The following is a 186,979-nucleotide window of genomic DNA, read 5'->3' on the forward strand; positions in this document are numbered from 1 at the left end:
ACAACAGCAGAAGAATTAGCCTGAAATTAAAAGGTCTGACTCCAATTGAATATCGGAATCAGACCTATATGCCTCGTGTTTAACTGTCCAACTTTTTGGGGTCAGTACAAACCGAGGCCAACGAATGAACCAAGCAATTCAGATGTTAGCCTCTTACCCGCCATCAGGCAAGGAGAAAGGCTATGAAGCGCAACCCTCTGGTGGTGTGTCTGCTCATTATCTGCATTACGATTCTGACATTCACACTCCTGACCCGACAAACGCTCTACGAACTGCGGTTCCGGGACGGTGATAAGGAGGTTGCTGCGCTCATGGCCTGCACGTCCAGGTAAGGGCAAGCGCGGGGATTTTCCCCGCGCATCTGACTAGCAGATTCATTTTCTCATGGCACCCCTTTTACACTTCAGTTAGTGCATGTTTTTTTCGATGCACTAATAGAACCATCATTACAGACAAATTTGCCGCCTGCCGTACAGTGTGAGATCCCCCCTTTCGAACCAGAACAGGGTTTGCGCCCGGCATCGGCATAAAAGGAAACAAGCGTTCCCATAAACAAGATAAGTGCCAGTTTTTTCATATAACCTCCATGGTTTATCGAATCTTATGTTCGATTTGAACGTTATACGCTGGTTTATTTTGATACCGTTGATGAGATCAAAGATCGGGCGAATTGATTAAAGATAAGCCAGATGGACGTATGGATAAGGATTATGGTTTTATTTGTCATACAAATAAATATAATAGGCGCTTCCGATGTAGACCCGTATTCTTCGCCTGTACCACGGGTCGGTTTTAGTACAGGCGTTTTCTTTAAATATCCTTCAGGAACGTTTACGCGGCATCATGCGTAGAAGTGTGTTGTCCTTCCAGAAATAGTGGTGTGCCAGTGCAGCCGCAGCGTGCAACCCGATGACAAAATATCCCAGATTCGCCAGCATTTCATGCCACGACTTTAAGCTATCAACCCGTTCGAAATTGGCCTCTGATGCATAAGGCATCGTCAAACCAAACGCAAACCACGGGTTGCCTCGGTTATACATCATCACCAAACCAATCACTGGCAGCGCAATAAACAGGAGATAAATCACCAAATGTCCCAAATGCGCCAGTCCCGTCATCATCGGTTTTGGCTTAGGTATAATCGGCGGGGTTGGGTATTTCAGCCTTAACAAAAGACGAACGACCATCAGCACGAGAATTGATATGCCACAGGAAACATGAATCATGTTGATGAGTGGCCGATCGCTACGTGGGAAGAACCCCCGAAACTCCATTGCGCAATACGCTGCAATAACCAGCAAAAAGACCAGCCAGTGAATGCTGATTTGTAACCTTGAGTATTTATTTTCCATAACATTTCCTACTTTAACATAATTTTCCGTTAACATAACGGGCTTTTCTTAAAATTTCATTAAATATTGTTCACCCGTTTTCAGTACGTTACGTTTCACGGCAAGAATGTAGATTGCCCATCCCGCCATCCTGGTCTAAGCCTGGAAAGGATCAATTTTCATCCGAACGTTCCTGACAGGAGAAGACCATGAGTAAAGTTGGTATTAACGGTTTTGGTCGTATCGGTCGACTGGTGTTGCGTCGATTACTTGAAGTCAAAAGCAACATAGACATTGTCGCTATTAATGATCTCACTTCCCCAAAAATTCTCGCCTACCTGCTGAAACATGATTCAAACTATGGACCGTTCCCCTGGAGCGTTGATTTTACGGAAGATTCACTTATCGTTGATGGGAAAAGTATCGCGGTTTACGCCGAAAAAGAGGCTAAAAATATTCCGTGGAAAGCGAAAGGGGCAGAAATTATTGTCGAATGTACTGGCTTTTATACCTCCGCCGAGAAATCGCAGGCGCATCTTGATGCTGGTGCGAAGAAGGTGTTGATTTCCGCCCCTGCCGGTGAAATGAAAACTATCGTTTATAACGTCAATGACGACACTCTGGATGGCAACGACACCATTGTTTCCGTGGCGTCATGCACCACTAACTGCCTTGCGCCGATGGCCAAAGCCTTGCACGACAGTTTCGGAATAGAAGTCGGCACGATGACGACCATTCATGCCTATACCGGCACTCAGTCACTGGTGGATGGCCCGCGTGGTAAAGATTTACGTGCTTCACGCGCAGCGGCAGAAAATATCATTCCCCACACTACGGGGGCGGCAAAAGCCATTGGTCTGGTGATCCCAGAACTGAGCGGCAAACTGAAAGGTCATGCGCAACGCGTGCCGGTGAAAACAGGTTCCGTCACTGAACTGGTATCGATTCTCGGAAAAAAAGTGACTGCCGAAGAGGTGAATAACGCACTTAAACAAGCAACCACCAATAACGAGTCATTTGGTTATACCGATGAAGAAATAGTCTCTTCCGATATCATTGGCAGCCATTTCGGTTCGGTGTTTGATGCCACGCAAACCGAAATTACCGCCGTGGGCGATTTACAACTGGTGAAAACGGTCGCCTGGTACGATAACGAATATGGCTTCGTCACGCAGCTTATTCGCACCCTCGAAAAATTCGCTAAACTCTGACGCGCACAGGCGGAGGAAAAAACCTCCGCCTCTTTCACTCATTAAGACTGTAAATAAACCACCTGGGTCTGCAGATATTCATGCAGGCCATGTTTACCATCTGCGCCGCCAATACCGGATTTACGCCATCCGGCGTGGAAGCCTTGCATAGCTTCGAAGTTTTCACGGTTGATGTAAGTTTCACCAAACTTCAGCCCTTTAATGGCTTTCATCGCGACGTTCAGATTTTGGGTATAGATTGATGAGGTCAGGCCGTAATCACTGTCATTCGCCATTGCGATAGCATCTTCCAGCGTGTCAAATGCGACCACTGGCAGAACCGGGCCAAAGGTTTCCTCATGCATAATCGACATTTCCTGGCGAACATCCAGCAGCAATGTCGGCGGATAATAATATCCTTTCCCCTCTACCGCTTTGCCACCCAACGCCACTCTCGCCCCTTCTTCTACTGCGCGCGCCACTTTTTGCTCGACCCTTTCCAGCGCCGCGGCGTTAATCAACGGCCCCATCGCAATGTCGTTGCGTTCTGCGGGGTTACCAAATTGAACCGCCTGCAACGCTTCACCCAGCCGATTGACGAACTGATCATAAATGCCTTTCTGTACATAAACACGTTCTGCACAGTTACACACTTGCCCACTATTAATGACGCGTGAATCAACGATGGCTTTGACTGCCAGTTCAAGATCGGCATCGTCCATTACGATAGCTGGTGCTTTACCCCCCAATTCCAGGCACACTTTGGTGATGTTTTTCGCCGCAGTCGCCATGATCTTTTCACCTGCAGAGACGCTGCCTGTCATACTGACCATTGCGACCTTTGGGTTACCCGCCAGTTCTTGCCCAACGGTTTCACCACGCCCCAGAACAAGGTTAAACACGCCGCGCGGAAGGCCTATTTCATCGACGATTTTGGCGAATGCAATCGCATTGTTTGGCGTAAATTCACTGGGTTTAATGACAATGGTATTACCAGTCAAAAGAGCGGGAGCCATTTTGCGGGCAATGAGGAAGAACGGGAAGTTCCACGGCAGAATGCCGGTAGTCACACCAAGCGCACGTTTAAACAGAAGAATATTTTCTCCTGGACGATCGCTTTGAATAATCTCGCCCTCGTAACGCCGTGCCCACTCCGCCATGTAATCGATATAGTCCGCAGTAAAAGCCACTTCGACTTCAGCCAGCTGCTGGATCTTGCCCCCTTCTTCAACAATCAGCGCACTGATTTCACTGGCGCGTTCGCGGATCCCGACGGAGATTTTGCGCAACCAACTGGCGCGTTCAATAGCAGGCAACGCTTCCCATTCTGGTTGTGCACGTTCTGCTGCATCGATTGCCTTACGGGCATCCTCGGCCTGACCATCGGGAATGCGGGAAATGACAGCCTCTGTAGCAGGGTTTACCACATCAATCCATGCGTCTCCACGCCAGGTAACAAACTGTCCATCAATATACATAGGATGTTGAACGGGTACTGACATGAGCGGCTCCTGTGATTTATATGTTTGTTTTTGGTAAATACATTGTTAATTAACATCAATCATCAGAGAGACGGCATCATGAAAGGACAATTCTGTGAAGGGCTTCATAAAAACAAGTGTAAAAGGAATAAGAGGCAGAAATAAAAGGCAGGAGTTATGCCCGTTTGCAAACAAGTGGTTCACAAACGGGCAATTTTTAACGTAACGAGCGACTTTCCATCGCCTCGATGAGCACCGCATCGTGTTTCAGCGTTTGCCATGCATGGATGACTTCTGCCGGAAAATCAACGTGAACGATAAAATCTCGCCCGCGGGGACCGTAGCCATCGCTATCATCGCGTAAACGCGGCAGCTCGCCAGTGAGTAGTGAGAGATAACGCTCAACCGGCCATAATCCTTGCAACGGATTAACAAAGATTACACTGTCTGCGTTGTTTCCTAGCTGAGGAACGAATCCGGGATAACTTAACCAGCGAGGTGCATCTGGATTGTCCCCGGTCATACGGCGGAACGTCGCCATCGTGCGCCGCTGCATGGTGGGGTCCTGAACAACGATAGCCGTATGAACTCGTTCTACGGCCTGATTCAATAGCGCGATGCTAAAGCGTGCGTTTTCACCGCAGTTTGTTGACTGGTCTTCAATCCAGATTTTTTCATGCGGAATATGCCAGAACTGATGAGCGATATCCGCCAGGATGGTGGCTTCTGCTCTGCCAGTGGTGCGGATAGTGTTGTAGTGCGGATGCTGTGCGATAGCGCTATACAAAAAAGTTGTCGAGTGACCGATACCACCACTAATCAGTAGAGGAATTTGCTGATCGCGGGCAATCTTACATGCCGCATCGATAGTCGGCATAACCGCATTGCCTGCAAGGATCACGCAATCGGCCTGATACGGCATCTCACCGGAGAAATCATCCTGCGCCAGCCACTGTCCGATAACATTTATGGCATCTATAGTTGCCGTCGAAAGCGTCGGAAACGGGGTAATGTTCATGGTTCCTCCTTATCGTTCCCTTAAGAATACTGCGTGAGATAATAATGAGAAGCGGAGCACTCTGAAAGGAAGATGATGCTTTTTCTACCTCGCCATCGCGAACCAGACACTGGTTTTAGTCATACTGTATTTGCGGAGAAACTGTTGATAAAACATCAATAACATCATTTGACGTGGCAATGACATAATGCTCGATCACATTATTTTTATAAATTTCACAACTTTGCATAGTAAACCATGCAAAGTAGGCGGAATTCACTACTCTATAGATCCCCGTTTGGTTAATACCGTGAATTCCTGACATTCCTAACAAATCACCTTCGTCAGTAACACGAAATGAATGTATCCAGTCAAATGATAACTTAACTTCTGACTTGATCGCCGGACATATGAGGGTAAGTTCAAGCCTGGCATTTTTATAGCTTAAATCTGATAGTTCGGCATTTTTAAAAGACAATGAAGTCGGAGTGATATTTATAAAACATTCATCCATGTTAATACCCCTTCATATATGAGACTGCTCTCGATAGACGACACATTAACCTTCTGCAAAAACGGTGCGAGTCTGTTTACGTACCATGTATAATCGATGGACATTACTGTGATTTGAAATTACCTTGTCCAGTCATCAACCATTTTTTTCAGGGGGAACATCTGCAATACATTCATTAATGCGAAATATAATTCCCCCTGTGGCACCCATATTCTAATCTTCTCATCCCCTAAAATGAAAAATTGCAATTGACGTTTGAAACCTAATGTTTTATCTTCAGGTAATTCAGCTTGTATTTTTTTATTGATATCATCAAGGTAGATGTGATGACAATACTCATCAAACATACTCATTACTTCCAGACCGTTTACAGATGTCCATCTTTGTTCACTTTCCCAATAAACAAGAACCGGTTTGCGGCAGGTATATCTGCCTAAAAAGCGCTGAATGTGTTCTTCCTGATTCTCGTAAAATATTGCCTCTGCATTCGAGATTTGCCGACGCATTCGCCAGCGGATTTTTTCTTCATAAAAAGACAATTTGTCGCATTTGGTATTACTCAAATTCATTGTCAACAACTCGCATGGTTTTAAATATAAAATTTAAAAAACCGCCAAACAAATGAAGTGAAATTTCATACTTCTTTGCCTTATAAACAATTACCGCATCTTTAATATTACCTGCATTTTGGTTATCTATAAGTTCAGCAATATCCATAACCTGCGATAAATGTTCCACTCCCGTAAACTCGAACCTTTTTCGTTCCCTTCCGGCTGTAAATTCATCAACATAAAGTTCTGCCGTCAATATAAAATTATACTCGGTGTGGTGACATTCCATTCTGGTTTCTACTAAAACACCATCATGCCAGATAATATTGTCTAAATTTTTCATACTATTAATCCAATCCATTACTTTCTGATAAAATTTCCTCTGGAAGTTTTTCATAGAAAGAGATTAAAGCCTGACCGACGCAATCAAGCTCTATTATTCGCTCATAATACGATCTCATTAAAATATCATGCTTACTCATTGCAATACGTCCTGTTTACCATGGGCAGAGTATGAATGTAACTTATGTAAAATAGTACCGCCCTTGCTATTTTTCAGAATTCATAAAGAAAAAACCCGGCGCTAAATGCTTACCGGGTTTTAGATTTATCAGGCAAATAGCAGTGTTAACCGCTAATCTGCTCCATCGCCTGCAAAATACGCTTATCTGAAATCGGATAAGGCGTACCAAGTTGTTGAGCGAAGTAACTAACGCGCAACTCTTCTATCATCCAACGGATCTCTTTCACGTCTTCATCCTCACGACGTGCGGGCGGCAGTTTGTTGATCCATTGCTGCCACGCCTGCTGGACATTTTCGACTTTCAGCATCTGAGCACGGTCGCGATGTGGGTCAACCGCCAGTTTTTCCAGCCGTTTTTCAATCGCCTGCAAATAACGCAGCGTGTCGCCCAACCGTTTGAAGCCGTTACTAGTGACAAAACCGCGATATACCAACCCGCCCATCTGCGCTTTAATGTCAGAAAGCCCCAGCGCCATGGTCATATCCACCCGCCCTTTCAGACGTTTATTGATATTGAACACCGCAGTAAGGATTTGCTCGACCTGCTTCGCAATATCCACCACCGTGTCGTTCAGTTCAGCGCGGACTTTTTCATGCAGCGCAGCAAAACCTTCTTCCGTCCAGACCGGGCCACCATTGGCGTCGATCAGTTGATCCACACCGCAGGAGATACAGTCGTCGATCAGCTCCAGCACTTTGCCATACGGGTTAAAGTACAGCCCCAGCTTGGCTTTGTTTGGCAACTTCTCATGCAAATATTTGATTGGCGAGGGAATATTCAGCAGCAGTAGACGGCGAAGACCGTTCCACATTGCCTGCTTTTGTTCCAGCGGATTATCAAACAGTTTGATCGCCACGCTGTCGCGTTCATCCACTAGCGCTGGCCACGCCTTCACTTTATAGTTGCCACGCTTCTGTTCGTAGCTTTCCGGCAGCTGACCAAAACTCCAGATATGTAAGCCGCTCTGCTCGATACCGTCATCCGCCACCGCAGACAGCGTTTCCTGCACTTTGCCTTTCAGCGCATCTTTCAGATCTTGTAGAGAGCGCCCTTCTTTTAGCTTCTTGTTTTTGTCATCCACCACACGGAAGGTGATTTTCAGGTGATCGGGCACCTGATCCCAGTGCCAGTCTTCGCGGTCAACGGTGACGCCAGTCATCCGCCGTAGCTCTCGTTCAAGGCTGTCGAGCAACGGCAATTCCAGCGGTGTGACGCGGCCTAAAAAAGCTTCGGCGTAGTTTGGCGCGGGCACAAAATTACGCCGTACCGGTTTCGGCAACGATTTAATCAGAGCAATCACCAGTTCGCGGCGCAGACCGGGGATCTGCCACTCAAATCCGCTCTCCTCCACCTGGTTAAGTAACGGCAGCGGGATATGTACCGTCACGCCGTCCGCATCCGCCCCTGGCTCAAACTGATAACTCAAACGCAGCTTGAGATTGCCCTGATGCCAGAAGTTCGGGTAATCCAGCTTGCTGATCTTTTCCGCCCCTTCTTTGATCAACATGCTCTTTTCAAAGTTGAGCAAATCAGGCGTTTCGCGGCTGACTTTTTTCCACCAGCTGTCGAAGTGACGTGCGGAGATCACATCGTGGCTGATGCGCTGGTCGTAAAACTCAAACAGCGTTTCGTCATCCACCAGAATATCGCGGCGACGTGTTTTGTGTTCCAGTTCTTCCACTTCGGCCCGTAGTTTCAGGTTTTCACGGAAGAATGCGTGACGCGTCTGCCAGTCACCTTCCACCAGCGCGTGGCGAATAAAGAGTTCACGACATAACGCCGGATCGATCTGGCTGTAGTTGACCTTGCGCGCGGCAACAATCGGCAAGCCATAAACAGTGACTTTTTCCGTTGCCATCACCGCGCCCTGCGCCCGTTCCCAGTGCGGTTCGCTGTAGGTGCGTTTAATCAAATGCTGAGCAACTGGCTCCACCCATTCTGGATCGATGCGTGCCGCAATGCGCCCCCACAGGCGGCTGGTTTCTACCAGTTCCGCCACCATTACCCATTTCGGCGGCTTTTTAAATAAGCCGGAACCGGGGAAAATGGAGAAACGCGCGTTACGTGCGCCGGTATATTCTTGTTTATCGGCATCTTTCATGCCGATATGGGAAAGCAAACCGGTCAGTAAGGCGATGTGAATTTCGCGATACTCCGCCGGTTCGCTGTTAACCGGAATGCCAAGTTCTTTTACCACCTGGCGCAACTGGGTGTAGATATCCTGCCATTCGCGCACGCGCAGATAGTTGAGATAATCGGTACGACACAGGCGACGGAAAGCGTTGGAAGAAAGCGCCTTTTGCTGCTCGCCAAGATAATTCCACAGATTTACAAACGCGAGGAAGTCGGATTCTTTGTCGTGGAAGCGACGATGTTTTTCGTCCGATGCCTGCTGTTTGTCCATCGGTCGTTCGCGCGGATCCTGGATGGAGAGCGCGGACGTGATAATCATCGCCTCACGCACGCAGCCATGTTTTTGCGCTTCCAGCACCATACGCGCCAGACGAGGATCGACAGGCAATTGCGAAAGCTGGCGACCGAGCGGCGTCAGTTTATAGGCGCTGGCCTGTTCATCAGTGGTGATCGCGCCCAGCTCTTCGAGCAGACGCACGCCATCCTGGATATTACGTTTATCCGGTGCTTCGACAAATGGGAACGCGGCGATATCGCCCAACCCCAGCGCGGTCATCTGTAAAATAACCGAGGCCAGGTTGGTACGCAGAATCTCCGGATCGGTAAACTCCGGGCGCGAGAGGAAATCGTCTTCGGAATAGAGACGAATACAGATCCCTTCGGACACACGACCACAGCGGCCTTTACGCTGGTTGGCAGACGCCTGCGAAATGGGCTCAATCGGCAAACGCTGCACTTTGGTGCGATAGCTGTAGCGGCTGATACGCGCCGTACCTGGGTCGATAACGTATTTAATCCCCGGTACGGTCAGCGACGTTTCCGCGACGTTGGTCGCCAGCACAATGCGCCGTCCACTGTGCGACTGGAACACGCGGTTCTGTTCGCTGTTCGAAAGCCGCGCATAAAGCGGCAAGATTTCGGTATGGCGTAAGTTCAGCTTGTTCAGCGCATCGGCGGTATCGCGAATTTCCCGCTCACCGCTCATAAAGATCAGAATGTCGCCGGGACTTTCCTGGCTCAGTTCGTCTACGGCGTCAAAAATCGCCTGCAACTGATCGCGCTCGGTGTCATCGGCTTCTTCAACAATCGGGCGATAGCGCACTTCCACCGGATAGGTCCGACCGGAGACTTCGATAATCGGCGCATTATTAAAGTGGCGCGAAAAGCGTTCCGGGTCGATAGTCGCGGAAGTGATAATGATTTTTAGGTCAGGACGCCGCGGTAGCAACTCTTTCAAATAGCCGAGCAGAAAATCGATATTCAGGCTGCGTTCGTGCGCTTCGTCAATAATGATAGTGTCGTACTGCATCAGCAGGCGGTCTTGCTGGATCTCCGCCAGCAGGATACCGTCGGTCATCAGCTTGACCATCGTGTTATCACTTACGTGATCGCTGAAACGCACTTTGTAACCGATGCAACCGCCCGGCTCCGTTTTCAGCTCTTCCGCAATACGGTTCGCCACCGTTCGTGCCGCCAGGCGACGCGGCTGGGTATGGCCGATCAGCCCTTTAATCCCGCGCCCCAGTTCCATACAGATTTTCGGTAGCTGAGTCGTCTTACCGGAACCGGTTTCCCCGGCGACGATCACCACCTGGTGATCACGAATCGCTTCGAGAATGTCCTTCTTTTTCTGACTAACTGGCAAATTGTCGGGATAAGTGATTTCCGGTCGTGCCGCTTCACGCAGCAGGACTTTCCCTGCCGCCTGGTCAATCTCTTTCGCCATCTCCTGGAAAATGGCCTGTTGTGCATCAGGATTTTTAACCTTCTTCACACCGTGCAGACGGCGTAAAAAACGCTGTCTGTCGCGCAGCATCAGCGAATCCAGCCGCTGCTGCAAGGCAGTAAAGGTCAATTTTTGTTGTTCTGTCATAACGTTAGTGGGCAGTAGTCTGCCTGATTAATTTTCTTTTAAATGATAGATATAGAGTACCACATCGCGGCTTTCTATGCGTTGTTCAATAAATTCGAACATAGGCTTCGATTTATTGCGCTATCTCTGTGGCAGGATTGTGAATAAAGTGTCAGCAAGCAACGGGGCATCGCCCATTCAAACATCTATAAGGAAACACCATGAGCAAGGTATTAGTTCTTAAATCCAGCATCCTGGCAGGGTACTCTCAGTCTAATCAGTTGTCCGATTATTTTGTTGAACAATGGCGCGAAAAGCACTCCGCTGATGAAATCACCGTTCGCGACCTGGCTGCAAATCCGATTCCGGTGCTGGATGGCGAACTGGTTGGTGCGCTGCGTCCGAGCGATGCACCGCTGACTCCGCGTCAGCAGGAAGCTCTGGCACTTTCCGATGAGCTGATTGCCGAGCTGAAAGCCCACGACGTTATCGTTATTGCGGCACCGATGTATAACTTCAACATCTCGACTCAGTTGAAAAACTATTTTGACCTGGTTGCACGCGCAGGCGTTACTTTCCGCTATACCGAGAATGGTCCGGAAGGTCTGGTAACGGGTAAAAAAGCCATCGTTATTACCAGCCGCGGCGGGATCCACAAAGATGGACCAACGGACCTGGTGACGCCGTATCTGTCCACGTTCCTCGGCTTTATCGGCATTACTGATGTGAAATTTGTCTTCGCCGAAGGGATCGCATACGGTCCTGAAATGGCAGCGAAAGCGCAGTCTGACGCGAAAGCAGCTATCGACAGTATTGTTGCTGAATAACCGGACACGATCTTGATGTGGACTGTAGATATTCAGTCCACATCTCAATCCGCTTACCTGTTTTCTATCGCTTTGTGCTCTTCCTTAAGCACAATCTGCGAGCGCCTGACTCGTTATTCTCGCGAAATACCATCCAACGTAGACAACACTTCCTCAGAAAGATGCAATTTTTCAGCAGCCATATTCTCCCGTAAATGCGCAACAGAAGATGTCCCTGGGATCAGCAAAATATTCGGTGAACGTTGTAACAGCCACGCCAGCGCCACCTGCATTGGTGTTGCGCCCAGGCTCGCTGCTACATCCGAAAGTGTGGAGGATTGCAGCGGCGTAAAGCCCCCAAGCGGGAAGAACGGCACGTAAGCAATGCCAACGCGGGCCAAATCATCAATCATTGCGTCATCAGCACGATGAGCAATGTTGTATTCGTTCTGCACACAGACGATTTCGGTAATCTTACGCGCCTCTGCGACCTGCGTCGGTGTGACGTTGCTCAGGCCAATATGTTTTACCAGGCCTTGTTGTTGCATCTCTGCCAGCACGGTCAGGCTGGCTTCAATCGATCCTTCCGCCGGGCCATGACCATCCCCCATCATGACGCGCAGGTTAACCACATCCAGTACGTCCAGGCCGAGATTACGTAGATTATCGTGTACCGCTTTTTGCAGCTCTGCCGGAGAAAATGCGGGCAACCAGGAAGCATCCTCACCACGTCGTGCACCAATTTTAGTGACAATTGTCAGGTCGTCAGAGTAAGGATGTAGCGCTTCGCGGATAATCTGATTGGTGACGTGCGGACCATAAAAGTCGCTGGTATCAATATGATTGACGCCCAATGCCAGCGCCTCGCGCAGCACGGTTATAGCAACGTGGCGATCTCTTGGGGGGCCAAAAACCCCAGGGCCTGCCAGTTGCATCGCGCCATAACCAAGACGGTTAACGGATTTTGTACCGAGAGTAAATGTGTTGCTGCTCATCGCACCCTGCCCTGTAATAAAACGGATTAAGAAAAATCAGTATAGAAACGAAAAGAGATAAATAATGCGAAGGCGTAAACAAGATTACTGGATGAGTTGCTCTATTGTCCTTGAAGACACCAAAACAAAACGCCTAAAGCATCGCATCCGGCAATAAAAAACCGCAACCTGTATCAGCATTGCGGTTTGTGTATCACGTGCTAAAAATTAGAACGTTTTCTTGAAGTTCAGCATCACGCCTTTGTCGCTGATGCCTTCCTCTTTCCAGTTGTACGCATCCAGATTCAGCGAACTTTCTTTGCTGCTGTACTTCACGCCGACACTTGCCAGGCTGTTGATGCCGCCGCCCTTCTGACCGTCATCGATGTTAAAGTGCTGACTGCCTGCACCTGCCAGGCTTGCTGTGCGCTGGCTCTTCGCGTAGCTCAAGTTCGGCCCGCCTTCCAGCGTAGCGCTAGCGCTCCAGCCGTCTTTACCTGCATAGTCCAGTTTCAGCCCGACGATGCTGTCCACCGCCGTTTCGCTACCACTGTTCATATTCAGGTTAAAGTCTCCGGCATTGCGCTCCTGATAGCCACCTTCCAGTGTGTGACGCAGTTTCACACCCGCATATGGTGTGACCTTCAGCCCTTCGCTCGGTTCGAAAGTCTTCGCTCCTTCGCTGCGGAACTCCAGGTACTGCTGTTTCACGTCGGTATCAGCAGTTTTGTTCGTGTTGCTAAATGCAATCGAACGGCTGCTGTCAAGGTTGTGAACGTCATAACGCAATGCGTTGTTCCAGTTCATGCCATTGTCGAAGGACATCTGATGTTTCAGGCCAAAGAACTGGCTGTAACCGCCTGTAACACCATTATCGCCAGCTTTCTGCGCACCGTCGCCATCGAGACGAGCGATACCGTACTCCAGACTCATGGTCTGACTTTCACTCAGGTCAATGGTTTTACGCAGTGCCAGCATGTCGTACTCGGTATTGTTCCCCAGCTCCGCGCGCGGATCGCCTTTCGCCACCACGTTGAACGCCAGACCGTTACCCACTTTCGGTGCGGCATCTGCCAGCATGCTAAAGCGGTTGCTGAGCACACGCGCTTCGCGGAATACCGTGGTCGCCTGGCTACCGCTGACCTGTTTCAGGGCGCTGTTCAGTTCGGCAGTCGTGCCGACGTTCAGGCTGGTATACAGCTCGTTGTTGGTGTAACCCGCATCCAGTGCTTTCGCGACGTCATTCACCGAAGCATCGGTCGCCACATCGGTATAAGCGTTTTTGCTCATAGTGACGTCAACGTTGCCGCTGGCATCGGTACTGCCTTTAGCGTTCCAGACAACTGAAGAGGAAGTGATATTCTCCGCGCCGCTGATATTTTCACCTTTGAAAACATCATCAATCACCACGGTAGTATCAGCAGTTCCTGCACTAAAGCCAGTATTTACCTTGACGTTGTCACTGATAACAAGGTTATTGGCTTTCAAGGTGCCGGAACTTCCGTCGCTATTAGTACCAATAGTGTAATTGGTAAGTTTTTGCTGACTTACAGCATTGACTGGTGCCGCAGGAACATTACCTTGCCCAGGCGTCGCAGAAGCGACCGGTACGATTATATCCGCAGTTCCATCCTGACTGTTTCTCGTCCCTGTGGTATTTGGCGCATAAATCTCGCAACCAATATTACACAACAGGTTGATTATCCCATTATTCACAATCGCTTTAGTGGAACCACCAAACGCCCATGAATTATCTGCATAAACGTTAATGACACCGTCTTTAGTATTATTAATCGTTGTTGCAGAACCATTTCCTTTGATGCCAATCAGACCTTCACCGTTGCTTCCATCTGCTTTGCCCTGTTCAGTACCCACGTTAATTGTGCCGCTGTTCACTAACTGAACAGTATAGCTGGTGGTGCCTCCGCTAATAGCAACTGAACCATCACCCTGAACATTAATTGTTCCGGCGTTAGCAAAATTATACCCGCGACCTAAATCAATCAGTGGAGCATCTGGATTGATACCATTAATTACACCGGTTTCTGTATTCCAAATCCATTTGCCGTTGCTGTTAGAGGCTGTGCTGGCAGTTTTAATCGCACTGTAACCGTTTGTGGCGGTAATTTTTCCGCGGTTAACCTGTGAAAGAGAATCACTGGTGCGTGTGATATTAACGATGGCATTTTCCCCTCCCGCAATAGCATTGCCGCTATTTGTAAGCGTTGAACCGGCTTCATTATAAAGTACGAAACTGCCGTTAATTAAGGCACTACCATCTGTGACAGTTGTCATCTCCCCCGTATTTACAACGTTTTGTTTATAACTATCACCGCTAATTACTCCGCTAAAGCTTCCCTCATTGAAGAAGGCAGACCCGCCTTTTAACATTAACAGTTCGGTTGTCATACTGCCCGAGGCGCGATTGTAAACACTGGCATTGGCAGTAAGCTTGTCGGCATCCATGCTCCCGCTGTTTTCCAGCCCCTGGACAATATTCAAATCACCATTAACTGTCAGGCTGGCCTTATCCTCGTTATATAACCATAGGTTGGCATCGACATCGCCGTTCAGTATTTCTGTACCATAATTAGCCAGCGGTTTAATGGTAACAAAGCCATCTCGGATAACTGTTTTTGTAATGTTCTCTCCACTGGCACTCAATTCAGATAACAGTTCCAGATTCTCTGCAGGAGCACCATAATGAGAGTCGGTGCTATCAATTTCCGCTCCGTTGAGATTAATCTCACCATAGTTGAGGATAATGCCTGTACCATCATTATAAAACGCCTGGCCCGTATCAACATTAATATTGATTACACCAGTTTGGTCGTTTATTGCCGTAGCACCTTTATACACTGCCATCCCTACCAGCGTATTACTACCCAGGTTTGCATCGTAATCTGCATTTTTCTCGAGGTTAATGATTCCCTGGTTAATAACCATATTACTGTTACCGTAGGCGGCCATACCGGCACCTGCGTTATATACAGTAATTACACCACCTTCCAGGTTGGTCGCAATAGCGTTGTTACGAGCGCCACCCCCGGTGTCTGTCCCGGTTGCCATACCAACGCCATAATCTTTTGCCGTTGCCCCCGGAAGATCGGTATGCAAACTGGTGGTGTCATTGTCATCAATCCATAACGTATCCACCGTAATATTGCCTGCATTATCCGCCGTTGAGTTATCGATGGCTAACATGCCAATGCTACCGCGTCCATACATATCAATGACAGCATCTTCGGCATTGAGAACAGAGCCTTTATTATACGCCTCCATCCCCATCATGCTTGCTACGCTGTTATTAAACACGCGCTGATCCGTTGACCCCGTGAGTGCAGCCATATTAACAACGCTATGTTGCTCCATTACTTTTGAGGTAATTACCCCTTTGTTTACTGCGCTGCCGCCGTTAGAGGTCAAGAAGGCCGTGTTATCTGGTTCCGGTGCTGGCGTATTAGTTGAGGCATAATCATACAGAGAAAGTGTGATATTCCCGTTATTGATACCTGTGGTATTTTCGCCAAAGATACCAGCAAAACTGATATTCCAGATATCAACATTACCGTTATTTATGACCTCAGAGCTACTTTCTGCCTTTATAATCTGTGGTGTTTGTGCATAGTAATGATCATAATTTTCAATATCCCGCATATTGAAAGTAGCTTCACTGCCAATCTCAATAGCTGCTTTATTTTTTAACTGGATAAGGCTTGCATATCCTAGTTGCAGATCACCACTGATCGTTGAGTCACCATTCAGATATACCTTCGATTCACCATCAATACCAATAAGTGGCGTATTACCGAAGAAAGTCCGTTTGTTAGCAATGGCTGAACCATCGGTCAGCGCATTTATTTCACCAACAAATGCAATCCCGCCATTCAGATTGATGTTGTTACCATCACCGGAAACAATAAGACCAGAAATATTTTCCTGGCTACCATCAAAATTCGAGACATCACGTGTGGTAGTTTCACCATCCGCAACAAGCGTTAATTTACCATCCAGTGTCACATTGTTATTATGACCACTGACATTTACGCCCACGGAAGCGTCATAAAAATACTCTGCCGCATTGTCTGCGCTCTGATCTTTATCAACCAGAATATTACCAGTTATATCAATTGTGTTGGCATCACCGGAGACGTTAATACCTGTAGCTTTCTGACCAACGACATTAAGATCCTGCATTGCCATTGTCAGGCTATTATTATCGCCAGTTAATGTCAGCCCTGTTGAAAAATCACCGACCTGCATACTTCCCGCGAGGGAGATTTTCCCCTCGTCGCTGGTAATAGCAAATCCCGTCGCTGAATTACTGACATCCACATCACCAGTATTGGCAAGTGTCGCGTTGTCGCCATTGATCAGTACACCGATCGAGTCTGCGTCCGTGACGGTCATATTGCCTTTGTTATCGACGGCGGCATTATCGCCAGAAATATCAATGCCGTGACCGCCGCCGCTGACATCCAGATCACCGTCCTGGATAACTTTTCCGTTATTGCCGTTGATTTCCGTGCCGGTGGAATCCTTGCCGTCAACGGTAGTTTTGCCGTTGTTGTTCGCCGTGGCGTCATCACCGTTAATCTGCGTGCCGGTGCCGCCGTTGGTGATGGTGCTCTCGCCTTCGTTATTGACGATGGCCTTGTCGCCGTCGATCTGGATCCCCATGGACTCCGGATCGGTGACGGTCATGGTGCCCTTGTTATCCACCGTCGCGCTGTCACCGGTAATATCAATCCCGTGACCGCCACCGCTGACATCCAGATCGCCGTCCTGAATCACTTTTCCGTTATTACCGTTGATTTCCGTACCGGTGGAATCTTTACCGTCAACGGTGGTTTTGCCGTTGTTGTTTGCCGTGGCGTCATCACCGTTAATCTGTGTGCCGGTGCCGCCGTTGCTGATGGTGCTGTCGCCTTCGTTATTGACGATGGCCTTGTCGCCGTCGATCTGAATACCGATGGACTCCGGATCGGTGACAGTCATGGTACCCTTGTTGTCCACCGTTGCGCTGTCACCGGTGATATCAATGCCGTGACCGCCGCCGCTGACATCCAGATCGCCGTCCTGGATAACTTTTCCGTTATTACCGTTGATTTCCGTGCCGGTGGAGTCTTTACCGTCAACGGTGGTTTTGCCGCTGTTGTTCGCCGTGGCGTCATCTCCGTTAATCTGCGTACCGGTGCCGCCGTTGCTGATGGAACTGTCGCCTTCGTTATTGACAACCGCCTTGTCGCCGTCGATCTGGATACCGATGGACTCCGGATCGGTAACGGTCATGGTGCCCTTGTTATCCACCGTCGCGCTGTCACCGGTGATATCAATGCCGTGGCCCCCGCCGCTGACATCCAGATCGCCGCCCTGAATCACTTTTCCGTTATTACCGTTGATTTCTGTACCGGTGGAATCTTTACCGTCAACGGTAGTTTTGCCGTTGTTGTTCGCCGTGGCGTCATCACCGTTAATCTGCGTACCGGTGCCGCCGTTGGTGATGGTGCTCTCGCCTTCGTTATTGACGATGGCCTTGTCGCCGTCGATCTGGATCCCCATGGACTCCGGATCGGTGACGGTCATGGTGCCCTTGTTGTCCACCGTTGCGCTGTCGCCGGTAATATCAATCCCGTGACCGCCACCGCTGACATCCAGATCGCCATCCTGGATAACCTTCCCGTTATTACCGTTGATTTCTGTACCGGTGGAATCCTTGCCGTCAACGGTGGTTTTGCCGTTGTTATTCGCCGTGGCATCATCATCGTTAATCTGTGTGCCGGTGCCACCATTGCTGATGGTGCTGTCGCCTTCGTTGTTAACAACCGCCTTGTCGCCGTCGATCTGAATACCGATGGACTCCGGATCGGTGACGGTCATGGTGCCCTTGTTATCCACCGTCGCGCTGTCGCCGGTGATATCAATGCCGTGACCGCCGCCGCTGACATCCAGATCGCCGTCCTGGATAACTTTTCCGTTATTACCGTTGATTTCCGTGCCGGTGGAGTCTTTACCGTCAACGGTGGTTTTGCCATTGTTGTTTACTGTGGCATTATCACCCGTTATAACAAGCTCACCGTTGTGATTATATCGCCACTTTGTTGTGCCATCTGCGCTCACACCTTCAAGGGCAACAGTATTATTCGCTTCATCAATCTGCCAAAGATTAATCGTTGCCTTACGACCACTGTTATCTTGCAGAGAAATAGTCCCGTCAGCATTCTCGGTATAAGTAAAAACTGAATCGCGAATAGTTAACGTTTTTTCTGTTTTATCGAGAATAACGTCATTATTAAACGAAATCGGTTTGGGAGGTGTAGGCGTATCATCCGGAACGTCCGGTATTATCTCATCTCCGCCAGGAGTTGGGGGCACTGGAGTGTCGTCTGAATCATCATCAGGGGGCGTCGGTGGGAGTGGAGAATTGTTGCGATGATGATGATCATCATCGTCGTTTAGTTCCACTACGGCTAAGGTCGTGATTAACGCAGCAGCGCCTGTGGCAAGCCATGGCATCAGGTTTTGTTCGACTAAAGGGGTGCATTCAGAGGGTAAGCGTTTAAGCTCTTCCGGACTGAGTTTTCCTGGATCTGCCGGACAAGTCACATTAGTATTTTTCTTTTCACCTGTGGTGGTTTCTACCTCTGTGATATCTGCCGCCCAACCCTGACCACTCAGAGCTAATGCAATACAGGCCGACAATAAAGTTTTCCTTTGCATAATAAATCCTTCTGGCGAATATAAAGAAAGCCGGATGCACTAACCCGACCAATTAGTTATTTAAAACATTGAAGACATCCTATATTGCCAGTGGATTATTATCTAATCAAATATACTTTACGATAATTCACAGTTATAATTCAGATGAATAAAAAAAGACCATGAAATATATGAATTGTGTATATTATACATATTATAAATTAAACCAAATTACCATTATAAATAATCATATAATGAAAAAAACGGTATGATTTAATACTAAAATAAATAAAGCAGAGCTGAAACATAACTCTGCTTTATAATTAAAAGGACAAAATAATTTTACATCTGTTACTGTTTCGGTCGCAGATTCTCATCAAATACCAGGCGTTTCCTGCCAGGTTCAACTTCCCGCAATGGCTCGACTTGATGTAACGTCTGCTTACAGCGTGTCACCAGCACCTGATACTCATGCGTGCCCTGCTTTTTCCATGCCAGTTCCTGCTCACTAAGTTCACGAATCGCTTTTGCCGGGCTGCCGACAATCAGGTAATTAGCAGGCATTTCTGCTTTGGCTTTCACAAATGCGGAAGCGCCAACAATGCTGTTCTCGCCAATCACCGCACCGTCCATCACTACCGCGTTCATACCCACTAATGCATTGCGGCGGATAATGCAGCCGTGAAGGATAGCGCTATGACCAATATGCCCATCTTCTTCCACGACAGTATCCTGATCGGGAAAACCGTGCATAACGCAATTATCCTGAATGTTCGCGCCATCTTTCACCACGATACGACCGAAATCGCCACGCAGGCTGGCATTTGGCCCAACGTACACGCCCTTGCCGAGAATAACATCGCCGATCAATACCGCTGTCGGATGAACAAAACTCTCTTCTGGTACAACCGGAGTCAGACCGTCTATCTGGTAAATTGGCATAACGCCTCCTGTTCAATGTTCAAACCGCCAAAACGTTGAAAATACAGGCTTCCCGGCGCAGGCAGTTCACCGACCGAGGTTTCACCTTTTTCACTAACGAACGCTAAAGCAGCAGGCGCTACGCGCTGATAAATGTTGATACACAGCTGACGCGCCGTATGCCCTGCCCAGTGAGCCGGAAGCAACTCCTCCGGCAACAATGGGTCTTTAAGGACGACACGGCGATAAAAATGGATCAGTAAAAGCTGAATATGAAATGCACGCTCCGGGGTTAATTCGTCTGCCGCCTCTTTTAACAGCGGCACCAGCGGGCGGAATGACTGAATAAAGGTTTCGTACATGGCATTTTGTTCAGTTAAATGCCAGCACTCTTCTACTCTGGCACGCAGTGCTGCGCGAGAAAGCGCCAGTGGTATTTGCGCTTCAAAACAAATCACGTTATCCGCCACACCCGCTTCATGCAAAAGTGTCTGTACATCGGCCAGTTTTTGCGACGGCGATGCCATCAGACTGGGTGCCAGTGCGCCAAAACCTTGCCAGATCAACTGCTTTTTGACATCAGCCAGCGTCGCTTTATCTAAACCTTCCGAGAGCAACAGGAGCCATTTACCATCCCATGCAGGTTGCTCTGCGCGATAAATTTTACTTTCTGCCCGTCGCGTCAGGCGCAAGCCTTTATCACTGAGGCTATAGAAACTGCGTCGCCCGATGCGGGAAACATCCAGCCAGCCTTCTTTATTAAGACGAAACAAAGCGGTGCGGACGAAACGCTCACCAAATCCCAGCCCTTCCAGCAAAGCAGCCAGACTACCCAGCCAGATTTCACCACCACGATGGGAAAGCGAATCACCATACAGAGAGGAGATCAAAGATGTGCCACTGACAGGAACAGCGTTTACAGCATGTTGGATAAAAGTATCAAGTTTACTCATTCGATTCAGTCTGTTGTTATTGTTGTGATTTATGAATCATAGCACAGGTCGTATCGACTTCTGGCCCTGGCGCTTTACCTCACCAGGGCCAGACGACACATCAGGCACCAACAATATTGCGCAGATCAAACACCCGACACGCCTTGCCTTCTGAACGCGGGATACTGCCACAGTTCACGATCATTACATCAGTAGAGATCCCCACCATCGACTTAATCCGATGGCGTAGCTGGTGGCACACCTGGCAACGCTGCTCATGCGTCAATGTCAGGCTGCTTTCTTTCAACTCCACTTTCACAGAAAGTGAATCAAGATGCCCCCGGCGGTTCACCTCCAGTTGGTAATGCGGCGATAAATGTTCGAATTTGACAATCTCTTCTTCCAGTTGTGACGGAAAGACATTTACACCGCGAATAATCAACATGTCATCGCTGCGTCCGCTGATGCGATCCATGCGGCGCATAGTCCGCGCCGTTCCTGGTAACAGTCGGGTTAAATCACGCGTGCGGTAACGAATGACCGGCAATGCTTCTTTGGTCAGCGTGGTGAATAACAGTTCGCCATGTTCACCATCGGCAAGCGGTGTGCCGTCCTGAGGATTAACAATTTCAGGATAGAAATGATCTTCCCAAATGGTTGGGCCGTCGGTAGTTTCCAGACACTCCATCGCCACCCCCGGCCCCATCACTTCTGACAGGCCATAAATATCCAGTGCGGTGATCCCCAGGCGACGCTCAATTTCTTTACGCATGGCCTGTGTCCACGGCTCAGCACCAAATACTCCAACCCGCAGCGAGCAACCGCTGGCATCACCGCCCAACTGCCGCTCCAGCTCTTCAATCAGGTTAAGGCAATAAGATGGCGTAACCATGATCATATCTGGTTGAAAATCACGGATCAGTTGCGCTTGTTTTTCCGTCTGCCCGCCAGACATCGGGATCACCGTAGCGCCCAGACGTTCGGCACCATAGTGCGCACCCAGCCCGCCAGTAAACAGGCCGTAACCATAGGCGACATGAATTTTGTCTTTGGGCGAGCCCCCTGCCGCACGCAAAGAACGCGCTACAATATTGGCCCAGTTATCAATATCGTTTTGCGTATAGCCGACAACTGTCGGTTTACCTGTGGTTCCCGAAGAAGCATGAATGCGCACCACTTGTTCCATTGGCACGGCAAAGGTGTCAAAGGGATAGTTGTCGCGCAGATCCTGTTTGGTGGTACAGGGAAATTTACGCAGGTCTGAAAGTTCCCTGAAATCATCAGGATGTACGCCTGCTGCGTCGAATTTGCGCCGATACATCGGCACATTTTCATACGCGTGTTTGAGCGTCCATTTCAGACGCTGTGTTTGCAACGCCTGTAACTCATCAACAGACGCGGTTTCAATCGGGTCAAGCTTTGTATTGGTTATCATTGTAGGTTACTCGCAGGTTGATATGCTCAAACACGCTCCAGAATCATGGCGATGCCCTGACCGACACCGATGCACATGGTGCATAATGCATAACGACCGTTACGCCGATGCAGCTCATGGCTGGCAGCCAGTGCCAGGCGGGCACCACTCATTCCCAATGGATGGCCTAAGGCGATAGCGCCTCCGTTGGGGTTAACATGTGGGGCATCATCAGGCAGCCCCAATTCGCGTAGTACACCCAACGCCTGGGCCGCGAACGCTTCGTTCAGTTCAATCACGTCCATATCGTGAATACTCAACCCCGCGCGTTCCAGCACCCGACGAGTTGCAGGCACCGGACCAAGCCCCATCAGGCGCGGTTCCACCCCGGCGGTTGCCATGGCTACGATACGCGCTCGCGGTGTCAGTCCTTGCGCTGCTGCCATCTGTTCACTGGCAATAATCAACGCAGCGGCTCCATCATTCACCCCGGAGGCATTGCCTGCGGTGATCACTCCATTGGCACGAAATGGTGCTTTTAGTCCACGTAACTGTTCCAGCGTCGTTTCCGGGCGCAGATGCTCGTCATGTTGTATTTCTGTTACAACACCTTTTTTGTTTTTCAACACAACCGGAACAATCTCTTCAGCTAAAATGCCTGAAGATTGCGCTTTTGCTGTACGTTGCTGACTGCGTAGCGCAAAACTATCTTGATCTTCTCGCGAGATTTTTAACAGTTCAGCTACATTCTCTGCCGTTTCCGGCATGCTGTCAGTTCCAAATTGTTGAGCCATGAGCGGGTTCACAAATCGCCAGCCAATAGTGGTATCAAACATCTCAGCCTGACGAGAAAATGCACTGGTTGCCTTGCCCATAACAAACGGTGCCCGAGACATTGACTCCACGCCACCAGCGATCAGCAAATCGCCATCGCCCGCTTTAATCGCCCGTGCGGCGAACCCCAGTGCGTCCAGTCCGGAACCACACAAGCGGTTAATGGTTGTGCCGGAAACACTCTGCGGCAGCCCCGCCAGTAAAGTCGCCATCCGGGCTACGTTACGGTTATCTTCTCCCGCCTGATTAGCACAGCCGAGGATCACATCATCGATACATTCCGCATCGAGACGCGGGTTTCGCACCAGCAGTTCCCGCAAAGGGATAGCAGCCAGATCATCAGCCCGAACACCTGATAATGCCCCGCCGTAGCGACCAATTGGCGTACGAATTCCGTCACAGATAAAGGCTTCACGCATCAGGCTTCTCCTGTAATGGTGCCGCCGATGCGGTGAGATTTACCGCGAAACAGCGCAACCGTTTTTTGTTGTTGGTTAACAATTTCGATGTCGTAAACACCGGTTTGCTTGCCCTGATGACGTACCTGCGCAGTAGCAGTTAAGGTGTCTCCGGCAAAGCCTGGACGCAAAAAATCAATCGTGCAGGCAGAAGCGACGGCTGCCAGCCCCTGGCTATTGCAGGCGTAGGCAAAGGCAGTATCAGCCAGTGAAAATAGCTGCCCGCCGTGGCAACTTTGATGACCATTAAGCATTTGTGCAGTGACGGTCATGGTCACTACAGCAAAGCCTTCATCCATTGAGATAATGTCGATGCCAAGCGCTTTGGCGCAGGCATCGTTCTCATACATTGCATGGGCATTTTGCCAGGCCTTATTACTCATAACCGCTCTCCAGAAGCGCTCGTTGGCGCAGCAATGAACATGGGCGATAGCGTTCTTCGCCATAGTGATGTTGTAGATTTTCCAGGAGCCTTAATATTCGCTGCCAGCCAAGTTGCGCTCCCCAGGCAAGCGGGCCATATGGATAATTCACCCCAAGACGCATGGCGGTATCGATATCCTGTTCAGAGGCCACGCCTTTTTGAAGCGCATCAAGGGCTTCATTGATGATCATTGCTACCGTTCGCCAAATCAGCATTCCTGGGTAATCTGCAATTTGCAGCACTGTTTTGCCCTGCTGTTGCAGGTAATAAATGGCCTTGCGGGTCGCTGAGTCCGGGTTCACCGCTGCCGCAGCAATGGTCACCACCTTGCCCGCCATTTTGTCGACCACTACCACCGGGCGTGCCAGTCGTATTGCCAGCGCCTGTGCCGTCTCGCCTTGTGTCTCAATCAATAAAACATCGTCAATTTCCGTGACACCGTCACTTTTCTTTTCTACTTTCATGGGGCTAAAACTGTCGCTTACCGCTTCCAGGCCAACAACTGCCTCACGTTCCGCGCGCCAGTCGTACACGCCCAGCCCACTTTTCTTGCCCAACCGTCCACCAATCACCAGTTCCTGTTGCACCAGCGAAGGTAAAAAACGACGCTCCTGCCAGAAAGCGTTAAACACCGAACAGGTGACAGCAAAATTGACGTCCTGACCAATCAGATCGGTTAATTCCAGCGGCCCCATCGGGAAACCAGCGCCATCGCGAAGTGCAGCGTCAATCACTTCTGGTGCAGCAACCTGCTCTTCCAGTGCCCGCCAGGCCTCGGAATAATAAGGACGCGCAACACGGTTAACGATAAATCCAGGAGTCGAATGACAGCGCACAGGCTGCTTACCCCAACTCAACGTTAGTTCACACAACTGCTCAACAACTTCCGCTGCCGTTGCCAGCCCACTGACCACCTCCACCAACTTCATCACCGGTGCCGGGTTAAAAAAATGCAGCCCCGCAACACGTTCAGGATTTTTTACCTCCGCAGCAATCGCGGTTATAGAGATTGACGAAGTGTTAGTGGTCAATAGCGTTTGTGGCGGGCAAACTTCCGCCAGCTGTGCAAAGAGCGCTTTTTTGACTTCCAGACGTTCAGACGCCGCTTCAATGACCAGGTCCGCAGCTGCCAGCGCGTGAATATCGGTCACCGGGATCAGGCGTTTCAATGTGCGTTCACAGGTTTCAGCAGTCAGTTTTCCCCGCGTCACTCGTGAATTTAGCCGCGCGTGTATCCCGTCGATTGCGCGGGTCAGCGCTTCAGCAGAAATGTCATACAGTAAAACCTGATGTCCATGACTGGCGGCAACTTCAGCAATGCCAGCCCCCATGGTGCCGCTCCCAATCACTGCCACAGTTTGCACATTTATCATCATGCTATTTCCCCGTGAACTGCGGTGAGCGTTTAGCCAGGAACGCACTGACACCTTCACGATAATCTGCGCTCCGTCCGGCAAGTCGCTGATAGTCACGTTCCAGATCCAGTTGCGTATCAAGCGTATTGGTTTCAGCGCTATTTATCGCTTGCTTGATAAGTCCAAGACCAAATGTCGGTTGTGTCGCCAGATGCCGTGCCAGCTGTTGCGCGGTATCTGCCAGCGTTTCATCATCAACAACCTGCCAGATCATCCCCCATTCGTGCGCCTGTTCAGCACTCAGTTGATTCCCCAGCAGTGCCAGCCCCATGGCGCGCGCTCGTCCGGCAACGCGTGGCAGTAACCAGGTACCACCGCAATCGGGTACCAAACCTAACTTACTAAACGCCATGACGAATTTTGCTGAACGGGCAGCAATAACGATATCGCACCCCAGTGCCAGTGTTGCGCCTGCCCCTGCAGCCACGCCATTAACTGCACAGATCACCGGTTTTGGCAGTTTTGCCAGGCGACGTACCAGTGGGTTATAGAAACGCTCCACTGACATACCTAAATCCGGTGCGGGGCCTGTGGGATCAACGTTACGATCGTTAAGATCCTGACCAGCACAAAATCCACGTCCGGCACCTGTAATTAACAAGCAACGGATAGTGTCGTCGCGCTCGACCTGTTTCAGGCACTCTGCCAGTTGTGCGTGCATCTCATCATTAAAACTGTTCAGGCGTTCCGGGCGGTTGAGCGTTAGTGTCATCACGCCCTTTTCTACATGACTGAGGATGAATTCCATCATTAGCGTCCTTTAAAGTCGGGCGTGCGTTTTTGTAAGAAAGCGGAGATGCCTTCATGACGATCTTCTGTTGCCGCCAGCAAGGTGAATAACTGTCGCTCCTGGGCAAGTCCGGCTTGCAAAGCCACTTCCTGCGACTGGCGCAGCGCTTGCTTTGCCGCTTGTAAGGCCAGCGGCGAGTGACGTGCCATTTTCGACGCCAGCTGTAAGGCGTATTCGAGGGTTAAATCGCTGGGGAAGACGTCGCTAACCAGCCCGGCCTGCTGTGCTTGCTGAGCGGTGATACTTTCTCCGCTCAGCACCATTTTGCTGGCTAACGATTTACCGACACTACGGATTAAACGTTGCGTTCCGCCTGCGCCAGGCATGATGCCGAGAGTGATTTCCGGCAACCCAAAACGCGCGTTCTCTCCGGCAACCACCACATCGCACAACAATGCCAGTTCGCAACCCGCACCAAGCGCGTAACCGTTGACGGCTGCGATGAGTGGTTTGTTAAAGGCCTGCAATCGCGCCCATAGCTGCGGACGTGTATCGTTTAAGGTGGCCGCGAGATCTTTTTCTGCCATTTCGTTGAGATCGGCCCCAGCGGCAAAAAAGCGTGCATTACCGGTAATCACACAGACCGAAATGCTGGGATCGATAGCCGCAGCTTCCAGCTCATTTACCAGTTGCGTCAGCAGGACATTATTCAGCGCATTACGTGCGGCAGGACGGTTAAGGGTCAGCAACAATACTCGTTGCTGACGGCTGACGATCAGTTCGCTCATGCCATCCCCTTCGCGTCAAAGTCAACCACCACATCGCTGGTCAGCGGCAGTGCCTGGCAACTCAACACATAGCCTGCAGCCAGTTCATCCGGTTCCAGACTGTAATTGGTTTCCATCGCCACTTTGCCACGCAGCACTTTGCATTTGCAGGTCGCACAGACGCCGCCTTTGCAGGCATAGGGCAGATCAGCCCCCTGGCGCAATGCCGCATCGAGAATGCTTTCATCGTCGGCATTAAGCACGATTTCCCGATCCCGCCCATCCTGACGCACAGTCACTTTTTGTCCGTCACTTTGCACGTTAACGTTACGTTTGACGCGCGTGCCAGCCGTATTAAACCGCTCCAGATGAATCGCTTTTTCTGGCATTCCCAGTGCTTTTAAGGCAGCTTCCGCGTCATCCATCATCGCCGCCGGACCACAAATAAACGCCTCATCATAAAGACGAAAATTAATGAGCGAGGCCCCAAGTGACTGTAATTTTTCACCGTCAATACGCCCGTGAAGCAGATCGCTGTCGAGAGTTTCCTGACTGAAAATGCACAACAACTGTAAACGCTGAGGATATTTGTCTTTCAGGTCTGCCAGTGCCTGGCGAAACATCATGCTCTGGCTGGTACGGTTACCGTAAATCAGAGTGAACTGACTTTCAGGCTCGGTTTGTAAAGTGGTGGCGATAATCGCCAGCATTGGCGTAATACCCGATCCTGCTGCAATAGCCAGATAGCGGCCCTGGCGTTCGGCCTGTGGCTGATAGCCGAAATGCCCCTGCGGCACCATGACTTCCAGCGTCATCCCCTGGCGGATGTGTTCGCGGGCATAGCGGGAGAAACGTCCGCCTTCAATGGCTTTCACCGCCACACTAATTTCGCCAGGCAGGTAGCTACGGCAAATGGAGTAACAACGGCGTAATTCTTCACCATTAAGGCTGGCTTTTAAGGTCAAATGTTGACCGGGACGAAAGCGATACGCCTCCTGCAAAGGCTGGGGTACCGCAAAGGTAATGGTTACCGCATCACGGGTTTCTGGCTCCACTTTTGCCACCGTTAAGGAATGAAACGTTGTCATGGCATCCTCAAATACATTTGAAATAATCGAAAGGTTCGCGACAGCTATCGCAGCGATACAATGCTTTGCAGGCCGTGGAACCAAATTCACTGATAAGTGTGGTATGGACGCTGGCGCAACGCGGGCAACGTACTTCTGGCGGCAAATGGGCATGGCAACTGTGTCCGGCGGGCGGGCTAATGCCATACTGTCGCAGACGCTCACGGGCATCGGGGGTCATCCAGTCGGTGGTCCACGCCGGGTCGAGTTGCAGCACAACCTGAACGGGGGTAAACCCGTTGGTTGTCATTGCCTCACGTATCGCGCCAATCAAATGTTCCGTTGCCGGACAACCGGAATATGTCGGCGTAAAGCCGATCACCCATCCTTCTCCCATCTGTGTCACATTACGCACCATGCCTAAATCAGTAATGGTCAGCACCGGGATCTCCGGATCCGGGATCTGGCTGAGTAGCGCCCATATCTCATGCACCTGTGGCGGTGCAATGGTGGCCAGACGTTGCATACCCATCTCCTCTGTTACCATTGCTGACCGGGTAAGACACGCTGGAGATACTGCATTTCTGCCACCATGGGTCCAAGGTGTTCGGTATGCAGTCCTTTTTTACCGCCAGTGCGATACGCCTGCTCTTGCGGTACGTTCAATGTGGCTTCGTTGAACCCAGCAAAAACTTCGGCTTCCCACGCTGCGCGTAAAGTGCGTGGGTCAACCGCAATACCCTCTTCACTCAGTGCAATATCAATCTCGTCGGCATCGAACAGTTCGGCGGTAAAACGCCACAACTTGTTGATGGCCTGCTGCATCTTTTGCCCTGATACGTCAGTACCATTGCCCAGTCGCTCCAGCCAGCCACGACTAAAACGCAGGTGATAGCGAGCTTCTTTAATTGCTTTGGCAGAAATCGCCGCCAGTTGCGGCTCGCGGCTTTCCATCAGACGGGTAAAGAGCGCCACATGCCATGCATCGATGAAATACTGACGTGCAATGGTGTCGGCAAAATTGCCGTTTGGTTGTTCAACCAACAATAAGTTGCTGAACTGGCGCTCGTCTCGGGTGAAGGCCAGGGTATCTTCATCGCCTTCTCCCGCTAATTCAGCGGCATACGATAAGAAGTTGCGTGCCTGACCTAATAAATCGAGGCCAATGTTTGCCAGTGCGAGATCGATTTCCAGTTCCGGTGCGTGACCGCACCATTCACCCAACCGCTGGGAGAGCACCAGGCAGTTATCGCCCAGGCGCAAGGTGTAAGCCGTTAACTGATTCATTTCCGACCTCACATGTGCTCAATGCCATCAGGGATGGTGTAAAACGTTGGATGGCGATAGACCTTGCTTTCAGCCGGATCAAAAAATTCACCGCGTTCTTCCGGTTGCGAGGCAACAATTTCACTCGCCTTCACCACCCAAATTGAACATCCTTCGCTACGACGGGTATAAGCATCACGGGCATTTTCCAGTGCCATCCGCTCATCGGCAGCATGTAAACTGCCAACATGGCGGTGTGATAAGCCCTGTTTGCCACGCACGAAAACTTCGTATAACGGCCAGTAAACATTACTCATTTTGAAACTCCTTATGCGACCTTACAGGCATGTTGTTTTTGTGCATGGGCCAGCGCAGCTTCCCGTACCCAGGTACCTTCTTCCCAGGCTTTACGTTTGGCGTCGAGCCGCTCCTGATTACAAATTCCGCGACCGTTTATCACTTCGTTAAACTCCTGCCAGTCGATCTCACCAAAGCGGTAGTGACCGCTTTCAGTATCAAAATGCAGATCCGGGTCAGGAACGGTCATACCGAGCATTTCAACCTGTGGAACGGTGTTATCCACGAAACGCTGGCGGAGTTCGTCGTTGGTGAAACGTTTGATTTTCCAGGCGAGACTTCTGGCGCTGTTTGGCGAGTTATCATCGTTTGGCCCGAACATCATTAAGGCTGGCCACCAGAAACGGTTAATGGCGTCTTGCAACATCTGCTTTTGAGCTTCGCTGCCCTGCGCCAGTGCCATGCAGGCTTCAAACCCCTGACGCTGGTGAAAACTCTCTTCTTTGCAGATTTTCACCATTGCTCTGGCATACGGGCCATAAGAAGTGCGGCATAACGCCACCTGATTGACGATCGCTGCGCCATCCACCAGCCAGCCGATAACACCGATATCAGCCCAACTCAATGTCGGATAATTAAAGATGGAGGAATATTTCATCCGTCCGTCGAGCATTTTTTGGTAGATGTCTTCTCTGGCGCAGCCCAGTGTTTCGGCGGCGCTATAGAGATACAGACCATGACCTGCTTCATCCTGCACTTTGGCCAACAGAATGGCTTTACGCCGTAAGGTTGGTGCGCGAGTGATCCAGTTACCTTCAGGCAACATACCAACAATCTCGGAGTGCGCATGCTGCCCAATCTGGCGGATCAATGTCTTTCGGTAAGCATCGGGCATCCAGTCCTGCGGCTCGATAGCCGTTTCCTGGGCTATCCGTTGCTCAAAGCGTTCTTCTTGGGTCACGTCATCACCTTTACGATTCCAGTTTTCGTGATTCAATCAAAAACACGAATCACATTGTTTTATGAAAGTTACACAGTGGTTAACTAAAATCACAAATTTTGTATATTTGAACTGTGACGGATTTCGCACCCTATTTTTATAAATCATTATTTATCAGTGTATTAATGTTTTTCGCAGTTGCTATACAGATCGCACAGTTAACATTTCGTTAAAAGACCACTTGCTTTTTATGATTCGCGATTTAACTATTAGCAACGGAAATGTGAAACATCTGGAGAGTAGCGATGCAGCAGTTAGCCAGTTTCTTATCCGGTACCTGGCAGTCTGGCCGGGGCCGTAGCCGTTTGATTCACCACGCTATTAGCGGCGAGGCGTTATGGGAAGTGACCAGTGAAGGTCTTGATATGGCGGCTGCCCGCCAGTTTGCCATTGAAAAAGGTGCCCCCGCCCTCCGCGCGATGACCTTTATCGAACGTGCGGCGATGCTTAAAGCGGTCGCTAAACATCTGCTGAGTGAAAAAGAGCGTTTCTATGCTCTTTCTGCACAAACAGGCGCAACGCGGGCAGATAGTTGGGTTGATATTGAAGGCGGTATTGGGACGTTATTTACTTACGCCAGCCTCGGTGGCCGGGAGCTGCCTGACGATACGCTGTGGCCGGAAGATGAATTGATCCCCTTATCGAAAGAAGGTGGATTTGCCGCGCGCCATGTACTGACCTCGAAGTCAGGTGTGGCGGTGCATATTAACGCCTTTAACTTCCCCTGCTGGGGAATGCTGGAAAAGCTGGCACCAACGTGGCTGGGCGGAATGCCAGCCATCATAAAACCAGCTACCGCGACGGCCCAACTGACTCAGGCGATGGTGAAATCAATTGTCGATAGTGGTCTTGTTCCCGAAGGCGCAATTAGTCTGATCTGCGGTAGTGCGGGCGACCTTTTGGATCATCTGGACAGCCAGGATGTGGTGACTTTCACGGGGTCCGCGACGACCGGACAGATGCTGCGAGTTCAGCCAAATATCGTTGCCAAATCTATCCCCTTCACTATGGAAGCTGATTCCCTGAACTGCTGCGTACTGGGCGAAGATGTCACCCCAGATCAACCGGAGTTTGCGCTGTTTATTCGTGAAGTTGTGCGTGAGATGACCACAAAAGCCGGGCAAAAATGTACGGCAATCCGGCGGATTATTGTGCCGCAAGTATTGGTTAATGCTGTCAGTGACGCTCTGGTTGCGCGATTACAGAAAGTCGTGGTCGGTGATCCTGCGCAGGAAGGCGTGAAAATGGGCGCACTGGTAAATGCTGAGCAGCGTGCCGATGTGCAGGAAAAAGTGAACACATTGCTGGCTGCAGGATGCGAGATTCGCCTCGGTGGTCAGGCGGATTTATCTGCTGCGGGTGCCTTCTTCCCGCCAACCTTATTGTACTGTCCGCAGCCGGATGAAACACCGGCGGTACATGCAACAGAAGCCTTTGGCCCTGTCGCAACGCTAATGCCAGCACAAAACCAACAACATGCTCTGCAACTGGCTTGTGCAGGCGGCGGTAGCCTTGCGGGAACGCTGGTGACGGCTGATCCGCAAATAGCGCGTCAGTTTATTGCCGACGCGGCACGTACGCATGGGCGAATTCAGATCCTCAATGAAGAATCGGCAAAAGAATCCACCGGGCATGGCTCCCCACTGCCACAACTGGTACATGGTGGGCCTGGTCGCGCAGGAGGCGGTGAAGAATTAGGTGGTTTACGGGCGGTGAAACATTACATGCAGCGAACCGCTGTTCAGGGTAGTCCGACGATGCTTGCCGCTATCAGTAAACAGTGGGTGCGTGGTGCGAAAGTCGAAGAAGATCGTATTCATCCGTTCCGCAAATATTTTGAGGAGCTGCAACCAGGCGACAGCCTGTTGACTCCCCGCCGCACAATGACAGAGGCCGATATTGTGAACTTTGCTTGCCTCAGCGGCGATCATTTCTATGCACATATGGATAAGATTGCTGCTGCCGAATCTATTTTTGGTGAGCGTGTAGTACATGGGTATTTTGTGCTTTCTGCGGCTGCGGGTCTGTTTGTCGATGCCGGAGTTGGTCCGGTCATTGCTAACTACGGGCTGGAAAACTTGCGTTTTATCGAACCCGTAAAACCAGGCGATACCATCCAGGTGCGTCTCACCTGTAAGCGCAAGACGCTGAAAAAACAGCGTAGCGCAGAAGAAAAACCAACAGGTGTAGTAGAATGGTCGGTAGAGGTATTCAATCAGCATCAAACCCCGGTGGCGCTGTATTCAATTCTGACGCTGGTGGCCAGGCAGCACGGTGATTTTGTCGATTAATCGGTCAATGAAGGGCAACGGCGAATAGTTGCCCTTTTATTTCACCAAATTTTGTGACGTTGTCACATTATGCATGATGTGTATCTGTATTTTCAGGGCACTCACTGTATGAAAAGCTGGCACACCTGCCAAACAACCTGGCAGGTGCAGGCAATCCCCTTTACATCAGTACTGATAATGTGAACCTGACTAAACCGCCCACAGAGCGCGGTTGCTAACAAGAACACAACATCTGACGAGGTTAATAATGGGAAGCCCCTCTCTGTATTCTGCCCGTAAAACAGCCCTGGCGTTGGCAGTCGCCTTAAGTTTCGCCTGGCAAGCGCCGGTATTTGCCCACGGTGGTGAAGCGCATATGGTGCCAATGGATAAAACGCTTAAAGAATTTGGTGCCGATGTGCAGTGGGACGACTACGCCCAGATCTTTACCCTGATTAAAGATGGCGCGTACGTGAAAGTGAAGCCTGGTGCGCAAACAGCAATTGTTAATGGTCAGCCTCTGGCACTGCAAGTCCCGGTAGTGATGAAAGACAATAAAGCCTGGGTTTCTGACACCTTTATTAACGATGTTTTCCAGTCCGGGCTGGATCAAACCTTTCAGGTAGAAAAGCGCCCTCACCCACTTAATGCGCTAACTGCGGACGAAATTAAACAGGCCGTTGAAATTGTTAAAGCTTCCGCGGACTTCAAACCCAATACCCGTTTTACTGAGATCTCCCTGCTACCGCCAGATAAAGAGGCTGTCTGGGCGTTTGCGCTGGAAAACAAACCGGTTGACCAGCCGCGCAAAGCCGACGTCATTATGCTCGACGGCAAACATATCATCGAAGCGGTAGTGGATCTGCAAAACAACAAATTGCTATCCTGGCAACCCATTAAAGACGCCCACGGAATGGTGTTGCTGGATGATTTCGCCAGTGTGCAGAACATTATTAACAACAGTGAAGAATTTGCCGCTGCCGTGAAGAAGCGCGGTATTACTGATACGAAGAAAGTGATTACCACGCCGCTGACCGTAGGTTATTTCGATGGTAAAGATGGCCTGAAACAAGATGCCCGGTTGCTCAAAGTCATCAGCTATCTTGATGTCGGTGATGGCAACTACTGGGCACATCCCATCGAAAACCTGGTGGCGGTCGTTGATTTAGAACAGAAAAAAATCGTTAAGATTGAAGAAGGTCCGGTAGTTCCGGTGCCAATGACCGCACGCCCATTTGATGGCCGTGACCGTGTTGCTCCGGCAGTTAAGCCTATGCAAATCATCGAGCCTGAAGGTAAAAATTACACCATTACTGGCGATATGATTCACTGGCGTAACTGGGATTTTCACCTCAGCATGAATTCTCGCGTCGGGCCGATGATCTCCACCGTGACTTATAACGACAATGGCACCAAACGCAAAGTCATGTACGAAGGTTCTCTCGGCGGCATGATTGTACCTTACGGTGATCCTGATATTGGCTGGTACTTTAAAGCGTATCTGGACTCTGGTGACTACGGTATGGGCACGCTAACCTCGCCAATTGCCCGTGGTAAAGATGCACCGTCTAACGCAGTGCTCCTTAATGAAACCATTGCCGACTACACTGGCGTGCCGATGGAGATCCCTCGCGCTATCGCGGTATTTGAACGTTATGCCGGGCCTGAGTATAAGCATCAGGAAATGGGCCAGCCCAACGTCAGTACCGAACGCCGGGAGTTGGTGGTGCGCTGGATCAGTACAGTGGGTAACTATGACTACATTTTTGACTGGATCTTCCATGAAAACGGCACTATTGGCATTGATGCCGGTGCTACGGGCATCGAAGCGGTGAAAGGTGTTAAAGCGAAAACCATGCACGATGAGACGGCGAAAGATGACACGCGCTACGGCACGCTTATCGATCACAATATCGTGGGTACTACACACCAGCATATTTATAATTTCCGCCTCGATCTGGATGTAGATGGCGAGAATAACAGCCTGGTGGCGATGGACCCGGTGGTAAAACCGAATACTGCCGGTGGCCCACGCACCAGTACCATGCAAGTTAATCAGTACAACATCGGCAATGAACAGGATGCCGCGCAGAAGTTTGATCCGGGCACGATTCGTCTGTTGAGTAACCCGAACAAAGAGAACCGCATGGGCAATCCAGTTTCCTATCAAATTATTCCTTATGCAGGTGGTACTCACCCGGTAGCAAAAGGTGCCCAGTTCGCCCCGGACGAGTGGATCTATCATCGTTTAAGCTTTATGGACAAGCAGCTTTGGGTAACGCGTTATCACCCTGGCGAGCGTTTCCCGGAAGGCAAATATCCGAACCGTTCCTCTCATGACACCGGTCTTGGACAATACAGTAAGGATAACGAGTCGCTGGACAACACCGACGCCGTTATCTGGATGACTACCGGCACCACACATGTGGCCCGTGCCGAAGAGTGGCCGATTATGCCGACCGAATGGGTACATACTCTGCTTAAACCATGGAACTTCTTTGACGAAACGCCAACGCTAGGGGCGATAAAGAAAGATAAGTGATTGTTTCAGACTAAAAAAACGGCACCTGGTGCCGTTTTTTACTTATGCGCGAACCAGATTAATACCGTACACACACCGACTTGGTTTCACACCAACCGTCCAGCCAGTCCGGGCCAAAATCACGGCCTGTTCCTGACTGCTTCATCCCACCAAACGGTAAGTTAGCGTCAATTAAGGTATGACTGTTTACCCACACCGTACCTGCCTGTAAGCGATCGCTATATTCCAGAGCCTGGGAGAGATTTTGCGTCCAGACGCTGGCAGTTAAGCCATATTCCGTGTCGTTTGCCAGTTGTAACGCCTCTTCTCCATCCGCTACACGCACCAGGTTAACCACCGGACCAAACACCTCTTCACGAGTTAAGCGCAATTTAGCATTGGGATTTACCACCAGCGTTGGCGCAACATAATATCCCTCTCCGGCAGGTCCACTCGCCCCGCGAATCAGCTCTGCTTGCTGTGCCTGCGCATCGTCAAGGAATGAACGCACTTTGTCGCAATGCGCACGAGAAACCAAAGGGTTAATCTGTGCAACAGGTGACATCCCCGGTCCCACTTGCAACGATTTTACCGCCTGCTCAAATCCACTAACCAGCGTGTCAAACAACGGCGCTTCAATATAAATTCGCGAACTGGCGGCGCATACTTGCCCCTGATTCAGGAAACTTCCGGTCATCAAGCCTTCAATAACCCATTGCGGATCAGCATCTTTTAATACAATTGCCGGGTTTTTACCGCCCAGTTCCAGCGTTACACGCGTCAAGCGATCAGCAGCAGTTCTGGCAATACCTTTGCCCGTCGCGGTTGAACCGGTAAAACTGATTTTCGCAACATGAGGATGTGACGTCAGGGCCGCGCCGCATACAGAACCTGACCCGGTGACCACATTAAAAACGCCATCAGGAATACCTGCCTCGCTGGCCAGTTCCGCCACGCGCAACATAGTCAGTGGCGTGGTTTCCGATGGCTTAATCACGATTGAACAGCCTGCTGCCAGTGCTGGCATCACCTTCCACATGCCAATCATCAACGGAAAGTTCCATGGCACAATTCCCGCTACCACGCCAACCGGCTCTTTACGCGTCCAGGCCTGATAACGCGCCCCCTGGGGTAAGGGAATCGACAAGTCCAGCGTTTTACCCGCGATTTTGGTCGTTAACCCGGCGGTATAACGCATCCAGTTCAGCGTACAGCCCACTTCAAAAGCACGGGAAATAGCAATTGACTTACCTTGCTCCAGGGTTTCCAGCTGTGCCAGCTCCTCACCGTGCTGTTCCACCAGATCGGCAAAACGTAGCAGGATACGTTCACGCTCTGCGGGTAATCGCCCGGCCCAGCGACGCGAGACAAAGGCCCGCCAGGCAGACATGACCGCGTTATCTACATCCGCTTCGTTGGCATCAACAGTTGACGCAATTTCTTGCCCGGTGGCCGGATCAAAGATCGCCAACCGTTTTTCACTTTGTGCGGGGCCAGGACGACCATCAATATAAAGACCGTGTTGACGATCGAGAAACTGTTGGACCTGGCTTAATACTGCTACATGCGGCTCTGTCATCACTTTTCCTTATTATTTACCCAGTGTGATTTCAGTGTACGCAGCGACAAGAAAAGTCACTTTTTTCGCTGTGACATTCGCTTTGTCAGCTGTGACAAGCTCCGCAAATCGTGACAGTAACCGCTTATGTCTCTATGCCTGACAAGACTTATTTCCTATAGTCAGGCTCATTAGCTTCGTTTATTGCAACACAAATGCAACAATAAAAATACATTTCACAGAGCGAAAACGTGCCATGAACCCCGCAGTGGATAATGAGTTTCAGCAATGGCTTTCCCAAATCAATCAGGTATGCGGAAATTTTACCGGACGCCTGCTGACTGAGCGTTACACGGGTGTACTGGACACGCATTTTGCCAAAGGACTAAAGCTGAGTACCGTGACAACCAGCGGGGTGAATTTATCCCGCACCTGGCAGGAAGTAAAAGGCAGCGACGATGCCTGGTTTTACACCGTTTTTCAGCTTAGTGGTCAGGCAATAATGGAGCAGGATGAGCGTCAGGTGCAGATTGGCGCTGGCGATATTACGTTACTCGATGCCTCACGCCCCTGTTCGCTTTACTGGCAGGAGTCTTCTAAACAGATTTCATTACTTTTACCACGCACTCTGCTGGAACAATATTTTCCCCATCAAAAACCTGTCTGCGCAGAAAGACTGGACGCTGACTTACCTATGGTGCAACTCAGTCATCGCCTGTTGCAGGAGAGCATGAATAACCCGGCACTTTCTGAAACAGAAAGTGAAGCTGCGCTACAGGCGATGGTGTGTCTGCTTCGCCCGGTACTTCATCAGCGGGAATCTGTTCAACCTCGCCGTGAACGTCAGTTTCAAAAAGTGGTTACGTTGATAGACGATAATATTCGCGAAGAGATATTACGCCCGGAGTGGATAGCCGGAGAGACAGGTATGTCAGTACGTAGTTTGTACCGAATGTTTGCCGATAAAGGTTTGGTGGTCGCGCAATATATTCGTAACCGTCGTCTCGATTTTTGTGCTGATGCGATTCGCCATGCCGCAGATGATGAAAAACTGGCAGGTATTGGCTTTCATTGGGGATTTTCCGATCAGAGTCATTTTTCAACGGTATTTAAGCAACGCTTTGGGATGACGCCAGGCGAGTATCGACGTAAATTCCGCTAACTAATTCGCGTTGCATGTACAGCAACGCGAATTAGTTAAAACAGATATTTGACTATGCATTTTTCAGGGCGAAAGGCAATTTGACAGGAATTTTTGAATATTCACCTTGTTTCCGGAAAATAGAATAATCGCCTTCTCCTGTAGCGTTATCCCGATATTGCGGTTTTGCTATTAAAATTTTCGCACCCATTTACCGTTTATCCCTTGTACATATTCCCCCGGTTTAGCCCGAGCTACGAGCTTTTGCCCGGCGAGTTTCGCGATATCATCTACCGAGACATTATTTTGCTTTGCCAGTTGTTGGTAACTCGCTTTACGTTCGGCATTAATGTCGTTTACTAATTTCTCTGTTTCAGCATCTGTTTTCAGCGCAACCAGATAACCATAAAATGTTTCACCTACCCGCCCCTGAGTTCTGGCTTCATCCAGAGTCAATGCCATTACATTGCTGCTTACCAGCCCAACAAGAAACGCACAAAGAAGTAATGTTTTCTTCATCATCGCCTCAGAAAAGATCGCTACGAGTTTCAAGCAGCTCTTCGACATCTTTGTCTGCCTTGATGATGATCTCATGCTCAATTTTAACGTTCATATTGATAGTGATCGGTTCCTTAGGTGCAGCGACTTCAATGCGAGGCGTACAGCCAACCAGCATAAAAGATGACGTCAACGCAGCCAGTAAAATTTTCATTGTTTTTCCTCACACTTTTTTCCTTGCGGACAGTCATTTCCCGGCAGACGTGCGTTCTGCTCCAACCATGCCTGGAGATTATCGCCAAAGCGTAAACTGCGCCACAGCGTAAAAATATTCTCTTCATGATGGTAATTAAGGTTTACCGTACCGCTTTTACCATCAACGCGACTGGTACCTGTAATGTTGGCCTGCATGGTTAATAAACCGAGATTATCTAAATTAATATTTGTCGATGAACGGCTAATTTCCATATAGCGCAACCAGTTAATTGCTGAACCCGCAGTCATATTGTCTTTCACCACCGCATCTGCGGTGTCTTTATCCAGCCGCAAGGTCATTGGCCCGCTATTTGCCAGCCAGCCATCTTTCACTATCCATTTTTCGTTGTTTAGCCATAACGGCAATGCACCACTAAATGCCCCGGACATGGCGAATTGTTTCGGATTGACGGCGCTAACCAGTTCGCTGGATGAGAGATTATTCAGCCGCAACAGCGCCGGGTCATGTTGCGGCATACGTAATTGTTTCATCACCACGTTACCGCCTAACACATCGACGCTAACATCAGTCAACAGCAATGGTTCTTCTTCTGTCCACGGATAGCGCCCTTGCAAATCAGCCGTAATATTTTTCGCTGTCACCAGATTAATCACTTCGGCAATTCGCAACGTAACGGGGCCGCGAGTCCCCAGATGCCAGGCTCCATCGGCAAAACGGAAAGGCAGGACAAAATCGACACCGTTAACCTGATTATCTGGCATCCAGGCACTACCGCCTTTCAACACACCGTGCCCTCCCGCGCGGAATCCTTGTTCAGGCGCAGCAGAAAATGCGACCTGAGCATACAGTTCGCCATCGCGTAAGTTCATCTTCCAGTCGGGTGGCACCAGCGGCTGGAATACGGTCAGTGATTGTTTAGGCCACCAGGCGTTACCGCGCAGACGAATACCGTCCCAGCGACCATTTACCCGAACCGGGCCAATCTCACCAGCATGTAAATCGCCTTTAAAGAGGAAATACGTCGGATCGCGTCCATCGACGCTAAATTTTAACGTTGATGGCGGTAACACACTGCCGCCAGTGAACAGCGTTTGCCCGGCGTCCAGTGACAGCGCGCCGCTGAAGGAGGGATGCTGTGCGTCACGTACCCAGACGACGGGCTTGTCGAGAATTAATCGCGGCTTTTCTACCGTCATCGTACCGTATTGTAACTGGTCGAAACCGGTGGAGAGATCGGTCAGCGTAATCGTGCTGTCATGCCACTCACCCTTTCCTGCGACATCCCAGGTGGCATTCATCGGTGTAAAACTGCCTTTTCCCCAGTAGCGCCACTGCCAGCGGCCAGCGTCAGGGAGAAAATCATTCGCCAGTCCATCCATATGCAGCACGAAATCGCCCAGTTCATTTTCATGCGCCTGCAAAATGGCCTGCAAACGTCCGTCAACACCACGTTGGGTGACTTTTACACCCGCTAAAGGCCAGCGGATTTCATCGATGTCCAGCGAATCGATGACTCTTCCCTTCGAACGTAATAACGCACCTGGCTCAAAGGCCAACGTTGGGTCAGTCAGACTTCCGCTTAGCTGCGCAGGTAAACGGGCATATAAAATGAGGTCCGCCTGTTTCGCTTCACCGGTCAGTTGCAGAGGCAGCTGGCTGTTATCCATGCTTAATTTTCCTGGGCCAAAATTAAGCACCGCGTTGCCCTTACCCGCTTGCCCCTGGGTCAGCACACTCAGTCGTCCGCTGACCAGAGCGTTCTCAAGCCCTGCCTGCCAGTTGTCGACTTTAACACCCAGTCGGCCACTCAAAGGAAAACCTGCATACGGCCAGCTCCAGCGACCATCGCTTACGGTCAATTGTTGACGAGTAATTTGCCACGGCAGATCGAGCAACGGATCGCCGTTATCCCGTGCCACCACAATCAATTGCCCGCTATTTTCCTGCCAGTCCAGCTCGGCATCCACCAGTGAAGGCTCCTGCGACAAGTTTAACGTCGCAGTAGCATGACCACTTACAGGAAGTCCATCCGGCACTAGCGGCATAGTAAATTCCCCCACCAGTTTTACCGGCGGCTGATTTTCAAACGCGACGACATCCAGTTCGCTGACTGTAAGTTGTTGCCCTTTCAGCTGGCCTTGAAATTTAACTTTTTCGCCCTGATAACGCAGTTGCTGGATATCGGAGGTTAATGCGAGAGAGAGTTTTCCCTGCCACTCCTGCCAGGGAGAAAAAATCAGTTTATCGATATTGATCCAGGTGTTAGGCAACATGGCCTGCCACTGCGCGAGGGTTTTTGGAGCGGCAAGCGATTGCTCCGTCTGCGGCAATTTCGCCAGACAAGCAGAATCAAATTCTACCGTGCCGACGTTCAATAACCAGCGGCTGGGATGTGAAAGGCTGGCGTTGGTGATATGCGCAAGCTGACAATCTCCCACCAGATAACGGAGATCGGGAATGATTAAACCTTTACGCGTAATGCGTGGGCTTTCATCTAATGCAATACGTGTCCCGAGCGGTAGCCAGATGCCCGCCAGCGTGGGAACCCACAAGCCGAGCGTCATCAGCAGCGTCAACGGCACAAGAATAATCAGTAATAACAGCGCGAGAACGGCTTTATATTTACCCAGCATGGGTAGTTAATATCCTGATTTGGCGAAAAATTAAGCATTCAATACGGGTATTGTGGCATGTTTAACCGTTCAGTTGAAGGTTGCGCCTACACTAAGCATAGTTGTTGATGAATTTTTCAATATCGCCATAGCTTTCAATTATATTTGAAATTTTGTAAAATATTTTTAGTAGCTTAAATGTGATTCAACATCACTGGAGAAAGTCTTATGAAACTCGCCGTTTATAGCACAAAACAGTACGACAAGAAGTACCTGCAACAGGTGAACGAGTCCTTTGGCTTTGAGCTGGAATTTTTTGACTTTCTGCTGACGGAAAAAACCGCTAAAACCGCCAATGGCTGCGAAGCGGTATGTATTTTCGTAAACGATGACGGCAGCCGCCCGGTGCTGGAAGAGCTGAAAAAGCACGGCGTTAAATATATCGCCCTGCGCTGTGCCGGTTTTAATAACGTCGACCTTGACGCGGCAAAAGAACTGGGGCTGAAAGTAGTCCGTGTTCCAGCCTATGATCCAGAAGCCGTTGCTGAACACGCCATCGGTATGATGATGACGCTGAACCGCCGTATTCATCGCGCGTATCAGCGTACTCGTGACGCCAACTTCTCTCTGGAAGGTCTGACCGGCTTTACTATGTATGGCAAAACGGCAGGCGTTATCGGTACCGGTAAAATCGGTGTGGCGATGCTGCGCATTCTGAAAGGTTTTGGTATGCGTCTGCTGGCGTTCGATCCGTATCCAAGTGCGGCGGCACTGGAACTCGGTGTGGAGTATGTCGATCTGCCAACCCTGTTCTCTGAATCAGACGTTATCTCTCTGCACTGCCCGCTGACACCGGAAAACTACCATCTGTTGAACGAAGCCGCCTTCGATCAGATGAAAAATGGCGTGATGATCGTCAATACCAGTCGCGGTGCATTGATTGATTCTCAGGCAGCAATTGAAGCGCTGAAAAATCAGAAAATTGGTTCGTTGGGTATGGACGTGTATGAGAACGAACGCGATCTGTTCTTTGAAGATAAATCCAACGACGTAATTCAGGATGACGTATTCCGTCGCCTGTCTGCCTGCCACAACGTGCTGTTTACCGGGCATCAGGCATTCCTGACAGCAGAAGCTCTGACCAGTATTTCTCAGACTACGCTGCAAAACTTAAGCAATCTGGAAAAAGGCGAAACCTGCCCGAACGAACTGGTTTAATCTTGCCGCTCCCCTGCATTCCAGGGGAGCTGATTCAGATAATCCCCAATGACCTTTCATCCTCTATTCTTAAAATAGTCCTGAGTCAGAAACTGTAATTGAGAACCACAATGAAGAAAGTAGCCGCGTTTGTTGCGCTAAGCCTGCTGATGGCGGGATGTGTAAGTAATGACAAAATTGCTGTAACCCCAGAACAGCTACAGCATCATCGCTTTGTGCTGGAAAGCGTAAACGGTAAGCCCGTGACCAGCGATAAAAATCCGCCAGAAATCAGCTTTGGTGAAAAAATGATGATTTCCGGCAGCATGTGTAACCGCTTTAGCGGTGAAGGCAAACTGTCTAATGGTAAACTGACAGCCAAAGGGCTGGCAATGACCCGTATGATGTGCGCTAACCCGCAGCTTAATGAACTCGATAACACCATTAGCGAAATGCTGAAAGAAGGTGCACAAGTGGATCTGACCGCGAACCAGTTAACGCTGGCGACCGCGAAACAGACATTAACTTATAAGCTAGCGGATTTAATGAATTAATAGCTGCCACAGCTCCCGGCGGCAAGTGACTGTTCGCTACAGCGTTTGCCGTTGGGTAATGCACACATCCCAATCGCCGTACCATCCAGTTGACGGGCAACAGAAAGCGAACCGCCGATCATTGCACAATTTGCTTCTCCACTACTGGACATCGACGCTTTTAAACCTGGCGCTACGTGCGCCGCAGTCGCCTGCTGAACAGGTTCACTACTACACGCCGACAACAATAAAGCGGCACACCCTACCCAAAACGCTGCTCGCATCTTTTCTTCCTCTGATCTTCAAGCCAAACGACACCGCCATAAATAATAGGCAGCACAGAGGGCGACGTCGAGAGCTGTCCTGCGCGTTGCCCCGCATTTTTACTTTTTTATGGCTATTTTTTTGCCCTCTGTTTGATCAAAACATTCATTACGCTGATGTGGGGGACACAAAAGCGAAAATGCAGAAGAAAGCCATTTGCTAAAATTGAAGGATTACTACTGGGCGCGCAGCAATTTCGTGCGCCCCTCATTTGCGCAATGTAAGGGTGTCATATGATTACTATTGACGGTAATGGCGCGGTTGCTTCGGTGGCGTTTCGCACCAGTGAAGTTATCGCCATCTACCCTATTACCCCCAGTTCCACGATGGCAGAACAGGCTGATGCCTGGGCCGGAAACGGCTTGAAAAACGTTTGGGGAGACACACCACGCGTGGTTGAAATGCAGTCGGAAGCGGGGGCTATCGCTACCGTGCATGGCGCTTTGCAGACGGGTGCTCTTTCAACATCGTTTACGTCATCGCAGGGTTTGCTGCTGATGATCCCGACGCTGTACAAACTGGCAGGCGAACTCACACCGTTTGTCCTGCATGTAGCGGCACGTACCGTTGCCACACATGCACTCTCTATTTTTGGCGATCATTCCGACGTTATGGCGGTGCGCCAGACGGGTTGCGCGATGTTGTGTGCGGCAAACGTCCAGGAAGCGCAAGACTTTGCTCTCATTTCGCACATCGCGACGCTGAAGAGCCGCGTGCCATTTATTCATTTCTTTGATGGTTTCCGCACGTCCCACGAAATCAATAAAATTGTCCCGCTGGCCGATGACACGATTCTTGAACTGATACCGCAGACAGAAATTGATGCCCACCGCGCCCGCGGGCTGAATCCGGAGCATCCGGTGATTCGCGGTACCTCTGCTAACCCGGACACCTACTTCCAGTCACGTGAAGCCACCAACCCGTGGTACAACGCAGTTTACGACCATGTTGAACAGGCGATGAATGATTTCGCTGCCGCGACAGGTCGTCAGTATCAGCCGTTTGAGTATTACGGGCATCCGCAAGCGGAACGGGTGATTATCCTGATGGGCTCTGCCATTGGCACCTGTGAAGAAGTGGTTGATGAATTGCTAACCCGTGGCGAAAAAGTCGGCGTGCTGAAAGTTCGCCTGTACCGTCCCTTCTCCGCCAAACACTTGCTACAAGCTCTGCCGGGATCCGTACGCAGCGTGGCGGTACTGGACAGAACCAAAGAACCCGGTGCCCAGGCAGAACCGCTCTATCTGGATGTAATGACCGCACTGGCAGAAGCCTTTAATAATGGCGAGCGCGAAACTCTGCCCCGTGTCATTGGTGGGCGCTATGGTCTTTCATCCAAAGAATTTGGCCCGGACTGTGTACTGGCGGTATTTGCCGAGCTCAACGCGGCTAAACCGAAAGCGCGCTTTACGGTTGGTATTTACGATGATGTGACCAATCTGTCACTGCCGTTGCCGGAAAACACCCTGCCAAACTCGGCGAAACTGGAAGCCTTGTTTTATGGCCTTGGTAGTGATGGCAGCGTTTCCGCGACCAAAAACAATATCAAGATTATCGGTAATTCCACGCCGTGGTACGCACAGGGCTATTTTGTTTACGACTCCAAAAAGGCGGGCGGCCTGACAGTTTCTCACCTTCGCGTGAGCGAACAGCCGATTCGTTCCGCTTATCTCATTTCCCAGGCTGATTTTGTTGGCTGCCACCAGTTGCAGTTTATCGACAAATATCAGATGGTTGAGCGTTTAAAACCTGGCGGCATTTTCCTGCTCAACACGCCGTACAGCGCAGATGAAGTGTGGTCGCGCTTGCCGCAGGAAGTTCAGGCCGTGCTAAACCAGAAAACAGCGCGCTTCTATGTGATTAACGCAGCGAAAATCGCCCGCGAATGTGGCCTGGCGGCCCGTATTAATACCGTCATGCAGATGGCTTTTTTCCATCTGACGCAAATTCTGCCTGGCGATAGCGCCCTCGCAGAATTGCAGGGTGCGATTGCCAAAAGTTACAGTAGCAAAGGCCAGGATCTGGTGGAACGCAACTGGCAGGCTCTGGCACTGGCGCGTGAATCCGTAGAAGAAGTTCCGTTGCAGCCGGTTAATCCGCACAGCGCCAATCGACCGCCTGTGGTTTCCGATGCCGCTCCTGATTTCGTGAAAACCGTTACCGCGGCGATGCTCGCCGGGCTTGGTGATGCCCTCCCCGTTTCGGCGCTGCCGCCAGACGGCACCTGGCCGATGGGCACCACACGCTGGGAAAAACGCAATATCGCCGAAGAGATCCCCATCTGGAAAGAGGAACTCTGTACCCAATGTAACCACTGCGTCGCCGCTTGCCCACACTCAGCTATTCGCGCAAAAGTGGTACCGCCTGAAGCGATGGAAAACGCCCCTGCCAGCCTGCATTCGCTGGATGTGAAATCGCGTGATATGCGCGGGCAGAAATATGTCTTGCAGGTGGCACCGGAAGATTGCACCGGCTGTAACCTGTGCGTCGAAGTTTGCCCGGCGAAAGACCGTCAGAATCCAGAGATTAAAGCTATCAATATGATGTCGCGCCTGGAACATGTCGAAGAAGAGAAAATCAATTACGATTTCTTCCTCAACCTCCCAGAAATCGACCGTAGCAAACTGGAACGTATTGATATTCGTACATCGCAGCTGATTACACCGCTGTTTGAATATTCAGGTGCTTGCTCCGGTTGTGGCGAGACGCCGTATATTAAATTGCTGACTCAGCTGTATGGCGACCGGATGTTGATCGCTAATGCCACTGGCTGTTCTTCAATATACGGCGGTAACCTGCCCTCTACACCGTATACCACCGATACCAACGGTCGCGGGCCGGCATGGGCGAACTCGCTGTTTGAAGATAACGCCGAATTTGGCCTTGGTTTCCGCCTGACGGTCGATCAACACCGTGTCCGAGTGCTGCGTCTGCTCGATCAATTTGCCGATAAAATCCCGGCAGAATTACTGACTGCGTTGAAATCAGACGCCACGCCAGAGATTCGTCGAGAACAGGTCGCAGCTTTACGCCAGCAACTCAACGATGTTGCCGAAGCACATGAACTGCTACGTGATGCAGATGCACTGGTGGAAAAATCAATCTGGCTGATTGGTGGTGACGGCTGGGCTTACGATATCGGCTTTGGCGGTCTGGATCATGTATTGAGTTTGACGGAAAACGTCAACATTCTGGTGCTGGATACGCAATGCTATTCCAATACCGGTGGTCAGGCGTCAAAAGCGACACCGCTGGGTGCAGTAACTAAGTTTGGCGAGCACGGCAAACGTAAAGCGCGTAAAGATCTTGGCGTCAGTATGATGATGTACGGCCATGTTTATGTGGCGCAGATTTCTCTCGGCGCGCAGCTGAACCAGACGGTGAAAGCAATTCAGGAAGCGGAAGCGTATCCGGGACCATCGCTGATCATCGCTTATAGCCCGTGTGAAGAGCATGGTTACGATCTGGCTCTCAGCCACGACCAGATGCGCCAACTCACTGCTACCGGCTTCTGGCCGCTATATCGCTTCGATCCTCGTCGTGCCGATGAAGGCAAACTGCCGCTGGCGCTGGATTCACGCCCGCCGTCAGAAGCACTGGAAGAAACGTTACTTCATGAGCAACGTTTCCGTCGTCTGAATTCGCAGCAGCCAGAAGTGGCAGAACAGTTATGGAAAGATGCTGCAGCTGATTTGCAAAAACGCTATGACTTCCTGGCACAAATGGCCGGAAAAGCGGAAAAAAGCAACACCGATTAAATGCACTGGATAAGGATTATCCAATTCTAAAAAAAAGCCCGGACGACTGTTCGGGCTTGTCTCATTATTTGTTGGATAAACAGTAACAAGGGTCCAACAGAAAATAATCTTTGTGACAATAAAGGCATATAACCCGCGAAGAATAACGCATCACTATTTAAATGTATAATTTTTATTTTGTATATGTCGCCAATAATATATTCACCAAACTTATCATCATTTCCGTAGAATTATTTGATTAAGGTTTTACTTAAGGCGTAACAAATGATATTTATCGGCTAACGGAACTTCTCCTTTAGGATGTTTTCACTCCCCAAAATGGGGATGAAAAGGCAAATAAAATAACTAAAGGATTTATTCAATGAAAAGCAAAGTACTGGCATTTTTAATTCCTACCCTGCTCGCCGCAGGTGCTGCACATGCAGCCGAAGTTTATAATAAAGACGGCAACAAATTAGATCTGTATGGCAAAGTTGATGGACTACATTATTTTTCTGATAATTCAGCGAAAGATGGCGACCAGAGCTATGCGCGTCTGGGTTTTAAAGGCGAAACCCAAATTAACGATCAACTTACTGGCTACGGTCAATGGGAATACAATATTCAGGCAAACAACACTGAATCTTCAAAAAACCAGTCATGGACCCGTCTGGCATTTGCCGGATTGAAATTTGCAGATTACGGTTCTTTCGATTACGGACGTAATTATGGCGTAATGTACGACATCGAAGGCTGGACCGATATGCTGCCTGAATTTGGCGGTGACTCTTATACCAATGCAGACAACTTTATGACTGGTCGTGCCAATGGCGTCGCGACTTATCGTAATACTGATTTCTTCGGTCTGGTAAATGGTCTGAACTTCGCGGTGCAGTATCAAGGTAACAACGAAGGTGCCAGTAATGGTCAGGAAGGCACCAACAACGGACGTGATGTTCGCCATGAAAACGGTGACGGCTGGGGTCTTTCCACAACATATGATTTAGGCATGGGCTTTAGCGCTGGTGCGGCATACACCTCTTCTGACCGCACCAATGACCAGGTTAACCATACTGCGGCGGGTGGTGATAAAGCAGACGCGTGGACTGCTGGGCTAAAATACGATGCTAACAATATTTACCTGGCAACCATGTATTCAGAAACGCGTAATATGACCCCGTTTGGCGACAGCGATTATGCTGTTGCTAACAAAACCCAGAACTTTGAAGTTACTGCACAGTACCAGTTTGATTTTGGTCTGCGTCCGGCAGTCTCTTTCCTGATGTCTAAAGGCCGTGACCTGCACGCTGCCGGTGGTGCAGACAACCCGGCAGGTGTTGATGATAAAGATCTGGTTAAATACGCCGATGTTGGCGCGACTTACTATTTCAACAAAAATATGTCCACCTACGTTGACTATAAAATCAACCTGTTGGATGAAGATGACAGCTTCTACGCTGCCAACGGCATCTCTACCGATGATATTGTCGCTTTAGGTCTGGTTTATCAGTTCTAAATCCTCCTGCCCGCTGTTATGGCGGGCTTTTTCTGCTTATTCTTCCTCCTTTGATCTAAATTAAAAATGTGAACTTCGTCATTACACAAAAAGTGTCATCTGGCGTTACACTTTATGCGGATACTAAAACAGGAGGTTTTATGAACAGAACGATTCTTGTCCCTATCGATATTTCCGATTCAGAATTAACTCAACGCGTGATTAGCCACGTTGAGGCAGAGGCAAAGATTGATGATGCAGAGGTTCATTTCCTGACGGTAATACCTTCACTGCCCTACTATGCCTCTCTGGGTTTAGCGTATTCCGCAGAATTACCGGCAATGGATGACCTGAAAGCGGAAGCCAAATCGCAACTGGAAGAGATCATTAAAAAATTTAAACTGCCAACCGACAGAGTGCATGTCCATGTTGAGGAAGGCTCGCCCAAAGACCGCATTCTGGAATTGGCGAAGAAGATCCCCGCTCATATGATCATCATTGCTTCCCATCGACCGGATATCACCACTTATCTGCTCGGTTCCAACGCCGCAGCTGTCGTGCGTCACGCAGAGTGCTCCGTGCTGGTTGTGCGCTGACACTAACGCCCGCACATTGCTGCGGGCTTTTTGATTCATTTCGCAAATGTGCTGACATTTTCCCCTCTAATCCGTACCATACACGCCACAGTTTTTATATCAGATTTCTTATGCTGGGCGTTCCGGCATGACGCATACTCTTCTGATGCCATATAACGAATTGAGTCGCTTTTAAATGTCGCAAAATCAAGAAATTAGTAAGAAAGAACAATACAACCTGAACAAATTACAAAAACGTCTGCGTCGTAACGTGGGCGAAGCCATTGCTGACTTCAATATGATTGAAGAAGGCGATCGCATCATGGTTTGCCTCTCCGGGGGTAAAGACAGCTATACCATGCTGGAAATTCTGCGCAATTTGCAGCAAAGCGCGCCAATCAATTTTTCGCTGGTGGCTGTTAACCTCGATCAAAAGCAACCGGGCTTCCCGGAACACGTTCTGCCCGAGTATCTTGAAAAGCTGGGCGTTGAGTACAAGATTGTTGAAGAGAACACTTACGGTATCGTGAAAGAGAAGATTCCGGAGGGCAAAACCACTTGCTCACTGTGTTCTCGTCTTCGTCGCGGTATCCTTTATCGTACCGCAACGGAACTGGGAGCGACGAAGATCGCGCTGGGTCACCATCGTGACGATATCCTGCAAACGTTGTTCTTAAATATGTTCTACGGCGGCAAGATGAAAGGTATGCCTCCGAAACTGATGAGCGATGATGGCAAACATATCGTGATTCGCCCGCTGGCCTACTGCCGCGAGAAAGATATTCAGCGCTTTGCCGATGCAAAAGCGTTCCCGATTATTCCGTGCAACCTGTGCGGTTCACAGCCTAACCTGCAACGTCAGGTGATTGCTGACATGTTGCGTGACTGGGATAAACGTTATCCGGGGCGTATCGAGACGATGTTCAGCGCGATGCAGAATGTGGTGCCGTCGCATCTGTGCGATACCAACCTGTTCGATTTCAAAGGCATTACCCACGGTTCTGAAGTGGTTAACGGGGGTGATCTGGCGTTTGATCGCGAAGAGATCCCTCTACAACCGGCAGGTTGGCAGCCTGAAGAAGATGAAAATCAGTTGGATGAGTTACGGCTGAATGTGGTTGAAGTGAAATAACCCGGATAGCGCCCGATGCGTAAGCGTATCGGGCTACTCTTATGGAGGCCGGATAAGACGCGGTCAGCGACACATCCGGCAATGCCGAAGAAGATGTTTACTCTTGCACCCGGCAATTCAACATTTCATTATTTTAATAACCGCACCCGGCACGTTTTTCCTTTAATCCTCCCGCCCTGTAACTGTTTCCATGCTTTATGAGCAACAGCCTGACGCACCGCGACATAGACATGCGCCGGATGCACGGCGATTTTGCCAATATCTGCGCCATCAAGCCCGATATCTCCTGTCAGCGCACCTAATACATCACCCGGGCGCATTTTGGCTTTTTTCCCGCCATCGATACATAACGTTGCCATTTCGGTTTCCAGCGGCACAATAGAACTATTAACTGGCGGCGTTTGCCAGTTAAGTTTTATCTGCAACATGTCAGAAATGATATTGGCCCGCTGTGCTTCTTCCGGGGCACAGAAACTGATCGCCAGACCGCTATTTCCTGCACGCGCTGTACGACCGATGCGATGCACATGAACTTCAGGATCCCACGCCAGCTCAAAGTTCACCACCAGCTCAAGCGATTTAATATCCAGACCTCGCGCAGCAACATCAGTCGCAACCAGTACACGGGCGCTACCGTTAGCAAAACGTACCAGGGTCTGATCGCGATCACGTTGCTCCAGATCGCCGTGTAACGACAATGCACTTTGCCCTACTTCATTCAGCGCGTCGCAGACAGCCTGGCAATCTTTTTTGGTATTGCAAAACACCACGCAAGAGGATGGCTGATGCAAACTTAATAACCGTTGCAACAACGGAATTTTGCCTTTGCTGGATGTCTCATAAAATTGTTGTTCAATAGGTGGCAGAGCATCTGTTGAGTCAATTTCAATCGCTAAAGGATCGCGTTGCACTCGTCCGCTGATTGCGGCGATGGCTTCCGGCCAGGTTGCCGAAAACAGAAGCGTCTGTCGAGATGCTGGCGCAAAACGGATGACATCATCAATGGCGTCGCTAAATCCCATATCCAGCATGCGGTCGGCCTCATCCATCACCAGCGTATTCAACGCATCCAGTGATACCGTGCCTTTTTGCAGATGATCCAACAAACGGCCCGGCGTTGCCACGATAATATGCGGCGCATGTTGCAACGAATCACGCTGCATACCGAACGGTTGACCACCGCACAACGTCAAAATTTTGGTATTTGGCAGAAAACGCGCCAACCGACGCAATTCACCTGCCACCTGATCCGCCAGTTCACGCGTAGGACACAGCACTAAAGCCTGGGTTTGAAATAGCGACGCATCAATTTGCTGTAACAAGCCGAGGCCAAAAGCCGCCGTTTTGCCGCTGCCGGTTTTCGCCTGCACGCGAACATCTTTTCCGGCAAGGATCGCCGGAAGCGCGGCGGCCTGCACCGGCGTCATAGTTAAATAACCCAACTCATTAAGGTTCGTGAGTTGGGCGGGAGGCAAAACATTCAGGGTAGAAAAAGCGGTCACAATCTATTCTCGTGGTCATCGACGCAAAGTTAGCAGGCGCGTATCCTCGCAGATCTACGCTCACGATGCGACAATTTAATCGGTTCTTCATCGGGTGGTGGGTCAGGCATGGGTTGCGGACGAGGGATCGGATCGGGCACTGGAACAGGATCGCCAGGAATCGGTTCAGGGACAGGAATTTGCAAATAAATAAGTGTCGTCATATTTCCCTCCGGTCATTGGGTGGACTCTTAAAGGGTAGACGCTGATAAATAACAGGCAAAAAAAAGCCGACTCATCAAAGTCGGCGTCGTACGAATCAATTGTGCTATGCAGTAATTCAAAAAAGGAAGTAAGACAATATGGAGCGCAACGCCCATCGCTTGACGTTGCATTCACCTGCAAGAGAGATATTGCCCTGAATGGGTAGAGAGTTTATTGACTTCGCTCAAACTTTGCGGCGTTTTTGTATACAGACATCCGGGAAAATTGCTTTTGTTACAACCATTTACTACGATGCAACCATAAAGCAACACCACCAATAAGAACAACTAACAGAATACAAAAAATTGAAAATCCGAATTGCCACCCGCCGCCTGGGATCCCACCAAGGTTGACGCCAAATAACCCGGTCAGAAAGGTACTGGGTAAAAAGACCATTGCCATCAACGACATTGTATAGGTACGACGCGCTAAATTTTCCTGCATCACCTGAGCGATTTCATCCGCCATCACGCCAGTCCGTGCTATACAGGCGTCGATTTCGTCAAGCCCGCGCCCAAGGCGATCGGCAATATCCTGCATACGACGGCGTTGGTCATCGCTCATCCACGGCAAACGTTCACTGGCAAGACGAGCATAAACATCACGTTGCGGTGCCATATAGCGACGCATCACAATTAATTGTTTGCGCAGCAGAGCCAGGAATCCACGCGGTGGAATTTGCTGATCAAGGAGATTATCTTCAAGGTCGATAATTTTATCGTGCAGCTGCTCGATAAATTCGCTGGAATGATCGGTCAACGCATCACATACATCCACCAGCCATCCCCCGCAATCGGTCGGACCCGTGCCCTCTTCCAGATCGCTTACCACATCGTCCAGCGCCAGCACTTTGCGTTGTCGGGTCGAAACAATTAACCGCCCGTCCATATATACACGCATGGCGACCAGTTGATCGGGGCGTTCATCGGTGCTGCCGTTTATACAGCGCAATGTAATCAGCGTGCCTTCACCGAGACGGCTGACTCGGGGCCGTGTGCTCTCGCCCGCCAGCGCATCACGTACGTTATTGGGAAGCAGCGGTGTTGTCGCCAGCCATTGGGCGCTATCATGGTGTACATAATTAAGGTGGAGCCAGCAGGGATGCGCTTCATCAATCACATCTGTATTTTCCAGCGGTTTAACGCCGCCTCTACCATCCAGCATCCAGGCAAATACTGCATCCGGGACATTAACGTCCGATCCCTTAATCGCTTCCACAGTGCCTCCATCATCAACGCATTATTTTGTAGTCTAGCCTTCTGGCCCTGTTACGCAACATCTCATCACCCCATTACCCTGAAATGATTAATAAAATTCTGTCTAAATTGAATACAAAAAGCAAAATGCTTTTCCATATACAAACCGTGTGAAGTGTTAAATAGCGTCTATCATTATCAGAATTATCTGATCATATGACGTGGCTTTTTTGCGATCGGATAGCAACAAAAATTGATAAAAATAACGGGATCTCAATGATTACGCACAACTTCAATACCCTGGACTTACTCACCAGTCCTGTCTGGATCGTTTCGCCCTTTGAGGAACAGTTAATTTATGCCAACAGCGCGGCGCGACTGTTGATGCAAGACCTCACGTTTAGTCAGCTACGAACCGGTCCCTATTCCGTCTCCTCACAAAAAGAACTGCCGAAATACCTCTCCGATCTGCAAAACCAACACGATATTATCGAAATCCTCACCGTTCAGCGCAATGAAGAGGAAACAGCATTGAGTTGTCGGCTTGTTTTGCGAAAGCTGACAGAAGCAGAACCGGTGATTATTTTCGAAGGTATCGAAGCACCGGCAACGCTGGGTTTAAAAGCCAGTCGCTCGGCAAATTATCAGCGCAAAAAACAAGGTTTTTATGCGCGCTTTTTTCTGACTAACTCTGCACCAATGTTGTTGATTGACCCCTCACGAGATGGCCAAATCGTTGATGCTAACCTCGCCGCGCTCAATTTCTATGGCTATAACCATGAAACGATGTGCCAGAAACATACCTGGGAAATAAATATGCTCGGGCGACGCGTCATGCCTATCATGCATGAAATTTCGCATTTACCCGGTGGCCATAAGCCTTTGAATTTTGTTCATAAACTGGCGGATGGTTCGACTCGTCATGTGCAGACCTATGCCGGTCCGATTGAAATTTATGGCGACAAGCTCATGTTATGTATTGTGCATGATATTACTGAGCAAAAACGGCTGGAGGAGCAGCTGGAACATGCTGCCCACCATGACGCGATGACCGGATTACTGAATCGGCGACAGTTTTATCACATTACCGAGCCAGGCCAAATGCAGCACCTCGCCATCGCTCAGGATTACAGCTTATTGCTCATCGACACCGATCGTTTTAAACACATTAACGATCTCTATGGGCATTCTAAAGGTGATGAGGTGTTATGCACCCTCGCCCGCACTCTCGAAAGTTGCGCTCGCAAAGGCGATTTGGTGTTTCGTTGGGGAGGCGAAGAGTTTGTCTTATTGCTACCAAGAACCCCACTGGATACCGCGCTTTCGCTGGCTGAAACTATCCGCGTAAGCGTGGCAAAAGTGAGTATTTCGGGCTTACCACGCTTTACCGTCAGCATTGGTGTGGCGCATCACGAAGGAAATGAAAGCATCGATGAACTGTTTAAACGCGTTGATGATGCTTTGTATCGGGCGAAAAATGATGGACGCAACCGCGTGCTGGCGGCATAAGCCGCGGATGCGTCTCGAGATCAACGACTGCGCTTAGCGTGGCGCTCCCAGTTTTCTTGCTTTGCCTGTGCCGTTTTACGTAGTGCGACGTAACACGCCCCGCTGCCGCCATGATGCGGTAGCGCGGTACAATATGCCTGGACATCATCAAATTCGGTCAACCAGCGCGCCACATAGCTGCGGACAATATTGGCATGCGATTTATCTTCCCGCCCTTTACCATGAATAATCAGCACATTACGCAAACCATCCGCCAGGGCTTGTTGAATGAAACTGAACACCATTTTGCGGCACTCTTCCACCGGCTGGCGCAAAAGATTCAGGCTCGCCTGTTGCGGATATTTACCACTGCGCAGCTTATCCAGCACCCCATGTTGCAACCCTTCCCGCCGAAACTCCAGCGGCTGACTTAGCGGGATGATGTCGAGAAATCCGGTGGTGAGGAAATTATCAAGTTGCAGCGTGTCGATACGCTGCGGCGCACGTTGGTTACGCGTTGGATGCCAGTGGACATCTGTAGCACGTTTCAGCGGCTGGACATCTTCCATGGCGTCAAGAAACAGCGATTTGTCGTCAAGGTTCATGTAACCTCCTATGCACCTTCACACGTCGTGATTCAGACGGGTTAATTGTTCATACTTACTGCATCGTTCCCTTCACAGATTGAAACAATACTCTACTTCATACCTGTGAGTATCTGCGCAGGCGGGGCATTTTATACTAGCCTGTTAGCAGTATCGAACAGTTTAGCCCGAGTTTAATTCAGCACAGGCTCCGATCAGGATGATTTATTCATAGCAGGAACCAACAAAAATGCGATAAATAACAGACCACTGATTAGCAGAAAGGTATCCGAAAATGCCATAGTTTGCGCCTCCCTCAGCATCAATTGACTCAATAATTTGGTTGAAGCCAGTATTTCCGATGTCTGGTCACTTCCACTGCGATCAAAAAACAAAGCACTTCTGGAAATGAAGTCATTCACCGTATGGGGAACAGAAACCATTTTTTCACCCATTCTCGAAAAATGAAAATTAGTTCGATTATTGAGAATAGAGCCACACAGGGCAATACCAATCGCGCCCCCAAGATTACGTGTTAAATTAAATACACCAGAGGCTAACTTCAGCCGTTCTTTTGGAATTCCTCCCAGCGTTAATGTTACGATGGGGGCCATCGCAAACTGCTGCGAAATCCCTCTAATTGCCTGTGGAAACAGTAACTCCTGCCATCCCCATTCGTGGGTTATAGGGGTAAAAAGATACATTGAAAACACAAATCCACCCAGCCCCGCCATCAACAGCCATCGCAGATTTATTTTTTTACTTAACCAGAAGTAAAAGGGAACAGAAAATAACTGGAAAATACCTGTTGTGCAAACGGCAAAACCTATCTCTTCGGCATTTAATCCGCGAACCTGCCCCAAAAACACAGGTATTAAATATACAGTAGAGAATATCCCAACCCCTCCAGAAAAAGAAAAAAAACATCCCAGCGTGAAATTTTTATCCTTAAAAGCATGAAGATCCATTATCGGATTGGATATTGTAAGTGTACGCGCAGCAAATAAAATAAAACTCACCAATGCCAGAACTGATGTCAGCAAAATAGTATTATCATCCAGCCATCCCCAGCGCGCTCCTTCTTCAAGAGTATATTCCAGACATCCCAGTGTCATGGCCAACAGGATAATACTCGGATAATCAGCAACTTTCAGTAAAGAGAGATCAGGTTTATCAAAATTAACCAGAAAAGGAATACTCAAAACTAAATATATGCCAGGTAATATATTGATATAAAATAGCCATCGCCAGTCGAGGTTATCAGTGATCCAGCCCCCCAGAGTTGGCCCTAGCGTCGGTGACAGTGAGGCCAGCGCACTGACTACCGCAGCAGCCAACCCCAACTCTTTACCCTGGTAATAAATAAACGCCGTCGTGAAAACTAAAGGGATCATGGATGCGCCAGCCGCTCCCTGTAAAGCACGAAACAAAATCATGATCTGAATATTCCATGCAAGTCCACACGCGATACTCATTAAAGTAAATATTCCCGCGGATAGAGTAAAAAGCCAACGAGTGGAAAATACCCGTGACAGCCACCCAGAGAGCTGAATAACAATAATCTCAGCAATTAAATAGCTGGTCTGAAGCCAGGCCATTTCGTCTTTACCTGCGGACAGACCACCACCTATTTCATTTAGGGATGACGATACAATTTGAATATCAAGCTGAGCAATAAATAATCCCATACACATACTGGCGAAAGCAATATGTTTACGCATAGACATCATCTCTCATCAACACTGACGGTGACGGACAGTCCCGGGCGAAGAAGTTGCTTTAATTCCTTTGCGTCGTCAAATGCAATCCGTACCGGGACACGCTGAACAATTTTGGTGAAATTGCCAGTGGCATTTTCTATCGGAATCAAGCTGAAACTGGCTCCTGTCGCTGGGGAAAGGCTTTCAATGTGACCGTGAAACACTTCCCCTTTGAGAATATCAGCACGGATCTCAGCCTTCATTCCTGGCTTCATTCCCGCTATTTGGTTTTCTTTATAATTTGCATCAACCCACAACTCACTGACTGGTACAAGTGAAACTAACGATGTGCCGCCTTCCACCCAACTGCCTGTATGGGCGCTGCGGTTTGCGACAATGCCATCAATCGGCGCACGAACAAGGGTATATTCCAGATCCAGTAGTGCCTGAGTCAAAGCGGCCTGAACTTCTTCGATACTCGCACGTACGTTTTCTTCCTGAGCAGATAAAACTGCCAGCCGTTGCTTCTCCACCAGGAAATCGTTCGCGGCTTTGCGCTCCTTTGCTGCGACCTGCTGGTAGTCAAACCTGGCGTTATCAATAATTTGTTGCGATATTGCCGCTGATTGTGCGAGTTTTTCATAACGTTCAGTATCTCGCAGGCGCTTTTGCTCCTCATGTTTTACTGCCTGCCATGTTTCACTGGCACTTTGAATTATCGACTGCTGCATCGCAATAGTGGCTTGAATGCTTTCGAGATTGGCTTTGCTACTTTTTATTTTTGCCTCAAGCCTGGCGACATTTGCACGATAATCCCGATCATCGAGACGCAGGATAATATCGCCTTTTTTTACGCTCTGATTATCGCGCACCTCTATAGCAGAAATATAACCAGAAACTTTACTTGCCACCGTGGTGATATTACCACCAATGTAAGCATCATCCGTCGTCTGTATAAATCTTCCTGTGCTTACCCACCAGATAAAAAAGACAACGCCAGCTAAAATAATACCGATCGCTACCACCCCAATAAGCTGTTTTTTAGAAATTATCATCACTCTTTACACCGTATATATCCGGAAACTTGCATTCGTCATATTTAAAATTTAACATGGCTTATTTGATGATTTCTGACAAAATACCTACTGTAAATGACAATCACACTGCAACCCAAAGCATCACCAGGGCATCACATTATCGGACTGGATTCGGAACATCTGAATGGAGGTACAGTTCCCTGGCATAAACATCTCTATGCCCAGTTGCTTTACCCGGCTGAAGGAGTCGTTCGTGTATGGGCTGGAGAAAGCGTCTGGCTAGTGCATGCCAGCAGCGCGCTTTGGCTGCCCCCACAAATGCCGCATAAGTTTGTTGCGACAGGCAACGTACTTTTAAAAACCGTACTGGTTTCAGAAGCGGAAAGTGAAACGCTGGGAAAAGTTTGCTTCATGACGGGTATTTCACCCCTGTTAAGGGAATTACTAATTGCAATTAACCAACTTCCACCGTCGCAAAGTACCACAGATAAACAACAGTTACGTTTTTCAGCCCTCGAGACACTGATACTTCAGGAAATAAAAATGGGGGTGAAAATGTCACTTGAACTCCCTTGGCCAAATGATGAGCGGCTACAGCAGCTTTGTGAGAATTTGCTAAACAACCAAGGGTATCTGCCAACATTGGATAATCTAGCGGATAAAATTAACGTCAGTAGCCGTACACTCATGCGCTTATTTGTTAAAGAGACGGGATTAACATTTCGCCACTGGGTTCAGCAAATGCACGTTATTTCTGCAGTGACGCTTCTTGATGATGGATATTCGTTGACCAAAATTGCCCATCGTCTGGGCTATGCCTCAGCTGAATCGTTCGGCAATATGTTTAAGCGTCGAACGGGCTACTCGCCCGGTAAATTTACTCGTCGATTAACGATGCATGATTATGCAATCACAAGACAAATGATTTAACTTATATTTTCGTGAAATCTGTCACTGAAGAAAATTGGCAACGGATGGGTAAAACCGTTATAACACTGTCACCGGTCACCAGGACCCCAGGCCGGATTTAAGACGAGGATGCACTGCTGTGTGTACTGTAGAGTCTGGCGGATGTCGACAGACTCTATTTTTTTATGCAGTTTTAACTTTGCAGATAGCCGCATTCTCGCCGAAATTGCGTGATTAATGACGCGGTCAGTGGTGTCTGGCGACTATCACGTCGCTGAATCAAATAATAGGTCGCTTTCGGTAAAATTTCGCTAACCGGCAACATCACCAGCCCCTGTCCGTGCAAGGGATCGCAGCCCATTTCTTCAGGTAGTATGCTGAGAAAATCGCTTTTTGCCACCAGACTGATACAGGCTGAGAACGTCTCGCAGACTACGCCGACCTGTGGCGTTTGCGCCTGATCGTCAAGCAATTCACTCAAGTGTTTGTAGTAGCTGCCGTGTGGCGTCGGCATTGTCCAGCTGTAGTCCAGTAACTGTTTGATCGAACGGGCACCAATGGCGGGATGTCCCGGGCGGCAAAAGATCGCGAATTGCTTTTCCAGTAATTTCTCAAAAGTAAATTCGTGGTCGTAGGGTCCCTGATAATAGGTATTGATGGTGAAATCCAGTTCCCCCTGGCGCAATTCATTAATCATCGATACCAGTTGCCCTTCCATAATGCGTACTTTTACCTGCGGATGCTGCTGATGAAAACGAGATATGACAGCTGGCATCAGACTGCGGGAAATACTGGCCCCCATGCCGATATTAATTTGCCCTGCTAGTTGCCCTTGTCGTTGGCGAATATCCTCTTGCGCTGCGCGCAGCTCTTCAAGAATAAGACTGGCGTGCTGATAAAAACTTTCGCCGGCATCAGTTAACGTCACGCCTTTACTACGGCGAAAAAAGAGTTGTGCCGCCAACCCTTCTTCCAGCTCCTGAATAGATTTACTCAGTGCCGGTTGCGACATATTCAACATTCGGCTCGCTCCGCGAATGCTGCCCTGACGAGCCACTTCAACAAAAGCCCGAATTTGATGAATTTTTACCTGAAAAGCCATGACGCCACCGATAACCGTTATTTATCAGACCAAAGAAACTGGCATCTACTTTAATGCAGATGATTGTGTCAGGGTAATTTATGAACGGTTAAAACTGTGAAAAATCAGTTAGTGATAAGTAAAAACTATCGCTACGTGAACCGGGTCACACTTTTTACTGATGACGGGAAAGGTTATGGAGTCTTTGAATCAATTTATTAATTCGCTTGCCCCAAAATTATCGCACTGGCGACGTGATTTTCACCACTATGCAGAGTCTGGCTGGGTGGAATTCCGCACTGCCACCCTTGTTGCGGAAGAATTGCACCAGCTCGGTTATTCACTGGCGCTGGGCCGCGAAGTAGTTAATGAAAGTAGCCGGATGGGATTACCTGATGAATTCACTCTACAACGCGAATTCGAGCGCGCTCGTCAACAGGGTGCGCTAGAACAATGGATTGCGGCTTTTGAAGGCGGTTTCACTGGCATCGTCGCTACCCTGGATACCGGTCGCCCCGGTCCGGTGATGGCTTTCCGTGTCGATATGGACGCGCTGGATCTCAGTGAAGAACGGGATGTCAGCCATCGCCCCTACCGCGACGGTTTTGCGTCATGTAACGCCGGAATGATGCATGCCTGTGGTCATGATGGACATACCGCCATTGGACTTGGGCTGGCGCATACCCTTAAACAGTTCGAGTCCGGACTACATGGCGTCATCAAACTGATTTTTCAACCTGCAGAAGAAGGTACGCGTGGCGCGCGGGCGATGGTCGATGCAGGTGTAGTGGATGATGTTGATTATTTTACTGCCGTGCACATTGGCACTGGCGTACCTGCGGGCACCGTGGTGTGCGGCAGTGATAATTTTATGGCAACCACCAAATTTGACGCGCACTTCACCGGGACCGCCGCTCACGCAGGCGCAAAACCAGAAGACGGTCACAATGCCTTGTTGGCGGCAGCACAAGCAACTCTTGCACTGCATGCAATCGCCCCGCACAGCGAAGGCGCTTCCAGAGTAAACGTGGGCGTTATGCAGGCAGGAAGCGGTCGTAATGTTGTTCCCGCCTCAGCGTTGCTGAAAGTGGAAACACGCGGGGCCAGCGACGTCATTAATCAATATGTTTTTGAACGTGCACAACAAGCGATTCAGGGCGCAGCAACCATGTATGGTGTCGGCGTTGAAACTCGTCTGATGGGTGCAGCTACCGCCAGTTCTCCTTCGCCGCAATGGGTCGCATGGTTGCAAAGTCAGGCAGCTCAGGTCCCGGGGGTCAATCAAGCCATTGAACGTGTTGAAGCGCCTGCGGGTTCCGAAGATGCCACATTAATGATGGCCCGCGTGCAGCAACATCAAGGGCAAGCCTCCTACGTGGTGTTTGGCACACAGCTGGCGGCAGGTCATCACAACGAAAAATTCGATTTTGACGAGCAGGTTCTCGCTATTGCCGTCGAAACGCTGGCGCGCACCGCGCTCAATTTTCCCTGGACGCGAGGTATCTGATGCAGGAAATCTATCGTTTTATCGACGATGCGATTGAAGCCGATCGCCAACGTTATACCGATATTGCCGATCAAATCTGGGATCATCCAGAAACACGTTTTGAAGAGTTCTGGTCAGCGGAGCATCTGGCTTCGGCGCTGGAGTCTGCAGGCTTCACCGTTACCCGCAACGTAGGCAATATCCCAAATGCCTTTATTGCTTCGTTTGGTCAAGGCAAACCGGTTATCGCCCTGCTGGGGGAATATGACGCCCTGGCAGGTTTAAGTCAGCAAGCAAGTTGCGCGCAACCTACATCCGCGACGCCCGGTGAAAATGGTCACGGTTGCGGACACAATTTGCTGGGAACCGCCGCCTTTGCCGCTGCAATAGCCGTCAAGAAATGGCTGGAACAATATGGGCAAGGCGGCACGGTGCGCTTTTATGGTTGTCCTGGCGAAGAAGGCGGCTCGGGTAAAACGTTCATGGTCCGCGAGGGGGTATTTGATGATGTGGATGCGGCACTCACCTGGCACCCGGAAGCCTTTGCCGGTATGTTCAATACCCGCACGCTGGCAAACATTCAGGCATCATGGCGCTTTAAAGGGATCGCAGCACATGCCGCGAATTCCCCTCATTTGGGACGCAGCGCCCTTGATGCCGTAACGTTGATGACCACTGGCACCAACTTCCTCAACGAACATATTATTGAAAAAGCGCGCGTACACTATGCCATCACAGATAGCGGCGGGATCTCGCCCAACGTGGTCCAGGCGCAGGCAGAAGTGCTTTATCTTATCCGCGCCCCCGAAATGACCGATGTGCAGCATATTTATGATCGGGTCGCCAAAATCGCCGAAGGTGCGGCATTGATGACCGAAACCACGGTTGAATGCCGCTTCGACAAAGCCTGTTCCAGTTATCTCCCGAATCGCACCTTAGAAAATGCCATGTACCGAGCCCTATCCCATTTTGGTACCCCGGAATGGAACTGCGAAGAACTGGCTTTTGCGAAACAAATTCAGGCTACGCTCACCCCCAACGATCGGCAAAACAGTCTGAATAATATCGCTGCAACCGGTGGCGAAAACGGCAAGGCTTTTGCACTACGTCATCGTGAAACGGTACTGGCGAATGAAGTCGCTCCATATGCCGCCACCGATAACGTGCTTGCGGCATCGACTGATGTCGGCGACGTCAGTTGGAAACTGCCTGTTGCCCAGTGTTTCAGCCCCTGCTTTGCCGTTGGTACCCCGCTACATACGTGGCAACTGGTTAGCCAGGGGCGAACATCTATTGCTCATAAAGGAATGCTGCTGGCGGCGAAAACTATGGCAGCAACCACACTTAATCTCTTCATTGATTCAGGGCTATTGCAAGAATGCCAACAAGAGCATCAGCAAGTTACGGACACGCAACCGTATCACTGCCCTATCCCGAAAAACGTGACACCGTCACCTTTAAAATAACAACAACAACGCAAACACAACAAACGAGGAATGCCCATGAGTATGTCATCCATACCGTCGTCCTCCCAATCCGGGAAGCTCTATGGCTGGGTCGAAAGAATTGGTAACAAGGTTCCCCATCCTTTTTTGCTCTTTATCTATTTGATTATCGTACTCATGGTGACGACGGCAATTTTGTCGGCCTTTGGCGTCAGTGCAAAAAACCCGACCGATGGTACGCCGGTGGTGGTGAAAAACCTGCTCAGTGTGGAAGGATTACACTGGTTTTTACCCAATGTTATTAAAAACTTTAGCGGTTTTGCTCCACTTGGTGCGATCCTGGCGCTGGTTTTAGGTGCCGGTCTGGCGGAGCGCGTCGGCTTACTACCAGCGCTAATGGTTAAAATGGCATCGCATGTTAATGCCCGCTACGCCAGTTATATGGTGCTGTTTATTGCTTTTTTCAGCCACATTTCTTCCGATGCGGCGTTAGTGATCATGCCACCGATGGGTGCGCTAATTTTTCTGGCGGTGGGCAGGCATCCAGTTGCAGGTTTACTTGCCGCCATTGCAGGCGTAGGTTGCGGCTTTACGGCTAATTTACTGATTGTCACAACCGACGTGTTGCTGTCGGGGATCAGCACGGAGGCTGCGGCTGCGTTCAATCCGCAAATGCACGTCAGTGTAATTGATAACTGGTATTTTATGGCCAGCTCCGTAGTCGTACTGACGATTGTTGGCGGCCTGATAACCGACAAAATCATTGAGCCACGTTTAGGTCAATGGCAGGGAAACAGCGATGAGAAACTGCAGACATTGACCGAAAGTCAGCGTTTTGGTTTACGCATAGCAGGTGTCGTATCGCTACTTTTTATTGCTGCGATTGCGCTGATGGTGATCCCGGAAAACGGGATATTGCGCGATCCGATTAATCACACCGTGATGCCATCCCCCTTTATTAAAGGTATCGTGCCACTGATCATTCTTTTTTTCTTTGTGGTCTCGCTGGCTTATGGCATCGCTACCCGCACAATTCGACGTCAGGCGGATTTACCGCATTTAATGATTGAACCGATGAAAGAGATGGCGGGATTTATCGTGATGGTTTTTCCCCTCGCCCAGTTTGTCGCCATGTTTAACTGGAGCAACATGGGGAAATTCATCGCCGTGGGGCTGACCGATATACTGGAAAGTTCAGGGCTTAGCGGCATCCCGGCGTTTGTCGGTCTGGCGTTGCTTTCCTCTTTCTTATGCATGTTTATCGCCAGCGGTTCCGCAATCTGGTCGATTCTGGCCCCCATTTTCGTACCGATGTTTATGCTACTTGGCTTTCACCCGGCATTTGCGCAAATCCTCTTTCGTATTGCCGACTCATCCGTATTGCCTTTAGCGCCAGTATCTCCTTTTGTTCCACTGTTTCTTGGATTCCTGCAACGCTACAAACCAGACGCGAAACTGGGTACTTACTATTCGTTAGTTTTGCCCTATCCACTTATCTTTTTGGTGGTATGGCTGCTGATGTTGCTGGCGTGGTATCTTGTCGGTCTGCCGATAGGTCCGGGGATTTACCCACGTTTGTCTTAAGAGAGAACGGATGCTGAGATTACTTGAAGAAAAAATTGTCACGCCACTGGGTCCACTGTGGGTGATTTGCGATGAGCAATTTCGCCTGCGGGCGGTTGAATGGGAAGAGTACAGCGAACGCATGGTGCAGCTGCTGGACATCCATTATCGCAAAGAAGGCTATGAGCGCATTTCTGCCACCAACCCAGGCGGTTTAAGCGACAAACTTCGTGATTATTTTGCCGGTAATCTTAGCATTATTGATACGCTTCCCACTGCCACAGGGGGGACGCCATTTCAGCGCGAAGTCTGGAAAACACTACGCACTATCCCCTGCGGGCAGGTAATGCATTACGGTCAACTGGCCGAACAATTGGGTCGCCCTGGCGCGGCGCGTGCCGTTGGTGCGGCTAACGGATCGAATCCCATCAGCATTGTTGTGCCTTGTCATCGGGTCATTGGCAGAAACGGTACCATGACCGGATATGCAGGCGGAGTTCAGCGAAAAGAGTGGTTATTGCGCCACGAAGGTTATCTTTTGCTGTAAACATTAAACAATTTGTGCCAGCTTGTTCACACTTTTATGTAAAGTTACCCTTAACAACTTAAGGGTTTTCAAATAGATAGACATATATTTACATCTAATATCGGAATTCTCTGCTGTTAAGGTTTGCTTAGACTTACTTGCTCCCTAAAAAGATGTTAAAATTGACAAATATCAATTACGGCTTGAGCAGACCTATGATCCCGGAAAAGCGAATTATACGGCGCATTCAGTCTGGCGGTTGTGCTATCCATTGCCAGGATTGCAGCATCAGCCAGCTTTGCATCCCGTTCACACTCAACGAACATGAGCTTGATCAGCTTGATAATATCATTGAGCGGAAGAAGCCTATTCAGAAAGGCCAGACGCTGTTTAAGGCTGGTGATGAACTTAAATCGCTTTATGCCATCCGCTCCGGTACGATTAAAAGTTATACCATCACTGAGCAAGGCGACGAGCAAATTACTGGTTTCCATTTAGCAGGCGATCTGGTGGGATTTGATGCCATCGGCAGCGGTCATCACCCGAGCTTCGCGCAGGCGCTGGAAACCTCGATGGTATGTGAAATCCCGTTCGAAACGCTGGACGATTTGTCTGGTAAAATGCCGAATCTGCGTCAGCAGATGATGCGTCTGATGAGCGGTGAAATCAAAGGCGATCAGGACATGATCCTGCTGTTGTCGAAGAAAAATGCCGAGGAACGTCTGGCTGCATTCATCTACAACCTGTCCCGTCGTTTTGCCCAACGCGGCTTCTCCCCTCGTGAATTCCGCCTGACGATGACTCGTGGCGATATCGGTAACTATCTGGGCCTGACGGTAGAAACCATCAGCCGTCTGCTGGGTCGCTTCCAGAAAAGCGGTATGCTGGCAGTCAAAGGTAAATACATCACCATCGAAAATAACGATGCGCTGGCCCAGCTTGCTGGTCATACGCGTAACGTTGCCTGATTTTTCCGCATAACTCACTATCCTTCTGTCATATCATTAAATTTTTCTGATTTATTGATCTGGCAGAAGGTTCATCACTGTTTCATTCACCAGATATGGGTTAATCTTTTAATTACAAACTGCGTTGACAGTTGTTGTAAGGAGACCCTGTATGGCTATGTATCAGAACATGCTCGTTGTTATCGATCCTAACCAGGACGACCAACCAGCATTGCGGCGAGCTGTTTATTTACATCAACGGATTGGTGGCAAAATTAAAGCCTTTTTGCCGATCTATGACTTCTCATACGAAATGACCACCCTGCTCTCTCCGGACGAACGTACCGCTATGCGTCAGGGCGTCATCAGCCAGCGTACAGCCTGGATCCACGAGCAGGCAAAATATTATCTCAATGCTGGCGTTCCCATTGAAATTAAAGTGGTCTGGCATAACCGTCCTTTCGAAGCCATCATTCAGGAAGTGATCAGCGGCGGGCACGATTTGGTGCTAAAAATGGCGCACCAACATGACCGTCTGGAAGCGGTGATTTTTACGCCAACGGACTGGCATCTGTTACGCAAATGCCCAAGCCCGGTGTGGATGGTGAAAGACCAGCCGTGGCCGGAAGGGGGTAAGGCGCTGGTGGCGGTGAATCTCGCCAGTGAAGAGCCGTACCATAATGCGCTCAATGAAAAACTGGTCAAAGAGACGATCGAACTGGCAGAACAAGTCAACCATACTGAAGTTCATCTGGTTGGCGCTTATCCGGTAACGCCAATTAATATCGCGATTGAACTGCCGGAATTTGATCCGAGCGTTTATAACGATGCCATTCGTGGGCAACATTTGCTGGCAATGAAAGCCCTACGGCAGAAATTCGGCATTAATGAAAACATGACGCACGTAGAAAAAGGTCTGCCAGAAGAGGTGATTCCTGATTTGGCGGAGCATTTACAGGCGGGGATTGTGGTTCTGGGCACGGTCGGACGCACCGGTATTTCAGCAGCATTCCTCGGCAACACGGCGGAACAGGTGATTGATCATCTTCGCTGCGACCTGCTGGTCATTAAACCTGACCAGTATCAGACACCCGTTGAACTGGATGACGAAGAAGACGATTAACGACTCTTCAATAACTGACAAGGCCCGAGTTATCGGGCCTATTTTTTACTTACTGCTCTTCGCCGCCAAGAAAATAAATTCCCAACGGTATTGCCAGCAACACAGTAAAGACCAGGCTATAAACAAAAATCATCGATGACTGAATCACATACATTGATGTCGTCCACTCAGACAGCGGAATATTGTACTGTTCTATAACGCCGCCGATGGTCGCGCGAGTCACAACCGACGCCGCAATAATGAAAACCGCCAACAAACCAAAGAGAAATTTCTTCCCTTTCGCTGACTTCAGTTTCGCCATAATCATGATGTAATCCTTGTGCAGACAAATTTCTTGTTACCTAAACGTAACAATACCATGACATTTTACCGTTGTCTGCTCTGAAAACCTTACCTCTTAGCTGGATTTACAATCAACGCATTGATTAGTTAGCTAATGTTGCTACTTCCTTCCCTGACTATTGATGATCTGAATGAATTGTCGCGGTAAAATAGCCCCGCCAGGGGTTTCCGGCATGACGACAATTATCTGGAGGAGCCTGATAAAACAATGATCGCTGAACTGTTTACAAATAATGCGCTTAATCTGGTCATTATTTTCGGTAGCTGCGCAGCATTGATTCTGATGAGCTTTTGGTTTCGCCGCGGAAATCGTAAAAGAAAAGGTTTTTTATTCCATGCGGTGCAATTTTTAATCTACACCATAATTATCAGTGCTGTTGGTAGCATCATTAATTATGTTATAGAAAACTATAAACTCAAATTTATCACCCCAGGCGTTATCGATTTTATCTGTACGTCCCTGATTGCGGTTATTCTGACGATTAAGCTATTTCTGCTGATTAATCAGTTTGAAAAACAGCAGATTAAAAAAGGTCGCGATATCACCAGTGCGCGGATTATGTCGCGTATCATCAAAATCACCATTATTGTGGTGCTTGTTCTGCTTTATGGCGAACATTTCGGCATGAGCCTTTCTGGCTTGTTGACCTTTGGTGGTATTGGTGGTCTGGCTGTCGGTATGGCCGGTAAAGATATTCTGAGTAACTTCTTTTCCGGGATTATGCTCTATTTCGACCGTCCTTTTAGTATTGGCGACTGGATCCGTTCACCGGACAGAAATATCGAAGGTACAGTAGCGGAAATTGGCTGGCGAATTACCAAAATTACGACCTTTGATAATCGTCCATTGTACGTACCGAACTCGCTGTTTTCGTCGATCAGCGTAGAAAATCCTGGACGAATGACCAACCGGCGCATTACCACGACCATTGGTTTACGTTATGAGGATGCGGCAAAAGTGGGCGTTATTGTCGAAGCCGTACGTGAGATGCTGAAAAATCACCCGGCCATCGACCAGCGACAAACCTTACTGGTTTATTTCAACCAGTTTGCCGATTCGTCATTAAATATTATGGTTTATTGCTTTACCAAAACCACGGTATGGGCTGAATGGCTTGCTGCACAGCAAGACGTTTATTTGAAGATTATCGATATTGTACAGTCACACGGCGCGGACTTTGCCTTCCCCAGCCAGACGCTGTATATGGATAACATTACACCGCCGGACCAGGGTCGCTAAATCAGACATCACTGGCGTTATCCACAAGGGTAACGCCAATTCCCATCACATCAATGCTTCACAATATACATAGTCCGACTGTACGCCACATCTTCCGGGTTATTAATGGGATAACCTTTCAGCCACGGCTTGATTAATCGTCCATTGGTATATTGATAAATTGGTGCAATCGGTGCTTGCTCCATGAGGATTTTTTCTGCCGCATTGTAATCGGCATTACGCGCTTTAACGGTATTTTCCGTTGATGCCTGGGCCAGTACTTTGTCGTATGCCGGATTGTTAAAGCGTGAAATATTCCCTGAATGCGTTGACGTTAACAACGTAAGGAAAGTGGAGGGTTCATTATAATCCCCTACCCATGAGGCGCGGATAACATCAAAATTGCCGGTGTTACGGCTATCGATATAGGTTTTCCATTCCTGATTCTGCAATTTAACATCTACGCCAAGGTTCTTTTTCCACATCGATGCTACAGCAATCGCAATTTTTTGATGGTTTTCTGAAGTGTTATACAAAAGCGTCAGCTTCAGCGGTTTTTGCGGACCATAACCAGCGGCGCTCAACAAAGTTTTTGCCTGCGCATTCAGTTCTTCCTGACTCATTTGTTCAAACGGCGAAGGCTCCGGCGTAAAACCGGCAGTAACATCTGGTGTAAAATGCCACGCTGGCTTTTCCCCCGTCCCCAACACTTTTTCGGTCATCAGGCGGCGATCTATCGTCATACTTAATGCCAGGCGAACGCGCTGATCGGCCGTCGGCCCTTTTTGCGTGTTAAACGCATAATAATAGGTCCCGAGCTGCGGCGGCGTATAAACCTGCCCCGGAATATCCTTCAACAGCTTCTGATACATATTTTTCGGGAAGGATTCGGTGATATCAATATCCCCCGCGAGGTAACGCTTAGTGGCTGCGGATTCCTGATTAATTGGCAGGAAGGTCACTTTTTGCAGTACCGTTTTGGCGTTATCCCAATAATGGGTATTCGGTACCACGACCAGTTTTTCATTGACTACGCGCTCTTTAAGAACATAAGCGCCATTGCCGATCAGTTTTCCGGGTTTCGTCCACTCTTTACTGCTTTCTACGTTGGCTTTTTGCACCGGGAAGAAGGCAAAGTTAGCGGTTAAATTCACAAACCACGGCAACGGTTTATCAAGCTGAATTTTCAAAGTATGGGCATCAACTGCGGTGACGCCAAGCTGGTCAGGCGTAGCTTTACCATCAATAATCGCCTGTGCGTTGTTGATTCCCGCCAGCGCGGCAAACCATGCAAATGGCGATAGCGTTTTCGGGTCCACCAGACGCTGCCAGCTGTAGACAAAATCTTGCGCCGTTACCGGTGTGCCATCCGCCCATTTTGCGTTATCGCGCAGGGTAAAAGTCCAGATACGGTTGTCATTACTTTTCCACTGAGTCGCAACGCCGGGGACAATCTCCCCTTTCTCGTTCTGATTCACCAGTCCTTCAAACAGATCGCGAATGACCTGAATCTCTGGCAGGCCCACGGCTTTAGCGGGATCCAGCGACGCAGGCTCATCTTTAATGTGGCGCACCAACTCCTGCTTCTCTGCCAGTACTGTGCCGCTCGGAACTTCTGCAGCATACGAAAGAGAAATGCTGCTGATCAACAGCGCACAACACGTGACTGAAACAGAGTGCTTCATAAGTTTCCCTCTAACCGACATTAAAATTGATGCGTAATTATTTGTTTCGCCTTAAAGAAATGCAAACAACTTCCATCAAAAAAGTGACAAAGGAAGCATCAAATGTTTTAAGTATCAATATATCAAATCAGATTTAGTGTAAATAATAGTCTCCAAAATGCGGTAAAGCACATAGAACTCCGAACACTACGTTCGGGCTTCGCACGTTCAAACCCGTTTTCGGTATCATAATCAGCATCTGTCGCCATTGTGCGAAGAATAAAAAATAACCAAAACGTTGAAAGGAACTGAGAATACGTTAAGAGAAGAATTAAATTAATGTATCAGCAAGTAGTGCTAAACAGCACCTTTATACTTCAGCCTATCTATAAATAATGAGAATGCCGAGCCAGCATGTCGACGGTGTGGATAGTACAGGTGATAACCGGGTAAATCTGGTGTGAATTTATCCAAAACACGTATCAGTTTTTTTTCTTTAATAGCCCGCTCAACCTGATCATAAGGTAGATACGCCAATCCATGCCCATCAATTGCAGCATCAATGATCAGGTCTATCGTATTCAGTAAAAGCTGACCTTCCATGCGAACACGAACTTCACGTCCACCGCGTATTAATCTCCAGCGATTTGCTGTACCCGATGTGGGAAGATACAAATTAATTGCCTGATGATCTATTAATTGTGACACTGACGTTGGAGCACTTCGACGAGAAAAATAATCCGGTGAGCCAACAATAGCCATTGGTATATCTGGCCCGATTCGAATGGCGATCATATCTTTATCCATCTCCCCACCCAGACGGACGCCTGCATCAAAACGTTCAGAAACGACATCGGTCAAACCATAATCAATGGTAAGCTGGATATCAATTTCAGGATGCGATTTCAGGAATGTGCGCATAGCTGGTAACAATATCGTTTTTGCTGCATGTTCTACAGTAGTAATACGTATTGTCCCGGATGGGCGGTTCTGCAGATCGCTCAGGGATGTCAGGGCAGAATCTATGTCATGCAACATAGGGCCAAGAACAGACAAAAGATGCTCGCCCGCTTCAGTGGGTACAACGCTGCGCGTGGTTCGCGTCAGAAGCCGCAATCCTAATCGTTCTTCTATACGGCGCACTATCTGGCTTAAAGCTGATTGCGCCATGCTCAGGCGGGCTGCTGCGCGAGTGAAGCTACGCTCCTCTGCAACGACGACAAACGCCATCAGATCAGCGATTTCTTCACGCTTCATTCAGTATCTCCATACAATCTATTAATCATTTAAATGATAGGTCTAATCATAATTTAGGGTCTAATCAACTTAATGATCAATATCTATAGTGATATCACCAACCGCCAAAACGAACCGACAACTCCATGAGGAACGGAATGATGAATAATAAAGTCAGCTTCACTAACAGCAATAATCCAACCATCTCTTTGTCTGCAGTGATCTATTTCCCTCCAAAATTTGATGAAACCCGTCAGTATCCGGCAATTGTGGTATCTCACCCAGGTGGGGGCGTTAAAGAGCAAACGGCCGGAACCTATGCCGAAAAACTGGCGGAAAAGGGATTTGTCACTATTGCTTATGACGCATCTTATCAAGGTGAAAGCGGCGGCGAGCCGCGTCAGTTAGAAAACCCATACATTCGTACTGAAGACGTCAGTGCCGTGATTGATTACCTGACAACGCTTTCTTATGTCGACAATACCCGAATTGGTGCGATGGGAATTTGTGCCGGTGCAGGATATACAGCCAATGCTGCAATTCAGGATCGCCGCATCAAGGCCATCGGTACCGTTAGTGCGGTCAATATTGGTTCGATGTTCCGTAATGGTTGGGAAAACAATGTGAAATCTATTGATGCCCTACCATACGTTGACGCGGGTTCAAACGCCCGAACCAGCGATATTAGCAGCGGAGAATACGCCACCATGCCACTGGCACCAATGAAGGAGTCCGATGCGCCGAACGAAGAACTGCGTCAGGCCTGGGAGTATTACCACACCCCTCGCGCGCAGTATCCAACAGCACCGGGTTACGCTACTTTGCGCAGCCTTAACCAGATTATTACCTATGATGCTTACCATATGGCGGAAGTGTACCTGACTCAGCCGATACAGATTGTGGCGGGCAGCCAGGCAGGGAGCAAATGGATGAGTGACGACCTGTACGATCGAGCATCAAGCCAGGATAAACGCTATCACATTGTTGAAGGCGCAAACCATATGGATCTTTATGACGGCAAAGTCTATGTGGCTGAAGCAATTTCAGTATTAGCGCCGTTCTTTGAGGAAACTCTGTAATGAAACATATTCAAATCCGTAATAGTGATATGGCCTGGCATATTGCTGCCAATAATCTGGGAAAAGTTTCATGAAAAATGTACTGATTCTTGGTGCTGGCGGTCAGATAGCCCGCCATGTGATTAATCAACTGGCAGATAAACAAACCATTAAACAAACTTTATTTGCCCGTCAGCCAGCAAAAATCCACAAACCCTATCCAACTAATAGCAAGATTATTATGGGGGATGTACTGAATCATGCAGCACTGAAGCAGGCCATGCAGGGACAGGATGTTGTGTATGCCAACCTTACGGGGGAAGATTTAGATATTCAGGCAAATTCAGTGATCGCTGCGATGAAAGCCTGTGATGTTAAACGTCTGATCTTTGTTCTTTCCCTCGGTATTTATGATGAAGTTCCAGGAAAATTTGGCGAATGGAATAATGCAGTTATTGGTGAACCCCTAAAACCATTCCGCAGGGCTGCGGATGCAATTGAGGCTTCTGGACTGGAATATACAATTCTTCGCCCTGCCTGGCTGACTGATGAAGATATTATTGATTATGAGCTTACCTCACGCAATGAACCATTCAAAGGTACGATCGTATCACGTAAGAGTGTCGCAGCATTAATTACAGATATCATCGATAAACCTGAGAAACACATTGGTGAGAATATAGGCATCAATCAACCCGGGACTGATGGCGATAAGCCATTCTTCATGTAAATCAATTATATAGCTACCATCGTACTGTACTATGTGCAGTACGATTTATTAAACTTATTAAGGTGAACTGATCAATCAGATGCGATTAACATGTGTAGAACCAGTAAGAATAAAATACGCCATGTATATAACATTACGACAATTCTAATATCTGCACATCAATGAAAATGCAAACAACTTCCGGCAAAAAAGTGATACAAGATCGATGACATAGCGTTGAAGAAAAGGATTTGATAATCCGCAAAATTTGCACAACACTGCCTGTAATACTTCCTGAACCAGAGACGATCATGACCGTAACTCGCCCACGCGCCGAACGCGGCGCATTTCCGCCCGGAACAGAACATTACGGACGTTCATTATTGGGCGCGCCGTTAATCTGGTTTCCTGCCCCTGCAGCCAGCCGCGAAAGTGGTTTGATTCTGGCTGGCACTCACGGTGATGAAAACTCTTCGATCGTCACGCTCTCCTGTGCTCTGCGGACGTTGACACCTTCTTTGCGCCGCCATCATGTGGTGCTGTGTGTGAATCCTGACGGCTGCCAGTTAGGGTTACGGGCCAATGCTAATGGTGTGGATTTAAACAGAAACTTTCCGGCGGCGAATTGGAAGGAAGGTGAAACCGTTTATCGCTGGAACAGCGCCGCTGAAGAACGTGATGTCGTATTGCTGACAGGTGACAAACCTGGCTCTGAACCTGAAACCCAGGCGCTGTGCCAGCTTATACACCGCATTCAACCCGCCTGGGTGGTCTCATTCCACGATCCGCTGGCCTGTATTGAAGATCCCAGACACAGTGAATTAGGCGAATGGCTGGCCCAGGCGTTTGAATTGCCTCTGGTAACCAGCGTCGGTTATGAAACACCTGGCTCTTTCGGCAGTTGGTGTGCAGATCTCAACTTGCATTGCATCACCGCAGAGTTTCCGCCCATCTCCTCCGACGAAGCCAGCGAAAAATATCTCTTTGCGATGGCAAACTTGCTGCGCTGGCATCCTAAAGATGCAATTCGCCCGTCGTGAACTGAAGCGCCGGTTCCACATCTACCGCCAGCCAGGTCGGTCCGTCAAGATCGGCGAAACTGACCTGCGGCACCAGCGGTAAAGCGGCGCTAATGGCACGAGAGGTACACAACATGCAGCCCAGCATCAGACTAAAACCTTGTGCACGTGATTCAGTCGCCAGCGCCAGCGCTTCCGTCAGGCCACCCGTTTTATCGAGCTTAATGTTAACCATCTCATAGCGCCCTTTCAGCGCCTTCAGATTGCTACGAGTATGACAACTTTCATCTGCGCAAATCGGTAACGGATGAATAAAATTCTCCAACGCCGCATCGTCCTGCGCAGGAAGCGGTTGTTCAAGCATCGCAACGCCTAAATCCGCCAATAGCTGGCAACGCGCCGCCAACCCTTCTGCACGCCAGGATTCATTTGCATCAACGATCAGCGTCGCATCGGGCACAGCGGTGCGAATTGCCACCATCCGCTCACTGATAAGATGGTTATCCAGCTTTACTTTCAGTAATTTCGCGCCTGCCTGCCAGAGTGTTGATGCACTATTGGCCATCTGATCAGGCGTACCGATGACTACCGTCTGTGCAGTGATAACTGTCCCGGGAAGCGTTATGCCGATCAAATCAGCCAGCGATTGCTGCTGTTTTCGCGCCGCGAGATCCCACAATGCACAATCCAGCGCATTACGTGCTGCGCCGGCAGGGAGAATTTTTTGCAACTCCTCCCGTGTCAGCCCTTTCTCTAATTGCGGTACGACGCTCATAATTTGCGCCATTACCGAGGCATCACTTTCTCCATAACGCGGATACGGCGTGCATTCGCCGGTGCCTTTAATACCTTCTTCTTCCAGTTCAACCACCACCACGCGCGCTTCACTGCGACTTCCCCGAGCAATCACAAACGGGGTATGTAAGGGCCAGGCTTCCTCGAATACCTTAACGGTTCTCATCTTTACTCCTTGTTGTCGCGGTGGTCTGCGGATTAAGCGCAAATAGCGTTTGCTGTGTTATTGACAGTTAGCATAAACTAGGTGTGACGTTAACTATATGTAAACAGGAAAGATAATCATGTCACAAACCGTTCATTTCCAGGGCAACCCGGTTACAGTCGCCAATTCCATCCCGCAGGCGGGTAGCAAAGCGCAGACTTTTACTCTCGTGGCAAAAGATCTGTCTGACGTCACCCTCGGTCAGTTTGCGGGTAAACGCAAAGTGCTGAACATTTTCCCGAGTATTGATACCGGTGTTTGCGCCGCATCAGTACGTAAGTTTAACCAACTGGCAACCGAGATCGACAACACCGTTGTGCTGTGTATCTCTGCCGATCTGCCGTTCGCCCAGTCTCGTTTCTGCGGCGCAGAAGGTCTGAACAACGTTATCACCCTCTCCACTTTCCGTAACGCTGAATTCCTGCAAGCCTACGGTGTGGCAATTGCTGATGGCCCACTGAAAGGTCTGGCAGCGCGTGCCGTTGTGGTTATTGATGAAAATGACAATGTGATTTTCAGCCAGCTGGTGGATGAAATCACCACCGAGCCGGATTACGAAGCAGCTCTGGCTGTACTGAAAGCATAAGTTAATATGCCTGATGGTGTTGCACCATCAGGCATATTCGCGCTTACTCTTCGTTCTTCTTCTGACTCAGACCATATTCCCGCAACTTATTGGCAATCGCGGTATGCGAAACGCCCAGGCGTTTTGCCAGTTTGCGCGTGCTGGGATAATTGCGATAAAGCTGGGTTAATACCGAGCGTTCAAAACGGCTGGTGATTTCGTCCAGCGAACCTTCCATCGCATCTTCGCCCACGGCTACCGTTGTGGCGTCATAATCCGGTAACAAAATATCCTGTGGACGCAGCTCATAACCGTCCAGTTGTGTCAGTGCGCGATAAATAGCGTTCTTTAACTGCCGCACATTTCCCGGCCACGCATAACGCGTAAGTACAGTATTCAGGTCAGCGGCCAGTTTCGGACGCGGCACGCCCTGCTCGTCGGCAAAGCGGGCGACGAACAGCTCGGTTAACGGCATGATGTCCTGCGGACAGTCACGTAGCGGCGGCAGATTGAGCGTCAACACGTTCAGACGATAATAGAGATCTTCACGGAACACGCCTTTTTGCACCAGTTCGACCAGATTCTTCTGCGTAGCGCAAATCACCCGCACATCGACATGCACCTCATGGTCTTCGCCAACCCGACGGAAAGTGCCATCATTAAGGAAACGCAGTAATTTCGCCTGCATCCGTGGTGACATCTCACCTATTTCATCCAGCAGTACCGAACCACCGTTCGCCTGCTCAAAGAACCCTTTCTTCCCTTCCGGAGCATGACCAAACAGTTCACTCTCGACCGCATCTTCCGGGATAGAAGCACAGTTCAGCGCCAGATAGGGTTTGCCCGCGCGTGGGCTTGCCTGATGACAGGCATACGCAAAGAGATCTTTTCCGGTGCCGGTATCACCGGTTATCAGCAATGGCGCGCTTAGCATCGCCAGTTTCTGCGCCTGTTCGACAACATGCTTCATTTTCGGGCTGACGGCGACAATTTGACTAAAGGCGCTGACGTCCTGGGCGGCGACATTTTGCAACTGACGGCCCATACGAATCGTTGATCGCAACATCACCACCGCACCGGTCAGGACGTGTTGATCATTTTCATCCTGAAGATAAACAGGCGTAATCTCCATCAGGAAATTCTGTCCATTAATAACGACATGCTCGTTATGGGAATCCTGCGGTTCGCTTTCCAGCCAGCGTAAAAAATTAAAGCCGTTAATCAATTGTGCGGCGGTATGGTTGCGCAGGCGATCCAATTTTTGCCCAAAAAGCTGACAGCTCGCCGGGTTCGCCATATCCACTTTGCTTTTCATATCGACAGAGAGCACAGGTTCAGGCAATGCCTCCAGTAACGCGCTCAACGCCAGATGCTCACGCTCGGAAGGCATCCACGGGACAGTACGCACATCGGTAACACCTGCAATACGGCGTATTTCGGCCATCAGACTGCTGAAACTCTCAAACTCCAGTTCAGCAAAATTGAGGTAGATTCGCCCAATGGGATCAATCTCAATACCGCGTAAATCAATGCCTCTTAGCACGAGTAGATCGAGTAATTCGCGGGTCAGACCGAGTCGGTCTTCACAAAAGACTTCCAGACGCATGGGAACCTTCACCTGAAAAAAGAACAATTAATATGATGATATGACACTATTTGGATAGCAGGAAGGTTTCTGTCAACAATCATTGACACAAAGACGGAAAAACGGGCACTTCGGCGTAAAGATATCCGGTCAGCACCCGATATTGCATTATTTTTCGCTGGGCGTTTTGCCTTTTTGCAGAGTTTCTTTCACCTGACCGATAAGCTGACGACGGAAATCCCCGAGGCGTGGCTTGTCATCGTCAATCCACGGCAGAGGGCGGCAAAGCTCCATAGCTTTAATCCCCAGTCGTGCCGTCAGAAGTCCTGCACCAATCCCCTGAGCTGCCCGGGTAGACAAACGCGCAGCGAGATCTTGCGACATCCAGTCCATCCCCACGTCGCGCACCAGTTCGCTGGCTCCGGCGAAAGCGATATTCAGCAATACCAGCTTAAACAGGCGCAAACGGCTGTAATATCCCAGTTCAATGCCATACAGCGTGGCGATGCGATTAATCAAACGCAGATTGCGCCAGGCGATAAACGCCATATCCACCAGCGCCAGCGGGCTGACCGCAATCATCAACGTTGATTCCGCCGCCGAACGGCTGATTTCGCGCCGCGCCTGGGCATCTAAAACTGGCTGGACCAAATGCGCATACAGGCTGACCACTTCACGGTCGTTTTGCGTTTCATGGATTGAGGCATACCAGCGCTGCAGCGCCGGATGCGACTGATCGATACCCGCCTGCTGCGCCAGTTTTTCGCAGAATGCACGGCCTTTACCCGTGCCGTGACTGTGCAACAAATCGCGCGCTTCGTCGCGTTCATGGGCGCGCTGTCGCAAGCGCCATAAGCGCCGCCACTCTGTTACCACAGAACCTACGCCAGCGCCGATAATCAATGCCCCAGCGGCACATCCACCCAGCGCCACCCAGTCCTGGGTTTGCCAGGCGTTCATTGTCCACTGCACGCCCTGCCCGACAACGCTTGCGCCAAACAGAGCCAACCCGCCTATCACCATTTTGCGCCACAGGCTGCGTTTCGGACGTAACGCTGCGTCGATCACCGCTTCAACTTGCCCCTCTTCTTCCTGCGCTTCGTCGAGCGTGGCCGGGGCAAAATTTTGCGCCTGATTTTCGTCAAAGGTCTGTTGCGCCCTGAATTTTGGATTCTGATCGACCTCCAGTGGACCGTCGAAATCAATACGTGGTTTTAACGGTTCGGTCATCGCAATTTATCTCCTATTAAAAATTCCAGCGCAGCATCAAGACGAATATGCGGTAGCGGTTTGTCGACATCCATCACCTGCGGACGAAACGCCTCAAACTGGAAGCCTTGCTTATCCCAGAACGCCTGACCAGGCAAACGTGCGGGAACTTCGCCAGGATAAACAGTGAGCGGTGCGCCATCACTGAGTCGATTACCGCGCAGCGCCGGGATTTTCTCACCGTTAACATCAATAATGCCGCTGGTGGTCGCCTGAACTGACGCCAGCCCCAGGCAGTCCATGCTGATCCCTTCGAACGCCGCATTTTGCCAGGCATCCTGAATTAGTTGTTGCAGTAATGAAACCATATTGGCGTGCTGATCGATGGTCACATGGTCTGCTTTAGTCGCAGCAAACAATAGCTTATCGATAACCGGCGAAAACAAACGCCGGAACAGGGTTCGCTGCCCGTAGTGGAAACTTTGCATCAGCTGCGTCAGCGCCAGACGCATATCATTAAATGCCTGTGGCCCACTGTTGAGAGGCTGCAGGCAATCCACCAGCACAATCTGGCGGTCAAAGCGCAGAAAATGATTCTTATAGAACCCCTTCACCACCTTCTCGCAATAATAATTAAAGCGCTCGCGCAGCATTCCGGCATTGGTATGCTTATCGGCCTGCGCCAGTTTGGACTCGCCCCAGGCATCGACATCCGGCCACGGGAAGAATTGCAGCGCGGGTGCTCCTGCCATATCTCCCGGCAAGACAAAGCGCCCAGGCTGAATAAAGTGCAACCCCTGCTGTTTGCAGTGGTGGAGATACTCGGTCCAGGCGGCGGCAATGTCTGCCAGCCGGTTTTCGTCGGCAGGCGCTAGCGGGTCCAGCCCTTCGCACATCATTCGCCATTTCGCCGACCATTCGCCGCGCTGACCATTGAGTAAGCCCGTCATCTGGCGCGACCAGCTTAAATAGTCCTGCGCCAGCATCGGCAGGTCGAGCAACCATTCGCCGGGGTAATCCACAATTTCCAGATACAGCGTGGAGGTGTCCTTAAAGTGGCGTAGCAGCGAATCGTTCGATTTAAAACGTAACGCCAGGCGAATTTCACTGACGCCGCGCGTAGGCGTCGGCCAGGCGGGAGGATCGCCATATAACTGCGCCAACCCTTCATCATAGGTGAAGCGCGGAATGCCAAAGTCACGCTGGGGAATGCGTTTTACGCCCAGCAGGCGCTCTTCACGCACCGCACTTAAAAGCGGCAAACGTGCTCCGGCATGAATATTGAGCAACTGATTAACCATCGCGGTGATAAACGCTGTTTTGCCGCTGCGGCTAAGTCCGGTTACAGCGAGGCGCAGATGTCTGTCGACACCCCGATTCACCAGCGCATTAAGTTCATTTTTAAGTCGCTTCATTGCTGTCCTGTGCCAGAAAGCTGTAGAAAGGATTAGATACTGGAGATAATAATGTGGGTTAATTTTGATTTATCAAATGAGTAAGCGGCGTTGTTTACACCGCTCAATAAGTAATTTGTTAACCTTTGACCTTCGGCATTGCGATGTCTTTCAGGCCGCCGGCGTTCTCAACGTGGGTATATCCCATCTCGCTAAGGATCTCTTTTGCCTGCCCTGACTGGCGTCCGGCATTGCAATACACTTTCACGGTGTCGTTTTTATCCGGAACGGCGGTGGCAATGCGCTCTTTCACTTCCTTCAGGGGAATATTGATGGCTCCCTGAACGTGCTCTTGCTGATACTGCTCTGGAACACGAACATCGATCCAGTGTTCAGCGGCGAAAACGGGCAGTGAAAACACCAGTGTCAGAGCAAGTAAGCCTTTTTTAAACATGTAAGCGTCCTTCTATGGATGAAAATTGCCATCCATAATATGCCTTAGCTTTAACAATTTTTGCGAAACTCCCCTCACCTTTTATAACGCTGCGCCAGTTTATTGGCAGCCCGACTTAACAGCGGTTCCAGCGCCACGGCCAGCAACATTTTCAGTGGTCGGCGAGCAACTGATTTTATCGCCCAGCCAGCTACACCCGCCGGGCCATAGCGCAGTGCGGTAAGAAGTACCAGCTTGCCTGCTAATTTGAAACCAGGCTTCACCTTTTGCCCGGCCTGTTGCCAGCGAGTATTCATAACTTTCCTCACAGTTGACGGAAACGGCTACGTAACGTGAAAGTATCGGAAGTGACATAACGTTCCATCTCGCGTAAACGCGTTTCACTTGCCGCCAGTTCACGGTCGACTTCATCCAGCAATTCACTGCTGGAAGGTAGCTGCTCACCAAAGGCCATGTTGTCCGGCATTGGATCAAGCGCAAATGACAAAATGATGTAAGCAACCAGGGTAAACAGCGCCAGACCGAAGAAAATCGACAGCACCACCAGGATACGCACCAGTTTTACTGGTACATCAAAATAGTTGGCAATCCCGGCGCAGACGCCACGGACCATGCCCTGCTGTGGAATACGCCATAATTTTTTATTGAGATTAATGCCCGCCATTAGCGATCCCTCCAGTTCGGATGTTCTGCATCAAGAATGGATTCCAGCGCCTGAATACGTTCGCGCATCCGTTTTGCTTCATCAGCCAGTTGCGCTAATCGCTGCTGCTCACTTTGCGACAATTCACTGCGACCAGAACGATTGCTGTAATGCAGCCATAACCAGATCGGTAAAACAAACAGCACAAAAATGGTTAACGGAATAGCCAGAAATAGCGCGCTCATAAGGACTCCTTAGACGATGAGCGGCGGCGCGTTCAGACGCCGCCTGGATGTTATTATTGATTGTCTTGCTTCATTTTGGCTTTTAATTGTGCCAGTTGCTCGCTGATTGCATCATCGGCTTTCAGTTCGGCAAACTGATCGTCCAGCGATTTTTGTTTACCGAAGCTGTGGCTTTCTGCTTCCGCTTCCATCTGGTCAATTCGACGTTCGAAAGATTCGAAACGAGCCATTGCTTCATCCAGTTTGCCATTGTCCAGCTGACGACGCACATCGCGCGACGAGTTTGCCGCCTGATGGCGTAACATCAATGCCTGCTGGCGAGCGCGTGTTTCGCTCAATTTGTTTTCCAGCTCGCCGATCTCTTTCTTCATGCGTGCCAGCGTATCGTCCACCAGCGTCACTTCATGTTCCAGGCTCTTAATCAGATCGGTCAGTTTCTGTTTTTCAATTAACGCCGCACGCGCCAGATCCTCTCTCTCTTTCAGCAGCGCCAGTTCGGCTTTTTCCTGCCATTCAACTTCACGCGCCGACGCTTGTTCAATACGGCGAGTCAGCTGTTTCTTTTCTGCCAGCGCACGCGCCGAAGTAGAACGCACTTCAACCAATGTATCTTCCATCTCCTGGATCATCAAACGCACCAGTTTCTGTGGATCTTCCGCTTTCTCTAACAGAGCGTTGATGTTGGCATTCACGATGTCGGCAAAGCGAGAAAAAATACCCATAATGTTGTCCTCTTGATTTCTGCGTTCAGGATTGTCCTGCTGAACTATTAATACAATTTGCGTGCCAATTTTTTATCTTTTTGATTTATAAAGATCTGATTGAAGAATCAACAGCAACATGCCAGGATGAGTTAGCGAATTACACTAACAAGTGGCGAATTTCATCATGGCAGAATACAAAGATAATTTACTCGGTGAGGCGAACAGCTTTCTCGAAGTGCTGGAACAGGTTTCGCATCTCGCACCGCTGGACAAACCGGTGCTCATCATCGGCGAGCGCGGCACAGGTAAAGAGCTGATTGCCAGCCGTCTGCATTATCTCTCCTCCCGTTGGCAGGGGCCGTTTATTTCCCTTAACTGCGCGGCGTTAAATGAAAATCTGCTGGATTCCGAACTGTTTGGTCACGAAGCGGGCGCGTTTACCGGTGCGCAAAAACGTCATCCAGGGAGATTTGAACGTGCCGACGGCGGTACGCTATTTCTTGATGAACTCGCTACGGCACCGATGATGGTGCAGGAGAAATTATTGCGCGTGATTGAGTACGGTGAACTGGAGCGCGTTGGCGGCAGCCAGCCATTGCAGGTGAATGTGCGGTTGGTATGCGCGACGAATGCCGATCTCCCGGCGATGGTCAATGAAGGTACTTTTCGCGCTGACCTGCTCGACCGGCTGGCTTTCGATGTAGTGCAACTGCCGCCCCTGCGCGAGCGCGAAAGCGACATTATGCTGATGGCAGAACACTTTGCCATTCAGATGTGTCGGGAAATCAAGCTGCCTCTGTTCCCGGGGTTTACGGAGCGCGCCAGAGAAACATTGCTGAATTATCGCTGGCCGGGAAATATTCGTGAATTGAAAAACGTGGTGGAACGTTCAGTATATCGCCACGGCACCAGCGATTATCCGCTTGATGACATTATTATTGATCCCTTTAAACGGCGTCCGCCTGAAGACGCTATCGCCGTTTCAGAAACCACCTCGCTTCCAACACTGCCGCTGGATTTACGTGAGTTTCAGATGCAGCAGGAAAAAGAGTTGCTGCAACTCAGTTTGCAACAAGGGAAATATAACCAGAAGCGCGCAGCTGAATTGCTGGGGTTAACCTATCATCAGTTCCGCGCGTTGTTGAAAAAGCACCAGATTTAGCGAAGTTGGGCAATACAACTTGCCGGATGCGGCGTGAATGCTTTGTCCGGCATACATAATCAATACGTCGTTTGCAGGCCTGATAAGCGCAGCGCATCAGACATTATTGCGTTGGGCTATTAATCGTTCAGCGCATCCTGCAATATTTTCATTGCCGCATCGAATTGCGCATCCGGGATGGTCAGCGGATACAGGAAACGAATCACGTTGCCGTATGCGCCACAGGTCAGCAGAAGCAGCCCCTGCGCCAGCGCGCGTTGCTGGATTTTCTGTGCAATCGCCGCTGACGGCTCGCCCGTTTGCGGATCGTTAAACTCTGCCGCAATCATAGACCCCAGACCGCGTACCGCCGCGATGGACGGAACGCTTTCTTTGGCATCAATCAGCGTGTTTGTCAGACGCTGGCCCAGTTGATTCGCGCGTTCGCAGAGTGATTCTTTGTCGATAATGTTGAGCACCGCGTGCGCGGCAGCCACCGCCAGCGGGTTCCCGGCGTAGGTACCACCAAGCCCGCCCGGCGCGGGTGCGTCCATAATGTTGGCATTACCGACCACGCCCGAAAGCGGCATCCCGCCCGCGAGGCTTTTCGCCATCGTCATTAAATCCGGCTTATCGGCGTAGTGATCCATGGCAAACAGTTTACCGGTACGCGCAAAGCCGCTTTGCACTTCATCGGCAATCATCACAATGCCGTGATCGTCGCACAGGCGGCGAATGGCGGCAACCAGCTCTTTTGGTGCAACGTTGAAACCGCCTTCGCCCTGCACCGGTTCGAAAATAATCGCCGCCACCTGCTTCGCTTCAATGTCCGATTTAAACAAGCGTTCGATGGCGTCGAGGGAGTCCTGCGTTGAAATGCCGTGTAAATCTGACGGATAAGGTACGTGATATACCGAACCGGGGAACGGGCCGAAGCCGATTTTGTACGGCGCGACCTTTCCGGTCAGCGCCATAGTCATATATGTACGACCGTGGAAGCCGCCGCTAAACGCAATCACGCCAGGGCGTCCGGTATGGGCGCGGGCGATTTTCACCGCGTTCTCAACCGCTTCCGCACCGGTGGTGAAGAACGCAGTTTTAGCCTGCCCGCTCACCGGGGCAAGGGCGTTAATTTTCTCCGCCAGCGTGACGTAGCTTTCGTACGGCACAATCTGATACGCCGTGTGGGTAAACTGTTGCAATTGCTGCTCCACCGCCGCGACCAGATCAGGGTGGCGATGCCCGGTATTCAGCACCGCAATGCCTGCGGCGAAATCGATATATTCGTTGCCCTCTACATCCTTCAGCGTAGCGTTTTCTGCCGACTGGGCGAAGAAGTTACACATCACGCCAACCCCGCGTGGGGTAGCAGAAAGACGACGCTGATGGAATTCATTGTTGCTCATGTTTCACACCTTTTGACTCTTCACTGTTAATCGGAAATTAAACGCCCAGACGATCGCGCAGGCTGTAATAAGCCGCGCCCATCGCGGTAAACGGAACGCGCAGCGTGCGCCCGCCGGGGAACGGGTAATGCGGCAGATTGGCGAAGGCGTCGAAGCGTTCGGCGTCACCGCGCAGCAGTTCAGCAATCAAACGCCCGGCAAGATGGGTACAGGTGACGCCGTGGCCGCTGTAACCCTGCATGTAATAGATGTTGGTATCAAGGCGACCGAACTGCGGCATGCGCGACAAGGTCAGCAGGAAGTTGCCCGTCCAGCGGTAATCAATTTTCACGCCCTTCAGCTGCGGGAAGGTTTTCAGCAGTTTCGGCACCACAAGGCGCTCAACGTCATCCGGGTCGCGCGCGCCGTAGACCACACCGCCGCCGTACAGCAGGCGGTTATCGGCGGTAAGACGGTAGTAATCAAGCAGATAGTTACAGTCTTCCACACAGTAGTTTTTCGGGATCAGCGAACGGGCTAAATCTTCCGACAGCCGTTCAGTGGTGATCACCTGCGTGCCGCACGGCATGCTGCGTTTCGCCAGTTCCGGCTCTACTTTATCGCCCAGATACGCATTCCCGGCGACAATCACATACTTCGCCGTCACCTGACCATTGGCAGTCCGCACCACGGCTGGCGTGGTGTGCTGGATCTGCGTCACGGCGGAAAGCTCATACACGCGCCCTCCGTTCAGGCGGATGGCATCGGCTTCACCAATGGCGAGGTTTAGCGGGTGAATATGCCCACCGCTGTGATCCAGAAGCGCACCAGTGTAGCGATCGCTGGCGACCTCGCGGCGAATAGCGTTGGCGTCCAGCAGCTCCAGCTGTTTATTGCCGTAGCGTTCCCAGTTCTCTTTCTGCTCTTCCAGAGTCGCGAGCTGTTTATCATTCATCGCCACAAACAGGCCGCCGGGGCGGTAGTCGCAATCAATCTGATAACGTTTGATACGTTCGCGGATGATCTCGCCGCCTTCGAACATCATGCTGCCGAGCATACGGGCGGTGTCCATGCCGTAGCTTTTTTCAATGACGTCGATGTCGCGGCTGTAGGAGTTCACAAGCTGCCCGCCGTTGCGTCCGCTTGCGCCGAAGCCGATGCGTGAGGCTTCAAGAACCACCACGTCAAAGCCCGCTTCCGCCAGATGCAGCGCGGAGGAAAGCCCGGTATAGCCGCCGCCGACCACGCAAACATCGCAGGAAATCGACTCATTCAGCGTGTCGAATGGTGCGTATTTATTCGCACTGGCGGCGTAATAACTGCTGGTATGTTCGGTCATTTCAGGCCTCCAGGCTTATCCAGATAGTTTTCAGTTCGGTGAATTTTTCAAGGGCGTGCAGGGATTTGTCGCGACCATTGCCGCTCTGCTTATAGCCGCCAAACGGCACGGTCATATCGCCGTCGTTGTAGTTATTGACAAAGACGGAACCGGCTTTCAGGCGACGGCTCATGCGGTGCGCGCGGGAGAGGTCGCGCGTCCATACTGCCGCGCCAAGTCCGTACTGGCTGTCGTTAGCAAGCTGTAGCGCCTGTTCTTCTGATGTGAAACGCGTGACCACCAGCACTGGACCGAAAATCTCTTCGCGGCTTAAGGACGCATTCGGGTCTACATCCACAAAGATCGTCGGGCCGATGGCGGCAGCCAGCTCGGCGTTACGGCCATCCAGCAGCAGTTGCCCTTTGCTTTCGCCTTCACGAATAAAGCTATGGACCGAGTCGGCGTGGGCGCAGTCGATTAAGGTGCCCATGGTGGTTGCGGGATCAAGTGGATGGCCCGGCTGCCAGTTTTGCGCCTGCTGTTTTAACAGGTCTAAGAATTCATCGGCGATGCTCTCTTCCAGCAACAGGCGCGTTCCGGCGATACACACCTGCCCCTGGTTGTAGAAGATGCCTGCTGCGGTCGCGCTCGCCGCTTTTTGCAAATCCGGACAGTCAGCGAAAACGATGTTGGCGCTTTTGCCGCCCGCTTCCAGCCAGACGCGTTTCATGTTGCTGTCGCCTGCATCTTTCAGCAGCTGTTTCCCGGTACGGGTCGAACCGGTAAAGGCGATGGCATCGATATCGTTATGACGCGACAGCGCCTGCCCCGCTTCATGACCAAAACCCGTCACCACGTTCAACACGCCATCCGGCAGACCTGCTTCTTTCGCCAGCCCGGCGAGACGAATCGCACTGAGCGGTGATTTTTCAGACGGTTTTAGGATCACGCTGTTTCCCGCCGCCAGCGCCGGGCCGAGTTTCCAGCAAGTCAGCAGCAGCGGGAAGTTCCACGGCACGATGGCGGCAATCACGCCGACCGGTTCACGCACGATCATCGCCAGCTCATGGCTACTGGTGGTCGCCACTTCGCCATACACTTTGTCGATAGCCTCGGTGTACCAGCGAATGGCGCGCGCCGCGCCGGGAATATCATCACGCAGGCTGTGACGAATCGGTTTGCCGGTGTCGAGCGTTTCCAGCAGCGCCAGCTCTTCGGCGTTGGCTTCCATAAAATCGGCGAGTTTATTCAGTACCGCTTTACGTTTAGCCGGAGAAGAGAGTGACCAGTCGCCGCGTTCAAATACGCCGCGTGCTGCGCTCACCGCACGGTCGATATCGACGCTCTTGCCGCGGGCAATTTTCGCCAGCGGTGCCTGGGTGACCGGATCAACGGTTTCAAAAGTTTCATTTTCCGCCGCAGCAGTATATTCACCGTTAATAAATAAGCGGGTTTCAATGGCGAGACTTAACGCTTTATCCTGCCAGTAAGCCAGATGATGAAAATTCATTATGACTCCTGTTTCACGTCTATCAGATATATGCAGTTTGTGAACGTCAGGGCGCAGAGATCCCCGGGCCGTATGCCCGTTTATTTCTGGCGACATTCTTTATAGATTGCCGGGCGCATTGCGCTTACCCGGCTTACAGAACAAAAAGATTAAAACGTGGTGGGCGTATGGGCGCTGATAATTCGGCAAATACCTGCCGACGTATTACTGAAACTGTGCGGGATGCCGGTATTAATGGCATAACTTTGCCCCGCGACGAGGTGGTAATCCTGACCATTAATCGTCAGAACAATTTCACCTTCCAGTACAGTGCCTATTTCCTCACCCTGATGCTTAATTCTTTCCCCAGTGGTTGTGCCCGGCTGGTAAGTTTCAAAGATCATCGCCAGCGTGCGATTCGGGTTACCGTTATGAACCAGCTTCATTGACACACCCTGACTGCCCATCTCAATTAAGTCGTCCTGATTAATGACGACCTGCGGCTCATCAGGTTTTTCCGGCTCGGAAAAGAATTCCGAGAGTGACAGACCATACACCTTCAGCAGCTTTTGCAGCGTACTGATGGCAGGGCTGACTTTATCTTGTTCTATCGTACTGATAGCACTGTGAGTCAGCCCGGAGAGTTCGGCGGCACGACGTTGTGAAAGCCCCTGCTGCTGGCGGATTTCCGACAAGCGTTTTCCTGGCGCCAGTCCCTCATCACTCATATTTGCATTTCCTTAAACTGTAGTGGTCAGAGTCGCTGTTTTTCAGCGATATGGTGCTGACAAGCGGTGATAAAGCCCTCGAACAATATACGCGAAAGCGCGTACTCGCTACTGTTCCATTCCGGGTGCCACTGTACGCCCAGCGCAAAAGGATGATTGATGACGCTAACCGCCTCAACTAAGCCATCCGGCGAGCGAGCTTCAACACGCAACCGTGGGCTAACGACCTTCGCCCCTTGTCCATGCAGAGAGTTTACCCAAAAGTTGCTACATTCAGGTAACAACGCAGACAGTAATCCCCCCTCTTCAACCAGAACTTCATGCGACGGCGCATATTGCTGCTCCACCGGCAGTTCGGGATCTTCCCGATGTTCCAGCAATTCAGGCTGTTCGCACAGCTTGCGATGCAACGAACCACCGGTTGCCACCACCAGTTCCTGTAAACCCCGGCAGATGGCGAAAATGGGGATGCGCCTTTCGAGTGCGGCATTAATTAACGCCATGCTCAGAAGATCACGCCCGGGATCGGCGTCAGGCTCATCGCCGTTTTCACCATATAGGTGCGGCTGCACATTGCTGGGACTACCAGGAAGATAAATACCATCGAGTTTCGGCAAAAGTTGTTCAAGTAATGACGGTTCCGCCAGCGCATGTGGCAGCGCAATTGGCAAGCCGCCTGCGTGGATGATGGCATTCAGGTACTTTTCTTGCAGAGTCTGGGTCGCATGACCCTTAAGCCTGTTCCTGCACATTACGACACCGATAACCGGATTGTTCATTATATTTTCCATGCTCAATCTCACAAAGTGGACTAAATTATCGCCATTACTGCGCTTTAAATGACCTTTATGTTCAATATTTTTTCAATCTAGCAGTGGGTTTTCATTTTTGCAAACTCAATTTAACATTTGACAAACATTTAGTTTGCATACAGATTCGAATGGTGGTCATTATATTTTACGCTTTGATAACGAGCGGAAAACAAACCAAAGGCGAAGAATCATGGAAACCAATATCGTTGAAGTAGAGAACTTTGTTCAGCAGTCAGAAGAGAGGCGGGGTAGCGCCTTTACGCAGGAAGTGAAACGCTACCTGGAGCGCTACCCGAATACACAATATGTTGATGTTTTACTTACCGATTTGAATGGTTGCTTCCGTGGAAAACGTATTCCTGTTTCAAGCCTTAAGAAGCTCGAGAAAGGGTGTTATTTCCCGGCCTCGGTATTTGCAATGGATATTCTGGGTAATGTAGTAGAAGAAGCGGGCCTGGGTCAGGAAATGGGCGAGCCGGATCGTACCTGTGTTCCTGTTCTCGGTTCCTTAACCCCTTCTGCCGCCGATCCAGAGTTTATAGGTCAGATGCTCCTGACCATGGTCGATGAAGATGGCGCTCCCTTTGACGTTGAGCCGCGGAACGTTCTTAACCGCCTGTGGCAGCAGCTGCGCCAGCGCGGATTGTTCCCGGTCGTAGCGGTAGAGCTGGAGTTCTATTTACTGGATCGCCAGCGCGACGCTGAAGGGTATCTGCAACCGCCCTGCGCGCCCGGCACCGATGACCGCAATACACAAAGCCAGGTTTACTCCGTTGATAACCTCAACCACTTCGCCGACGTGCTCAATGATATTGATGAGCTGGCGCAGTTACAGCTGATTCCGGCAGATGGCGCGGTCGCCGAGGCCTCGCCAGGTCAGTTTGAAATCAATCTTTACCATACCGATAACGTGCTGGAAGCTTGCGATGATGCGCTGGCACTAAAACGCCTGGTGCGTCTGATGGCAGAAAAGCATAAGATGCACGCCACTTTTATGGCGAAGCCGTATGAAGAGCACGCGGGCAGCGGGATGCATATCCATATCAGTATGCAAAATAACCGTGGCGAGAACGTGCTTTCTGACGCGGAAGGCGAAGATTCGCCGCTGCTGAAAAAGATGCTCGCCGGGATGATTGACCTGATGCCGTCATCAATGGCGTTGCTGGCACCAAACGTGAACTCGTATCGCCGCTTCCAGCCGGGAATGTATGTGCCGACGCAGGCGTCGTGGGGCCATAACAACCGCACCGTCGCCCTGCGTATTCCCTGCGGCGATCGCCATAATCACCGCGTGGAATATCGCGTGGCGGGTGCCGATGCCAACCCGTATCTGGTGATGGCGGCGATTTTTGCCGGTATTTTGCATGGCCTTGATAACGAACTGCCATTACAGGAAGAAGTCGAAGGCAACGGGCTGGAACAGGAAGGCTTACCCTTCCCGATTCGCCAGAGCGATGCCCTGGGTGAGTTTATCGAGAATGATCACCTGCGCCGCTATTTAGGCGAACGCTTCTGCCATGTCTATCACGCCTGTAAAAATGATGAGCTGTTGCAGTTTGAGCGCCTCATCACAGAAACAGAAATTGAGTGGATGTTGAAAAACGCGTAATACCCCTTGCGGGGTTGTTTCATCGGCCTGAGCGGAGCCAGGCCTGACATTTGCTGGTAATCCAGACATTTCCCGGATGTCGCGTTATGGAGCGCAGGCGGCAACGGGCTTCCGTTAACGATTAAGACTGTGACGAGGAAATGAGATGATGCCGATGATTAAATCCCCGCATGGCGAGGGAGGCTGCGTATGCGCCCCTCCTGCGACTGACTGGACTCCGCCCCCTTTGCTTCCCTTGCTAAACAGGTTTGATTTCAGGTCGACACGACCGCAAACCTTATTACGCAGGGGAGGCAGCAACTATGGCTATTAATTCACCACTGACTATTGCTGCGCAATCTGGCAAAACCCGTCTGCGAAAATCACTGAAATTGTGGCAGGTGGTGATGATGGGTCTGGCCTATCTCACGCCGATGACCGTATTTGATACTTTTGGTATTGTCTCCGGCATTAGCGACGGTCACGTTCCGGCGTCCTATTTGCTGGCGCTGGCGGGCGTGCTGTTTACCGCTATCAGCTACGGCAAACTGGTTCGCCAGTTTCCGGAGGCCGGTTCGGCCTATACCTACGCGCAAAAGTCGATTAACCCGCACGTCGGATTTATGGTCGGCTGGTCATCACTGCTGGATTATCTCTTTTTGCCAATGATCAACGTTTTGTTGGCGAAAATCTATCTCTCCGCCCTCTTCCCGGAAGTGCCGCCGTGGGTGTGGGTGGTAACCTTCGTCGCCATTTTAACCGCCGCGAATCTGAAGAGCGTCAACCTGGTCGCTAACTTCAATACCCTGTTTGTACTGGTGCAAATCTCCATCATGGTGGTGTTTATCTTCCTGGTGGTTCAGGGACTGCATAAAGGAGAAGGCGTTGGCACCGTCTGGTCACTTCAGCCGTTTATCAGCGAGAACGCGCACCTGATCCCGATTATTACCGGGGCGACGATTGTCTGTTTCTCCTTCCTCGGTTTCGATGCGGTGACCACGCTTTCGGAAGAGACGCCGGACGCCGCACGCGTGATCCCGAAAGCCATCTTCCTGACGGCGGTATACGGCGGCGTTATCTTTATCGCTGCGTCGTTCTTTATGCAGCTGTTCTTTCCCGATATCAGCCGCTTTAAAGACCCGGACGCCGCACTGCCTGAAATTGCGCTATACGTCGGCGGCAAGCTCTTCCAGTCGATTTTCCTCTGTACCACGTTTGTGAACACGTTAGCGTCTGGCCTGGCGTCGCACGCCAGCGTGTCGCGTCTGCTGTATGTGATGGGGCGTGACAATGTGTTTCCGGAGCGCGTGTTTGGCTATGTGCACCCGAAATGGCGGACTCCGGCACTGAACGTCATTATGGTCGGGATTGTCGCGTTGTCAGCGCTGTTCTTTGATTTAGTCACCGCGACAGCATTGATTAACTTCGGTGCTCTGGTGGCATTTACCTTCGTAAATCTGTCGGTGTTTAATCATTTCTGGCGGCGTAAAGGAATGAATAAAAGCTGGAAGGATCACTTCCACTATTTGCTGATGCCGCTGGTTGGCGCGCTGACGGTGGGTGTGCTGTGGGTTAATCTCGAGTCAACGTCACTGACACTCGGTCTGGTATGGGCTTCGTTAGGCGGCGCATATTTGTGGTATCTGATCCGCCGCTATCGCAAAGTGCCGTTGTATGATGGTGACAGAGCGCCGGTGAGCGAAACGTAATAGTCGGATGCGCGGCGCATTATCCTGCCTGAGGGTAATGCACCGCGCCATTAACTATAAAAAGATGTATGACCCGGATCACGAGTGCTATCATCCGCCCTTATGCTTAGCGCATTAACCCCAGGGGGAAATAATGAACCACGATATCCCGCTAAAATATTTTGATATTGCCGATGAGTACGCGACCGAATGCGCAGAGCCTGTCGCAGACGCTGAACGCACACCGCTGGCCCTCTACTTCCAGTTACTGCTCACCCGTTTGATGAACAATGAAGAGATCAGCGAAGAAGCCCAACATGAAATGGCTGCTGAAGCGGGGATTAATCCCGTACGCATTGATGAGATCGCAGAGTTTTTGAATCAATGGGGTAATGAGTAATTATTTCATTGCAGACGCTCGGTCAGTATCGTTGCCCGGATAAAGCGTTCACGCCGCATCCGGCTAACAATGACGCGCACTGCAGCGTGCTTTAATGGGTTTCTCACGATCGTACCGCTCTGCTCCTCGCTAAGTTGTTCTGTGAGTTATAGTTATAGAGAAATCACGGGTACGAATGTTGAACAGATGGCGACGTCACCTGTTCAACGACCAACCACACGGCCCTCATTACGACCCCTGAACACAAACGGTAATGGCAAATGTCATTAAATATTAGTAAGATAGCCTCTTTACATAAAATCCATTAATATTATGCGCCAGGTATTATCGTCTCTTTTGGTGATTGCTGGACTTGTGAGTGGTCAGGCAATCGCCGCGCCTGAATCCCCCCCGCATGCTGATATCCGCGATAGCGGTTTTGTCTATTGCGTCAGCGGGCAAGTCAACACCTTTAACCCATCCAAAGCGAGCAGTGGGTTAATTGTCGATACCCTTGCCGCCCAGTTTTATGATCGACTGCTGGATGTCGATCCCTATACCTATCGCCTGATGCCGGAACTTGCCGAAAGCTGGGAAGTTCTCGACAACGGCGCGACCTATCGCTTCCACCTGCGTCGCGATGTTCCGTTTCAAAAAACCGACTGGTTTACTCCCACTCGTAAAATGAATGCCGACGATGTGGTGTTTACCTTCCAGCGAATTTTTGACCGCAACAACCCGTGGCATAACGTCAACGGCAGCAACTTCCCCTACTTCGACAGCCTGCAATTTGCCGATAACGTGAAAAGCGTCCGCAAACTGGATAATCATACGGTTGAGTTCCGACTCGCCCAGCCGGATGCTTCTTTTTTGTGGCACCTGGCGACCCATTATGCATCGGTCATGTCGGCAGAATATGCCCGGAAGTTAGAGAAAGAAGATCGTCAGGAACAACTCGACCGTCAGCCGGTCGGCACTGGACCGTATCAGTTGTCGGAATACCGCGCCGGGCAATATATTCGCTTACAACGTCATGATGATTTCTGGCGTGGTAAGCCGTTGATGCCACAAGTGGTGGTGGATTTAGGCTCTGGCGGTACCGGACGTCTGTCGAAACTCCTGACCGGGGAGTGCGACGTTCTGGCCTGGCCTGCTGCCAGTCAGCTATCCATTTTGCGTGACGACCCACGCTTGCGTTTAACGCTGCGTCCTGGGATGAACGTCGCCTATCTGGCATTCAACACCGCCAAACCGCCGCTAAATAATCCCGCTGTCCGCCATGCGCTGGCACTGGCGATTAATAACCAGCGTCTGATGCAATCCATCTATTATGGTACGGCTGAAACGGCAGCCTCTATTTTACCGCGCGCCTCGTGGGCCTATGACAACGAGGCTAAAATTACTGAATATAATCCGGCGAAATCGCGCGAACAGTTGAAGGCGTTGGGGCTGGAAAACTTAACGCTGAAACTGTGGGTACCAACACGTTCGCAGGCGTGGAACCCCAGTCCACTGAAAACTGCCGAATTGATTCAGGCGGATATGGCACAGGTTGGCGTAAAAGTGGTGATTGTGCCGGTAGAAGGTCGCTTTCAGGAGGCGCGGTTGATGGATATGAGCCATGATCTGACGTTATCCGGTTGGGCGACTGACAGTAACGACCCGGACAGTTTCTTCCGTCCGTTACTGAGCTGCGCGGCAATTCATTCGCAGACCAACCTCGCCCACTGGTGCGATCCGAAATTCGACAGCGTGTTGCGTAAGGCGCTCTCCTCGCAGCAGCTGGCGGCGCGTATTGAAGCCTATGACGAAGCGCAGAGTATTCTGGCGCAGGAATTACCCATTCTGCCGCTGGCGTCGTCATTGCGCTTGCAGGCCTATCGGTATGATATCAAAGGTCTGGTACTTAGTCCGTTTGGTAACGCCTCCTTTGCTGGGGTGTATCGCGAGAAACCGGATGAGGTGAAAAAACCATGATTATCTTCACCTTACGCCGCATTTTGTTATTGATTGTCACCTTGTTCCTGCTGACCTTCGTTGGCTTCAGCTTGAGCTATTTCACTCCACACGCGCCGTTACAAGGCGCGTCACTGTGGAATGCCTGGGTGTTCTGGTTTAATGGCCTGATCCACTGGGATTTTGGTGTTTCCAGCATTAACGGTCAACCGATTGCCGAACAGTTAAAAGAGGTCTTCCCGGCGACGATGGAACTGTGCATCCTCGCCTTCGGTTTTGCGCTGATTGTTGGCATCCCCGTGGGGATGATTGCCGGGATTACGCGCCATAAGTGGCAGGATAACTTGATCAACGCCATCGCCTTACTGGGCTTTTCAATCCCGGTGTTCTGGCTGGCGCTTCTGTTGACGCTGTTTTGTTCACTCACGCTAGGTTGGTTGCCCGTTTCAGGGCGTTTCGATCTGCTCTACGAAGTGAAACCGATTACCGATTTTGCGTTGATTGATGCCTGGCTTTCGGACTCACCATGGCGGGATGAAATGGTCATGAGCGCAATCCGCCATATGATATTGCCCGTGATCACCCTGTCGGTTGCGCCAACAACTGAAGTGATCCGACTGATGCGTATCAGCACTATCGAAGTGTATGACCAGAACTATGTTAAAGCAGCGGCGACCCGCGGTTTGTCGCGCTTTACTATCTTGCGTCGCCACGTTCTGCATAACGCGTTACCTCCGGTTATTCCTCGCCTGGGCTTACAGTTTTCTACCATGCTGACGCTGGCGATGATCACCGAAATGGTTTTTAGCTGGCCGGGTTTAGGGCGCTGGTTAATTAACGCCATCCGCCAGCAGGATTACGCAGCCATTTCCGCCGGAGTGATGGTGTGTGGCTCACTGGTCATTATTGTTAACGTGATTTCTGATATTTTGGGTGCCATGGCTAACCCTCTGAAACATAAGGAATGGTATGCCTTACGATAGCGTATACAGCGAAAAGCGCCCGCCGGGCACGCTGCGTACCGCCTGGCGCAAATTTTATAGTGACGCCTCTGCGATGGTCGGCCTGTACGGCTGCGCGGGGCTGGCTGTACTGTGTATTTTTGGCGGCTGGTTTGCGCCTTACGGCATCGATCAGCAATTTCTCGGTTATCAATTATTGCCGCCGTCATGGTCGCGCTATGGCGAAGTTTCTTTCTTCCTTGGGACTGACGACCTGGGACGCGATGTTTTAAGCCGTTTACTGAGCGGAGCTGCGCCAACCGTAGGCGGCGCATTTGTGGTGACGCTTGCCGCGACGATCTGCGGCCTGATACTGGGCACCTTCGCCGGCGCGACGCACGGCCTACGCTCAGCGGTGCTTAACCATATTCTGGATACCTTACTGGCGATCCCTTCCCTACTGCTGGCAATTATCGTTGTAGCGTTTGCCGGACCGAGTTTGTCTCACGCCATGTTTGCCGTCTGGCTGGCGCTGCTGCCTCGTATGGTACGTTCGATTTACAGCATGGTGCATGACGAACTGGAAAAAGAGTACGTTATCGCTGCCCGTCTGGATGGCGCATCAACGCTGAATATTCTCTGGTTTGCTGTGATGCCAAACATCACCGCCGGGCTGGTCACCGAGATCACCCGCGCACTGTCGATGGCAATTCTCGATATCGCCGCGCTGGGCTTTCTCGATCTCGGCGCACAACTCCCCTCGCCTGAATGGGGAGCGATGCTCGGTGATGCGCTGGAACTGATTTATGTCGCCCCGTGGACTGTCATGCTGCCAGGTGCGGCAATTATGATTAGCGTGCTGTTGGTTAACCTCCTTGGCGACGGTGTCCGTCGTGCAATTATTGCGGGGGTGGAATAATGCCATTACTCGATATTCGTAACCTGACCATTGAATTTAAAACCGGTGATGAGTGGGTTAAAGCCGTCGACCGCGTAAGTATGACCTTAACCGAAGGTGAAATCCGCGGTCTTGTTGGCGAATCCGGTTCCGGCAAAAGTTTGATTGCGAAAGCAATTTGTGGGGTGAATAAAGATAACTGGCGTGTTACAGCTGATCGTATGCGTTTTGATGATATCGATTTGCTGCGTCTCTCCGCACGCGAACGGCGCAAGCTGGTTGGTCACAACGTGTCGATGATTTTCCAGGAACCGCAGTCGTGTCTTGATCCTTCAGAACGAGTGGGTCGCCAGTTGATGCAAAACATCCCAGCCTGGACCTATAAAGGCCGTTGGTGGCAGCGTTTTGGCTGGCGCAAACGCCGTGCCATTGAACTGCTGCACCGCGTGGGGATTAAAGATCACAAAGATGCGATGCGCAGTTTTCCCTATGAGTTGACCGAAGGCGAATGTCAGAAAGTGATGATAGCCATTGCACTGGCGAATCAACCGCGTCTGCTGATTGCTGACGAACCGACAAACTCAATGGAGCCAACAACCCAGGCGCAAATCTTTCGCCTCCTGACGCGTCTCAACCAAAACAGCAATACCACTATTTTGCTTATCAGCCATGACTTACAAATGCTTAGCCAATGGGCGGATAAAATTAACGTGCTTTACTGCGGTCAAACTGTGGAAACCGCGCCAAGTAAGGAGTTGGTGACGATGCCACATCATCCTTATACCCAGGCGCTGATCCGCGCGATACCAGACTTCGGCAGCGCGATGCCGCATAAAAGTCGCCTCAATACGCTGCCCGGCGCTATCCCACTGCTGGAACAGTTACCGATTGGGTGTCGTCTGGGGCCGCGTTGCCCGTATGCACAACGAGAATGCATTGTGACGCCACGTTTGACGGGGGCGAAAAATCATCTCTATGCCTGTCATTTCCCGCTGAACATGGAGAAAGAGTGAGATGATCGAAACGCTGCTTGAAGTGCGTAATTTAAGTAAAACGTTCCGCTACCGGACCGGTTGGTTTCGTCGTCAGACCGTAGAAGCGGTAAAACCCTTGAGCTTTACGCTACGTGAAGGCCAGACACTGGCGATTATTGGCGAGAATGGTTCGGGTAAATCCACGCTGGCAAAAATGCTGGCGGGAATGATAGAACCTACCAGCGGCGAGTTATTGATTGACGATCATCCGCTGCATTTTGGCGATTATTCCTTCCGCAGTCAGCGTATTCGCATGATTTTTCAGGATCCTTCGACCTCGTTGAATCCCCGTCAACGTATCTCGCAAATCCTGGATTTTCCACTGCGTCTGAACACCGACCTGGAACCGGAACAGCGTCGCAAACAGATTATTGAAACGATGCGTATGGTTGGGCTGCTACCGGATCACGTCAGTTACTATCCGCATATGTTGGCACCCGGGCAAAAACAGCGTCTGGGGCTGGCGCGCGCGCTGATATTGCGCCCAAAAGTCATTATTGCCGATGAAGCCCTCGCCTCACTGGATATGTCGATGCGTTCGCAGTTGATTAATCTGATGCTTGAGTTACAGGAAAAACAGGGCATTTCGTATATTTATGTTACCCAGCATATCGGAATGATGAAGCACATTAGCGACCAGGTGCTGGTGATGCATCAGGGCGAGGTTGTCGAGCGAGGCAGCACCGCCGATGTGCTGGCATCGCCGCTGCATGAACTCACCAAACGGCTGATCGCCGGTCATTTTGGCGAGGCATTGACGGCGGATGCGTGGCGTAAGGACCGTTAGTGTTCTGCACCTCATCCTGACAGGGCCCCCCTCAGGATGAGGTGTTCATTACTTTTGATTGTCGATTCTGGTGAGAGCAACCAGCAATGCCAGCGTATAACACACCGTAATTGCCAGACTCATTTTTAACAGTGTTTCTCCGCCAAACCCCGACAATGGCGCGGCTATACCGCCGAAGACAAACATGCTCATCCCCATCAACGCAGACGCCGTTCCAGATTCCTGCGTCCCTACTCCACTCATAGCCTCTGCCCCGCCAACAGTGCCGATGCCGCTACAAAATGCAATAGTGAAAAATAATGCCACCAGTGCCGGAATGGGCAATTGTGTCCATGCGCATAAGACCGTGAGCAATGCACACAAAATTGCCGCTATCAGGCCACCTCGCAACAATGTCATCGCGTTAATCCGTCGCGCCAGGCGCGAGAAGATCCATGAAGCAATGATAAGTCCGATGCCGTTAAGGCCAAACACCAGGCTAAATTGCATTGGACTAAAGCCAAATTCCTTCTGCAACACGAACGACGAAGAGCCGATATATGCAAACAAACCGGCCAGCATAAAACTTTGAATCAGGCAAAAGCGCATAAAACGGCGGTTCTGCACCACGCTTCGTCCGGTTAATAGCAATGATGAGCCCCTTTTATTTTCTGGCAAGGTCTCATTAATAAATAACAGGCAGCCCAGCAACAGTACGGTGCTAATTTCAGCCATTACCCAGAATAAAGTGCGCCAGTCAAAAGTGCTGACAATGTACCCGCCCAGCACTGGCGACAACACCGGTGCCAGGCCATTCACCGTCATTAACAGCGCAAAAAACTGGGTCAACGTTACTCCCTGATATTTGTCACGAGCAATAGAACGAGAGAGCACCGAACCACCCGCCCCCGCGATCCCTTGAATAAAACGCCAGACCACCAGCCAGTAAATATTGTTCGTTGTCGCGCACAAAATGGAAGAAACAATAAACAATAGCAACGACAAGATTAACGGACGTTTACGCCCTATTTTGTCGCTCAGAGGGCCAAATAACAGTTGTCCGACGCCAAGACCGATCAGCGATGCGGTCAGGGTTAATTGCGTTATGGTCGTGGTTGCCGCCAGTTGCTCAGACATCTCCGGCAAAGCCGGCAAATAAAGATCGGTACACATCGGGCCGATACCGGCTAAAAGACCAAGAATCAATGCCCATGAAAGAGAGACTCTAGCCATATTATTCCTTACTTGAGTGATGACATGCCGCCGCCCAGCGACTGCCAGAGCGTGATTCGGTTTGTAAAATCAGTCAGTTGTAGTGCCAGCAGCGCCTGCTGTGCGCTCCACAAGCTGCGCTGCGCCGTCAACACGGTCAGGTAATCACCAACACCCGCCTGATAGCGACGCAAGCCAACATCGACCGTTTGTTGCTCAGCTTTAACATACTGGCGCTGTGCATCCAGTTGCTCTTCAAGCGTGGTCCGCCGCGCCAGTGCGTTAGCGACATCTTTAAATGCGCTCTGAACGGTTTTTTCATAGGTGGCAATGAGTCCACGCTTTTGTGCTTCTGCGTAACGAAGCTGCGCCAGATTACTTCCGCCAGTGAACAGCGGTAATGTGACCGATGGCGTAAATGACCAGATCTGCATTCCGTGGCTGAACAACGACGACAATGCTTCACTGCCAACACCAGCGCTGGCAGTCAGCGAAATCGTCGGAAAAAAGTTAGCCCGCGCCGCGCCAATATCGGCATTGGCGCTCTTCAAATTATGTTCCGCTTCCTGGATATCCGGGCGACGCAGCAGAACGTCAGATGACACTCCCGCAGGAACCAGACTTATCATCTGTTCCGGCAGGCTTTCCAGTGTTCCCGGTAGCAAATTTTCCTCAAGCGTTGTACCTGCCAGTAAGTTCAGCGCATTTTTATCCTGCATCACGTGTGTCTGATAGCTGGCAACGCTGGCGCGCGCTTGCTGATAAACACTCATCGCCTCACTGACATCTGTCGCTGCCGCCGTGCCAACCTGTTGCTGGCGCTGGATAATTTTCAATGAGTTTTCTGCACTGGCCATCGTTTCTTTTGCCAGGGCCAGGTTGCTGTTATCAGCCGCCAGTGTCAGCCAGGCGGTGCTGATTTCAGCAATCAGCGTTAAACGAGTGTTCTGGGCTGTAAATTCACTGGCAAGCCAGGTTTCCCGCGCCGCCCGAGATAAACTCTGATTACGACCAAACAGATCTAACGTAAAACTGGACACCGTGCCGTCAGCCTCGGCAGTGGTTTCCGTACCATTCGCCAGCGAACGACTGCGGGTTGAACTTAAGGCCGCATTCACCGTCGGGAATAACGACGCATTAGTTTGCCCATAGAGCGCCCGTGCTGAGTCAATATCAGCAATCGCTTTTTGCACATCGCGGTTACTGTTCAGTGCAATAGTCACCACCTGCTGCAATCGGGGATCGTGGATCACCTGCTGCCAGTCATGGCTGATTGCCTTTCCCTGGCCCTGTGCTCCCGGCAAGGTCGCCGGGATTGGGGATTCAGGCGTGCTGTAGTGGGGCTCGAGCGAGACACATCCCGCACTCAACAGCACCAGAAAAATAAGAGAACGACGCAACATAACTTACTCCTGACGGCGCGGTTTACCGGCAAACAAACGTTTCACCAGTACAAAAAACAGAGGAACAAAGAAAATAGCCAGCAACGTAGCGGTCAGCGTACCGCCAATAATGCCCGTACCAATGGCGATGCGGCTGTTCGCCCCTGCGCCGGTTGCTATCGCCAGCGGCATTACCCCCGCAATAAACGCCAGCGAGGTCATGATGATTGGGCGTAAACGAGTCTGCGCCGCGCGTAATGCCGCACGACTCAAGGAATAGCCCTCTGCAACCGCCGCTTCAGCAAATTCCACAATCAGAATGGCGTTTTTCGACGACAAGCCGATAGTGGTTAATAGCGCCACCTGGAAGTAAACATCGTTGTTTAAATCACGCATCCAGGCCGCCAGCGCCGCGCCAAGAAGCCCCAGAGGGATCACCAGAATGACCGAGAACGGGACTGACCAGCTTTCGTACAGTGCTGCAAGGCAGAGGAAAACCACCAGAATAGAAACTGCATACAGACTCAATGCCTGACCGCTGGCCAGTTTCTCCTGCAATGACAAACCACTCCAGGCCCAGGTTGTTCCCGCAGGAAGACTGTTTGCCAGTTCCTCCATTTTTGTCATTGCATCGCCGGAACTAAAGCCAGTCGCATTTTCCCCCTGAATTTCATAGGCTGCAGAACCGTTGTAGCGCACCAGTCTTTCCGGTCCATACAGCCAGCGGGTGGTTGCAAAAGCAGAGAATGGTGTCATGGCGTTATCGCTACCGCGCACAAACCATTTACCTAAGTCTGACGGCGTGGAACGAAATTCACTGTCGCCCTGAATGTAGACTTTTTTCACACGACCACGGTCAATAAAGTCATTCACATAAGTACCGCCCCACGCACTGGACAGGGTGTCGGTGACATCATTCAAACTCAACCCTAATGACACCGCTTTATTACTATCAATATCTACCTGCAATTGCGGCATTTGTGGCAAATCATTGGCACGCACAGAATGTAACTCCGGACTTTGATTCGCTTTTTCTATCAACTGATTACGCATTTGCAGTAGTGTTTCGCGATCGGTTCCACCGTTAGCTAACAATTCAAACGTAAAACCATTGCTTTGCCCCAGCCCATCAACGGCTGGCGGCGTCATCGCAAATACCGTGGCATCACGAATTGTGCCCAGCTCTTTGGTTGCCCGTAGGGCGATAGCCTGGGCGGTGTTTTCTGCCCCTTTACGTTGAGACCAGTTTTTCAACGAAACAAACGCCATCCCGGTGTTCTGTCCGCTGCCGCTAAAACTGAAACCATCAACGGTAAAAATGACATCGGTATTTGCTTTCTCATTAATCAGGAACCAGTCAACAATCTGGCGATTCACTTCTGCTGTACGGGCAGCGGTCGCCCCGGCCGGCAGCGTGTACTGCACCATGATTTCGCCCTGGTCTTCAGTGGGTAAGAAACTGCCCGGCAGTTTCCACATCATCAGGGCCATTCCACCACCCAGTACGACATAAAGCCCCATCGTTCGAGCAGCACGGCGCAGGACATAAATTACGCCTCGCTGATATTTATCTTCAGTACGGCGGTAAAAGCGGTTAAATGCGCCGAAAAAGCCTTTTTTATGTGGCGGAACATGCTGGAGGACGGAACCGCACAGGGCGGGAGTCAAGGTCAATGCCACTACCACGGAAAGCAGCATTGCGGAGATAATGGTTATCGAAAACTGACGATAAATTACCCCCGTAGATCCCCCAAAGAAGGCCATAGGCAGGAATACGGCTGACAACACCAGCGCAATGGCAACCAGTGCGCCAGAAATCTCGCCCATTGATTTTTCCGTGGCTTCACGCGCGGGCAACCCTTCGTCACGCATAATACGTTCGACGTTCTCCACCACCACAATGGCATCGTCCACCAGCAAGCCGATCGCCAGCACCATTGCAAACAACGTCAGGGTATTAATCGAATAGCCAAACAACGCAAGAACGCCGAATGTGCCCAGCAAAACGACGGGGACAGCTAACGCCGGAATCAGTGTGGCACGCAGGTTTTGCAGGAATAAATACATCACGCAAACCACCAATACGATGGCTTCAAACAGCGTCTGAATTACGTCCTCTACAGAGATTTTAATAAATTCAGTGCTGTCTTTCGGGTATGCGATGTCGTATCCCTGCGGCATGTTCCGCTGGAATTCGGCAATCTTATCCTTGACCAGCGTCGCCGTATTCAGCGCATTCGCACCGGGCGAAAGCATTACAGCAACCCCGGCAGACGGGTGACCGTTAAGTTTGCCGATAGCGGTATAATCTTCACTGCCCATCTCAACGCGAGCCACATCTTTTATACGAACAACTGCGCCGTCTGACTGGCTTTTCACGATAATATTTTTGAACTGATCCACCGTCTGCAAGCGAGACTGCGCACGTACCGTTGCGGTCAGTTGCTGAGTATTCGGTGAAGGCAATGCCCCTATTTTCCCGGCAGTAACCTGCACGTTTTGCGCTTCAATAGCACTTTGCACGTCTGAAGGCATTAGCGAGTAAGACGCCAGTTTGGCCGGGTCAAGCCAGATGCGCATAGCGTATTCCGCGCCAAAGACTTGCAGACTCCCCACACCTTCAACACGCGCCAGCGGATCCTGAACGTTACTAACCAACCAGTCGGCGATATCCGAACTGGAGGCTTTGTCAGTGGTGTCATACACGGCAGCAATCAGCAAAAAGTTGCTTTGTGATTTCTCCACCGTAACACCCGTTTGCTGCACTTCGCTGGGTAGACGCGACTCCGCCTGCTGAATTTTATTCTGCACCTGAACCTGTGCAGTATCTGGATCGGTACCTTGTTCAAAGGTCACATTAATACTGACCGAACCATCAGAGCTGCTGGTTGAGCTGAAATAGAGTAAATTATCAAGCCCAGTGAGTTGTTGCTCGATAACCTGAGTCACGCTGTTCTCCAGCGTTTCGGCAGAAGCACCAGTATAAGTGGCTGAAATTTTAATGGTCGGTGGCGCAACGTCAGGATATTGCGCGACGGGCAATGTGCGAATAGCCAGAATCCCCGCCAACATAATCAAAATGGCGATAACCCAGGCAAAGACCGGGCGGCGAACAAAAAAGCGCGAAAACATCAGGCGTTGCCTCCATTAGCCTGAACTTCAACAGCCTTGACGGTCTGCCCTGAAGTGACTTTGGCAGAACCTTCAACAATCAGTCGGTCGCCGTTGTGCAGGCCGTTCAGCACCAGCCATTTATCACCATACGTTTCTCCCGTTTCGAGCGTTCGCTGCTCTACTTTATTGTCTTTATTCACCACCAGCGCAGTTGCATTGCCTTTAGCATCGCGCGTGACGCCCTGTTGCGGCGCGAGAATAGCGTCTTCCATCACGCCTTCATCGACACGAGCGCGAACAAACATTCCCGGTAATAACTGCTGTTGTGGATTGGGGAAAATCGCCCGTAATGTCACCGAACCGGTAGACTCATCTACAGCGACTTCGGTGAGTTCCAGACGCCCTTTTTCGCTGTAGGTTGTGCCATCTTCCAGAATAAGTGAGACGCTCATGGTGTCACTGTTGGTCGCCAGTGACTGTTTACGCAGACGTAATAAATCGACACTGGAGCGAGTGAGGTCGACATACATTGTATCCAGACCACGAACAGTCGTTAACGCTGTATCTTGCGACGCGGTCACCAGTGCGCCAGGGGTTACCGACGAAATGCCAATGCGCCCTGAAATCGGTGCGGTTACCGTGGTCCAGTCAAGATTAATGCGCGCAGTTTCCAGTGCGGCTTTTTTCGCCTCTACACTGGCTTTATCTTGTGCACAGATAGACTGAGCATCATCAGCATCCTGTTGTGAAACACCGTTCTCTTTCACCAGTCGGGCATAACGCTGCGCTTTCTGGCAATCGGCTTTTACCAGTGCCTGTGCTTGTTGTAATGCTGCCCGAGCTTCATTCCATGCAGCCTGATAACTGGCCGCATCAATCTGGTAGAGCGGCTGTCCAGCCTTGACCAGATCACCTTCCTTAAATAAGCGTTTCTGGATAATTCCCCCAACCTGCGGACGTACTTCAGCACTGAGCGCAGCACTGGTGCGTCCGGTTAATTCACTGACTACCGAAACCGGTTGAGATTTGACTGTAACAACGCCGACTTCTGTTTCTGACGGGGATGAATTGTTACTTTGCGTATTATCACAACCCGATAAGAGCAGCATTGCCACTACAGATGTTGCTATATACTTCATTATTTTCTCCAGGGTGAGAAATACCCTCCTCATTAAAATTAATGAGGATATGTCAGGGATATTCAGTTATAACGAACCCGCATCGCGAAATGAATTTCGCAATGAAATAAGGGGGATTAATATCCCCCGCTATTGGTTAATTCTGTTCTTATTTATTTATCAACATACTAACAATATCCTGATATATTTCCTGCAGATGTTGTGGATCGCTTTTTTGCGGTGTTAAACGACGATAAACCGTACCTTCCATCATGGTAGCAAACACTTCAACGCAGCAACGAATGTGCTCGTCGCTAAGATGGGGATGCATTCTTTTCATATGTGCACAACCGTTAGCGAACATTCTGGCGTCAGCTTCTTCAAGCATTGCCATAACCCGCGGGTTGCGTGTGGCTTCTGCAGCCACTTCCAGCATCAGCGCGTCGTCGTCCTCATTTAAGGATTTACGCAAGGCAAGGACTTCCGGGAAGTGATCGGTACGCGCGTCAATGTCCATTTGGGCAATACGAAAGTCGATGATACGGCGAACCATCTCTTCAATAATGGCATCTTTGTTGGCGAAGTAACGATATATCTGACCCACGCTAAGCTGAGCTTCGCTGGCAATTTGCGACATACTGGCGGCATGAAACCCGCAGCGACGAAAACACCGACGGGCGGCGTTAATGATTTCATCCTGACGCTGTTTGTGGCGTATCTCCAGTTTGCTGGTCATTTCTGTCTCCTGGCCTATCACTTGGTGAGAATGATCGTTCTCATTTTTGCTGATTATACGTTTCTCCAAAGTAATGGAAAGTATTTTTATCTTATTCATGGTGCATATTCTGATAATGAAGAGATTGTGGAGATTCTGTGAAGATAGTTGACAATATTAAGTTGGGGTCAATTCATCAGAAAGGCTGCTACTTGTTGTCGCCAGTTCTGTTTTCATCATCAAACTTATCGGAGCTAATACGAATAGTTTCAGAGTCAGATTCTATAAGATATTCCCCCAACCTACCCCTTGCAGGCGTCAAGAGTAGATAACGCAAAATGCTCTGTACCTCAGCTTCTCTCCGGTACAGAAAGCGCAACTATAGCCACCCACAGCCAGGTTGATTATAATAACCGTTTATCTGTTCGTACTGTTTACTAAAACGACGAATCGCCTGATTTTCAGGCACAACAAGCATCAACAATAAGGATTAAAGCTATGGGTTTTCTTTCCGGTAAGCGCATTCTGGTAACCGGTGTTGCCAGCAAACTGTCCATCGCCTACGGTATCGCTCAGGCGATGCACCGCGAAGGAGCTGAACTGGCATTCACCTACCAGAACGACAAACTGAAAGGCCGCGTAGAAGAATTTGCCGCTCAATTGGGTTCTGACATCGTTCTGCAGTGCGATGTTGCAGAAGATGCCAGCATCGACACCATGTTCGCTGAACTGGCGAAAGTTTGGCCGAAATTTGACGGTTTCGTACACTCTATTGGTTTTGCACCTGGCGATCAACTGGATGGTGACTATGTTAATGCCGTTACCCGTGAAGGCTTCAAAATTGCCCACGACATCAGCTCCTACAGCTTCGTTGCAATGGCAAAAGCTTGCCGCTCCATGCTGAATCCGGGTTCTGCCCTGCTGACCCTTTCCTACCTTGGCGCTGAGCGCGCTATCCCGAACTACAACGTTATGGGTCTGGCAAAAGCGTCTCTGGAAGCAAACGTGCGCTATATGGCGAACGCGATGGGTCCGGAAGGTGTGCGTGTTAACGCCATCTCTGCGGGTCCGATCCGTACTCTGGCGGCTTCCGGTATCAAAGACTTCCGCAAAATGCTGGCTCATTGCGAAGCCGTTACCCCGATTCGCCGTACCGTTACCATTGAAGATGTGGGTAACTCTGCGGCATTCCTGTGCTCCGATCTCTCTGCCGGTATCTCCGGTGAAGTGGTCCACGTTGACGGCGGTTTCAGCATCGCTGCAATGAACGAACTCGAACTGAAATAATCGTTCTGTTGGTCAAGACGGGCGGCGTTCTGCCGCCCGTTATCTCTGTTATACCTTTCTGATATTTGTTATCGCCGATCCGTCTTTCTCCCCTTCCCGCCTTGCGTCAGGATAACGATTTCCTTTACGACCAAGGAGCGCCCATGGAACAACGCCACATCACCGGCAAAAGCCACTGGTATCATGAAACGCAATCCAGTACTGCGGAATATGACGTTCTGCCTCTGGTCCCGGAAGCCGCAAAGGTCAGCGATCCCTTTCTGCTCGACGTGATCCTTGATGAAGAAACGCTGGCCCCCTTCCTTTCATGGCTGGTCCCTGCGCGCGTTCTTGCAGTGGAGTTGTTCCCTGACCCGCTTACCGTGACCCGTTCACAGACCTTCACCGCTTATGAACGCTTGTCGACGGCCCTGACGGTTGCTCAGGTTTGCGGCGTCCAACGGTTATGTAACTACTATTCGGCGCGACTTACGCCGCTCCCCGGGCCTGATTCCTCCAGGGAAAGTAATCATCGGTTGGCACAAATCACGCAATATGCCCGCCAACTGGCTAGCTCGCCTTCTATTATCGACAACCGATCGCGCCAGCATCTGAATGACGTCGGTCTTACTGTCTGGGACTGTGTGATCATTAATCAAATCATTGGTTTTATTGGCTTTCAGGCGCGGACCATTGCGACATTTCAGGCTTATCTCGGGCATCCGGTACGCTGGTTACCCGGTCTGGAGATACAAAACTATGCCGACGCGTCACTGTTTGCTGATGAATCAATACGCTGGCGAAGCAGCTATGAGGTGGAAAAACTACCTGAAGAGTACACAAAAAGTTCAACTACAGAACTTTGCCAACTGGCCGAAACACTCTCTCTCCACCCTATTTCACTTTCCCTTCTCGAAAAGTTGTTAAACAGCACACGGGTTAATACACAGCCGGATAATCAGCTTGCGGCGTTGATATGCGCGCGGATAAATGGCAGTCCTGCTTGTTTTGCCGCCTGTATGGATTCATCAAATGAATATAAAAAAATCAGCCCCCTTCTGCGCAAGGGCGAAAATGAAATTAACCAATGGGCTGACCGTCATTCTGTTGAGCGCGCTACCGTTCAGGCGATACAATGGCTGACCCGAGCACCCGATCGCTTTAGCGCCGCCCAGTTCAGCCCTTTACTCGAACACGAAAAATCATCAACGCAGATTATTAATCTGCTGGTATGGAGCGGGCTGTGTGGCTGGATAAATCGCTTAAAAATCGCGTTGGGTGAGACATATTAACCTTGCCGCGTCAGACAGATTCGCGTAAAACTGTCAGCCGCTCTAATGGCCACCAAAATAGACAATTATGTTTCAGGACAACCCGCTGCTAGCGCAGCTTAAACAGCAACTGCATTCCCAGACGCCACGCGCTGAAGGGGTGGTAAAAGCCACAGAAAAAGGCTTTGGCTTCCTGGAAGTCGACGCGCAAAAAAGTTATTTCATTCCGCCGCCGCAGATGAAAAAAGTCATGCATGGCGACCGAATTATCGCGGTTATCCACAGTGAAAAAGAACGTGAATCCGCAGAGCCAGAAGAACTGGTTGAACCGTTCCTGACTCGTTTCGTGGGTAAAGTTCAGGGCAAAAATGACCGTCTGGCCATCGTTCCTGATCATCCACTCTTAAAAGACGCCATTCCTTGCCGCGCAGCCCGTGGCCTGAACCACGAGTTTAAAGAAGGCGACTGGGCAGTTGCCGAAATGCGCCGCCATCCGCTGAAAGGCGATCGTTCTTTCTATGCTGAACTGACACAATACATCACTTTTGGTGACGACCACTTTGTACCGTGGTGGGTTACCCTTGCGCGCCATAATCTGGAAAAAGAAGCACCAGACGGCGTCGCTACCGAAATGCTCGATGAAGGTCTGGTTCGTGAAGATCTGACCGCGCTGGATTTTGTCACCATCGACAGTGCCAGCACAGAAGATATGGATGACGCCCTTTTCGCTAAGGCGTTGCCGGATGGCAAACTTCAGCTGATTGTGGCGATTGCCGATCCAACCGCGTGGATTGCTGAAGGCAGCAAGCTGGACAAAGCCGCGAAAATTCGCGCATTCACCAACTATCTGCCTGGCTTCAACATCCCTATGCTGCCTCGCGAGCTTTCTGACGATCTCTGCTCACTGCGCGCCAATGAAGTCCGCCCGGTACTGGCATGCCGCATGACGCTCTCCGCTGATGGCACCATTGAAGATAATATCGAATTCTTTGCTGCCACCATCGAATCCAAAGCGAAGCTGGTGTATGACCTGGTTTCTGACTGGCTGGAAAATACCGGTGACTGGAAGCCTGAAAGTGAAGCAATTGCCGAACAAGTCCGTTTGTTAGCGCAAATTTGCCAACGCCGCGGCGAGTGGCGTCATAACCACGCACTGGTATTTAAAGATCGCCCGGATTACCGCTTTATTCTCGGTGAAAAAGGTGAAGTGCTGGATATCGTCGCCGAGCCTCGTCGCATTGCCAATCGTATCGTCGAAGAAGCGATGATTGCCGCTAACATTTGTGCGGCCCGCGTACTGCGCGATAAGCTCGGTTTTGGCATCTATAACGTGCATATGGGCTTTGATCCGGCGAATGCCGACGCGCTGGCAGCGTTGCTGAAAACCCACGGTCTGCATATCGATGCCGAAGAAGTGCTCACGCTGGACGGTTTCTGCAAACTGCGTCGTGAACTGGATGCGCAACCAACTGGTTTCCTCGACAGCCGCATTCGTCGCTTCCAGTCATTTGCTGAAATTAGCACTGAACCCGGTCCTCACTTTGGCCTCGGTCTGGAGGCATACGCCACCTGGACTTCGCCGATCCGTAAATATGGCGACATGATCAACCACCGTCTGCTGAAAGCGGTTATCAAAGGCGAAACTGCGACGCGTCCGCAGGATGAAATCACTGTCCAAATGGCCGAGCGTCGCCGTCTCAACCGAATGGCAGAACGTGATGTTGGCGACTGGTTATACGCACGCTTCCTGAAAGACAAAGCCGGGACCGACACCCGTTTCGCGGCGGAAATTGTCGATATCAGCCGTGGCGGCATGCGTGTGCGTTTGGTTGATAACGGCGCTATTGCCTTTATTCCGGCACCTTTCTTACACGCTGTGCGCGATGAACTGGTTTGCAGCCAGGAAAACGGCACTGTACAAATTAAAGGTGAAACGGCTTACAAAGTGACTGACGTTATTGACGTCACCATTGCCGAAGTCCGCATGGAAACCCGCAGCATTATTGCGCGCCCGGTCGCGTAATCTCCTTTCACGGCCCATTCCTCATGAATGGGCCGTTTATTTCCCCGCTCCACCTTCGTCATATCCCGGCAGATTTTTAACTGACTTTCGTTTGAAAACTGGCGTTTTTCCAAAACTGGATTACAAATAAATATATAAAAAAAACAATGCGTTTAGCCGCCGTTAATTTCATGTAAGTCATGTTGTTCCTTTTATTTAACCGCGGACTCCGCTGTTAACCGGAGGATATGCATCATGAAAACCGTTAGGGAGTCCACAACGTTGTACAACTTTCTCGGATCGCACAATCCATACTGGCGGTTAACGGAAAGCAGCGATGTTTTGCGCTTTTCTACCACCGAAACCACAGAACCTGAACGTACGTTGCAGTTATCTGCCGAACAGGCTGCTCGCATCAGGGAAATGACAGTCATCACTTCCAGTCTGATGATGAGTCTGACCGTCGATGAAAGCGATCTTTCTGTGCATCTGGTAGGACGAAAAATCAATAAACGGGAATGGGCTGGCAACGCGTCGGCATGGCATGACACACCGGCGGTTGCTCGTGATTTATCACACGGGCTTTCCTTTGCTGAGCAGGTAGTTTCTGAAGCACATTCCGCAATAGTGATTCTCGACAGTCGGGGGAATATCCAGCGCTTCAATCGGTTATGTGAAGATTACACAGGGTTGAAAGAACACGACGTCATTGGGCAAAGCGTGTTTAAACTGTTTATGAGCCGTCGTGAAGCTGCGGCATCCAGGCGCAATAACCGTGTATTTTTTCGAAGCGGCAATGCATATGAAGTCGAACTGTGGATACCAACACGTAAAGGCCAGCGGCTGTTTCTGTTTCGCAATAAATTTGTCCACAGCGGCAGTGGCAAAAACGAGATTTTTTTAATCTGTTCCGGCACCGACATTACCGAAGAGCGCCGCGCTCAGGAGCGACTGCGCATTCTGGCAAATACCGACAGTATCACCGGACTGCCGAATCGTAACGCAATGCAGGAGTTAATCGATCACGCTATTAATCAGGCAGATAACAATAAAGTTGGGGTTGTGTATCTTGATTTGGATAATTTTAAAAAGGTCAACGACGCCTATGGGCATTTGTTTGGTGACCAGCTATTACGCGACGTGTCATTGGCCATTTTAAGCTGTCTGGAGCATGACCAGGTTTTGGCGCGTCCAGGTGGCGATGAGTTTCTGGTACTGGCATCCAATACCTCACAAAGCGCGCTGGAAGCAATGGCATCACGAATTTTGACTCGCTTACGACTCCCCTTCCGCATTGGTTTAATTGAAGTTTATACCAGCTGTTCAGTGGGTATTTCACTCTCTCCCGAACATGGTTCGGACAGCGCGGCTATTATTCGTCACGCCGACACAGCAATGTACACAGCGAAGGAAGGCGGACGAGGACAATTTTGCGTTTTTACTCCAGAAATGAATCAGCGGGTATTTGAATATCTCTGGCTGGATACCAACTTGCGTAAAGCACTGGAAAACGATCAGTTGGTTATTCACTATCAACCGAAAATCACCTGGCGTGGCGAAGTGCGCAGTCTGGAAGCTCTAGTACGTTGGCAGTCACCTGAACGTGGGTTGATTCCACCGTTGGACTTCATTTCCTACGCCGAAGAGTCAGGGCTCATTGTGCCTTTAGGCCGTTGGGTGATTCTCGATGTCGTACGCCAGGTGGCAAAGTGGCGGGATAAAGGTATTAACCTGCGAGTGGCGGTAAACATTTCTGCACGTCAGCTCGCCGATCAAACCATTTTCACCGCCCTGAAACAGGTTCTCCAGGAACTCAATTTTGAATACTGCCCTATTGATGTTGAACTGACGGAGAGCTGCCTGATTGAGAATGATGAACTGGCACTTTCTGTTATTCAACAATTTAGCCAACTAGGTGCGCAAGTGCATCTGGACGATTTTGGTACCGGCTACTCTTCACTTTCGCAACTGGCGCGCTTTCCGATCGATGCGATTAAACTTGACCAGGTTTTTGTTCGAGATATTCACAAACAACCTGTATCGCAGTCGCTAGTCCGGGCGATCGTCGCTGTGGCCCAGGCATTGAATCTTCAGGTGATCGCTGAAGGTGTGGAGAGTAAAAAGGAAGATGCTTTTTTAACCAAGAACGGGATCAATGAGCGGCAAGGATTTTTGTTTGCCAAACCGATGCCCGCCGTCGCCTTCGAACGTTGGTATAAACGCTATCTGAAGCGCGCATAAGTAGATGAATATATATACTTAGCGATATATTCCGTCATTATATATCGTATTACTGGATGATAATTAGCCGTTGCTGTTAAACACTTCTCTTTTAGCGGCAATTTTTGCATTATTCCTTTTCCACTTTTGCTATAAGGATGTCCTTGATGTCTGAATTTGATGCCCAGCGCGTTGCCGAACGTATTGATATTGTGTTAGATATCCTTGTGGCAGGCGATTACCACTCTGCGATCCATAATCTCGAGATACTTAAAGCAGAACTCTTGCGCCAGGTTGCTGAATCTACGCCAGACATCCCGAAGGCACCGTGGGAGATTTAACAATCGTGCCTTCAGGTTTTCCTATTTGAGGATGCCCGGCGCGTCAGTATTTTTTTATTTAGTATTATAACGTTATAAGAATTACAGCGATGAATTCCCGACAACAAACAATTCTACAGATGGTCATTGACCAGGGTCAGGTTAGCGTAACCGATCTGGCAAAAGCCACTGGAGTTTCTGAAGTTACCATTCGCCAGGATCTCAACACCCTCGAAAAACTGAGTTACCTCCGCCGTGCACATGGCTTTGCAGTATCGCTTGATAGTGATGACGTCGAAACTCGTATGATGAGCAACTATACGCTGAAGCGTGAACTCGCCGAGTTTGCCGCGTCACTGGTTCAACCGGGCGAAACCATCTTTATCGAAAATGGCAGCAGCAATGCCCTGCTCGCCCGGACTCTGGGCGAGCAGAAGAAAAATGTCACTATCATCACGGTCAGCAGCTACATCGCGCATTTGCTGAAAGACGCGCCTTGTGAAGTTATTTTGCTCGGTGGCGTGTACCAGAAAAAAAGCGAAAGTATGGTTGGTCCTTTGACACGCCAGTGCATCCAACAGGTGCATTTCAGCAAAGCATTTATTGGTATTGATGGCTGGCAACCTGAAACTGGGTTTACCGGTCGCGATATGATGCGTACCGATGTGGTCAATGCCGTGCTGGAAAAAGAGTGCGAAGCGATAGTCCTGACTGACAGCTCGAAATTTGGTGCTGTACATTCATACTCCATCGGCCCCGTTGAGCGATTCAATCGCGTGATTACCGATTCGAAAATACGCGCCAGCGATCTGATGCATCTTGAGCACAGTAAACTCACCGTTCACGTCGTTGACATTTAACCATTTCCCTTCTCTACGGATGATTTGCTGTTTTGCAAATCATCCGCTCTAAGATGATTCCTGGTTGATAATTAAGACTATTTACCTGTTATTAACACTCTCAAGATATAAAATTATTATCAGCGATATAACAGGAAGTCATTATCACCTGCGTGATATAACCCTGCGCGCGAGCGGATTTCACGGAATAATTTCACCAGGCTTATTCTTAGCTATTATAGTTATAGTGAGCTTACTTCCGTGAATCATAAATTCAGGAGAGAGTATTATGTTTGTAACGAGCAAAAAAATGACCGCGGCTGTTCTGGCAATTACCCTGGCAATGTCTCTGAGTGCCTGTTCTAACTGGTCTAAACGAGACCGTAACACCGCAATTGGCGCGGGTGCAGGTGCATTAGGCGGTGCAGTACTGACCGATGGCAGTACGCTGGGTACATTAGGTGGTGCTGCCGTCGGTGGTGTTATTGGTCACCAGGTCGGTAAATAATCGTAAATAAATGTCGATTATCGACTCGCAATTATAATACGCTTGATTCTGTTCAGTACGAAATAACTGAATAATACACACAGTAAAATATTCGAAAGCCACGGATATATCCGTGGCTTTTTATGTTAACCGCCTGCGAGTTTTACCTTCATCCCTTTCGCTTCAAGTAGTGATTTTAATAAATCACGCTTATCGCCCTGGATTTCAATAACTCCATCTTTAACTGCTCCGCCGCAGCCGCATTTTTTCTTCAGTTCCGCTGCAAGTTTTGTCAGTTCGGCATCATCGAGATCGACACCGGTAATCAAGCAAACGCCCTTACCTTTACGTCCACTGGTCTGACGCTGAATACGCACCACACCGTCGCCTTTAGGGCGTACAGGGGCCGCTTTTGGCTCATCAATACGTCCGGTTTCCGTTGAGTAGACCAGACGGCTGTTGGAATCACTCATCATGCACTCCGCTGTAAAGAGGCGTTGATCGCTTTCAGCGTCTGCGCTGGATCTACCGATTGCGTTATCGGGCGACCAATCACCATATAATCAACACCAGCCGCCGACGCCTGTTCTGGCGTCATAATGCGGCGCTGGTCACCAGCTTCACTCCCCTGCGGACGAATGCCCGGCGTAACCAGTTTGAACTCCTGACCAAATACCTGTTTAAAGCGCGCAGCTTCCTGAGCAGAACACACCACACCATCAAGGCCACATTTTTGCGTCAGTGCTGCCAGACGTTCTGCATAATCTGCAGGTGACAGTGTCACGCCAAGATCGGCCAGGTCGCTGGCTTCCATGCTGGTCAATACTGTCACAGCAATCAAAAGCGGTGCATCTTTGCCAAACGGCACCAGTGCCTCACGCGCTGCGGTCATCATACGCGCCCCACCGGAGGCATGAACATTCACCATCCACACGCCTAAGTCAGCTGCAGCAGCGACAGCGTGCGCTGCAGTGTTGGGAATATCGTGAAATTTCAGGTCGAGGAAGATATCAAAACCCCGTTGTTGAAGTTCGCGTACAAATTGAGGTCCAAACAGCGTAAACATCTCTTTGCCGACTTTCAGACGACAATCGCGTGGGTCGATCTTGTCGACAAAGGCCAGCGCGTCATCACGATTATGATAATCAAGGGCAACAACCACAGGAGAATTCGTAACAGCGCGGGAAGAAGATGAAGCAGTTAACGTCATGACCAGACCTTCTTGATGATGGGCACCGGAAGTGGCGCGAAACAGGTAAACGGCGAGCATTCTACCCGTGGAAATAAAAAATTAACAGTTGCGATTTCTCCCCTGGCAGGCTTTTCTGCGCCTGAGTTACCGGAGCACAATGGAACATCAACAATTAGTATGTTGTAACTAAAGTCGGATTTTTTTAAAAATTACAGGCCATCAAGACCGCGAATCGGTTTAATGGTTGACCAGGCCCGACAAGACGGACAATGCCAGTAGAGAGCGTATGCGGTAAAACCACATTTCTGGCAGCGATAACGAGGCTTACTACGCACCTTCTCGCCAACCATGTCACGCAGCACCATCAGACTCTCTTTGGCACGCCCTTCTTCCGCTTCATTTAAGTGGTAATCCATAAGCTTATGGAACACACGCATGGTCGGATGACGCTGAAGCTGACGCGTAATATAGACCTGTGCGGCCTCACTACCGTCGCGCGCTTCGATGATGTCCGCAAGCATCAGTTCAGCATCGGCACCGGTGTTCTCTTCCACCGCGCGCTGCAGGAACTCTGCCCATTCGGCAGTTTTACCCAACTGCTGGTAGCAGGTTTGCAGCATTTCCAGCGTTTCGCTGACCAGTTCTCTGTCCTGGGATATCACGCGTTGCAGACTTTCGACGGCTTTGGCGTATTCTCCTTTCGCCATAAATACGCGTCCCATCATGATGGATACGCGGGCGCTGTTTTTATCTGCCGCCGCACCTTTTTTTAACAAGGCCATGGCACGATCGAGATCGTCGCTGGCCATATGCTGCAGGGCTAACTCACAGTAGAAATGGGCAATTTCGACGCGCTGTTTATCTTTACCCAGCTTCACCAGGCGTTCGGCAACATCAATTGCTTTCTGCCACTCGCTGGTAGCCTGGTAGATTTGTAGCAACTGTTGCAGCGCGCCAATGCGGAAGTCAGTTTCATCGGTCAGCTGATTGAACATGTCTTCCGCGCGGTCGTATAACCCGGCGGCCATGTAATCACGCCCCAGTTGTTGAATCGCCAACAGACGCTGTTCATAGGTCAGCGAGGCGCTTTCCATTAGGGTCTGATGGATGCGAATAGCGCGATCAACTTCGCCACGCGAACGGAACAGGTTTCCGAGCGTAAGGTGGGCTTCAACGGTACCCGTATCCTCTTTAAGCATATCGAGAAACAGGTCTACCGCTTTATCCTGTTGATTACTAAGCAGAAAGTTAACCCCCGCTACGTAATCACGCGACAAGCGGTTGGCTTCATCTTGCTTGTTTTGTTGCGCACTTCTGCGGCCCATATACCAGCCATAGGCAGCGGCTACAGGCAAAAGCAGAAACAACAACTCCAGCATAGAAAGTTATTCCTTCGCCGCTGACGAATGCGGCGCTACAGCCACGTCAGTCGCGGGTGAAAGCTGGTTTTCCAGTCGCTTTATTTTACGTTCAGCGCGCGCCAGGGAAACACGAACTCGCAGCCAGAACAGACCGCAAATCAGCCAACCGATAGCAAACCCCGCAGCAAACAATACCGCCAGCAATGTGGAAATACGGTACTCCCCTTGCGCTAACAGATAATTAAACGTCACCTGTTGATCGTTCTGCGCACCTAACGTGACCGAAATCACGAAGATCGCTAACACCAGTAAGAAAATGAGTAAATATTTCACATTACTTCCCGTTATGTGGTTAGAGCGAATAAATTATGGTCAACTTACCGCAATAGCCCTTTAAAGTACCATTTTCGCGCCGTCTGCGAAATGGCATCCACGCGCATTGTTGATGATTTAAGGGCTAAATTCGGAAAATCAACCAGCGTTAACTTTCTTGTTCTCGTTGTGCAATTTCGCGATTTTCTTCCACAGGTGGTGTTAATGGCCCACAAATTCGTTGCGCAAGCCACGTTGCCACCGCCACCAGCGCCCACGAAATCAACGTAGCTACCACCAGATCGCGTGGCCAATGCATCCCGAGCAGCAGGCGGCTTCCCATGACTCCCGTTGCCCAGACCAACAAGATAGCAATGGTTAACGTTCGACGACGCGGCCACAGCAAACCAACGGCCAGCAGAGCCCAACTGGCAGCAAACATCGTGTGACCGGAAGGAAAGGCAAACCCCGTCTCTTTTTGCCAGTGTGAACGCAAATATTGTGGGATATTTTTCTCTTCAGCCAACTGTTCTTTCACTAGATTTCCGCGTTCTGCTCGCTTTAAAGTGTAGAACTCATCAACCGGAATATGATGTATTTTTTCCAGCCAGATAACAAAAGGTCGTGGTTCCTGGACTTTGTCTTTGATCCAGGATTTAACTCCTTGTCCCACAAGGATTGCCGCCGCCAGAATGGCAAATAACATAATGGCAGCCTTAATGCGAAAACGCAGACACCAGAGAAACCAGCCGAATAAAATCAAATGTGTAATGACGCCCCAGGGCTGGGTGACAGTTTCAGTAACCCAAAAAGCCGCTTTTAGTAGCCAACTTTGTTCTCCAGGTTGCCAACGCCAGCCAGAAATCCATACGGCTACTGGCATAACAAGCAATAGTGCAGCTCCCACTGCGGTACGTCTGGCAATCGAACGCATGGCCTCTCCTTTTTGATAAGTCCCACAATCATAACTGAAAATGCCAGTTCCAGGAAAAATTGACAGATTTGTGCCATTCCGTGAACGATCGACGCGTCGTGATTAGGTGAACCCCTTCTCGTTATGGCAAAATAAGCCAATACAGAACCAGCATTATCTGGAGAATTTCATGCAGCTTAAACGTGTGGCAGAAGCCAAACTGCCAACCCCATGGGGCGATTTCCTGATGGTGGGATTTGAAGAACTGGCAACCGGACACGATCATGTCGCGCTAGTCTATGGCGATATTTCCGGGCATACCCCGGTACTTGCGCGCGTCCATTCCGAATGTCTGACCGGTGACGCCCTGTTCAGCTTGCGCTGCGATTGTGGCTTCCAGCTCGAAGCGGCACTGACGCAAATTGCCGAAGAAGGCCGTGGTATTTTGCTGTATCACCGTCAGGAAGGTCGTAACATTGGTCTGCTGAATAAAATCCGCGCTTATGCACTGCAGGATCAAGGTTACGATACCGTAGAGGCTAACCACCAGTTAGGCTTCGCCGCTGATGAGCGCGACTTCACTCTTTGCGCTGATATGTTCAAACTCCTTGGCGTCAATGAAGTCCGCTTGTTAACCAATAACCCGAAAAAAGTCGAAATTCTGACCGAAGCAGGGATTAATATTGTTGAACGCGTACCGTTGATTGTAGGTCGTAACCCCAATAACGAACATTATCTCGATACCAAAGCCGAGAAAATGGGTCATTTGCTGAACAAATAACCCTCTTGCATTGTGTAATTCATTTGCTTGCCGGAAGCAAAATAACCGGCAAGCAAATACTCGTTACTTCAACATATTACGAATGACATAATGCAAAATGCCGTCGTTCTGGTAGTAGGTCAACTCCGTCGCGGTGTCGATACGACAACGGCAGGGTACGACTTCCTGGCTACCATCCGCGCGCGTAAACGTCACCGGAACCGTCGCGCCGGGTTGTAGACTTTGCAGATCGACAATATCAATCTTCTCTTCCCCGATTAGCCCTAACGTTTTACGCGTCACGCCTTGCGGAAATTCTAGCGGCAGGATGCCCATGCCAATTAAATTCGAACGGTGAATTCGTTCAAACGATTCGGCAATCACCACACGAATTCCAAGCAGACGAGGACCTTTTGCCGCCCAGTCACGGCTGGAGCCTGATCCATACTCTTTCCCGGCAATCACCGCCAGCGGCGTTTGCTCCTGCTTATAGCGCATCGCGGCATCATAAATAGAGATGACCTCGCTGTCAGGTAAATGCCGCGTCATCCCCCCTTCAACGCCAGGCACCATTTCATTACGGATGCGAATATTGGCGAAGGTGCCGCGCATCATCACTTCATGGTTACCACGCCGCGAACCGTAGGAGTTAAAGTCTTTTCGCTCAACACCCCGGCCTTGTAGATATCGACCCGCTGGGCTGTCGGGCTTAATACTGCCCGCCGGAGAGATATGGTCAGTGGTGACTGAATCCCCAAGCATTGCGAGGATCCGCGCACCGTGAATATCTTCCACAGGTGCTGGTGTTGCCTGCATTTCATCAAAGAAAGGCGATAAGCGAATATAGGTTGAATCCTCCTGCCAACCGTAGGTATCGGATCGTGCGACGTTAATTTCCTTCCACTCTGCTATGCCTTCAAAAACTTCTGCGTACTCTTTACGGAACATTTCTGTGGAGACTTGTTCTACCGCACGGGCAATTTCTTGTGCCGATGGCCAGATATCTTTCAGATATACCGGATCGCCTTTGCGATCGTGACCAATAGGCTCAGATGCGAGGTTGATATTCATATTTCCCGCCAGCGCATAGGCAACCACCAGCGGCGGCGAGGCCAGCCAGTTGGTTTTAACCAGCGGATGGATACGGCCTTCAAAGTTACGGTTGCCGGACAGCACTGCACCGACGGTTAAATCGCCTTTTTTGATTGCCGTTTCGATAGGATCGGGCAGCGGCCCAGAGTTACCAATACAGGTGGTACAACCATATCCCACAAGGTTAAACCCCAGTTCGTCGAGATACGGTGTCAATTTCGCTTTTGCCAGATAGTCAGAAACAACTTTCGAGCCTGGTGCCAGCGACGCTTTGACCCACGGTTGCCGCTTGAGGCCCAGAGTTACGGCTTTTTTCGCCAGCAAGCCTGCGGCCATCAGCACACTTGGGTTAGAGGTATTGGTGCACGACGTTATCGCTGCAATGACCACAGCGCCATCAGGTAACTGATACTGATGTCCGTTCATAACATAATCGACCGGCTGGCGATCTTTATGCGTGGCATTTACTTCCAGTTCGTTACTGGCGGCAAATGCTTTTGGTACATCGGGCAGTGCAACGCGATCCTGTGGGCGTTTTGGCCCTGCCAGGCTCGCTTCAACGTCATTCATATCCAGTTCTAACGTACTGGTAAAAATCGGTTCATCGCCCGGGTTACGCCACATGCCCTGCGCTTTGGCGTATTTTTCGACCAACTCGACCTGATCTTCACTGCGCCCGCTTAAACGCATGTAATCGAGGGTGACAGCATCGATTGGGAAGAAGCCACAGGTGGCACCATATTCTGGCGACATATTGGCAATGGTGGCGCGATCCGCCAACGGTAGTGAATCCAGACCATCACCATAAAATTCGACGAATTTCCCCACCACGCCATGTTTGCGCAGCATTTGGGTAACGGTGAGAACCAGGTCTGTGGCGGTAATACCTTCACGTAATTTTCCGGTGAGTTTAAAGCCCACTACGTCCGGGATAAGCATGGAAACCGGCTGACCTAACATTGCGGCTTCTGCTTCGATCCCCCCCACGCCCCACCCCAGCACGCCAAGGCCGTTGATCATGGTGGTGTGCGAGTCAGTACCAACGAGTGTATCCGGATAAGCAATCCATTCACCGTCCTGCAATTCGCTCCACACTGCTTTGCCGAGATATTCGAGGTTAACCTGATGGCAAATGCCTGTGCCTGGCGGCACGACGCTAAAACGACTGAACGCCTGCTTTCCCCATTTCAGGAACACATAACGTTCGTGGTTGCGCTCCATTTCCAGGCGCACGTTTTCTTCAAATGCCTCATCATCACCAAAACGATCGACGGTCACCGAGTGGTCAATGACCAGGTCGACCGGTGAGAGCGGGTTAACCTTTGCAGTATCGCCGCCGAGGCGTTTAACCGCTTCGCGCATTGCCGCCAGATCAACAACGGCAGGTACGCCGGTAAAGTCCTGCATCAGCACCCTTGCCGGGCGGTAGGCAATTTCACGGTCAGCATGGGCATTTTTCAGCCATCCCGCCAGCGCGTAGATATCCTCTTCGGTAACCGAGTTACCATCCTGCCAGCGCAGCAGGTTTTCGAGCAAAACTTTGAGTGACTTAGGCAAACGGGTGATATCGCCCAGTGATTTGGCAGCAAGCGGCAGGCTGTAGTAGTGGTAAGTTTTATCTTTGGCCTGCAACGTGTCCTTACTGGCTTCTCGTAGGGTTGACGACATAGCTCCTCCTTAATGACAGGGTTGCGAAGCCCTGATTCTCTTCAGGGTGAATATTAAAGATAACACAAACATCGCGTAACGATTTGATAACAACCCAAATTGATAAAAGAGGAGAAAGCTTGTGGCAAAACAAATGAAAACCCCGCCGCAGCGGGGTCAGGGATCAGTGAGTAATGATCCAGAGGAGTTCGGCCCAGAAGAGCATCGACAGAGAAAATGCGCCCATCCAGGACCAATATTTCATATTTGTGTTGATCATAGGCTACACCTTTAACGGTTATTACTTTGTGTTGAGATAACTCAACCTGTTATTGCTGCGGTGTATTAAAAGCCCTGTAATTCATTAAAAATGGGTAATAAGAATGATGATAATTATTGTTTCGGCTGATCATCTTCAGCAAACAGTTCTATAAAGGCTTGCTGCTGCGATGTTAGTTGCCAGTCGTCTGGAATAACGACGGAACATTCCCGTTTCGTTTCTGTTTCATTGTCACTATGCTGGCATAATGGTGACGACTCCAGTTGCTCCTGACCGACCATAGTTATCCCCACACTTTCCAAATCAGCAGTGCGACAACCACCCAGAAAAGTGCAGAACCAAGAAAAACCGCCAGCCAGGCTTTACGTTTTAATTCAGGATCGCGGCGGGGTTCCTGATTTCCAGAAGGCATTGCTAACCTCATATAATCGCCATCACTTATCAGAAAGACGTTGAACGATTGGTGTAATTAATCATACGATGAGACAAATCCTAAAGAAACTTTAGTCAAAAATCCAGCGAATTTACGAATCGTCTCCAGTGAATAATTCAATCTTTTGACCTGAAATAGATATTTGAAAACTGGAGTTTGCGAGGCGGGTAATTAGACACTACTTTACAGGTAATTTACCCTATAAATATGAGGGATAAAAATATTGTGCACGGTATACAAATAAGCAACAAAAGAGAATATATTCCGGCACCTTCGCTACATAAAAGGTGCCGAAAATAACGCAAGAAATTATTTTTCCGGCAGTTTTATATCTTTAAACATGACCTCAATTTCTTCATTAGAGCGCAATGCGACAGCCGCATCAACGACATCACGCGTTAAATGCGGTGCAAAACGCTGAATGAAATCATACATATAACTGCGCAAAAAAGTACTACGGCGAAAACCAATTTTGGTTGTACTGTGGCTGAAGATATCGTGAGCATCAACGCGCACCAGGTCGGGATCGGCGACCGGATCCACCGCCATGCTGGCAATGACCCCTACCCCCAGCCCTAACCGGACGTAAGTTTTAATGACGTCAGCATCCGTTGCCGTGAAGACGATACGCGGCGTTAACCCTGCGCGGTTAAAGGCAGTATCCAGCTCTGAACGTCCGGTAAAGCCGAAGGTATATGTCACCAACGGATATTGCGCCAGTTCTTCAATGGTAATGGCTTTTTTGCCTGCCAGCGGGTGATCCGGAGTGACTACAATAGCCCGATTCCAGTGGTAGCACGGTAACATCACTAGATCTTCATACAGATGCAACGCTTCTGTGGCGATAGCGAAATCGGCATTGCCTTTAGAGACAGCATCAGCAATTTGTGTCGGCGAGCCCTGGTGCATATGCAAAGAAACGCGGGGATAACGCTCAATAAAGCCTTTGATGACGTTTGGTAACGCGTAGCGTGCCTGGGTATGCGTGGTGGCGATATACAGCGAGCCTTTATCCGGCCAGGTGTGCTCTCCGGCGACCGATTTTATGGCATCAACTTTCGACAGGACTTCACGAGCGATACGAATTATTTCTTGTCCTGCTGGCGTTACCTGCGTCAGGTGCTTGCCGCTTCGGGAAAAAATTTGAATGCCTAGCTCGTCTTCCAGCATTCTGACTTGTTTACTGATCCCGGGTTGTGATGTGTAAAGTCCTTCCGCCGTTGATGAGACATTCAGGTTATGATTGACCACCTCAACAATATAGCGAAGTTGTTGTAATTTCATGTTAAACCATCCACTTAGACGCCATCAGAACATCGTTTTTTCGTCACACCTGGCGGGTGACTAATACGATTTAATAATAAAAAAGGTGCTAACTATAACCACTATATCATTTATAGCCTTAGTGTATAGGTGTGAAGAAAAAATAATATGCAATAAAAAAGGGCCGCTTTCGCGACCCTTTGTTTATAAAAACCTGACAGAATTAAAGGTTATTTTTTTCCTTCAACCCATTTGCCATCAACATAAAATGCTGACCAGCCAGTCGCCTTTCCGTCTTTTTCCGAAGAGACATATTGCTGTTTGGTTTTACGGCTAAAGCGAACCATGGTCTTATTACCTTCCGGATCCTGCTGTGGCGCATCGGCCAGATAACGCAGTTTTTCCGGCAGACGGTCGCGGAAGCGATAAAGCTCTTCCACCAGTGGCGCACGTGTTTCACGCGATTTCGGGAAGGTATTGGCCGCCAGGAACACACCGGCAGCACCGTCACGCAGCACGAAATAAGCATCTGATTTTTCGCACGGCAGCTCCGGTAATGGCACCGGATCTTCTTTCGGTGGTGCCACTTCGCCGTTACGTAAAATCTTACGCGTGTTTTTACACTCTTCGTTAGTGCAGGCCATGTATTTACCGAAACGCCCCATTTTCAGGTGCATTTCAGAGCCACATTTTTCACACTCAACGATCGGGCCGTCATAACCTTTAATGCGGAATTCGCCCTCTTCGATCTCGTAACCGTCGCAGGTTGGGTTATTACCACAGACATGCAACTTACGTTTCGGATCGATGAGATAGCTGTCCATCGCCGTGCCGCATTTCGGGCAACGACGTTTTGCGCGCAGCGCGTTGGTTTCAGCGTCTTCGCCTTCCAGCACGTTCAGCACTTCGTTTTCCGGCACCAGGTTAATGGTGGTTTTGCAACGCTCTTTCGGCGGCAGCGCATAGCCAGAACAGCCAAGGAATACCCCGGTGCTCGCTGTGCGAATCCCCATTTTGCGACCACAAGTCGGGCAGTCAATGCTGGTCAGAACCATCTGGTTCGGGCGCATCCCCCCCTCTTCCGGATCTTTTTCAGCTTTATCTAACTGCTGGGTGAAATCCGAGAAGAAGTGATCCAGTACAGCTTTCCACTCTGCTTCGTGATTTGCCACCTGGTCGAGGCTGTTTTCCATCTGTGCGGTGAAGTCGTAGTTCATTAACTCACGGAAATTTTCTTCAAGGCGATCGGTGACAATTTCACCCATTTTTTCCGCGTAGAAACGACGATTTTCTACTCGCACATAGCCACGATCCTGAATGGTCGAAATGATCGACGCATAGGTAGACGGACGACCGATGCCGCGTTTTTCCAGCTCTTTAACCAACGATGCTTCACTGAAACGCGCTGGCGGCTTGGTAAAGTGCTGGGCTGGTGTCAGTTCAACGAGTGTCAAAGCATCGCCTTTATCGACTGCCGGTAAGATACGATCTTCATCGCCTTTACGCAGCGCAGGCATCACTTTCGTCCAGCCATCAAAGCGCAAAATACGACCGCGTGCTTTCAGGCGGAAATCGCCCGCACCAACGGTCAGCGTCGTGGAGTCATATTTCGCTGGGGTCATCTGGCAGGCAACGAACTGACGCCAGATTAACTGGTACAGTTTCTGCGCATCTGCTTCCATATCCTTCAGCGATTCCGCCATCACATTGACGTCAGAAGGACGAATCGCTTCGTGCGCTTCCTGTGAGTTTTCTTTGCTGGCGTACTGATTCGGACTTTCCGGCAGATATTTCTTACCAAAATTATCGCTGATATAACCGCGAACCATATTTACCGCGTCCTGACTCAGGTTGGTGGAGTCGGTACGCATGTATGTGATATAGCCAGCTTCATACAAACGCTGCGCCATCATCATGGTTTTTTTCACGCCAAAACCAAGACGGGTGCTGGCAGCTTGTTGCAGCGTAGAGGTAATAAAAGGAGCGCCAGGTTTACTGGTTGTCGGTTTGTCTTCACGTTCCAGCACGCTGTAGCGCGCTTTTTCCAGCAGACTTACCGCAGCCTGAGTTTGTTCTTTGTTGACCGGACGGAACGGTTTGTCGTTCTGATGAGTCACCTGCAACGCCAACGCTTCACCAGATGGCGTGGTCGTGCTGGCATCGACTTCCCAGAACTCTTCCGGTACGAACGCTTTAATTTCACGCTCACGCTCGACCACCAGGCGGACCGCCACCGACTGCACACGACCGGCAGACAGACCACGAGCGATCTTTTTCCACAGCAGCGGCGAAACCATATACCCCACCACGCGGTCCATAAAGCGACGCGCCTGCTGGGCATTAACACGATCAATATTCAGCTCACCTGGTTTGTTAAATGCCTGGCGGATCGCGTTTTTAGTAATTTCGTTAAACACCACTCGGCTATAGCGCGCATCATCACCACCAATCACTTCCCGCAGGTGCCATGCAATGGCTTCCCCTTCGCGGTCAAGGTCGGTTGCGAGATAGATGTGGTCGGCTTTTTCAGCCAGTTGTTTCAGTTCAGAGACGACCTTCTCTTTACCAGGCAACACTTCATAGTGCGCCTCCCAATTGTGCCACGGGTCAACCCCCATACGGTTGACGAGAGCGCCACGTTCATCCTTTTTAGGCTTTTTAGCCGTCTTGGTGGAGGTAGAGTCGGCACTCTTTTTGGCAGCTGAGCCACTGGTCGGCAAATCGCGGATGTGACCGACGCTGGATTTCACCACGTAGTCACTACCCAGATACTTGTTGATCGTTTTGGCTTTTGCCGGGGACTCAACGATGACAAGAGCTTTACCCATATTCACCTTACCTAATTTGATTCTTCCAGGAATGCGTCGCACGTTGATAAACCTTCCACTGGCAACGAGTTACCGATATGGACTCGCTCTCTGCGGATATCAACCCCTTGTCGTGACTCTGTTCACGAAAATTCAGGTGACTGAGTTAACAGGTCTTGGCCTACAGGCGCTATAGCACGACGGAATTTTGGTCGAATGTCAAGCAAATCTATTGCCAGATTGACGAAAGCGTCACACTGTACCTGATAAAATCCGATACGCAACTTTATTAGCATGCAAAATCCAAAGTTGCCAGTAAGGCGCTCTTGCCACCAGCGTGGTATATTTGTCTGCAAGCCATGCCTGGCGTAGACTAATGTCCTTGTTTAAGGAGTAAATAATGAACAAAGAGACACAACCCATCGACCGCGAGACGCTGTTGAAAGAGGCCAACAAAATCATTCGTGAGCATGAGGATACGCTCGCAGGGATTGAAGCCACCGGCGTCACGCAGCGTAATGGCGTGCTGGTATTTACCGGCGACTACTTTTTAGATGAACAAGGATTGCCAACAGCCAAAAGCACCGCGGTGTTTAATATGTTCAAACACCTGGCCCATGTGCTTTCAGAAAAATATCACCTGGTTGATTAAAGCAAAACGCGAGGTCTTAGCCTCGCGTTTGTCTTTTACATCAATGGCTTTTGACCCCGCTGCCACCAGCGTAGCAACAATCGATCGGCGCTCTCTGCCGCGCTGCCGGTGAATCGGTCAATGAGTCGTTTACGCTGCATATAGCGTACATTGACCACTTCACGGCCTTCCATCAGGCTAAGAATAACTTCATCACTGGTGTTGATTTCATCAACCAGGCCTTTCTCTACCGCCTGTTGTCCGTACCAGTGTTCACCCGTTGCCACCTGTTCAATATCCAGAGACGGACGCATACGCTTCACAAAATCTTTAAATAACTGATGCGTTTCGTTCAGCTCTTCGCGGAATTTCTCCCGCCCTTCTTCGGTATTTTCACCCAGCAACGTCAGCGTGCGCTTATACTGCCCGGCGGTGTGCAGTTCGATATCAATATCTTTGCTTTTCAGGAAGCGGTTAAAGTTGGGCATTTGCGCCACCACGCCAATAGAACCCACAATAGCAAACGGTGCGGAAACAATTTTGTCTGCCACACAGGCCATCATGTAACCGCCACTGGCAGCAACTTTGTCTACCGTAACAGTTAAAGGAATGTTTTTATCACGCAGACGCTGCAGCTGCGAAGCCGCCAGCCCGTAACCATGCACCATGCCACCAGGGCTTTCCAGACGTAGCACAACCTGATCCTGCGGTTTGAATGCTGCGAGTACCGCCGTTATCTCTTCACGTAGCGAGTTCACTTCATGGGCGTCCATGCTGCCTTTAAAATCCAGCACCCAGACGCGAGGTTTACTGTCAGTTGCCACCTCGCCCAGTTTGGCTTTCGCTTTTGCTGCTTTCGCTTCTTGTTTGTGCTTTTTCTTCTGCGTTTTGTGCCACTGTTTTTGCTGATGAGTGTCCATCAGCGCCGCAGCCAGTTCTTCTTTCATCTCCTTATACTGTTCGCTGATATTGTTGACCCGTAACTCGCCACGCTGGCGTTTATTACGTTGAGCAACATTGACAATAATGGCGGCAATCGCCGCAATCGCTAGCACAACGGTAACGATTTTCGCCAAAAACAAACCATATTCAGACAACAATTCCACGAGTCCCCACCTTGGTTAAACAACGCTTTGGCTCACAGTTTACAACAGGCATGTTAAGCCGTCTCGCAGAGATGTTATTGCAGCGAAAGTATGACAAAGTATCCATTTTGCGGTGTTATCGCCCCAGGCTGATTGAAATGCCCTTCTGTTTCAGGCATAAAGCCCCAAAGTCATAAAGTACACTGGCAGCGCGACAGACAACGTCGTTGAGGAGTAGCCATGCATTACCAGCCAAAACAAGATTTACTCAATGATCGCATTATCCTGGTGACGGGAGCCAGCGATGGTATTGGCCGTGAAGCCGCGATGACGTATGCACGCTATGGTGCGACAGTGATTCTGTTGGGCCGTAATGAAGAAAAATTACGTCAGGTAGCCAGCCACATAAACGAAGAAACTGGACGTCAGCCACAGTGGTTTATTCTCGATTTGCTGACCTGCACGTCCGAAGATTGCCAACAACTGGCACAGCGCATTGCCGTTAATTATCCGCGTCTGGATGGTGTTTTGCATAATGCCGGATTGCTCGGCGATGTTTGCCCAATGAGCGAACAAAATCCGCAGGTCTGGCAGGACGTCATGCAGGTCAACGTTAATGCCACCTTTATGCTCACCCAGGCACTGCTTCCTTTATTACTCAAATCGGACGCCGGTTCACTGGTCTTTACTTCATCAAGCGTTGGACGTCAGGGACGAGCCAACTGGGGCGCATATGCAGCGTCGAAATTTGCCACCGAAGGGATGATGCAGGTACTGGCCGATGAATATCAGCAGCGCCTGCGCGTCAACTGCATTAACCCAGGCGGTACGCGCACCGCAATGCGGGCCAGCGCCTTCCCGACCGAAGATCCACAGAAACTTAAAACACCCGCTGATATCATGCCGCTCTACCTCTGGCTGATGGGCGATGACAGCCGCCGTAAAACCGGCATGACCTTTGACGCCCAACCGGGCCGTAAACCAGGAATTTCCCAATGAGTGATGAACGCTACCAACAGCGTCAGCAGCGAGTGAAAGAAAAAGTCGATGCTCGTGTGGCCCAGGCCCAGGATGAACGCGGTATTATCATCGTTTTTACCGGCAATGGAAAAGGCAAAACCACCGCGGCATTTGGTACGGCAACTCGTGCAGTAGGCCATGGCAAAAAAGTGGGTATCGTGCAGTTTATTAAAGGCACCTGGCCTAATGGCGAGCGCAATCTACTGGAGCCACATGGCGTTGAGTTTCAGGTGATGGCAACGGGCTTTACCTGGGATACACAAAATCGCGAATCTGATACCGCGGCCTGCCGTGAAGTCTGGCAACATGCCAAACGAATGCTGGCCGATCCTTCACTGGATATGGTTTTGCTCGATGAGCTGACTTATATGGTGGCGTATGATTATTTGCCACTTGAAGAAGTGGTGAAGGCGTTAAATGAACGTCCACATCAGCAAACCGTCATTATTACGGGTCGTGGTTGTCATCGGGATATACTTGAACTGGCGGATACGGTAAGTGAATTACGCCCCGTGAAACATGCGTTTGATGCCGGTGTAAAAGCGCAGATAGGGATTGACTACTAAGTGAAAGCACCTCAAAAGAAGCCTCTTGAGGTGCTTTAATCATGATTATATTCAAGCGGCAATAGCGAAATTCAGAATACGTGTAATCTCATTCAAATGTCCCGGATATGCTTCATGATTCTCAGCGTCAACATCTTCAATAAATAATATCAGTTCAGTAATTAACGCATTAGCATCGTCATAATTTATCCCGGCTAACTCTGGCGAAGTTTCAGTACCATAGTTAATCGTCAGGTTGTTCATAACTGTGAGGATATGGATAAAATATTTATGACAAACATTACATGTGGTTTTATTACCCAAAGTATTATACAGCATATCAAGTAATGCCAGTATTCTACGGTTTTGCACATCGTTCATAAAAAGCCTCCTATAACATTATTCCGCTGGCAATAAGTAATTTTGCCAGCCCCTCAGACGCCTTTAACCCACTAATGACCTGTGCGCGTAATATTTCATTTAATCTTTTTTGTTCAGCTGCCGTGCGTGTTTTATTAACGTATAAGCTTTTTAGATAATCACCCTTATCTATAAAGGCATTTAAAGCCTCAATCGCAGGCATGGCAGGTGCCGATGCCTGTAGTCTGGTTTCATTCACATTGATTACTGAACTTAGAAACTCCTTCCTGTTTTTCAGAGTGTTAAACTCTGTATTCTTAGAGTTTTTAGATGCTGTATTATAATAAAACATATTATCATGCACATTCGCAAAGGTATAATTTTCAATCTTATTGCTTTTTGTATAAATATCATTGCGCAAAACCGCCATGTTCTTTATAAGTCTTACCCAGTTTTCATCTGCCGTTTTGCCTATTTTTCCAGAATTGACTTTAATTATATATAACTCATTGAAATAATTTACCAAATCTTTAACCGCTGCTGCAGATTGAGCTAAATCTTTGCTATGTGAAACACCAAGTAGTGTTTGTGCGTTGTTTGCGTGATCCAGAGCCTGTTTAAGTAATGCCACTTGCTGACTTTCCGTAGTTGCCATATCCTTTGTCAGAAGTTCCACATAAGCGCTCATGCTATTAATGACTTCCATTGAAGCCAGTAATTTTTCTTTCTCGAAAGGGACTAATTGTACTTGTTTTGTATTTGGCCCTGAACGCTGGCATAATTTTCCGCCATTCCCATCACCGCCTATATCAATGGTATAATCAGGTCGCAGAGCACAATCCGGATTAGTCGCGTAGAAATTAACAAGGAAGTTTTCACGAGAAGCATAGTATTGTTTAAAGAAACTTGCATTCGCCGCTACTGCTTTGTTACCCGCAGTAATAACAGTTTCAGCTTGTTCGTTTTTCAATGCTTCAGTTGCACAACCTGAAAGCATTAACAGCGATAGAAATATTCCACTATATCTAATCATAACCCACCTCTTGACGTTGAGTTTATCTCAGATAATTAAATAGTAATGTGGCTATTTCCGGGTATTATTCATAAGCAAGTATGAAATTAAATTAAAATACTGCGACTATTTATCATGCTTCAAATGAAGAAAAGGCCCCGCAGGGCCTTTATTTTATACTTATCTTAAATTAACCGTTATTATTACGTCCACCAGAACGACGACCGCCGCTCACCTGACTGTGACGCTTAACCGCTCGACGAATCTGATTCGCCTTCATACGACGACGGTCTTTTTCTACAGCGACTTTAGAGCTGGTTTCTGGCGGTAGCTCCACCAGTTCGCGCAGATAGTTAGTCTGGGCGAGGTCCAGCTCCGTCCAGCCACCGCGTGGCAGACCTTTCGGCAGTGGGATATCACCGTAACGAACACGGATCAGGCGGCTTACCTGCACACCAACCGCTTCCCAAAGACGACGAACTTCACGGTTACGGCCTTCGGTCAGAGTAACGTTGTACCACTGGTTGATCCCTTCGCCGCCGCTGAACTTGATGGTTTTAAAGGCTGCCGGACCATCTTCCAACTGCACGCCACGACTCAAATCACGCAGTTTCGCGTCGTCAACCTGACCAAATACACGCACGGCATATTCACGTTCAACTTCACGGCTTGGATGCATTAAGCGGTTTGCCAGTTCACCGTCGGTGGTAAACAGCAGCAGACCGCAGGTATTAACGTCCAGACGACCCACGGCAATCCAGCGCGCACCGCGCAGCTTTGGCAGACGGTCAAACACCGTTGGACGCCCTTCCGGATCGTTACGGGTACACAACTCACCTTCCGGTTTGTAATAGGCCAGAACGCGACAAATTTGTTCAGCGGACTCACGTACCGAAATAAGGTGACCATCGATACGGATTTTCAATCCAGGGGTAACTTCAACGCGATCGCCGAGTTTAGCAATTTTGCCATCAACACTCACACGACCGGCTTCAATAATAGATTCGATTTCACGGCGAGAACCGTGGCCGGCACGCGCCAGCACTTTCTGTAGCTTTTCGCTCATAGAGCTTCCTTTTGGTGTCGCCTTCCCAGGCGTCTGATATGCTTTTGTGCAACAGTGAGTCAGAACTGACATCTGACTCACTGATAGTAAAGTCTGTTTGAACTCTTCAGGCCTTAAGTAAACGACTCGACGTTTATCGGCCTGGCTTTGAGGCGCAACATACTACACTATCTTTATGGTTAAAGCTTGTTTCGATTAACGTCGATTTGGTTACCAACCACCACCGCCTCCGCCACCCGCACCGCCGCCAGCACCACCACCGGAATAGCTTCGCCCCAACAAACTGGTATAGGCCCCGCAACTCAGGTGCGTCTGCAATGAGAATAAAACGCCACTACGGGCAATTTCCGGGGCGCTAACAGCCGCTGTGAGTGATGGGGTGATACGTTCTGCCCATTCTCTACCAAGGTTTGCCGAGACCGCCCAACCTAACAACGCGTAATCCAGTTTCCGTGTTTCCCCTTTCCGCCGCCGCCCACTGTGTGTTGCCGCCTCTTTACGCGCAAGATAGTTAACGATAGCTTCACCGTGGGCATAACGTTGCTGCCCAGTTTGGGTAAACTTTGGCAGAAAAATATACCCCATGCCAGTGAGATAACCGGTCAGGACAACAGCGCTAAAATAACCCGCTGGCATATACCAGTAAAAGAATACATCTCCGACATTGATATAGAGAGAATAGAAGGCCACACCTGAACAAATCAGTGGTAAAAACAAAGTGATGATTACACGATTAACGCAAGGCTTGTCATCATCGCGGGCAAACAAAAGCTCAAGGGAACAAAATAAAAAAGGAAGAAGCCAGCAGATCATAATAAACATATCGCCCACCAGACTCATTCCTGCCCAGCCTACGGGACTCAGGTTACCGTAGAGAATGACCGCCAATATTGCCATTCCGCCCCATTGCAAAAACGCATCAGGTCGGTAAAACGAAGACTTTTTACGCGGCAGATAAAATTTCTGCATCCGTAAAAATGCCCTGCGTAACACTCTGTTGCGTCTCCCCGTAAGAACGACCTTATCGCCTTTACGAAATAACGCTTCCAGTAATAACTGCTCTGCGGGCAGTAATACCGCATTATTTCTGGTCGCGCCTTCATTAACACGAATCAGGATTTGCTGGTTCTTGTCATACTGATCTTCCAGATGAATTTTGCCTTTCACAATCAGATTTACGATATCGGCACAAAAACCTTTATCGTCGTAAACCAGCTTCGCATCGAGACGTAACATGCCGGGCGTGTAATCTGGCGGAATGACATCGGTTTCAATCACATCTACCGGCGTAAATTGCGGCCTGCGCTTCCAGAGATATAACCATCCACAAACCATGAGCAGACACGGAAACCAAATTAACAACGATGACGTGGAGGGTAAAAGAAGATGGCTGAAAATATTCGTCGTTTGTAGAGCCGGGGCATTGCTAAGTAAAGCGTGAGGCCAGCGATAGAGGACCGTGAAGTCTTCACGATAAAACGGATCGCGGGATTCAATTCTTCCGTCCTCAAGGATGCGGCCATTTCGATATGTGTCGCCCTCTTCTCCGGTAAAGAGATCAATTTCGCTAAATGGATTACCCGCAATATTAGAGATCTGGAGAGAAAATCGGGTCTTATAAATTTCAAACGGCCACTTGTTACCGGTCACGTTCCAGATTAACAGATCAGAATCTCCCTCACGCAGGAAAGCATTTTTAACCTGATAATGAATTTGATAATGATAGTCACCTTGAGGCAAGAAACGTTGTTTATCGCCCACGACAATACTCATTAAACCGATATGCCAGTCAAGATGCCAGGGTTCAGGAACACCATCACGGGTGACGCCAACAATATGATAGTTCAGCAGTGCAGCGTCACCATCAGGCTGCATCCATAGTCGTGGTAAATCACGATAAAATCCGTGCTTAATCTGCTGATTTCGCGCCTGAAAATGAATGTTCTCTTTGATGTCGAGCACCCCATCCAGTTGCAGGGTGGCTTCAACATCAAAGAGCGAGATCCCTTCTTCATAAGAAGGGATCTCCGTGTTTTCTGCATAACTTAGAGATGATACAAACAGCCCTGCTATCAACAGCAAAATGCAGCGAAACTTCCCTGCCATAGTCTTCCATCCGTGGAACGCAATTTGTTATAAGAAAGGCTTCACATCACCTACGCCTTCACGCACCACGACCGGCGTATCATCAGTAAGATCAATAACCGTTGTTGGTTTCTGCCCGAGATAGCCGCCGTGAATAATCAAATCTACCTGTTTTTCCAGACGGTCTTTAATTTCTTCCGGATCGGATTCGGTAAATTCGCTACCTGGCAGCATCAGTGATGTGGAAAGCATCGGTTCGCCCAATGCTTCAAGCAGCGCCTGCGCAATCGGGTTAGAAGGCACACGCATACCGATGGTTTTGCGTTTTTCCTGCAACAGACGGCGTGGCACCTCCTTCGTCCCTTTCAGGATGAAGGTGTAGTTGCCCGGCGTGTTGTTTTTCATTAAACGAAACGCAACGTTATCCACGAATGAATAGGTCGAGAGCTCAGAAAGATCGCGACACATCAGGGTAAAGTTGTGACCGTCCGGCAGCTGGCGAATACGACAAATACGCTCCATGGCGTTTTTATCTTCAATTTTACAGCCGAGCGCATAGCCGGAATCAGTTGGATAAACAATCACCCCGCCTTTACGCACGATCTCCACCGCCTGGTTGATCAGACGTTGCTGCGGGTTATCAGGATGAATATAAAAAAACTGGCTCATAATTCCCTCTCTGTGGTGTTCTGCGGCTGTTCCCATAGCTGCCAGACGCCTTCAACGCCTGCAGGCAGCCAGAGTTTACGACCCAGTTCAATCCACGGGCACGGCTGATGAAAATCAGATCCTTGTGATGCCCATAAATGATGCTGACGCGCAAGTGTGGCCAGCTGGGTGCGTTCATTGGGCGATTGCTGGCACTGCGCGACTTCCATCGCGTCGCCGTGGTGTTCGGCAAAATGCGCAACCAATCTTTTCAGCCATTTAGCACTAAGATTGTACCGCCCAGGATGAGCTAGCACCGCCTTACCGCCAGAATGATGAATGACATCAATAGCTTGTTCTATTGTACACCACTGTGGCGGAACGTATCCGGTTTTCCCGCGCGCCAGATATTTTTTAAAGACATCCGCCATTGAACTGGCTTTGCCGCACTCCACAAGGAAACGCGCAAAATGACCGCGCGTCACCGCACCGCCCTGCGCCAGTCGTTGCGCGCCTTCCAGCGCCCCAGGTATTTGCGCTTTTTCAAGTCTTTCAGCAATCAGCTGCGCCCGCTGATTGCGCCGTTCTGTCTGCTGCGCGAGGAACTCACACATTAGCGGATGAGTAATATCAATATTCAGCCCGACAATATGAATTTCATGATTTTCCCAGACCGTGGAAATTTCCACGCCGGGAATAAGATTCAGCGCCAGTCCCGAACGTGAAATTTCCTCTCTTGCTGGTGAGATTGCAGCTGTGGTGTCATGGTCGGTGATCGCCAGGGTGCCGACGCGCATCTCGACTGCACGGTGCACCAATGCTTCTGGCGTCAGGCAGCCATCGGAAGCTGTGGTATGGCTGTGCAGGTCGTAAATCACTGCGTAATTCGTGTCGCTCAAGGCGCACTCCCGTTCTGGATAATGTTTTTTGCGCCGACATCATAACGGTTCTGGCAAATATTCTGAAATGAGCTGTTGACAATTAATCATCGAACTAGTTAACTAGTACGCAAGTTCACGTAAAAAGGGTATCGACAATGAAAGCAATTTTCGTACTGAAAGGTTGGTGGCGCACTTCCTGAAACGGGCAGTGTATTCACCATGCGTAAAGCAATCAGATACCCAGCCCGCCTAATGAGCGGGCTTTTTTTTGAACAAAATTAGAGAATAACAATGCAAACACAAAAACCGACTCTCGAACTGCTAACCTGCGAAGGCACTTATCGCGACAACCCGACTGCGCTTTTTCACCAGTTGTGTGGGAATCGTCCAGCAACGCTGCTGCTGGAATCCGCAGATATCGACAGCAAAGATGATTTAAAAAGCCTGCTGCTGATAGACAGTGCGCTGCGCATTACAGCATTAGGTGACACTGTCACAATTCAGGCACTTTCCGGCAATGGCGAAGCCCTGCTGGCACTACTGGATAACGCCCTGCCTGCGGGTGTGGAAAGTGAACAATCACCAAACTGCCGTGTGCTGCGCTTCCCCCCTGTCAGTCCACTGCTGGATGAAGACGCCCGCTTATGCTCCCTTTCTGTTTTTGACGCTTTCCGTTTATTGCAGAATCTGTTGAATGTACCGAAGGAAGAACGAGAAGCCATGTTCTTCGGCGGCCTGTTCTCTTATGACCTTGTGGCGGGATTTGAAGATTTACCGCAACTGGCAGCGGAAAATAACTGTCCTGATTTCTGCTTTTATCTCGCAGAAACGCTGATGGTGATTGACCATCAGAAAAAAAGCACCCGCATTCAGGCCAGCCTGTTTGCTCCGAATGAAGAAGAAAAACAACGTCTCACTGCTCGCCTGAACGATCTTCGCCAGCAGCTGACCGAAGCCGCGCCACCGCTGCCGGTGGTTTCCGTGCCGCATATGCGTTGTGAATGTAATCAGAGCGATGAAGAGTTCGGTGGCGTAGTGCGTTTGTTGCAAAAAGCGATTCGCGCTGGAGAAATTTTCCAGGTGGTGCCATCTCGCCGTTTCTCTCTGCCCTGCCCGTCACCGCTGGCGGCCTATTACGTGCTGAAAAAGAGTAATCCCAGCCCGTACATGTTTTTTATGCAGGATAATGATTTCACCCTGTTTGGCGCGTCGCCGGAAAGTTCGCTCAAGTATGACGCCACCAGCCGCCAGATTGAGATCTACCCGATTGCCGGAACACGCCCGCGCGGTCGTCGCGCCGATGGCTCGCTGGACAGAGACCTCGACAGCCGCATCGAACTGGAAATGCGTACCGATCATAAAGAGCTTTCTGAACATCTGATGCTGGTGGATCTCGCCCGTAATGATCTGGCACGCATTTGCACCCCCGGCAGCCGCTACGTCGCCGATCTCACCAAAGTTGACCGTTACTCTTACGTGATGCACCTGGTCTCCCGCGTGGTCGGTGAGCTGCGCCACGATCTCGACGCCCTGCACGCTTACCGCGCCTGTATGAATATGGGGACGTTAAGCGGTGCGCCGAAAGTACGCGCTATGCAGTTAATTGCCGAGGCGGAAGGTCGTCGCCGCGGCAGCTACGGCGGCGCGGTAGGTTATTTCACCGCGCATGGCGATCTCGACACCTGCATTGTGATCCGCTCGGCGCTGGTGGAAAACGGTATCGCCACCGTGCAAGCCGGTGCTGGCGTGGTACTTGATTCTGTTCCGCAGTCGGAAGCCGACGAAACCCGTAATAAAGCCCGCGCTGTACTGCGCGCTATTGCCACCGCGCATCATGCACAGGAGACGTTCTGATGGCTGACATTCTGCTGCTCGATAATATCGACTCTTTTACTTACAACCTGGCAGATCAGTTGCGCAGCAATGGTCATAACGTGGTGATTTACCGCAACCATATTCCGGCGCAGACCTTAATTGAACGCCTGGCGACAATGAGCAATCCGGTGCTGATGCTTTCTCCTGGCCCCGGTGTGCCAAGTGAAGCCGGTTGTATGCCGGAACTCCTCACCCGCCTGCGCGGCAAGCTGCCAATTATTGGCATTTGCCTCGGTCATCAGGCGATTGTCGAAGCTTATGGGGGGTATGTCGGTCAAGCGGGCGAAATTCTTCACGGTAAAGCCTCCAGCATTGAACATGACGGTCAGGCGATGTTTGCCGGATTAACAAACCCGCTGCCAGTGGCGCGTTATCACTCGCTGGTTGGCAGTAACATTCCGGCCGGTTTAACCATCAACGCCCATTTTAATGGCATGGTGATGGCGGTGCGTCACGATGCAGATCGCGTTTGTGGATTCCAGTTCCATCCGGAATCCATTCTTACTACCCAGGGCGCTCGCCTGCTGGAACAAACATTGGCCTGGGCGCAGCAGAAACTGGAACCGACTAACACGCTGCAACCGATTCTGGAAAAACTGTATCAGGCGCAGACGCTTAGCCAGCAAGAAAGCCACCAGCTGTTTTCAGCGGTGGTGCGTGGCGAGCTGAAGCCAGAACAGCTCGCGGCGGCGCTGGTGAGCATGAAAATTCGCGGCGAGCACCCGAACGAAATCGCCGGGGCAGCAACTGCCCTTCTGGAAAATGCTGCGCCATTCCCGCGCCCGGATTATCTGTTTGCCGATATCGTCGGCACCGGTGGTGACGGCAGCAACAGTATCAATATTTCTACCGCCAGTGCGTTTGTCGCCGCGGCCTGTGGGCTGAAAGTGGCGAAACACGGCAACCGTAGTGTCTCCAGTAAATCCGGTTCGTCGGATCTGCTGGCGGCATTCGGTATTAATCTTGATATGAACGCCGATAAATCGCGCCAGGCGCTGGATGAGTTAGGCGTCTGTTTCCTCTTTGCGCCGAAATATCACACCGGATTTCGCCACGCGATGCCGGTTCGCCAGCAACTGAAAACCCGCACCCTGTTCAACGTGCTGGGGCCACTGATTAACCCGGCGCATCCTCCGCTGGCGTTAATTGGTGTTTATAGTCCGGAACTGGTGCTACCGATTGCCGAAACCTTGCGCGTGCTGGGGTATCAACGCGCGGCAGTGGTGCACAGCGGCGGGATGGATGAAGTTTCATTACACGCGCCGACAATCGTTGCCGAACTGCATGACGGCGAAATTAAGAGCTATCAATTGACCGCTGAAGATTTTGGCCTGACCCCCTACCACCAGGAGCAACTGGCAGGTGGAACACCGGAAGAAAACCGTGACATTTTAACACGCTTGTTACAAGGTAAAGGCGACGCCGCCCATGAAGCAGCCGTCGCGGCGAATGTCGCCATGTTAATGCGCCTGCATGGCCATGAAGATCTGCAAGCCAATGCGCAAACTGTTCTTGAGGTACTGCGCAGTGGTTCCGCTTACGACAGAGTCACCGCACTGGCGGCACGAGGGTAAATGATGCAAACCGTTTTAGCGAAAATCGTCGCAGACAAGGCGATTTGGGTAGAAACCCGCAAACAGCAGCAACCGCTGGCCAGTTTTCAGAATGAGATTCAGCCGAGCACGCGACATTTTTATGATGCGCTACAGGGTGCACGCACGGCGTTTATTCTTGAGTGCAAGAAAGCCTCGCCGTCAAAAGGCGTGATCCGTGATGATTTCGATCCGGCACGCATTGCCGCCATTTATAAACATTACGCTTCGGCAATTTCGGTGCTGACTGATGAGAAATATTTTCAGGGGAGCTTTGATTTCCTCCCAATCGTCAGCCAAATCGCCCCGCAGCCGATTTTATGTAAAGACTTCATTATCGACCCTTACCAGATCTATCTGGCGCGCTATTACCAGGCCGATGCCTGCTTATTAATGCTTTCAGTACTGGATGACGAACAATATCGCCACCTTGCCGCCGTCGCCCACAGTCTGGAGATGGGCGTGCTTACCGAAGTCAGTAATGAAGAGGAACTGGAGCGCGCCATTGCATTGGGGGCAAAGGTCGTTGGCATCAACAACCGCGATCTACGTGATTTGTCGATTGATCTCAACCGTACCCGCGAGCTTGCGCCGAAACTGGGGCACAACGTGACGGTAATCAGCGAATCCGGCATCAATACTTACGCTCAGGTGCGCGAGTTAAGCCACTTCGCTAACGGTTTTCTGATTGGTTCGGCGTTGATGGCCCATGACGATTTGAACGCCGCCGTGCGCCGGGTGTTGCTGGGTGAGAATAAAGTATGTGGCCTGACGCGTGGGCAAGATGCTAGAGCCGCTTATGACGCGGGCGCGATTTACGGTGGGTTGATTTTTGTTACAACGTCACCGCGTTGCGTCAACGTTGAACAGGCGCAGGAAGTGATGGCTGCGGCACCGTTGCAGTATGTTGGCGTGTTCCGCAATCACGATATTGCCGATGTGGTGGACAAAGCTAAGGTGTTATCGCTGGCGGCAGTGCAACTGCATGGTAATGAAGATCAGCTGTATATCGATACGCTGCGTGAAGCTCTGCCAGCACACGTTGCCATCTGGAAAGCATTAAGCGTCGGTGAAACCCTGCCCGCCCGCGAGCTTCAGCACGTTGATAAATATGTTTTAGACAACGGCCAGGGTGGAAGCGGTCAACGTTTCGACTGGTCACTGTTAAACGGTCAATCGCTTGGCAACGTTCTGCTGGCGGGGGGCTTAGGCGCAGATAACTGCGTGGAAGCGGCACAAACCGGCTGCGCCGGACTTGATTTTAATTCTGCTGTAGAGTCGCAACCGGGCATCAAAGACGCACGTCTTTTGGCCTCGGTTTTCCAGACGCTGCGCGCATATTAAGGAAAGGAACAATGACAACATTACTTAACCCGTATTTTGGTGAGTTTGGCGGCATGTACGTGCCACAAATCCTGATGCCTGCTCTGCGCCAGCTGGAAGAAGCTTTTGTCAGCGCGCAAAAAGATCCTGAATTTCAGGCTCAGTTCAACGACCTGCTGAAAAACTATGCCGGGCGTCCAACCGCACTCACCAAATGCCAGAACATTACGGCTGGCACTAACACCACGCTGTATCTCAAGCGCGAAGATTTGCTGCACGGCGGCGCGCATAAAACCAACCAGGTGCTCGGCCAGGCTTTGCTGGCGAAGCGGATGGGTAAAACGGAAATCATCGCCGAAACCGGAGCCGGTCAGCATGGCGTGGCGTCGGCCCTTGCCAGCGCCCTGCTCGGCCTGAAATGTCGCATTTATATGGGTGCCAAAGACGTCGAGCGCCAGTCGCCTAACGTTTTTCGTATGCGCTTAATGGGTGCGGAAGTGATCCCGGTGCATAGCGGTTCCGCGACGCTGAAAGATGCCTGTAATGAGGCGCTACGCGACTGGTCCGGCAGTTATGAAACCGCGCACTATATGCTGGGCACCGCGGCTGGCCCGCATCCTTACCCGACCATTGTGCGTGAGTTTCAGCGGATGATTGGCGAAGAAACGAAAGCGCAGATTCTGGAAAGAGAAGGTCGCCTGCCGGATGCGGTTATCGCCTGTGTTGGCGGCGGTTCGAATGCCATCGGCATGTTTGCTGATTTCATCAACGAAACCGACGTCGGCCTGATTGGTGTGGAGCCTGGCGGTCACGGTATCGAAACTGGCGAGCACGGCGCACCGTTAAAACATGGTCGTGTGGGCATCTATTTCGGTATGAAAGCGCCGATGATGCAAACCGAAGACGGGCAGATTGAAGAATCTTACTCCATCTCCGCCGGACTGGATTTCCCGTCTGTCGGCCCACAACACGCGTATCTTAACAGCACTGGACGCGCTGATTACGTGTCAATTACCGATGATGAAGCACTGGAAGCCTTCAAAACGCTCTGCCTGCACGAAGGGATCATCCCGGCGCTGGAGTCCTCCCACGCCCTGGCCCATGCGCTGAAAATGATGCGCGAAAACCCGGAAAAAGAGCAGCTACTGGTGGTTAACCTTTCCGGTCGCGGCGATAAAGACATCTTCACCGTTCACGATATTTTGAAAGCTCGAGGGGAAATCTGATGGAACGCTACGAATCTCTGTTTGCCCAGTTGAAGGAGCGCAAAGAAGGCGCATTCGTTCCTTTCGTCACGCTCGGTGATCCGGGCATTGAGCAGTCGCTGAAAATTATCGACACGCTAATTGAAGCCGGTGCTGACGCGCTGGAGTTAGGTATCCCCTTCTCCGACCCACTGGCGGATGGCCCGACGATTCAAAACGCCACACTGCGTGCCTTTGCGGCAGGTGTGACCCCGGCACAGTGCTTTGAGATGCTGGCACTGATTCGCCAGAAGCACCCGACCATTCCCATCGGCCTTTTGATGTATGCCAACCTGGTGTTTAACAAAGGCATTGATGAGTTTTATGCCCAGTGCGAGAAAGTCGGCGTCGATTCGGTGCTGGTTGCCGATGTGCCAGTGGAAGAGTCCGCGCCCTTCCGCCAGGCCGCGTTGCGTCATAATGTCGCACCTATCTTTATTTGCCCGCCGAATGCCGACGATGATTTGCTGCGCCAGATAGCCTCCTACGGTCGTGGATACACCTATTTATTGTCACGTGCGGGCGTGACCGGCGCAGAAAACCGCGCCGCGTTACCCCTCAATCATCTGGTCACGAAGCTGAAAGAATACAATGCTGCGCCTCCATTGCAGGGCTTTGGTATTTCCGCCCCGGATCAGGTAAAAGCAGCGATTGATGCAGGAGCTGCGGGCGCGATTTCTGGTTCGGCCATCGTTAAAATCATCGAGCAACATATTAATGAGCCAGAGAAAATGCTGGCGGCACTGAAAGCTTTTGTACAACCGATGAAAGCGGCGACGCGCAGCTAATCCCACAGCCGCCAGTTCCGCTGGCGGCATTTTAACTGTCTTTAACGAAGCTGGAAAAATCCTAAATTCATTTATTATTTATCTTTTTACCGTTTCGCTTACCCCTGTCGAACGTAAACTTACGTCTTTTTTCAGCCCAACAGTAATATAATCAAACAAATTAATCCCGCAACATAACACCAGTAAAGTCAATAATTTTCTCTAAGTCACTTATTCCTCAGGCAATTGTTAATATATCCAGAATGTTCCTCATAATATATTTTCCCTCTTTCTTCTCGTTGCGCTTAATTTGACTAATTTTCATTAGCGACTAATTTTAATGAGTGTCGACACACAACACTCATATTAATGAAACAATGCAACGCAACGGGAGAAATAACATGGCCGAACATCGTGGTGGTTCAGGAAATTTCGCCGAAGACCGTGAAAAGGCATCCGACGCTGGCCGTAAAGGCGGTCAGCATAGCGGCGGTAATTTTAAAAATGATCCGCAACGCGCATCTGAAGCGGGTAAAAAAGGCGGTCAACAAAGCGGTGGTAATAAATCAGGCAAATCCTGATTCACCGTTAATTATTAATATCAGCTGATAAAGATAATTGCATCTGCGGGCCGTATGGCTCGCAGTGATTTCACTGGAGAAAAATATGAATATGAAGACCATTGAAGATGTATTTATTCACCTGCTTTCAGATACCTACAGCGCAGAAAAACAATTAACCCGGGCACTGGCAAAACTCGCAAGAGCAACATCAAACGAAAAATTAAGTCAGGCTTTTCATGCGCACCTCGAGGAAACTCATGGACAGATTGAACGTATTGATCAAGTTGTGGAATCTGAATCGAACCTGAAAATTAAGCGCATGAAATGTGTGGCAATGGAAGGTCTCATTGAAGAAGCTAATGAGGTTATCGAAAGCACCGAGAAAAACGAAGTGCGTGATGCCGCACTGATTGCCGCAGCGCAGAAAGTCGAGCACTATGAGATCGCCAGTTACGGGACATTAGCGACGCTGGCTGAACAATTAGGTTACCGTAAAGCAGCGAAGCTTCTGAAAGAAACTCTTGAAGAAGAAAAGGCCACCGACATCAAACTGACTGATCTGGCACTTAATAACGTAAATAAGAAAGCCGAAAATAAAGCCTGAAATATGAACTTTAACTTTTAGTCATTTTATAAAGAGGACATTTTCATGAATCGTATTGAACATTATCATGACTGGTTACGTGACGCCCACGCAATGGAAAAGCAAGCCGAATCTATGCTTGAATCCATGGCTAGTCGTATAGATAATTATCCTGAACTACGCGCTCGTATTGAACAACATCTTAGTGAAACCAAAAACCAGATTGTTCAACTGGAAACTATTCTTGATCGTAATGACATTTCACGTTCAGTCATTAAAGATTCCATGAGTAAAATGGCTGCGCTTGGGCAGTCAATCGGTGGTATATTCCCTTCTGATGAAATAGTCAAAGGCTCTATTAGCGGATATGTCTTCGAGCAATTTGAAATCGCCTGTTACACCTCACTATTAGCAGCAGCAAAAAATGCCGGTGATACAGCTTCAATTCCAACCATCGAAGCGATTTTAAATGAGGAAAAAGAAATGGCCGACTGGCTGATTCAGCATATTCCGCAAACAACTGAGAAATTTTTAATTCGCTCTGAAACTGATGGCGTAGAAGCGAAGAAATAATACCCTTTATACCATGTCCTTATTGACCCCGTATATTACGGGGTCGTTTTTGTGCGGAATTAAAAACGATATCCTGCTGAGAACATAAACACCCACGGATCGAGGCGTACGCTATCGTGTTGCTGTGCACCGCCCAGTTTATAATTGGCGGTGGTATCAATATCCATGTACCACACTGACATGTTAACCAACCAGTCACGGTTAATCAGATAATCAACCCCCACCTGCCCGGCAGCTCCCCAGGAGTCTTTAAGACTGAGATCGGAAAGCCCCGCCTCTTTGCCATGATCGTTAAATCCATTATCAAAGAAGGTGGTGTAGTTAATACCTGCACCAACGTAAGGACGGAATTTGCTGCTGGCATCACCAAAATACCACTGCGCCATCAGTGTTGGCGGCAGATGATGAACGGTTGCAATATCGCCGGTCGCCCGGGTGCCGATTTTATGGCGGAACGGCGTCGCTGCCAGCAATTCCACACCAATGTTATCGGTCGCCATATAAGTAAACGTCAGGCCCAGTTGCGTGTTATTGGTCACGCTGAATCCACCCAGACTTCCTAACGTACCACCAGCACCTTCTGTTGGACGTACGGTTGCAGACCCTGCACGCATAAAAAATTCGCCTGCTTCATGCGCATAGGCACTGCCAGAGAGAAGAGTTGTTACTGCCAAAGCCGCCACTGTTAACTTTTTCATATCCGCTCCGTCGTTATGGTTATAAAAACGTGACGAATATACCTACATTGGAGTAACAAATGATCCTACATAGATCACATTACATATGATAATTCACCATTTATTGATCTGGATTAATTTAGAAGTTGCATTGAGAATCCTGGTTAATGTGATTTAAATCAATTTTTAAATATTTTCGCTACGCAAATATTAACTCGTTCGCCACTTGCCGCGGTTTGCCCACGCCTGAAGGCCAGCAATTACCTCCGCTTTACAAAGATATGCTTTTCCATACAAGACCTGATGCTGCCACCCGAGGCTTAACCAGGGTACAATTGCCCGCTAATTAACACCTGCATAAAACTCAAGGAGAGTGCATGTCTATCACGGCGCAGTCCGTATACCGTGACACCGGAAATTTCTTCCGTAATCAATTTATGACCATTCTGTTGGTATCGTTGCTATGTGCGTTTATCACAGTGGTGTTAGGGCATGTTTTCTCACCCAGTGATGCACAGCTTGCGCAGCTCAATGACGGCGTGCCCGTTAGCGGCAGTAGTGGGTTGTTCGACCTGGTTCAGAATATGTCACCGGAACAGCAACAAATTTTGCTGCAGGCTTCAGCGGCGTCCACTTTTTCAGGATTAATCGGTAACGCCATTCTCGCCGGAGGCGTAATATTAATTATCCAGCTGGTGTCTGCGGGTCAGAGAGTCAGTACGCTGCGAGCTATTGGTGCCAGTGCGCCGATATTGCCAAAGTTATTTATTCTGATTTTTCTGACTACCCTTTTAGTACAGATTGGCATCATGCTGGTGGTCGTTCCGGGAATTATCATGGCCATTTTACTGGCCCTGGCACCGGTGATGTTGGTACAGGACAAAATGGGCGTTTTTGCCTCGATGCGTAGCAGTATGCGGCTGACTTGGGCGAATATGCGTCTGGTGGCACCCGCAGTACTGAGCTGGTTGCTGGCAAAAACACTGTTGCTGCTTTTTGCCTCTTCTTTTGCCGCATTAACCCCGGAAATTGGTGCCGTACTTGCGAACACCTTGAGCAACCTGATTTCAGCCATACTGCTCATCTATCTGTTCCGCCTGTATATGTTGATTCGCCAATAACCTTAAGCATTTGATTACGGAATCGTAAAATGAAGCAGTTTCTTGATTTTTTACCGCTGGTTGTCTTTTTCGCGTTTTACAAGATTTATGACATCTATGCGGCTACTGCGGCGCTGATCGTCGCCACGGCGCTTGTGCTTATATATAGCTGGGTTCGCTTTCGTAAGGTTGAGAAGATGGCCCTGATCACTTTTGTTCTGGTGGTCGTCTTCGGTGGCTTGACCCTGTTCTTCCACAATGATGAGTTTATTAAATGGAAGGTTACTGTCATTTATGCCCTGTTTGCGGGTGCCCTGTTAGTCAGCCAATGGGTGATGAAAAAGCCGCTAATTCAGCGGATGCTGGGTAAAGAACTCACGCTGCCGCAACCGGTATGGTCGAAGCTGAATCTGGCCTGGGCTGTTTTCTTTATCCTTTGCGGTCTGGCAAACATCTACATCGCATTCTGGCTGCCGCAAAATATTTGGGTCAACTTTAAAGTCTTTGGCCTGACCGCCCTTACCTTAATCTTCACATTGTTAAGCGGTATCTATATCTACCGCCACATGCCGCAGGAAGATAAATCCTAACCAGACTGCCAGTCCTTCGGGGCTGGCGCTGTATCTCCTCTGTTCTCCTCAGGAAAATCATAGTAGCATCGCGCCTGTGATTTTCCTTTTAAGTCGGTTTTACCATGTCTACAACACATAACGTCCCTCAGGGCGATCTTGTTTTACGTACTTTAGCCATGCCCGCCGATACCAATGCCAATGGTGACATCTTTGGTGGTTGGTTAATGTCACAAATGGATATTGGCGGCGCTATTCTGGCGAAAGAAATTGCCCACGGTCGCGTAGTGACCGTGCGGGTTGAAGGAATGACTTTCTTACGACCGGTTGCGGTCGGCGATGTGGTGTGCTGCTATGCACGCTGTGTCCAGAAAGGGACGACATCGGTTAGCATTAATATTGAAGTGTGGGTGAAAAAAGTCGCGTCTGAACCCATTGGGCAACGCTATAAAGCGACAGAAGCATTATTTAAGTATGTCGCGGTTGATCCTGAAGGAAAACCTCGCGCCTTACCTGTTGAGTAATAATCAAAAGCCTCCGGTCGGAGGCTTTTGACTTTATGCTTACTGAATTTCGGTGGTGCCGTTAATTTTAAACAGGATATTCACCACAATCCCACTGCCTGGCTTACCCGGCTCATAACGCCATCTGCGCATCGCATTTTTCACCTCACGCTCAAACATATTCGCAGGCTTGGCTGAGAGGATTTGTACGTTATCCACGCGACCATCCGGCGTGACGTCAAATTTAACTTTAACCTGCCCTTCAATGCGCAATGCCTGTGCTCGTGCCGGATACTGCGGCTGATTACGGCTTAATGCGCGTGGTCCTGAAGCCACACTGGTAACCGGCTTGCTGGTTGCAGCCGTCGCCGTACTTGATGTCGGGCGCGCGGGCGCCGTATTTTCAAACGGTGATGCCGGACGCGACTCTACGGGTTTGACATCGCGTTTTGGCTGTTCCTGTACCTTTTTCACCGGCTTCGGTTTTGGCTTAGGTTTCGGCTTCGGCTTTTCAATGACCACCGGTGCTTCTTTTGGCGGTTCGGGGATCGGCTCAGGTTCCGGTTCTGGCTCTACCACCGGCTCCGGTGGCGGCTGAACGGCTTGTGGCGGTTCGAGATCCGCAGGCGCAACCATCGTGACAGAAATTGGCTGCGCAGGCGCAGGTAGTTCAATAACCTGATGTACCGAGGTATAGAGCAGACCCGCCACAACAGCACCATGAATGCAGACCGAAAGTAACGTCGGCCAGGGGAAGCGGCGAGGTAAATCAAGGGTCATTGAAGTCATAATCATTTCAGTAGAAAAACCAGGCCTCGATTTTAAATGCAAATAGCAATCATATTCAATAAGGCAAGACGATCAGGATCAGTGAAAATGTCATTTTTGGCGTAATTGACCTTACTTTATGCATGGTCTTAACAAAGACATCATCTTTCCGTTGCAGATCTTCGCCCTTTCAAATAACGTACTTTACAACTTTCCCGAACAAGGAGTTGTGCCCGTGTTGTATGTTATTTACGCTCAAGACAAAGCTGATAGCCTCGAAAAACGCCTTTCCGTTCGTCCGGCACATTTAGCACGTTTACAGTTACTGCATGATGAAGGTCGTTTGTTGACAGCTGGTCCAATGCCAGCGGTAGACAGTAACGATCCAGGGGCTGCGGGATTTACTGGCTCAACCGTTATTGCTGAATTTGAATCGCTGGAAGCAGCTCAGGCCTGGGCCGATGCTGACCCGTACGTAGCGGCAGGAGTCTATGAACACGTTTCAGTGAAACCATTTAAGAAAGTGTTCTGAATAGAGATTCAATATTTAAGGGCACGGTTTTTGCAACCGTGTTCTTGTTTGGCCTTTCCTTATAGGTCGGTCAGTGCATTCACCCCCACAAGCAGATAATAACTTTATCTGTATTTCTTTATATGATGTAAGCATATTCAGGAAAAATGCCCTTTCCTGACGCAGAGTTGCTCACTCAAAACCTTTGATTACTGCGGATAAAGTCATCTACTATTGTTTAACACATTCACGCGCTGCATGTATGTTCAGAAAATGTGCACGCTCAGATAATTAAACAAAATTGTGGTTACAGAGGTATCAGTGAGTCACTGGGCTACATTCAAACAAACAGCAACTAATTTATGGGTGACCCTACGGCACGACATTCTCGCGCTGGCCGTCTTTTTAAATGGATTGCTTATTTTTAAAACAATCTATGGTATGTCGGTCAATTTGCTAGATATTTTCCATATCAAAGCATTTTCAGAGTTGGATCTCTCCTTGCTGGCAAACGCCCCACTCTTTATGCTCGGCGTCTTTCTTGTCCTGAACTCCATTGGCTTACTGTTCCGGGCAAAGCTCGCATGGGCAATCAGTATCATTTTGTTGTTGATAGCGCTAATTTACACCCTGCATTTTTATCCCTGGCTGAAATTTAGTATTGGATTTTGCATTTTTACGCTGGTGTTTTTGCTGATACTGCGCAAAGACTTCTCCCACAGTAGCGCCGCAGCCGGGACAATTTTCGCATTTATTAGTTTCACGACGTTACTGTTTTACTCCACCTACGGTGCGCTTTATTTAAGCGAAGGTTTTAATCCGCGAATAGAAAGTTTGATGACCGCGTTCTATTTTTCGATAGAAACCATGTCAACCGTCGGCTATGGCGATATTGTCCCTGTTTCTGAATCAGCACGATTGTTCACTATTTCGGTCATTATTTCCGGCATTACCGTTTTTGCCACCTCTATGACCTCAATTTTTGGTCCGCTTATCCGCGGGGGATTCAACAAACTTGTAAAAGGAAACAATCATACAATGCATCGTAAAGATCATTTTATTGTTTGCGGACATTCGATTCTCGCCATCAATACGATCCTGCAACTGAATCAACGCGGACAAAACGTAACGGTTATCAGCAACTTGCCTGAAGATGATATCAAGCAACTTGAGCAACGCTTAGGCGATAACGCTGATGTTATCCCCGGTGACAGTAATGACAGTTCAGTCTTGAAGAAAGCGGGAATCGATCGTTGCCGGGCCATTCTGGCGCTGAGTGATAACGATGCAGATAACGCGTTTGTTGTACTCTCGGCAAAAGATATGAGCAGTGATGTCAAAACAGTTCTCGCCGTCAGTGATAGCAAAAACCTGAATAAGATTAAGATGGTACATCCGGATATCATTCTCTCGCCGCAACTGTTTGGCAGCGAAATTCTGGCGCGAGTTTTAAATGGTGAAGAGATTAATAATGATATGCTCGTTTCAATGTTGTTGAACTCCGGTCATGGCATTTTCAGCGATAACGATGAACAAGAAACGAAAGCTGACAGTAAAGAATCGGCGCAAAAATAGAGTTTAAAGACGGAAGAGTAAACTTATTGGGCACCGCAATGGTGCCCAGTACATTTAGATATTGTAGATCGCAAACAATAACGAGTTACGCTGTTTGTTTAGAATGCACTTCCTGATGCTGTGGATACGCATATTTCGGCGCGATTGCCCCTCAAGCCAACGCGATTTACGTCGGCTAGCCTGACGCTGCATGCGCCAGCGCCCCACTTCCGTTCTACTCCGCTTCATGTTAACTACTCTATGCAATAACAGAATGGTCATTATACCCCCGCCCCCGACGCTGACCAGTGCTTTTCCCGCGTTTTTATTTGCCAGATGAATCCATATGCGTAAACTCATAACAATGCGCTTTCAAAAGGATTTCTAATCTATGACAACCGTTTATACGTTGGTGAGTTGGTTGGCCATTCTGGGATACTGGTTGCTCATTGCAGGCGTAACTTTACGCATTCTAATGAAACGACGCGCAGTTCCCTCCGCGATGGCCTGGCTGTTGATTATTTACATTCTGCCGTTAGTCGGAATTATTGCCTATCTTGCCGTTGGCGAGCTCCATTTAGGCAAACGCCGCGCTGAGCGCGCCAGAGCGATGTGGCCTTCCACCGCAAAATGGCTTAACGACCTTAAAGCCTGTAAGCATATCTTCGCCGAAGAAAATAGCAGTGTCGCTGCGCCATTATTCAAGCTTTGCGAGCGTCGTCAGGGGATCGCAGGGGTCAAAGGGAATCAGCTACAACTGATGACCGAGTCAGATGATGTGATGCAGGCGTTAATCCGCGACATCCAGCTCGCGCGCCATAATATTGAGATGGTGTTTTATATCTGGCAGCCCGGCGGCATGGCGGACCAGGTGGCTGAATCATTAATGGCCGCTGCGCGACGCGGCATTCACTGCCGATTGATGCTCGACTCCGCCGGGAGTGTGGCTTTTTTCCGCAGCCCCTGGCCCGAGCTAATGCGTAATGCCGGTATTGAAGTGGTCGAAGCCTTAAAGGTCAATCTGATGCGTGTGTTTTTACGCCGTATGGACCTGCGCCAACATCGCAAGATGATCATGATCGATAATTACATCGCGTACACCGGCAGCATGAATATGGTCGACCCTCGCTACTTCAAACAAGATGCGGGCGTAGGGCAATGGATTGATCTGATGGCGCGTATGGAAGGTCCCATCGCTACCGCGATGGGGATTATTTATTCCTGCGACTGGGAAATTGAAACCGGGAAACGTATTCTGCCGCCACCACCAGATGTCAATATTATGCCGTTTGAGCAGGCCAGCGGTCACACCATTCACACAATTGCTTCTGGCCCCGGCTTTCCGGAAGATCTCATTCACCAGGCATTACTGACTGCGGCTTATTCGGCACGTGAATATTTGATCATGACGACGCCCTACTTTGTGCCCAGCGATGATTTACTTCATGCGATTTGCACGGCGGCGCAGCGCGGGGTGGATGTCAGTATTATCCTTCCGCGAAAAAATGATTCAATGCTGGTTGGCTGGGCCAGTCGCGCGTTCTTTACGGAACTGCTGGCTGCTGGGGTTAAAATTTATCAGTTTGAAGGCGGGTTATTGCATACCAAGAGCGTGCTGGTCGATGGCGAATTAAGTCTGGTTGGTACCGTTAACCTTGATATGCGTAGTCTGTGGCTGAATTTCGAGATTACCCTGGCAATCGACGATAAAGGGTTTGGTGCTGACCTCGCCGCCGTTCAGGACGATTATATTTCGCGTTCTCGTCTGCTCGATGCCCGTTTATGGCTAAAACGTCCATTATGGCAACGTGTCGCCGAGCGACTGTTTTACTTCTTCAGCCCGTTGCTGTAAAACGTCGCCAACAGAGGTTAAACAGGTAGTGACTATGGATATGGATCTAAACAATCGCCTGACTGAAGATGAAACGCTTGAGCAGGCCTACGATATTTTTCTCGAACTGGCTGCCGACAATCTCGATCCAGCTGATGTTCTGCTGTTCAATCTTCAGTTTGAAGAGCGCGGCGGCGCGGAGTTATTCGATCCGGCAGAAGACTGGCAGGAACATGTTGATTTCGATTTGAACCCGGACTTTTTTGCCGAAGTGGTGATTGGTCTGGCGGACAGTGAAGATGGTGAAATCAACGATGTTTTCGCCCGCATTCTGTTATGCCGCGAAAAAGATCACAAACTGTGCCATATCATCTGGCGGGAATAAATAATCGCTTTCGGCGTGAAAAAGGGCTGACAACTGTCAGCCCTTATTGTGTTTAAAGCGGATCGACTTTCAGGCAAGAAACGGCGTGTCTGAAACTCCCCTCCAGAACAGGACGTGTTTTGGCGCACTCCGGACCGGCAATCGGGCAACGGGTACGGAAAACACAACCGGAAGGCGGGTTGATCGGCGACGGTAATTCCCCTTCCAGTAACTGGAAGGTTTTGTTCTTCTCCAGATCCGGATCAGGTATGGGGACTGCCGACATCAATGCCCGGGTGTAAGGATGTAGTGGATTGTGGTAGACCTCATCATAGTTCCCCAGTTCTACCGCATGGCCGAGATACATCACCAGCACACGATCGGAAATGTGTTTTACCACGGCCAGGTCGTGAGCGATAAAAATTAATGACAATCCCATCTCGCGTTGCAGCTGCTGGAGCAGGTTGACCACCTGCGCCTGAATTGACACGTCCAGCGCCGACACCGGCTCATCACAGATAATCAGCTTCGGTTCAAGAATAAGAGCACGAGCAATCCCGATACGCTGGCACTGCCCACCAGAGAACTCATGCGGATAGCGGTTAATCAGGTTAGGCAATAACCCGACTTTCAGCATCATCGCCTTCACGCGCTCGCGAACTTCCTGGCGTGACATTTTCGGATGATAAGTACGCAGTGGTTCAGCGATGATCTCGCCGATGGTCATACGCGGGTTAAGCGATGCCAACGGATCCTGGAAAATCATCTGAATATCACTGCGAACGGCACGCCATTCATCGGGCTTCATGCCCAGCAACTCTTTACCTAACCAGGCAACATGACCGTCGGTCGCCTTGACCAAACCGATGATGGCGCGAGCAAAGGTGGACTTACCGCATCCCGATTCCCCTACCACACCTAAAGTTTCCCCTTCATACAGGCGAAGAGTGACACCATCGACGGCTTTGAGCGTTTTCGGCGGTTGCCAGAACCACTGTTTGCCATCTTTGATTTCAAAGTGCACTTTCAGATCGGCGATTTCAAGGAGGACTTTTCTTCCTTCAGTTACAGCATTCATAACAGTTCCTCCACCGGTTTAAAGCAAGCACGCAGACGGCCAGGCGTAAACTCTTCCAGCGGCGGTGCGCTACTACAAATTTCCATCGCATGCGGACAACGTGGCTGGAACGGGCAACCTTTCGGTAATCGCAGCAAGTTTGGCGGATTACCCGGGATGGTCAACATTGTTTCACCTTCCGCATCAAGACGCGGCACCGCGTTGAGCAAACCGATAGAATAAGGATGAACGGGTTGATAAAAGACATCGCGCGCATTGCCATATTCCATCGTGCGCCCGGCGTACATTACCAGCACTTTGTCGCAGATCCCCGCCACCACGCCAAGATCGTGGGTGATCATAATGATGGCGGTATTAAATTCCCGCTTCAGTTCATTTAATAGCGTCATGATCTGTGCCTGTACGGTGACGTCCAGCGCAGTAGTGGGTTCATCCGCAATCAGCAGCTTAGGTCGACATAGCAATGCCATCGCAATCATGACTCGCTGACGCATGCCGCCAGAAAATTCGTGCGGGTACATTTTCATGCGTTTACGCGCTTCCGGCATTTTTACCGCATCGAGCATCCGCACCGACTCTTCAAACGCCTCAGCTTTGCTCATGTTCTTATGCAGCATCAGCACTTCCATCAACTGCTCACCGACACGCATATAGGGATTCAACGAAGTCATTGGGTCCTGAAAAATCATTGAGATTTGTTCAGCGCGCAGTTTATTGAGTTCATGCTCTGGCAAATTGAGGATTTCACGCCCATTGAAGGTTGCCGATCCGCCAATACGTCCGTTGGCAGCCAACAGGCCCATCAACGCAAATGCAGTTTGCGATTTACCCGAACCAGACTCACCTACAATGCCCAGCGTTTCTCCGGCACGTAGGGAAAAATTCAAATCATTGACCGCCGTGACGTCGCCGTCCGGGGTACTAAAGGTGACACGCAAATCTTTCACGTTCAGCAGTGCGTCAGCCTGTTGTTGTGCGAGCGGCACAGTTGCAGTTTCAATTACGCTCATGGCTGCACTCCTTAACGATCTTTCGGGTCGAGGGCATCACGCAAGCCATCGCCGATAAAGTTGAAACAAAACAGTGTCACCACGAGGAATCCCGCTGGGAACAACAGTAACCATGGAGAGACTTCCATCGAGTTCGCGCCATCACTCAGCAATGCACCCCAGCTGCTTAACGGCTCTTGCGTACCCAACCCCAGGAAGCTAAGGAAAGATTCAAAGAGGATCATGCTGGGCACCAGAAGTGATGCGTAGACCACCACCACACCGAGTACATTCGGCACAATGTGGCGAATAACAATGCCCGACGTCGATACACCGCCAACTTGTGCCGCCTCAATAAACTCTTTGCGCTTCAGACTCAGGGTTTGCCCACGCACAATACGAGCCATATCCAGCCAGGAAACCATGCCTATCGCCACGAAAATCAGCAGGATGTTTTGACCGAAAAAGGTCACCAGCAAAATGACGAAGAACATGAATGGGAAGGAGTTGAGGATTTCCAGCAGACGCATCATTACCGAATCCACTTTACCGCCCAGATAACCGGAAAGCGAACCATAAAGTGTCCCGACGACCACAGCCACCAGTGCCGCAGCAACACCGACCATGAGTGAGATACGCCCGCCAATCGCAACGCGTACAAGCAGGTCGCGACCGGATGAGTCAGTACCAAAGTAGTGACCGGACTCCATATCCGGGGCGCTGGACATCATCGCCCAGTCAGTATCGTCATAGGCAAACTGCGAAAGCATCGGTGCCAGGATTACAAATAACGCGATCAGCACCAGCACTATCAGACTGGCAACCGCCGCACGGTTATGCATAAAACGTCGACGTGCGTCCTGCCACAAGCTGCGCCCTTCGACCTCCAGCTTTTCACTGAAATTTTCCAGCGTCTCGCTGTTTTTCTTACTTAACATCATCGCGAGCTCCAGTATCAGTAACGGATTTTCGGGTCGATAACCGCATATAGCACATCGACAATGGCATTAAACAAAATGGTTAACGCACCAACCAGGATAGTCAGGCTTAACACTAAGGAATAGTCACGGTTCAATGCGCCATTAACGAACAGTTGCCCAATCCCCGGCAAACCATAAATGGTTTCGATAACCATAGAACCGGTAATAATGCCGACAAATGCGGGGCCCATATAGGAGAGCACGGGTAACAGAGCAGGTTTTAATGCGTGGCGTAAAATGATCCGCCGCATAGGTAACCCTTTCGCCCGGGCAGTACGAATAAAGTTGGAGTGTAAAACCTCAATCATAGAGCCACGGGTAATACGCGCAATACTGGCGATATAGGCGAGTGACAACGCCACCATCGGCAATATCATGAATTTAAGCGCCCCACCATTCCAGCCACCGCCCGGCAGCCAATGCAAAATGATCGCAAATATCATGACTAATAATGGCGCAACCACAAAACTAGGGATAACAACCCCGGTCATTGCCAGCCCCATCACGGTATAGTCCCATTTGGTGTTTTGTTTTAATGCGGCAATAACGCCAGCACTAACACCCAGTATTACCGCAAGGAAAAATGCTGCGGCTCCCAGTTTGGCAGAAACGGGAAAACTGGATGCAACCAGGTCGTTGACCGAATAATCTTTATATTTAAACGATGGACCGAAATCGCCATGCGCCAGTTGTTTCAGGTAGCTGAAATACTGTGTCATGATCGGATCATTAAGATGATATTTCGCTTCGATATTGGCCATCACTTCTGGCGGTAAAGTACGTTCGCCGGTAAAAGGGCTTCCCGGCGCGAGGCGCATCATGAAGAACGAAATAGTAATAAGAATAAATAGCGTCGGAATCGCTTCCAGACAGCGACGTAGAATAAATTTTAACATTGCCCTACCTTCTGGCCTGTGCCTTCTGTAATGCGATAAAAATCAGACACCGTGGAGCAGGACACGCCTGCCCCACGTATTGCCATTAGTGCTTCACAATGTACATATTCCGGGTGTAGGTATTATCCAGCGGATCTTTGCCGGTATAGCCACCAACCCACGGTTTCACCAGACGCGCATTCACGTAGTAATAAACAGGAACAATGGCCGAATCCTTATCCAGCTGTTGTTCTGCTTTAGTGTACAGAGCTGTGCGCTGCGCCTCGTCAGTCGCTTTCAGCGTTTCCGCCATAATGCTGTCAAAGGCCGGGCTCTTATAATGCGCGGTATTCATCGAGCTGTTCGACAGCATGGTGTTCAGGAAGGAAGTTGGTTCGTTGTAGTCTGCACACCAGCCTGCACGGGCCACATCAAAAGTGCCCTGGTGACGGGTGTCGAGGAACGTTTTCCACTCCTGGTTAACCAGTTTGACGTTTACACCAATGTTTTTCTTCCACAATGAAGAGGCTGCAATCGCCAGCTTTTTATGCAGATCGGAGGTGTTATACAACAGGTTGATGGTCAACGGTTTGTCTGCGGTATAACCCGCTTCAGCCAGCAGTTTTTTTGCTTCTTCGTTACGTTTTTCCTGGCTCCAGCCAAACCATTCCGGCTGAGTCAATTTTGCGCCATCAGTATACGGTGGAGTGTAACCATAGGCGGGCATGTCGCCCTGCGCTTTCACTTTATTAACAATGATATCGCGGTCCATACCCAGTTTCAGTGCGGTACGCACACGTACATCGTTAAATGGCGGTTTCTGGTTGTTAATTTCGTAATAATAAGTGCACAGGTATGGATCAACGTGAACTTCGTCCGGGATCTCTTTTTTCAGCTTCTGGAACAATTCGATCGGCATGTTGTTATAAGTCATGTCGATTTCACCACTACGGTAGCGATTGACATCGGTAACTTCAGAAGCAATAGGCAAATAGGTTACCTGGTTAATAACGGTTTTCGCGTTGTTCCAGTAGGTCGGGCTGCGTTCAAGAACGATTCGTTCGTTTACGACCCAATCTTTTAAGGTATAGGCACCGTTGGTGACGATATTACCAGGCTGGGTCCATTTTTCGCCGAATTTCTCGATAGCGGCTTTTGGCACCGGTGAAGTTGACGGGTGAACAAGTAATTTATAGAAGTACGGAACGGGTTCACTTAAGGTGACTTCTAATGTGTGATCATCAATAGCTTTCACGCCGAGATCGGTAATCGGTTTTTTCCCTTCAAGAATTTCATCAATACCGGCGATATGCCCATATTGCAGATAACTGGCATACGGAGAAGCGGTGTTCGGATCAACAGAACGTTGCCAGCTATACACAAAGTCTTGGGCTGTGACTGGCGTGCCATCAGACCATTTCGCATCTTTACGCAAATGGAAGGTCCAGACTTTCGCGTCTTTATTATCCCAGGATTCAGCGACGCCAGGTGCCGGATGGCCGTCAAGATCGCTGACCAGTAAGCCTTCAAACAGGTCTCGGCTGATATTAGACTCCGGAACACCTTCAATTTTGTGCGGATCTAATGACTGAACTTCTGAACCATTGTTACGTACCAGCGTTTGTTTTTCCGCCAGTGTGACGCCTGCGGGTACATCAGCTGCCAGCGCGACATTCCCTGCCATAAGCGCAGCCAGAACGCCAGCTGCTACTAAACTTCTCTTGGTGATGTTGGTCATTGTTTTTTGGACTCCCTCATTATAATTACTGGTATTAACCAGCATGTGTAATCCCGGATTGGGACCCTGCACAGGCTCGGAGACTTTCTGCTGTCAGGTTACTTTATCGTTACGTATTACTATCACCGACTTTATTTATTCTGGTGATTCAGACGATCACCTTATGTCGATTCGTACTGTGTCTCCCCTGTCGAGACACATTATTCTTTCGCGACGCTCTTTAATTGTTAATTATTCTCATTACCAATAAAGAATCGTCTGGCGGTTGCCCGGAAAGTACCAAATGCGGTTCTTACTCGCCAATACATTTTGCAAAATTGTTAAGCAATTCTCTTTTATTGACCGTATCAGAATCTATAGCTTGCATCCATGTCTTAACAAACATCTTTTAATTCAATCAAATAGAGATTGGTTAAGCATGTCTCTCTTTTCTGATTACAGTTCCAGTAGTGAAATGCACAATAATTTAACAATTGATTATTATTTAGCACTTTCCTCTACCAAAGGCAGTGGAATTACTAATATCATTTCAATTATTCTTCAGCAAGCCCAGGATTATGATGTGGCGAAAATAACATGATGGTGAGGAGAAGCAGTTAAGGAAATCCTTATAACCAACTGTAATTTGAGAAGAATATTTTCACCCATTCCTTTTGCTTTTGATAACTGCGCGGGAACAAAGTAAAAATAATGACGAAGTAAACGGAGCATGACAGCTCCGTTTCATTTGAAAGGAATTAATTAAGCAGGCCGGGGAAAATCCCCTTAATACCAGTAACGATAAATTCAATCCCCAATGCCATCAGCAATAGCCCCATAATACGCGTGATCACGTTGATGCCGGTTTGGCGTAAAACCCGTACCAGCCACGGTGCCATGCGGAACAATCCCCAGCAACATAAAGCGAACAATGCAATAGCCACAAAGAAACCAAACAGATAGCTAATGCTGTGATAACGCGTACCCCAGACGATGGTAGAACTGATCGCCCCTGGCCCCGCCATCAACGGCAACGCCAGTGGCACCACACCAATGCTTTCACGTACCGCGGTTTCTGATTTTTCTTGCTTGTTCTGTTTATCCTCGCCAAGCTTGCCGCTGATCATCGACATCGCTATCGTCACCACCAGGATGCCCCCGGCGATACGGAACGAATCAATTGATATACCAAAAAGTTGCAGAATCGTGTCGCCGAGAAAAAGCGAGATCCACAAGATAATGGCCACAGACAGGTTGGCTGTAAGGTTAGTTTTGTTTCGCGCTGCCGCTGTCTGATAACTGGTCATGCTGATAAAGACGGGAATAATCCCTACCGGGTTGACCAGCGCAAATAACCCGATGAAAAATTTGAAGTAAACGGGAAAATCAAAAAGGGTCTGAATCACGGTTAGCTCCGAAGCAAAAGCCGGATAATGTTAGCCATAAATAAGGTTAAAAAGACGCGCTGACAATACGCCTTTTGACAGCATTTTTCACCTCCTAACTACTTAAAATTGCTATCATTCGTTATTGTTATCTGGTTGTGCAAAACATGATAATGTAGCCAACAAATCATACTACAATTTATTAACTGTTAGCTATAATGGCGAAAAGCGATGCTGAAAGGTGTCAGCTTTGCAAAAATTTGATTTGGATCACGTAATCAGTACCCAGAAGTGAGTAATCTTGCTTACGCCACCTGGAAGTGACGCATTAGAGATAATAACTCTAATGTTTAAACTCTTTTAGTAAATCACAGTGAGTGTGAGCGCGAGTAAGCTTTTGATTTTCATCGGTTAAGCAAATCATCACCGCACTGACTATACTCTCGTATTCGAGCAGATGATTTACTAAAAAAGTTTAACATTATCAGGAGAGCATTATGGCTGTTACTAATGTCGCTGAACTTAACGCACTCGTAGAGCGTGTAAAAAAAGCCCAGCGTGAATATGCCAGTTTCACTCAAGAGCAAGTAGACAAAATCTTCCGCGCCGCCGCTCTGGCTGCCGCAGATGCTCGAATCCCACTCGCGAAAATGGCCGTTGCCGAATCCGGCATGGGTATCGTCGAAGATAAAGTGATCAAAAACCACTTTGCTTCTGAATATATCTACAACGCCTATAAAGATGAAAAAACCTGTGGTGTTCTGTCTGAAGACGACACTTTTGGTACCATCACTATCGCTGAACCAATCGGTATTATTTGCGGTATCGTTCCGACCACTAACCCGACTTCAACTGCTATCTTCAAATCGCTGATCAGCCTGAAGACCCGTAACGCCATTATCTTCTCCCCGCACCCACGTGCAAAAGATGCAACCAACAAAGCAGCTGATATCGTTCTGCAGGCTGCTATCGCTGCCGGTGCTCCGAAAGATCTGATCGGCTGGATCGATCAACCTTCGGTTGAACTGTCTAACGCACTGATGCACCACCCAGACATCAACCTGATCCTCGCGACTGGTGGTCCGGGCATGGTTAAAGCCGCATACAGCTCCGGTAAACCAGCTATCGGTGTAGGCGCGGGTAACACGCCTGTTGTTATCGATGAAACTGCTGATATCAAACGTGCAGTTGCATCTGTGCTGATGTCCAAAACCTTCGACAACGGCGTAATCTGTGCTTCTGAACAGTCTGTTGTTGTTGTTGACTCTGTTTATGACGCAGTACGTGAACGTTTCGCAACCCATGGCGGCTATCTGTTGCAGGGTAAAGAGCTGAAAGCTGTTCAGGACGTTATCCTGAAAAACGGTGCGCTGAACGCGGCTATCGTTGGTCAGCCAGCCTATAAAATTGCTGAACTGGCAGGCTTCTCTGTACCAGAAAACACCAAGATTCTGATCGGTGAAGTGACCGTTGTTGATGAAAGCGAACCGTTCGCACATGAAAAACTGTCCCCGACTCTGGCAATGTACCGCGCTAAAGATTTCGAAGACGCGGTAGAAAAAGCAGAGAAACTGGTAGCTATGGGCGGTATCGGTCATACCTCTTGCCTGTACACTGACCAGGATAACCAACCGGCTCGCGTTTCTTACTTCGGTCAGAAAATGAAAACGGCTCGTATCCTGATTAACACCCCGGCTTCTCAGGGTGGTATCGGTGACCTGTATAACTTCAAACTCGCACCTTCCCTGACTCTGGGTTGTGGTTCCTGGGGTGGTAACTCCATCTCTGAAAACGTTGGTCCGAAACACCTGATCAACAAGAAAACCGTTGCTAAGCGAGCTGAAAACATGTTGTGGCACAAACTTCCGAAATCTATCTACTTCCGCCGTGGCTCCCTGCCAATCGCGCTGGATGAAGTGATTACTGATGGCCACAAACGTGCGCTCATCGTGACTGACCGCTTCCTGTTCAACAATGGTTATGCTGATCAGATCACTTCCGTACTGAAAGCAGCAGGCGTTGAAACTGAAGTCTTCTTCGAAGTAGAAGCTGACCCGACCCTGAGCATCGTTCGTAAAGGTGCAGAACTGGCAAACTCCTTCAAACCAGACGTGATTATCGCGCTGGGTGGTGGTTCCCCGATGGACGCCGCGAAGATCATGTGGGTCATGTACGAACATCCGGAAACTCACTTCGAAGAACTGGCGCTGCGCTTTATGGATATCCGTAAACGTATCTACAAGTTCCCGAAAATGGGCGTGAAAGCGAAAATGATCGCTGTCACCACCACTTCTGGTACAGGTTCTGAAGTCACTCCGTTTGCGGTTGTAACTGACGACGCTACTGGTCAGAAATATCCGCTGGCAGACTATGCGCTGACCCCGGATATGGCGATTGTCGATGCCAACCTGGTTATGGACATGCCGAAGTCCCTGTGTGCTTTCGGTGGTCTGGACGCAGTAACTCACGCCATGGAAGCTTATGTTTCTGTACTGGCATCTGAGTTCTCTGATGGTCAGGCTCTGCAGGCACTGAAACTGCTGAAAGAATATCTGCCAGCGTCCTACCACGAAGGGTCTAAAAATCCGGTAGCGCGTGAACGTGTTCACAGTGCAGCAACTATCGCGGGTATCGCGTTTGCGAACGCCTTCCTGGGTGTATGTCACTCAATGGCGCACAAACTGGGTTCCCAGTTCCATATTCCGCACGGACTGGCAAACGCCCTGCTGATTTGTAACGTTATTCGCTACAACGCGAACGACAACCCGACCAAGCAGACTGCATTCAGCCAGTATGACCGTCCGCAAGCTCGCCGTCGTTATGCTGAAATTGCTGACCACCTGGGTCTGAGCGCACCGGGCGACCGTACTGCTGCTAAGATCGAGAAACTGCTGGCATGGCTGGAAACGCTGAAAGCTGAACTGGGTATTCCGAAATCTATCCGTGAAGCTGGCGTTCAGGAAGCAGACTTCCTGGCGAATGTGGATAAACTGTCTGAAGATGCATTCGATGACCAGTGCACCGGCGCTAACCCGCGTTACCCACTGATCTCCGAGCTGAAACAGATTCTGCTGGATACCTACTACGGTCGTGATTATGTAGAAGGTGAAACTGCAGCGAAAAAAGAAGCCGCTCCGGCTAAAGCTGAGAAAAAAGCGAAGAAATCCGCTTAATCAGTAGCGCTGTCTGGCAACATAAACGGTCCCTTCTGGGGCCGTTTTTTTGTTTTACCCAAAGCAACTTTCCCATAAACCGACAGCATTTGCCTTCATCATATTTACGGCGATGTATAACGCCTACACACAGCGATATTGTACTTTACAGGTCACAAGTCAATGTCACTGTAAAAGCGCTCTGTGAGGGGTATAGTGGCGTTAAAGAACTGTCGAGAAGGGTATATACACCGGATGAAGTGAGTAAAACGAACTGACAGGATAAAAGCGCCCTGCTCACCCTGTCAGTAAAGAAATTCTTATTAATCGTGGCGATGCCTTTCCTGAATAGCCGTTAATGAGCCGACTTCTAACGCTTCTTTATAGTGTTTACGGCATACAGAAACGTAGCGTTCATTACCACCAATAACCACCTGCTCACCTTCGTTATAAGGTCTGCCTGCTTGATCAAGACGCAGCACCATGCTTGCTTTGCGGCCACAAAAACAGATGGTTTTTAATTCAACCAGTTTGTCGGACCATGCCAGTAAGTATTGGCTGCCAATAAATAACTCACCTCGAAAATCGGTACGTAAACCATAACAAAGTACGGGTATATCGAGTTGATCGACAACCTCCGATAATTCATATACTTGTTGTCTGGTTAAAAACTGGCATTCATCAACCAGTACGCAATGAATTGCCTGCTGTTCATGTTCCGCACGAATCTCATCAAATAATGATGAATTTTGGTTAAATAATTTTGCAGGCGATGACAAACCTATACGCGAGCTGACTTTCCCGGCACCAAAGCGATCATCAATTTCTGCCGTATATACGACAGTGCGCATGCCGCGTTCCTGGTAATTGTATGAAGATTGCAACAATGCTGTAGACTTACCCGCATTCATTGCGGAATAGTAGAAATATAGCTGTGCCATCAGCCACAGGCCCTCAATGATATGAATTAAAGTTGGCTGGAGTTTATCATAATTCGTCAGTTTTTCAGCTCAACAGTATGCACAGAAGTGGTATATGCGTTCTCCCTTACGAAGCCTTGCATAATCCTTCTGAGCTATCATTACAACTGCCTCGCTTGTTATAAGCGGGTAAATGACTGCTGGTAACTATTCACAATCTTTAACCTGTTGCGCAAGTAATAGCCCTCTGTTGACCTCCTGGAGATAGTGCAATACTAAGTCCCTGCTCTTATTGCGACTGTTCTACTTTTCATCATTCGCTTAATAGGGAATTCTCGTAAACACGACTAATACAGAAGACTGAAAGGTCGTCAGCCTACGATAATCTCCCCATAAAATGTGACATGAATCAGGAAGTTTTAACCTCACGTGCTGCGAAATCATCGGCGCAAATAGGGCTATATGCCGCGTCTTTTCTGGCTAATTTTATGAAAAGATATTTATTGGCGGCACAAAATAAAGAACAATTTTGAATTCCTTACATTCCTGGCTATTGCACAACTGAATTTAAGGCTCTATTATTACCTCAACAAACCACCCCAATATAAGTTTGAGATTACTACAATGAGCGAAGCACTTAAAATTCTGAACAACATCCGTACTCTTCGTGCGCAGGCAAGAGAATGTACACTTGAAACGCTGGAAGAAATGCTGGAAAAATTAGAAGTTGTTGTTAACGAACGTCGCGAAGAAGAAAGCGCGGCTGCTGCTGAAGTTGAAGAGCGCACTCGTAAACTGCAGCAATATCGCGAAATGCTGATCGCTGACGGTATTGACCCGAACGAACTGCTGAATAGCCTTGCTGCCGTTAAATCTGGCACCAAAGCTAAACGTGCTCAGCGTCCGGCAAAATATAGCTACGTTGACGAAAACGGCGAAACTAAAACCTGGACTGGCCAGGGCCGTACTCCAGCTGTAATCAAAAAAGCAATGGATGAGCAAGGTAAATCCCTCGACGATTTCCTGATCAAGCAATAATCTTTTGTAGATTGCACTTGCTTAAAAATCCCGCCATCGGCGGGATTTTTTATTGTCCGGTTTAAGACAATTTAATAAGAATAAGCTATAAAAAAACGGCGTCGATTGCTCAACGCCGTTTCGTGGATAACACCGATACGGATGTTACTTCTTAATGCCCATCTCTTCTTCAAGCCAGGCTTTAAATTCCGTGCCAAGGGTGTTATGACGAATACCGTATTCAACGAAGGCCTGCATGTAACCTAATTTATTACCGCAGTCATGGCTCTTCCCTTTCATATGATAGGCTTCCACCGTTTCTTTTTCGATCAGCATATCAATTGCGTCGGTGAGCTGAATTTCATCACCAGCTCCCGGAGGGGTTTTTGCCAGCAACGGCCAAATATCCGCGCTAAGTACGTAACGACCCACAATAGCGAGATTAGACGGCGCAACATCCGCTTTCGGTTTTTCTACCACACCAACCATCGGTACGCTTTCACCCGGCGCTAATTCAACGCCTTTGCAATCCACAACGCCATATGCGGTAACATCAGCAACCGGTTCAACCATGATCTGGCTATGACCCGTTTCATCAAAGCGGCGGATCATCTCTGCCAGGTTATCCTGTGACAAATCGGATTCATATTCATCCAGAATAACGTCAGGCAAAATAACAGCCACAGGTTCATCACCCACTACCGGGTGAGCACACAATACCGCATGTCCCAGGCCTTTCGCCAGCCCCTGACGAACTTGCATAATAGTCACGTGCGGCGGACAAATAGACTGCACTTCATCAAGCAGTTGACGTTTTACACGTTTTTCCAGCATTGCTTCCAGTTCAAAACTGGTATCAAAGTGGTTTTCAATCGAGTTTTTAGATGAGTGAGTAACCAGCACAATTTCAGTAATGCCAGCCGCAATACATTCATTCACGACGTATTGAATTAATGGCTTATCGACAAGTGGCAGCATCTCTTTCGGGATGGCTTTCGTCGCCGGCAACATCCTGGTTCCTAATCCCGCAACGGGGATAACGGCTTTTTTGACTTTCGTATTAATGGCAGCCATTTAAATTCTCCTGGACTGTTCGTGTTTTGAACGTGTTCATATTTCTGTATCGCATCCCAGTATATCAGCACCCCGAAGGGGCTAAGTTCTGAAAAGGAGGCGAGTTAGCATAATTAAGACAATTACTTATACGAATGGCGACGATAGTAACACCAGCCGACATTAGCAGGTAATGCAAATTTAGCCCGCGTTATCGTTTGCTCATTCTGCAGACAACATCAAGCGAAGCCGACCACCGGTTCCCCATATTTGGCATTGCCAGGCATCGCATCGCTGGCTCAATTGATTCAAATAAGCGTTACCTAAAGTGCCTAACGGAACACCATTACTGATTTGCACCTGGTGTTCGCCAGTATTTAATGTCGCATTCAGACCCGCAGAAACCAGAATGAGATTTTTCAGTTCGCGATGATAATAGCCAACTAATAGCGGAAACTGCCCCGGTAGATTGGCCTGACGGAGTAAATGGTTTACCTGCTTCAATAACGCGCCCAACTCTGGCAACCGTTGATTTTGATGTGCAAGCTGTTCCTGTAATAATCCGTTAAACAATGCGCGTAATAACAAGGCAGCAAGTACGCCATTATGTCCAGCTCGGGTGACATCAAGGCAATAAAATGCCAGATCGTTTTCCGAAAGTGCGGCAATATCAAGCACCAGGCCGGGTTTGTCCGCGGCAACCAATTGACGATAATTAACCCGGCAATGGGAAATCACCTGCTGAACCGGCGGTTGCAATTCCTGTAATAATTTCGCCGCTGCGGCAGGGTTATCAACCATTGCATCCCAGTCGCGAAAAAGCCTCTCCTCTTCCTCAACGCGGGAATTAAACATGCTGGGATAGAGACAGGCAAAAACCATCTCGCGCAAGCGATTCAGATCTTTAACTGGTTTCAGCAAAACATCTTCAACGCCCAGACGTAACGCTTTGGCAATATCTGCCATATTTTCAGTGGCAGATATCACCAGAACAGGTGTCTGGTCGCCTCTGTTACGTATATGCTCCAGCAGTTTAAGCCCGTTCATTCGTGGCATCGCGATATCACATATCATCAGGTCTGGAGTGAAACCTCCCAGCAACTCAAGGGCATCCACCCCATCAGCCGCCAGTACCGTTGTCGCTCCCAATGAGGAAAACCACGAATCCAGAAGCGAGCGAAATACCTGCTCATCTTCAACAATGAGAATCTGTTTTCCGACCAATGGCTGCGTCATGTTCTCTCCCCTGACTGGCTTTACTCAATAGTGGCATGCTATTGCCACCTGCGCCTGTCAGAATTAACTTAAGTGTAGATAAAAATTCTGGTCAAATGTTGGTGCGTACCAACGGCAAAAGTTCATCCATTTTCTTTTCCACTGCCAGCTGCCCAGCCGCAATGGCAGCGTGCGCGCGATGGAAATCAAGCGTAGATATTTGCGGGCAAACAGGTTGAATCAGAATATCGGGCGGATCACCTGCCATGCGGTTCCTTTTAAGGCGGTTCTCCAGCACTTGGATAGAAGTGGTCATAATCTCTGTTGCCGTTGGCGCTGTCACCGCCCGACGTGTCGTTATGCTGCCCAACCTTTCTTTCAGACGCGCATGCCACGGCAGAGAATCACCATTCTCGCTATTTTCTTCACTAACATTAAAGGAGAGCAGATCTTGTTGCATCAAATGAGCATCGTGCTGCAGGTCGACCGCTATCACAATATCAGCACCCAATGCACGCGTGAGCGAAATAGGAATTGGGTTAACTACAGCGCCATCAACCAGCCAGTAGCCGTTATGCGCAACGGGTGCCATTAGTCCTGGAATACTGCATGATGCACGAATAGCAAGATGGAGATCGCCTTCAGTAAACCATAATTCGCGCCCAGTACTTAAATTGGTGGCAACAGCCGCGAAGCGACGGGAACAATTTTCGATCTCTGTTTCCGGCATTATTTCGCGATATTGATTGAAGACACGCTCGCCGCGCAGTAACCCACCGCGCTGCCAGGAGAGATCCATCAGGCGTAAAACATCCCAATAACTGAAAGAGGTCACCCAATCTTCCAGCGCAGATAGTCGATCGCATGCATAGGCAGCGCCCACCAGCGAACCAATTGAACATCCTGCAACGATATCAATTTCAATACCCACTTTTTTTAGCGCATTAATAACGCCAATATGCGACCAACCTCTCGCCGCGCCAGATCCCAGCGCCAGCCCTATTTTTATCTTTCTCATTATTCCCGCAAGATTCCCCTGGAATGCAATCGTAGCAACATCGCTACTGCTCGGTTAACATAGTGCTACTCAGGCGGTTAATACGCCGTTATTGTTTCCAGGGAGATTATTTGTGTCTCAGCTTTGTCCCTGTGGTAGTGCTGTCGAGTATAGCCTATGTTGCCACCCTTATGTGTCTGGTGAAAAGGTTGCACCTGATCCAGAACATCTCATGCGTTCGCGTTACTGCGCTTTTGTGATGAAAGACGCAGATTATTTAATAAAGACCTGGCATCCATCTTGTGGAGCGGCGGCGTTACGTGCCGAATTGATTGCCGGATTTGCGCATACTGAATGGTTAGGATTGACCGTATTTGAACATTGTTGGCAGGACGTCGACAATATCGGATTTGTCAGTTTTGTTGCGCGATATACCGAAGGTGGCAAAACAGGTGCAATCATTGAACGTTCGCGATTTTTGAAAGAAAACGGTCAATGGTACTATATTGACGGTACACGTCCGCAGTTTGGCCGCAACGATCCCTGCCCTTGTGGTTCAGGTAAAAAATTTAAAAAGTGCTGCGGCCAATAATGGTTGACGGTACGGTTTAGCAAACACTCTCAACAAGGTTTTTCCAGCAATGCATTCACTCCAACGTAAAGTTCTGCGTACTATTTGTCCGGACCAAAAAGGTCTGATCGCACGTATTACCAATATTTGCTACAAGCACGAGTTAAATATCGTACAGAACAATGAATTTGTTGATCACCGTACCGGGCGCTTTTTTATGCGCACGGAACTGGAAGGAATTTTTAATGATTCCACCCTGCTGGCGGATCTCGACAGCGCATTGCCAGAAGGCTCCGTACGTGAGCTGAATCCTGCCGGTCGTCGCCGGATAGTGATTCTGGTCACTAAAGAGGCGCATTGCCTCGGCGATTTGTTGATGAAAGCCAATTACGGCGGCCTGGATGTCGAAATCGCGGCAGTTATTGGTAACCACGATACTTTACGTTCTCTGGTTGAGCGTTTTGATATTCCGTTTGAGCTGGTAAGCCATGAAGGGTTAAGCCGCAACGAGCACGATCAAAAGATGGCGGATGCCATTGATGCTTATCAGCCTGACTACGTGGTGCTGGCGAAGTATATGCGGGTATTAACGCCAGAATTTGTGGCACGCTTCCCGAATAAGATCATCAATATTCACCATTCATTCCTGCCAGCGTTTATCGGCGCACGTCCTTATCACCAGGCCTATGAACGTGGCGTGAAGATTATTGGCGCAACCGCTCACTATGTGAATGACAATCTGGACGAAGGTCCAATCATCATGCAGGACGTTATTCATGTCGATCATACCTACACAGCTGAAGATATGATGCGCGCAGGTCGTGACGTCGAGAAAAACGTCTTAAGTCGCGCACTCTACAAAGTACTGGCGCAGCGCGTCTTTGTTTACGGTAATCGGACGATTATTCTTTAATCGCCAGCAAAAATAACTGGTTACCTTTAATCCGTTACGGATGAAAATTACCCAACCAGTTCATTTTTCTCAACGTAACACTTTACAGCGGCGCGTCATTTGATATGATGCGCCCCGCTTCCCGATAAGGGAGCAGGCCAGTAAAAGCATTACCCCGTGGTGGGGTTCCCGAGCGGCCAAAGGGAGCAGACTGTAAATCTGCCGTCATCGACTTCGAAGGTTCGAATCCTTCCCCCACCACCATCTCAAGCATTACCTCAAAATTTGAATTACCCCTGGTGGGGTTCCCGAGCGGCCAAAGGGAGCAGACTGTAAATCTGCCGTCATCGACTTCGAAGGTTCGAATCCTTCCCCCACCACCATCACTTTCAAAAGTCCGTGAACTCTCAAACGAATCCGCGATTAAATATTCTGCCCATGCGGGGAAGGATGAGAAGCTTCGACCAAGGTTCGACTCGAGCGCCAGCGAGAGAGCGTGGCCGCAGGCAACGACCCGAAGGGCGAAGCGCGCAGCGCTGAGTAATCCTTCCCCCACCACCATAACTTTCAAAAGCCCCGGAATTCTCAAACGAATCCGCAATCAAATATTCTGCCCATGCGGGGAAGGATGAGAAGCTTCAACCAAGGTTCGACTTGAGCGCCAGCGAGAGAGCGTTGCCGCAGGCAACGACCCGAAGGGCGAAGCGCGCAGCGCTGAGTAATCCTTCTCCCACCACCATCACTTTTCAAAAGTCCGTGAACTCTCAAACGAATCCGCAATTAAATATTCTGCCCATGCGGGGAAGGATGAGAAGCTTCGACCAAGGTGCGACTCGAGCGCCAGCGAGAAAGCGTTGCCGCAGGCAACGACCCGAAGGGTGAAGCGCGCAGCGCTGAGTAATCCTTCCCCCACCACCATCACTTCCTGTAAATACTCAAAACCTGTTACTCCGAGCTAATTCTACCCAATGGCACCGCGTTTACCGGACCTACAATATCCTCCCCTGTAGGTCGGATAAGCGAAGCGCATCCGACAACTCACCCCGTACCGTGCCCATAAAAAAACCCCGCCGAAGCGGGGTCTATGCAAACTAAAATTCGCTTAGTGACGAGCGCGCACCAGCTGATACTTACGTGTCAGATACTCCACCGGTACGCTCCAGATGTGCACCAGACGTGAGAACGGGAACAGCAAGAATAACGTCATCCCCAGCACCAGGTGCAGACGGAAGATAAACGCCACACCATCAAGGTGTTGAGAAGCGCCACCGTGGAAGGTCACTACCGACTGCGCCCAGCCAACCAGTTTCATCATCTCGCTACCGTCCATATGCTGGGCGGAGAACGGAATGGTCAGCAAGCCCAGAGCGCACTGGATAACCAGCAGAGACAGGATCAGGATATCCGCTCCGGTAGTCGTTGCACGCACGCGTGGGCTGAACAGACGACGTTTCAGCAACAGCACGCCGCCAATCAGACACAGCACGCCGCTGGCACCACCAGCAAACATCGCCATTTTCTGTTTCACTTCAATCGGCAGCCAGGCTTCATACATCCAGTGCGGCGTCAGCATACCAAAGAAGTGACCGACAAAAATCCCCAGAATACCGATATGGAACAGGTTCGACGCCAGGTTCATCCCTTTGCGATCCAGCATCTGGCTGGACGCCGCGCGCCAGGTGTACTGCCCGTAGTCATAACGCAGCCAGCTACCAATCAGGAAGACCGCCCCGGCTATGTACGGGTAGATATCAAAGAAGAACATATTCAGGAATTGCATTAGTGCTGTCCTCCGGTGGTGATATTCAGATATTGCGGCGCGACGGCACCGGCAAAGCGACGCTGATGAGCAGTGATTGCTGAATCACCGCAGCCTTTGTCAGCAAAGAATTTAACCTGCTCTTCTTCCCAGACAGCATCCAGCGCCTGCGGCGTATCGTCGCGCGCTTCGTCGGCAATTTTTTCCGCCACTTTGTCGCTGTCGATTGCGGTATTCGCCAGTTTCAGCAGCAGATCAAACAGCACGGCATAACGGCTTTCACGCTGTTGCAGACGCGCGCAGAGCAATGCCAGAATCGGCGCGATATCTTTCAAACCTTCCACGGCTTCGCTTTGCGGCAGCTGCGCCAGATACTCCAGATACAGCGGCAAATGGTCGGGCAATTCGCGGCTGTTTAACTGCAAACCGTGCTGCTCGTACTGTGCCAGCAGGTCCACCATCGCCTGACCGCGATCGCGGGATTCCCCGTGAACGTGTTCAAACAGCAACAGCGACGTGGCGCGACCACGATCGAACAGTTCGCTGTACTGCGCCTGGGCATCGAGCGGATCCATCGTCGTTAAATCGCGCAGGAAAATGCCCAGCGCATGGGCATCTTCTTTCGACAGATTTTTCGACGCAGCAATTGCCTCAAACATCTCTTGTTGATGCTGCCATAAAGCAGCATCCGGATATTCAAGGAGACGCGATACAATCACGAGTTCGATCATGGGTGCGGCTCCGTTTTGCTGGTTACGTCGATGGCATCGATACGGCGGCTGTTGAACAGATTGAATTTGGTATCTGAACCGTGGCAGCCATCACCAAAGGTAAAGCCGCAGCCATTTTTCTCCGGGAAGGCTTCCCGCGCCAGTTCACGATGACTGCTCGGCACCACAAAGCGATCTTCGTAGTTAGCAATCGCCAGATAACGGTACATCTCCTGTGCCTGGGCTTCGGTCAGACCGACCTCTTCCAGCGCACGGGTATCGACTTTACCGTCAACGGTTTCAGCACGTTTGTAATGACGCATCGCCAGCATACGTTTCAGCGCGCGCAGTACCGGTTTGGTATCACCGGCGGTCAGCAGATTCGCCAGATACTGTACCGGAATACGCAGGCTTTCGACGTCTGGCAGAATGCCGTTGCTGCCCAGCTCACCCGCGTCTGCTGCAGACTGAATCGGAGACAGAGGCGGCACGTACCAGACCATCGGCAGTGTGCGATATTCTGGATGCAGCGGCAGCGCCAGTTTCCATTCCATCGCCATTTTATAAACCGGCGACTGCTGTGCGGCTTCAATAACGCTCAGCGGAATACCGTCTTTAATTGCCTGCTCGATGACTTTCGGATCGTTCGGATCGAGGAACACCTCCAGCTGACGCTGGTAGAGATCTTTCTCGTTCTCGGTGCTGGCTGCACGTTCAATGGCGTCGGCATCGTACAACAGCACGCCGAGATAACGGATACGACCGACACAGGTTTCAGAGCACACGGTCGGCTGACCCGCTTCAATACGCGGATAGCAGAAGATGCACTTCTCAGACTTACCGCTCTTCCAGTTGAAGTAGATTTTTTTGTATGGGCATCCGGTGATGCACATACGCCAGCCACGGCATTTATCCTGGTCGATCAGGACGATGCCATCTTCTTCACGCTTGTAAATCGCACCGCTCGGGCAGGTCGCCACACATGCCGGGTTCAGGCAGTGTTCGCACAGGCGCGGCAAATACATCATGAAGGTGTTTTCGAACTGGCTATACATCGCCTTCTGGATGTTGTCGAAGTTCTTGTCTTTCGCCAGCTTGTCAAACTCACCGCCCAGGTCATCTTCCCAGTTCGGCCCTTTTTCGATTTTCGCCATCCGTTCCCCGGTAATCAGCGAACGCGGACGGGCAATCGGCTGCGATTTGCTGCCTTCCGGCGCGGTATGCAGGTTCTGATAATCAAAATCGAACGGCTCGTAATAATCGTCGATCCCCGGCAGATGCGGGTTAGCGAAGATTTTACCCAGCAGCATGGCGCGGTTACCCATGCGCGGTTGCAGTTTGCCATTGATTTTACGGATCCAGCCGCCTTTGTATTTTTCCTGGTTTTCCCAGTCAGTCGGGAAGCCCTGGCCCGGCTTGGTTTCCACGTTGTTGAACCACGCGTATTCCACGCCTTCGCGGCTGGTCCAGACGTTTTTACAGGTAACTGAACAGGTGTGGCAGCCGATGCACTTATCGAGATTCAGCACCATGCCGACTTGTGAACGAATTTTCATTTTACGCTCTCCTGTACCTGGTCATTGCCTTCGCCATCTAACCAGTCAATGTTCTTCATCTTACGCACTACAACAAACTCATCGCGGTTAGAACCTACGGTGCCATAGTAGTTAAAGCCGTATGCCAGATGGGCATAGCCGCCGATCATATGCGTCGGTTTCGGCGTGATACGGGTGACCGAATTATGGATACCACCACGCTGTTGGGTAATTTCCGAACCAGGCAGGTTAACGATACGTTCCTGCGCGTGGTACATCATGGTCATCCCTGCCGGAACACGCTGGCTGACAACCGCACGGGCAGTCAGTGCACCGTTGCTGTTGAAGACTTCAATCCAGTCGTTATCGGCGATACCCAGCTCTTTGGCATCGGCTTCACTCAGCCAGACCACCGGACCACCGCGACCTAAAGTCAGCATCAGCAGGTTGTCGCTGTAGGTGGAGTGGATACCCCACTTCTGGTGCGGCGTCAGGAAGTTGAGCGCTTTTTCCGGGTTGCCGTTGGATTTCTGGCCCATCACTTCTTTCACCGAACGGGTGTCGATCGGCGGACGATAAACCAGCAGGCTTTCACCGAAATCACGCATCCACTGGTGATCCTGATACAGCTGCTGACGGCCAGAGAGCGTACGCCACGGGATCAGCTCGTGAACGTTGGTGTAACCGGCGTTGTAAGAAACGTGTTCATCTTCAAGGCCAGACCAGGTCGGGCTGGAGATGATTTTGCGCGGCTGTGCCTGAATATCGCGGAAGCGAATCTTCTCGTCTTCTTTATTCAGCGCCAGATGCGTATGGTCACGACCGGTAAACTCGCTCAGGGCAGCCCAGGCTTTTACAGCTACCTGACCATTGGTTTCCGGTGCCAGCGTCAGGATCATCTCTGCCGCATCAATTGCGGTATTGAGCATCGGCTGACCTTTTGCCGGACCTTCCGCTTTGGTGTAGTTGAGCTTACGCAGCAGATCCATCTCGCTCTGGGTGTTCCAGGCAATCCCTTTACCGCCGTTACCGATTTTCTCCATCAGCGGGCCGATAGAGGTAAAGCGTTCGAAAGTTGCCGGATAATCGCGCTCTACGACCATAATGTGCGGTGCAGTTTTACCTGGGATCAGATCGCATTCGCCTTTTTTCCAGTCTTTCACATCCAGCGGTTGCGCCAGTTCAGCGGCAGAGTCGTGCTGGATAGGCAGCGTGACGATGTCAGTTTCTTTACCCAGATGACCAACGCACACTTCGGAGAATTTCTTCGCGATGGCTTTGTAGATTTCCCAGTCGCTTTTCGCTTCCCAGGCCGGATCGACCGCCGCAGACAGCGGGTGAATAAACGGATGCATATCCGAAGTATTCATGTCGTCTTTTTCGTACCAGGTCGCCGTCGGCAAAATGATGTCGGAATAGAGACAGGTGCTCGACAGACGGAAGTCCAGCGTCACCACCAGATCCAGCTTGCCTTCCAGACCGTTGTCCTGCCAGTCCACTTCTTCCGGCTTCACGCCGCCCTGCTGCCCCAGGTCTTTGCCCTGGATACCGTGCTCCGTCCCCAGCAGGTACTTGAGCATAAACTCATGACCTTTACCGGAAGAACCGAGCAGGTTAGAACGCCAGATGAACAGGTTACGCGGGTGGTTTTTACCGTTTTCTGGTTGTTCTGCCGCAAAACGGATAGAACCCTCTTTCAGGGATTTCACGGTGTAATCCACCGGATTCATGCCCGCTTTTTTCGCTTCGCCAGCGATAGTTAGCGGGTTAGTGCCTAACTGCGGCGCAGACGGCAGCCAGCCCATACGTTCTGCACGGACGTTAAAGTCGATCAAGTGTCCGGTATAACGGGATTTATCCGCCATCGGCGACAACAACTCTTCTGCGGTCACGGTTTCATAACGCCACTGGCTGGAGTGGTTATAGAAATAAGAGGTGCTGTTCATGTGACGCGCCGGACGCTGCCAGTCAAGAGCAAACGCCAGCGGCTGCCAGCCGGTTTGCGGACGCAGTTTTTCCTGACCTACATAGTGCGCCCAGCCACCCCCGCTCTGACCGACACAGCCGCAGAAAATCAGCATGTTGATCAGACCACGATAGTTCATATCGAGGTGATACCAGTGGTTCAGCCCCGCACCGACGATAATCATCGAACGACCGTGCGTCTTGTCAGCGTTATCGGCAAATTCACGGGCAATACGGATAATCTGGCTACGAGAAACGCCAGTGATTTGCTCGGCCCACGCCGGAGTGTAAGCTTTCACATCGTCATAGCTGGTTGCGCAGTTAACGTCGTTCAGGCCACGTTCCAGACCGTAGTTTGCCAGTGTCAGATCATAAACGGTGGTCACCAGTGCGGTGCTGCCATCAGCCAGTTGCAGGCGTTTTACCGGCAGTTTGTGCAGCAGAATGTTTTCCAGCTCCACTTTGTTGAAGTGTTCCGTGCCGTCGCCACCAAAGTACGGGAAGCCCACCTCAGCGATCTCATCCTGGCTACCCAGCAGACTCAGTTGCAGCTCGGTTTCTTCGCCAGTTTTGCCGTCGCGCTGCTCAAGATTCCATTTGCCCTTCTCGCCCCAGCGGAAGCCAATAGAACCGTTCGGCGCAACCATTTCGCCATTGGTATTAAAGGCGACAGTTTTCCATTCCGGATTGTTTTCCTGGCCCAGCGCATCCACCAGATCAGCAGCACGCAGCATACGACCTGCGGCGTAGTAACCGTCGCGTTCTTCCAGCATCACCAGCATCGGCATGTCGGTGTAGCGACGCACATAGTCGGTGAAATACTGGCTTGGGTTGTCGAGGTGGAATTCACGCAGCATTACGTGGCCCATCGCCAGCGCCATTGCTGCGTCGGTGCCCTGTTTCGGTGCCAGCCACAGATCGCACAGTTTGGCGATTTCAGCGTAGTCCGGTGTGACGGCAACAGTTTTGGTGCCTTTGTAACGCACTTCAGTAAAGAAGTGAGCATCCGGAGTACGCGTCTGCGGCACGTTTGAACCCCAGGCGATGATGTAGCTGGAGTTGTACCAGTCAGCAGATTCCGGTACGTCAGTCTGCTCGCCCCAGGTTTGCGGAGACGCAGGAGGCAGGTCGCAGTACCAGTCGTAGAAGCTTAAGCAAGTACCGCCAAGCAGCGAGAGATAACGCGCACCCGACGCGTAAGAAACCATCGACATTGCCGGAATTGGCGAGAAGCCAGCGACACGGTCCGGGCCGTAGTTTTTGATGGTGTAAACGTTAGATGCGGCGATCAGTTCGTTCACTTCCTGCCAGGAAGAACGAACAAAACCACCGCGTCCACGCGCCTGCTTAAAGCTTTTCGCTTTATCGGCGTCTTCAATGATAGAAGCCCATGCCTCAATCGGATCGCTATGCAGCGCCTTCGCTTCACGCCACATTTTCATCAGGCGTTTGCGCATCATCGGGTATTTCAGGCGGTTGGCACTGTAAAGATACCAGGAGTAGCTGGCACCGCGCGGGCAGCCGCGAGGTTCATGGTTTGGCAGATCCGGACGGGTACGAGGATAGTCAGTCTGCTGGGTTTCCCAGGTCACCAGACCGTTTTTGACGTAGATTTTCCAGCTGCAGGAGCCGGTGCAGTTTACCCCGTGGGTAGAGCGGACGATTTTGTCATGCTGCCAACGCTGGCGATATCCATCCTCCCAGTCACGGTTGGTATTGAGAAGCTGGCCATGCCCATCGGCAAAGGTTTCACCCTTCTGTTTGAAGTAGCGAAACCGGTCCAGGAATTTACTCATCGGTTTTCTCCTGTGGGAGCCTGTCGGCCCTCTGATAAATCGACATTGCTAATGTTTAAGGGCAAGGTAACGCTCTGAAACAGCGTGAGAATTGATAACGATCAAGAGTGATGGGGATGAAAAATAAAGTAAATTCCTAAGATACCCCTTTAGGATAATTAACAGCCACAACATAACAGACTGTAAATTAAGACGTTTTATACCTGTAGTTATTTAAACTATTAAGATTTTTATGCAGATGGGTATTAAGGAGTATTCCCCATGGGTAACATATTAATGGCTCTTAATGAAATCCGGCGAAATAAGCCACTCACACATGAGTATGTTGTAACTAAACGACAGATAAAAAAAGCGCGACATCATGCCGCGCAAAGGATAATCAAATATTAAGATTTATTTTTTAGAATGCCGACCATATACCGCCCAGGTAATCACTACACAGGCGATATAGAAAATCAAAAATACTTTCATTGCGCCGACTGGCGAACCCGTTAATGCCAGCGAGCTACCGAACGCTTTCGGGATAAAGAAGCCACCAATCGCGCCAATCGCAGAGATGAAACCCAGCGCCGCCGCCGTGTCGGTTGCCGCTTCACGCATCGCACGTTCGTCAGAACCCCCTTCTGCTTTCACGCGATCCATTGTCAGTTTACGGAAGATCACGGAAATCATCTGGAAAGTGGAACCACTACCCAGCCCAGCTGTCAGGAACAGCGCCAGGAAGACCGCGAAGAACGCCATGAAGCTTCCGCCCTGCCCGTCAGTCGGTAAGGTCAGGAACAGCAGGCCGCTGAAAATCGCCATCAGGATAAAGTTCACCAGTGTGACACGAGTTCCGCCCAGACGGTCAGATAATGCACCACCTGCAGAACGCGCCAGCGCACCAATAAACGGCCCGAAGAAAGCGTATTGCAGAATCTGAACATCCGGGAACTGCGTTTTTGACAGCATCGCAAAGCCCGCGGAGAAGCCGATGAAGGAGCCGAAGGTTGCCAGATACAGCAGGCTCATAATCCACAGATGACCCCGTTTGAGTACCGGCAACTGCTCCTTGATGGAGGCTTTCGAGGTAGCAAGATCGTTCATGCCAAACCACGCCGCAATGGTGAAGATGGCAAGGAACGGCACCCATACCCAGGACGCATTCGCCAGATACAGCTCAGTCCCATCCGGCTGTTTGACACCCTGGCTACCAAATACTGCGAAAATCGACAGTGATACCACCAGCGGAGCAACCAACTGCATGACGCTGACGCCCATGTTGCCCAGACCACCATTCAGACCCAGCGCGCCACCCTGCTTCTGTTTCGGAAAGAAGAAGCTGATGTTTGCCATACTGGAAGCGAAGTTCGCGCCAGCAAAGCCGCACAGCAGAGAGATGATGATGAAGACGCTATAAGGCGTGGAGGTATCCTGCACGGCAAAACCCAGCCAGACGCAAGGAATAATCAGAATACCGGTGCTGAACGCCGTCCAGCGACGACCACCGAAGATAGGAACCATAAAGGAGTATGGAACACGTAATAACGCGCCAGAAACCGAAGGCAGCGCAGTCAACATAAATAGCTGATCGGTCGTAAAATTAAAACCAACTTTTGGTAAGTTCACCGCAACAGCGCTGAACAACATCCATACGCAAAACGCCAGCAGCAGACAGGGAACGGAAATCCACAGGTTGCGGCTGGCAATACGTTGACCGCGTTGTTGCCAGAACGCAGGATCTTCCGGTCGCCAATCTGTAATGACAGCTCCAGTAGCCCTTTCGGGGGCGGATGAGTGACTCATAGACACCTCTGATACTCGTTTCGATGTCTGCCACCTTAGTGTCTGTAGCTAAAGGCAATTTGATGTAAATCAAACGATAAGATAACTTTATCTATCATTGATATTTATCATTACCCATAGTGAGTACAGTGATTTCATAAAAATTATGAGATTTTTCACGGTGCTGTAAAATCCCTACCCTTACCGATGTAAAGCGACTAACCACACGGCAAATAAGGAGTAACTCTTTCCGGGTATGGGTATACTTCAGCCAATAGCCGAGAATACTGCCATTCCAGAATGTATCGTCACATTCATTAAGGTTATTGCTCATTTAAAGCCTGAAGGAAGAGGTTTACATGCTTAAACGTTGTCTCTCTCCGCTCACCCTGGTTAATCAGGTTGCGCTTATTGTGTTGCTTTCTACTGCTATTGGACTGGCAGGGATGGCGGTTTCTGGCTGGCTGGTGCAAGGCGTTCAGGGCAGCGCCCATGCGATCAACAAAGCGGGATCGCTGCGCATGCAAAGTTACCGTCTGTTGGCAGCAGTGCCATTAAGCGAGAAAGACAAGCCCTTAATTAAAGAAATGGAACAAACGGCATTTAGCGCCGAGTTAACCCGAGCAGCAGAAGGAGACGGACAACTGGCGCAATTACAGGGTTTACAAGATTACTGGCGTAATGAACTGATCCCTACGCTGATGCGTGCACAAAACCGCGAAACGGTGTCAGCGGATGTCAGCCAGTTTGTTGCCGGGCTTGATCAGCTGGTATCTGGTTTTGACCGCACCACGGAAATGCGCATTGAGACAGTGGTGCTGGTCCATCGGGTAATGGCGGTATTTATGGCACTTTTACTGGTGTTCACTATTATCTGGTTGCGGGCGCGATTGCTACAACCGTGGCGGCAACTGCTGGCAATGGCGAGTGCCGTCAGCCATCGCGATTTTACCCAACGCGCAAACATCAGCGGGCGCAACGAAATGGCGATGCTTGGAACTGCATTGAACAATATGTCTGCAGAACTGGCCGAAAGTTATGCCGTACTTGAGCAGCGGGTTCAGGAGAAAACTGCCGGGCTGGAGCATAAAAATCAGATCCTCTCTTTTTTATGGCAGGCTAACCGCCGTTTGCATTCCCGCGCCCCGCTGTGTGAACGCCTGTCACCTGTACTCAACGGCTTACAGAATTTGACCCTGCTACGTGATATCGAACTGCGGGTGTATGACACTGATGATGAAGAGAATCATCAGGAGTTTACCTGCCAGCCAGATATGACTTGTGATGATAAAGGCTGCCAGCTCTGCCCGCGCGGCGTATTACCCGTTGGCGATCGCGGCACAACCCTGAAGTGGCGGCTGGCTGACTCTCATACGCAGTACGGCATTTTGCTGGCGACCCTACCGCAGGGGCGTCATCTTAGCCATGATCAACAACAACTGGTGGATACCCTGGTTGAACAACTCACCGCCACGCTGGCGTTGGATCGCCATCAGGAACGTCAGCAACAGTTGATCGTGATGGAAGAGCGTGCCACCATTGCGCGCGAACTGCATGATTCTATTGCCCAATCTCTCTCTTGCATGAAGATGCAGGTGAGTTGTTTACAGATGCAGGGCGATGCGCTGCCAGAAAGCAGCCGCGAACTGTTAAGTCAGATCCGTAACGAACTGAATGCATCCTGGGCGCAGTTGCGTGAATTGCTCACCACATTCCGCTTGCAGCTCACCGAGCCTGGATTACGTCCAGCGCTGGAGGCGAGTTGCGAAGAGTACAGCGCCAAATTTGGCTTCCCGGTGAAGCTGGATTATCAATTGCCACCTCGTCTGGTGCCTTCGCATCAGGCAATCCACTTGTTGCAAATTGCCCGTGAGGCATTAAGTAACGCCCTCAAACATTCGCAAGCGAGTGAGGTCTTGGTGACGGTGGCGCAAAACGATAATCAGGTCAAACTGACCGTCCAGGATAACGGCTGCGGCGTGCCTGAAAATGCCATCCGCAGCAATCACTACGGCATGATAATAATGCGCGACCGTGCGCAAAGTTTACGAGGCGATTGCCGCGTCCGCCGTCGTGAATCAGGTGGCACCGAAGTGGTTGTCACCTTTATTCCCGAAAAAACTTTCACAGACGTCCAAGGAGATACCCATGAGTAATCAGGAACCGGCTACTATCCTGCTGATCGACGATCACCCGATGCTGCGAACTGGCGTAAAACAGCTTATCAGTATGGCACCAGATATCAGCGTGGTTGGCGAAGCGAGTAATGGCGAACAGGGTATTGAACTGGCGGAATCTCTTGATCCCGATCTGATCCTGTTAGATCTCAATATGCCCGGCATGAATGGTCTGGAAACGCTGGATAAACTCCGCGAAAAGTCCCTCTCAGGGCGCATTGTGGTATTCAGCGTCTCTAACCATGAAGAAGATGTGGTCACCGCACTGAAACGCGGCGCGGATGGCTATCTGTTAAAAGATATGGAACCGGAAGATCTGCTGAAAGCATTGCATCAGGCAGCTGCTGGCGAAATGGTATTAAGCGAAGCATTAACGCCTGTTCTGGCCGCCAGCTTGCGCGCTAACCGTGCCACTACTGAGCGCGATGTTAACCAGTTAACCCCACGCGAGCGCGATATTCTCAAGCTGATTGCCCAGGGTTTGCCGAACAAGATGATTGCCCGCCGCCTGGACATCACCGAAAGCACAGTAAAAGTGCACGTCAAGCACATGCTGAAGAAAATGAAGCTCAAGTCTCGCGTGGAAGCAGCGGTATGGGTGCATCAGGAGCGCATTTTCTGATTACGGTTCCCAGCGCAGTTCGTCGTTTGACAATGCGTCGAACGGTTCGACAAGCGTTAGCGTGATCTCATTGGAGGAGACACGCTGCCCCTGGTTATCTTCCACCACCACCGACAATCGCCAGTGATTGCTTGCCCCTTCCCCGTTTTGCCAGTCAGGCATGATCAGCGTCCAGCCCTCCGCGCTGTTGGCTTGTGCGCCTGGCGTTAAACTTAATATCTGCGTATCGCCCTGCCAAATCAGTTGCCGAATACCATAACGACTGCGGATTTGTAATTTCAGCGGCACTGTTTCGCCAGGTTTTAGATCCCACGGCGGTGTCGCCAGAAACACCGTTAACGTTTTTCGCTGTCGGTACTCAAGAGTCGGAAGATTATTTCGCTGCGGATTGTCATAGCGACTACCACGTAACGACTGACTTTCGGCAACCTCGCCCGCAGAAAGTTGTTTTTTGAGCGGTACACCAAAGCGGTAATTAAGATTCAGCCCGAGGTTATTTTGATTCTCGCCACTTTCACCCTGTTTATGCTGGGCCGTCACAGTGACTAATGGCACTGGGGTATAATTTAATCCCAGACTCAACGCGACGGGATTGTGATAACCCGTACCAGAGTTAAACAAATCAACACGATCACCAAAATACTGTTCTACGCTGACACTGGTATTGAGGTGTTGATAAAACGGCATGCGCATCCGGGCTGTCAGGTCGTACCCGCGCGCCATCCGTTGTTCCTGCGTGGCTGTCTGTTCATGCCATGCAGCAAACGGCTGATAAAAGTTTGCCGATAGTCGCAAATATTCGCCCCACGCTTCGGCACCGAAGCCCGCTCGCTGAAGATTTTCGTCCAGCAAGTTGTCATAAAAAGTGTTATAACCCACCAGCCAGCTGCCGCGCGCCCAGCGTTGCCCAACGCCCACATTGCTCACCAGCCCATCATCCTGCTGAGTAAGACCAAGCTGGCTCCAGGTGAGATAACGATCATTATCTTGTAACGGCACAAACCAGCTTCCACGACTGCCGGTGAAATGTCCTTCGTTATCCACTTTGACGTCAACACTGGCATTTCCCCACGGTGATAGCCAGGACTCTACGTGCTGATTAACCTGTTGACTAAGCGCATCGCGGACTTTTCCCAATGCGAAAGCTTTTGCCTGCTCGCCAGTATCCAGCCCGTTATCATTCATACTGGTTTCGCCGAAATCTTTCACAATTTCAGCAAAGTGTTTTTCCCCATCATGATTTTCAGGTGCCATGCCTAAATCCGGCAGACCATCATTGTTATTATCAAAGGGATTTGCCGCTTTTTGCTCGAAGGTAGATTGTGCGTTAGCTGTACCGCCTGCCGCCAGCAAGAGTAAATAAAACGGAATAATGCGAGGAACGAAACGGCTCAAAACGTCGGTAACTTCCGGTAAAAAATGAAAAACCATAGCCCTAAAGAATAACGATTACTGGCAACTTTTGTCGTATTTTCTCGCGCTTTCAGGAAAATCCTTAAAAATGTGACCGATTGGTCAGACGCTGCAGAAGCAGTAAGATAGAAGATGAGTGTCTAATTCCCTGAATACAGGAGTAAATAATGCAAAAAATCGTGATCGTTGCCAATGGCGCACCTTACGGGAGCGAATCCTTGTTTAACAGCTTGCGGCTGGCCATTGCGTTACGAGAGCAGGAGAGCAATCTGGATCTGCGCCTGTTCCTGATGTCTGATGCGGTCACAGCCGGGTTGCGCGGGCAAAAACCAGGGGAAGGCTACAACATTCAGCAAATGCTGGAGATCCTTACCGCTCAGAATGTACCGGTGAAATTGTGCAAAACCTGTACCGACGGACGCGGGATTAGCACACTTCCTCTGATTGATGGGGTGGAAATCGGTACGCTTGTGGAACTGGCGCAATGGACGCTGTCAGCCGATAAAGTGCTCACATTTTAGTGTTTGAGGGGGCGTCTGACGCCCCACTATGAGGGAAGTTTACTCAGGCGAATCCCGGCCGTAACACACCATCCGGATAATTCTCCGCCAGCAGTTTTTTTACCGATACCAGCAAATCATTCAGCCCATCGTCCTGCATTCCCAGTTTGATAAGCTCCTGTTCCAGTGAAAACAGGTATTGTGCGTTGGTTCCCAGTGGACCGCTCGCCGCCGCAATCAACGGCGCGATGACCTGAGCGCGAGTGTCAGATTCATATTCTGGATGTCGCGGGTCCATAATAAACACAATGGCGTTTACTGTGCGTCCATCATCAAGATCAAGCTGACACCAGGTTGGCAGATAACAGCCGGTAATCATCTCGCGCTTCCACAACAGGGTTAGTTCCTGCTCCAGCGTCTCTTCTGGCAGTCGATAGGCGACGCCTGTGGTGCGTCCGCCCTCTTTCAGTGCAAGCATTCGTCCCGGCTGGTGCGCAGTCCCGCGCCCGGCGGTCAGACGCAGGCAAAACGCACGATGCCATCCAACCAGTGTACCGGTGCACGACTCGGTAAACTCCAGTGCCGGATTCCACATCAACGATCCATAACCGAAGATCCACACCGGTCCCTCATCAGGTCGACAAGCCAGCGTCGCCGCCAGCGAAGCCGCCCGTTGCTCTGCTGACCATAAGAGTGATTCTTCAATGGCACCAAATGCCGTTTTACAATCGGCATTCATCAAGAAATCACGCGTTATCACCTTACACCTCCGCCACTGCATACTTCCCTGCGACAACTTTTTGGTGTCTTCCGGACATTTTTACTGCTCATTTTGAAACCACTAACGGGACAATATGCAATCCACGGACCACTTGCAAGGCAACACCGCACGAATTGCTTTAACTAAGCTACCGGTTTTACGATTTTTTATGCCATTTATCATCATCCCCTTTGGCATATTCATGCTTCACAGCAGCCCAGGCCACTTTATGCGCGGTTTCTTCGCGACTGGCGTCATCACGCCGATCTTCTTTATCTTTATATTGATCCCATGCGCTGTTGAACGCTTCTTTATAGATATCCTGAGCATGAGACGGTAGCACGTGCTTTACGCTTTCCGGCAGATCGCTTTTCGTTTTATACGGCATCGTTGACTCCTTTTACAAAGTTGAACATTAAGTGTGGTCAACAATATCCACTCTTGCCAAAACATAAGAATTTTCATGTCAGACTCTTCTTAAGAAACGCTAAAACAAACATTGTCTAAACGCATTGCTTATTTTTATGGCCCGATGAGTAAAAAATCGACAGCGGGGTAAAAATTCGTAAAATGTTACCGATATCCAGACACTTTCTGTTATTTTTCCTACCTATTTTTTACATTTTCGATAAATTCATCTGCAAAGGGATAACCATAATGTCAAATGCTCAAGAGGCGGTAAAAACCCGCCACAAGGAGACTTCGCTTATTTTCCCGGTTCTGGCGCTGGTAGTGCTGTTCCTGTGGGGAAGCAGCCAGACACTACCAGTGGTCATTGGCATCAATCTTCTTGCTCTTATTGGTATTTTAAGTAGCGCCTTTAGTGTTGTCCGTCATGCGGACGTATTAGCCCATCGCCTGGGAGAACCTTACGGTTCGCTTATTCTTAGCCTTTCAGTGGTTATTCTTGAAGTCAGTTTGATTTCAGCTTTAATGGCAACCGGCGACGCCGCGCCAACGCTAATGCGTGATACGCTCTATTCAATCATTATGATTGTTACCGGTGGGCTGGTTGGCTTTTCATTATTGTTGGGCGGACGCAAGTTTGCCACCCAATATATGAATCTGTTTGGTATCAAGCAGTATTTAATTGCGCTGTTCCCCCTGGCGATAATCGTACTGGTATTTCCAATGGCTCTGCCTGCGGCGAATTTTTCAACCGGTCAGGCGTTACTGGTAGCATTAATTTCTGCGGCAATGTATGGCGTATTTTTGCTGATCCAGACCAAAACGCATCAAAGTTTATTTGTCTACGAGCACGAAGATGACAGTGATGATGACGACCCGCACCACGGTAAACCGTCTGCCCATAGCAGCCTTTGGCATGCTATCTGGTTGATTGTCCATCTGATTGCCGTTATTGCAGTCACCAAAATGAACGCCAGCCCGCTGGAGACATTGCTCGACAGCATGAATGCCCCTGTCGCCTTTACTGGCTTCCTGGTGGCTCTGTTGATTCTGTCGCCGGAAGGTTTAGGTGCGTTAAAAGCAGTGTTGAACAACCAGGTCCAGCGCGCGATGAATCTGTTCTTTGGTTCAGTGTTAGCAACCATTTCGCTTACCGTACCTGTCGTCACGCTAATTGCCTTTATGACGGGTAACGAATTGCAGTTTGCACTTGGTGCGCCAGAAATGGTAGTGATGGTGGCCTCTTTAGTGCTGTGCCATATCTCCTTCTCCACCGGACGTACTAACGTGCTCAATGGCGCAGCGCATCTGGCACTGTTTGCCGCCTATTTGATGACGATATTTGCCTGACAGTTATATCTCCTCCGATGACAGAAATCGGGGGAGATAATATAAATTCCTGCTTATTGTATTTCTTCATACTACCTGAACAGGTTGTTAATCAGAATTGCGAGCCTGTACCAGAACCTGCACGAAACCACTGCAACAGCTGTTGAAAAGCCGGAATGTACTCTTTATTGCAAACATTTCAGGGATGAAGTGAAGATGAATTGAGACGTAGTATCCACACCAAGCCGGCGTTATCCGGTGAGGCGCAATGTTGCGGGGGCTTTATCCCTGGTGGCATTGGTTGCTGGAAAGAGAAAACCCCCGCACGTTGAGAGGTAAAACCTGACAACAAAACGGGGGCTAATCTTGAAACCAGACACTTCAAGAATAGCCGCAAAATGTTGTCATTACAACAAGGCGGCTATATGACGCTCGCGCAGTTTGCCATGATTTTCTGGCACGACCTGGCAGCACCGATCCTGGCGGGAATTATTACCGCAGCGATTGTCAGCTGGTGGCGTAACCGGAAGTAAGGTGAAAACGGGCGTCAGGCTGCCGTGATGGCAATATGCGCCCGAAACCGGCCGCAGGGGTAACAGCCTGCGGCCTTTTTTGTCTTTATCTCTTCCACAAGTAAATATTGGCAACCCGAGCTGGAAGCATCATCCAGAGCACTCATGAAACGACTGTAACAGCTGTTGAAAAACCGGAATGCACTCTTCATTGCATACATTTCAGGGATGAAGTGAAGATGAATTGAGTCGTAGTATCCACACCAAGCCGGCGTTATCCGGTGAGGCGCAATGTTGCGGGGGCTCTATCCCTGGTGGCATTGGTTGCTGGAAAGAGAAAACCCCCGCACGTTGAGAGGTATAACCTGACAACAGAACGGGGGCTAATCTTGAACCAGAACAATTCAAGAATAGCCGCAAAATGTTGTCATTACAACAAGGCGGCTATATGACGCTCACGCAGTTTGCCATGACTTTCTGGCACGACTTGGCAGCACCGATCCTGGCGGGAATTATTACCGCAGCGATTGTCAGCTGGTGGCGTAACCGGAAGTAAGGTGAAAACGGGCGTCAGGCTGCCGTGATGGCAATATGCGCCCGAAACCGGCCGCAGGAGTAACAGCCTGCGGCCTTTTTTGTATCCGGCCCCATGAAAAAATATCCTCCGGCATAGCCGGAGGTTTTTCAAATGCGCCTATAAGGCTCTCTTACCAGCCGCGCCCTAACAGGCGCACACGATCTGACATTTGCATCCAACTTCGTTACT

At 50.0% G+C, this 186,979-nt stretch carries 174 protein-coding genes, 2 tRNA genes, 3 other RNA genes, 3 pseudogenes and 1 other annotated feature; of the genes and pseudogenes, 80 read left to right on the plus strand and 102 right to left on the minus strand.

Features of this window, described 5'->3' with window-relative positions; all coding sequences use genetic code 11:
- The coding region (locus tag ACJHYD_RS14230) for an IS3 family transposase (RefSeq protein ID WP_131728219.1) at nt 1-83 on the plus strand (83 nt) is incomplete at its 5' end.
- 99 nt (nt 84-182) lie between these two features.
- Nucleotides 183-332, plus strand: a complete 150-nt coding sequence (hokB, locus tag ACJHYD_RS14235; protein ID WP_001309484.1) for a type I toxin-antitoxin system toxin HokB — start codon at nt 183-185, stop codon at nt 330-332.
- On the opposite strand, the gene yncP is transcribed toward hokB, so the two are convergent.
- The 3 genes from yncP to cybB all read right to left on the minus strand — a co-directional run bounded on the left by yncP (nt 310) and on the right by cybB (nt 1,352).
- A complete protein-coding gene (gene yncP, locus ACJHYD_RS14240) occupies nt 310-378 on the minus strand; it encodes a hypothetical protein (protein ID WP_212591405.1) in 69 nt (22 codons plus the stop codon). The two genes, hokB and yncP, sit on opposite strands and share 23 nt — an antisense overlap.
- Before the next feature lie 25 nt (nt 379-403).
- Entirely contained in the window at nt 404-577 is a 174-nt protein-coding gene (locus ACJHYD_RS14245; RefSeq protein ID WP_000731833.1) for a periplasmic protein, read from the minus strand.
- Nucleotides 578-821: 244 nt separating this feature from the next.
- Nucleotides 822-1,352, minus strand: a complete 531-nt coding sequence (gene cybB / locus ACJHYD_RS14250) for a cytochrome b561 (RefSeq protein ID WP_001306523.1) — start codon at nt 1,350-1,352, stop codon at nt 822-824.
- A gap of 188 nt (nt 1,353-1,540) precedes the next feature.
- On the opposite strand from cybB, the gene gap reads away from it, so the two are divergent.
- Nucleotides 1,541-2,542, plus strand: coding sequence for a type I glyceraldehyde-3-phosphate dehydrogenase (gene gap / locus ACJHYD_RS14255; RefSeq protein WP_000048646.1), 1,002 nt, complete (start codon nt 1,541-1,543; stop codon nt 2,540-2,542).
- 41 nt (nt 2,543-2,583) lie between these two features.
- Here the strand turns inward: gap and aldA are convergent, their stop codons facing one another.
- The 7 genes and pseudogenes from aldA to hrpA all read right to left on the minus strand — a co-directional run bounded on the left by aldA (nt 2,584) and on the right by hrpA (nt 10,594).
- Nucleotides 2,584-4,023 (minus strand): aldehyde dehydrogenase, encoded by a 1,440-nt coding sequence (gene aldA, locus ACJHYD_RS14260; RefSeq protein WP_000115969.1) that lies wholly within the window; start codon nt 4,021-4,023, stop codon nt 2,584-2,586.
- A 196-nt stretch (nt 4,024-4,219) separates the two neighbouring features.
- Nucleotides 4,220-5,020, minus strand: a complete 801-nt coding sequence (ydcF, locus tag ACJHYD_RS14265) for a DUF218 domain-containing protein YdcF (protein WP_001027956.1) — start codon at nt 5,018-5,020, stop codon at nt 4,220-4,222.
- Between the two features lie 115 nt (nt 5,021-5,135).
- Nucleotides 5,136-5,513, minus strand: a complete 378-nt coding sequence (locus ACJHYD_RS14270) for a hypothetical protein (protein WP_000343026.1) — start codon at nt 5,511-5,513, stop codon at nt 5,136-5,138.
- Between the two features lie 119 nt (nt 5,514-5,632).
- On the minus strand, nt 5,633-6,082 hold the full coding sequence (locus ACJHYD_RS14275) for a hypothetical protein (RefSeq protein ID WP_001314706.1): 450 nt from the start codon (nt 6,080-6,082) through the stop codon (nt 5,633-5,635).
- The gene (locus tag ACJHYD_RS14280; protein ID WP_001523214.1) at nt 6,069-6,407 is read right to left on the minus strand and encodes a hypothetical protein; all 339 of its coding nucleotides are present in this window, start codon (nt 6,405-6,407) and stop codon (nt 6,069-6,071) included. The genes ACJHYD_RS14275 and ACJHYD_RS14280 overlap by 14 nt, the downstream gene beginning before the upstream one ends.
- Nucleotides 6,408-6,441: 34 nt before the next feature.
- Nucleotides 6,442-6,546, minus strand: a pseudogene (locus tag ACJHYD_RS14285) (hypothetical protein); the annotation flags it as partial.
- 145 nt (nt 6,547-6,691) lie between these two features.
- Entirely contained in the window at nt 6,692-10,594 is a 3,903-nt protein-coding gene (gene hrpA, locus ACJHYD_RS14290) for an ATP-dependent RNA helicase HrpA (RefSeq protein WP_001551082.1), read from the minus strand.
- 200 nt (nt 10,595-10,794) lie between these two features.
- Here hrpA and azoR point away from each other — a divergent pair, with 200 nt between their 5' ends.
- Nucleotides 10,795-11,400, plus strand: coding sequence for an FMN-dependent NADH-azoreductase (gene azoR / locus ACJHYD_RS14295; protein WP_000048949.1), 606 nt, complete (start codon nt 10,795-10,797; stop codon nt 11,398-11,400).
- Between the two features lie 113 nt (nt 11,401-11,513).
- Here the strand turns inward: azoR and pdxI are convergent, their stop codons facing one another.
- The 15 genes from pdxI to paaA all read right to left on the minus strand — a co-directional run bounded on the left by pdxI (nt 11,514) and on the right by paaA (nt 30,538).
- Complete coding sequence (gene pdxI, locus ACJHYD_RS14300; RefSeq protein WP_001563833.1) at nt 11,514-12,374, minus strand: pyridoxine 4-dehydrogenase; 861 nt, start codon at nt 12,372-12,374, stop codon at nt 11,514-11,516.
- A 207-nt stretch (nt 12,375-12,581) separates the two neighbouring features.
- On the minus strand, nt 12,582-19,073 hold the full coding sequence (locus tag ACJHYD_RS14305; RefSeq protein WP_019842676.1) for an autotransporter domain-containing protein: 6,492 nt from the start codon (nt 19,071-19,073) through the stop codon (nt 12,582-12,584).
- A 330-nt stretch (nt 19,074-19,403) separates the two neighbouring features.
- The gene (gene paaY / locus ACJHYD_RS14310; RefSeq protein WP_001551079.1) at nt 19,404-19,994 is read right to left on the minus strand and encodes a phenylacetic acid degradation protein PaaY; all 591 of its coding nucleotides are present in this window, start codon (nt 19,992-19,994) and stop codon (nt 19,404-19,406) included.
- Entirely contained in the window at nt 19,976-20,926 is a 951-nt protein-coding gene (paaX, locus tag ACJHYD_RS14315) for a phenylacetic acid degradation operon negative regulatory protein PaaX (protein WP_001551078.1), read from the minus strand. The genes paaY and paaX overlap by 19 nt, the downstream gene beginning before the upstream one ends.
- 100 nt (nt 20,927-21,026) lie before the next feature.
- Nucleotides 21,027-22,340: a phenylacetate--CoA ligase PaaK gene (gene paaK, locus ACJHYD_RS14320; RefSeq protein ID WP_000632281.1), complete on the minus strand. Its 1,314-nt coding sequence runs from the start codon at nt 22,338-22,340 to the stop codon at nt 21,027-21,029.
- 26 nt (nt 22,341-22,366) lie between these two features.
- Nucleotides 22,367-23,572 carry a bifunctional 3-oxoadipyl-CoA/3-oxo-5,6-dehydrosuberyl-CoA thiolase gene (paaJ, locus tag ACJHYD_RS14325; protein WP_001206190.1) on the minus strand — a complete coding sequence of 402 codons (1,206 nt, stop codon included), beginning with the start codon at nt 23,570-23,572 and terminating at the stop codon, nt 22,367-22,369.
- Nucleotides 23,572-23,994 (minus strand): hydroxyphenylacetyl-CoA thioesterase PaaI, encoded by a 423-nt coding sequence (gene paaI / locus ACJHYD_RS14330; protein WP_001551077.1) that lies wholly within the window; start codon nt 23,992-23,994, stop codon nt 23,572-23,574. The genes paaJ and paaI overlap by 1 nt, the downstream gene beginning before the upstream one ends.
- Complete coding sequence (gene paaH / locus ACJHYD_RS14335) at nt 23,987-25,411, minus strand: 3-hydroxyacyl-CoA dehydrogenase PaaH (protein WP_019842675.1); 1,425 nt, start codon at nt 25,409-25,411, stop codon at nt 23,987-23,989. The genes paaI and paaH overlap by 8 nt, the downstream gene beginning before the upstream one ends.
- A gap of 1 nt (nt 25,412) precedes the next feature.
- A complete protein-coding gene (paaG, locus tag ACJHYD_RS14340; RefSeq protein WP_001551075.1) occupies nt 25,413-26,201 on the minus strand; it encodes a 2-(1,2-epoxy-1,2-dihydrophenyl)acetyl-CoA isomerase PaaG in 789 nt (262 codons plus the stop codon).
- Nucleotides 26,201-26,968 carry a 2,3-dehydroadipyl-CoA hydratase PaaF gene (gene paaF / locus ACJHYD_RS14345; RefSeq protein ID WP_001551074.1) on the minus strand — a complete coding sequence of 256 codons (768 nt, stop codon included), beginning with the start codon at nt 26,966-26,968 and terminating at the stop codon, nt 26,201-26,203. Before paaF ends, paaG begins: the two co-directional genes overlap by 1 nt.
- Complete coding sequence (paaE, locus tag ACJHYD_RS14350) at nt 26,965-28,035, minus strand: 1,2-phenylacetyl-CoA epoxidase subunit PaaE (RefSeq protein ID WP_001551073.1); 1,071 nt, start codon at nt 28,033-28,035, stop codon at nt 26,965-26,967. The genes paaF and paaE overlap by 4 nt, the downstream gene beginning before the upstream one ends.
- 7 nt (nt 28,036-28,042) lie before the next feature.
- A complete protein-coding gene (gene paaD, locus ACJHYD_RS14355) occupies nt 28,043-28,540 on the minus strand; it encodes a 1,2-phenylacetyl-CoA epoxidase subunit PaaD (RefSeq protein WP_001189203.1) in 498 nt (165 codons plus the stop codon).
- A 14-nt stretch (nt 28,541-28,554) separates the two neighbouring features.
- Entirely contained in the window at nt 28,555-29,301 is a 747-nt protein-coding gene (gene paaC / locus ACJHYD_RS14360) for a 1,2-phenylacetyl-CoA epoxidase subunit PaaC (RefSeq protein WP_001551072.1), read from the minus strand.
- Between the two features lie 8 nt (nt 29,302-29,309).
- Entirely contained in the window at nt 29,310-29,597 is a 288-nt protein-coding gene (gene paaB, locus ACJHYD_RS14365; RefSeq protein WP_000073393.1) for a 1,2-phenylacetyl-CoA epoxidase subunit PaaB, read from the minus strand.
- A gap of 11 nt (nt 29,598-29,608) precedes the next feature.
- A complete protein-coding gene (paaA, locus tag ACJHYD_RS14370; protein WP_000191071.1) occupies nt 29,609-30,538 on the minus strand; it encodes a 1,2-phenylacetyl-CoA epoxidase subunit PaaA in 930 nt (309 codons plus the stop codon).
- Nucleotides 30,539-30,822: 284 nt separating this feature from the next.
- Here paaA and paaZ point away from each other — a divergent pair, with 284 nt between their 5' ends.
- Both paaZ and tynA read left to right on the plus strand, forming a co-directional pair.
- Nucleotides 30,823-32,868, plus strand: coding sequence for a phenylacetic acid degradation bifunctional protein PaaZ (gene paaZ / locus ACJHYD_RS14375; RefSeq protein ID WP_001551071.1), 2,046 nt, complete (start codon nt 30,823-30,825; stop codon nt 32,866-32,868).
- A 247-nt stretch (nt 32,869-33,115) separates the two neighbouring features.
- A complete protein-coding gene (tynA, locus tag ACJHYD_RS14380) occupies nt 33,116-35,389 on the plus strand; it encodes a primary-amine oxidase (RefSeq protein ID WP_000535436.1) in 2,274 nt (757 codons plus the stop codon).
- Between the two features lie 58 nt (nt 35,390-35,447).
- On the opposite strand, the gene feaB is transcribed toward tynA, so the two are convergent.
- Nucleotides 35,448-36,947: a phenylacetaldehyde dehydrogenase gene (gene feaB, locus ACJHYD_RS14385; RefSeq protein WP_001551070.1), complete on the minus strand. Its 1,500-nt coding sequence runs from the start codon at nt 36,945-36,947 to the stop codon at nt 35,448-35,450.
- Between the two features lie 235 nt (nt 36,948-37,182).
- Between feaB and feaR the strand changes: the two genes are divergently transcribed.
- Complete coding sequence (gene feaR, locus ACJHYD_RS14390; protein WP_001067519.1) at nt 37,183-38,088, plus strand: transcriptional regulator FeaR; 906 nt, start codon at nt 37,183-37,185, stop codon at nt 38,086-38,088.
- Nucleotides 38,089-38,259: 171 nt separating this feature from the next.
- Here feaR and ACJHYD_RS14395 read toward each other — a convergent pair whose 3' ends face one another.
- From ACJHYD_RS14395 to ACJHYD_RS14405, 3 genes are read right to left on the minus strand one after another with little or no spacing between them, the layout of a single operon-like run.
- Nucleotides 38,260-38,586 carry a YdbL family protein gene (locus tag ACJHYD_RS14395; protein ID WP_001306533.1) on the minus strand — a complete coding sequence of 109 codons (327 nt, stop codon included), beginning with the start codon at nt 38,584-38,586 and terminating at the stop codon, nt 38,260-38,262.
- 7 nt (nt 38,587-38,593) lie between these two features.
- Nucleotides 38,594-38,779, minus strand: coding sequence for a YnbE family lipoprotein (locus ACJHYD_RS14400; RefSeq protein ID WP_000698145.1), 186 nt, complete (start codon nt 38,777-38,779; stop codon nt 38,594-38,596).
- Nucleotides 38,776-41,415, minus strand: coding sequence for a YdbH family protein (locus ACJHYD_RS14405; RefSeq protein ID WP_069903888.1), 2,640 nt, complete (start codon nt 41,413-41,415; stop codon nt 38,776-38,778). The genes ACJHYD_RS14400 and ACJHYD_RS14405 overlap by 4 nt, the downstream gene beginning before the upstream one ends.
- Before the next feature lie 207 nt (nt 41,416-41,622).
- On the opposite strand from ACJHYD_RS14405, the gene ldhA reads away from it, so the two are divergent.
- Together ldhA and hslJ are read left to right on the plus strand one after the other, a co-directional pair.
- The gene (gene ldhA, locus ACJHYD_RS14410; RefSeq protein WP_000762229.1) at nt 41,623-42,612 is read left to right on the plus strand and encodes a D-lactate dehydrogenase; all 990 of its coding nucleotides are present in this window, start codon (nt 41,623-41,625) and stop codon (nt 42,610-42,612) included.
- Nucleotides 42,613-42,722: 110 nt separating this feature from the next.
- Nucleotides 42,723-43,145, plus strand: coding sequence for a heat shock protein HslJ (hslJ, locus tag ACJHYD_RS14415; protein WP_001523197.1), 423 nt, complete (start codon nt 42,723-42,725; stop codon nt 43,143-43,145).
- Here hslJ and ACJHYD_RS14420 read toward each other — a convergent pair.
- Complete coding sequence (locus tag ACJHYD_RS14420) at nt 43,142-43,408, minus strand: DUF333 domain-containing protein (protein WP_001295715.1); 267 nt, start codon at nt 43,406-43,408, stop codon at nt 43,142-43,144. The genes hslJ and ACJHYD_RS14420 overlap by 4 nt on opposite strands.
- 273 nt (nt 43,409-43,681) lie before the next feature.
- Here ACJHYD_RS14420 and nifJ point away from each other — a divergent pair, with 273 nt between their 5' ends.
- The 4 genes from nifJ (at nt 43,682) to ttcA (ending at nt 50,387) form a co-directional block, all read left to right on the plus strand.
- Entirely contained in the window at nt 43,682-47,206 is a 3,525-nt protein-coding gene (gene nifJ / locus ACJHYD_RS14425) for a pyruvate:ferredoxin (flavodoxin) oxidoreductase (protein WP_109553688.1), read from the plus strand.
- Between the two features lie 361 nt (nt 47,207-47,567).
- Nucleotides 47,568-48,701, plus strand: coding sequence for a porin OmpN (gene ompN, locus ACJHYD_RS14430; RefSeq protein ID WP_000837902.1), 1,134 nt, complete (start codon nt 47,568-47,570; stop codon nt 48,699-48,701).
- A 140-nt stretch (nt 48,702-48,841) separates the two neighbouring features.
- On the plus strand, nt 48,842-49,276 hold the full coding sequence (gene uspF / locus ACJHYD_RS14435) for a universal stress protein UspF (RefSeq protein WP_001295593.1): 435 nt from the start codon (nt 48,842-48,844) through the stop codon (nt 49,274-49,276).
- A 175-nt stretch (nt 49,277-49,451) separates the two neighbouring features.
- Nucleotides 49,452-50,387, plus strand: a complete 936-nt coding sequence (ttcA, locus tag ACJHYD_RS14440) for a tRNA 2-thiocytidine(32) synthetase TtcA (RefSeq protein ID WP_000081418.1) — start codon at nt 49,452-49,454, stop codon at nt 50,385-50,387.
- 128 nt (nt 50,388-50,515) lie between these two features.
- Here the strand turns inward: ttcA and dbpA are convergent, their stop codons facing one another.
- The 4 genes from dbpA to ydaN form a co-directional block, all read right to left on the minus strand.
- Nucleotides 50,516-51,889 (minus strand): ATP-dependent RNA helicase DbpA, encoded by a 1,374-nt coding sequence (gene dbpA / locus ACJHYD_RS14445; RefSeq protein ID WP_001551034.1) that lies wholly within the window; start codon nt 51,887-51,889, stop codon nt 50,516-50,518.
- A 29-nt stretch (nt 51,890-51,918) separates the two neighbouring features.
- Nucleotides 51,919-52,092, minus strand: a complete 174-nt coding sequence (gene ynaL / locus ACJHYD_RS14450) for a protein YnaL (protein WP_001296046.1) — start codon at nt 52,090-52,092, stop codon at nt 51,919-51,921.
- Nucleotides 52,093-52,366: 274 nt separating this feature from the next.
- Complete coding sequence (gene zntB / locus ACJHYD_RS14455; RefSeq protein WP_000387388.1) at nt 52,367-53,350, minus strand: zinc transporter ZntB; 984 nt, start codon at nt 53,348-53,350, stop codon at nt 52,367-52,369.
- A 13-nt stretch (nt 53,351-53,363) separates the two neighbouring features.
- Complete coding sequence (gene ydaN / locus ACJHYD_RS14460) at nt 53,364-53,411, minus strand: protein YnaN (protein ID WP_211180494.1); 48 nt, start codon at nt 53,409-53,411, stop codon at nt 53,364-53,366.
- A gap of 193 nt (nt 53,412-53,604) precedes the next feature.
- On the opposite strand from ydaN, the gene dgcM reads away from it, so the two are divergent.
- Nucleotides 53,605-54,837 (plus strand): diguanylate cyclase DgcM, encoded by a 1,233-nt coding sequence (gene dgcM / locus ACJHYD_RS14465; RefSeq protein ID WP_001314661.1) that lies wholly within the window; start codon nt 53,605-53,607, stop codon nt 54,835-54,837.
- 20 nt (nt 54,838-54,857) lie between these two features.
- On the opposite strand, the gene smrA is transcribed toward dgcM, so the two are convergent.
- The 3 genes and pseudogenes from smrA to ACJHYD_RS14480 all read right to left on the minus strand — a co-directional run bounded on the left by smrA (nt 54,858) and on the right by ACJHYD_RS14480 (nt 58,155).
- A complete protein-coding gene (smrA, locus tag ACJHYD_RS14470; protein WP_001046832.1) occupies nt 54,858-55,421 on the minus strand; it encodes a DNA endonuclease SmrA in 564 nt (187 codons plus the stop codon).
- 253 nt (nt 55,422-55,674) lie between these two features.
- Nucleotides 55,675-57,130 (minus strand): annotated as a pseudogene (locus tag ACJHYD_RS14475) (DHA2 family efflux MFS transporter permease subunit).
- Nucleotides 57,127-58,155: an HlyD family secretion protein gene (locus ACJHYD_RS14480; protein WP_001551032.1), complete on the minus strand. Its 1,029-nt coding sequence runs from the start codon at nt 58,153-58,155 to the stop codon at nt 57,127-57,129. The pseudogene ACJHYD_RS14475 and the gene ACJHYD_RS14480 overlap by 4 nt, the downstream one beginning before the upstream one ends.
- 96 nt (nt 58,156-58,251) lie before the next feature.
- Here ACJHYD_RS14480 and ACJHYD_RS14485 point away from each other — a divergent pair, with 96 nt between their 5' ends.
- Nucleotides 58,252-59,067: an AraC family transcriptional regulator gene (locus ACJHYD_RS14485; RefSeq protein ID WP_000156573.1), complete on the plus strand. Its 816-nt coding sequence runs from the start codon at nt 58,252-58,254 to the stop codon at nt 59,065-59,067.
- A 172-nt stretch (nt 59,068-59,239) separates the two neighbouring features.
- Here ACJHYD_RS14485 and ACJHYD_RS14490 read toward each other — a convergent pair whose 3' ends face one another.
- Nucleotides 59,240-60,148, minus strand: coding sequence for a LysR family transcriptional regulator (locus ACJHYD_RS14490; RefSeq protein ID WP_000885449.1), 909 nt, complete (start codon nt 60,146-60,148; stop codon nt 59,240-59,242).
- Nucleotides 60,149-60,323: 175 nt separating this feature from the next.
- Between ACJHYD_RS14490 and abgA the strand changes: the two genes are divergently transcribed.
- From abgA to uspE, 6 genes are all read left to right on the plus strand, one after another.
- Nucleotides 60,324-61,634 carry a p-aminobenzoyl-glutamate hydrolase subunit AbgA gene (gene abgA, locus ACJHYD_RS14495; RefSeq protein ID WP_001551031.1) on the plus strand — a complete coding sequence of 437 codons (1,311 nt, stop codon included), beginning with the start codon at nt 60,324-60,326 and terminating at the stop codon, nt 61,632-61,634.
- Nucleotides 61,634-63,079, plus strand: a complete 1,446-nt coding sequence (abgB, locus tag ACJHYD_RS14500; protein ID WP_001156454.1) for a p-aminobenzoyl-glutamate hydrolase subunit AbgB — start codon at nt 61,634-61,636, stop codon at nt 63,077-63,079. The genes abgA and abgB overlap by 1 nt, the downstream gene beginning before the upstream one ends.
- A gap of 36 nt (nt 63,080-63,115) precedes the next feature.
- On the plus strand, nt 63,116-64,642 hold the full coding sequence (gene abgT / locus ACJHYD_RS14505; RefSeq protein WP_000062967.1) for a p-aminobenzoyl-glutamate transporter: 1,527 nt from the start codon (nt 63,116-63,118) through the stop codon (nt 64,640-64,642).
- 10 nt (nt 64,643-64,652) lie between these two features.
- Nucleotides 64,653-65,168 (plus strand): methylated-DNA--[protein]-cysteine S-methyltransferase, encoded by a 516-nt coding sequence (ogt, locus tag ACJHYD_RS14510; RefSeq protein ID WP_000945045.1) that lies wholly within the window; start codon nt 64,653-64,655, stop codon nt 65,166-65,168.
- 194 nt (nt 65,169-65,362) lie between these two features.
- Entirely contained in the window at nt 65,363-66,115 is a 753-nt protein-coding gene (gene fnr / locus ACJHYD_RS14515) for a fumarate/nitrate reduction transcriptional regulator Fnr (RefSeq protein WP_000611911.1), read from the plus strand.
- 151 nt (nt 66,116-66,266) lie between these two features.
- Nucleotides 66,267-67,217: a universal stress protein UspE gene (gene uspE, locus ACJHYD_RS14520; protein WP_001262123.1), complete on the plus strand. Its 951-nt coding sequence runs from the start codon at nt 66,267-66,269 to the stop codon at nt 67,215-67,217.
- A gap of 49 nt (nt 67,218-67,266) precedes the next feature.
- Here uspE and ACJHYD_RS14525 read toward each other — a convergent pair whose 3' ends face one another.
- On the minus strand, nt 67,267-67,524 hold the full coding sequence (locus ACJHYD_RS14525; RefSeq protein WP_000605090.1) for a DUF2534 family protein: 258 nt from the start codon (nt 67,522-67,524) through the stop codon (nt 67,267-67,269).
- A gap of 243 nt (nt 67,525-67,767) precedes the next feature.
- Between ACJHYD_RS14525 and ynaI the strand changes: the two genes are divergently transcribed.
- The gene (gene ynaI / locus ACJHYD_RS14530) at nt 67,768-68,799 is read left to right on the plus strand and encodes a low conductance mechanosensitive channel YnaI (protein WP_000559899.1); all 1,032 of its coding nucleotides are present in this window, start codon (nt 67,768-67,770) and stop codon (nt 68,797-68,799) included.
- A 50-nt stretch (nt 68,800-68,849) separates the two neighbouring features.
- Here the strand turns inward: ynaI and mppA are convergent, their stop codons facing one another.
- Together mppA and pgrR are read right to left on the minus strand one after the other, a co-directional pair.
- Nucleotides 68,850-70,463 (minus strand): murein tripeptide ABC transporter substrate-binding protein MppA, encoded by a 1,614-nt coding sequence (gene mppA / locus ACJHYD_RS14535; RefSeq protein ID WP_001551030.1) that lies wholly within the window; start codon nt 70,461-70,463, stop codon nt 68,850-68,852.
- Between the two features lie 336 nt (nt 70,464-70,799).
- On the minus strand, nt 70,800-71,699 hold the full coding sequence (gene pgrR / locus ACJHYD_RS14540; protein WP_000817700.1) for a DNA-binding transcriptional regulator PgrR: 900 nt from the start codon (nt 71,697-71,699) through the stop codon (nt 70,800-70,802).
- Between the two features lie 137 nt (nt 71,700-71,836).
- Between pgrR and ACJHYD_RS14545 the strand changes: the two genes are divergently transcribed.
- From ACJHYD_RS14545 to mpaA, 3 genes are all read left to right on the plus strand, one after another.
- Nucleotides 71,837-72,757, plus strand: a complete 921-nt coding sequence (locus tag ACJHYD_RS14545) for an alpha/beta hydrolase (RefSeq protein ID WP_000981716.1) — start codon at nt 71,837-71,839, stop codon at nt 72,755-72,757.
- A 70-nt stretch (nt 72,758-72,827) separates the two neighbouring features.
- Nucleotides 72,828-73,466: an SDR family oxidoreductase gene (locus ACJHYD_RS14550; RefSeq protein ID WP_000800177.1), complete on the plus strand. Its 639-nt coding sequence runs from the start codon at nt 72,828-72,830 to the stop codon at nt 73,464-73,466.
- Between the two features lie 290 nt (nt 73,467-73,756).
- Nucleotides 73,757-74,485: a murein tripeptide amidase MpaA gene (mpaA, locus tag ACJHYD_RS14555; protein WP_001551029.1), complete on the plus strand. Its 729-nt coding sequence runs from the start codon at nt 73,757-73,759 to the stop codon at nt 74,483-74,485.
- Here mpaA and ycjG read toward each other — a convergent pair.
- Nucleotides 74,460-75,425: an L-Ala-D/L-Glu epimerase gene (ycjG, locus tag ACJHYD_RS14560; RefSeq protein WP_001551028.1), complete on the minus strand. Its 966-nt coding sequence runs from the start codon at nt 75,423-75,425 to the stop codon at nt 74,460-74,462. The genes mpaA and ycjG overlap by 26 nt on opposite strands.
- Nucleotides 75,426-75,543: 118 nt before the next feature.
- Between ycjG and tpx the strand changes: the two genes are divergently transcribed.
- A complete protein-coding gene (gene tpx, locus ACJHYD_RS14565; protein ID WP_000084387.1) occupies nt 75,544-76,050 on the plus strand; it encodes a thiol peroxidase in 507 nt (168 codons plus the stop codon).
- 43 nt (nt 76,051-76,093) lie between these two features.
- On the opposite strand, the gene tyrR is transcribed toward tpx, so the two are convergent.
- The 8 genes from tyrR to pspA form a co-directional block, all read right to left on the minus strand.
- Complete coding sequence (tyrR, locus tag ACJHYD_RS14570) at nt 76,094-77,635, minus strand: transcriptional regulator TyrR (protein ID WP_001309477.1); 1,542 nt, start codon at nt 77,633-77,635, stop codon at nt 76,094-76,096.
- 147 nt (nt 77,636-77,782) lie between these two features.
- Nucleotides 77,783-78,844 (minus strand): YcjF family protein, encoded by a 1,062-nt coding sequence (locus ACJHYD_RS14575; protein WP_001563821.1) that lies wholly within the window; start codon nt 78,842-78,844, stop codon nt 77,783-77,785.
- A complete protein-coding gene (locus ACJHYD_RS14580; RefSeq protein ID WP_000825768.1) occupies nt 78,841-80,238 on the minus strand; it encodes a YcjX family protein in 1,398 nt (465 codons plus the stop codon). The genes ACJHYD_RS14575 and ACJHYD_RS14580 overlap by 4 nt, the downstream gene beginning before the upstream one ends.
- Nucleotides 80,239-80,356: 118 nt before the next feature.
- Nucleotides 80,357-80,671, minus strand: a complete 315-nt coding sequence (pspE, locus tag ACJHYD_RS14585; RefSeq protein ID WP_000473128.1) for a thiosulfate sulfurtransferase PspE — start codon at nt 80,669-80,671, stop codon at nt 80,357-80,359.
- Nucleotides 80,672-80,745: 74 nt separating this feature from the next.
- The gene (pspD, locus tag ACJHYD_RS14590; protein WP_001295585.1) at nt 80,746-80,967 is read right to left on the minus strand and encodes a phage shock protein PspD; all 222 of its coding nucleotides are present in this window, start codon (nt 80,965-80,967) and stop codon (nt 80,746-80,748) included.
- Between the two features lie 8 nt (nt 80,968-80,975).
- Entirely contained in the window at nt 80,976-81,335 is a 360-nt protein-coding gene (pspC, locus tag ACJHYD_RS14595) for an envelope stress response membrane protein PspC (protein WP_000907387.1), read from the minus strand.
- The gene (gene pspB / locus ACJHYD_RS14600) at nt 81,335-81,559 is read right to left on the minus strand and encodes an envelope stress response membrane protein PspB (protein WP_001274963.1); all 225 of its coding nucleotides are present in this window, start codon (nt 81,557-81,559) and stop codon (nt 81,335-81,337) included. The genes pspC and pspB overlap by 1 nt, the downstream gene beginning before the upstream one ends.
- Before the next feature lie 53 nt (nt 81,560-81,612).
- A complete protein-coding gene (gene pspA / locus ACJHYD_RS14605) occupies nt 81,613-82,281 on the minus strand; it encodes a phage shock protein PspA (RefSeq protein WP_000511021.1) in 669 nt (222 codons plus the stop codon).
- A 166-nt stretch (nt 82,282-82,447) separates the two neighbouring features.
- On the opposite strand from pspA, the gene pspF reads away from it, so the two are divergent.
- Nucleotides 82,448-83,425 carry a phage shock protein operon transcriptional activator gene (gene pspF, locus ACJHYD_RS14610; RefSeq protein ID WP_000852835.1) on the plus strand — a complete coding sequence of 326 codons (978 nt, stop codon included), beginning with the start codon at nt 82,448-82,450 and terminating at the stop codon, nt 83,423-83,425.
- A gap of 119 nt (nt 83,426-83,544) precedes the next feature.
- Here the strand turns inward: pspF and puuE are convergent, their stop codons facing one another.
- From puuE to puuD, 5 genes are all read right to left on the minus strand, one after another.
- On the minus strand, nt 83,545-84,810 hold the full coding sequence (gene puuE, locus ACJHYD_RS14615; RefSeq protein ID WP_001551026.1) for a 4-aminobutyrate transaminase: 1,266 nt from the start codon (nt 84,808-84,810) through the stop codon (nt 83,545-83,547).
- Between the two features lie 37 nt (nt 84,811-84,847).
- A complete protein-coding gene (gene puuB, locus ACJHYD_RS14620) occupies nt 84,848-86,128 on the minus strand; it encodes a gamma-glutamylputrescine oxidase (RefSeq protein WP_000134848.1) in 1,281 nt (426 codons plus the stop codon).
- Between the two features lies 1 nt (nt 86,129).
- Nucleotides 86,130-87,617, minus strand: coding sequence for an aldehyde dehydrogenase PuuC (gene puuC, locus ACJHYD_RS14625; RefSeq protein ID WP_001551025.1), 1,488 nt, complete (start codon nt 87,615-87,617; stop codon nt 86,130-86,132).
- Between the two features lie 149 nt (nt 87,618-87,766).
- A complete protein-coding gene (gene puuR / locus ACJHYD_RS14630) occupies nt 87,767-88,324 on the minus strand; it encodes an HTH-type transcriptional regulator PuuR (protein WP_001278727.1) in 558 nt (185 codons plus the stop codon).
- 26 nt (nt 88,325-88,350) lie between these two features.
- Nucleotides 88,351-89,115 (minus strand): gamma-glutamyl-gamma-aminobutyrate hydrolase, encoded by a 765-nt coding sequence (gene puuD, locus ACJHYD_RS14635; RefSeq protein ID WP_001308626.1) that lies wholly within the window; start codon nt 89,113-89,115, stop codon nt 88,351-88,353.
- Nucleotides 89,116-89,326: 211 nt separating this feature from the next.
- Here puuD and puuA point away from each other — a divergent pair, with 211 nt between their 5' ends.
- The 9 genes from puuA (at nt 89,327) to sapF (ending at nt 98,407) form a co-directional block, all read left to right on the plus strand.
- Nucleotides 89,327-90,745 carry a glutamate-putrescine ligase gene (gene puuA / locus ACJHYD_RS14640; RefSeq protein WP_001296746.1) on the plus strand — a complete coding sequence of 473 codons (1,419 nt, stop codon included), beginning with the start codon at nt 89,327-89,329 and terminating at the stop codon, nt 90,743-90,745.
- A gap of 148 nt (nt 90,746-90,893) precedes the next feature.
- Nucleotides 90,894-91,058, plus strand: coding sequence for a protein YmjE (locus ACJHYD_RS14645; protein ID WP_120795382.1), 165 nt, complete (start codon nt 90,894-90,896; stop codon nt 91,056-91,058).
- Complete coding sequence (gene puuP, locus ACJHYD_RS14650; RefSeq protein ID WP_001308624.1) at nt 91,048-92,433, plus strand: putrescine/proton symporter PuuP; 1,386 nt, start codon at nt 91,048-91,050, stop codon at nt 92,431-92,433. The genes ACJHYD_RS14645 and puuP overlap by 11 nt, the downstream gene beginning before the upstream one ends.
- A 133-nt stretch (nt 92,434-92,566) precedes the next feature.
- Nucleotides 92,567-92,812, plus strand: coding sequence for a YmjA family protein (locus tag ACJHYD_RS14655; RefSeq protein ID WP_001015102.1), 246 nt, complete (start codon nt 92,567-92,569; stop codon nt 92,810-92,812).
- Nucleotides 92,813-93,124: 312 nt separating this feature from the next.
- On the plus strand, nt 93,125-94,768 hold the full coding sequence (gene sapA, locus ACJHYD_RS14660) for an ABC transporter substrate-binding protein SapA (protein ID WP_001551024.1): 1,644 nt from the start codon (nt 93,125-93,127) through the stop codon (nt 94,766-94,768).
- The gene (gene sapB, locus ACJHYD_RS14665; RefSeq protein WP_001551023.1) at nt 94,765-95,730 is read left to right on the plus strand and encodes a putrescine export ABC transporter permease SapB; all 966 of its coding nucleotides are present in this window, start codon (nt 94,765-94,767) and stop codon (nt 95,728-95,730) included. Before sapA ends, sapB begins: the two co-directional genes overlap by 4 nt.
- Nucleotides 95,717-96,607 carry a peptide ABC transporter permease SapC gene (sapC, locus tag ACJHYD_RS14670; RefSeq protein ID WP_001146161.1) on the plus strand — a complete coding sequence of 297 codons (891 nt, stop codon included), beginning with the start codon at nt 95,717-95,719 and terminating at the stop codon, nt 96,605-96,607. The genes sapB and sapC overlap by 14 nt, the downstream gene beginning before the upstream one ends.
- A complete protein-coding gene (sapD, locus tag ACJHYD_RS14675) occupies nt 96,607-97,599 on the plus strand; it encodes a peptide ABC transporter ATP-binding protein SapD (RefSeq protein ID WP_001128858.1) in 993 nt (330 codons plus the stop codon). The genes sapC and sapD overlap by 1 nt, the downstream gene beginning before the upstream one ends.
- Before the next feature lies 1 nt (nt 97,600).
- A complete protein-coding gene (gene sapF, locus ACJHYD_RS14680; RefSeq protein ID WP_000573407.1) occupies nt 97,601-98,407 on the plus strand; it encodes a peptide ABC transporter ATP-binding protein SapF in 807 nt (268 codons plus the stop codon).
- 48 nt (nt 98,408-98,455) lie between these two features.
- Here the strand turns inward: sapF and ACJHYD_RS14685 are convergent, their stop codons facing one another.
- The 5 genes from ACJHYD_RS14685 to ACJHYD_RS14705 all read right to left on the minus strand — a co-directional run bounded on the left by ACJHYD_RS14685 (nt 98,456) and on the right by ACJHYD_RS14705 (nt 105,948).
- Nucleotides 98,456-99,619, minus strand: a complete 1,164-nt coding sequence (locus ACJHYD_RS14685) for a multidrug effflux MFS transporter (protein WP_001551021.1) — start codon at nt 99,617-99,619, stop codon at nt 98,456-98,458.
- An 8-nt stretch (nt 99,620-99,627) separates the two neighbouring features.
- A complete protein-coding gene (locus tag ACJHYD_RS14690) occupies nt 99,628-101,001 on the minus strand; it encodes an efflux transporter outer membrane subunit (protein ID WP_001551020.1) in 1,374 nt (457 codons plus the stop codon).
- Nucleotides 101,002-101,004: 3 nt separating this feature from the next.
- The gene (locus tag ACJHYD_RS14695; protein ID WP_001551019.1) at nt 101,005-104,112 is read right to left on the minus strand and encodes an efflux RND transporter permease subunit; all 3,108 of its coding nucleotides are present in this window, start codon (nt 104,110-104,112) and stop codon (nt 101,005-101,007) included.
- Nucleotides 104,112-105,233: an efflux RND transporter periplasmic adaptor subunit gene (locus tag ACJHYD_RS14700; RefSeq protein WP_069903788.1), complete on the minus strand. Its 1,122-nt coding sequence runs from the start codon at nt 105,231-105,233 to the stop codon at nt 104,112-104,114. The genes ACJHYD_RS14695 and ACJHYD_RS14700 overlap by 1 nt, the downstream gene beginning before the upstream one ends.
- Before the next feature lie 148 nt (nt 105,234-105,381).
- The gene (locus tag ACJHYD_RS14705; RefSeq protein WP_000202113.1) at nt 105,382-105,948 is read right to left on the minus strand and encodes a TetR/AcrR family transcriptional regulator; all 567 of its coding nucleotides are present in this window, start codon (nt 105,946-105,948) and stop codon (nt 105,382-105,384) included.
- 477 nt (nt 105,949-106,425) lie between these two features.
- Here ACJHYD_RS14705 and fabI point away from each other — a divergent pair, with 477 nt between their 5' ends.
- The 3 genes from fabI (at nt 106,426) to rnb (ending at nt 110,487) form a co-directional block, all read left to right on the plus strand.
- The gene (gene fabI / locus ACJHYD_RS14710) at nt 106,426-107,214 is read left to right on the plus strand and encodes an enoyl-ACP reductase FabI (RefSeq protein ID WP_000506485.1); all 789 of its coding nucleotides are present in this window, start codon (nt 106,426-106,428) and stop codon (nt 107,212-107,214) included.
- A gap of 143 nt (nt 107,215-107,357) precedes the next feature.
- The gene (locus ACJHYD_RS14715) at nt 107,358-108,485 is read left to right on the plus strand and encodes a carboxymuconolactone decarboxylase family protein (RefSeq protein WP_001551017.1); all 1,128 of its coding nucleotides are present in this window, start codon (nt 107,358-107,360) and stop codon (nt 108,483-108,485) included.
- 67 nt (nt 108,486-108,552) lie between these two features.
- Nucleotides 108,553-110,487 (plus strand): exoribonuclease II, encoded by a 1,935-nt coding sequence (gene rnb / locus ACJHYD_RS14720; protein WP_001551016.1) that lies wholly within the window; start codon nt 108,553-108,555, stop codon nt 110,485-110,487.
- 76 nt (nt 110,488-110,563) lie between these two features.
- On the opposite strand, the gene ACJHYD_RS14725 is transcribed toward rnb, so the two are convergent.
- Nucleotides 110,564-110,668, minus strand: a complete 105-nt coding sequence (locus ACJHYD_RS14725) for a hypothetical protein (RefSeq protein ID WP_000221855.1) — start codon at nt 110,666-110,668, stop codon at nt 110,564-110,566.
- A 53-nt stretch (nt 110,669-110,721) separates the two neighbouring features.
- Between ACJHYD_RS14725 and pdeR the strand changes: the two genes are divergently transcribed.
- Entirely contained in the window at nt 110,722-112,707 is a 1,986-nt protein-coding gene (gene pdeR, locus ACJHYD_RS14730) for a cyclic di-GMP phosphodiesterase (protein ID WP_000859966.1), read from the plus strand.
- Here the strand turns inward: pdeR and ymiD are convergent.
- Complete coding sequence (gene ymiD / locus ACJHYD_RS14735) at nt 112,689-112,817, minus strand: protein YmiD (RefSeq protein WP_023143869.1); 129 nt, start codon at nt 112,815-112,817, stop codon at nt 112,689-112,691. The two genes, pdeR and ymiD, sit on opposite strands and share 19 nt — an antisense overlap.
- Before the next feature lie 36 nt (nt 112,818-112,853).
- Between ymiD and yciZ the strand changes: the two genes are divergently transcribed.
- The 3 genes from yciZ (at nt 112,854) to osmB (ending at nt 114,353) form a co-directional block, all read left to right on the plus strand.
- The gene (yciZ, locus tag ACJHYD_RS14740; RefSeq protein ID WP_001288368.1) at nt 112,854-113,027 is read left to right on the plus strand and encodes a protein YciZ; all 174 of its coding nucleotides are present in this window, start codon (nt 112,854-112,856) and stop codon (nt 113,025-113,027) included.
- Between the two features lie 89 nt (nt 113,028-113,116).
- Nucleotides 113,117-113,866: a DNA-binding transcriptional regulator YciT gene (locus ACJHYD_RS14745; protein ID WP_001088621.1), complete on the plus strand. Its 750-nt coding sequence runs from the start codon at nt 113,117-113,119 to the stop codon at nt 113,864-113,866.
- A gap of 268 nt (nt 113,867-114,134) precedes the next feature.
- Nucleotides 114,135-114,353: an osmotically-inducible lipoprotein OsmB gene (osmB, locus tag ACJHYD_RS14750; RefSeq protein ID WP_000498253.1), complete on the plus strand. Its 219-nt coding sequence runs from the start codon at nt 114,135-114,137 to the stop codon at nt 114,351-114,353.
- A gap of 125 nt (nt 114,354-114,478) precedes the next feature.
- Here the strand turns inward: osmB and yciH are convergent, their stop codons facing one another.
- The 5 genes from yciH to pgpB all read right to left on the minus strand — a co-directional run bounded on the left by yciH (nt 114,479) and on the right by pgpB (nt 118,131).
- Nucleotides 114,479-114,805 (minus strand): stress response translation initiation inhibitor YciH, encoded by a 327-nt coding sequence (yciH, locus tag ACJHYD_RS14755; protein WP_001295580.1) that lies wholly within the window; start codon nt 114,803-114,805, stop codon nt 114,479-114,481.
- Nucleotides 114,805-115,542 (minus strand): orotidine-5'-phosphate decarboxylase, encoded by a 738-nt coding sequence (gene pyrF, locus ACJHYD_RS14760; protein ID WP_023063656.1) that lies wholly within the window; start codon nt 115,540-115,542, stop codon nt 114,805-114,807. Before pyrF ends, yciH begins: the two co-directional genes overlap by 1 nt.
- Nucleotides 115,543-115,733: 191 nt before the next feature.
- Nucleotides 115,734-116,903, minus strand: a complete 1,170-nt coding sequence (lapB, locus tag ACJHYD_RS14765) for a lipopolysaccharide assembly protein LapB (RefSeq protein ID WP_001551013.1) — start codon at nt 116,901-116,903, stop codon at nt 115,734-115,736.
- A gap of 6 nt (nt 116,904-116,909) precedes the next feature.
- Entirely contained in the window at nt 116,910-117,218 is a 309-nt protein-coding gene (gene lapA, locus ACJHYD_RS14770) for a lipopolysaccharide assembly protein LapA (RefSeq protein WP_000876284.1), read from the minus strand.
- Between the two features lie 148 nt (nt 117,219-117,366).
- Nucleotides 117,367-118,131, minus strand: a complete 765-nt coding sequence (gene pgpB / locus ACJHYD_RS14775; protein WP_001551012.1) for a phosphatidylglycerophosphatase B — start codon at nt 118,129-118,131, stop codon at nt 117,367-117,369.
- 169 nt (nt 118,132-118,300) lie between these two features.
- On the opposite strand from pgpB, the gene ribA reads away from it, so the two are divergent.
- On the plus strand, nt 118,301-118,891 hold the full coding sequence (gene ribA, locus ACJHYD_RS14780; protein ID WP_001176295.1) for a GTP cyclohydrolase II: 591 nt from the start codon (nt 118,301-118,303) through the stop codon (nt 118,889-118,891).
- A 63-nt stretch (nt 118,892-118,954) separates the two neighbouring features.
- Here the strand turns inward: ribA and acnA are convergent, their stop codons facing one another.
- The 6 genes from acnA to topA all read right to left on the minus strand — a co-directional run bounded on the left by acnA (nt 118,955) and on the right by topA (nt 126,413).
- A complete protein-coding gene (acnA, locus tag ACJHYD_RS14785) occupies nt 118,955-121,630 on the minus strand; it encodes an aconitate hydratase AcnA (protein WP_001551011.1) in 2,676 nt (891 codons plus the stop codon).
- 163 nt (nt 121,631-121,793) lie between these two features.
- Nucleotides 121,794-121,889 (minus strand): small membrane protein YmiC, encoded by a 96-nt coding sequence (gene ymiC / locus ACJHYD_RS14790; RefSeq protein ID WP_001310756.1) that lies wholly within the window; start codon nt 121,887-121,889, stop codon nt 121,794-121,796.
- Nucleotides 121,890-122,002: 113 nt separating this feature from the next.
- The gene (gene yciX / locus ACJHYD_RS14795) at nt 122,003-122,170 is read right to left on the minus strand and encodes a protein YciX (RefSeq protein ID WP_001297116.1); all 168 of its coding nucleotides are present in this window, start codon (nt 122,168-122,170) and stop codon (nt 122,003-122,005) included.
- A 2-nt stretch (nt 122,171-122,172) separates the two neighbouring features.
- On the minus strand, nt 122,173-122,313 hold the full coding sequence (locus ACJHYD_RS14800; RefSeq protein ID WP_001300896.1) for a YmiA family putative membrane protein: 141 nt from the start codon (nt 122,311-122,313) through the stop codon (nt 122,173-122,175).
- 318 nt (nt 122,314-122,631) lie between these two features.
- Nucleotides 122,632-123,606, minus strand: a complete 975-nt coding sequence (gene cysB, locus ACJHYD_RS14805) for an HTH-type transcriptional regulator CysB (RefSeq protein ID WP_000776253.1) — start codon at nt 123,604-123,606, stop codon at nt 122,632-122,634.
- 209 nt (nt 123,607-123,815) lie between these two features.
- Nucleotides 123,816-126,413, minus strand: a complete 2,598-nt coding sequence (gene topA / locus ACJHYD_RS14810) for a type I DNA topoisomerase (RefSeq protein WP_001295576.1) — start codon at nt 126,411-126,413, stop codon at nt 123,816-123,818.
- 379 nt (nt 126,414-126,792) lie between these two features.
- On the opposite strand from topA, the gene ACJHYD_RS14815 reads away from it, so the two are divergent.
- A complete protein-coding gene (locus ACJHYD_RS14815; protein WP_001031530.1) occupies nt 126,793-127,044 on the plus strand; it encodes a YciN family protein in 252 nt (83 codons plus the stop codon).
- 35 nt (nt 127,045-127,079) lie between these two features.
- Here the strand turns inward: ACJHYD_RS14815 and sohB are convergent, their stop codons facing one another.
- The gene (gene sohB, locus ACJHYD_RS14820; protein ID WP_001523120.1) at nt 127,080-128,129 is read right to left on the minus strand and encodes a protease SohB; all 1,050 of its coding nucleotides are present in this window, start codon (nt 128,127-128,129) and stop codon (nt 127,080-127,082) included.
- Nucleotides 128,130-128,348: 219 nt separating this feature from the next.
- Between sohB and ACJHYD_RS14825 the strand changes: the two genes are divergently transcribed.
- Together ACJHYD_RS14825 and cobO are read left to right on the plus strand one after the other, a co-directional pair.
- Nucleotides 128,349-129,107: a YciK family oxidoreductase gene (locus tag ACJHYD_RS14825; protein ID WP_000559277.1), complete on the plus strand. Its 759-nt coding sequence runs from the start codon at nt 128,349-128,351 to the stop codon at nt 129,105-129,107.
- Nucleotides 129,104-129,694 (plus strand): cob(I)yrinic acid a,c-diamide adenosyltransferase, encoded by a 591-nt coding sequence (gene cobO, locus ACJHYD_RS14830; protein ID WP_001278881.1) that lies wholly within the window; start codon nt 129,104-129,106, stop codon nt 129,692-129,694. The genes ACJHYD_RS14825 and cobO overlap by 4 nt, the downstream gene beginning before the upstream one ends.
- Nucleotides 129,695-129,745: 51 nt before the next feature.
- Here cobO and ACJHYD_RS14835 read toward each other — a convergent pair whose 3' ends face one another.
- From ACJHYD_RS14835 to rnm, 6 genes are all read right to left on the minus strand, one after another.
- Entirely contained in the window at nt 129,746-130,054 is a 309-nt protein-coding gene (locus ACJHYD_RS14835; protein WP_001000710.1) for a hypothetical protein, read from the minus strand.
- A gap of 10 nt (nt 130,055-130,064) precedes the next feature.
- Nucleotides 130,065-131,066, minus strand: coding sequence for a hypothetical protein (locus tag ACJHYD_RS14840; RefSeq protein ID WP_000622026.1), 1,002 nt, complete (start codon nt 131,064-131,066; stop codon nt 130,065-130,067).
- 169 nt (nt 131,067-131,235) lie between these two features.
- Nucleotides 131,236-132,111, minus strand: a complete 876-nt coding sequence (rluB, locus tag ACJHYD_RS14845; protein WP_001291217.1) for a 23S rRNA pseudouridine(2605) synthase RluB — start codon at nt 132,109-132,111, stop codon at nt 131,236-131,238.
- A 210-nt stretch (nt 132,112-132,321) separates the two neighbouring features.
- Nucleotides 132,322-134,217, minus strand: a complete 1,896-nt coding sequence (locus tag ACJHYD_RS14850; protein ID WP_001551010.1) for a DUF2207 domain-containing protein — start codon at nt 134,215-134,217, stop codon at nt 132,322-132,324.
- A gap of 27 nt (nt 134,218-134,244) precedes the next feature.
- Entirely contained in the window at nt 134,245-134,865 is a 621-nt protein-coding gene (locus tag ACJHYD_RS14855; protein ID WP_001295575.1) for an L-threonylcarbamoyladenylate synthase, read from the minus strand.
- Complete coding sequence (gene rnm / locus ACJHYD_RS14860) at nt 134,862-135,743, minus strand: RNase RNM (protein ID WP_001285692.1); 882 nt, start codon at nt 135,741-135,743, stop codon at nt 134,862-134,864. The genes ACJHYD_RS14855 and rnm overlap by 4 nt, the downstream gene beginning before the upstream one ends.
- Before the next feature lie 137 nt (nt 135,744-135,880).
- Here rnm and trpL point away from each other — a divergent pair, with 137 nt between their 5' ends.
- From trpL to ACJHYD_RS14905, 9 genes are all read left to right on the plus strand, one after another.
- A complete protein-coding gene (gene trpL / locus ACJHYD_RS14865; RefSeq protein WP_001700591.1) occupies nt 135,881-135,925 on the plus strand; it encodes a trp operon leader peptide in 45 nt (14 codons plus the stop codon).
- Nucleotides 135,902-135,995: a sequence feature (Trp leader region), on the plus strand. It overlaps the preceding gene by 24 nt.
- Nucleotides 135,996-136,016: 21 nt before the next feature.
- Nucleotides 136,017-137,579: an anthranilate synthase component I gene (gene trpE, locus ACJHYD_RS14870; protein WP_001551009.1), complete on the plus strand. Its 1,563-nt coding sequence runs from the start codon at nt 136,017-136,019 to the stop codon at nt 137,577-137,579.
- Complete coding sequence (trpD, locus tag ACJHYD_RS14875; RefSeq protein WP_000763524.1) at nt 137,579-139,174, plus strand: bifunctional anthranilate synthase glutamate amidotransferase component TrpG/anthranilate phosphoribosyltransferase TrpD; 1,596 nt, start codon at nt 137,579-137,581, stop codon at nt 139,172-139,174. Before trpE ends, trpD begins: the two co-directional genes overlap by 1 nt.
- On the plus strand, nt 139,175-140,536 hold the full coding sequence (gene trpCF, locus ACJHYD_RS14880) for a bifunctional indole-3-glycerol-phosphate synthase TrpC/phosphoribosylanthranilate isomerase TrpF (RefSeq protein ID WP_023063657.1): 1,362 nt from the start codon (nt 139,175-139,177) through the stop codon (nt 140,534-140,536).
- 11 nt (nt 140,537-140,547) lie between these two features.
- On the plus strand, nt 140,548-141,741 hold the full coding sequence (gene trpB / locus ACJHYD_RS14885) for a tryptophan synthase subunit beta (RefSeq protein WP_000209513.1): 1,194 nt from the start codon (nt 140,548-140,550) through the stop codon (nt 141,739-141,741).
- Nucleotides 141,741-142,547 carry a tryptophan synthase subunit alpha gene (gene trpA / locus ACJHYD_RS14890; protein WP_000443071.1) on the plus strand — a complete coding sequence of 269 codons (807 nt, stop codon included), beginning with the start codon at nt 141,741-141,743 and terminating at the stop codon, nt 142,545-142,547. The genes trpB and trpA overlap by 1 nt, the downstream gene beginning before the upstream one ends.
- 380 nt (nt 142,548-142,927) lie before the next feature.
- Nucleotides 142,928-143,107 carry a general stress protein gene (locus tag ACJHYD_RS14895; protein ID WP_000807651.1) on the plus strand — a complete coding sequence of 60 codons (180 nt, stop codon included), beginning with the start codon at nt 142,928-142,930 and terminating at the stop codon, nt 143,105-143,107.
- 85 nt (nt 143,108-143,192) lie between these two features.
- Nucleotides 143,193-143,693 carry a ferritin-like domain-containing protein gene (locus tag ACJHYD_RS14900; RefSeq protein ID WP_001056491.1) on the plus strand — a complete coding sequence of 167 codons (501 nt, stop codon included), beginning with the start codon at nt 143,193-143,195 and terminating at the stop codon, nt 143,691-143,693.
- A gap of 45 nt (nt 143,694-143,738) precedes the next feature.
- Complete coding sequence (locus tag ACJHYD_RS14905) at nt 143,739-144,245, plus strand: ferritin-like domain-containing protein (RefSeq protein ID WP_001079500.1); 507 nt, start codon at nt 143,739-143,741, stop codon at nt 144,243-144,245.
- 59 nt (nt 144,246-144,304) lie between these two features.
- On the opposite strand, the gene ompW is transcribed toward ACJHYD_RS14905, so the two are convergent.
- On the minus strand, nt 144,305-144,943 hold the full coding sequence (gene ompW / locus ACJHYD_RS14910; protein ID WP_000737245.1) for an outer membrane protein OmpW: 639 nt from the start codon (nt 144,941-144,943) through the stop codon (nt 144,305-144,307).
- Between the two features lie 239 nt (nt 144,944-145,182).
- Between ompW and ACJHYD_RS14915 the strand changes: the two are divergent.
- From ACJHYD_RS14915 to yciA, 4 genes and pseudogenes are all read left to right on the plus strand, one after another.
- Nucleotides 145,183-145,272, plus strand: a pseudogene (locus tag ACJHYD_RS14915) (YkgJ family cysteine cluster protein); the annotation flags it as partial.
- Nucleotides 145,273-145,299: 27 nt separating this feature from the next.
- Nucleotides 145,300-146,043, plus strand: coding sequence for a YciC family protein (locus tag ACJHYD_RS14920; protein WP_001541851.1), 744 nt, complete (start codon nt 145,300-145,302; stop codon nt 146,041-146,043).
- Nucleotides 146,044-146,072: 29 nt separating this feature from the next.
- Nucleotides 146,073-146,612 (plus strand): septation protein A, encoded by a 540-nt coding sequence (locus ACJHYD_RS14925; protein ID WP_001551005.1) that lies wholly within the window; start codon nt 146,073-146,075, stop codon nt 146,610-146,612.
- Between the two features lie 104 nt (nt 146,613-146,716).
- On the plus strand, nt 146,717-147,115 hold the full coding sequence (gene yciA / locus ACJHYD_RS14930; protein ID WP_000108160.1) for an acyl-CoA thioester hydrolase YciA: 399 nt from the start codon (nt 146,717-146,719) through the stop codon (nt 147,113-147,115).
- Nucleotides 147,116-147,154: 39 nt separating this feature from the next.
- On the opposite strand, the gene tonB is transcribed toward yciA, so the two are convergent.
- A complete protein-coding gene (gene tonB, locus ACJHYD_RS14935) occupies nt 147,155-147,874 on the minus strand; it encodes a TonB system transport protein TonB (RefSeq protein ID WP_000171276.1) in 720 nt (239 codons plus the stop codon).
- 223 nt (nt 147,875-148,097) lie between these two features.
- Between tonB and ACJHYD_RS14940 the strand changes: the two genes are divergently transcribed.
- Together ACJHYD_RS14940 and kch are read left to right on the plus strand one after the other, a co-directional pair.
- Nucleotides 148,098-148,394 carry a YciI family protein gene (locus ACJHYD_RS14940; protein ID WP_000967595.1) on the plus strand — a complete coding sequence of 99 codons (297 nt, stop codon included), beginning with the start codon at nt 148,098-148,100 and terminating at the stop codon, nt 148,392-148,394.
- Between the two features lie 300 nt (nt 148,395-148,694).
- Complete coding sequence (gene kch / locus ACJHYD_RS14945) at nt 148,695-149,948, plus strand: voltage-gated potassium channel protein (protein WP_000020078.1); 1,254 nt, start codon at nt 148,695-148,697, stop codon at nt 149,946-149,948.
- 54 nt (nt 149,949-150,002) lie between these two features.
- On the opposite strand, the gene ACJHYD_RS14950 is transcribed toward kch, so the two are convergent.
- Entirely contained in the window at nt 150,003-150,176 is a 174-nt protein-coding gene (locus ACJHYD_RS14950; RefSeq protein WP_001309467.1) for a YciY family protein, read from the minus strand.
- A 142-nt stretch (nt 150,177-150,318) separates the two neighbouring features.
- Between ACJHYD_RS14950 and cls the strand changes: the two genes are divergently transcribed.
- A complete protein-coding gene (cls, locus tag ACJHYD_RS14955; RefSeq protein WP_000214516.1) occupies nt 150,319-151,779 on the plus strand; it encodes a cardiolipin synthase in 1,461 nt (486 codons plus the stop codon).
- A 34-nt stretch (nt 151,780-151,813) separates the two neighbouring features.
- Complete coding sequence (locus ACJHYD_RS14960) at nt 151,814-152,143, plus strand: HI1450 family dsDNA-mimic protein (protein WP_000366959.1); 330 nt, start codon at nt 151,814-151,816, stop codon at nt 152,141-152,143.
- Between the two features lie 52 nt (nt 152,144-152,195).
- On the opposite strand, the gene oppF is transcribed toward ACJHYD_RS14960, so the two are convergent.
- The 5 genes from oppF to oppA form a co-directional block, all read right to left on the minus strand.
- Complete coding sequence (oppF, locus tag ACJHYD_RS14965; RefSeq protein ID WP_001551001.1) at nt 152,196-153,200, minus strand: murein tripeptide/oligopeptide ABC transporter ATP-binding protein OppF; 1,005 nt, start codon at nt 153,198-153,200, stop codon at nt 152,196-152,198.
- Nucleotides 153,197-154,210, minus strand: a complete 1,014-nt coding sequence (gene oppD, locus ACJHYD_RS14970) for a murein tripeptide/oligopeptide ABC transporter ATP-binding protein OppD (RefSeq protein ID WP_000110945.1) — start codon at nt 154,208-154,210, stop codon at nt 153,197-153,199. Before oppD ends, oppF begins: the two co-directional genes overlap by 4 nt.
- A gap of 11 nt (nt 154,211-154,221) precedes the next feature.
- On the minus strand, nt 154,222-155,130 hold the full coding sequence (gene oppC, locus ACJHYD_RS14975) for an oligopeptide ABC transporter permease OppC (RefSeq protein WP_000979661.1): 909 nt from the start codon (nt 155,128-155,130) through the stop codon (nt 154,222-154,224).
- Between the two features lie 14 nt (nt 155,131-155,144).
- Nucleotides 155,145-156,065, minus strand: coding sequence for an oligopeptide ABC transporter permease OppB (gene oppB, locus ACJHYD_RS14980; protein WP_000911112.1), 921 nt, complete (start codon nt 156,063-156,065; stop codon nt 155,145-155,147).
- 85 nt (nt 156,066-156,150) lie between these two features.
- Nucleotides 156,151-157,782: an oligopeptide ABC transporter substrate-binding protein OppA gene (oppA, locus tag ACJHYD_RS14985; RefSeq protein ID WP_000182039.1), complete on the minus strand. Its 1,632-nt coding sequence runs from the start codon at nt 157,780-157,782 to the stop codon at nt 156,151-156,153.
- Nucleotides 157,783-158,065: 283 nt separating this feature from the next.
- Here oppA and ACJHYD_RS14990 point away from each other — a divergent pair, with 283 nt between their 5' ends.
- Nucleotides 158,066-158,362: a hypothetical protein gene (locus tag ACJHYD_RS14990; protein WP_001211512.1), complete on the plus strand. Its 297-nt coding sequence runs from the start codon at nt 158,066-158,068 to the stop codon at nt 158,360-158,362.
- 157 nt (nt 158,363-158,519) lie between these two features.
- Here ACJHYD_RS14990 and ychE (ACJHYD_RS14995) read toward each other — a convergent pair whose 3' ends face one another.
- Both ychE (ACJHYD_RS14995) and ychE (ACJHYD_RS15000) read right to left on the minus strand, forming a co-directional pair.
- Complete coding sequence (ychE, locus tag ACJHYD_RS14995) at nt 158,520-159,167, minus strand: NAAT family transporter YchE (RefSeq protein ID WP_000616773.1); 648 nt, start codon at nt 159,165-159,167, stop codon at nt 158,520-158,522.
- A gap of 30 nt (nt 159,168-159,197) precedes the next feature.
- Nucleotides 159,198-159,251 (minus strand): protein YchT, encoded by a 54-nt coding sequence (gene ychE, locus ACJHYD_RS15000; protein WP_211180492.1) that lies wholly within the window; start codon nt 159,249-159,251, stop codon nt 159,198-159,200.
- A 392-nt stretch (nt 159,252-159,643) separates the two neighbouring features.
- Here ychE (ACJHYD_RS15000) and adhE point away from each other — a divergent pair, with 392 nt between their 5' ends.
- A complete protein-coding gene (gene adhE, locus ACJHYD_RS15005) occupies nt 159,644-162,319 on the plus strand; it encodes a bifunctional acetaldehyde-CoA/alcohol dehydrogenase (protein WP_000301651.1) in 2,676 nt (891 codons plus the stop codon).
- A gap of 302 nt (nt 162,320-162,621) precedes the next feature.
- On the opposite strand, the gene tdk is transcribed toward adhE, so the two are convergent.
- The gene (gene tdk / locus ACJHYD_RS15010; protein WP_000068076.1) at nt 162,622-163,239 is read right to left on the minus strand and encodes a thymidine kinase; all 618 of its coding nucleotides are present in this window, start codon (nt 163,237-163,239) and stop codon (nt 162,622-162,624) included.
- Nucleotides 163,240-163,842: 603 nt separating this feature from the next.
- Here tdk and hns point away from each other — a divergent pair.
- Nucleotides 163,843-164,256, plus strand: a complete 414-nt coding sequence (gene hns, locus ACJHYD_RS15015) for a histone-like nucleoid-structuring protein H-NS (protein WP_001287378.1) — start codon at nt 163,843-163,845, stop codon at nt 164,254-164,256.
- A gap of 144 nt (nt 164,257-164,400) precedes the next feature.
- On the opposite strand, the gene galU is transcribed toward hns, so the two are convergent.
- The 3 genes from galU to rssA all read right to left on the minus strand — a co-directional run bounded on the left by galU (nt 164,401) and on the right by rssA (nt 167,521).
- The gene (galU, locus tag ACJHYD_RS15020; RefSeq protein ID WP_000718995.1) at nt 164,401-165,309 is read right to left on the minus strand and encodes a UTP--glucose-1-phosphate uridylyltransferase GalU; all 909 of its coding nucleotides are present in this window, start codon (nt 165,307-165,309) and stop codon (nt 164,401-164,403) included.
- 201 nt (nt 165,310-165,510) lie between these two features.
- Entirely contained in the window at nt 165,511-166,524 is a 1,014-nt protein-coding gene (gene rssB, locus ACJHYD_RS15025) for a two-component system response regulator RssB (RefSeq protein ID WP_000193447.1), read from the minus strand.
- Nucleotides 166,525-166,615: 91 nt separating this feature from the next.
- Complete coding sequence (gene rssA / locus ACJHYD_RS15030; RefSeq protein ID WP_001226476.1) at nt 166,616-167,521, minus strand: patatin-like phospholipase RssA; 906 nt, start codon at nt 167,519-167,521, stop codon at nt 166,616-166,618.
- Between the two features lie 112 nt (nt 167,522-167,633).
- Between rssA and ACJHYD_RS15035 the strand changes: the two genes are divergently transcribed.
- The 7 genes from ACJHYD_RS15035 (at nt 167,634) to ACJHYD_RS15065 (ending at nt 169,881) form a co-directional block, all read left to right on the plus strand.
- Complete coding sequence (locus tag ACJHYD_RS15035; RefSeq protein WP_001314642.1) at nt 167,634-168,092, plus strand: YchJ family protein; 459 nt, start codon at nt 167,634-167,636, stop codon at nt 168,090-168,092.
- Nucleotides 168,093-168,141: 49 nt separating this feature from the next.
- Complete coding sequence (purU, locus tag ACJHYD_RS15040; protein ID WP_000555849.1) at nt 168,142-168,984, plus strand: formyltetrahydrofolate deformylase; 843 nt, start codon at nt 168,142-168,144, stop codon at nt 168,982-168,984.
- 158 nt (nt 168,985-169,142) lie between these two features.
- A tRNA-Tyr gene (locus tag ACJHYD_RS15045) sits at nt 169,143-169,227 on the plus strand.
- Nucleotides 169,228-169,261: 34 nt separating this feature from the next.
- Nucleotides 169,262-169,346: transfer RNA gene (locus ACJHYD_RS15050), tRNA-Tyr, on the plus strand.
- A gap of 46 nt (nt 169,347-169,392) precedes the next feature.
- A non-coding RNA gene (locus ACJHYD_RS15055) (RtT sRNA) lies at nt 169,393-169,524 on the plus strand.
- Between the two features lie 46 nt (nt 169,525-169,570).
- Nucleotides 169,571-169,702: non-coding RNA, RtT sRNA (locus ACJHYD_RS15060), on the plus strand.
- A 47-nt stretch (nt 169,703-169,749) separates the two neighbouring features.
- Nucleotides 169,750-169,881, plus strand: a non-coding RNA gene (locus ACJHYD_RS15065) — RtT sRNA.
- Between the two features lie 184 nt (nt 169,882-170,065).
- Here the strand turns inward: ACJHYD_RS15065 and narI are convergent.
- From narI to narK, 5 genes are all read right to left on the minus strand, one after another.
- Nucleotides 170,066-170,743 carry a respiratory nitrate reductase subunit gamma gene (gene narI, locus ACJHYD_RS15070; protein ID WP_001160110.1) on the minus strand — a complete coding sequence of 226 codons (678 nt, stop codon included), beginning with the start codon at nt 170,741-170,743 and terminating at the stop codon, nt 170,066-170,068.
- On the minus strand, nt 170,743-171,453 hold the full coding sequence (gene narJ / locus ACJHYD_RS15075; RefSeq protein ID WP_000571705.1) for a nitrate reductase molybdenum cofactor assembly chaperone: 711 nt from the start codon (nt 171,451-171,453) through the stop codon (nt 170,743-170,745). Before narJ ends, narI begins: the two co-directional genes overlap by 1 nt.
- Complete coding sequence (gene narH / locus ACJHYD_RS15080) at nt 171,450-172,988, minus strand: nitrate reductase subunit beta (RefSeq protein ID WP_000702660.1); 1,539 nt, start codon at nt 172,986-172,988, stop codon at nt 171,450-171,452. Before narH ends, narJ begins: the two co-directional genes overlap by 4 nt.
- The gene (locus ACJHYD_RS15085; RefSeq protein ID WP_001550999.1) at nt 172,985-176,728 is read right to left on the minus strand and encodes a nitrate reductase subunit alpha; all 3,744 of its coding nucleotides are present in this window, start codon (nt 176,726-176,728) and stop codon (nt 172,985-172,987) included. Before ACJHYD_RS15085 ends, narH begins: the two co-directional genes overlap by 4 nt.
- Before the next feature lie 393 nt (nt 176,729-177,121).
- A complete protein-coding gene (narK, locus tag ACJHYD_RS15090) occupies nt 177,122-178,513 on the minus strand; it encodes a nitrate transporter NarK (protein WP_000019836.1) in 1,392 nt (463 codons plus the stop codon).
- A 338-nt stretch (nt 178,514-178,851) separates the two neighbouring features.
- On the opposite strand from narK, the gene narX reads away from it, so the two are divergent.
- Both narX and narL read left to right on the plus strand, forming a co-directional pair.
- Complete coding sequence (narX, locus tag ACJHYD_RS15095; protein ID WP_001550998.1) at nt 178,852-180,648, plus strand: nitrate/nitrite two-component system sensor histidine kinase NarX; 1,797 nt, start codon at nt 178,852-178,854, stop codon at nt 180,646-180,648.
- The gene (gene narL / locus ACJHYD_RS15100; protein WP_000070487.1) at nt 180,641-181,291 is read left to right on the plus strand and encodes a two-component system response regulator NarL; all 651 of its coding nucleotides are present in this window, start codon (nt 180,641-180,643) and stop codon (nt 181,289-181,291) included. Before narX ends, narL begins: the two co-directional genes overlap by 8 nt.
- Here narL and ychO read toward each other — a convergent pair whose 3' ends face one another.
- On the minus strand, nt 181,292-182,686 hold the full coding sequence (ychO, locus tag ACJHYD_RS15105) for an inverse autotransporter invasin YchO (protein WP_001718153.1): 1,395 nt from the start codon (nt 182,684-182,686) through the stop codon (nt 181,292-181,294).
- 185 nt (nt 182,687-182,871) lie between these two features.
- Here ychO and ychN point away from each other — a divergent pair, with 185 nt between their 5' ends.
- Nucleotides 182,872-183,225 (plus strand): DsrE/F sulfur relay family protein YchN, encoded by a 354-nt coding sequence (gene ychN / locus ACJHYD_RS15110; protein WP_001169669.1) that lies wholly within the window; start codon nt 182,872-182,874, stop codon nt 183,223-183,225.
- A 43-nt stretch (nt 183,226-183,268) separates the two neighbouring features.
- Here ychN and chaC read toward each other — a convergent pair whose 3' ends face one another.
- On the minus strand, nt 183,269-183,964 hold the full coding sequence (gene chaC, locus ACJHYD_RS15115) for a glutathione-specific gamma-glutamylcyclotransferase (RefSeq protein WP_001295621.1): 696 nt from the start codon (nt 183,962-183,964) through the stop codon (nt 183,269-183,271).
- Between the two features lie 157 nt (nt 183,965-184,121).
- A complete protein-coding gene (gene chaB, locus ACJHYD_RS15120; protein WP_001146444.1) occupies nt 184,122-184,352 on the minus strand; it encodes a putative cation transport regulator ChaB in 231 nt (76 codons plus the stop codon).
- A 269-nt stretch (nt 184,353-184,621) separates the two neighbouring features.
- On the opposite strand from chaB, the gene chaA reads away from it, so the two are divergent.
- The 3 genes from chaA to ACJHYD_RS15135 all read left to right on the plus strand — a co-directional run bounded on the left by chaA (nt 184,622) and on the right by ACJHYD_RS15135 (nt 186,769).
- On the plus strand, nt 184,622-185,722 hold the full coding sequence (chaA, locus tag ACJHYD_RS15125) for a sodium-potassium/proton antiporter ChaA (protein WP_001309461.1): 1,101 nt from the start codon (nt 184,622-184,624) through the stop codon (nt 185,720-185,722).
- Between the two features lie 404 nt (nt 185,723-186,126).
- Nucleotides 186,127-186,234, plus strand: a complete 108-nt coding sequence (locus ACJHYD_RS15130; RefSeq protein ID WP_000170955.1) for a type I toxin-antitoxin system toxin Ldr family protein — start codon at nt 186,127-186,129, stop codon at nt 186,232-186,234.
- 427 nt (nt 186,235-186,661) lie between these two features.
- A complete protein-coding gene (locus ACJHYD_RS15135) occupies nt 186,662-186,769 on the plus strand; it encodes a type I toxin-antitoxin system toxin Ldr family protein (protein ID WP_000176713.1) in 108 nt (35 codons plus the stop codon).
- Nucleotides 186,770-186,979 lie beyond the last annotated feature (210 nt).

Source organism: Escherichia sp. WS1368 (assembly GCF_046487485.1).
GTDB classification, from domain to species: Bacteria; Pseudomonadota; Gammaproteobacteria; order Enterobacterales; family Enterobacteriaceae; genus Escherichia; species Escherichia coli.

Coding starts and splice junctions, on each gene's coding strand:
- oppC (WP_000979661.1), bottom strand. CDS start 155,130: ATGATGTTAAGTAAGAAAAACAGCGAGACGCTGGAAAATTTCAGTGAA.
- ldhA (WP_000762229.1), top strand. CDS start 41,623: ATGAAACTCGCCGTTTATAGCACAAAACAGTACGACAAGAAGTACCTG.
- ACJHYD_RS14395 (WP_001306533.1), bottom strand. CDS start 38,586: ATGAAGAAAACATTACTTCTTTGTGCGTTTCTTGTTGGGCTGGTAAGC.
- lapB (WP_001551013.1), bottom strand. CDS start 116,903: ATGCTGGAGTTGTTGTTTCTGCTTTTGCCTGTAGCCGCTGCCTATGGC.
- ACJHYD_RS14405 (WP_069903888.1), bottom strand. CDS start 41,415: ATGCTGGGTAAATATAAAGCCGTTCTCGCGCTGTTATTACTGATTATT.
- azoR (WP_000048949.1), top strand. CDS start 10,795: ATGAGCAAGGTATTAGTTCTTAAATCCAGCATCCTGGCAGGGTACTCT.
- puuR (WP_001278727.1), bottom strand. CDS start 88,324: ATGAGTGATGAGGGACTGGCGCCAGGAAAACGCTTGTCGGAAATCCGC.
- narX (WP_001550998.1), top strand. CDS start 178,852: ATGCTTAAACGTTGTCTCTCTCCGCTCACCCTGGTTAATCAGGTTGCG.
- pdeR (WP_000859966.1), top strand. CDS start 110,722: ATGAAAACCGTTAGGGAGTCCACAACGTTGTACAACTTTCTCGGATCG.
- paaH (WP_019842675.1), bottom strand. CDS start 25,411: ATGATGATAAATGTGCAAACTGTGGCAGTGATTGGGAGCGGCACCATG.
- ychN (WP_001169669.1), top strand. CDS start 182,872: ATGCAAAAAATCGTGATCGTTGCCAATGGCGCACCTTACGGGAGCGAA.
- yciA (WP_000108160.1), top strand. CDS start 146,717: ATGTCTACAACACATAACGTCCCTCAGGGCGATCTTGTTTTACGTACT.
- narK (WP_000019836.1), bottom strand. CDS start 178,513: ATGAGTCACTCATCCGCCCCCGAAAGGGCTACTGGAGCTGTCATTACA.
- yciH (WP_001295580.1), bottom strand. CDS start 114,805: ATGAGTGATTCCAACAGCCGTCTGGTCTACTCAACGGAAACCGGACGT.
- ACJHYD_RS14950 (WP_001309467.1), bottom strand. CDS start 150,176: ATGAAGCGGAGTAGAACGGAAGTGGGGCGCTGGCGCATGCAGCGTCAG.
- ACJHYD_RS14580 (WP_000825768.1), bottom strand. CDS start 80,238: ATGAAGCGACTTAAAAATGAACTTAATGCGCTGGTGAATCGGGGTGTC.
- ACJHYD_RS14655 (WP_001015102.1), top strand. CDS start 92,567: ATGAACCACGATATCCCGCTAAAATATTTTGATATTGCCGATGAGTAC.
- ACJHYD_RS14840 (WP_000622026.1), bottom strand. CDS start 131,066: ATGATTAGATATAGTGGAATATTTCTATCGCTGTTAATGCTTTCAGGT.
- tpx (WP_000084387.1), top strand. CDS start 75,544: ATGTCACAAACCGTTCATTTCCAGGGCAACCCGGTTACAGTCGCCAAT.
- aldA (WP_000115969.1), bottom strand. CDS start 4,023: ATGTCAGTACCCGTTCAACATCCTATGTATATTGATGGACAGTTTGTT.
- feaB (WP_001551070.1), bottom strand. CDS start 36,947: ATGACAGAGCCGCATGTAGCAGTATTAAGCCAGGTCCAACAGTTTCTC.
- pspF (WP_000852835.1), top strand. CDS start 82,448: ATGGCAGAATACAAAGATAATTTACTCGGTGAGGCGAACAGCTTTCTC.
- pspD (WP_001295585.1), bottom strand. CDS start 80,967: ATGAATACTCGCTGGCAACAGGCCGGGCAAAAGGTGAAGCCTGGTTTC.
- paaE (WP_001551073.1), bottom strand. CDS start 28,035: ATGACAACGTTTCATTCCTTAACGGTGGCAAAAGTGGAGCCAGAAACC.
- ACJHYD_RS14825 (WP_000559277.1), top strand. CDS start 128,349: ATGCATTACCAGCCAAAACAAGATTTACTCAATGATCGCATTATCCTG.
- ACJHYD_RS14895 (WP_000807651.1), top strand. CDS start 142,928: ATGGCCGAACATCGTGGTGGTTCAGGAAATTTCGCCGAAGACCGTGAA.
- ymiC (WP_001310756.1), bottom strand. CDS start 121,889: ATGATCAACACAAATATGAAATATTGGTCCTGGATGGGCGCATTTTCT.
- abgA (WP_001551031.1), top strand. CDS start 60,324: ATGGAGTCTTTGAATCAATTTATTAATTCGCTTGCCCCAAAATTATCG.
- ydcF (WP_001027956.1), bottom strand. CDS start 5,020: ATGAACATTACCCCGTTTCCGACGCTTTCGACGGCAACTATAGATGCC.
- mppA (WP_001551030.1), bottom strand. CDS start 70,463: ATGAAGCACTCTGTTTCAGTCACGTGTTGTGCGCTGTTGATCAGCAGC.
- ACJHYD_RS14700 (WP_069903788.1), bottom strand. CDS start 105,233: ATGAAGTATATAGCAACATCTGTAGTGGCAATGCTGCTCTTATCGGGT.
- puuA (WP_001296746.1), top strand. CDS start 89,327: ATGGAAACCAATATCGTTGAAGTAGAGAACTTTGTTCAGCAGTCAGAA.
- sapF (WP_000573407.1), top strand. CDS start 97,601: ATGATCGAAACGCTGCTTGAAGTGCGTAATTTAAGTAAAACGTTCCGC.
- cls (WP_000214516.1), top strand. CDS start 150,319: ATGACAACCGTTTATACGTTGGTGAGTTGGTTGGCCATTCTGGGATAC.
- puuB (WP_000134848.1), bottom strand. CDS start 86,128: ATGACCGAACATACCAGCAGTTATTACGCCGCCAGTGCGAATAAATAC.
- feaR (WP_001067519.1), top strand. CDS start 37,183: ATGAACCCCGCAGTGGATAATGAGTTTCAGCAATGGCTTTCCCAAATC.
- ogt (WP_000945045.1), top strand. CDS start 64,653: ATGCTGAGATTACTTGAAGAAAAAATTGTCACGCCACTGGGTCCACTG.
- adhE (WP_000301651.1), top strand. CDS start 159,644: ATGGCTGTTACTAATGTCGCTGAACTTAACGCACTCGTAGAGCGTGTA.
- yciZ (WP_001288368.1), top strand. CDS start 112,854: ATGTCTGAATTTGATGCCCAGCGCGTTGCCGAACGTATTGATATTGTG.
- trpCF (WP_023063657.1), top strand. CDS start 139,175: ATGATGCAAACCGTTTTAGCGAAAATCGTCGCAGACAAGGCGATTTGG.
- sapB (WP_001551023.1), top strand. CDS start 94,765: ATGATTATCTTCACCTTACGCCGCATTTTGTTATTGATTGTCACCTTG.
- pspC (WP_000907387.1), bottom strand. CDS start 81,335: ATGGCGGGCATTAATCTCAATAAAAAATTATGGCGTATTCCACAGCAG.
- ynaL (WP_001296046.1), bottom strand. CDS start 52,092: ATGACGACACTTATTTATTTGCAAATTCCTGTCCCTGAACCGATTCCT.
- paaD (WP_001189203.1), bottom strand. CDS start 28,540: ATGCAACGTCTGGCCACCATTGCACCGCCACAGGTGCATGAGATATGG.
- trpB (WP_000209513.1), top strand. CDS start 140,548: ATGACAACATTACTTAACCCGTATTTTGGTGAGTTTGGCGGCATGTAC.
- puuE (WP_001551026.1), bottom strand. CDS start 84,810: ATGAGCAACAATGAATTCCATCAGCGTCGTCTTTCTGCTACCCCACGC.
- ACJHYD_RS14685 (WP_001551021.1), bottom strand. CDS start 99,619: ATGGCTAGAGTCTCTCTTTCATGGGCATTGATTCTTGGTCTTTTAGCC.
- oppD (WP_000110945.1), bottom strand. CDS start 154,210: ATGAGCGTAATTGAAACTGCAACTGTGCCGCTCGCACAACAACAGGCT.
- ACJHYD_RS15130 (WP_000170955.1), top strand. CDS start 186,127: ATGACGCTCGCGCAGTTTGCCATGATTTTCTGGCACGACCTGGCAGCA.
- ttcA (WP_000081418.1), top strand. CDS start 49,452: ATGTCGCAAAATCAAGAAATTAGTAAGAAAGAACAATACAACCTGAAC.
- cybB (WP_001306523.1), bottom strand. CDS start 1,352: ATGGAAAATAAATACTCAAGGTTACAAATCAGCATTCACTGGCTGGTC.
- paaB (WP_000073393.1), bottom strand. CDS start 29,597: ATGAGTAATGTTTACTGGCCGTTATACGAAGTTTTCGTGCGTGGCAAA.
- ACJHYD_RS14745 (WP_001088621.1), top strand. CDS start 113,117: ATGAATTCCCGACAACAAACAATTCTACAGATGGTCATTGACCAGGGT.
- ompN (WP_000837902.1), top strand. CDS start 47,568: ATGAAAAGCAAAGTACTGGCATTTTTAATTCCTACCCTGCTCGCCGCA.
- ACJHYD_RS14545 (WP_000981716.1), top strand. CDS start 71,837: ATGATGAATAATAAAGTCAGCTTCACTAACAGCAATAATCCAACCATC.
- oppF (WP_001551001.1), bottom strand. CDS start 153,200: ATGAATGCTGTAACTGAAGGAAGAAAAGTCCTCCTTGAAATCGCCGAT.
- uspF (WP_001295593.1), top strand. CDS start 48,842: ATGAACAGAACGATTCTTGTCCCTATCGATATTTCCGATTCAGAATTA.
- acnA (WP_001551011.1), bottom strand. CDS start 121,630: ATGTCGTCAACCCTACGAGAAGCCAGTAAGGACACGTTGCAGGCCAAA.
- trpA (WP_000443071.1), top strand. CDS start 141,741: ATGGAACGCTACGAATCTCTGTTTGCCCAGTTGAAGGAGCGCAAAGAA.
- narJ (WP_000571705.1), bottom strand. CDS start 171,453: ATGATCGAACTCGTGATTGTATCGCGTCTCCTTGAATATCCGGATGCT.
- hns (WP_001287378.1), top strand. CDS start 163,843: ATGAGCGAAGCACTTAAAATTCTGAACAACATCCGTACTCTTCGTGCG.
- ACJHYD_RS14480 (WP_001551032.1), bottom strand. CDS start 58,155: ATGATAATTTCTAAAAAACAGCTTATTGGGGTGGTAGCGATCGGTATT.
- rluB (WP_001291217.1), bottom strand. CDS start 132,111: ATGAGCGAAAAGCTACAGAAAGTGCTGGCGCGTGCCGGCCACGGTTCT.
- ACJHYD_RS14645 (WP_120795382.1), top strand. CDS start 90,894: ATGCCGATGATTAAATCCCCGCATGGCGAGGGAGGCTGCGTATGCGCC.
- ACJHYD_RS14280 (WP_001523214.1), bottom strand. CDS start 6,407: ATGAAAAATTTAGACAATATTATCTGGCATGATGGTGTTTTAGTAGAA.
- ACJHYD_RS14855 (WP_001295575.1), bottom strand. CDS start 134,865: ATGAGCCAGTTTTTTTATATTCATCCTGATAACCCGCAGCAACGTCTG.
- paaC (WP_001551072.1), bottom strand. CDS start 29,301: ATGAATCAGTTAACGGCTTACACCTTGCGCCTGGGCGATAACTGCCTG.
- tonB (WP_000171276.1), bottom strand. CDS start 147,874: ATGACCCTTGATTTACCTCGCCGCTTCCCCTGGCCGACGTTACTTTCG.
- paaJ (WP_001206190.1), bottom strand. CDS start 23,572: ATGCGTGAAGCCTTTATCTGTGACGGAATTCGTACGCCAATTGGTCGC.
- mpaA (WP_001551029.1), top strand. CDS start 73,757: ATGACCGTAACTCGCCCACGCGCCGAACGCGGCGCATTTCCGCCCGGA.
- ACJHYD_RS14905 (WP_001079500.1), top strand. CDS start 143,739: ATGAATCGTATTGAACATTATCATGACTGGTTACGTGACGCCCACGCA.
- ACJHYD_RS14485 (WP_000156573.1), top strand. CDS start 58,252: ATGACAATCACACTGCAACCCAAAGCATCACCAGGGCATCACATTATC.
- oppB (WP_000911112.1), bottom strand. CDS start 156,065: ATGTTAAAATTTATTCTACGTCGCTGTCTGGAAGCGATTCCGACGCTA.
- abgB (WP_001156454.1), top strand. CDS start 61,634: ATGCAGGAAATCTATCGTTTTATCGACGATGCGATTGAAGCCGATCGC.
- chaB (WP_001146444.1), bottom strand. CDS start 184,352: ATGCCGTATAAAACGAAAAGCGATCTGCCGGAAAGCGTAAAGCACGTG.
- ACJHYD_RS14925 (WP_001551005.1), top strand. CDS start 146,073: ATGAAGCAGTTTCTTGATTTTTTACCGCTGGTTGTCTTTTTCGCGTTT.
- ynaI (WP_000559899.1), top strand. CDS start 67,768: ATGATCGCTGAACTGTTTACAAATAATGCGCTTAATCTGGTCATTATT.
- ACJHYD_RS14420 (WP_001295715.1), bottom strand. CDS start 43,408: ATGCGAGCAGCGTTTTGGGTAGGGTGTGCCGCTTTATTGTTGTCGGCG.
- purU (WP_000555849.1), top strand. CDS start 168,142: ATGCATTCACTCCAACGTAAAGTTCTGCGTACTATTTGTCCGGACCAA.
- osmB (WP_000498253.1), top strand. CDS start 114,135: ATGTTTGTAACGAGCAAAAAAATGACCGCGGCTGTTCTGGCAATTACC.
- pgpB (WP_001551012.1), bottom strand. CDS start 118,131: ATGCGTTCGATTGCCAGACGTACCGCAGTGGGAGCTGCACTATTGCTT.
- ACJHYD_RS14705 (WP_000202113.1), bottom strand. CDS start 105,948: ATGACCAGCAAACTGGAGATACGCCACAAACAGCGTCAGGATGAAATC.
- paaZ (WP_001551071.1), top strand. CDS start 30,823: ATGCAGCAGTTAGCCAGTTTCTTATCCGGTACCTGGCAGTCTGGCCGG.
- hokB (WP_001309484.1), top strand. CDS start 183: ATGAAGCGCAACCCTCTGGTGGTGTGTCTGCTCATTATCTGCATTACG.
- pspE (WP_000473128.1), bottom strand. CDS start 80,671: ATGTTTAAAAAAGGCTTACTTGCTCTGACACTGGTGTTTTCACTGCCC.
- pyrF (WP_023063656.1), bottom strand. CDS start 115,542: ATGACGTTAACTGCTTCATCTTCTTCCCGCGCTGTTACGAATTCTCCT.
- nifJ (WP_109553688.1), top strand. CDS start 43,682: ATGATTACTATTGACGGTAATGGCGCGGTTGCTTCGGTGGCGTTTCGC.
- ACJHYD_RS14850 (WP_001551010.1), bottom strand. CDS start 134,217: ATGGCAGGGAAGTTTCGCTGCATTTTGCTGTTGATAGCAGGGCTGTTT.
- ACJHYD_RS15085 (WP_001550999.1), bottom strand. CDS start 176,728: ATGAGTAAATTCCTGGACCGGTTTCGCTACTTCAAACAGAAGGGTGAA.
- ribA (WP_001176295.1), top strand. CDS start 118,301: ATGCAGCTTAAACGTGTGGCAGAAGCCAAACTGCCAACCCCATGGGGC.
- trpE (WP_001551009.1), top strand. CDS start 136,017: ATGCAAACACAAAAACCGACTCTCGAACTGCTAACCTGCGAAGGCACT.
- hrpA (WP_001551082.1), bottom strand. CDS start 10,594: ATGACAGAACAACAAAAATTGACCTTTACTGCCTTGCAGCAGCGGCTG.
- uspE (WP_001262123.1), top strand. CDS start 66,267: ATGGCTATGTATCAGAACATGCTCGTTGTTATCGATCCTAACCAGGAC.
- cobO (WP_001278881.1), top strand. CDS start 129,104: ATGAGTGATGAACGCTACCAACAGCGTCAGCAGCGAGTGAAAGAAAAA.
- ACJHYD_RS14550 (WP_000800177.1), top strand. CDS start 72,828: ATGAAAAATGTACTGATTCTTGGTGCTGGCGGTCAGATAGCCCGCCAT.
- paaX (WP_001551078.1), bottom strand. CDS start 20,926: ATGAGTAAACTTGATACTTTTATCCAACATGCTGTAAACGCTGTTCCT.
- gap (WP_000048646.1), top strand. CDS start 1,541: ATGAGTAAAGTTGGTATTAACGGTTTTGGTCGTATCGGTCGACTGGTG.
- ACJHYD_RS14725 (WP_000221855.1), bottom strand. CDS start 110,668: ATGACTTACATGAAATTAACGGCGGCTAAACGCATTGTTTTTTTTATA.
- ACJHYD_RS14690 (WP_001551020.1), bottom strand. CDS start 101,001: ATGTTGCGTCGTTCTCTTATTTTTCTGGTGCTGTTGAGTGCGGGATGT.
- ACJHYD_RS14990 (WP_001211512.1), top strand. CDS start 158,066: ATGCGGTTCTTACTCGCCAATACATTTTGCAAAATTGTTAAGCAATTC.
- paaK (WP_000632281.1), bottom strand. CDS start 22,340: ATGATAACCAATACAAAGCTTGACCCGATTGAAACCGCGTCTGTTGAT.
- trpD (WP_000763524.1), top strand. CDS start 137,579: ATGGCTGACATTCTGCTGCTCGATAATATCGACTCTTTTACTTACAAC.
- puuD (WP_001308626.1), bottom strand. CDS start 89,115: ATGGAAAATATAATGAACAATCCGGTTATCGGTGTCGTAATGTGCAGG.
- ACJHYD_RS14305 (WP_019842676.1), bottom strand. CDS start 19,073: ATGCAAAGGAAAACTTTATTGTCGGCCTGTATTGCATTAGCTCTGAGT.
- ycjG (WP_001551028.1), bottom strand. CDS start 75,425: ATGAGAACCGTTAAGGTATTCGAGGAAGCCTGGCCCTTACATACCCCG.
- hslJ (WP_001523197.1), top strand. CDS start 42,723: ATGAAGAAAGTAGCCGCGTTTGTTGCGCTAAGCCTGCTGATGGCGGGA.
- ACJHYD_RS14400 (WP_000698145.1), bottom strand. CDS start 38,779: ATGAAAATTTTACTGGCTGCGTTGACGTCATCTTTTATGCTGGTTGGC.
- paaY (WP_001551079.1), bottom strand. CDS start 19,994: ATGCCAATTTACCAGATAGACGGTCTGACTCCGGTTGTACCAGAAGAG.
- sapA (WP_001551024.1), top strand. CDS start 93,125: ATGCGCCAGGTATTATCGTCTCTTTTGGTGATTGCTGGACTTGTGAGT.
- ompW (WP_000737245.1), bottom strand. CDS start 144,943: ATGAAAAAGTTAACAGTGGCGGCTTTGGCAGTAACAACTCTTCTCTCT.
- ACJHYD_RS14695 (WP_001551019.1), bottom strand. CDS start 104,112: ATGTTTTCGCGCTTTTTTGTTCGCCGCCCGGTCTTTGCCTGGGTTATC.
- paaG (WP_001551075.1), bottom strand. CDS start 26,201: ATGATGGAATTCATCCTCAGTCATGTAGAAAAGGGCGTGATGACACTA.
- sapC (WP_001146161.1), top strand. CDS start 95,717: ATGCCTTACGATAGCGTATACAGCGAAAAGCGCCCGCCGGGCACGCTG.
- pspA (WP_000511021.1), bottom strand. CDS start 82,281: ATGGGTATTTTTTCTCGCTTTGCCGACATCGTGAATGCCAACATCAAC.
- topA (WP_001295576.1), bottom strand. CDS start 126,413: ATGGGTAAAGCTCTTGTCATCGTTGAGTCCCCGGCAAAAGCCAAAACG.
- yciX (WP_001297116.1), bottom strand. CDS start 122,170: ATGGTCGGTCAGGAGCAACTGGAGTCGTCACCATTATGCCAGCATAGT.
- rssB (WP_000193447.1), bottom strand. CDS start 166,524: ATGACGCAGCCATTGGTCGGAAAACAGATTCTCATTGTTGAAGATGAG.
- ACJHYD_RS14920 (WP_001541851.1), top strand. CDS start 145,300: ATGTCTATCACGGCGCAGTCCGTATACCGTGACACCGGAAATTTCTTC.
- narH (WP_000702660.1), bottom strand. CDS start 172,988: ATGAAAATTCGTTCACAAGTCGGCATGGTGCTGAATCTCGATAAGTGC.
- tynA (WP_000535436.1), top strand. CDS start 33,116: ATGGGAAGCCCCTCTCTGTATTCTGCCCGTAAAACAGCCCTGGCGTTG.
- ACJHYD_RS14835 (WP_001000710.1), bottom strand. CDS start 130,054: ATGAACGATGTGCAAAACCGTAGAATACTGGCATTACTTGATATGCTG.
- rssA (WP_001226476.1), bottom strand. CDS start 167,521: ATGAGAAAGATAAAAATAGGGCTGGCGCTGGGATCTGGCGCGGCGAGA.
- ACJHYD_RS14245 (WP_000731833.1), bottom strand. CDS start 577: ATGAAAAAACTGGCACTTATCTTGTTTATGGGAACGCTTGTTTCCTTT.
- paaF (WP_001551074.1), bottom strand. CDS start 26,968: ATGAGCGAACTGATCGTCAGCCGTCAGCAACGAGTATTGTTGCTGACC.
- narI (WP_001160110.1), bottom strand. CDS start 170,743: ATGCAATTCCTGAATATGTTCTTCTTTGATATCTACCCGTACATAGCC.
- cysB (WP_000776253.1), bottom strand. CDS start 123,606: ATGAAATTACAACAACTTCGCTATATTGTTGAGGTGGTCAATCATAAC.
- smrA (WP_001046832.1), bottom strand. CDS start 55,421: ATGAACCTTGACGACAAATCGCTGTTTCTTGACGCCATGGAAGATGTC.
- ACJHYD_RS14270 (WP_000343026.1), bottom strand. CDS start 5,513: ATGGATGAATGTTTTATAAATATCACTCCGACTTCATTGTCTTTTAAA.
- puuC (WP_001551025.1), bottom strand. CDS start 87,617: ATGAATTTTCATCATCTGGCTTACTGGCAGGATAAAGCGTTAAGTCTC.
- abgT (WP_000062967.1), top strand. CDS start 63,116: ATGAGTATGTCATCCATACCGTCGTCCTCCCAATCCGGGAAGCTCTAT.
- paaI (WP_001551077.1), bottom strand. CDS start 23,994: ATGAGTAATAAGGCCTGGCAAAATGCCCATGCAATGTATGAGAACGAT.
- rnb (WP_001551016.1), top strand. CDS start 108,553: ATGTTTCAGGACAACCCGCTGCTAGCGCAGCTTAAACAGCAACTGCAT.
- ACJHYD_RS15135 (WP_000176713.1), top strand. CDS start 186,662: ATGACGCTCACGCAGTTTGCCATGACTTTCTGGCACGACTTGGCAGCA.
- ACJHYD_RS14525 (WP_000605090.1), bottom strand. CDS start 67,524: ATGATTATGGCGAAACTGAAGTCAGCGAAAGGGAAGAAATTTCTCTTT.
- pdxI (WP_001563833.1), bottom strand. CDS start 12,374: ATGAGCAGCAACACATTTACTCTCGGTACAAAATCCGTTAACCGTCTT.
- narL (WP_000070487.1), top strand. CDS start 180,641: ATGAGTAATCAGGAACCGGCTACTATCCTGCTGATCGACGATCACCCG.
- puuP (WP_001308624.1), top strand. CDS start 91,048: ATGGCTATTAATTCACCACTGACTATTGCTGCGCAATCTGGCAAAACC.
- tdk (WP_000068076.1), bottom strand. CDS start 163,239: ATGGCACAGCTATATTTCTACTATTCCGCAATGAATGCGGGTAAGTCT.
- ACJHYD_RS14800 (WP_001300896.1), bottom strand. CDS start 122,313: ATGAGGTTAGCAATGCCTTCTGGAAATCAGGAACCCCGCCGCGATCCT.
- fnr (WP_000611911.1), top strand. CDS start 65,363: ATGATCCCGGAAAAGCGAATTATACGGCGCATTCAGTCTGGCGGTTGT.
- ymiD (WP_023143869.1), bottom strand. CDS start 112,817: ATGCAAAAATTGCCGCTAAAAGAGAAGTGTTTAACAGCAACGGCTAAT.
- ACJHYD_RS14900 (WP_001056491.1), top strand. CDS start 143,193: ATGAATATGAAGACCATTGAAGATGTATTTATTCACCTGCTTTCAGAT.
- galU (WP_000718995.1), bottom strand. CDS start 165,309: ATGGCTGCCATTAATACGAAAGTCAAAAAAGCCGTTATCCCCGTTGCG.
- pspB (WP_001274963.1), bottom strand. CDS start 81,559: ATGAGCGCGCTATTTCTGGCTATTCCGTTAACCATTTTTGTGCTGTTT.
- chaA (WP_001309461.1), top strand. CDS start 184,622: ATGTCAAATGCTCAAGAGGCGGTAAAAACCCGCCACAAGGAGACTTCG.
- ACJHYD_RS14575 (WP_001563821.1), bottom strand. CDS start 78,844: ATGACCGAACCGTTAAAACCACGTATTGATTTCGACGGTCCACTGGAG.
- dgcM (WP_001314661.1), top strand. CDS start 53,605: ATGATTACGCACAACTTCAATACCCTGGACTTACTCACCAGTCCTGTC.
- fabI (WP_000506485.1), top strand. CDS start 106,426: ATGGGTTTTCTTTCCGGTAAGCGCATTCTGGTAACCGGTGTTGCCAGC.
- pgrR (WP_000817700.1), bottom strand. CDS start 71,699: ATGAAGCGTGAAGAAATCGCTGATCTGATGGCGTTTGTCGTCGTTGCA.
- ACJHYD_RS14275 (WP_001314706.1), bottom strand. CDS start 6,082: ATGAATTTGAGTAATACCAAATGCGACAAATTGTCTTTTTATGAAGAA.
- ACJHYD_RS14815 (WP_001031530.1), top strand. CDS start 126,793: ATGAACAAAGAGACACAACCCATCGACCGCGAGACGCTGTTGAAAGAG.
- oppA (WP_000182039.1), bottom strand. CDS start 157,782: ATGACCAACATCACCAAGAGAAGTTTAGTAGCAGCTGGCGTTCTGGCT.
- ACJHYD_RS14715 (WP_001551017.1), top strand. CDS start 107,358: ATGGAACAACGCCACATCACCGGCAAAAGCCACTGGTATCATGAAACG.
- tyrR (WP_001309477.1), bottom strand. CDS start 77,635: ATGCGTCTGGAAGTCTTTTGTGAAGACCGACTCGGTCTGACCCGCGAA.
- ACJHYD_RS14960 (WP_000366959.1), top strand. CDS start 151,814: ATGGATATGGATCTAAACAATCGCCTGACTGAAGATGAAACGCTTGAG.
- sapD (WP_001128858.1), top strand. CDS start 96,607: ATGCCATTACTCGATATTCGTAACCTGACCATTGAATTTAAAACCGGT.
- ACJHYD_RS14490 (WP_000885449.1), bottom strand. CDS start 60,148: ATGGCTTTTCAGGTAAAAATTCATCAAATTCGGGCTTTTGTTGAAGTG.